Origin of the sequence: Nocardioides sp. GY 10127, assembly GCF_004919085.1 — a bacterium.
In the GTDB taxonomy this organism is placed as follows: Bacteria; Actinomycetota; Actinomycetes; order Propionibacteriales; family Nocardioidaceae; genus Nocardioides.
The window spans coordinates 57,672-288,357 of sequence record NZ_STGL01000008.1 but is presented as its reverse complement, the minus strand read 5'-3'; the positions used below and the strand labels follow the sequence as shown (position 1 = coordinate 288,357).

At 73.1% G+C, this 230,686-nt stretch carries 194 protein-coding genes, 4 tRNA genes and 4 pseudogenes (2 of these 202 only partly in view); 144 read left to right on the top strand and 58 right to left on the bottom strand.

Annotation, left to right across the window (positions count from 1 at the left end; all coding sequences use genetic code 11):
• The 3 genes from E8D37_RS15965 to E8D37_RS15955 all read left to right on the top strand — a co-directional run.
• Positions 1-1,064, top strand: partial view of a Na+/H+ antiporter gene (locus E8D37_RS15965; RefSeq protein ID WP_136570800.1) — the 3' portion only. 847 nt of this gene lie to the left of the window's left edge; only the last 1,064 of its 1,911 coding nucleotides appear in the window; its start codon lies beyond the left edge, outside the window; the stop codon is at positions 1,062-1,064.
• A gap of 137 nt (positions 1,065-1,201) precedes the next feature.
• Positions 1,202-2,908 carry a PAS domain-containing methyl-accepting chemotaxis protein gene (locus E8D37_RS15960; RefSeq protein WP_136570799.1) on the top strand — a complete coding sequence of 569 codons (1,707 nt, stop codon included), beginning with the start codon at positions 1,202-1,204 and terminating at the stop codon, positions 2,906-2,908.
• Positions 2,909-3,077: 169 nt separating this feature from the next.
• On the top strand, positions 3,078-4,574 hold the full coding sequence (locus E8D37_RS15955; RefSeq protein ID WP_168929784.1) for a chemotaxis protein CheW: 1,497 nt from the start codon (positions 3,078-3,080) through the stop codon (positions 4,572-4,574).
• A gap of 400 nt (positions 4,575-4,974) precedes the next feature.
• On the opposite strand, the gene E8D37_RS15950 is transcribed toward E8D37_RS15955, so the two are convergent.
• Entirely contained in the window at positions 4,975-5,538 is a 564-nt protein-coding gene (locus E8D37_RS15950; protein WP_240770490.1) for a GNAT family N-acetyltransferase, read from the bottom strand.
• 419 nt (positions 5,539-5,957) lie between these two features.
• Entirely contained in the window at positions 5,958-6,593 is a 636-nt protein-coding gene (locus E8D37_RS15945) for a LysE family transporter (RefSeq protein ID WP_206055794.1), read from the bottom strand.
• 260 nt (positions 6,594-6,853) lie between these two features.
• Between E8D37_RS15945 and E8D37_RS15940 the strand changes: the two genes are divergently transcribed.
• The 3 genes from E8D37_RS15940 to E8D37_RS15930 all read left to right on the top strand — a co-directional run bounded on the left by E8D37_RS15940 (position 6,854) and on the right by E8D37_RS15930 (position 11,394).
• The gene (locus E8D37_RS15940; RefSeq protein WP_136570795.1) at positions 6,854-7,507 is read left to right on the top strand and encodes an MBL fold metallo-hydrolase; all 654 of its coding nucleotides are present in this window, start codon (positions 6,854-6,856) and stop codon (positions 7,505-7,507) included.
• 242 nt (positions 7,508-7,749) lie between these two features.
• The gene (locus E8D37_RS20630; protein WP_136570794.1) at positions 7,750-9,480 is read left to right on the top strand and encodes a PAS domain-containing methyl-accepting chemotaxis protein; all 1,731 of its coding nucleotides are present in this window, start codon (positions 7,750-7,752) and stop codon (positions 9,478-9,480) included.
• Positions 9,481-9,561: 81 nt separating this feature from the next.
• Positions 9,562-11,394, top strand: coding sequence for a chemotaxis protein CheW (locus tag E8D37_RS15930; RefSeq protein WP_136570793.1), 1,833 nt, complete (start codon positions 9,562-9,564; stop codon positions 11,392-11,394).
• A 37-nt stretch (positions 11,395-11,431) separates the two neighbouring features.
• Here E8D37_RS15930 and E8D37_RS15925 read toward each other — a convergent pair whose 3' ends face one another.
• Positions 11,432-12,706: an isochorismate synthase gene (locus E8D37_RS15925; protein ID WP_136570792.1), complete on the bottom strand. Its 1,275-nt coding sequence runs from the start codon at positions 12,704-12,706 to the stop codon at positions 11,432-11,434.
• A 147-nt stretch (positions 12,707-12,853) separates the two neighbouring features.
• Between E8D37_RS15925 and E8D37_RS15920 the strand changes: the two genes are divergently transcribed.
• The 16 genes from E8D37_RS15920 to E8D37_RS15845 all read left to right on the top strand — a co-directional run bounded on the left by E8D37_RS15920 (position 12,854) and on the right by E8D37_RS15845 (position 30,667).
• Positions 12,854-13,543: a demethylmenaquinone methyltransferase gene (locus E8D37_RS15920; protein WP_136570791.1), complete on the top strand. Its 690-nt coding sequence runs from the start codon at positions 12,854-12,856 to the stop codon at positions 13,541-13,543.
• A 435-nt stretch (positions 13,544-13,978) separates the two neighbouring features.
• Complete coding sequence (locus E8D37_RS15915) at positions 13,979-14,338, top strand: NADH-quinone oxidoreductase subunit A (RefSeq protein ID WP_136570790.1); 360 nt, start codon at positions 13,979-13,981, stop codon at positions 14,336-14,338.
• A 64-nt stretch (positions 14,339-14,402) separates the two neighbouring features.
• Entirely contained in the window at positions 14,403-14,957 is a 555-nt protein-coding gene (locus E8D37_RS15910; protein WP_136570789.1) for an NADH-quinone oxidoreductase subunit B, read from the top strand.
• Positions 14,954-15,679 (top strand): NADH-quinone oxidoreductase subunit C, encoded by a 726-nt coding sequence (locus E8D37_RS15905; RefSeq protein ID WP_136570788.1) that lies wholly within the window; start codon positions 14,954-14,956, stop codon positions 15,677-15,679. Before E8D37_RS15910 ends, E8D37_RS15905 begins: the two co-directional genes overlap by 4 nt.
• On the top strand, positions 15,679-17,019 hold the full coding sequence (locus E8D37_RS15900; protein WP_136570787.1) for an NADH-quinone oxidoreductase subunit D: 1,341 nt from the start codon (positions 15,679-15,681) through the stop codon (positions 17,017-17,019). Before E8D37_RS15905 ends, E8D37_RS15900 begins: the two co-directional genes overlap by 1 nt.
• Positions 17,016-17,705 (top strand): NADH-quinone oxidoreductase subunit NuoE, encoded by a 690-nt coding sequence (gene nuoE / locus E8D37_RS15895; protein ID WP_136570786.1) that lies wholly within the window; start codon positions 17,016-17,018, stop codon positions 17,703-17,705. Before E8D37_RS15900 ends, nuoE begins: the two co-directional genes overlap by 4 nt.
• A gap of 4 nt (positions 17,706-17,709) precedes the next feature.
• Entirely contained in the window at positions 17,710-19,032 is a 1,323-nt protein-coding gene (gene nuoF, locus E8D37_RS15890) for an NADH-quinone oxidoreductase subunit NuoF (protein ID WP_136570785.1), read from the top strand.
• Positions 19,029-21,488, top strand: coding sequence for an NADH-quinone oxidoreductase subunit G (locus tag E8D37_RS15885; RefSeq protein ID WP_136570784.1), 2,460 nt, complete (start codon positions 19,029-19,031; stop codon positions 21,486-21,488). Before nuoF ends, E8D37_RS15885 begins: the two co-directional genes overlap by 4 nt.
• 41 nt (positions 21,489-21,529) lie before the next feature.
• The gene (gene nuoH, locus E8D37_RS15880) at positions 21,530-22,816 is read left to right on the top strand and encodes an NADH-quinone oxidoreductase subunit NuoH (protein ID WP_136570953.1); all 1,287 of its coding nucleotides are present in this window, start codon (positions 21,530-21,532) and stop codon (positions 22,814-22,816) included.
• Position 22,817: 1 nt separating this feature from the next.
• On the top strand, positions 22,818-23,393 hold the full coding sequence (gene nuoI, locus E8D37_RS15875) for an NADH-quinone oxidoreductase subunit NuoI (RefSeq protein ID WP_136570783.1): 576 nt from the start codon (positions 22,818-22,820) through the stop codon (positions 23,391-23,393).
• On the top strand, positions 23,390-24,250 hold the full coding sequence (locus E8D37_RS15870) for an NADH-quinone oxidoreductase subunit J (protein WP_136570782.1): 861 nt from the start codon (positions 23,390-23,392) through the stop codon (positions 24,248-24,250). The genes nuoI and E8D37_RS15870 overlap by 4 nt, the downstream gene beginning before the upstream one ends.
• The gene (gene nuoK / locus E8D37_RS15865; RefSeq protein ID WP_206055793.1) at positions 24,247-24,549 is read left to right on the top strand and encodes an NADH-quinone oxidoreductase subunit NuoK; all 303 of its coding nucleotides are present in this window, start codon (positions 24,247-24,249) and stop codon (positions 24,547-24,549) included. Before E8D37_RS15870 ends, nuoK begins: the two co-directional genes overlap by 4 nt.
• 10 nt (positions 24,550-24,559) lie before the next feature.
• Positions 24,560-26,494, top strand: coding sequence for an NADH-quinone oxidoreductase subunit L (nuoL, locus tag E8D37_RS15860; protein ID WP_136570781.1), 1,935 nt, complete (start codon positions 24,560-24,562; stop codon positions 26,492-26,494).
• Positions 26,494-28,065, top strand: a complete 1,572-nt coding sequence (locus E8D37_RS15855; RefSeq protein WP_136570780.1) for an NADH-quinone oxidoreductase subunit M — start codon at positions 26,494-26,496, stop codon at positions 28,063-28,065. The genes nuoL and E8D37_RS15855 overlap by 1 nt, the downstream gene beginning before the upstream one ends.
• The gene (gene nuoN / locus E8D37_RS15850) at positions 28,065-29,648 is read left to right on the top strand and encodes an NADH-quinone oxidoreductase subunit NuoN (protein WP_136570779.1); all 1,584 of its coding nucleotides are present in this window, start codon (positions 28,065-28,067) and stop codon (positions 29,646-29,648) included. The genes E8D37_RS15855 and nuoN overlap by 1 nt, the downstream gene beginning before the upstream one ends.
• Positions 29,645-30,667, top strand: a complete 1,023-nt coding sequence (locus E8D37_RS15845; protein ID WP_240770489.1) for a polyprenyl synthetase family protein — start codon at positions 29,645-29,647, stop codon at positions 30,665-30,667. The genes nuoN and E8D37_RS15845 overlap by 4 nt, the downstream gene beginning before the upstream one ends.
• A 13-nt stretch (positions 30,668-30,680) precedes the next feature.
• Here E8D37_RS15845 and E8D37_RS15840 read toward each other — a convergent pair whose 3' ends face one another.
• On the bottom strand, positions 30,681-31,169 hold the full coding sequence (locus E8D37_RS15840; RefSeq protein WP_136570778.1) for a MarR family transcriptional regulator: 489 nt from the start codon (positions 31,167-31,169) through the stop codon (positions 30,681-30,683).
• Positions 31,170-31,316: 147 nt separating this feature from the next.
• Between E8D37_RS15840 and E8D37_RS15835 the strand changes: the two genes are divergently transcribed.
• Positions 31,317-31,754 carry a VOC family protein gene (locus E8D37_RS15835; RefSeq protein ID WP_136570777.1) on the top strand — a complete coding sequence of 146 codons (438 nt, stop codon included), beginning with the start codon at positions 31,317-31,319 and terminating at the stop codon, positions 31,752-31,754.
• Here E8D37_RS15835 and rarD read toward each other — a convergent pair.
• Positions 31,706-32,632 (bottom strand): EamA family transporter RarD, encoded by a 927-nt coding sequence (gene rarD, locus E8D37_RS15830; protein WP_206055792.1) that lies wholly within the window; start codon positions 32,630-32,632, stop codon positions 31,706-31,708. The genes E8D37_RS15835 and rarD overlap by 49 nt on opposite strands.
• Positions 32,633-32,855: 223 nt before the next feature.
• On the opposite strand from rarD, the gene E8D37_RS15825 reads away from it, so the two are divergent.
• Entirely contained in the window at positions 32,856-33,356 is a 501-nt protein-coding gene (locus E8D37_RS15825) for a hypothetical protein (protein ID WP_136570776.1), read from the top strand.
• A 106-nt stretch (positions 33,357-33,462) separates the two neighbouring features.
• On the opposite strand, the gene E8D37_RS15820 is transcribed toward E8D37_RS15825, so the two are convergent.
• Entirely contained in the window at positions 33,463-34,527 is a 1,065-nt protein-coding gene (locus tag E8D37_RS15820) for a 2-oxoacid:ferredoxin oxidoreductase subunit beta (RefSeq protein ID WP_136570949.1), read from the bottom strand.
• A gap of 26 nt (positions 34,528-34,553) precedes the next feature.
• Entirely contained in the window at positions 34,554-36,458 is a 1,905-nt protein-coding gene (locus E8D37_RS15815) for a 2-oxoacid:acceptor oxidoreductase subunit alpha (RefSeq protein ID WP_136570948.1), read from the bottom strand.
• Between the two features lie 331 nt (positions 36,459-36,789).
• Here E8D37_RS15815 and E8D37_RS15810 point away from each other — a divergent pair, with 331 nt between their 5' ends.
• From E8D37_RS15810 to E8D37_RS15790, 5 genes are read left to right on the top strand one after another with little or no spacing between them, the layout of a single operon-like run.
• A complete protein-coding gene (locus E8D37_RS15810; protein ID WP_136570775.1) occupies positions 36,790-37,848 on the top strand; it encodes a sulfate ABC transporter substrate-binding protein in 1,059 nt (352 codons plus the stop codon).
• The gene (gene cysT, locus E8D37_RS15805; RefSeq protein ID WP_240770488.1) at positions 37,845-38,720 is read left to right on the top strand and encodes a sulfate ABC transporter permease subunit CysT; all 876 of its coding nucleotides are present in this window, start codon (positions 37,845-37,847) and stop codon (positions 38,718-38,720) included. Before E8D37_RS15810 ends, cysT begins: the two co-directional genes overlap by 4 nt.
• Positions 38,713-39,546: a sulfate ABC transporter permease subunit gene (locus E8D37_RS15800; RefSeq protein ID WP_240770487.1), complete on the top strand. Its 834-nt coding sequence runs from the start codon at positions 38,713-38,715 to the stop codon at positions 39,544-39,546. The genes cysT and E8D37_RS15800 overlap by 8 nt, the downstream gene beginning before the upstream one ends.
• A complete protein-coding gene (locus E8D37_RS15795) occupies positions 39,543-40,493 on the top strand; it encodes a sulfate ABC transporter ATP-binding protein (protein WP_136570774.1) in 951 nt (316 codons plus the stop codon). Before E8D37_RS15800 ends, E8D37_RS15795 begins: the two co-directional genes overlap by 4 nt.
• A 20-nt stretch (positions 40,494-40,513) precedes the next feature.
• On the top strand, positions 40,514-41,674 hold the full coding sequence (locus E8D37_RS15790; RefSeq protein ID WP_206055790.1) for a geranylgeranyl reductase family protein: 1,161 nt from the start codon (positions 40,514-40,516) through the stop codon (positions 41,672-41,674).
• A 131-nt stretch (positions 41,675-41,805) separates the two neighbouring features.
• Here E8D37_RS15790 and E8D37_RS15785 read toward each other — a convergent pair whose 3' ends face one another.
• The 3 genes from E8D37_RS15785 to E8D37_RS15775 all read right to left on the bottom strand — a co-directional run bounded on the left by E8D37_RS15785 (position 41,806) and on the right by E8D37_RS15775 (position 43,389).
• A complete protein-coding gene (locus tag E8D37_RS15785) occupies positions 41,806-42,165 on the bottom strand; it encodes a HepT-like ribonuclease domain-containing protein (protein ID WP_136570773.1) in 360 nt (119 codons plus the stop codon).
• Positions 42,162-42,629: a nucleotidyltransferase domain-containing protein gene (locus E8D37_RS15780; protein ID WP_136570772.1), complete on the bottom strand. Its 468-nt coding sequence runs from the start codon at positions 42,627-42,629 to the stop codon at positions 42,162-42,164. Before E8D37_RS15780 ends, E8D37_RS15785 begins: the two co-directional genes overlap by 4 nt.
• A gap of 268 nt (positions 42,630-42,897) precedes the next feature.
• Positions 42,898-43,389, bottom strand: coding sequence for a YajQ family cyclic di-GMP-binding protein (locus E8D37_RS15775; RefSeq protein ID WP_136570771.1), 492 nt, complete (start codon positions 43,387-43,389; stop codon positions 42,898-42,900).
• A 124-nt stretch (positions 43,390-43,513) separates the two neighbouring features.
• Between E8D37_RS15775 and E8D37_RS15770 the strand changes: the two genes are divergently transcribed.
• Together E8D37_RS15770 and E8D37_RS15765 are read left to right on the top strand one after the other, a co-directional pair.
• Positions 43,514-43,597, top strand: a tRNA-Tyr gene (locus E8D37_RS15770).
• A 292-nt stretch (positions 43,598-43,889) separates the two neighbouring features.
• Positions 43,890-45,566 (top strand): FAD-dependent monooxygenase, encoded by a 1,677-nt coding sequence (locus E8D37_RS15765; RefSeq protein WP_136570770.1) that lies wholly within the window; start codon positions 43,890-43,892, stop codon positions 45,564-45,566.
• Positions 45,567-45,777: 211 nt separating this feature from the next.
• Here the strand turns inward: E8D37_RS15765 and E8D37_RS15760 are convergent, their stop codons facing one another.
• Together E8D37_RS15760 and E8D37_RS15755 are read right to left on the bottom strand one after the other, a co-directional pair.
• Positions 45,778-46,947 (bottom strand): Fic family protein, encoded by a 1,170-nt coding sequence (locus E8D37_RS15760; protein WP_240770486.1) that lies wholly within the window; start codon positions 46,945-46,947, stop codon positions 45,778-45,780.
• 212 nt (positions 46,948-47,159) lie between these two features.
• Complete coding sequence (locus tag E8D37_RS15755) at positions 47,160-48,584, bottom strand: tyrosine-type recombinase/integrase (protein WP_136570768.1); 1,425 nt, start codon at positions 48,582-48,584, stop codon at positions 47,160-47,162.
• Positions 48,585-48,898: 314 nt separating this feature from the next.
• Here E8D37_RS15755 and E8D37_RS15750 point away from each other — a divergent pair, with 314 nt between their 5' ends.
• The 3 genes and pseudogenes from E8D37_RS15750 to E8D37_RS15740 all read left to right on the top strand — a co-directional run.
• Positions 48,899-49,120, top strand: coding sequence for a hypothetical protein (locus E8D37_RS15750; RefSeq protein ID WP_136570767.1), 222 nt, complete (start codon positions 48,899-48,901; stop codon positions 49,118-49,120).
• A gap of 43 nt (positions 49,121-49,163) precedes the next feature.
• Positions 49,164-50,099 carry a phosphotransferase gene (locus E8D37_RS15745; RefSeq protein ID WP_136570766.1) on the top strand — a complete coding sequence of 312 codons (936 nt, stop codon included), beginning with the start codon at positions 49,164-49,166 and terminating at the stop codon, positions 50,097-50,099.
• Between the two features lie 317 nt (positions 50,100-50,416).
• A pseudogene (locus E8D37_RS15740) lies at positions 50,417-50,575 on the top strand (IS256 family transposase); the annotation flags it as partial.
• 273 nt (positions 50,576-50,848) lie between these two features.
• Here E8D37_RS15740 and E8D37_RS19925 read toward each other — a convergent pair.
• Both E8D37_RS19925 and E8D37_RS15735 read right to left on the bottom strand, forming a co-directional pair.
• The gene (locus tag E8D37_RS19925; protein ID WP_168929783.1) at positions 50,849-50,989 is read right to left on the bottom strand and encodes a hypothetical protein; all 141 of its coding nucleotides are present in this window, start codon (positions 50,987-50,989) and stop codon (positions 50,849-50,851) included.
• Between the two features lie 57 nt (positions 50,990-51,046).
• Positions 51,047-51,856: a hypothetical protein gene (locus E8D37_RS15735; protein ID WP_136570765.1), complete on the bottom strand. Its 810-nt coding sequence runs from the start codon at positions 51,854-51,856 to the stop codon at positions 51,047-51,049.
• A 600-nt stretch (positions 51,857-52,456) separates the two neighbouring features.
• Here E8D37_RS15735 and E8D37_RS15730 point away from each other — a divergent pair.
• From E8D37_RS15730 to E8D37_RS20620, 9 genes and pseudogenes are all read left to right on the top strand, one after another.
• Positions 52,457-53,540: pseudogene (locus tag E8D37_RS15730) on the top strand (IS110 family transposase).
• A gap of 45 nt (positions 53,541-53,585) precedes the next feature.
• Positions 53,586-54,841, top strand: a protein-coding gene (locus tag E8D37_RS15725; RefSeq protein WP_136570764.1) for an IS3 family transposase whose coding sequence is annotated in 2 segments (ribosomal slippage) — positions 53,586-53,871 and positions 53,871-54,841 — 1,257 coding nt in all. Because the reading frame shifts where the segments join, the coding sequence is not laid out codon by codon here.
• 662 nt (positions 54,842-55,503) lie between these two features.
• Positions 55,504-56,709: a Fic/DOC family N-terminal domain-containing protein gene (locus tag E8D37_RS15720; RefSeq protein ID WP_206055789.1), complete on the top strand. Its 1,206-nt coding sequence runs from the start codon at positions 55,504-55,506 to the stop codon at positions 56,707-56,709.
• 799 nt (positions 56,710-57,508) lie between these two features.
• Positions 57,509-58,531, top strand: a complete 1,023-nt coding sequence (locus tag E8D37_RS15710) for a LacI family DNA-binding transcriptional regulator (RefSeq protein ID WP_136570763.1) — start codon at positions 57,509-57,511, stop codon at positions 58,529-58,531.
• A 142-nt stretch (positions 58,532-58,673) separates the two neighbouring features.
• The gene (locus E8D37_RS15705; RefSeq protein ID WP_206055788.1) at positions 58,674-60,809 is read left to right on the top strand and encodes a beta-L-arabinofuranosidase domain-containing protein; all 2,136 of its coding nucleotides are present in this window, start codon (positions 58,674-58,676) and stop codon (positions 60,807-60,809) included.
• A 247-nt stretch (positions 60,810-61,056) separates the two neighbouring features.
• Positions 61,057-62,313, top strand: a complete 1,257-nt coding sequence (locus tag E8D37_RS15700; protein WP_136570762.1) for an extracellular solute-binding protein — start codon at positions 61,057-61,059, stop codon at positions 62,311-62,313.
• A gap of 107 nt (positions 62,314-62,420) precedes the next feature.
• On the top strand, positions 62,421-63,425 hold the full coding sequence (locus E8D37_RS15695; protein WP_136570761.1) for a sugar ABC transporter permease: 1,005 nt from the start codon (positions 62,421-62,423) through the stop codon (positions 63,423-63,425).
• Between the two features lie 3 nt (positions 63,426-63,428).
• Positions 63,429-64,337: a carbohydrate ABC transporter permease gene (locus E8D37_RS15690; protein ID WP_240770485.1), complete on the top strand. Its 909-nt coding sequence runs from the start codon at positions 63,429-63,431 to the stop codon at positions 64,335-64,337.
• A gap of 6 nt (positions 64,338-64,343) precedes the next feature.
• Positions 64,344-66,122, top strand: a complete 1,779-nt coding sequence (locus E8D37_RS20620) for a hypothetical protein (protein ID WP_206055787.1) — start codon at positions 64,344-64,346, stop codon at positions 66,120-66,122.
• 33 nt (positions 66,123-66,155) lie between these two features.
• Here the strand turns inward: E8D37_RS20620 and E8D37_RS15680 are convergent, their stop codons facing one another.
• A complete protein-coding gene (locus E8D37_RS15680) occupies positions 66,156-67,154 on the bottom strand; it encodes a LacI family DNA-binding transcriptional regulator (RefSeq protein ID WP_136570760.1) in 999 nt (332 codons plus the stop codon).
• A 105-nt stretch (positions 67,155-67,259) separates the two neighbouring features.
• Here E8D37_RS15680 and E8D37_RS15675 point away from each other — a divergent pair, with 105 nt between their 5' ends.
• The 4 genes from E8D37_RS15675 to E8D37_RS15660 are packed head-to-tail and all read left to right on the top strand — an operon-like array spanning position 67,260 to position 70,686.
• On the top strand, positions 67,260-68,141 hold the full coding sequence (locus E8D37_RS15675) for an ABC transporter substrate-binding protein (RefSeq protein WP_168929782.1): 882 nt from the start codon (positions 67,260-67,262) through the stop codon (positions 68,139-68,141).
• Positions 68,138-69,229, top strand: a complete 1,092-nt coding sequence (locus tag E8D37_RS15670) for an amino acid ABC transporter permease (protein ID WP_136570758.1) — start codon at positions 68,138-68,140, stop codon at positions 69,227-69,229. Before E8D37_RS15675 ends, E8D37_RS15670 begins: the two co-directional genes overlap by 4 nt.
• 9 nt (positions 69,230-69,238) lie before the next feature.
• Entirely contained in the window at positions 69,239-69,982 is a 744-nt protein-coding gene (locus tag E8D37_RS15665; protein WP_136570757.1) for an amino acid ABC transporter ATP-binding protein, read from the top strand.
• Entirely contained in the window at positions 69,979-70,686 is a 708-nt protein-coding gene (locus tag E8D37_RS15660; protein ID WP_168929781.1) for a type 1 glutamine amidotransferase, read from the top strand. The genes E8D37_RS15665 and E8D37_RS15660 overlap by 4 nt, the downstream gene beginning before the upstream one ends.
• 125 nt (positions 70,687-70,811) lie before the next feature.
• Here E8D37_RS15660 and E8D37_RS15655 read toward each other — a convergent pair whose 3' ends face one another.
• On the bottom strand, positions 70,812-71,612 hold the full coding sequence (locus tag E8D37_RS15655) for an IclR family transcriptional regulator C-terminal domain-containing protein (protein WP_136570755.1): 801 nt from the start codon (positions 71,610-71,612) through the stop codon (positions 70,812-70,814).
• Positions 71,613-71,858: 246 nt separating this feature from the next.
• Here E8D37_RS15655 and E8D37_RS15650 point away from each other — a divergent pair, with 246 nt between their 5' ends.
• The 8 genes and pseudogenes from E8D37_RS15650 to E8D37_RS15615 form a co-directional block, all read left to right on the top strand.
• Complete coding sequence (locus tag E8D37_RS15650) at positions 71,859-73,034, top strand: CoA transferase (protein ID WP_136570754.1); 1,176 nt, start codon at positions 71,859-71,861, stop codon at positions 73,032-73,034.
• Positions 73,034-73,900: a citryl-CoA lyase gene (locus E8D37_RS15645; RefSeq protein WP_136570753.1), complete on the top strand. Its 867-nt coding sequence runs from the start codon at positions 73,034-73,036 to the stop codon at positions 73,898-73,900. The genes E8D37_RS15650 and E8D37_RS15645 overlap by 1 nt, the downstream gene beginning before the upstream one ends.
• A 148-nt stretch (positions 73,901-74,048) precedes the next feature.
• On the top strand, positions 74,049-74,960 hold the full coding sequence (locus E8D37_RS15640; protein WP_136570752.1) for an extradiol ring-cleavage dioxygenase: 912 nt from the start codon (positions 74,049-74,051) through the stop codon (positions 74,958-74,960).
• Complete coding sequence (locus E8D37_RS15635) at positions 74,957-75,319, top strand: hypothetical protein (RefSeq protein WP_136570751.1); 363 nt, start codon at positions 74,957-74,959, stop codon at positions 75,317-75,319. Before E8D37_RS15640 ends, E8D37_RS15635 begins: the two co-directional genes overlap by 4 nt.
• 49 nt (positions 75,320-75,368) lie before the next feature.
• Positions 75,369-76,853, top strand: a complete 1,485-nt coding sequence (locus E8D37_RS15630) for an amidohydrolase family protein (protein ID WP_206055786.1) — start codon at positions 75,369-75,371, stop codon at positions 76,851-76,853.
• Between the two features lie 69 nt (positions 76,854-76,922).
• Positions 76,923-77,909 carry an AraC family transcriptional regulator gene (locus E8D37_RS15625; protein WP_136570750.1) on the top strand — a complete coding sequence of 329 codons (987 nt, stop codon included), beginning with the start codon at positions 76,923-76,925 and terminating at the stop codon, positions 77,907-77,909.
• Between the two features lie 102 nt (positions 77,910-78,011).
• Entirely contained in the window at positions 78,012-79,664 is a 1,653-nt protein-coding gene (locus E8D37_RS15620; protein ID WP_136570749.1) for an FAD-dependent oxidoreductase, read from the top strand.
• A gap of 76 nt (positions 79,665-79,740) precedes the next feature.
• Positions 79,741-80,406: pseudogene (locus E8D37_RS15615) on the top strand (SDR family NAD(P)-dependent oxidoreductase); the annotation flags it as partial.
• A gap of 308 nt (positions 80,407-80,714) precedes the next feature.
• Here the strand turns inward: E8D37_RS15615 and E8D37_RS15610 are convergent.
• Positions 80,715-81,362 (bottom strand): pyridoxamine 5'-phosphate oxidase family protein, encoded by a 648-nt coding sequence (locus E8D37_RS15610; protein WP_136570748.1) that lies wholly within the window; start codon positions 81,360-81,362, stop codon positions 80,715-80,717.
• A gap of 157 nt (positions 81,363-81,519) precedes the next feature.
• On the opposite strand from E8D37_RS15610, the gene E8D37_RS15605 reads away from it, so the two are divergent.
• Positions 81,520-82,923, top strand: coding sequence for a PLP-dependent aminotransferase family protein (locus E8D37_RS15605; protein ID WP_206055785.1), 1,404 nt, complete (start codon positions 81,520-81,522; stop codon positions 82,921-82,923).
• A 34-nt stretch (positions 82,924-82,957) separates the two neighbouring features.
• Positions 82,958-84,271 (top strand): annotated as a pseudogene (locus tag E8D37_RS15600) (MFS transporter); the annotation flags it as partial.
• Positions 84,272-84,472: 201 nt separating this feature from the next.
• Here E8D37_RS15600 and E8D37_RS20695 read toward each other — a convergent pair.
• Positions 84,473-85,117, bottom strand: coding sequence for a TetR/AcrR family transcriptional regulator (locus tag E8D37_RS20695; protein WP_346763597.1), 645 nt, complete (start codon positions 85,115-85,117; stop codon positions 84,473-84,475).
• 343 nt (positions 85,118-85,460) lie between these two features.
• On the opposite strand from E8D37_RS20695, the gene E8D37_RS15590 reads away from it, so the two are divergent.
• Together E8D37_RS15590 and E8D37_RS15585 are read left to right on the top strand one after the other, a co-directional pair.
• A complete protein-coding gene (locus E8D37_RS15590; protein ID WP_240770483.1) occupies positions 85,461-86,675 on the top strand; it encodes a CoA transferase in 1,215 nt (404 codons plus the stop codon).
• A gap of 1 nt (position 86,676) precedes the next feature.
• On the top strand, positions 86,677-87,867 hold the full coding sequence (locus E8D37_RS15585; RefSeq protein WP_136570745.1) for an acyl-CoA dehydrogenase family protein: 1,191 nt from the start codon (positions 86,677-86,679) through the stop codon (positions 87,865-87,867).
• Positions 87,868-87,886: 19 nt separating this feature from the next.
• Here E8D37_RS15585 and E8D37_RS15580 read toward each other — a convergent pair whose 3' ends face one another.
• Together E8D37_RS15580 and E8D37_RS15575 are read right to left on the bottom strand one after the other, a co-directional pair.
• Positions 87,887-88,471: a TetR family transcriptional regulator C-terminal domain-containing protein gene (locus E8D37_RS15580; protein ID WP_168929780.1), complete on the bottom strand. Its 585-nt coding sequence runs from the start codon at positions 88,469-88,471 to the stop codon at positions 87,887-87,889.
• Positions 88,472-88,527: 56 nt separating this feature from the next.
• The gene (locus E8D37_RS15575) at positions 88,528-90,072 is read right to left on the bottom strand and encodes a PucR family transcriptional regulator (RefSeq protein WP_136570743.1); all 1,545 of its coding nucleotides are present in this window, start codon (positions 90,070-90,072) and stop codon (positions 88,528-88,530) included.
• 423 nt (positions 90,073-90,495) lie between these two features.
• Here E8D37_RS15575 and E8D37_RS15570 point away from each other — a divergent pair, with 423 nt between their 5' ends.
• The 11 genes from E8D37_RS15570 to E8D37_RS15520 all read left to right on the top strand — a co-directional run bounded on the left by E8D37_RS15570 (position 90,496) and on the right by E8D37_RS15520 (position 107,471).
• Positions 90,496-91,476, top strand: coding sequence for a 3-hydroxyacyl-CoA dehydrogenase family protein (locus tag E8D37_RS15570; RefSeq protein ID WP_168929779.1), 981 nt, complete (start codon positions 90,496-90,498; stop codon positions 91,474-91,476).
• On the top strand, positions 91,473-92,666 hold the full coding sequence (locus E8D37_RS15565) for an MFS transporter (protein ID WP_136570741.1): 1,194 nt from the start codon (positions 91,473-91,475) through the stop codon (positions 92,664-92,666). The genes E8D37_RS15570 and E8D37_RS15565 overlap by 4 nt, the downstream gene beginning before the upstream one ends.
• Before the next feature lie 193 nt (positions 92,667-92,859).
• Positions 92,860-94,890 carry a hydantoinase/oxoprolinase family protein gene (locus E8D37_RS15560; RefSeq protein ID WP_136570740.1) on the top strand — a complete coding sequence of 677 codons (2,031 nt, stop codon included), beginning with the start codon at positions 92,860-92,862 and terminating at the stop codon, positions 94,888-94,890.
• A 49-nt stretch (positions 94,891-94,939) separates the two neighbouring features.
• Positions 94,940-96,724 (top strand): hydantoinase B/oxoprolinase family protein, encoded by a 1,785-nt coding sequence (locus E8D37_RS15555; protein ID WP_206055784.1) that lies wholly within the window; start codon positions 94,940-94,942, stop codon positions 96,722-96,724.
• A gap of 41 nt (positions 96,725-96,765) precedes the next feature.
• The gene (locus E8D37_RS15550) at positions 96,766-98,244 is read left to right on the top strand and encodes an FAD-binding oxidoreductase (protein ID WP_136570739.1); all 1,479 of its coding nucleotides are present in this window, start codon (positions 96,766-96,768) and stop codon (positions 98,242-98,244) included.
• Between the two features lie 378 nt (positions 98,245-98,622).
• A complete protein-coding gene (locus E8D37_RS15545) occupies positions 98,623-100,134 on the top strand; it encodes an aldehyde dehydrogenase family protein (protein ID WP_206055783.1) in 1,512 nt (503 codons plus the stop codon).
• Positions 100,135-100,440: 306 nt separating this feature from the next.
• On the top strand, positions 100,441-102,051 hold the full coding sequence (locus tag E8D37_RS15540; RefSeq protein ID WP_168929778.1) for an AMP-binding protein: 1,611 nt from the start codon (positions 100,441-100,443) through the stop codon (positions 102,049-102,051).
• Positions 102,048-102,935 (top strand): VOC family protein, encoded by an 888-nt coding sequence (locus E8D37_RS15535; RefSeq protein ID WP_136570737.1) that lies wholly within the window; start codon positions 102,048-102,050, stop codon positions 102,933-102,935. The genes E8D37_RS15540 and E8D37_RS15535 overlap by 4 nt, the downstream gene beginning before the upstream one ends.
• Complete coding sequence (locus E8D37_RS15530; RefSeq protein ID WP_136570736.1) at positions 102,932-104,455, top strand: PucR family transcriptional regulator ligand-binding domain-containing protein; 1,524 nt, start codon at positions 102,932-102,934, stop codon at positions 104,453-104,455. Before E8D37_RS15535 ends, E8D37_RS15530 begins: the two co-directional genes overlap by 4 nt.
• 125 nt (positions 104,456-104,580) lie before the next feature.
• Positions 104,581-105,963 carry a 4-aminobutyrate--2-oxoglutarate transaminase gene (gene gabT, locus E8D37_RS15525; protein WP_168929777.1) on the top strand — a complete coding sequence of 461 codons (1,383 nt, stop codon included), beginning with the start codon at positions 104,581-104,583 and terminating at the stop codon, positions 105,961-105,963.
• Entirely contained in the window at positions 105,960-107,471 is a 1,512-nt protein-coding gene (locus E8D37_RS15520; RefSeq protein WP_136570735.1) for an aldehyde dehydrogenase family protein, read from the top strand. Before gabT (E8D37_RS15525) ends, E8D37_RS15520 begins: the two co-directional genes overlap by 4 nt.
• A 52-nt stretch (positions 107,472-107,523) precedes the next feature.
• Here the strand turns inward: E8D37_RS15520 and E8D37_RS15515 are convergent, their stop codons facing one another.
• On the bottom strand, positions 107,524-108,396 hold the full coding sequence (locus tag E8D37_RS15515) for a LysR family transcriptional regulator (RefSeq protein ID WP_136570734.1): 873 nt from the start codon (positions 108,394-108,396) through the stop codon (positions 107,524-107,526).
• Positions 108,397-108,477: 81 nt separating this feature from the next.
• Between E8D37_RS15515 and E8D37_RS15510 the strand changes: the two genes are divergently transcribed.
• Positions 108,478-109,785 (top strand): MFS transporter, encoded by a 1,308-nt coding sequence (locus E8D37_RS15510; RefSeq protein ID WP_206055782.1) that lies wholly within the window; start codon positions 108,478-108,480, stop codon positions 109,783-109,785.
• Positions 109,786-109,897: 112 nt separating this feature from the next.
• On the opposite strand, the gene E8D37_RS15505 is transcribed toward E8D37_RS15510, so the two are convergent.
• The 5 genes from E8D37_RS15505 to E8D37_RS15485 form a co-directional block, all read right to left on the bottom strand.
• Entirely contained in the window at positions 109,898-110,578 is a 681-nt protein-coding gene (locus tag E8D37_RS15505) for a cyclase family protein (RefSeq protein ID WP_136570733.1), read from the bottom strand.
• 53 nt (positions 110,579-110,631) lie between these two features.
• A complete protein-coding gene (locus tag E8D37_RS15500) occupies positions 110,632-110,991 on the bottom strand; it encodes a putative quinol monooxygenase (protein WP_136570732.1) in 360 nt (119 codons plus the stop codon).
• Positions 110,992-111,075: 84 nt separating this feature from the next.
• On the bottom strand, positions 111,076-111,663 hold the full coding sequence (locus E8D37_RS15495) for a hypothetical protein (RefSeq protein WP_136570731.1): 588 nt from the start codon (positions 111,661-111,663) through the stop codon (positions 111,076-111,078).
• Positions 111,663-112,010 (bottom strand): antibiotic biosynthesis monooxygenase, encoded by a 348-nt coding sequence (locus E8D37_RS15490; protein WP_136570730.1) that lies wholly within the window; start codon positions 112,008-112,010, stop codon positions 111,663-111,665. Before E8D37_RS15490 ends, E8D37_RS15495 begins: the two co-directional genes overlap by 1 nt.
• A gap of 158 nt (positions 112,011-112,168) precedes the next feature.
• Positions 112,169-112,741, bottom strand: a complete 573-nt coding sequence (locus tag E8D37_RS15485; protein WP_136570729.1) for a TetR family transcriptional regulator — start codon at positions 112,739-112,741, stop codon at positions 112,169-112,171.
• A gap of 122 nt (positions 112,742-112,863) precedes the next feature.
• On the opposite strand from E8D37_RS15485, the gene E8D37_RS15480 reads away from it, so the two are divergent.
• The 13 genes from E8D37_RS15480 (at position 112,864) to E8D37_RS15420 (ending at position 130,160) form a co-directional block, all read left to right on the top strand.
• Positions 112,864-113,757, top strand: a complete 894-nt coding sequence (locus E8D37_RS15480) for a phytanoyl-CoA dioxygenase family protein (RefSeq protein WP_136570728.1) — start codon at positions 112,864-112,866, stop codon at positions 113,755-113,757.
• A gap of 151 nt (positions 113,758-113,908) precedes the next feature.
• Positions 113,909-115,924 (top strand): primary-amine oxidase, encoded by a 2,016-nt coding sequence (locus E8D37_RS15475; protein WP_240770482.1) that lies wholly within the window; start codon positions 113,909-113,911, stop codon positions 115,922-115,924.
• Positions 115,925-115,941: 17 nt separating this feature from the next.
• Positions 115,942-116,313: a hypothetical protein gene (locus E8D37_RS15470; protein WP_136570727.1), complete on the top strand. Its 372-nt coding sequence runs from the start codon at positions 115,942-115,944 to the stop codon at positions 116,311-116,313.
• 191 nt (positions 116,314-116,504) lie between these two features.
• Positions 116,505-117,368, top strand: coding sequence for a sugar phosphate isomerase/epimerase family protein (locus tag E8D37_RS15465; protein WP_136570726.1), 864 nt, complete (start codon positions 116,505-116,507; stop codon positions 117,366-117,368).
• Between the two features lie 54 nt (positions 117,369-117,422).
• Complete coding sequence (locus E8D37_RS15460; protein WP_136570725.1) at positions 117,423-118,391, top strand: ABC transporter permease; 969 nt, start codon at positions 117,423-117,425, stop codon at positions 118,389-118,391.
• A 7-nt stretch (positions 118,392-118,398) separates the two neighbouring features.
• On the top strand, positions 118,399-120,222 hold the full coding sequence (locus tag E8D37_RS15455; protein WP_136570724.1) for a dipeptide/oligopeptide/nickel ABC transporter permease/ATP-binding protein: 1,824 nt from the start codon (positions 118,399-118,401) through the stop codon (positions 120,220-120,222).
• Positions 120,222-121,289 (top strand): ABC transporter ATP-binding protein, encoded by a 1,068-nt coding sequence (locus E8D37_RS15450; protein ID WP_136570723.1) that lies wholly within the window; start codon positions 120,222-120,224, stop codon positions 121,287-121,289. The genes E8D37_RS15455 and E8D37_RS15450 overlap by 1 nt, the downstream gene beginning before the upstream one ends.
• Entirely contained in the window at positions 121,286-122,941 is a 1,656-nt protein-coding gene (locus tag E8D37_RS15445) for an ABC transporter substrate-binding protein (RefSeq protein WP_136570722.1), read from the top strand. The genes E8D37_RS15450 and E8D37_RS15445 overlap by 4 nt, the downstream gene beginning before the upstream one ends.
• A 269-nt stretch (positions 122,942-123,210) precedes the next feature.
• Positions 123,211-124,416 carry an NAD-dependent epimerase/dehydratase family protein gene (locus E8D37_RS15440; RefSeq protein WP_136570721.1) on the top strand — a complete coding sequence of 402 codons (1,206 nt, stop codon included), beginning with the start codon at positions 123,211-123,213 and terminating at the stop codon, positions 124,414-124,416.
• Complete coding sequence (locus tag E8D37_RS15435) at positions 124,413-126,362, top strand: hypothetical protein (RefSeq protein WP_136570720.1); 1,950 nt, start codon at positions 124,413-124,415, stop codon at positions 126,360-126,362. The genes E8D37_RS15440 and E8D37_RS15435 overlap by 4 nt, the downstream gene beginning before the upstream one ends.
• A gap of 16 nt (positions 126,363-126,378) precedes the next feature.
• Positions 126,379-128,253, top strand: coding sequence for a glycosyltransferase family 2 protein (locus E8D37_RS15430; RefSeq protein WP_136570719.1), 1,875 nt, complete (start codon positions 126,379-126,381; stop codon positions 128,251-128,253).
• Positions 128,254-128,379: 126 nt separating this feature from the next.
• Entirely contained in the window at positions 128,380-129,291 is a 912-nt protein-coding gene (purU, locus tag E8D37_RS15425; protein WP_240770481.1) for a formyltetrahydrofolate deformylase, read from the top strand.
• A 77-nt stretch (positions 129,292-129,368) separates the two neighbouring features.
• Positions 129,369-130,160: a formate/nitrite transporter family protein gene (locus tag E8D37_RS15420; protein WP_136570718.1), complete on the top strand. Its 792-nt coding sequence runs from the start codon at positions 129,369-129,371 to the stop codon at positions 130,158-130,160.
• A 99-nt stretch (positions 130,161-130,259) separates the two neighbouring features.
• Here the strand turns inward: E8D37_RS15420 and E8D37_RS15415 are convergent, their stop codons facing one another.
• Positions 130,260-131,111, bottom strand: a complete 852-nt coding sequence (locus tag E8D37_RS15415; protein WP_136570717.1) for a hypothetical protein — start codon at positions 131,109-131,111, stop codon at positions 130,260-130,262.
• A gap of 168 nt (positions 131,112-131,279) precedes the next feature.
• Here E8D37_RS15415 and E8D37_RS15410 point away from each other — a divergent pair, with 168 nt between their 5' ends.
• From E8D37_RS15410 to E8D37_RS15395, 4 genes are all read left to right on the top strand, one after another.
• Positions 131,280-132,101 carry a hypothetical protein gene (locus tag E8D37_RS15410; RefSeq protein ID WP_136570716.1) on the top strand — a complete coding sequence of 274 codons (822 nt, stop codon included), beginning with the start codon at positions 131,280-131,282 and terminating at the stop codon, positions 132,099-132,101.
• 110 nt (positions 132,102-132,211) lie between these two features.
• Complete coding sequence (locus tag E8D37_RS15405; protein ID WP_136570715.1) at positions 132,212-133,081, top strand: hypothetical protein; 870 nt, start codon at positions 132,212-132,214, stop codon at positions 133,079-133,081.
• Positions 133,082-133,201: 120 nt separating this feature from the next.
• A complete protein-coding gene (locus tag E8D37_RS15400) occupies positions 133,202-133,885 on the top strand; it encodes a VTT domain-containing protein (RefSeq protein WP_136570714.1) in 684 nt (227 codons plus the stop codon).
• A gap of 20 nt (positions 133,886-133,905) precedes the next feature.
• On the top strand, positions 133,906-135,264 hold the full coding sequence (locus E8D37_RS15395; RefSeq protein WP_136570931.1) for a hypothetical protein: 1,359 nt from the start codon (positions 133,906-133,908) through the stop codon (positions 135,262-135,264).
• Positions 135,265-135,294: 30 nt separating this feature from the next.
• Here the strand turns inward: E8D37_RS15395 and E8D37_RS15390 are convergent, their stop codons facing one another.
• Positions 135,295-135,873: a TetR/AcrR family transcriptional regulator gene (locus tag E8D37_RS15390; protein WP_136570713.1), complete on the bottom strand. Its 579-nt coding sequence runs from the start codon at positions 135,871-135,873 to the stop codon at positions 135,295-135,297.
• A gap of 96 nt (positions 135,874-135,969) precedes the next feature.
• On the opposite strand from E8D37_RS15390, the gene E8D37_RS15385 reads away from it, so the two are divergent.
• Positions 135,970-137,280, top strand: a complete 1,311-nt coding sequence (locus tag E8D37_RS15385) for an NAD(P)/FAD-dependent oxidoreductase (protein ID WP_136570712.1) — start codon at positions 135,970-135,972, stop codon at positions 137,278-137,280.
• Positions 137,281-137,511: 231 nt separating this feature from the next.
• The gene (locus tag E8D37_RS15380; protein ID WP_240770480.1) at positions 137,512-138,600 is read left to right on the top strand and encodes a 2-oxoglutarate and iron-dependent oxygenase domain-containing protein; all 1,089 of its coding nucleotides are present in this window, start codon (positions 137,512-137,514) and stop codon (positions 138,598-138,600) included.
• A 34-nt stretch (positions 138,601-138,634) separates the two neighbouring features.
• Here E8D37_RS15380 and E8D37_RS15375 read toward each other — a convergent pair whose 3' ends face one another.
• Positions 138,635-139,876 (bottom strand): ROK family protein, encoded by a 1,242-nt coding sequence (locus E8D37_RS15375; RefSeq protein WP_136570711.1) that lies wholly within the window; start codon positions 139,874-139,876, stop codon positions 138,635-138,637.
• Between the two features lie 184 nt (positions 139,877-140,060).
• Between E8D37_RS15375 and E8D37_RS15370 the strand changes: the two genes are divergently transcribed.
• The 3 genes from E8D37_RS15370 to E8D37_RS20140 all read left to right on the top strand — a co-directional run bounded on the left by E8D37_RS15370 (position 140,061) and on the right by E8D37_RS20140 (position 144,511).
• The gene (locus tag E8D37_RS15370) at positions 140,061-142,175 is read left to right on the top strand and encodes a hypothetical protein (RefSeq protein ID WP_168929776.1); all 2,115 of its coding nucleotides are present in this window, start codon (positions 140,061-140,063) and stop codon (positions 142,173-142,175) included.
• Between the two features lie 184 nt (positions 142,176-142,359).
• Positions 142,360-143,796 (top strand): siderophore-interacting protein, encoded by a 1,437-nt coding sequence (locus E8D37_RS15365; protein ID WP_240770479.1) that lies wholly within the window; start codon positions 142,360-142,362, stop codon positions 143,794-143,796.
• 136 nt (positions 143,797-143,932) lie between these two features.
• Positions 143,933-144,511: a PadR family transcriptional regulator gene (locus E8D37_RS20140; protein WP_206055781.1), complete on the top strand. Its 579-nt coding sequence runs from the start codon at positions 143,933-143,935 to the stop codon at positions 144,509-144,511.
• Between the two features lie 74 nt (positions 144,512-144,585).
• Here the strand turns inward: E8D37_RS20140 and E8D37_RS15355 are convergent, their stop codons facing one another.
• The 3 genes from E8D37_RS15355 to E8D37_RS15345 all read right to left on the bottom strand — a co-directional run bounded on the left by E8D37_RS15355 (position 144,586) and on the right by E8D37_RS15345 (position 147,496).
• The gene (locus tag E8D37_RS15355) at positions 144,586-145,539 is read right to left on the bottom strand and encodes an aldo/keto reductase (protein WP_136570709.1); all 954 of its coding nucleotides are present in this window, start codon (positions 145,537-145,539) and stop codon (positions 144,586-144,588) included.
• A gap of 83 nt (positions 145,540-145,622) precedes the next feature.
• Positions 145,623-146,354: an ElyC/SanA/YdcF family protein gene (locus E8D37_RS15350; protein ID WP_136570708.1), complete on the bottom strand. Its 732-nt coding sequence runs from the start codon at positions 146,352-146,354 to the stop codon at positions 145,623-145,625.
• Between the two features lie 521 nt (positions 146,355-146,875).
• On the bottom strand, positions 146,876-147,496 hold the full coding sequence (locus tag E8D37_RS15345; protein WP_136570707.1) for a TetR/AcrR family transcriptional regulator: 621 nt from the start codon (positions 147,494-147,496) through the stop codon (positions 146,876-146,878).
• Positions 147,497-147,586: 90 nt separating this feature from the next.
• On the opposite strand from E8D37_RS15345, the gene E8D37_RS15340 reads away from it, so the two are divergent.
• Both E8D37_RS15340 and E8D37_RS15335 read left to right on the top strand, forming a co-directional pair.
• A complete protein-coding gene (locus tag E8D37_RS15340; RefSeq protein WP_136570706.1) occupies positions 147,587-148,651 on the top strand; it encodes a nitrilase-related carbon-nitrogen hydrolase in 1,065 nt (354 codons plus the stop codon).
• A complete protein-coding gene (locus tag E8D37_RS15335; protein WP_136570705.1) occupies positions 148,648-149,709 on the top strand; it encodes an agmatine deiminase family protein in 1,062 nt (353 codons plus the stop codon). The genes E8D37_RS15340 and E8D37_RS15335 overlap by 4 nt, the downstream gene beginning before the upstream one ends.
• A 40-nt stretch (positions 149,710-149,749) precedes the next feature.
• Here E8D37_RS15335 and E8D37_RS15330 read toward each other — a convergent pair whose 3' ends face one another.
• From E8D37_RS15330 to E8D37_RS15320, 3 genes are all read right to left on the bottom strand, one after another.
• Complete coding sequence (locus E8D37_RS15330; protein ID WP_168929775.1) at positions 149,750-151,012, bottom strand: SLC13 family permease; 1,263 nt, start codon at positions 151,010-151,012, stop codon at positions 149,750-149,752.
• A 71-nt stretch (positions 151,013-151,083) separates the two neighbouring features.
• Positions 151,084-153,006 carry a subtype A tannase gene (locus E8D37_RS15325; protein WP_136570703.1) on the bottom strand — a complete coding sequence of 641 codons (1,923 nt, stop codon included), beginning with the start codon at positions 153,004-153,006 and terminating at the stop codon, positions 151,084-151,086.
• A gap of 209 nt (positions 153,007-153,215) precedes the next feature.
• The gene (locus E8D37_RS15320; RefSeq protein WP_136570702.1) at positions 153,216-153,863 is read right to left on the bottom strand and encodes a TetR/AcrR family transcriptional regulator; all 648 of its coding nucleotides are present in this window, start codon (positions 153,861-153,863) and stop codon (positions 153,216-153,218) included.
• Between the two features lie 125 nt (positions 153,864-153,988).
• Here E8D37_RS15320 and E8D37_RS15315 point away from each other — a divergent pair, with 125 nt between their 5' ends.
• Positions 153,989-155,602, top strand: a complete 1,614-nt coding sequence (locus E8D37_RS15315) for an FAD-binding oxidoreductase (protein ID WP_206055779.1) — start codon at positions 153,989-153,991, stop codon at positions 155,600-155,602.
• A 472-nt stretch (positions 155,603-156,074) separates the two neighbouring features.
• On the opposite strand, the gene E8D37_RS15310 is transcribed toward E8D37_RS15315, so the two are convergent.
• The 4 genes from E8D37_RS15310 to E8D37_RS15295 are packed head-to-tail and all read right to left on the bottom strand — an operon-like array spanning position 156,075 to position 158,804.
• Positions 156,075-156,698 (bottom strand): hypothetical protein, encoded by a 624-nt coding sequence (locus E8D37_RS15310; RefSeq protein ID WP_136570701.1) that lies wholly within the window; start codon positions 156,696-156,698, stop codon positions 156,075-156,077.
• A 51-nt stretch (positions 156,699-156,749) separates the two neighbouring features.
• Positions 156,750-157,493: a glucose 1-dehydrogenase gene (locus tag E8D37_RS15305; protein ID WP_136570928.1), complete on the bottom strand. Its 744-nt coding sequence runs from the start codon at positions 157,491-157,493 to the stop codon at positions 156,750-156,752.
• Positions 157,494-157,498: 5 nt separating this feature from the next.
• The gene (locus E8D37_RS15300; RefSeq protein WP_136570700.1) at positions 157,499-157,981 is read right to left on the bottom strand and encodes a VOC family protein; all 483 of its coding nucleotides are present in this window, start codon (positions 157,979-157,981) and stop codon (positions 157,499-157,501) included.
• A gap of 43 nt (positions 157,982-158,024) precedes the next feature.
• Positions 158,025-158,804 (bottom strand): SDR family oxidoreductase, encoded by a 780-nt coding sequence (locus E8D37_RS15295; RefSeq protein WP_136570699.1) that lies wholly within the window; start codon positions 158,802-158,804, stop codon positions 158,025-158,027.
• A gap of 238 nt (positions 158,805-159,042) precedes the next feature.
• Between E8D37_RS15295 and E8D37_RS15290 the strand changes: the two genes are divergently transcribed.
• Both E8D37_RS15290 and E8D37_RS15285 read left to right on the top strand, forming a co-directional pair.
• On the top strand, positions 159,043-160,506 hold the full coding sequence (locus tag E8D37_RS15290) for a benzaldehyde dehydrogenase (RefSeq protein ID WP_136570697.1): 1,464 nt from the start codon (positions 159,043-159,045) through the stop codon (positions 160,504-160,506).
• Positions 160,506-162,233: a thiamine pyrophosphate-binding protein gene (locus tag E8D37_RS15285; RefSeq protein ID WP_136570695.1), complete on the top strand. Its 1,728-nt coding sequence runs from the start codon at positions 160,506-160,508 to the stop codon at positions 162,231-162,233. The genes E8D37_RS15290 and E8D37_RS15285 overlap by 1 nt, the downstream gene beginning before the upstream one ends.
• Before the next feature lie 106 nt (positions 162,234-162,339).
• On the opposite strand, the gene E8D37_RS15280 is transcribed toward E8D37_RS15285, so the two are convergent.
• Both E8D37_RS15280 and E8D37_RS15275 read right to left on the bottom strand, forming a co-directional pair.
• The gene (locus tag E8D37_RS15280) at positions 162,340-164,007 is read right to left on the bottom strand and encodes an FAD-binding oxidoreductase (RefSeq protein ID WP_206055777.1); all 1,668 of its coding nucleotides are present in this window, start codon (positions 164,005-164,007) and stop codon (positions 162,340-162,342) included.
• 34 nt (positions 164,008-164,041) lie between these two features.
• Positions 164,042-165,628: an FAD-dependent oxidoreductase gene (locus E8D37_RS15275; RefSeq protein ID WP_168929774.1), complete on the bottom strand. Its 1,587-nt coding sequence runs from the start codon at positions 165,626-165,628 to the stop codon at positions 164,042-164,044.
• A 132-nt stretch (positions 165,629-165,760) separates the two neighbouring features.
• On the opposite strand from E8D37_RS15275, the gene E8D37_RS15270 reads away from it, so the two are divergent.
• The 7 genes from E8D37_RS15270 (at position 165,761) to E8D37_RS15240 (ending at position 171,770) form a co-directional block, all read left to right on the top strand.
• Entirely contained in the window at positions 165,761-166,300 is a 540-nt protein-coding gene (locus tag E8D37_RS15270) for a MarR family transcriptional regulator (RefSeq protein ID WP_136570691.1), read from the top strand.
• A 170-nt stretch (positions 166,301-166,470) separates the two neighbouring features.
• Entirely contained in the window at positions 166,471-167,796 is a 1,326-nt protein-coding gene (locus E8D37_RS15265; protein WP_136570690.1) for an ABC transporter substrate-binding protein, read from the top strand.
• Positions 167,797-167,836: 40 nt separating this feature from the next.
• On the top strand, positions 167,837-168,706 hold the full coding sequence (locus E8D37_RS15260; protein WP_136570688.1) for a branched-chain amino acid ABC transporter permease: 870 nt from the start codon (positions 167,837-167,839) through the stop codon (positions 168,704-168,706).
• A 1-nt stretch (position 168,707) separates the two neighbouring features.
• Positions 168,708-169,766 (top strand): branched-chain amino acid ABC transporter permease, encoded by a 1,059-nt coding sequence (locus E8D37_RS15255; RefSeq protein WP_136570686.1) that lies wholly within the window; start codon positions 168,708-168,710, stop codon positions 169,764-169,766.
• Complete coding sequence (locus tag E8D37_RS15250; protein ID WP_136570685.1) at positions 169,763-170,482, top strand: ATP-binding cassette domain-containing protein; 720 nt, start codon at positions 169,763-169,765, stop codon at positions 170,480-170,482. Before E8D37_RS15255 ends, E8D37_RS15250 begins: the two co-directional genes overlap by 4 nt.
• Complete coding sequence (locus E8D37_RS15245; RefSeq protein WP_136570683.1) at positions 170,479-171,192, top strand: ATP-binding cassette domain-containing protein; 714 nt, start codon at positions 170,479-170,481, stop codon at positions 171,190-171,192. Before E8D37_RS15250 ends, E8D37_RS15245 begins: the two co-directional genes overlap by 4 nt.
• Before the next feature lie 104 nt (positions 171,193-171,296).
• Positions 171,297-171,770 carry a heme-binding protein gene (locus E8D37_RS15240; RefSeq protein ID WP_136570681.1) on the top strand — a complete coding sequence of 158 codons (474 nt, stop codon included), beginning with the start codon at positions 171,297-171,299 and terminating at the stop codon, positions 171,768-171,770.
• Between the two features lie 419 nt (positions 171,771-172,189).
• Here E8D37_RS15240 and E8D37_RS15235 read toward each other — a convergent pair whose 3' ends face one another.
• Positions 172,190-172,801 (bottom strand): helix-turn-helix domain-containing protein, encoded by a 612-nt coding sequence (locus E8D37_RS15235; protein ID WP_168929773.1) that lies wholly within the window; start codon positions 172,799-172,801, stop codon positions 172,190-172,192.
• Positions 172,802-172,967: 166 nt separating this feature from the next.
• Here E8D37_RS15235 and E8D37_RS15230 point away from each other — a divergent pair, with 166 nt between their 5' ends.
• Together E8D37_RS15230 and poxB are read left to right on the top strand one after the other, a co-directional pair.
• Complete coding sequence (locus E8D37_RS15230; protein ID WP_168929772.1) at positions 172,968-174,248, top strand: MFS transporter; 1,281 nt, start codon at positions 172,968-172,970, stop codon at positions 174,246-174,248.
• Between the two features lie 178 nt (positions 174,249-174,426).
• Positions 174,427-176,148 carry a ubiquinone-dependent pyruvate dehydrogenase gene (gene poxB / locus E8D37_RS15225; protein WP_136570676.1) on the top strand — a complete coding sequence of 574 codons (1,722 nt, stop codon included), beginning with the start codon at positions 174,427-174,429 and terminating at the stop codon, positions 176,146-176,148.
• A gap of 88 nt (positions 176,149-176,236) precedes the next feature.
• Here the strand turns inward: poxB and E8D37_RS15220 are convergent, their stop codons facing one another.
• The 5 genes from E8D37_RS15220 to E8D37_RS15200 all read right to left on the bottom strand — a co-directional run bounded on the left by E8D37_RS15220 (position 176,237) and on the right by E8D37_RS15200 (position 182,124).
• A complete protein-coding gene (locus E8D37_RS15220) occupies positions 176,237-177,127 on the bottom strand; it encodes a class II fructose-bisphosphate aldolase (protein ID WP_206055776.1) in 891 nt (296 codons plus the stop codon).
• Entirely contained in the window at positions 177,124-178,545 is a 1,422-nt protein-coding gene (locus tag E8D37_RS15215) for a GntP family transporter (protein WP_136570674.1), read from the bottom strand. Before E8D37_RS15215 ends, E8D37_RS15220 begins: the two co-directional genes overlap by 4 nt.
• Before the next feature lie 183 nt (positions 178,546-178,728).
• On the bottom strand, positions 178,729-179,673 hold the full coding sequence (locus E8D37_RS15210; RefSeq protein ID WP_136570672.1) for an NAD(P)-dependent oxidoreductase: 945 nt from the start codon (positions 179,671-179,673) through the stop codon (positions 178,729-178,731).
• Positions 179,670-181,154, bottom strand: a complete 1,485-nt coding sequence (locus E8D37_RS15205) for a four-carbon acid sugar kinase family protein (RefSeq protein ID WP_136570670.1) — start codon at positions 181,152-181,154, stop codon at positions 179,670-179,672. The genes E8D37_RS15210 and E8D37_RS15205 overlap by 4 nt, the downstream gene beginning before the upstream one ends.
• A 268-nt stretch (positions 181,155-181,422) precedes the next feature.
• A complete protein-coding gene (locus tag E8D37_RS15200) occupies positions 181,423-182,124 on the bottom strand; it encodes an FCD domain-containing protein (protein ID WP_136570668.1) in 702 nt (233 codons plus the stop codon).
• 242 nt (positions 182,125-182,366) lie between these two features.
• On the opposite strand from E8D37_RS15200, the gene E8D37_RS15195 reads away from it, so the two are divergent.
• Entirely contained in the window at positions 182,367-183,122 is a 756-nt protein-coding gene (locus tag E8D37_RS15195; protein WP_136570667.1) for a sulfite exporter TauE/SafE family protein, read from the top strand.
• 13 nt (positions 183,123-183,135) lie between these two features.
• Here E8D37_RS15195 and E8D37_RS15190 read toward each other — a convergent pair whose 3' ends face one another.
• The 4 genes from E8D37_RS15190 to gabT (E8D37_RS15175) all read right to left on the bottom strand — a co-directional run bounded on the left by E8D37_RS15190 (position 183,136) and on the right by gabT (E8D37_RS15175) (position 187,426).
• A complete protein-coding gene (locus E8D37_RS15190; protein WP_136570665.1) occupies positions 183,136-183,654 on the bottom strand; it encodes a flavin reductase family protein in 519 nt (172 codons plus the stop codon).
• A 196-nt stretch (positions 183,655-183,850) separates the two neighbouring features.
• On the bottom strand, positions 183,851-184,462 hold the full coding sequence (locus E8D37_RS15185; RefSeq protein WP_136570663.1) for a flavin reductase family protein: 612 nt from the start codon (positions 184,460-184,462) through the stop codon (positions 183,851-183,853).
• A 142-nt stretch (positions 184,463-184,604) separates the two neighbouring features.
• Entirely contained in the window at positions 184,605-185,993 is a 1,389-nt protein-coding gene (locus E8D37_RS15180; protein ID WP_136570662.1) for an NAD-dependent succinate-semialdehyde dehydrogenase, read from the bottom strand.
• 77 nt (positions 185,994-186,070) lie between these two features.
• A complete protein-coding gene (gene gabT / locus E8D37_RS15175) occupies positions 186,071-187,426 on the bottom strand; it encodes a 4-aminobutyrate--2-oxoglutarate transaminase (RefSeq protein WP_136570661.1) in 1,356 nt (451 codons plus the stop codon).
• Between the two features lie 157 nt (positions 187,427-187,583).
• Between gabT (E8D37_RS15175) and E8D37_RS15170 the strand changes: the two genes are divergently transcribed.
• Positions 187,584-188,468: a LysR family transcriptional regulator gene (locus E8D37_RS15170; protein WP_136570660.1), complete on the top strand. Its 885-nt coding sequence runs from the start codon at positions 187,584-187,586 to the stop codon at positions 188,466-188,468.
• A 111-nt stretch (positions 188,469-188,579) separates the two neighbouring features.
• On the top strand, positions 188,580-190,217 hold the full coding sequence (mptB, locus tag E8D37_RS15165; protein WP_136570658.1) for a polyprenol phosphomannose-dependent alpha 1,6 mannosyltransferase MptB: 1,638 nt from the start codon (positions 188,580-188,582) through the stop codon (positions 190,215-190,217).
• Here mptB and E8D37_RS15160 read toward each other — a convergent pair.
• The 3 genes from E8D37_RS15160 to E8D37_RS15150 are packed head-to-tail and all read right to left on the bottom strand — an operon-like array spanning position 190,178 to position 193,450.
• Positions 190,178-190,975 carry a hypothetical protein gene (locus tag E8D37_RS15160; RefSeq protein ID WP_136570657.1) on the bottom strand — a complete coding sequence of 266 codons (798 nt, stop codon included), beginning with the start codon at positions 190,973-190,975 and terminating at the stop codon, positions 190,178-190,180. The two genes, mptB and E8D37_RS15160, sit on opposite strands and share 40 nt — an antisense overlap.
• Positions 190,976-190,985: 10 nt before the next feature.
• On the bottom strand, positions 190,986-192,269 hold the full coding sequence (locus E8D37_RS15155; protein ID WP_136570656.1) for a multidrug effflux MFS transporter: 1,284 nt from the start codon (positions 192,267-192,269) through the stop codon (positions 190,986-190,988).
• The gene (locus E8D37_RS15150; protein WP_136570654.1) at positions 192,266-193,450 is read right to left on the bottom strand and encodes an ROK family protein; all 1,185 of its coding nucleotides are present in this window, start codon (positions 193,448-193,450) and stop codon (positions 192,266-192,268) included. The genes E8D37_RS15155 and E8D37_RS15150 overlap by 4 nt, the downstream gene beginning before the upstream one ends.
• 84 nt (positions 193,451-193,534) lie before the next feature.
• On the opposite strand from E8D37_RS15150, the gene zwf reads away from it, so the two are divergent.
• The 3 genes from zwf (at position 193,535) to eda (ending at position 197,905) form a co-directional block, all read left to right on the top strand.
• Positions 193,535-195,247: a glucose-6-phosphate dehydrogenase gene (zwf, locus tag E8D37_RS15145; protein ID WP_136570652.1), complete on the top strand. Its 1,713-nt coding sequence runs from the start codon at positions 193,535-193,537 to the stop codon at positions 195,245-195,247.
• A 116-nt stretch (positions 195,248-195,363) separates the two neighbouring features.
• A complete protein-coding gene (gene edd / locus E8D37_RS15140) occupies positions 195,364-197,274 on the top strand; it encodes a phosphogluconate dehydratase (RefSeq protein ID WP_206055812.1) in 1,911 nt (636 codons plus the stop codon).
• The gene (eda, locus tag E8D37_RS15135; RefSeq protein ID WP_136570650.1) at positions 197,258-197,905 is read left to right on the top strand and encodes a bifunctional 4-hydroxy-2-oxoglutarate aldolase/2-dehydro-3-deoxy-phosphogluconate aldolase; all 648 of its coding nucleotides are present in this window, start codon (positions 197,258-197,260) and stop codon (positions 197,903-197,905) included. Before edd ends, eda begins: the two co-directional genes overlap by 17 nt.
• A gap of 665 nt (positions 197,906-198,570) precedes the next feature.
• Here the strand turns inward: eda and E8D37_RS15130 are convergent.
• Positions 198,571-199,701 (bottom strand): glycosyltransferase, encoded by a 1,131-nt coding sequence (locus tag E8D37_RS15130; RefSeq protein ID WP_136570649.1) that lies wholly within the window; start codon positions 199,699-199,701, stop codon positions 198,571-198,573.
• 80 nt (positions 199,702-199,781) lie between these two features.
• Between E8D37_RS15130 and E8D37_RS15125 the strand changes: the two genes are divergently transcribed.
• The 11 genes from E8D37_RS15125 to E8D37_RS15075 all read left to right on the top strand — a co-directional run bounded on the left by E8D37_RS15125 (position 199,782) and on the right by E8D37_RS15075 (position 207,067).
• Positions 199,782-200,195 (top strand): DUF1905 domain-containing protein, encoded by a 414-nt coding sequence (locus E8D37_RS15125; RefSeq protein WP_136570647.1) that lies wholly within the window; start codon positions 199,782-199,784, stop codon positions 200,193-200,195.
• Between the two features lie 144 nt (positions 200,196-200,339).
• A complete protein-coding gene (locus E8D37_RS15120; protein ID WP_206055775.1) occupies positions 200,340-202,691 on the top strand; it encodes an FdhF/YdeP family oxidoreductase in 2,352 nt (783 codons plus the stop codon).
• Positions 202,692-202,803: 112 nt separating this feature from the next.
• Positions 202,804-203,382, top strand: coding sequence for a DNA-3-methyladenine glycosylase I (locus E8D37_RS15115; RefSeq protein ID WP_136570646.1), 579 nt, complete (start codon positions 202,804-202,806; stop codon positions 203,380-203,382).
• 88 nt (positions 203,383-203,470) lie between these two features.
• Positions 203,471-203,893, top strand: coding sequence for a CidA/LrgA family protein (locus E8D37_RS15110; RefSeq protein WP_136570644.1), 423 nt, complete (start codon positions 203,471-203,473; stop codon positions 203,891-203,893).
• Entirely contained in the window at positions 203,890-204,582 is a 693-nt protein-coding gene (locus tag E8D37_RS15105) for an LrgB family protein (protein ID WP_136570642.1), read from the top strand. Before E8D37_RS15110 ends, E8D37_RS15105 begins: the two co-directional genes overlap by 4 nt.
• Positions 204,583-204,663: 81 nt before the next feature.
• Positions 204,664-204,736: transfer RNA gene (locus tag E8D37_RS15100), tRNA-Thr, on the top strand.
• Positions 204,737-204,790: 54 nt separating this feature from the next.
• Positions 204,791-204,867 (top strand) — tRNA-Met (locus E8D37_RS15095).
• A gap of 39 nt (positions 204,868-204,906) precedes the next feature.
• Positions 204,907-205,077, top strand: coding sequence for a 50S ribosomal protein L33 (rpmG, locus tag E8D37_RS15090; RefSeq protein WP_136570641.1), 171 nt, complete (start codon positions 204,907-204,909; stop codon positions 205,075-205,077).
• Between the two features lie 139 nt (positions 205,078-205,216).
• Entirely contained in the window at positions 205,217-205,630 is a 414-nt protein-coding gene (locus E8D37_RS15085; RefSeq protein ID WP_136570640.1) for a MaoC family dehydratase N-terminal domain-containing protein, read from the top strand.
• Positions 205,627-206,025 (top strand): MaoC/PaaZ C-terminal domain-containing protein, encoded by a 399-nt coding sequence (locus E8D37_RS15080; RefSeq protein WP_136570639.1) that lies wholly within the window; start codon positions 205,627-205,629, stop codon positions 206,023-206,025. The genes E8D37_RS15085 and E8D37_RS15080 overlap by 4 nt, the downstream gene beginning before the upstream one ends.
• Entirely contained in the window at positions 206,018-207,067 is a 1,050-nt protein-coding gene (locus E8D37_RS15075) for a UDP-N-acetylmuramate dehydrogenase (protein ID WP_136570637.1), read from the top strand. Before E8D37_RS15080 ends, E8D37_RS15075 begins: the two co-directional genes overlap by 8 nt.
• A 36-nt stretch (positions 207,068-207,103) precedes the next feature.
• Here the strand turns inward: E8D37_RS15075 and E8D37_RS15070 are convergent, their stop codons facing one another.
• Entirely contained in the window at positions 207,104-208,141 is a 1,038-nt protein-coding gene (locus tag E8D37_RS15070) for a DUF4190 domain-containing protein (RefSeq protein WP_136570635.1), read from the bottom strand.
• Between the two features lie 12 nt (positions 208,142-208,153).
• Entirely contained in the window at positions 208,154-209,257 is a 1,104-nt protein-coding gene (locus E8D37_RS15065; protein ID WP_136570633.1) for an adenosine deaminase, read from the bottom strand.
• A gap of 203 nt (positions 209,258-209,460) precedes the next feature.
• Here E8D37_RS15065 and E8D37_RS15060 point away from each other — a divergent pair.
• The 6 genes from E8D37_RS15060 to E8D37_RS15035 all read left to right on the top strand — a co-directional run bounded on the left by E8D37_RS15060 (position 209,461) and on the right by E8D37_RS15035 (position 213,463).
• Positions 209,461-209,533 (top strand) — tRNA-Trp (locus tag E8D37_RS15060).
• A 39-nt stretch (positions 209,534-209,572) separates the two neighbouring features.
• Positions 209,573-209,797: a preprotein translocase subunit SecE gene (secE, locus tag E8D37_RS15055; protein ID WP_136570632.1), complete on the top strand. Its 225-nt coding sequence runs from the start codon at positions 209,573-209,575 to the stop codon at positions 209,795-209,797.
• 172 nt (positions 209,798-209,969) lie between these two features.
• Positions 209,970-210,803 carry a transcription termination/antitermination protein NusG gene (gene nusG, locus E8D37_RS15050; protein WP_136570630.1) on the top strand — a complete coding sequence of 278 codons (834 nt, stop codon included), beginning with the start codon at positions 209,970-209,972 and terminating at the stop codon, positions 210,801-210,803.
• Positions 210,804-210,996: 193 nt separating this feature from the next.
• Complete coding sequence (gene rplK / locus E8D37_RS15045) at positions 210,997-211,425, top strand: 50S ribosomal protein L11 (protein WP_136570629.1); 429 nt, start codon at positions 210,997-210,999, stop codon at positions 211,423-211,425.
• 119 nt (positions 211,426-211,544) lie between these two features.
• The gene (rplA, locus tag E8D37_RS15040; protein WP_136570628.1) at positions 211,545-212,258 is read left to right on the top strand and encodes a 50S ribosomal protein L1; all 714 of its coding nucleotides are present in this window, start codon (positions 211,545-211,547) and stop codon (positions 212,256-212,258) included.
• 128 nt (positions 212,259-212,386) lie between these two features.
• Positions 212,387-213,463, top strand: coding sequence for an SAM-dependent methyltransferase (locus E8D37_RS15035; protein WP_136570627.1), 1,077 nt, complete (start codon positions 212,387-212,389; stop codon positions 213,461-213,463).
• A gap of 34 nt (positions 213,464-213,497) precedes the next feature.
• On the opposite strand, the gene E8D37_RS15030 is transcribed toward E8D37_RS15035, so the two are convergent.
• Positions 213,498-214,778 (bottom strand): aminotransferase, encoded by a 1,281-nt coding sequence (locus tag E8D37_RS15030; protein WP_136570626.1) that lies wholly within the window; start codon positions 214,776-214,778, stop codon positions 213,498-213,500.
• 314 nt (positions 214,779-215,092) lie between these two features.
• Here E8D37_RS15030 and rplJ point away from each other — a divergent pair, with 314 nt between their 5' ends.
• The 14 genes from rplJ to rpoB form a co-directional block, all read left to right on the top strand.
• Entirely contained in the window at positions 215,093-215,731 is a 639-nt protein-coding gene (gene rplJ / locus E8D37_RS15025) for a 50S ribosomal protein L10 (protein ID WP_136570624.1), read from the top strand.
• Positions 215,732-215,817: 86 nt separating this feature from the next.
• Complete coding sequence (gene rplL, locus E8D37_RS15020; RefSeq protein WP_136570623.1) at positions 215,818-216,210, top strand: 50S ribosomal protein L7/L12; 393 nt, start codon at positions 215,818-215,820, stop codon at positions 216,208-216,210.
• 315 nt (positions 216,211-216,525) lie between these two features.
• Positions 216,526-217,479, top strand: coding sequence for an ATP-binding cassette domain-containing protein (locus E8D37_RS15015; RefSeq protein WP_136570622.1), 954 nt, complete (start codon positions 216,526-216,528; stop codon positions 217,477-217,479).
• Between the two features lie 7 nt (positions 217,480-217,486).
• Positions 217,487-218,269, top strand: coding sequence for an ABC transporter permease (locus E8D37_RS15010; protein ID WP_136570621.1), 783 nt, complete (start codon positions 217,487-217,489; stop codon positions 218,267-218,269).
• A 10-nt stretch (positions 218,270-218,279) separates the two neighbouring features.
• Positions 218,280-219,107, top strand: a complete 828-nt coding sequence (locus E8D37_RS15005) for an ABC transporter permease (protein WP_136570620.1) — start codon at positions 218,280-218,282, stop codon at positions 219,105-219,107.
• A 2-nt stretch (positions 219,108-219,109) separates the two neighbouring features.
• Positions 219,110-220,390, top strand: a complete 1,281-nt coding sequence (locus E8D37_RS15000) for an MCE family protein (RefSeq protein ID WP_136570619.1) — start codon at positions 219,110-219,112, stop codon at positions 220,388-220,390.
• Positions 220,387-221,433 (top strand): MCE family protein, encoded by a 1,047-nt coding sequence (locus E8D37_RS14995; RefSeq protein ID WP_136570618.1) that lies wholly within the window; start codon positions 220,387-220,389, stop codon positions 221,431-221,433. Before E8D37_RS15000 ends, E8D37_RS14995 begins: the two co-directional genes overlap by 4 nt.
• Positions 221,430-222,461 (top strand): MCE family protein, encoded by a 1,032-nt coding sequence (locus E8D37_RS14990; protein ID WP_136570617.1) that lies wholly within the window; start codon positions 221,430-221,432, stop codon positions 222,459-222,461. The genes E8D37_RS14995 and E8D37_RS14990 overlap by 4 nt, the downstream gene beginning before the upstream one ends.
• Positions 222,458-223,621, top strand: coding sequence for an MCE family protein (locus E8D37_RS14985; RefSeq protein ID WP_240770478.1), 1,164 nt, complete (start codon positions 222,458-222,460; stop codon positions 223,619-223,621). The genes E8D37_RS14990 and E8D37_RS14985 overlap by 4 nt, the downstream gene beginning before the upstream one ends.
• Positions 223,618-225,183 carry an MCE family protein gene (locus E8D37_RS14980; protein WP_136570616.1) on the top strand — a complete coding sequence of 522 codons (1,566 nt, stop codon included), beginning with the start codon at positions 223,618-223,620 and terminating at the stop codon, positions 225,181-225,183. Before E8D37_RS14985 ends, E8D37_RS14980 begins: the two co-directional genes overlap by 4 nt.
• The gene (locus E8D37_RS14975; protein WP_136570615.1) at positions 225,180-226,478 is read left to right on the top strand and encodes an MlaD family protein; all 1,299 of its coding nucleotides are present in this window, start codon (positions 225,180-225,182) and stop codon (positions 226,476-226,478) included. The genes E8D37_RS14980 and E8D37_RS14975 overlap by 4 nt, the downstream gene beginning before the upstream one ends.
• Positions 226,479-226,531: 53 nt before the next feature.
• Positions 226,532-227,194 (top strand): hypothetical protein, encoded by a 663-nt coding sequence (locus E8D37_RS14970; RefSeq protein ID WP_136570614.1) that lies wholly within the window; start codon positions 226,532-226,534, stop codon positions 227,192-227,194.
• Positions 227,191-228,018, top strand: a complete 828-nt coding sequence (locus E8D37_RS14965) for a J domain-containing protein (RefSeq protein ID WP_136570613.1) — start codon at positions 227,191-227,193, stop codon at positions 228,016-228,018. Before E8D37_RS14970 ends, E8D37_RS14965 begins: the two co-directional genes overlap by 4 nt.
• Positions 228,019-228,400: 382 nt before the next feature.
• A protein-coding gene (gene rpoB, locus E8D37_RS14955) for a DNA-directed RNA polymerase subunit beta (protein ID WP_136570612.1) crosses the window boundary here: on the top strand, positions 228,401-230,686 show its 5' portion. Its footprint extends 1,179 nt past the window's final position; 2,286 of the gene's 3,465 nt are visible here — the first part of the coding sequence; its start codon is at positions 228,401-228,403; the stop codon falls past the right edge of the window.

The following is a 230,686-nucleotide window of genomic DNA, read 5'->3' as shown; positions in this document are numbered from 1 at the left end:
CCCACGCCATCCTGGCCGAGATCGGCGACTCCGCGCTGTCGCCGGCGAGGATCGTCGCGGTCTGCCTGGCGGTGCTCGCCACGGTGATCGTGCTGCGGCTGGTCTGGGTCTTCTCCTCGCGCTTCGCGCTCCTCATGCCGCGTGCCGACCCCGGGTCCGACCCGAGGACGCCGTGGAGCTACACCCTCGTGCTCGGCTGGGCCGGGATGCGGGGCGTGGTGACGCTGGCCGCGGCGTTCGTCATCCCGGACGACGTGCCCCACCGTGAGGTCCTGCTGCTGGTGGCCTTCACGGTGGTCGCCGGCACCCTGCTGCTCCAGGGCCCGACCCTGCCGCTGCTCGCCCGCCGGCTCTCGATCCCCTCGCCGGACCCGATGGACGACGCGCTGGCCCGGGCGACGCTGCTGCAGCAGGCCTCGAAGGCGGGCTTCGCCGCGCTGGAGGAGGTCGACTACGAGGACCGTCACGGCGTGGTGGACATGATCCGGGCGCGGGTGGACCAGCGGAACTTCGCGGCCTGGGAGCGGCTCGGCACGGTCGCGGACGCCGAGGCGCCGTCCGACCTGTACGCCCGGGCCCGGTTGGCGATGATCGACGCGGAGCGCCGCCGCGTCCTGGAGATCCGGGACGGCGGCACCGTGCCGGCCGACGTCGTGGCCGACGTCCTGGCCTCCCTCGACGTGGAGGAGTCGATGATCGACCGGGCGAGCGAGCAGCGGCAGGTCGTCGTCTCGGCGCAGGCCCGCACGGTCGTCGCCGGCGGCTGCGAGCACCTGGCCCAGCACCCGGCCGTCCCGGCCGTGACCGCGATCGAGGGCGGGGGCGGTGGCGAGGGCGGTGGCGAGGGCGGGGGCACCGGCGAGACGTGCCGTGCCTGCCTGGACGAGGGGACCACCTGGGTGGCGCTGCGCCGCTGCCTGACCTGCGGGAACGTGGCCTGCTGCGACTCCAGCCCGGGCCAGCACGCGACCGCGCACTTCCGGGGCACCGCGCACCCGGTCATGCAGTCCGCGGAGCCGGACGAGGACTGGCGCTGGTGCTACGTCCACCACCTCACGGCGTGACCTGTGCGAACGCGCCGGGCGTGAAGATGCCGTGAGAGTTCGCCCGCGGGGCCGGGGACGGCTCATCCGCGGGCCCGCGGGGGCGATGGGCGAGGTGCCTCCCCAGCATCCTTCCCCTGAGCACCCCGAGGACCACCGTGCCTGCAGCAGCCAGCCCCCTCCCCGACCGGGCCCCCCTCGACGCCGGCGCGCTCGTCGCTGCGCTGACGCGCTCCTCGGCGCTGCTGCGCCTCGACACCGACGGCACCATCGTCGGCGTCGACGAGAAGCTCGCCCGGCTGCTGGGCTACATCGAGGAGGACCTCGTCGGGCAGCCGCACACGATGCTCCTGTCCTCGGCCGTGGAACGCGAGTGGGAGCTGGTGTGGCGTCGCATCCTGCTCGGTGAGCAGGTGAACAGCACCTTCGCCCGCCAGGCGCGCGACGGTCGGACCGTCTGGCTCACCGGCACCTACACCGGGGTGCCCGCGGACCGGGGCAAGGTGGTCGAGGTCGTCGCCCTCCTCGACGACGTGACGGACATGCGGAACAAGCACCTCGCCGCCGAGGCGAAGGTCGCGGCGATGTGGCGCTCCCAGGCCGTCATCGAGTTCGACCTCTCGGGCACCGTAGTCGACGTCAACGACCACTTCCTGCACGCCGTCGGCTACCACCGCGGCGAGGTCGTCGGCGAGCACCACCGGATGTTCGTGGACGCCGAGCAGGCGGCCTCGGCCGAGTACGAGCGGTTCTGGCAGGACCTGGCCGCCGGCGAGTACGTGAGCGGTGAGTTCCGTCGCCGCCACAAGGACGGCTCGGACCTGTGGCTCCAGGCCACCTACAACCCGATCCTCGACGCGAGCGGAAGCCCGGTCGGCGTCATCAAGTTCGCCACCGACGTCACCGCCGACAAGGCCCGCACCGCCGAGTTCCGCGGCAAGATCGGGGCCCTCGACAGCGCGCAGGCCGTCATCGAGTTCGACCTCGAGGGCACCGTGCTGGAGGCGAACGACAACTTCCTGCGCGCCATGGGCTACTCCCAGCGCGAGATCGTCGGCCAGCACCACTCGATGTTCTGCACGGCCGACTACGTGCGCACCGAGGAGTACCGCGACTTCTGGCTGCGGCTGAGCAAGGGCGAGCACGTCGCCGGACGCTTCGAGCGGGTCGGCAAGTTCGGGCGCTCCGTGCACCTGCAGGCCACCTACTCGCCGATCCTGGACGGCCTCGGCCGCCCCGTGCGCGTGGTGAAGTACGCCCACGACATCACCGAGCAGGTCGAGACCGAGCGCCGGGTGGCGCACTCGACCCGCGCCATGACCGACGCCGTCGCCGAGCTCGCCGCGAGCATCGACCAGATCGGCTCCTCCAGCCAGGGTGCCCGCGAGAACGCCCAGCAGACGTCGACCGACGCCGCGGCCGGCAGCCAGGCGCTCGGCGCCACGCTCGACGCGATCGCTGCCATCCAGCGCTCGAGCCACTCGATCAGCGAGATCGTCCGCGTGATCGCCGAGATCGCCGCGCAGACCAACCTCCTCGCCTTCAACGCCTCCATCGAGGCGGCGCGGGCCGGCGAGCACGGGGTCGGCTTCTCGGTGGTGGCGGGCGAGGTCCGCCGGCTCGCCGAGCGCTCGTCGGAGGCCGCGCACCAGATCGGCACGCTCATCGCGGAGTCCGCGAGCCGGATCGAGGAGGGGTCGACCGTGGGCAAGAAGGCCGAGGAGGCCTTCACCCGCATCGTCGCCTCCGTCGACTCCACCGGCGACGCGATCGGCCAGATCGCCGAGGCGACCAGCGAGCAGCGGCAGTCGGCGGCGCGCGTGCGCGAGCTGATCGGCCAGCTCTCCACCGACCATGCCGCCTGAGGCGGGGCTCGGGGCGCTCGCGGCGACGTCCGCCGTCTCCGCGGGGACGCCGGGGGCCGGTGTGGCCGCCACGGGCTCCACGGGCTCTGCGGGCTCCGTGGGCTCTGTGGGCTCTGTGGGCTCTGTGGGCTCTGTGGGCTCTGTGGGCTCTGTGGGCTCTGTGGGCTCCGTGGGCTCCGCCTCGGACGACCTCGTGTTCGGGCTGGTCGTGATCGGCGGGGCCTCCCTGGCCCTGCCCCTGGCGCACCTGCGCGAGGTGGTCCCGTGGCCCGGCACCGTCACGCGGCTCCCGGCGGCCGCGCCCGGTGTGGTCGGCCTGATGCGGCTGCGCGAGCACGTCCTGCCGCTCGTCGACGCCCGCCCGCGCCTCGGCCTCGACGACACGGCCGAGCCCGCCATCGTCGTCGTCCTCAGCGACGGGGAGCGGATGCTCGGCATGGCGGCCGACGGGGTGACGCGCGTGTCGCGGGTCCCCGGCGAGGACGTCGTGGGCCTGGACGCCCCGGGCGGGCTCCTCACCCCCGCGGTGCTGTCGCCGCGCGCCGACGAGGTGCCCGGCGACCAGGGAGCCGACGACGACATCGTCACCGTCCTGGACGTCGAGGCGCTCCTCGCCCAGTCCGGCTGGCCGACCGTCGCCGTGCCCGTCGCCGAGCTCGGGCGGTCGGGCGGTGCGTCCCTCGTCAACACCTACACGCTCCTGCGCTGCGGCGAGCACCTGCTCGCCATCGACATCGCCCACGCGCGCACGACGCTGCCCGCGTTCGGGGTACGGCCGTCGGTGGTCGACTCCGCGCTGTGCCTCGGCACGACCGGCTACCAGCAGTGGCAGGTGGGCGTCACCGACCTGCTGGTGCTGCTCGGCCTCGGGGTCACCGAGCGCGAGGAGGCCGGCCCCGGGCTGGTCGTCGACGCCGGCCGGGGTCACGTGGTGCTCGCGCTCAGCGCGCTGGTCACGATGACCGACATCGAGGACGCCGACGTCCTGCCCGCCCCCGACCTCGCGCTGCCGCGCCCCGAGCTGGTCCGCGGGCTCGCGCACGTGCCCGGGCACGGTCGGGCCATCGTCCTGGACGGGGAGGCGCTGGTGCACGACGAGCGGGTCGTCTCGCTGGCGGCGATCATGACCGAGGACGCCTCCGTCACGCGGCTGGCCAGCGACGTCTCCTCGCTCACCGACGACGAGCGCGGCTCGCTCCCCGGCGCGGCCCAGCTGGTGCTGGACGCCGGGGGCCGGGTGTGCTCGCCGCTGGAGCAGGTGCGCGAGATCCTGCCCGTGCCCGACGACCTCCTGCCCACGCAGGTGCCCGGGGTGCTGGGTCTGGTCACCCACCGCGGGCGCGTGCTGCCCGTCGTCCCGCTGGCCCCGCACCTCGGCCACGGGTGGGGCGGTGGCCTCGGCCCCGTCCTGCTCGTCGAGGCCGGCGGGGGAGTGGTCGGCCTGGCCATCGACGCGCTCGTCTCCATCGACCCGGTGCTCTGGGCGCAGCCCGACCTCGACGCCGACGGTGTCCAGTGGGTCACCGTCGGGGAGGCCGAGCAGCTTCTCGCCCAGGTGGACCTCGTCGCTGTTGCGCGTCAGGTGCTGGGGGTCGTGGAGGTGGCTGGTGATGTCCTGGCCGACTCGGGTGACGTGCTGCCCGGTTCGCTGCCCCAGGTGGCCTGAGCGGGTCTGCTGCGGTGGCGGCTGCTGTGGCGGCTGGGTGGGCGGTGTGTGAGCAACCTGTCTGGTGGCTGAACCGGTTGCTGGGGCACCTTCGGTCGGTGTGTGGCTGAGTGGCGGTGTGTGAGCAACCGACTTGAGGTGCGGTGGGGTTGCTGGGGCACCTGCGGTCGGCGGGTGGCTGACTGGCGGTGTGTGGGCAACGGGTCTGGTGGCTGAACCGGTTGCTGGGGCACCTCCGGTCGGTGGGCGGCTGAGTGGCGGTGTGTCAGCAACCGACCTGAGGTGTGGTGGGGTTGCTGGGGCACCTCCGGTCGCTGGGCGGCTGGGTGGCGGTGTCTGAGCAACCGACTCGAGCCACGGCCAGGTTGCTGGCACACCGCCCACAGCTGCCCGGGGCGGGTCAGGGGCGGCGCTGCATCCGCAGGTGACGGCCGACGGGGGTGGGGTCGACCGCGCCGTCCAGCTCGAACCCGTGCCGGCGGTAGAAGCCGATCGCCCGCTCGTTGCCCTCGAGCACCCAGAGGTAGACCGGGTCGGCGGCGGTGCAGCCGGCGTCGGCCAGCGCGGCCGCGAGCAGCCGGTGACCCAGCCCGGTCCCCCAACGCTCGGCCCGGACGTACAGCGCGGTCAGCTCGACCGCCGCGGGCGGGTCGACGTCCCGGGCAGGGCCCGCGCTCGCGAACCCGATGAGCTTCTCCCCCGAGTCGCCAGGACCGTCAGCGCCGCCCGGATCGCCGGCACCGTCGTGTCCACCCGGCTCCACGGCCAGCAGCACCCGGGCACCGCCCTCGAGCAGCTCGCGCCGGCGCACCACGGACTCAGCCCGCTCCACCCGCCGCTGCCGCAGGAACGCCTCGGGCATCAGCCCCGTGTAGGCGTCGTCCCACGCGTCGAGGTGGAGGTCGGTCCACGCCTCGGCGTCCGCCGGCACCGCCGCCCTGATGACCGTCTCCGCCGACCCCACTCGGTCACCGTAGGCCCCTCCCGCCCCAGCCCGCGGCCGGTCGCCCCCGGACGTCATACGTTCCGCCCCTGGGACGCACCCGGATGGATGACGTTCCGGCTGCCCGCGGCCGGTCGCCTCGGGACGTCATACGTTGCGGCCCTGGGGCGCGCCCGGATGGATGACGTTCCGGCTGCCCGCGGCCGGTCGCCTCGGGACGTCATACGTTCCGGCCCTGGGACGCGCCCGGATGGATGACGTTCCGGCTGTCCGCGGCCGGTCGCCTCGGGACGTCATACGTTGCGGCCCTGGGGCGCGCCCGGATGGATGACGTTCCGGCTGTCCGCGGCCGGTCGCACCGGGACGTCATACGTTCCGCCCCCAGGACGCACCCGGATGGATGACGTCCCCAGAGTCGCCGGCGGGGAGAACAGCGGCGGCTAGCCCAGCAGCGTGTGGACGGCGAGGAGGGCGACGACCACGGCGGAGACGAGTCCGGTGACACGGCGGGCGCGGTCGGACGACGCGGCGCGGCCGAGCGCCGCCCCGGACCCCGCCAGAACCAGCTGCCACGACGCCGACGCCGCGAACGCGGCCAGCACGAACACGCACGACTCCGCCGGCCCCGCGACCACCGCGTCGTTGCCGAGCACGACCGCCACGAAGTACACGACCGTCGTCGGGTTCACCGCCGTCAGCCCCAGCAGCAGGAGGTACGCGCGCAGCGGGGTCAGCCCGGGAGAAGCGGCGGGGGCACCGGTGGGATCGTCGGGCGCGGGGGAGGGGGCGGGACGCAGCGCCGACCGCCCCACCAGCACCGCCACGACCAGCAGGACGCCGGCCGCGGCGACGCGCAGCGGACCGGCGATCGGCTCCAGCACCGCCGCCGCGGCGGCACCGGCCAGCACGGCCACCGCCGCGAACGCGCCGTCCACCGTCGCGACGCCCAGGGCGGCGGCGGACGCCGTGGGCCAGCCGTCCCGCGCACCCAGCGAGACGAGCAGCACCCCGATCGCTCCGACCGGGAGGGCGATCGCCCAGCCCGTGACGAGTCCCGCGACCACCACCGTCCACACGGCACGCATCCTCTCGGCCGCGCACCCGGCCGCGCGAGCGGGTTTCGTGGGGCGCGGCGGTCTCGAGGCTCGGCCGTGGCCGGCCCCGCACCTCGACCACCGCCGCACCGCGGTCTCGAGGCTCGGCCGTGGCCGGCCCCGCACCTCGACCACCGCTGCACCTCGGTCTCGAGGCTCGGCCGTGGCCGGCCTCGCACCTCGACCACCGCCGAGGCAGGAGGCCACCCGGCGACCCAGGAGGCCGGGCTAGCGTGGGACACATGCGGATCACCAAGTTCGGCCACGCCTGCGTCCGGGTCGAGCACGAGGGGTCGGTGATCGTCCTGGACCCGGGCAACTTCACGGACCCGGCGGCGGTCGACGGGGCCGGCGCGGTGCTGCTCACCCACGAGCACGCCGACCACCTGCACCCAGAGAACCTCCGGCGCACCGACGCGCCGGTGTTCACCATCCAGGCCGTCGCGGACGCCATCGCCGCGCAGGCGCCGGACGTGAGCGAGCGGGTCACGGTCGTCCGGCCGGGCGAGGCGTTCACGGCCGCCGGCGTGCTGGTCCGCGCCGTGAACGAGAAGCACGCGGTGATCCACCCCGAGTACGACCGCTTCGACAACTCCGGCTACCTGCTCACGCTGCCCACCGAGGGCGCGCCGGCCACGACGGTCTTCCACCCGGGCGACTCCCTCGACGGCCCCGGTCGGCCGGTCGACGTCCTGCTCCTGCCCGTGTCCGCGCCCTGGATGAAGGTCTCCGAGTGCGTCGACTTCGCCCGCTCGGTGGGCGCCGCGCGCAACGTCGCCATCCACGACGCCATCTACTCCGAGGCCGGCCTGCGCATCGCGGACGGGCACCTCCACCGCTTCCTGGACCCCCTGGGCCTCGAGTACACCCGCCTGGGCGTCGGCGCCGACCTCTGAGGCGACGCCCGCCCCGCACTCAAGCGCCGCCCAGCGCCCGCTCGGGCGCCCCGCCGGCCCGACCACGGCGTCACCCGCGCCCGCCTCGCGAGACACCTCCGGTCTGGACCACCGACCTGAGAACACCGGACGCAAACGTTGCCGTCGCGGCCGTGAAGAACATGTGAGGACGGATCTCTCAAGGACCTTGGTCCCGGGACGAACGGCTCGGTGTCCCCCCAAGCACGACGAGAGGAGCGGCCGTGACCACGCGAGCCACTGCCACCGACACCACCACCGGCGCCAGCACCGCCCGCCGCGCCTCCTCCGCCCGTGAGGGCCAGGTCCGCACCGCGCTCGAGCAGAGCTGCCTGGTCATGGAGCTCGCCCCCGACGGGATCATCCGCCACGTCAACGCGGCCCTGGCCGAGACCCTCGGCTACACGGTCGAGGAGCTCGTCGGGCAGCCGCACGAGATCCTGCTGCGCGACGACGTCCTGCGCGAGGAGCAGCTGCTCTGGCAGCTCCTGCGCGGCGGCGGGCACCGCCAGGACGTCTTCGGTCGGGTCGCCCGCGACGGCCGCGTGCGCTGGCTCCAGGGCAGCTACCTCGCCCTGTCGGAGGGCGACGAGGTCGACACCGTCCTCGCGCTGCTCACCGACGTCACCCACGAGCGCGACACCGCCGCCGAGCACGCCGCCAACGTCGCCGCGCTGCACCGCTCACAGGCCGTCATCGAGTTCTCCCTCGACGGCACGATCCGGTTCGTCAACGACAACTTCCTGCGCACCACCGGCTACCAGCGCGGCGAGGTCGTCGGCAAGCACCACCGGATCTTCTGCGACCCCGAGTACGCCTCCTCCTCCGACTACGTCGACTTCTGGAACACCCTCGGCCGCGGCGAGTACGTCTCGGGCGAGTTCCAGCGCCGGCACAAGTCGGGCCGCGAGCTCTGGCTGCAGGCCACCTACAACCCCATCCTGGACGCCGAGGGACGGGCGACCGGGGTGGTCAAGTTCGCCACCGACATCACCGAGCAGAAGGCGCGCAACGCCGAGTTCGTCGGCAAGGTGACCGCCATCGACGCCGCCCAGGCCGTCATCGAGTTCGACCTCGAGGGCCACGTCATCGGCGCCAACGACAACTTCCTGCGCGCCATGGGCTACTCGCAGCGCGAGATCGTCGGGCAGCACCACTCGATGTTCTGCACCGACGCCTACGTCCGCACCGAGGAGTACCGCGACTTCTGGCTGCGCCTGAGCAAGGGCGAGTTCATCGCCGGACGCTTCGAGCGGGTCGGCAAGTTCAACCGCTCGGTCCACCTCCAGGCCACCTACTCGCCGATCCTCGACGGGCACGGCCGCCCCTTCAAGGTGGTCAAGTACGCCCACGACATCACCGACCAGGTCGAGCGCGAGCGGATCATCTCCGAGCGGACGACCCGGATGGCCGAGGCCGTCGCCATGCTCGAGACCGGGCTGGTCGAGGTCGGCCGGTACACCGAGGAGGCCGGCAGGTCGGCCGCCCAGAGCTCCGACGACGCCGCGTCCGGCGCCGAGGCGCTCGCCTCCTCGCTCGAGGCGATCGTCGCCCTCCAGCGCTCCAGCCACTCGATCAGCGAGATCGTCCGCGTGATCGCCGAGATCGCCGCGCAGACCAACCTGCTGGCCTTCAACGCCTCCATCGAGGCGGCCCGGGCCGGCGAGCACGGCATCGGCTTCTCGGTCGTCGCCGGCGAGGTCCGCAAGCTCGCGGAGCGCTCGTCGGAGGCCGCCCACCAGATCGGCGGGCTCATCCTGCAGTCCACCGAGCGCATCGACGCCGGGCACGACGTGGCCAAGCGCGCCGAGACGTCCTTCGAGCGCATCGCCGGCAGCGTCACCGCCACCAGCGACGCCATCCGGGAGATCCTCGACGCCACCGTCACCCAGCGGGAGGCGGCCACCGAGGTCCGCTCCCTGCTCGACGGCCTGGCCGCCGAGACGGCGATCTGACGCTCCCTCCCCCCGCACCCCGTCCCACCCGGCCCCCCCGGCCAGGCCGGCTCCACCCGGCCCTCCCGACAGGACGCCACCATGACGCTCCACGCCCTGCCGCCCGTCCCCGAGGACGTCCCCGAGCACCTGCTCGGGGGCCCCGCGGGCGACGCGACGGCCACGACCACCGCGGACACCGCCGCGGTGCTCACCCTGGCACCGGCCCTCCCCGACGAGCTCGGGGCCTGGGAGACGCCGCAGGGTGAGCTGCCCGCAGCCGACCTCGTCGGCTACGTGGACCCGGCCCTCGAGGGCCTCGTGCCGACCGCCACCGGGCACGGGGACCTCGAGGGAGCGCGGGCCGCGCTCACGGGCGTGGGCGCCGGCACCGTCGTGCTCGGCGCGCTGGTGCTCGGCGGGGTCGACCTGGCGCTGCCGCTCGACGCGCTGCGCGAGGTCGTGCCGGTGCCGGACTCCTTCGTCCCGCTGCCCACCCGGGCCGCGGGGCTGCGCGGAGCGATGCGGCTCCGCGAGCACATCCTGCCCGTGGTGGACGCACGGGCGTGGCTCGGACTGCCCGGACAGGACGACCCGGAGATCGTGGTGGTGGTTTCCGACGGTGAACGGATGATCGGTGTGCTGGCCGAACGCGTCCGCTCGGTCCTGTCCGTGCCGGCCGAGGAGATGGTCCACTTCCGTGTCGGAGGTGGGACGGCCGACGAGGCCCTCCCCCCGGCACCGGCGTGGACCCCCGACGGGGACGGCGGACGGGCAGCTGGGACGCCCGGCCCGTCGTCCCCCGACGGCACCGCCCCGGAGCACGGCGCCGCCTCCCTGGGTCACCCCGCCTGCACCGCCGCCTTCGTCCACGACGCGCTCCCCGGTGGGATCGTCTCCGTCCTGGACGTCCGCACGCTGCTGGGTCACCCCGGCTGGCCGTCCGTGCCCGTGCCCGTCGACGCGGCCGCGGAGGCGGTCGGCAGCGACGTCACCAGCTGCACGCTGCTGCGCTGCGGCGACGTCCTGTTCGCCGTCGACATCGCCACCGGCCGCACCACCCTGCCGTCCTTCCACGCGCAGCCCTCCGTCATCGACGGCGAGCTGTGCCGCGGCACCACCGAGTTCATGGGCCACCAGGTGGCCGTCACCGACCTGCTCACCCTCCTCGGCCTCGGCGTCACCGAGCGCGAGGAGGGCGGGCCCGGCCTGGTCGTCGACGCCGGCGACGGGCACGTCGTCCTCGGCATCACCTCGCTGGTCACGATGGTCGACCTCGACCTCGGCGACCTCATGCCCGTGCCGTCCTTCGTGCTGCCGCACCCCGAGCTCATCCGGGGCGTCGCGGACGTCGAGGGGCACGGCCGCGTCCTCGTCGTCGACGGGCCCCGGCTCTCCGGCGACGAGCGGGTCGCCGTCATGGGCTCGGTGATGAGCGAGGAGGCCGAGGAGCCCGTGGCCCTCGACCCGCTGCTCGTCGGCGAGGACGGCCTCGAGCGGGCCGCCGTGCACGGCGAGGCGCACCTCGTCCTCGGGGCCGGCGGTGCCTACGCCGCCGTGCCGCTGGAGCAGGTCCGCGAGATCCTGCCCTGGTCCGCCGAGCTGCTCGAGACCCGCGTCGGCGGGGACGTCCTGGGGATGCTCACCCACCGGGGCTGCGTCCTGCCGGTGGTCGACCTGGTGCCCTCGCTGGGCCGCGCCGGCCTCTCCGCCGGACCGCGCCGCGTCGAGGGCGGGCCGCTCCTGCTGGTCGACGTCGACGGGGCGCCGCTCGCGTTCGCCATCGACGAGCTCGCCTCGATCGAGCCGCAGCGCTGGGAGCAGGCGGAGCCCGACCCGGACGGGGTCGAGTGGATCACCGTCGGCGCGGACGAGCGGCTGCTCGCCCGGATCGACCTGCGCGACCTCGCGCGGGCCGTGCTCACCCGCGGCTGACCGGCGGACCCGCCACGGGGCCCGCCTGCACGCGGCCTCAGCTGCCGAGCGCGTCCCGCATCGGCACGAGCTTGGCCTGCGACTCGGCCAGCTCGGCGGCCGGGTCGGAGCCCGCGACGATGCCGCAGCCGGCGAAGAGCCGGACGGTGTGGCCCGAGACGGCCGCGGAGCGCAGGGCGATGCCCCACTCGCCGTCGCCTCCGGCGTCGATCCAGCCGACCGGGCCGGCGTAGCGTCCGCGGTCCATCTTCTCGACCTCGCCGATCACGGCGACGGCGTCCGCGGTCGGGGTGCCCCCGACGGCCGCGGACGGGTGCAGCGACTCCGCCAGCCGCAGCGAGGACGCCGCGGACGGGTCGGCCACCACGCCGGCCACGTCGCTGGCCAGGTGCATGACGTTGGGCAGGTGGAGCACGAACGGGGCGTCGGGCACGTTCATCGACGAGCAGTGCGGGCCGAGGGCGTCCGCGACGGAGCGCACGGCGTACTCGTGCTCCTCGAGGTCCTTCGAGGAGCGGGCCAGGGCGCCCGCGAGCTCCGCGTCGCGGCGGTCGTCGCCGGTGCGCCGGATGGTGCCGGCCAGCACCCGCGAGGTGACCAGGCCGCGCTCGCGGCGCACGAGCATCTCGGGCGTCGCGCCCAGCAGGCCGTCGACGTGGAAGGTCCAGGTGGTGGGGTAGCTCGTCGCGAGCCGGCGCAGGGGCCAGCGGACGTCGACCGGCCGCTCGGTCGTGGCGACGAGGTCGCGCGCCAGCACGACCTTCTCCACCTCGCCCTGCTCGATCCGGGCCACGGCGTCGGCCACCGCCGACATCCACTGCTCGCCGTCCAGCGCGCCGTCGGCGTAGGTGACCTGACCCGGGCAGGCGGCCGGCTCAGCCGGGTGCAGCGTGGAGGGCAGGTGGTCGAGGTCGTGGCCGACGGTGGTGACCCACGCGCGGTCGCCGCGGCGTCCCACGAGCACGGCGGGCACGACGAGGACGGAGTCGCCCGGCGCGTCCGCGAAGGCGAAGGAGCCGAACGCCACCAGGCCCGTGCCGGGCAGACCGACCTCGTCGCGGACGACGGCCCGCGCGACGACCTCCGACCACCAGGTGTCCGCGTCGGCGAACCGCTCGGCGCCGCGGGTGCGCACGACGGCCGCCTCGCCCCAGCCGACGAGCCCCTCGCCCCGGCGCAGCCAGGTGACGGGGGAGTCCGCGGGCAGCAGGTCGAGCAGCGAGTCCGCGACGCCCGGCTCGAGGGCCACGGTCCGGGCCACGAGCCGGGGAGCGGCCCCCTGGGTGGGGACGCCGTCGGGATCGGTGGTCACGTGCCGAGACTAGTCCGGGCCGCCTCGGCACCGGGACCGGACCCGGCACGCGCGCCGGGCCCTGCGACCTGCCCCACTCGCCGGTCGGCGTTCCCCGCCGTGCTCCCGGGTCCGGGGGGTGGGGGCGGGCCCCACTACGCTGGCGCCGTGGCCCGTGCAGACCTGGACAAGCAGCCGAGCGACGTCCGTCGCATGTTCGACGCCGTGGCCAAGCGCTACGACGTCACCAACGACGTGCTGTCGCTGGGGCAGGACCGCCGCTGGCGCACCGCCGTCATCGCGTCCGTCGACCCGCAGCCGGGGGAGCGGGTGCTGGACCTCGCCGCCGGCACCGGCACGAGCAGCGTGCCGTTCCACGACGCCGGCGCGACCGTCGTCCCGTGCGACTTCTCCCTCGGGATGCTGCGCGTGGGCAAGCAGGCGCGCCCGCACCTGCCCTTCACCGCCGGCGACGGCACGAAGCTGCCCTTCGCGGACGCCACCTTCGACGCGGTCACCATCTCCTTCGGCCTGCGCAACATCGTCGACCCGCTCGCGGGCCTGCGCGAGCTGCGCCGGGTGACGAAGCCGGGCGGCCGGATCGTGGTGTGCGAGTTCAGCCACCCCACCTGGTCGCCGTTCCGCACCCTCTACGTCGAGTACCTCATGCGCGCGCTGCCGCCGGTGGCGCGCGCGGTCTCCTCGAGCCCGGACGCCTACGTGTACCTGGCCGAGTCGATCCGCGCCTGGCCCGACCAGGCCGGCCTCGCCGCGATGCTCGCCGAGGCGGGCTGGGCGGACGTGGAGTGGCGCAACCTCTCGGGCGGCATCGTCGCCCTGCACCGCGGCCGCGCCTGACGCCTGCGGCCACCCGTTCCTGACGTCGTCCGCAGGCCCTCCTGGACGTCGCGTGCCGCGGCGCGCCCGGAACGTGGACGGGTCGTGAAGGTCACGTCCTGCGGGGGCCGAGGGCCCCTCCCGCGAGGGGTCGGGCGGCACCGGAAACCCACAGACTGTGAGAGACGCCACGTCCTCGCAGGTCAGGAGCATTCTTAGGGCCCTCCCAGGGGAGGACGAGGGGCTCTGTCGGGTCTCCCGGAACGCAATTCCGCAACGCCGCTGTGGGCAAAATGCGCAGGTCAGGGCGGCGTGCGCGCCCCGACCCCCGTTCACTAAGGTCCCGTGTTGGTGGCAGACTGCCGCCTGCACCACTCGTGACGCGTTTCACAAGCGCGCGAGGTGCGAGCGCTCACCCTCCGGGGGGAGCGTCCCACCGCGCGGGAGGAGAAACCCTTGGAGCTCTACATCCCGGTCCTGGTGCTGGGGGCCATCGCCGCCGGCTTCGCCGTGTTCTCGGTCGTGGTCAGCACCCTCACCGGCCCGAAGCGCTACAACCGGGCCCGGCTGGACTCCTACGAGTGCGGCATCGAGCCGACCCCGCAGCCGGTCGGCGGCGGGCGGTTCCCGGTGAAGTACTACATCACCGCGATGCTCTTCATCGTCTTCGACATCGAGATCGTCTTCCTCTACCCGCTGGCGCTGGAGTTCGACCAGATGGCCCTCTTCGGCCTGGTCGAGATGGTCATCTTCATCGCCACCGTCTTCGTCGCCTACGTCTACGTGTGGCGCCGCGGCGGACTCGACTGGGACTGAGCGGCATGGCCCCGACGGCACCGCACGCGCACGTCCGCCCGACACCCCGAAAGGACCGTGACTGATGGGTATCGAGGAGAAGCTCCCCAGCGGCGTCCTCCTGACCACCGTCGAGGGGGTGGCCGGGTACTTCCGCAAGGCGTCGTTCTGGCCCGCGACCTTCGGCCTGGCCTGCTGCGCCATCGAGATGATGACCTCGGGCGGCCCGAAGTACGACCTCGCCCGGTTCGGCATGGAGGTCTTCCGCGCCAGCCCCCGCCAGGCGGACCTGATGATCGTGGCCGGCCGCGTGAGCCAGAAGATGGCCCCGGTCCTGCGCCAGATCTACGACCAGATGCCCGGCCCCAAGTGGGTCCTCGCGATGGGCGCCTGCTCCTCCTCGGGCGGCATGTTCAACAACTACGCGATCGTGCAGGGCGTCGACCACGTCGTCCCCGTCGACATGTACCTCCCCGGCTGCCCGCCGCGCCCGGAGATGCTCATCGACGCGATCCTCAAGCTCCACGACCAGGTGCAGCACACCAAGCTGGGCGCGCACCGCCAGGCCGAGATCGCCGAGCTCGAGGAGAGCGCGCTGGCGGCCCTCCCGACCTCCGACATGAAGGGCCTCCTGCGGTGAGCGACGAGACCCCCGACCAGGCCGCCACCGACCAGTCGCCGGAGAACGTGCCGGCGCCGGTCGGGACGCAGCACACCGCCGGCGTCCGCACCGGCATGTTCGGCGTCCACGGCACCGGTGACACCTCCGGCTACGGCGGCCTCACGAAGGCCGTCGAGTGGCCCGCCCCGAGCGCCCGGCCCTACGGCGGCTGGTTCGACGCCGTCGCCGACGCCCTCGTGGCCGCCGCCGCGTCCGCGGGCGTGGAGGACGCGCTGCGCTCCGTGGTCGTGCACCGCGGGGAGATCACCTTCCACGTGCGCCGCGAGGACCTCGCGGTCGTCGGCCGCGTCCTGCGCGACGACCCCGCCCTCCGCTTCGAGTTCTGCGCCGGCGTCAGCGGCGTGAACTACCCGGAGGACGCCGGGCGCGAGATGCACGTCGTCTACCACCTGCTCTCGATGACCTACAACCGACGCATCCGGCTGGAGACGGCCGCGCCGGACTCCGACCCGCACGTCCCGTCGCTCGTCGCGGTCTACCCGACGCTCGACTGGCACGAGCGGGAGACCTTCGACATGTTCGGGATCGTCTTCGACGGCCACCCGTCGCTGACCCGCATCCTCATGCCCGACGACTGGCCGGGCCACCCCCAGCGCAAGGACTACCCCCTGGGCGGCATCCCGGTGGAGTACAAGGGCGGCACGGTTCCGCCTCCCGACCAGCGGAGGAGCTACAACTGATGAGCACCGACCAGGACGTGTACGCCGGCTCCTCCGAGACCTCCGAGGGCCGCGTCTTCACGGTCACGGGGCAGGACTGGGACTCCATCGCCGAGGGCCTGGGCGAGGCCGCCGAGGAGCGGATCGTCGTCAACATGGGCCCGCAGCACCCGTCGACCCACGGCGTGCTCCGCCTCATCCTCGAGATGGAGGGCGAGACGGTCACCGAGGCCCGCTGCGGGATCGGCTACCTGCACACCGGCATCGAGAAGAACATGGAGTTCCGCTCCTGGACGCAGGGCGTCACGTTCTGCACCCGGATGGACTACCTCTCCCCGTTCTACAACGAGGCCACCTACGTGCTCGGCGTCGAGCGGCTCCTCGACATCGAGGACGACGTGCCGGAGAAGGCGCAGGTCATGCGGGTGCTCCTCATGGAGCTCAACCGCATCTCCTCCCACCTGGTCGCCATCGCGACCGGCGGCATGGAGATCGGCGCCCTCACCGTCATGACGATGGGCTTCCGCGAGCGCGAGCTCGTGCTGGACCTCTTCGAGCTCATCACCGGCCTGCGGATGAACCACGCCTTCATCCGCCCCGGTGGCGTGGCACAGGACCTGCCCCCGGGCGCGCTGGAGGAGATCCGCTCCTTCATCGCCCTGATGAAGAAGCGGCTGCCCGAGTACGCGGCGATGTGCAACGCCAACCCGATCTTCAAGCACCGCCTGGAGGGGGTCGGCCACCTCGACCTCGAGGGCTGCCTCGCGCTCGGCCTCACCGGCCCGGTGCTGCGCTCGACCGGCTACGCGTGGGACCTGCGCAAGACGCAGCCCTACTGCGGCTACGAGGACTACGAGTTCGACGTGCAGACGTGGGACACGTGCGACTCCTACGGCCGCTTCCGCGTCCGTCTCGCGGAGATGAGCGAGTCGCTGCGGATCGTCGAGCAGGCCGCCGACCGGCTCGCGGGCCTCGAGGGCGCGCCCGTCATGGTCGCCGACAAGAAGATCGGCTGGCCCAGCCAGCTGGCCATCGGCAGCGACGGCATGGGCAACAGCCTCGACCACATCAAGCACATCATGGGCGAGTCCATGGAGGCCCTCATCCACCACTTCAAGCTGGTGACCGAGGGCTTCCGGGTACCGGCCGGCCAGGCGTACGTGCCGATCGAGGGCCCCCGCGGCGAGCTCGGCGCGCACGTCGTCTCCGACGGCGGCACGCGACCCTTCCGGGTCCACTTCCGCGACCCGTCCTTCACCAACCTCCAGGCCACGAGCGTGATGAGCGAGGGCGGCCAGGTGGCCGACGTCATCGTCGCGATCGCGTCCATCGACCCCGTGATGGGAGGCGTCGACCGATGACGCTGGAGCAGAGCACGCTCGACGAGCTCGCCGAGATCGCCGGCCGCTACCCGGAGGCCCGCTCCGGGCTGCTGCCGATGCTGCACCTCGTGCAGTCGGCGCAGGGCAAGGTGACGCCGGAGGGCATCGAGGCGTGCGCCGAGATCCTCGGCATCACCCCCGCCGAGGTCAGCGGCGTCGCGACGTTCTACACGATGTACAAGCGGCGCGAGGTGGGCGACTTCCACGTCGGCGTCTGCACCAACACGCTGTGCGCCGTCATGGGCGGCGACGAGATCATGGCGACGCTCCAGGACCACCTCGGCGTCGGCAACGACGAGACCGCCGAGAAGCGGGACGGCGACGCGCACACCGTGAGCCTCGAGCACGTCGAGTGCAACGCGGCCTGCGACTACGCCCCGGTGATGATGGTCAACTGGGAGTTCCTCGACGACATGACCCCGCAGAAGGCCGTCGCCCTGGTCGACGACCTGCGCGCGGGCAACGAGGTGCACTCCACCCGCGGCCCCCGGCTGTGCAGCTGGCGCGAGGTCGAGCGGGTGCTCGCCGGGTTCCCCGACGGCCGCGCCGACGAGGGCCCCAGCGCGGGCCCTGCGTCCCTGGCCGGCCGCGAGATCGCCCGGGAGCGTGGCTGGTCGGCGCCGAGCGCCGGCGCGTCCGCGCCCGCGTCCGGATCGGAGGAGTGAGCAGATGACCGACACCCTGACCCCCGTCCTCACCGAGCCGTGGGGCGCCGACCGGTCCTGGACCCGCGAGGTCTACGAGGCCCACGGCGGCTACGCGGCGCTCGACAAGGCGCTCGCGATGGCGCCCGACGACGTCATCGCCGCGGTGAAGGACTCCGGCCTGCGCGGTCGTGGCGGCGCCGGCTTCCCGACCGGGATGAAGTGGTCCTTCATCCCCCAGGAGAACCCGAACCCCAAGTACCTCGTGGTCAACGCGGACGAGTCCGAGCCGGGCACCTGCAAGGACATCCCGCTCATGATGGCCAACCCGCACGTGCTGGTGGAGGGCGTCATCATCTCCTCCTACGCGATCCGCGCGAAGAAGGCGTTCATCTACATCCGCGGCGAGGTCGTCCACGTCATCCGCCGCGTGCAGAACGCGGTGCGCGAGGCCTACGAGGCCGGGCACCTGGGCACCGACATCCACGGCTCCGGCTTCGACCTCGACATCGTGGTCCACGCCGGGGCGGGCGCCTACATCTGCGGCGAGGAGACGGCGCTGCTCGAGGGTCTCGAGGGACGTCGCGGCCAACCGCGCCTGCGCCCGCCGTTCCCCGCGGTCGCCGGCCTCTACGCCAGCCCGACGGTCATCAACAACGTCGAGTCGATCGCGTCGGTCCCCTCGATCATCGGCCACGGCGCGGACTGGTTCGCCTCGATGGGCACCGAGAAGTCCAAGGGGATGGGCATCTTCTCGCTGTCGGGCCACGTGAAGCGTCCCGGCCAGTACGAGGCCCCGCTCGGCATCACGCTGCGCGAGCTCGTCGACCTCGCGGGCGGCATGCGCGAGGGCCACGAGCTGAAGTTCTGGACGCCGGGCGGCTCCTCCACCCCGCTGCTGACCGCCGAGCACGTCGACCTCCCGCTCGACTTCGAGTCGATGGCCGGCGCCGGCACCATGCTCGGCACCCGGGCGCTGCAGCTGTTCGACGAGACGGTCTGCGTGGTGCGGGCCGTGCTGCGCTGGACGGAGTTCTACAAGCACGAGTCCTGCGGCAAGTGCACCCCGTGCCGCGAGGGCACGTGGTGGCTCGTGCAGACCCTCGCGCGGCTGGAGAAGGGGCAGGGCTCCGAGGAGGACCTCGACCTGCTGCTCGACCAGTGCGACAACATCCTGGGCCGCTCGTTCTGCGCCCTCGGCGACGGCGCGACCAGCCCCATCTCGAGCTCGATCAAGCACTTCCGCGACGAGTACCTCGCCCACCTGACCCACGGCGGCTGCCCGTTCGACCCGGCCGCCTCCACCGTCTGGGCGGGCTCCGCGGACCAGCAGGAGGTCACGGCATGACGACCACCCCGGACAGGACCGACCTCGTCACCGTCACGATCGACGGCGTCCAGGTCGACGTGGAGCCGGGCACCCTGGTGATCCGCGCGGCGGAGCAGGCGGGCATCCAGGTGCCGCGCTTCTGCGACCACCCGCTGCTCAAGCCGGTCGGTGCCTGCCGCCAGTGCCTCGTCGACGTCCCGGACGCCGGCAACGGCCGCGGCTTCCCCAAGCCCCAGGCGTCCTGCACCCTGCCGGTCTCGCCGGGCATGGTGGTGGAGACGCAGGCGTCCAGCCCCGTCGCCGACAAGGCGCAGCAGGGCGTGATGGAGCTCCTCCTGGTCAATCACCCGCTCGACTGCCCGGTCTGCGACAAGGGCGGCGAGTGCCCCCTGCAGAACCAGGCCATGTCGAACGGCCGCACCGAGTCGCGCTTCGCCGCGAACGAGGGCACCAAGCGGACGTTCCCGAAGCCGATCAACCTCTCGCCGCAGATCCTGCTCGACCGCGAGCGCTGCATCGTCTGCCAGCGCTGCACCCGGTTCGCCTCGGAGATCGCGGGCGACCCGTTCATCTCCCTGGTCGAGCGCGGCGCCCGGCAGCAGATCGGCATCGCCGAGGACGCGCCGTTCTACTCCTACTTCTCGGGCAACACGATCCAGATCTGCCCGGTCGGGGCGCTGACCAGCGAGGCCTACCGCTTCCGCAGCCGCCCCTTCGACCTCGTCTCCACCCCGAGCGTGGCCGAGCACGACGCCTGCGGCGCCGCGATCCGCGTCGACCACCGCCGCGGCAGGGTGCTGCGGCGCCTGGCCGGCGACGACGCCGCCGTGAACGAGGAGTGGATCACCGACAAGGACCGGTTCGCCTTCGCCTGGCCGGCCCAGGACGACCGCCTCGGCTACCCGATGGTCCGCGACACCGAGGCCGACGGGACCCGTGGCGAGCTGCGCCCCGCGTCCTGGCCCGAGGCGTTCGCCGTGGCCGCCCGCGGCCTGGCGGCCGCGAAGGCCGCGGGCGGGGTCGGGCTGCTGCCCGGCGGCCGCCTCACCGCCGAGGACGCCTACGCCTGGTCGAAGCTGGCCCGCACCGGCCTCGGCACCAACGACGTCGACTTCCGCGCCCGGCCGCTCTCGGCCGAGGAGGAGTCCTTCCTCTCCGCCGTCGTCGTCGGCAGCGGCGTCGAGGGCTGGAAGCCGGGGGCCGTCACCTACGCCGACCTCGAGTCCGCCCGCACCGTCGTCCTCGCCGGCCTGGAGCCGGAGGACGAGGCGGGCACGATCTTCCTGCGGCTGCGCAAGGCCTCGCTGGCCAGTGGCCTGCGGGTGCTCGCGGTCGCGCCGTTCGCCACGCGGGGCCTGGCCAAGATGGGCGGGACGCTGGTCCCGACCGCGCCCGGCGACGAGCCCGCCGCCCTCACCGGCCTCCTCGGGCACGCCGACCACGGCGTGGACGCGGACACGATCGTCCTGGTCGGCGAGCGACTCGCCCTGGTGCCCGGTGCGCTCAGCGCCGCCGTGGAGCTCGCCGCCAAGTCCGGCGCCCGGCTCGCCTGGGTGCCCCGCCGCGCGGGTGACCGCGGTGCCGTCGAGACCGGCGCCCTGCCGGGCCTGCTGCCGGGCGGTCGCCCGGTCGCGGACGCCGCGGCGCGCGTCGACGCCGCCGCCCACTGGGGCGTGGAGTCGCTGCCGGAGACCCCGGGCCGCGACGCCGACGCCATCGTGGCGGCCGCCGCCGCGGGCGACCTCGCCGGCCTGCTGGTCGGCGGCGTGGACCCGGCCGACACCGCCGACCCCGCCGCGTTCCTCGCGGCCCTGCAGGCGGCCTCGTTCGTGGTCAGCCTCGAGGTCCGGGCCACCGCGGTGACCGCCGCGGCCGACGTGGTCCTGCCCGTCGCGCCGCCGGTGGAGAAGGCCGGCTCCTACGTCACCTGGGACGGTCGCGTGCGGCCGTTCGAGGCCGTGCTGCACACCCCGGCCGCGCTGCCGGACTGCCGGGTCCTGGCCGGGATCGGCGAGGAGCTCGCCGCCCTGGGCGTGGGCAGGGCGCTCGGCTTCCGCACGGTGGACGAGGTGCGTGGCGAGCTCGCGCAGCTCGGCCCCTGGGACGGCGAGGCGCCGGCGTTCGTGCCGGTCGCCGCCGGCGCGGGCGCGGCCACCGGGGACGGGCTGGCCCTCGCGGGCTGGCGGACCCTGCTGGACGACGGCTCGCTCCAGGCCGGGGACAAGCACCTCGCGGCCACGGCACGCCCGGCCGTCGTCCGCCTGAGCCCGGCGACCGCCGCCGAGGCGGGGCTGGCCGACGGGGCGAGCGCGACCGTCACGGGCGACCGTGGCAGCCTCACCCTGCCGGTCGAGGTCGTCGACTCGATGGTCGACGGCACCGCCTGGGTGCCCACCAACTCGTACGGGACGGCCGTGCTGTCCCGGCTCGCCTCGCCCGGCAGCCGGGTGAGCGTGAAGGGAGCTGACCAGTGACCGCCCTCGCGATCTCCGCGCTGGCACCGGCGGTGGTGCCGATGGCCGACGTCGACCTGACGTCCTTCGGCCAGGACCCCTGGTGGATCATCCTGGTCAAGGCCCTGCTGATCTTCGTCGTGCTGGTGCTGCTGACCCTCTTCAACATCTGGTGGGAGCGCCGGGTCGTGGCCCGGATGCAGCACCGCATCGGCCCCAACGTGCACGGCCCCTTCGGCCTCCTGCAGTCCCTCGCGGACGGCGTGAAGCTGGCGCTGAAGGAGGACATCATCCCGACCGCGGCCGACAAGGTGGTCTTCCTCCTGGCCCCGGTCCTGGTCGTCATCCCGGCCTTCGTGACCTTCTCGGTGGTGCCGTTCGGGCCCGAGGTGAACCTCTTCGGCACCCGGACGCCGCTCCAGCTCACCGACATGCCGGTGGCGGTGCTGTTCGTGATGGCGATCGCCTCGATCGGCATCTACGGCATCGTGCTCGGCGGCTGGTCCTCCGGCTCGACCTACTCGCTGCTCGGCGGCCTGCGCTCGAGCGCGCAGATGATCTCCTACGAGATCCCGATGGGCCTCGCGCTCATCGCGGTGTTCATGTACGCGGGCTCGATGTCGACCAGCGAGATCGTCGCGGCGCAGGACAACCTCTGGTTCGGGCTGATCCTGTTCCCGTCCTTCGTGCTCTACGTGATCGCGATGATCGGCGAGACCAACCGCGCCCCGTTCGACCTGCCCGAGGCCGAGGGCGAGCTCGTCGGCGGCTTCCACACCGAGTACTCCTCGCTGAAGTTCGCCCTGTTCTTCCTCGCCGAGTACATCAACATGGCGACCGTCTCGGCGCTGGCCACGACGCTGTTCCTCGGGGGCTGGCACGCCCCGTTCTGGATCGACCACCTCTACGCCGGGTTCAACGAGGGCTGGTGGCCGGTGCTCTGGTTCTTCGGCAAGGTCCTGTGCTTCATCTTCCTGTTCATCTGGCTGCGCGGAACCCTGCCCCGCCTGCGCTACGACCAGTTCATGGCGCTGGGCTGGAAGATCCTCATCCCGGTGGCGCTGGCCTGGGTCGTCCTCGTGGCCGCCATGCGCTACGTGAGCACCAACCTGACCTTCGACAGCCGCGACCTGCTGATCGGCGGGGGCGTGGTGATCGTCCTGATCCTGGCGGCGGGCTTCCTCCCGTTCGGCCGGGCCACGGACGAGGACGCGGCCGAGCCGGTCGGCCCGACCGGCACCTACCCGGTGCCGCCGATGGCCGCGCCGGTGCGCGGCGCGGCCGCCCCGCTCACCTTCCCCACCGGCCCCGACGAGACGGTGGCCGCCGGCGCCACGCAGGAGAGCTGACATGAGCGACGAGCAGTCCACTCCCTCCTTCAAGGAGCAGTTCCTCGACCCGGTGGCCGGCTTCGGCGTCACCTTCCGGACGATGTTCCGCAAGGTGGTCACGGAGCAGTACCCGTTCCAGAAGGAGCCCACGGCCCCCCGCTTCCACGGCCGCCACCAGCTCAACCGGTGGCCCGACGGCCTGGAGAAGTGCGTCGGCTGCGAGCTGTGCGCCTGGGCCTGCCCGGCGGACGCCATCTACGTCGAGGGCGCGCCCAACGACGAGGACGGCGACGGCCGCTTCAGCCCCGGCGAGCGGTACGGCCGCGTCTACCAGATCAACTACCTGCGCTGCATCCTCTGCGGCCTGTGCATCGAGGCGTGCCCGACCCGGGCGCTGACGATGACGAACGAGTACGAGCTGGCCGACGACAACCGCGCCGACCTGATCTACGAGAAGTCCGACCTCCTCGCCCCGCTGCTGCCGGGCATGGAGGCCCCGCCGCACGCGATGACGCTCGGCGACGACGAGGGCGACTACTACCGCGGCGCCTACGCCGCGCCCGCCCCGTCCGCGCCGGCGAAGGAGGAGAAGTGACCGTCGCCTTCTGGCTGCTCGCCGTCATGGTGACGGCGGCCGCCCTGGGAGTGCTGTTCGTCCGCAAGGCGGTGCACGCAGCCCTCCTGCTGGCCGCCGTCATGATCGGGATCGCCGGCCTGTACCTGACGCTGGAGGCCCCGTTCCTCTTCGCGGTGCAGATCATCGTCTACACCGGCGCGATCATGATGCTGTTCCTGTTCGTCCTCATGCTCGTCGGCGTGGACGCCTCGGACTCGCTGGTCGAGACGATCCGCGGCCAGCGGGCGCTCGCCATCCTCGGCGGGGTCGTGCTCGGCTCGCTGCTCGTCATCGGCGCCGCCCAGATCTCGCTGGGCGCGGCGGTCGGCCTCGGCGACGCCACCTCGGACGGCAACATGCAGGCCATCGCGAACATGCTCTTCTCGCGCTACGTCTTCGCCTTCGAGACCACCTCGGCGCTGCTCATCACCGCCGCCGTCGGCGCCATGGTGCTGGCCCACCGCGAGCGGGTCGAGCCCCGCGAGAGCCAGGCCGACAAGGCCGCGCAGCGGATGCGTGACTACGCCGAGTCCGGCAAGCCGCTCGGCCCGCTGCCCTCGCCCGGCGTCTACGCCCGGCACAACGCGGTCGACACCCCGGCGCTCCTGCCGGACGGGTCCCCGGCCCCGACGTCCGTCAGCGCCACGCTCGTGGCCCGCGGCACCGTCCGGACGGCCTCGGCCGCCGAGGTGGAGCACGTGCTCGCGGAGATCACCGGGGCCGAGACGCAGGCGCCCGGCACCGCCCCGGCGGGCGGCGCGACCGGCGCGACCGACACCTCGGCCGGCACCGGCGCGAACACCGAGAACCCCGCGGAAGAAGGAGGCGCGCAGTGAACGACGTGACGCCCTACATCGTGCTGTCGTCGGTGCTGTTCACGATCGGCGCCGTCGGCGTCCTCGTGCGCCGCAACGCGATCGTCGTGTTCATGTGCGTCGAGCTCATGCTCAACGCCAGCAACCTCGCGCTCGTGGCCTTCGCGAAGCAGTCGGGCGACCTGCAGGGCCAGATCGCCGCGTTCTTCGTGATGGTCGTGGCCGCCGCCGAGGTCGTCGTCGGTCTCGCGATCATCATGACCATCTTCCGCACCCGCCGGTCGGCCTCGGTCGACGACGCGAGCCTGCTGAAGTTCTAGGAGCATCTCGATGAACCTGCTCGCCGCGGACGGCCACGCCGCCGTCCCCGTCCTCGACCCGGCCGCGGCCGACGGTGCCTTCAGCCTGCTCTGGCTGATCGTCGCGCTGCCGCTGCTCGGTGCCGTCGTGCTGCTCGTCGGCGGCCGCCGCACCGACTCCTGGGGCCACTGGCTCGCCACCGCGCTGCCGATCGGCTCGTTCGTGCTCAGCGTCGTCATGCTCGTCGGCCTCATGGGCCGCGACGAGGCGGACCGCAGCGTCACCCAGCACCTGTGGACCTGGTTCTCGGTCGGCGCCCTCGACGTCCGCTTCGACCTGCTGCTGGACCCGCTGTCGGTGCTCTTCCTGCTGCTGATCACCGGCGTGGGCTCGCTGATCCACGTCTACTCGATCGGCTACATGAGCCACGACCCGCGCCGGCGCCGGTTCTTCGCCTACCTCAACCTCTTCGTCGCCGCGATGCTGACGCTGGTGCTGAGCGAGACCTACCTCGGCCTGTTCCTCGGCTGGGAGGGCGTGGGCCTCGCCTCCTACCTGCTCATCGGGTTCTGGCAGCACAAGCCGTCGGCCGCGGCCGCCGCGAAGAAGGCGTTCGTCCTCAACCGCGTCGGTGACATGGGCCTGGCGCTGGCGATGGGCCTCATGTTCGTCACCTTCGGCACCTTCAGCTTCACCGCGATCTCGCAGGCCGCCTCCGGCGCGAGCGCCGGCGTGCTCACCGCGATGGGCCTCCTGCTCCTGCTCGGGGCGTGCGGAAAGTCGGCCCAGGTGCCGCTGCAGGCCTGGCTCCTGGACGCCATGGAGGGCCCGACCCCGGTCTCCGCGCTCATCCACGCGGCGACCATGGTGACCGCGGGCGTCTACCTGGTGGTCCGCTCGAACTTCATCTTCGAGCGCGCCCCGCACGCCCAGACGGTGGTCGTGGTCGTCGCGACGGTGACGCTCCTGTGGGGTGCGGTCATCGGTTGCGCCAAGGACGACATCAAGAAGGCGCTCGCCGGCTCCACGATGAGCCAGATCGGCTACATGATGCTGGCCGCCGGCCTCGGCGTGTACGGCTACGCGTTCGCGATCTTCCACCTGATCACGCACGGCTTCTTCAAGGCCAACATGTTCCTCGGCGCCGGCTCGGTGATGCACGGCATGGACGACGACGTGAACATGCGCCACTACGGCGCGCTGCGCAAGGCCATGCCGGTCACGTTCCTGACCTTCGCGATGGGCTACCTGGCGATCATCGGCTTCCCGCTGTTCTCGGGCTTCTGGTCCAAGGACAAGATCATCGAGACCGCGCTGGTGGAGAGCCCGGTCGCGGGTGTCTGCGCCCTCATCGGCGCCGGCGTGACCGGCTTCTACATGACCCGCCTCATGCTCATGACGTTCCTGGGCGAGAAGCGCTGGGAGAAGGGCGTGCACCCGCACGAGTCGCCCTCGGTCATGACCGGCCCGCTCGTCGTCCTGGCCGCCCTCTCGGCGCTGGGCGGCGTCCTCTACCTGGGCTCCTGGATCACCGACTGGCTCGCGCCGGTCGTGGGCGAGGCCCCCGAGCACGACCTGCCCGTGCCCGGCATCGTCTTCTCGCTCGTCACGCTCGTCGTGGTGGCCGTCGGTGTCGCGATCGCCTGGTCGATGTTCGGCCGCCGGCCGGTGCCGGCCACGGCCCCGGAGAAGGTCAGCCCCTTCACCACGGCCGCCCGCCACGACCTCTACGGCGACGCCATCAACGAGGTCGTCGTCGGCGCCCCCGGCCGCGCCCTCACCGGCGCGCTGGTGGTGATGGACGAGCGGGCCGTCGACGGCGCGTTCACCGGCTCCGGCACGATCGCCGCCGGCGTCGGCAACGTGATGCGGCGGCTCCAGTCCGGCTACGTGCGCTCCTACGCCCTCTCCGTCCTGGCAGGCGCCGTCCTGCTGATCGCGGCCCTCCTGGTGGTGAACCTCTGATGGACTTCCCCTGGCTCTCGCTGACCGTCGCCGTCCCGCTCGTCGGGGCGCTCGTGGTCGCGCTCAGCCCCCGCACCGGCCGCCTCGCGCAGCAGGTCGGGCTCACGTTCTCGCTGGTCACCCTGGCGCTGGCCGTCGTGGTCGCCACGCAGTACCAGGCCGGCGACGGCATGCAGCTCACCGAGACCTACTCGTGGATCCCGGCGCTCGGCGTCCACCTCGCCTGGGGCGTGGACGGCCTCGGCCTGCTGATGATCCTGCTGGCCGGCGTCCTCGTGCCGATCGTGCTGGTCGCCGCCTGGAACGACACCGAGGTCGACCTGGACGGCGTCGGGCAGGGCACCGCGGCCGGGTTCACGGCCCTCGTCCTGGCCCTCGAGGGCCTGGCGATGGCGGTCTTCCTGGCCACTGACGTGTTCCTCTTCTACCTCGTCTTCGAGGCCACGCTCATCCCCGCCTACTTCCTCGTCGGCGGCTACGGCCGCGAGGGCCGCTCCGCGGCCGCGGTGAAGTTCCTGGTCTTCCAGCTCGGCGGCGGCCTGGTGATGCTCGCCGGCGTCGTCGGCCTGTACGTGGTCTCCGCGCAGGCGGGCACGCCGAGCTACCTGCTCTCCGACCTCATGGGCCTCGACATGCCCACCGAGGCCGGGCGCTGGCTGTTCGTCGCCTTCTTCACCGCCTTCGCGGTGAAGGCGCCGCTCTTCCCCGTGCACACCTGGCTGGCCGACACCACCGGCAAGGCCACCCCGGCCACCTCGGTGCTGCTGGTCTCCGTGCTCGACAAGATCGGCACCTTCGGCATGCTGCGGTTCTGCCTCGGGATCTTCCCGGAGGCCTCGCAGTGGGCGACCCCGGTGGTCGTGGCCCTGGCGCTCATCTCGATCGTCTACGGCGCGTTCCTGGCCATCGGGCAGGACGACCTCATGCGCCTCATCGGTCTGACCTCGCTGTCCCACTTCGGGTTCATCACGCTCGGCATCTTCGTGTTCTCCACGGCCGGTGCCTCGGGCGCGGTGCTCTACATGGTCAACCACGGCGTCGGCACGGCCGCGCTGTTCCTCGTCGCCGGCTTCGTCGCCGCGCGCCGCGGCACGACCTCGATCCGCGAGCTGGGCGGCCTGGAGAAGGTCACCCCGGTGATGGCGGCGATGCTGCTGATCGCCGGCCTGGCGACCCTGAGCCTCCCGGGCCTCAGCCCGTTCGTCTCGGAGTTCCTCGTCCTCATCGCGGCGTTCCAGTACCACTGGTTCGTCGGCGCGATCGCGGTCACCGCCGTCGTCCTGGCCGCCATCTACATCCTCTGGATGTACCAGCGGACGATGACCGGCCCGCCGCCCACGGTGGCCGAGGCGCCCGACGCCGAGGCCGCCCGCAAGGACCTCGGCGTGCGCGAGCTCGTCGCCGTGGTGCCGCTGGTCGTGGCGCTCGTCGGCTTCGGGTTCTTCCCGCAGCCGCTGCTCAAGGCCAGCAACGACTACGTCGGTGACCTGCTCACGCACGTGGGCGTGGTCGACGACAGCCCCACCGTGCCGGTCGCCACCGGCACGAGCGCCGAGGAGGGCGAGCACTGATGGAGTTCGTGAAGCCGACGATGGCCTACGCCGAGATCTGGCCGATCATCGCGGTCCTCGGCGTCGCCGTCCTGGGCGTCGGCGTGGAGGCCTTCGTGCCCCGCGGCCGCCGCCTCGTGGTGCAGGTCGTGCTCGCGCTGGCGGGCCTCGTGGCCGCCGGGGCCGGCACCGTCTACATCGCCGCGAACCTCGACGTCGTCGCCGGGCGCACCGCCCGGGGCGTCCTGGGGGCCGGCGGCTCGATCGTGGTGGACGGCCCGACCGTCTTCATCTGGGGCCTGATCCTGGGCTTCTCGGTCCTCGGCGTCCTGCTCTTCGCCGAGCGCCGCCTCGAGTCCGGCGTCACCGCGTTCGCCGGCCAGGCCGCGGCCCTGCCCGGCACCGAGGCGGAGAAGCGGACCCAGGGCCTGGAGCACACCGAGGTCTACCCGCTGCTCATGTTCGCCGTGGGCGGCATGCTGCTCTTCCCGGCGTCCGGGGACCTGCTGACGATGTTCGTGGGTCTCGAGGTCCTCTCGCTGCCGCTGTACCTCATGTGCGGCCTCGCCCGGCGCCGTCGCCTCCTGAGCCAGGAGGCCGCGCTGAAGTACTTCATGCTCGGCGCCTTCTCCTCCGGGTTCTTCCTCTACGGCATCGCCCTCACCTACGGCTTCGCCGGCTCGATGGACCTCGCGGCCATCGACATCGCGGTTCGCAGCGACCTGGGCAACCGGACGCTCGAGCTCACCGGCATGGCGCTGCTGACCGTCGGCCTGCTGTTCAAGGTCGGCGCCGTCCCGTTCCAGGCCTGGACGCCCGACGTCTACCAGGGCGCCCCCACCGCGGTCACCGCGTTCATGGCGGCCTGCACCAAGATCGCCGCCTTCGGCGCGCTGCTGCGCCTCTTCTACGTCGCCTACGGCGCGGAGCGCTGGACGTGGGCCCCGGTGCTCGGCACCGTCGCCGCGATCACCATGCTGCTCGGCGTCCTCATGGCCATCGCGCAGACCGACGTGAAGCGGATGCTGGCCTACTCGGCCATCGCCCACACCGGGTTCCTGCTCACCGGCGTCGTCGGGCTCCAGAGCCCCGGCGACCTCGCCAGCGGACAGGTCACCTCGCTCCAGGCGGTCATGTTCTACCTGGCCACCTACGCGTTCGCGACGGTCGGCGCCTTCGCCGTCGTCATGCTCGTGCGGGACGCCTCGGGCGAGGCCACCGGCATGGACCGCTGGGCCGGGCTCGGCCGCCGCTCGCCGGTGGTGGCGGGCGTGTTCTCGCTCTTCCTGCTCTCGATGGCGGGCATCCCGCTCACCGCGGGCTTCGCCGGCAAGTGGTCGGTCTTCGAGGTCGCGATGTCCGCGGGCCTGTGGCCGGTGGTGCTCGTGGCGATCCTCGCCTCGGTCCTGGGCGTGTTCTTCTACGTCCGCCAGATCCGGGTGATGTTCTTCCTGCCGCCCACCGAGGCCTCCGCCTCGGTCGTCCAGCCCTCCCCGCTGACGGTCGTCGTCATCACCGTCGGTGTGCTCGGCACCCTGTTCCTGGGCCTCATGCCGGGCCCGGTGATGGAGCTGGCGAGCGATGTCGGACAATTCATCAGGTGAGCGCCACTCCTCCTCCGGCCAACCTCGCCCTCCCGGTCACCGACCCCGAGCTGGCGCACCGGCTCCAGGAGCGCCTGGACACGGTCGAGACGCTCCTGTCGGGCCACGTGCGGGCACGGACGGACTACGTCACCGAGGCCGCCAGCCACCTCCTGGACGCCGGCGGGAAGCGGTTCCGGCCGCTGCTCGTGCTCCTCGCGGCGGAGGCGGGTGACCGCCCCGGCAGCGACGAGGTCCTCACCGCCGCCTGCGTCGTGGAGATCACCCACCTCGGCTCGCTGTACCACGACGACGTCATGGACGAGGCCGACGTGCGCCGCGGCGCCCCCTCGGCGAACGCCCGCTGGGACAACAACACCGCGATCCTCGTCGGGGACTTCCTCTTCGGCCGCTCCTCGGAGCTGACCGCGGACCTCGGCCCCGACGCCGTGCGCATCCAGGCCGCCACGTTCACCCGGCTGGTCGAGGGCCAGATCCTCGAGACGATCCCCGCCCCGGAGGGCACCAGCGCGCTGGAGCACTACCTCGAGGTCGTCGCCGGCAAGACCGGCTCCCTCATCGCCACCTCCGCCCGCTACGGCGCCATGTTCGGCGGCGCGGGCAAGGACGTCGAGGACGCGCTGGCCGAGTACGGCGAGATCGTCGGCTGCGCCTTCCAGCTCGCCGACGACATCGTCGACATCGCCTCCGAGACGGGCGACTCGGGCAAGACCCCGGGCACCGACCTGCGCGAGGGGGTGCCGACCCTGCCGGTGCTCATGGCCCAGGAGGACGCCGCGGGCTCGACCGACCCCGACGACCTCCGGCTCCTCGACCTGCTCTCCCGCCCGCTGTCCGACGACGCCGAGGTGGACGAGGCGCTGCGGCGCCTGCGGGCCCACCCCGCGATGGACCGGGCCCGCGCCTACGTCCAGGACCGCGCCGAGGAGGCCAAGAAGCACCTCGCCGTCCTGCCCGCCGGGCCGGTGCGCGACGCCCTCGAGGCGTTCGCCGACCTCGTCGCGGTGCGCACGGGCTGAGCGCCCCCGCCGGTCAGGCGTCGGCGGCCGGTTCCGTCCGCGCGTAGCCGTCGATGACGCGGCGGAACTGGTCCACGAAGGTCTCCACCAGGCTCAGCTGCTCGGGGGAGTAGTCCCTCATCAGCTGCTCCAGCCGCTCGCGCAGCGGTGAGAAGAACTCGTCCCCGTCCGCGTGCACGTCGGCGCCGGCATGGAGGGTGACGAGTCGCCGGTCCGCGTGGCCGCGTGCCCGGGTGACGTGGCCCGCGTCCTCCAGCCTGTTGAGCAGGATGGACGTGGCGCCGCTGGTGAGGCCGATGCGTTCGGACAGTCGCGCCGGAGTCAACGGCAGGCCGCGCTCCTCGGCGCGGATGATCTCGGTGATCGCCGTGGCGTCGGTCGGGTGCATCCCCATGCGCCGGGCGAACGTGCGGCCGAGGTCGCTCTGGGCGGCGCCGGCGGCCCAGAACGAGCCGATGATCCGCTCTCGCTGCGCGTCGTCCTCGCTGGTGCTCTCGTGCATCTCGACCTCCGCGGAGAGGTTAGCATCGTCCCTAAGTACCTTTGCCACAAAGCGGCATTGTGAAAAAGGGGCTATCGTCGGTCGGGCGGACGCACCCGGCGTCCCGCGCCTGACCGCTCCACCACGCCTGCAAGGACGGACACGACCATGCGCCTCAACCACGTCAACCTCTGCTCCAGCGACGTCCCCGGCCTCGCGGAGAAGCTCGCGACCCACTTCGGCTACCGCATCGCCGACTCGGGCACGTACCCCGCGCCAGACGGCTCCGGCGACGCACACTTCGCGATGGTGATCGGCGCCGACGGGTCCGAGCTGGTCATCACGCAGATCGCCGGCGACGAGCGTGGGTCCGCGTACCCGCCGGGCTTCCACGTCGGTCTCCTCCAGGACTCCCGTGAGGCCGTGCTCGCCAAGCACGAGGAGCTGATCGCCGCCGGGCTGAACCCGGGCAGCATCAGCGACGGCTTCGAGGTGTGGGGCGCGACCTGGACGGCGTTCTACTGCCCGCTGGGCGACGGACTGGAGATCGAGGTCAACTACCGCACCCGCTCCGACTTCCTGGACGGTGCGGTCGTCGCGCGCTGAGCGCCGCCCCGCTGGTGGCGCAGCGCCTCGACGCTGAGGACGACGAGGGCGGCCCACACGAGCGCGAACCCGATCCACCGCGAGGTCGGCATCGCCTCGCCCTCCACCAGGACGCCGATGAGGAACTGGATGGTCGGCGTCAGGTACTGGAGCAGACCGATGGTGGAGAGGCTGAGCCGCGTGGTGGCGGCGCCGAAGCAGAGCAGCGGGACGGCCGTGACGAGCCCGGTGGTGGTGAACAGCAGCGCGTGGCCGAACCCCTGCGAGCCGGCCTGGGCCTGGCCCGTGACGCCGAGGACCGCCAGCACGGCCAGTGCCGGCAGGAACAGGACGCCGGTCTCCACGGTGAGCGACTCGACGGCCCCGGCGGACACCGTCTTCTTCAGCAGCCCGTACGTGGCGAAGGAGAAGGCGAGGACGAGGGCGATCCACGGCGGACGCCCGTAGCCGACGGTGAGCACCGCGACGGCGGCCACGACCAGCGCGATCGCGACCCACTGCCCGAGCCGCAGCCGCTCGCCGAGCACGAGGACGCCCATCCCCACCGTGACGAGGGGGTTGATGTAGTAGCCGAGCGCGGTCTCCACGACGTGGCCGGTGACGACACCGCCGATGTAGACGCCCCAGTTGAGGCTGATCGCGCAGGCCGCCACGGCCAGGAGCCCGGCGGAGCGCCGGTCCCGCACGAGCGCCAGGACCCCGCGGCCACGGCGCAGCACGGCCACGACGACGAGCATGGTGAGCAGCGACCAGACGAGGCGCTGGGCGAGGATCTCCACCGGCCCGGAGGGTTCCAGCAGGGGGAAGTACAGCGGGAACAGGCCCCACATGGCGTAGGCGGCGACGCCCAGCAGCATCCCGCGGCGTCCGTCGCTCACCCGGTCGATCCTAGGGCCGGGTTTGGTTGACGGTTGCATCGACCGGGCGTGAGTCGGGCGGTCGTCGGGCGGTAGCCGGGCGGCAGGAGGGCGGAGGAGTGCCGTTGCCGCGTGTGGACTCCCTGTGGGACGCGCCTCAGCCGGGTACGGTGAGGCGCCGATCGGGTGCTCGACCTGTCTCGTCGCCCGCCCGCCGTCCGGACCACCACCAGGGAGCCACCCCGTGACCCGCACCGTGACCCGTCCCCTGACCCGTCCCGCCTCCCGCACCAGCCCCGTGAGGACCGCCGCGAGGCCGGCATCCCGCCGAGGCGCCGGCCGCGCGCCGGCAGCCGTCCTGGCCGTGCTCACCGCCCTCCTGCTGGCGTCGGGGGTGGCGCTCGCCCCCGCGGCCAGCGCGGCCCGGCGCGAGAACCGCGAGGTGACGATCTCGGGGCGCGAGCCGGTCGACAACCGGTTCGTGGTGATCGGGAAGGTGACTCCGACGCCCGACCCGGCGATCCACGTCCGGATCGAGATCAAGGACTGCAAGCGCGACCTGGCCTGCAAGAAGCCGTGGCGGCTGTACTCGCGGGTGACGACCAAGGAGAACGGTCGGTACCGGGCGAAGGTGCGCGGGCCGAAGGACGGCTACAACCGGGTCTACTACCGCGCGCACGTGGTGAGGACGGCCAAGTGGCAGGCCGACTTCTCGCGGGAGATCTACATCCACCGCGTGGACTGAGCCCGGCAGCAACGACGACGGAACGACGAACGGCCCGGCAGCCCCGTGAGGGGCGGCCGGGCCGTCGTGCGTGGTGCAGGGTGTGACCGCGTCGGGGTGACGGGACTCAGACGACCGTCCAGGTGTCCCCGCCACCGAGGAGGGCTGCGAGGCGGTCGGAGCGGTCGCCGGTGGCCGCCGCCGTGGCGGTGGCGACCTGGGCACGCGCCTGGTCGTCGTAGACCGGGCGGTCGACCTGACGGAAGATGCCGATCGGCGAGCGGTTCAGGTACCCCGCGTCGGTGAGGCGGCTGATCGCGAACGCGGTCGTCGGGTCGGGCTGGTGGGCGTCGTGGACGAGCACCTGCTCGAGCGACACCTGGCCGTCGCCGTCCCCGATCTCCGCGACCTCGACGCCGCCGTGGGCCGCGCGGACGAGGCCCTTGGTGCCCCCGCCGAAGACGATCGGCTGACCGTGCTCCAGCGGGATGAGGGCGTGCTCCTTGGTGTCGCGGTCCTTGATCGCGTCGAAGGCGCCGTCGTTGAAGATCGGGCAGTTCTGGTAGATCTCCACGAGCGAGGTGCCGCGGTGGGCGGCGGCGGCGGCGAGGACCGAGGTGAGGTGCTTGCGGTCGGAGTCGATGGTGCGGGCGACGAAGCTGGCCTCGGCTCCCAGGGCCAGCGACACCGGGTTGAAGGGGTGGTCGACCGAGCCCATGGGGGTGGACTTGGTGATCTTCCCGGCCTCGCTGGTGGGGGAGTACTGGCCCTTGGTGAGTCCGTAGATGCGGTTGTTGAACAGCAGGATCGTCATGTTGACGTTGCGGCGCAGGGCGTGGATGAGGTGGTTGCCGCCGATGGAGAGGGCGTCGCCGTCGCCGGTGACGACCCAGACGGAGAGGTCTTGGCGGGAGGTGGCGAGGCCGGTGGCGATGGAGGGTGCGCGTCCGTGGATGGAGTGCATCCCGTAGGTGTCGAGGTAGTAGGGGAACCGGGAGCTGCAGCCGATGCCGGAGATGAAGACGATGTTCTCGCGGCGCAGGCCGAGGTCGGGGAGGAAGCCCTGGACGGCCTTGAGGACGGCGTAGTCGCCGCAGCCGGGGCACCAGCGGACCTCCTGGTCGCTGCTGAAGTCCTTGCCGGTGAGCGTCTCGCCCTCGGCGAGGGTGGGCACGCCCTCGGTGCCTCGCAGGCTGGGCAGGCCCAGGTCGGTGGCGGTCACTGCACGTCCTCCTTCTCGGTGCCCTCGACCAGGGCGGTGATGGCCTCGGCCAGCTCGGCGGCCTTGATCGGCATGCCGTTGACCTGGTTGTAGCCGACGGCGTCGACCAGGTAGCGGCCCCGGACGAGCAGGGCCAGCTGGCCCAGGTTCATCTCGGGCACGAGGACCTTGTCGTAGCTCTTGAGGATCTCGCCGAGGTCGTTCGGGAACGGGTTGAGGTGACGCAGGTGGACCTGCGCGACCTTGCCCCCGGCGCGGCGCACGCGACGGACCGCGGCGCCGATCGGGCCGTAGGTGGAGCCCCAGCCGAGCACGAGGACGCGCGCGCCCTCACCGTCCTCGCGGCCCGGGTCGTCGACGGCCAGCGGCGGCAGGGAGGCGGCGATGCCGTCGACCTTCGCCTGGCGCAGGCGGACCATCTTCTCGTGGTTGGCGGGGTCGTAGGAGATGTTGCCGGTGCGGTCGGCCTTCTCCAGGCCGCCGATCCGGTGCTCCAGGCCCTTCGTGCCCGGGGGAGCCCACGGGCGGGCCAGCGTCTCCTCGTCGCGCGCGTACGGCTCGAAGGTCTCGCCCTCGGCCGGCGCGGTGGCGAAGTCCGCCTCGATCCTGGGCAGGTCGGCCACCTCGGGGACGTGCCACGGCTCGGAGCCGTTGGCCAGGTACCCGTCTGAGAGCAGCATGACCGGCGTCCGGTAGGTCACGGCGATGCGCGCGGCCTCGAGGGCGGCGTCGAAGCAGTCGCCGGGGGACTGCGGGGCCACGATCGGGACGGGCGCCTCGCCGTTGCGGCCGAACATGGCCTGGAGCAGGTCGGCCTGCTCGGTCTTGGTGGGCAGACCGGTCGAGGGGCCGCCGCGCTGGACGTCCACGACGACGAGCGGGAGCTCGGTCATGACCGCCAGGCCGATGGCCTCGGACTTGAGGGCCACGCCCGGGCCGGACGTGGTGGTGACGCCGAGCGCGCCGCCGTACGCGGCGCCGATCGCGGAGCCGATGCCCGCGATCTCGTCCTCGGCCTGGAAGGTCGTGACGCCGAACGCCTTGTGCTTGCTCAGCTCGTGGAGGATGTCGGAGGCCGGGGTGATCGGGTAGGACCCGAGGAAGACCGGCAGGTCCGACTGCACGCCGGCGGCGACGAGGCCGTAGGCGAGCGCCAGGTTGCCGGTGATGTTCCGGTAGGTGCCGGCGGCCATGGGGGCCGGCTTGACCTCGTACTGGACGACGAACGTCTCGGTCGTCTCGCCGAAGTTCCAGCCCGCGGAGAGCGCCGCGAGGTTCGCGTCGCGGATGTCGGCGACCCGCGCGAACCGGCGGGAGAGGAACGCCTGCGTCGGCTCGATCGGGCGACCGTAGAGCCACGAGAGCAGACCCAGGGCGAACATGTTCTTGGCGCGGGCAGCGTCCTTGCGGGACAGCCCGAACTCCTTGACCGCCTCGACGGTCATGCCGGTGAGGTCGACCGGGTGGACCGAGAAGCCCGCGAGCGGGCCCTGGTCGCCACCGGACTCGGCGTCGAGCTCCTCCAGCGGGTTCGACTCGTAGCCGGCCTTCGCCAGGTTGCGCGTCGTGAAGTCGTGGGTGTCGACGATGACCGTCGCGCCCTTAGGCAGGTCGCCGATGTTCGCCTTCAGCGCCGCCGGGTTCATCGCCACCAGCACGTCCGGGGCGTCGCCCGGGGTGAGGATGTCGTGGTCGGCGAAGTGCACCTGGAACGACGAGACGCCGGGGATCGTGCCCTGGGGCGCGCGGATCTCCGCCGGGAAGTTCGGCAGCGTGACGAGGTCGTTGCCGAACGCCGCCGACTCCTGGGTGAACCGGTCACCCGTCAGCTGCATGCCGTCACCGGAGTCGCCCGCGAACCGGATGATCACCCGGTCGAGCTGCTTGACCTGCTTGGACACCTGTGTCCGCTCCTCCACTCGGTGCGTCACCGCGGGAATGTCGGGGCCGAGCGTCGGCGGGGTCGGCGCGCTGGGAGCAGCGCGGCAGGCCGGCTCGGGCGATGACGCGCTCCCCACTGTAGACGCGGGGTGAGGCTGCCCTTTCCTCCTGTCAGGGGGTGGACGCCCTCTCCGCGTCCCGTCGAGATGTGCTCCTGCCGTGGGCGTGTGGCCCACATCACGGGCGAGGCGTGCTCGACTTATCTCTCTTAATACGACTAATCTGCTCGACATTAACGACAAAGCAGTCACCGTCCGGGCCACCACCGGCCCGCACGACGAGAGGAATCCCGTGACACGTTCCCCCCGCCTCCGCCCCCGCCAGGCTGGTCGGTCCGGCCGCCGACGCGGCACCGCCGCCCTCGTCGGCCTCGTCGCCGGCGCCCTGCTCCTCACCGCCTGCGGCACGTCGAGCGACGCCAGCGGCGGCGACACCGTCAACGTCGTGGGCTACTCCGTGCTGGAGCAGGCCAACGAGGGCGTCATCGCCGCGTTCAACAAGACCGAGGCCGGGTCCGGCGTCACGGTGAAGGGCTCCTACGGCGCCTCGGGCGACCAGAGCCGGGCCGTCGAGGCCGGCCTCGACGCCGACGAGGTGCACCTCTCCCTCGAGCCGGACGTCACCCGGCTGGTCGACGACGGCCTCGTCGCCTCCGACTGGAAGGACAACGCCACCGACGGCGTCTGCACCCAGTCGATCGTGGTGTTCGTGGTCCGCAAGGGCAACCCGCTCGGCATCACCAGCTGGAGCGACCTCGTCAAGGACGACGTGAGCATCGTGACCCCGAACCCCGCGTCCTCGGGCTCGGCGAAGTGGAACCTGCTCGCCGCCTACGGCTCCGTGATCGCGGACGGCGGCTCGCAGTCGGACGCCGAGAGCTACATGACCGACTTCTTCTCCCACGTCGCGGCGCTGCCCGACTCCGGTCGCGACGCCACGACCGCCTTCGAGTCCGGCACCGGCGACGTCCTGCTCTCCTACGAGAACGAGGCGATCCTGGCCCGCCAGTCCGGCGCCGACTTCGACTACGTCGTCCCCGACTCCTCGATCCTCATCCAGAACTCCTGCGCCCTGCTGAAGGACGCCTCGCAGGCGGCCTCGGACTTCATGGACTTCCAGAAGTCCAAGGAGGGTCAGACGCTCTACGCCGAGACCGGCTACCGCCCGCTCGTGGACGTCGGTGACGTGACCGTCGACGGCGCCAACGACCCGTCGAACCCCTTCCCGGACCCGAAGAAGCTCCTCACCATCGACGACGACTTCGGCGGCTGGGACAAGGCGAACACCGAGTTCTTCGACGAGGACAACGGCATCCTCACCACGATCCAGGCCTCCTCGGGGGTCTCGTGACCACGCTGACCGTGCGCCCGGCCCCGCCCGGGCCGCCGGCCTCCGGGTCGGACCACCGCCGACCCAGGCGGGCGCGGCCCAAGCGGCACACGCTCACCGGGGGCTCGGGGCTCGGCCTCGGCGTCGCGATGATCTGGTTCAGCCTCCTGGTCCTCATCCCGCTGGCGGCGGTCGTCGTGACCGCCGCCGGCGGCGGGGTCGGCACCTTCGTGGACGCCCTCACCAACGCCCAGACGCTGGCCGCGCTCCGGCTCACCGTCGGCGCCGCCCTGGTCGTCACCGTCCTCAACATGGTGATGGGCACGGTGATCGCGTGGGTGCTGGTGCGCGACCGGTTCTGGGGCAAGCGGGTCATCGACCTCGTCATCGACATCCCGTTCGCGCTGCCGACCATCGTCGCCGGCCTGGTGCTGCTCTCCCTCTACGGGCCGGGCAGCCCCATCGGCGTCCAGGTGAACAACACGCGGTGGGCGGTCTTCCTGGCGCTGGCGTTCGTGACGCTGCCCTTCGTGGTGCGCACGGTGCAGCCGGTGCTCGAGGAGATCGACACGGACGCCGAGGACGCGGCCGCGGCCCTGGGCGCCGACCGCTTCACGACGTTCCGTCGGGTCGTCCTGCCGGCGCTCGTGCCCGCGATCTTCTCGGGCGCGGCGCTGAGCTTCGCCCGCGCGATCAGCGAGTACGGCGCCGTCGTCCTGCTCTCGGGCAACCTGCCCGGGCGCACCGAGGTGGTCTCCGTCCGCCTGTTCTCCTCGATCGAGGGCGGCAACACGGCGGCGGCCGCGGCGCTGGCCACGGTCATGCTCCTCATCGCCCTGCTGGCGATCGTGGTGCTGGACCTCGGCCAGAGGTGGGTGGCGCGTCGTGGCTAGGACCTCCACCGCCGTCGGACGCCGCAACCCGGCGCTCACGTGGGCGCTGCGGCTGGTCGTGATCGGCTACCTGCTCATGCTGGTCGCCTGGCCGTCCGCCTACGTCGTGCGGCACACCTTCGCCGACGGGTTCACCTCGCTGGCGACCGCCTTCGCCGACCCGGACGTCGTGCACGCCCTGCTGCTCACCGCGCAGGTCGCGGTGGCGGCCGTCGTCATCAACACCGTGTTCGGCGTGGGGGTCGCGCTCCTCCTGGTGCGGACCCGATTCCCGGGGCAGCGCGCGCTCTCGGCCCTCGTGGACCTGCCGCTGTCGGTCTCGCCCGTGGTGGTCGGCCTGGCGCTGGTGCTCGTCTACAACCCGCGCACCGGCTGGTTCGGCCCGTGGCTGGCCGAGCACGGCGTCGACATCATCTTCTCCCGGCCGGGCATGGTGATGGCCACCTGCTTCGTGGCCCTGCCGCTGGTGATCCGCGAGGTCGTCCCCGTCCTCGAGGAGCTGGGGGAGGACCAGGAGCAGGCCGCGCGCAGCCTCGGGGCCGGCACGCGCCAGACCTTCCTGCGGATCACCCTGCCCAGCATCAAGTGGGCCGTCGTCTACGGCGTCGTGCTCTCGCTGGCCCGCTCGATCGGCGAGTTCGGCGCCGTGAAGGTCGTCGCCGGCAACATCAGCGGTCAGTCCGTCGTGGCGACCGTCCTCGTCCAGCAGAAGTACCAGAACTTCGAGCAGGACACCGCCTACGCCGTGGCCTTCGTGCTCGCCCTCGTGGCGGTGCTGTGCCTGGTGGTGGTCGCCCTGCTCCGACCCAGTGAGGGAGAACGATGAGCATCGAGGTCCGGGGGGTGTCCAAGCGCTTCGGCGACTTCGTGGCGCTCGACGACGTGAACGTGAGCCTGCCGACCGGCCAGCTCACCGCCCTGCTGGGCCCCTCCGGCGGCGGCAAGTCGACGCTGCTGCGGATCATCGCGGGGCTCGACTCGGCCGACTCCGGCACGGTGACCATCGAGGGCACCGACGCGACCCACCTGCCGCCGCAGCGGCGCAACGTGGGGTTCGTCTTCCAGCACTACGCGGTCTTCAAGCACATGACGGTGGCCAAGAACGTCGCGTTCGGCCTGGAGATCCGCAAGCGGCCCAAGGCGGAGATCAAGAAGCGGGTGGACGAGCTGCTCGACCTCGTCCACCTCGGGCAGTTCGCGCACCGGCTGCCGAGCCAGCTCTCGGGCGGTCAGCGGCAGCGCATGGCCCTGGCCCGGGCGCTGGCGGTCGAGCCGTCCGTCCTGCTCCTCGACGAGCCGTTCGGCGCGCTGGACGCGAAGGTGCGCAAGGAGCTGCGCGAGTGGCTGCGTCGCCTGCACGACGAGGTGCCGGTGACCACCGTCTTCGTGACCCACGACCAGGAGGAGGCCCTCGAGGTCGCCGACGAGATCGTGGTGGTCAACCAGGGCCGGATCGAGCAGGTCGGCACGCCCGACCAGCTCTACGACGAGCCGGCCAACGACTTCGTGATGGGCTTCCTCGGCGAGACGACGACGCTCGAGGGCCGGATGGTGCGGCCCCACGAGATCGAGCTGTCGCCGGTGCGCACCGCCCACGAGCTCGACGGCGTGGTCGTGCGGCTGCTGCGGGTCGGCTTCGAGGTGCGGCTCACCGTGCTGGTGGACCGCACCGGCGAGGAGGTGCAGGTCGTCACCACGCGCGCCCACGCGCGGGCCCTCGGGCTGGACGTCGGGGACGTCGTGCACCTCAGCCCGGCGTCGGTGCTCGTCTGAGGCGGCCGTAGCCTGCCGACGTGGCAGCAGAGCACGTCGACGTCGTGGTGGTCGGGGCCGGCCCGGCCGGTTCGTCGGCGGCCCGGGCGGCGGCGCAGGCCGGTGCCCGGGTCGTCGTCCTGGAGAAGGCGGTGCTGCCGCGCTACAAGACGTGCGGGGGCGGGCTGATCGGGCCGACCCTCGCGGCGCTGCCCGGGGCGCCGCCGGTGCGGGCCGACATCGCGCGCGTGACCATGACGCTGCGCGGCGGGTCGCCGAAGGAACGCCGGAGCCCGGACGGCGGCCCGGTGCTGCGCACCTCCGCGCGGACCGAGCTCGACGCCTGGCTGGCCGACGCCGCTGTCGAGGCCGGCGCCGAGCTGCGCTGCGGGGTCTCGGTGGGGGCGCTGCCCGCCGGGGCCGGCGAGGGCGAGGGCCCGGTGGAGCTGAGCACGTCGGAGGGGCCGGTGCGGGCGTCCGTCGTCATCGGCGCGGACGGCACGTCGAGCCGCGTCGCGCGGGCGGTGGGAGTCCGGCTCGCCGAGACCGACCTCGGCGTCGAGCTGGAGCTGGACGCCGGCCCGCTCGCCGCCGCGTGGGCCGACCGCGTGCACCTGGACTGGGGCCCGCTGCCCGGCTCCTACGGCTGGGTCTTCCCCAAGGGGGACTCGCTCACCGTCGGCGTCATCGCCGCCACCGGGCGGCCGGTCGAGACCAAGGCCTACCTGCGCGACCTCGTGGCCCAGCAGGGGCTCGGGGGCCTGCGGGTGCGGCACGACTCCGGGCACCTCACGCGCTGCCGGACGCCGGACTCCCCGCTCGGTCGGGGGAGCCTGCTCGTCGCGGGGGACGCCGCCGGGCTGCTCGAGCCGTGGACGCGGGAGGGGATCTCCTTCGCCGTCCGCTCCGGCCTGGCCGCGGGCCGGGTGGCCGCCGAGCACGCCCTCGGCACGGCGTCCACCTCCCACCTCGGAGGGCTGGTCTCGTCCTACGAGGCGGCCCTGGCCGCGGACCTCCTGCCGGAGATGGCGGCAGGACGCCGCTGCCTGGCCGCGTTCGAGAAGCGACCTGCCGCCTTCCACCACCTGCTCGCCGGCCCCGGCTGGGGCTCGTTCGCCCGGCTCACCCGCGGCGAGACCACGCTGGCCCGGGCGTGGGACCGGCGCGTGGTCCGCGCGGGCATCGGCCTGCTGGCGCGCTGACGCGACGGGAGGCGCCGCGTCGCTCCTCCCGCCGCGCGGCGCTCAGCGGTAGTTGGTGGACAGAGCCGGTGCTTCCAGCAGGTCGCTGGAGCGTGCATCAGGGGTCGTCGGGTCAGGCTCGGAACCCTGGGTCAGGACGGTTCCTCGATCGCTTGCGGGCTGGGTCCGGACTGATCGAGCTCTCGCCGAATGGCTGCGACGGCGTTCGGGAGGTCGCCCGTGACGGTTGCCCGGACGCGCATCAGGTTGATCGCGCCGTAGCCGTGGGCGATCCGGTGGCGCAGGCCGCGCATGTCGGGCCACTCGCCGGGGAAGAGTCGCTCGGCGACGCCATCGGGCAGCCGGGTGAGCGTCTCGAGGCCGGCGAAGAGCCGCATCGACATCGCGTCCACCACGAGCTGGGGATCCGTGGTGGTGGTCTCGGCGTACGCGGTAGCTGCGTCGAAGTGGACGAGCGCCTCGGTCAACAGCTCTTCGACCGTCCTGCTCACAGTGCGACCGCCTCCCGCAGGACCCGTTCCTCGAACTCCGGGCGAAGGTCGTCGCTCGGAACGATGTCGACAGGCATGCCGACCACCTCCGACGCCTTCCGCTCCAGGCGCGAGACCTGGACGAGGCCGACGTCGGTGGGGAGGTCGACGAGGAGGTCGATGTCGGAGCCGTCATGATCCTGCCCCGTCGCGACGGACCCGAAGACGCGGACGTTCGATCCGCCGGCTTCCTCGAGGAGGCCGAGGATCTCGGCCCGGTGCTTGCGCAGGGCCATGCCTCGCGGGCTCGTGCCGTGGAACCGGAGCAGGCGGGAGACCTCTGGCTGGCTCCGACCGATCGCGGTGGCGATCTCCGCCTGCGTCATCCCCTGGGCGTGAGCGCGACGCACCGCGTCGACGAGGTCACGGCGCGCTCGTGCCACCGCCTCGTCAGAGCGCTGCGCGACCTCGGCAAGCGTGGACATTCGCTCAATATAGCAAGTGTTATTGGGCGCCTCGGGTCGGCCTCGCACTCGGCTCACCGACCTCCTCATGCTCGTCGGCACGGCGAGGAGGGCTGGCTCTTCCCGTCAGGTGACGCCCTGCTGGACCGCAACGGCGCCGGCCACGTGCGGCCGACCGCGCGGGATCGCGCGCGGTCAGCCGCGAGTGAGCCCATGCGCCAGGTCGGCGTCCGGACTCCTGTGGACCGGCCGCACGCCACAACGCGCTGGCCAGCGCAAATGCGCCGGATCAGCGGTAGTTGGTGAACTGCACCGCGAAGTCGAAGTCCTGGCCCTTGACCAGGGAGATGACGGCCTGGAGGTCGTCGCGCTTCTTGGACGAGACGCGGAGCTCGTCGCCCTGGATCTGCGCCTTGACGCCCTTGGGGCCCTCGTCGCGGATGAGCTTGGAGATCTTCTTGGCGTCCTCGGAGGTGATGCCCTCCTTGAGCGCGATGTCGATCTTCGACTGCTGGCCCGACTGGCGGGGCTCGGAGGCGTCGAGGACCTTGAGGGAGACGCTGCGCTTGATCAGCTTCTCCTTGAAGACGTCGAGGACGGCGGAGGCGCGATCGTCGGCGGAGGCACTGATCTCGATCCCCTGCTCGCCCTTCCACTCGATGGTGGCGCCGGTGCCCTTGAAGTCGTACCGGGTGGCGACCTCGCGGGCCGTCTGGCTCAGGGCGTTGTCGACCTCCTGGCGGTCGAGCTTGCTGACGATGTCGAACGACGAGTCGGCCACGGTGGCTGCCTCTCCTGCGTCTCGGGGCTGCGGACTGCCCCGTCGCGCGGATTCCGCTCGCGCCCGGGGGCTGCGCTATTGTCTCCTCTCGTTGTGGAGCCGCCCAAACGCGGCAGCACGACACGGCAGATTGCCCGAGCGGCCAATGGGAGCGGACTGTAAATCCGTCGCGAAAGCTTCCCAGGTTCGAATCCTGGATCTGCCACCAGCAGGACAAAGAGCCCCTGACCAGCGGAAACGCCGGCCAGGGGCTCTTTCGTCGTGTCCGGCTGTGTCTGACGGTGACCGGCTGTGTGCGGGGGTCTGTCCCAAATGCGTCCCAAAGTTTGGGGCGCCAGTCGCCGCTCGGTCGGCGTGAGGCGCGACCCTCGAGCCGTAGATGTGCGGACGTGAGGAGTTCGTGACCGCGTCCTTACCGAGGAGCCGAAGTAATTGAAACTTGGCGTACCTAACGTCGTCGTGAGGGTCAACGGACCCGGCGACTTCGAGAGGACGGGCACATGGATTCAGCGGCACCGAAGGACGAGGGCAGCACTTGGGACGTGGTCGTGGTCGGCGGCGGCCCGGTGGGGTGTGCGGTCGGCCTGGAGCTGAGGCGCCACGGAGTCCGTTGCCTGGTGATCGAGAAGGACGCGGTGACGCCCCGCTACCCCGTCAAGGCCATGCTCCTCAATCCCCGGACCCTGGAGTTCATGCGTCGTTGGGGCATCGCGGACGACATCCGCGCGGCCGCCACGACGCCTGAGGGATGGCGGAAGGGGGTCACGTTCGCCACGTCGCTCACGGGCAAGGACCTGGGGCACTTCCGCGACGGTTTCGACTTCCGCGCCTCGGAGGAGGGCGACGACGTCTCGGAGGGCGCGCAGGTCATCATGCAGCCCGACACCCTGCGCGTGATGCGCGCAGCCCTGCTCGAGTCGGGAGCCACCTACCGCGACGGCGTGACGGTCGACGAGGTGGTCGACGGACCTGACGGCGTGGTCGTCACGATCACGGATCAGGCAACTGGCGGCGTGTCGACGCTCCACGCGGCGTACGTCGTCGGAGCCGACGGTCCGCAGAGCATCGTGAGGTCGACCGCGGGGATACAGCGCTCGGGCCGGGGAGGGATCGCGGCCAACCTGCTGCTCCACTTCCGGGTCGAGGGCCTGCTGGACGAGGCCGGCCCGACGCCGGCAGCGTTCACCAGCCTGACCTCCCCGGCAGGCAGTGCCTTGGTCGTCCCCATCGACCGAGAGACCTGGTGTGCTCACGTGGCGGGCCATCCGGTCGACGTCGACGTCGACAAGCTCGACGTCGAGGCCATCGTCAGGCGAATCATCGGCGCAGATCGCCCCTTCGAGGTCGTCTACGCCGGTGCGTACAAGATCCACGAGCGGATCGCCGACGAGTATCGCGCGGGACGACTCTTCCTCGCCGGCGACGCTGCTCACCTGTACGCGCCCTTCGGCGGACACAACATGAACTCGGGCTTCGGTGATGCCGTCAACCTCGGCTGGAAACTGGGAGCCGTGGTGAATGGCTGGGCCGACGACTCCTTGCTCGACACGTACGGGCCTGAGCGACGGCCGATCGCTGTCACGAATGCCACGGAGGCGTCGAGCAACGTCGCGCGCTTCGTCGGCGCAGCGCGCGGCATCATCGAGGAGATGGCGGGGACGGACGTGGATGCGCCCGGTGTCGAGGCTGAAGCGAGGCGTCGCGGCTGGGGCGACCGCCTGTGGCAGGGCACCAAGCTCCAGTACGTGGCTCGCGGGATCACCCTCGATCAGCGTTACGTCAGCGCTGCGGTGGCTGACGACGACGGTGACGTCGCGCCGTGGACGTCGATGACCTACACGCCGAGCGCCAAGCCGGGACATCGCCTGCCGCACGTGTGGCTCGAAGACGGGTCGTCGCTCTATGACCACCTGGCTCCTGGACTCACCCTGCTCGCGGCGCCGTCCGCGAGTGTCTCGGCCGAGAGGTTCAGGCAGGCTGCCGTGGCTGCCGGCACGCCGCTCGAGATCCTCGAGATGAACGACCTGGCGCTGCGGGTGAAGTGCGGTGCTCCACTCGTGCTGGTCCGTCCCGATCAGCACGTCGCCTGGCGTGGGCATGGGGTGGAGGACGCGGATGCCGTCCTTGCCGTGGCGACCGCTCGCACGGTCTCGACGGGCGTATCTGGCGCTGCGTGACGCGCGTGATGTAGATGCTCGCCCTCGTCGGGGCCGGGGTGGTCGCGCCCCGACGGGGTCGTGCGTCCCGGAGTCCGCACCGTCCTGACTCGTCCAGGTCGCCCCCCCGGGTGGGGCCCTCACGCGGATCGGTTGTCTGCGGGCTTGTCCCGCCTGCGTACCAGCGTCAGGGCGGTGGTGGGCGGACGCACGCACGCGGCGCCGGCGCGACTCAGCCTCGCTCGGTGCGTGCTCGTGCGTCGATGCGGACTCCGAGGTCATCGAGCTCGTCGAGGAGCGCGGCGGCGCCCCACACCTGGTTGCGGGTGCGCTGGGTGAGCGGTCGGACGACAACGCTTGTGTGGAGGCGGTCGATGGCGGCGTAGACCGAGCTCGGTGGCCCGCCAACGGTGGTGGCGATCTCGTCGGTGGTGAAGACCGGCGTCTCGAGCAGCGTGTCGAGGATGCGGCGGGCTGCGGACCCGTTGCGGGGCCGGCGCGCCGCGTCCAGCCAGGTGTCGGGCAGCTCGGCCAGTCGAGTGGCGGTGGTTGCGGACTCCTCCGCAGCCAGCGTGGAGGCGTGGGTGAAGGCGCGGATGATCGGCGCCGCGTCACCTGCCCGATAGGCGCCGAGGGCGTCGAAGTAGTCGTCGCGTCGAGCCACCAGAGCCGAGGCGAGGGGGACGACGACGCGGCTGGTGATGCCGCGTCGCCGCAGGATCGTGTTGATGAGGGCGCGTCCGATCCGGCCGTTGCCGTCGGTGAAGGGGTGGATCGACTCAAACTGCGCGTGCGTCAGGGCTGCCTGGGTGAGGACGGGTACGTCGGTCCGTCCGGCATAGGCGATCAGGTCGTCGAGGTGTGCGGGCACGGTCTCGGGTGGGGGCGGCACGTAGAGGGCGCCGCGGGGGGAGTGGTCCGACCCGCCGATCCAGTTCTGCATGTCCCGGAGGCGGCCCGCGTAGGCGCGCTCCTCGGGGTCGTCTGCCATGAGGATGCGGTGGGCGGACAGGATGGCCCCGAGCGTGAGGGCGCGGCCGGTGCCAGTGCAGCTGCCGGCGGTGCCCGGTGGGTGCGCGTCGGTGTTGGGTCCGACGGAGTCGATGAGGTCGGCCAGCGCCCGGGTGGAGGCCACCATCGACATCGCCGATGCGTTCGCCTTCATCCCGTGCAGGGCGCGGGCGTAGTCGTCCGTGGACGCCTCGACCCGCTCGATCTTGGACGACGCGACGGACTCGGCTCGCAGCAGCATCGTCGCCAGGGGAGCGAGGTGCTCGCCGTGAGTGTCGTCGAGGCGGCTGATGGCCCGCAGCGCGGCGTCCATCTCCGCGCCGAGCGCGGACGGCGTCGCGAGGTCCAGGTCCGCCAGTCGAGGCGGCAGGCTCACCTCGACCTCGCGCATCGTCCGGTCCTCGCGGGTGCCTCCCCGGAACGACTGACGCCAGGGCGTGAACCGACGCTCGTGGGCAGGGATGGGCAGGGCCGCTGGGCTCGGACCAGGCATCGGGACCTCCTCCATCGTGACGTGCCCTGTAAGTCGGAACACTGCCGCGCTATTCCGAGTTAGTCCACTCTATTCCGGAATACTGCCGGTCTGTTCCGAGATGCGAGGGGTCACCGATCCGCGCGATCTCGGACGTTGCCGTGCACGTAGGCGTCGATCTGCGCTTGCGCGGTCTCGAGCTGCCCGTCGACGCAGCCGGCGTAGACGTCCAGGAGGACGCGGGTGCTGTGCCCCGCCCGGCTGGCCACCTGGGCGGGTGCGACGCCGGCGTTGAGCCAGGTGGTGAGGCAGGCGTGGCGGAGGTCGTAGGGGCGGCGAGCTAGCGGGGAGGCGCACTGCTGCTCGGTGAACGTCGCCTCGCGGGCGGTCTTCCACGCCAGCGACAGGGTCGACTCCGAGACGAGGGTCTTGTACGGCTTGGGCAGCGGGACGCCGGAGCGTCCGGTGCGGGCGGCGAAGAGGTGGCCGTCGACGTCGCACTCGAACCGGTCGAGGTGGCGGTTCAGCGGCTCGACGAGGCGTGGGTCCGCGGGTACGACCCGGTAGTCGCCGGGTGCACGGTGCTTGAGCTGACGGGTCTCGACGCCGGTGCCGTCATTGGTCCAGGACTTGCCGGGGCGCTGCTGGGTGCGGCTGAGGGTCAGCTCGCCCCAGCCAGTGGTGGGGAGGGTCAGGTCGCCGCGTTGGAGGGTGCGGGCCTCGGCGGGGCGCAGGCCCGCGTAGAGCAGGAGGCCGAAGTAGGCGGCGAGGTGCGGGGACCGTTCGGCGACGGCGCTGATGAGCGTGGCTCCCTGTGCCTGGCTCACGACGACCCGGGGATCGATGCGGGTGACACCGGAGTAGGAGCGGTTCTTGATGCCGTGGAGCGGGTTGGTCGACAGCACCTGCGCCTCGACGGCGAACTCGAGCAGGTTGTGCAGGGTGGCTCGCCGCCGGCGCACGGTGGACGCGGCACAGGGCCGGCCGTCGATGCGGGTGCCGAGGGTGGTGAGCACCTGGCGCAGGACGAGCGGGTCGGCGATGCGGGTGGCTGGGACGTCGCCGGCGCGGAGCGCTGCCAGAGCGGTCGGGTCGTAGGCGGCTGCGGTGGCGCCTCGGGCGCAGATCCCGTAGCTGACGGCCGAGGTCAGGTCCGTGCGCGTGTGACGCCCGAGTCGGCTGGCGTCACCCAGGACGCCGAGCGTCGCCAGCGAGAGGGCCTCGGCGATGCCCTTGCGGTGGCGTGGTGAGGCGAAACCCCACTTGGCCTGGCAGTACGTCTCGACCAGTCCGAGCCAGGTCATGGTGCGGGCGGGGCTCGCGGCTCGCACGGTCGACATCGGGAGCCCGCGGGTGAGGTCGAACGCCTCGCCGGCGCGCACGGCTGCGAGCAGCTGACCGCGGAAGACGTCGGCCTGCTTCTTGGTGGGGAAGGTGGTGCCGTGCCGTCGGCCTTCGACGGCCCACCGGACGCGGTAGCTGGTGCCACGGCGCCCCTCGTACTTCTCCAGGTCCCAGACCCGGACCCTCAGGGATGAGTCGGTGTCGTCGTGCATGGTCGGCCTCTCGTCGGGGATGTGCCCACGACCGTGGCCCCGTTGCAGATCGCCCGCTCCGAGGCGGACTTCTGCTGTGGAGAGGGGCGCGTTCTCCACAGGTCAGGGCCGTGGTGAGACCTGTGGTGAGGGCTCACCACCACGCTCGAGCCATGACGGACGAACCTCCGGCACCCGCGGGGGCCGGCGCCTGCCCGCGGTGCGGTGACCTGTTGCCGCGCTCGGACCGTGGACGGCCTCGTGTCTGGTGCTCGCAGCGGTGTCGGCGGGCGGCCTACGAGGAGCGCCGCGCCGCTGCTGCAGGTGCGATCGCGGTGGAGGTGCGGCAGGTGGCCGCGAGCCATGCCCTGGAGCAGTGCGTCGCCTCGGTCGCCTCGTCACCGGCTGCCGTGCGGCGCCTGCTCGACGCGCTGACCGAGCAGGCGAGCGCCGTCGCCGACGAACCACGGTGGGAGCCGACCTTGCGGGCGCTGGAGCGATTCGTGCGCGAGCTGAACCAGGGGAGCGCGCCAGCCCGGTACCGCGGGCGCCGCTGATATCTCGGATGCCCCGACGAGGGGCTACTGCCACAGTGGCGGCGTGGCCGTCGACGAGCAAGCTGCCATCAGCGTCCTGCGGGCTGCCGGCCTGACCTCCGTCGGCGTCCTGGGTCGGGGCGTGGAGGGCGTCGTCCTCGACCTGGGCGACGGCACCGCGGCCAAGGTCTGGTCGAGCCGCTCCCGCACGGACCTCGACCTGCTGCGGACGTTCTACGAGGGCATCGAGGCAGGACGTCCCGCCGGCTCATCGGTGATGCTGCCGCTCATCGTGGACGTGCTGGAGGTGGACGGGCACCTGGTCTCCATCGAGCGTCGCCTCGCCGGCGAGCCGGGCTGGCAGGCCGATGGGTCGTCGCCGGACCTGTCGATCGCCGACATCGACGTCATGACCGAGGCCCTCGCTGCGCTGGCCGCGATCCCGGCGAGGGCGTCACTTCTCGCGCTCCCGATGCTGCCGGGCGAACCGGCCTTCGGTCCTGGCGGCCCGTTCGAGACGCAGCTCGCCGAGTTGGTGGCTCGCAGGGTGACGCGGTTCGAGTCGGCGCTGGCTGGGGCGCATCCGCGGGTGGCGGACACCGCGGCGAGCACGATCGCTGCGCTCGGCTTGCTGGAGCCGGCGCCTCCGACGTTGGTGCACGGCGATCTGATCGCGGCCAACGTCCTGCGGACGGGAGGCCGCGCCACTGCCGTCCTCGACTTCGGCTTTCTCAGTACCGCCGGCGACCCGGCCTTCGACGCTGCGATCGCCGCCAGCGTCTACGACATGTGGGGCCCTCGCGCACGGGACGTGGAGAGGACCCTGGACGACACCTGGTGCGCGGCCTTCGGCCATGCCCGCGACCGGCTGCTCGTCTATCGAGCGGCCTACGCGCTCGTCACCGCGTGCTGCTTCGGGGAGGAAGCCTCGGACGGCCACTTCGGCTGGTGCATCGCGATGCTCGATCGACCAGACGTGCAGGACGCCATTCGAGGCTGAATCACTCGACTCCCTTGGCCGTCAGGCCTACGACCTACTCCGAAGGGGCGCACGGGGCGGGGATCACCGAAGTGGGATCACGCAGGTCGCGCAGCGCTGAGATTTCGTACGGACGCTTCACCATCCCTGGGATGCACTAGGTGTGTGGGTCTAGCCTCGGTGTGCGATGGCTTGGCTTGGCAGGTGTGTCGGTTGAGCCCTGGTGGGCGTGGGAGTCCGGTGGCATGAGTTGTCCGAGCCTGCCGCTGGCCCATGCCGTTGAGGAGGGCCAGGGGCGGTTGCCGCCACGTCAGAGTGACACCGGTTCGTGCAGCAGGCCCAACCGAGCTGCGATCGTGCGGCTGGTCTGAGCCGTCCTGACGGAGCAGACCGACGAATGGGCCGAAGGTCGCCGCTACCTCGGGCTCTACGTCCTGGCCTGCTGCAGGATCACCGTCGTGCTCGACATCAACCAACTCCCCACCCTGACCGCCTGACCCACCCGAGAAGGAGAACGCAGCGCTACACCACTCGAAGGCACTTGACCGCCGCGACTGGATCGATCACTTTCGTGAACGACCCGAAGGTGGCATGGGCACCGGGAACGACTCCCGACGACCCCGCCGTGCCCCTTGTCGTGGGGACCGGCCTCTGAGGCTGGGTTCGTCAACTTCTCCCATTCGATGAAGTCGACAGACGGACCAGATTCGCTGGCCGACGGTACATGTACGGTCGGCCAGCGAACCACTACGCCAACTTCATGCGGCCCGTCATCGCCGCCAAACACGGCGAAGGTTGTCGAAGACCGCGAGTTTGATAACAACGAAGGCGAAGATCGCCCACATCGAAATCATTGCAACGGTCACGAGGTGCTCGCCGGGGTTAACAATCATGAGTGTGCTGGCGCTCACAGCCAACACGATGAGCCATCCCCATCGAGCCAGTTGTCGTCGCATGAAATCTCCCTATTACCGCGTCGAGCACGACCAGTATGAACCGAACCAGTGATAGTCGAGGGTGATTCCCTTCGCGTTGCGGTCGCAGTAGTTGAGCATCGCGGTTCCAAACCCAATTACCCCCGCGACAACGCCATATCCGATGCCACATGGGATTGCTCCGGCAATGGTACCTCCGCACAGCAAAGCAACGACGCCAGATGCCGCCGACGCGCCCGACATCGCCAGGATCAGTTTCTGTGTCCGGGTGTGCGACAGTGTCCAACGCACGCCCCACCAATGGAAGGTCGGATCGGCCACAATTCCGTATGTCCATGAGCCAGAGTGGTGCTCAACCACTTGGGTAAGGGTCGTTCCATTGACCTCGTAGTGGGTGGGGACCGGCTGCCCATTGGCGTCCACGGCCCACGGCGAGGCTGCTTCTGCAATGAGGTTGCCGTCTAGATCCAAGGCAGCCACGCTGCCGTCACTGTTGAGCCGAAGTGACGCAACGTCTCCGCCTACTTCAAAGTTGTAAGCCTCGGGAGCGTCGACGGAGTCAATCGTGATCGCGGCCCGGAGGCCATCTTCGGTCGGCTGGAGCGCAACCATAGAGTCATCGGTCGCACCTGAGTAGACAGCGGTAATCCCGTCGTTGCCCACCGTGCCGACGCTGCTCGTCTCGACAGTCACGGCGAGCGGCCCATTGGACGTAATCGCCTCCGCGGTAGCAGAACTCCCGCTGATGCTGACATCTGGGTTCTCCGCCGCAGGTTCTGAGTCCGCCGCCACCAGGGCTGTCGCCAGCTGACCAACCGTCAGGTCTGCCTGTGTCTGAGTCACGCTCCCGGGCGAGGTTGGGTCGCTATCAGTTGATGGGTCGTCAGCCGTGGCTGAACCAATCCCGGCCAACATGCAGACGGTTGCCGCTGTAAAAGTTGCGATGACGCGCCGAAGGTTGCTGTGGTCAACGCCCCGCATTTGCGTTCCCTTTCTGGGTTGATGGGGCGCCAAGCGAGCTGCTGGCGCCCATGCTTAGGTGCCCACGCGGATGGGCACCGGTTGATTAGAGCATCCGCATGGACAATCATTTCGGGAACAAGTTGAGTCCCGGATAGTGGTTTAGTCCGGTCGTTGAATCGCATGTAAGTCTTCGTCGCGGCTGGCCTGGGGCTGGCTGGCAGGGTTAGCGCCGGTCACCCGGTGCGCGCTGTGACTCCTGAATCGCCTGACCCCTCGGGGGTGTCATGCCCGGGATCTGTCCAGCGGGCACAGGGTGCCGGCGCCGACCCTGGCCCACAACGATGGCTTGATCAGAAGCATGTCCACCACCGGGATTGCCGTCCTAGTGGTGTGGCTCATTACAGGCCTGCCTCGTCGTGACTTCTCACCCGGGCTGACGCCGGCAACGACGTCCAACCCGATCAGTGAGGAGAACATCGCATGCCCAGTCTGCCTGCCACCGTGGCCGAGACCTACCGCTTCGTCGTCGGGGTCGACACGCACGCCGCGACCCACAGCTACGCCATCGTCGATGACCGTGGCGCTCTGCTGGACCAAGCAACCTTCCCGACCACTCCAGCTGGCCTGCGTCGTGCCCGGGACTGGATCAGTCGCCGCACTGAGAGCGACCTTGACTCGGTCCTGGTCGCCGCCGAAGGCACCGGCTCCTACGGCGCAGTCCTCAGTGACGTGCTGGCCGAGGCGGGCTACCGCGTGGTCGAAGCTCCGACCCCGCGACGTGAGAGGGGGCGCGGGAAAACCGATGCTCTGGACGCTGCTCTCGCTGCCCGCGCCACCTTGGTGATGCCGTTGGCCAGGCTGCGGGACCGTCGGGCCGGCCAAACGCACACCGCGCTGCGGGTCCTCACCGTCGCTCGAGAGCACCTCAACATCGAGCGGACCCGGTGCATCAACGCACTGACCTCGCTGCTGCGCAGCCACGATCTGGGCAGCGATGCCCGCAAGTCCCTCACCGCCCAGCAGATCACCGCGATCGCTGGCTGGCGACGCCGCGAGGAGGCGTTGGGAACCTCGACCGCGCGCGCAGAGGCCGTTCGCTTGGCCAAACGCGTGCTGGTGCTTGATGAGGAGTTGACCGAGAACCGTGTGCGGCTCACCGAGATCGTCACCGTCGAGGCACCCGACCTCCTCGAACTACACGGCGTGGGCGCCGTCACCGCAGCCATCGTGCTGACCGTGTGGTCGCACCCCGGGCGCATCCGCAGCGAAGCGGCTTTCGCCGCGATCGCCGGCACTGCGCCCATCCCGGCCTCCTTCCGGGAACACCGTGCGTCACCGCCTCAACCGCGGGGGCGACCGCCAACTGAACCGAGCGATGAACACCATCGTGCTGACCCGTATGCGCACCGACCCAGCAACCCGGGCCTACATCGACCGCCGCCTGGCCGAAGGCAAGACGACCAAGGAGATCCGGCGCTGCCTCAAGCCCTAGGTCACCGGGCAGATCTTCCGCACCCTGACTGACGCCCATCAGCGAACCGACGCACTTCTCGCGGCGGCTTGACGCGACAGAGAAGCATCTGGGTTACGTTCCGCTTGATCAGTCAGGATGGGAACGATGGCCAGGTACACGAACGAGATGCCTGAGCGGGCAGTGCGGATGGTCGTCGAGACCCGCTCCGAGCACCCGCACGAGACTGCTGCGTTGCGGCACGTCGCGGGGCTGCTGGGGATGAACACCGAGACCCTGCGGCTGTGGGTCCACCGTGCCGAGGTCGACGCCGGTTCCCGGCCGGGAACCACGACCGATGACGCCGAGGAGATCAAGCGCCTCAAGCGCGAGAATGCCGAGCTCCGCAGGGCGAACGAGATCTTGAAGTCCGCATCAGTGTTTTTCGCCAAGGAACTCGACCGCCCCACGACGAAGTGATCCGGTACATCGACGAGCACAAGGATCAGTTCGGGGTCGAGGCCATCTGCCGGGTGCTGGGCCCGGCAGTTCGTGGGTTCATCACCTCCCGGGGCTACAGGGCCGCCAAGGCCAGGCCACCCTCGGCGCGGGCGCATAAGGACGAGTTGCTGGTGCCCCAGATCGCTCGCCTGCACGGCGAGAACTACGGCGTCTACGGCGTGCGGAAGATGCACGCGCTGATGCGTCGGCAGGGCTGGGACATCGGTCGCGATCAGACCGCGAGGTTGATGAAGATCGCCGACGTTCGCGGCGTGAAGCGGTCGAAGAAGGTGTTCACCACCAAGCCTGATCCGGCGGCCGTCAAGCCGGCCGACCTGGTCCAACGCCGCTTCCAGGCGCCCGCGCCGCGGCGCCTGTGGGTCGCGGACATCACCTACGTCGCTACCTGGTCAGGGTTCGCGTTCGTCGCGTTCGTGACCGACGTCTACTCCCGCCGGATCGTGGGGTGGAACGTCGCCGCGACGTTGAGGGCCGACATCCTCCCGCTACAGGCCCTCGACATGGCCGCCTGGGACGCCAGACGCGAGGGCGCCGCCGACCTCACCGGGCTGGTCCACCACGCCGACCACGGCTCGAACTACCTCTCGATCGTCTACACCGACCGGATCGGGGAACTCGGGGCGAAGCCGTCGACCGGCACCGTCGGTGACTCCTTCGACAATGCCCTCGCCGAAGCGGTCAACGGGCTCTACAAGACCGAGCCCATCAGAAGTCGAGGTCCCTGGCGCACGATCAAGCAGGTTGAGCTCGCGACGCTCGAGTACGTGTGGTGGTGGAACCACCAGCGCCTCCACGGAGAGCTCGACCTGCGCACCCCGCTCGAGGTCGAGGCGGCGTACTACGCTGCCCATGAATCAGCCCAGCCGGCACTCGCCGGCCAAGGGAATCGCTAGGCACGAAACCCAGTGCGATTCAGACGAGGGCGTCGATGAAGTTGGTGACATGGGCGAGGTCCTCGGTGTTCAACTGTGAGACCGCGCTGGTGCGGTCGCCGAGGGCGGGGGCTGCTGCCCCCATGGGTGACATGGCTTGGCGTGCCGCCTGGGGTCGATCGCCATGCCCACGGCTGTCGTGCCCTATCCGTGCCCCGCGGCTTGGAGATCCGGGCGTTCGTACTGGTGCCTGGTGGGGGAGTCGGGGTCTGTAAATCCGTCGCGAAAGCTTCCCAGGTTCGAATCCTGGATCTGCCACCAGCAGGAAAAAGAGCCCCTGGCCAGCGGAAACGCCGGTCAGGGGCTCTTTCGCCGTGTCCGGCCGTGCCTGACAGTGACCGGCTGTGTGCGGCGATCTGTGTCAAATACGTGTCAAAGTTTGGCGCGGTTCGGGCGGCCCGGTCGGCGCCACGAGCCCGTCTGCTCGGGGTGGCGGAGGTGGCCGTTGGCGACACGCGACTGTGCGGGCAGCTGTGGTGGCAGCAAGCAGGACGGCGACGCGGTGGTCGGGCCGGACGCTGATCGGCTGGCGCAACGGGCCTGGCGGCTCTGCATGCCGCGAAGTGCCCATGTGTGACACGCAGCCCTGCACAATGTCCTTCAAGTGCCCCTAGAGTGACATTGTGGACCTCGACATGTTCCTCAACGTGGCCCCGGGGCAACTTGTCCCGATTGGCGGCGTAGACCCTGTGCTCGGTGAGTGGGAGCACCGCGCCTTCGTGCCGGACGCACTGTCCGACGACGGCCCGGCCCTGAGCCAGGCGACGTTCATGGTCGTCGCTGAGGCGAGAGCGGCGCTGGCGGCGCTGGACAGCACGTCGCGGCAGCTGCCGAATCCGACCCTGTTGAGGATGCCCACGCTGACCCGCGAGGCGCAGAGCACGTCCGCGCTCGAGGGCACGTACGCGCCTCTGGCGCAGGTGCTGGTCGCTGACGACGAGGAGCCGGCCACGGCTGAGCTGGTCGAGATTCTCAACTACGTGCGCGCGGCCAACTACGCCTTCGCCTGGACCGGTGACGGGAGGCCGCTAACAGTCTCCTCCCTCAGCGATCTCCAGGGGCTGCTGATGAAGGGCACGCCCCTGGAGGCAGTGTCGGGGCGACTCCGTGATGCGCAGGTCGTCATCGGACGTCGATCGGACGTCGACCCACGCGGCTTTCCGGCTCACAACGCTCGATTCGTGCCCGCGCCCCCGGGTGACGAGCTCGACCTGGGAGTCGCCTCGTTGGTCGACTGGCTGCGGCGGGACCATCGGCGTCGGATAGATCCGGTGGTTGCCGCCGCCATGTCGCACTACCAGTTCGAGACCCTGCACCCCTTCCACGACGGCAACGGGCGAGTGGGGCGGCTCCTCATCGTCCTGCACCTGGTGACGTCCGGGGTGCTCGGTGAGCCGACGCTCACGGTGTCCCCGTGGTTCGAGGCGCGACGCTCTGAGTACTACGACAGGCTGCTGGCCGTCAGCGCCGCGGCTGACTGGGACGGGTACGTGCGGTTCTTCGCCGAGGGGCTGTGCCAAGCCGCGCGGGGCACTCTCGCCGAGATGCGCGCGCTGGTGGGGGTGCAGGCCGACCTGCACGAGGCGGTGCGGGCGTCGTCGCTCCGCGCTGACAGTGCCCATGCTCTCGTTGATCTCGCGGTGGCGAACCCCAGCTTCACCGTCCGACGGGTGGAGGCTGATCTGGGACTGTCCTACGGGCGGGCGAACAGGTTGGTCAGTCAGCTCTGCGACCTGGGTGTTCTCGACGTTGTCGACGCCAGTGCGTACAAGCGACGCTTCTTCGCGCCTCGCGTGCTTGAGGCGTTGACTGCGGGACCGGTGCGCTGAGGACGGGTCCGGGGTAGGGCGGCGCCGTGCCGGGCTGCCGCCCCTGCTCCGCGCGCGCCGTTTGTGGGGCCGTGGGCGTCCCGGTCCATGCCAGCCGCTCGCTCGGTATTCCGACTTGGCCGCCGTAAGTCGGAATAGCGGGTCGTTGTTCCGAGATACGTGGGGCTCGCTGGCCGCCGCGACGTCAGTCGCTGCTGTGGAAGTAGGCGTCGATCTGTGCCTGGGCGGTCTGTCGCTGGCCGTCCATGCACCCGGGGCGTAGTCGTCGAGGAGGACGCGGGTGCTGTGGCCGGCCCAGCTCGCGACCTGGGCCGGGGGGACGCCGGCGTTGAGCCAGGTGGTGAGGCAGGCGTGGCGGAGGTCGTAGGGGCGACGGGCGAGTGGTGAGGTCTGTTGCTGCTCGGTGAGGGCTGCCTCGCGGGCGCGCTGCCAGGCGAGACCGAGCGTCGCGAAAGCTTCCCAGGTTCGAATCCTGGATCTGCCACCAGCAGGACAAAGAGCCCCTGACCAACGGAAACGCCGGTCAGGGGCTCTTCCGTCGTGTCCGGCTGATTCCGGGAGTGTCGGGGTCTGCCCGCTGGGCCGCTCGGCCCTCGTGCGCGCGGAACGGGGTGGATGCGGTGTATCGGGTGCACCGCATCCACCCCGTTGTCGCACTCCAGGGTCGCCTGAGCGGAGTCCGCACGCTGCGCTCCCGGGCGGGACGCGGGAAGGGGGGCGTCACCACACTTGCGCTGCGGTCACAGGGGATGCGACAGTGTGACCCGCATCATCGAATCGGTTCGACCGGGAGGTCCGGATGGTCACGATCAGTGACGTCGCCAAGCGCGCAGGCGTGTCGCGCTCCACGGTCTCCTACGTCTTCTCCGGCCGCCGGACCATCTCGCCCGAGGTGAGGGAGCGCGTCGCGGACGCTGCCCGCGAGCTCGGCTACACCGCCAACGCCGGGGCGCGTGCGCTCAGGACCTCCCAGACGCGGGTCATCGGCCTCCTCGCCCAGTTCCTCGAGGACGAGTTCGCCCCGGCCATGCTCCAGTACATCCAGGGCGTCACGGACACCGCCCGGACGCTGGGGTACGACGTCCTCCTCGTGACCGACCCGGACGGGCCCGCGGCCCTGCGGCGCGTCACGGACTCCCGCATGGTCGACGGGGTGGTGCTCCTCAACGTCGCGGAGGACGACCCCCGCCTTCCCCTCCTGCGCAGCGCGGACCAGCCCGGCGCCCTCATCGGCCTGCCGAACGACGGGGCCGGCGTGGACGTGTTCGACCTCGACTTCCCCGAGGCCGGCCGACTCATGGTCGAGCAGATGGCGGCGGCCGGTCACGAGGAGATGCTGCTGATCTCGCAACCCCACCACGTCGTCGAACGAGGCGGCGCCTACGTGTGGCGGCTGCGCGACGGGTGCATGGAACGTGCCGAGCAGCTCGGGGTGCGCGTGCACCACGCCTTCGCCCCCTCCCAGGCGCCCGAGATCGGCGAGTTCCTCGGCGAGCTCCTCGACCAGCACCCCGCGGTGACCGGCCTCCTGCTCAACAACGAGGCCGCCGCGACCGCCCTGCCCGGCGTCCTCCACCAGCGTGGCCTCAGCGCCCCCGGGGACCTCTCGGTCATCGGCCGCTACTCCGAGGAGTTCGCCCGCGTCTTCTCCCTGCCCTTCAGCTCGGTCGAGAGCGCCCCCGACTTCCTGGGGCGCCTCGCCGTCCAGCACCTCGTCCGGCGCATCGAGGGGCCTGGCGACCACGAATCCGCCTACACCACCCGCCTGGTCGCGCCGGTGTTCCGCGACCGCGGCAGCGTCGGCCCCGCCGGGGCCCGCTGACCCCCGCAGACCCCCGCAGCCCCCCGCAGCCCCCCGCAGCCCCCCCCGCTGGCCCCCCTGCTGACCCCCCCGCGCCTCCCCGTGCCCTGACGCCCGCCTGTCGTGGCGTCCGGGGCACCGCGTCCCGAGAAGAGAGCAGCCCATGACCTACGTCGACGAACCCGGAGCGCACGCGGTCCGCGCCACGACCTCCGCGCCCGGGCCCGAGCTCAGGCCGGCCCACGCCCCGCCCGGTGCGGTCCCCGTCGTCCCGCGGGCAGGACGACTCGCGCCGCTGCCCCTGGACTCCCTGGTGCTCGACGGCGGGATGTGGGGCCGCTACCAGGCCGTCAACACCGACCGCACCTTCGACCACGTCCTGCACTGGCTCGACCACGAGGGCTGGCTGGCGAACTTCGACCGCGTGGCAGCCGGCGAGCCGATGGGCGACCGGCCCGGCTGGGTCTTCTCCGACTCCGAGGTCTACAAGCTCACCGAGGCAATGGCCTGGGAGTGCGCCCGCACCGGCGACGAGGCCCTGCGCGTCCGGCTCGAGGCGCTCGCGGTCCGGGTGGCGGCGGCGCAGGACCCCGACGGCTACCTCAACACTGCCTTCGGCCACGAGGGTCAGGCAGGACGCTGGAGCGACCTGGCGGAGGGGCACGAGCTCTACGTGGCCGGCCACCTCCTCCAGGCCGCGGTCGCGCACGTGCGGTGCCTCGGGGACGGCACCCTGGTGCGCACCGCGGTCCGGGTCGCGGACCAGCTCTGCGAGGAGTTCGCCGACGGTGCCCGGGAGTCCATCTGCGGCCACCCCGAGATCGAGGTGGGGCTGGCAGAGCTCGGCCGGGCCCTCGACGAGCCGCGCTACCTCGACATGGCGCGCACGTTCCTCGACCGCCGCGGCCACGGCACGCTGGGGGAGGGGAGCTTCGGGCGGGCCTACTTCCAGGACGACGTGCCGGTGAGGTCGGCCGAGGTGCTGCGCGGCCACGCCGTCCGGGCGCTCTACCTCTCGGCCGCGGCGATCGACGTGGCCGTCGACCGGTCCGACGCCGAGCTCCTCGCCGCCGTCCAGCGGCAGTACGACCGGACCGTCGCGCGCCGGACCTACATCACCGGCGGCATGGGCTCGCGGCACCAGGACGAGGGCTTCGGCGAGGACTGGGAGCTCCCGAACGACCGAGCCTACTGCGAGACCTGCGCGGGGATCGCCTCGATCATGGTCGCCTGGCGCCTCCTGCTGGCGACGGGGGAGGTCCGGTACGCCGACCTGATCGAGCGCACGCTGTACAACGTGGTGGCGGTCTCGCCGTCCGACTCCGGCGACGCCTTCTTCTACGCGAACCCGCTCCACCAGCGGGTGGAGGGGGACCCGGTGGACCCGACCCGGGCCAACCCCCGGGCCGAGAGCTCCGACCGCGCCCCCTGGTTCGAGGTCTCCTGCTGCCCCACCAACCTCGCCCGCACCTTCTCCTCCCTGAGCGCGTACTTCGCCACCACGGACGAGCGGGGCGTGCAGCTGCACCAGTACGGCGACTACGCGTTGCGGACGCCGCGACCAGGTGGCCCGCTGGCGCTCCGCGTCCACTCCGACTACCCGGACGGCGGCAGCGTCGTCGTGGTCGTCGAGGAGGCCCCCGAGGGGCCGTGCGAGCTGCGGCTGCGCGTCCCGGAGTGGTGCGAGGGCGCGACGCTCCGCGTGCGTGACGGCGTACCCGAGGACGTGGCTCCGGGCTGGGTCACCGCGACGGGCCCCTGGAGGCCCGGGGACCGCGTGGAGCTGCGGCTGCCCCTGCGGCCCCGCGTGATCGACCCGGACCCCCGCATCGACTCGGTGCGCGGGTGCCTGGCCGTCGAGCAGGGCCCCGACGTCCTGTGCCTGGAGGGGATCGACCTGCCACCGGGCTGGTCCCTCGACGACGTGGCCGTCGACGACCCGTCCCCCGGGCTGCGTGAGGGGCTGCCCGTGCGGGTGTCGCTCCGCCCGCGACCCGGCCCCGAGGGAGGCCGGCCCTATCGGCCCCGGTCGGGCGGGTCGTCAGCTCCGGCCACGGCCGGCGAGGGGGGGCGCCGAGCACGACGTCGAGCAGGACGTCGAGCAGGAAGTCGAGCAGGACGCCGCGCCGCGCGTCACCGTCGCGCTGCGGCCCTACCGCGGCTGGGGCAGGCGCGGGCGCACCACCATGCGCATCTGGCTCCCCACGACCTGAGGCGACGGCAAGACCGTCGGCTCCATCGCCGCAGGTCAGAACCCGTCTTGGGGAAATTCTCAGCAACTGCTTGCTGCCGAATGTGATCGCCGTTACATTGAGCGAACCGATTCGACGAATCGGTTCGACACACAATCGAATCGGTTCGATCCACGGCGAGTGAGCAGGAGGCGGCGACCCCGCCGGCCCCACCCGACAGGCCGACGGGCGACCGGCGACAGGCACGACCGCGGGGCACTCGGGTCCCCGTCGCAGCACCCACCAGGCGCCCCGTCCAGCAGGACGGCACCAGACAGGAACACCGGCCTCCTGCCGGTCCCACGAGGAGGAACCATGATCACCAAGAGCATCCGTCGAACAGGTCTCGCCGCGACCGCCGTCCTGGCGATCGTCAGCCTCGCCGCCTGCGGCAGCGACAGCAACGGGTCGGCCGCCGGCGACGGCGAGCCCCTGACCACCGTGACCTTCTGGGACCCCTACCCCCAGTACGACGACAGCTCGGACTGGGCGAAGTACGTCGAGTCCTGCGCCCCGGAGGGCACCACGCTCGAGCGCACCGCCACGCCCAACGGCGACATCCTCAACAGCCTCACCAGCGCTGTCCGCGAGGACAACGCCCCGGACGTCGTCCTCCTCGACAACCCGGCGGTCCCGGACGCGGCCGTGTCCGGGCTCCTGGCCTCCTCGGACGACGTCGACCTGGACATCGGTGACGCCGACGAGAACCTCGCCGGCCCCGGCCTCATCGACGGCAAGACCTACGGCGTCCCGATCGGCGCCAACACCCTCGGCCTCTACTACAACGCCGACGTCCTGAAGTCCGCCGGCGTCGACCCGGCCTCCATCACCGACTGGGCCAGCCTCGACGACGCCCTCGCCGCGGTCACCGCCGACGGGAGCTCGGGCATCACCTTCGCCGGCATCGCCGGCGAGGAGGGGACGTTCCAGTTCCTGCCCTGGTTCTGGGGCGCGGGCGCCTCCCTCACCGACCCGGGCTCGCCCGAGGCCGTGGAGGCCGGGCAGCTCCTCTCGGACTGGATCGGCGAGGGCTACGCCCCCAAGTCGGCCATCACCGACAACCAGTCCGCCTCCTGGGACCTGTTCCTGACCGGCGACTACGGCTTCGCCGTCAACGGCTCCTGGTTCGCGAAGGCCGCGACGGAGCAGGACTTCGAGGCCGTCATGATGCCGATCCCCGCCAAGGACGGCGGCGCCGCGCCGGTCCCCACCGGCGGTGAGTTCGCGGTCGCGCCGACCCACCAGAGCAACGCCCAGGCCCACTACGACGCCGCCAACGAGGTGATCGACTGCCTCGTCGGCAACGGCAACCAGGTCACGACCGACGACCAGCTCGGGTACTTCGCGGCCAACGCCGAGGAGCGGCAGACCCAGATCGACGCCGACGCCATCTGGACCCCCTGGGCCGACGCCATCACCAACGCCCAGGGCCGCACCAGCGACCTCGGCGCCGACTACACGGGCACCTCGGGAGCGCTCTCCGCGGCCGAGCAGGCGTCCCTGAACGCCGCCGGCGACGAGGACGCCGTCTCGCAGGCCTTCGCGGAGGCCGCTTCGTCCGTCAGCCAGTGATCGACCCTCACGCCGGTCCGGCAGGCGCCACCGCCGCCGGGCCGGCGCGAGGACCCCGCACGATCGAGCGGCCGCGAAGGTCGAGTACCAGGAGAGGGTGACCAGCCATGGTCCACCAGACCGAGGACATCCAGGACGTGCAGGACGTGGTCCGGCGCCCACCGGCGGCCGACGTCCGCGCGGACGAGTCCGCGACCGACGACGCGACGGCCGAGCGACGCGGGCGCCCGCGGATCTCCCGCTCCACGCTGGCGGGGCTCGGCTTCGTCGCCCCGCTGGCGGTCTACATGGTCCTCTTCTACGTCTACCCGCTCGTCGAGAACGTCTCGATGAGCCTGCACCGCTTCACCAGGGCCACCTACGTGACCGGCGAGGCGCCCTTCGTGGGGACCGACATCTACCGCGAGGTCGTCGGCTTCGACGCGTTCTGGCCCACTATCGGCCAGACGGCCGTCTTCGTCGTCGTCTCGCTGGCCTTCCAGTACACGATCGGCCTGGCCCTGGCCGTGTTCTTCCAGCGCAGCTTCCCGCTGTCCGGGGTGCTGCGCGGCCTGTTCCTGGTGCCGTGGCTGCTGCCGATCATCGTCTCGGGCACGACCTGGCAGTGGATGATGGACGCCGACTCGGGAGTCATCAACAGGCTGCTGGGGGTCGTCGGCGTCGACCCGGTCTGGTGGTTGAACGCCGACCACGCGCTGTGGGCCGTCATCATCGCCAACATCTGGCTCGGCATCCCGTTCAACCTGGTCATCCTCTACTCCGGGCTCCAGAACATCCCGACCGACCTCTACGAGGCCGCGGCCGTGGACGGCGCGGGCCCGTGGCGTCAGTTCTGGTCGATCACCTTCCCGCTGCTGCGGCCCGTCACGGCCATCACCCTGCTGCTGGGCTTCGTCTACACGCTCAAGGTCGTCGACATCATCTGGATCATGACGACCGGCTCCGGGTCCTCGCAGACCCTCGCCACCTGGGCCTACTCGATGGCCTTCGGCAAGGGCTCGTCGGCGATCATCCGCTACTCCGAGGCCTCGGCCGTCGGCACCGTCCTGCTCCTCGTCGCGGTCGCGATGGGGTTCGTCTACCTCGCTGTCCAGCGTCGTCAGGAGGCGTGAGCCATGGCCATGCAGGCCCTGCCGGGTTCCCCCGGCACCACGAGGAGCCAGGACGCCGCCCGCCGGCCGCGCCGGCCGGAGCGGTCCGCCGGCGGCCGCCCGCGGGGGCGCGAGGCGTGGAAGACGGTGCTCGGGCTCGTCCTGACCGCCCTCATGCTGTTCCCGCTGTACTGGATGCTGAACGTCTCGCTCACCGAGCGCAGCGCCATCCGCGAGGCCAGCCTCTACCCCCGGGCCTTCACCCTCGACAACTACCGGACCGTGCTCGGTGACCAGCTGCCCTACCTCGGGACCAGCATGGTCGTCGGGCTGGGCACCGTCGTCCTCACGCTGGTCATCGCGGCGCCCGCCGGCTACGCCCTGGGCAAGCTGCTGACCCGCGGGAGGCGCACCCTCAGCTTCCTGCTGATCGTGGCCCAGATGATCCCGGCCGTCGTGATGGCGCTCGGCTTCTACGCCGTCTACACCGACCTGGGCGTCCTGGACACCCTGCCCGGCCTGATCCTGGCCGACTCGACCATCGCCGTCCCGTTCGCGGTCATGCTCTTCTCGGCCTTCATGAGCGGCATCCCCCAGGAGCTCCTGGAGGCGGCCCAGATCGACGGCGCGTCCCACACCCGGACGTTCTTCACCGTCGTCCTGCCCCTCTCCCGCAACGCGGCGGTGACGGTCGGTCTGTTCGCGTTCCTGTGGGCGTGGTCGGACTTCCTGTTCACCTCGACCCTCAACCGGGGTGGCGGTGACCTGCGCCCGATCACGATGGGTCTCTACGACTACATCGGGTCCCAGAACCAGGAGTGGGGCCAGCTGATGGCGACCGCGGTGCTGGCCTCGGTCCCGACCGCCGTCCTCCTGGTCGTGGCCCAGCGGTTCGTCGCCGCCGGCCTCACCGCCGGCGCGGTCAAGGACTGACCCGCCATGACCTCCACGACCTGGGCCGGGCGCGACCGTGAAGCGGGGCCCGCCACACGGCTCGCCCCCTTCGACGTCCGCGAGGTGCCGTTCGCCCATCGAGGCTCGTGGATCAACCTCTCCCCGGTCGTCGGCACGCACTCGGTGAGCGACACGCTCCACCTGGTGTCGCACGTGAACGGGCTGCACGCCGTGCTCGCCCTCCGCCCGGAGATGGGAGGCCGACCCGCGGACCTGCGGTGGGAGGCCGACCCGGCCGAGCTGCGGTGGGTGCACCGGGACGGGCGGGGGCCCACGGTCCGGGCGGCGTTCGACGGCGCCGAGACGCTCCGGCTGCGGGGGCGCGGCGACACGGCGCTGCGGCTCGCGGACCCGGCGGGGACCCTCACGCCCTTCACCGGCACCTACCTGTTCGACGACCCCGTCGACGACGCGCCCGTGTTCACCTCCTACGAGACCGGCCGCCGCTACCGGGTCACCGTGCTGGAGGGCGCCTGCGAGACGGTCGGTGCGGGGAACCTCGGGCAGACGCCCCGGTCGGTGCTCCTGGGCGGCGACGGGCAGCCGTGGGAGGTCGCGGTCGAGGAGCTCACCTCCCGCCGGGCCGGCTACCGGGCGCAGGCCCCCTTCGAGGAGGTCGTGTCGACGGCCGCGGCCGCGTTCGGCGCCTACCTCGACGCGGTCGCGCCCTGGCGCAGCGAGGCCACCCCGGCGGCCGCGAGGGCCGCCTACGTCCTGTGGTCGGCGACCGTGGCCCCCGGTGGCTACCTCGCCCGCGAGGCCGTGCTCATGTCGAAGCACTGGATGGACAAGGTGTGGAGCTGGGACCACTGCTTCAACGCCCTGGCCCTCGCCCCCGGGCTCCCCGACGAGGCGCTGGACCAGTTCCTGCTGCCGTTCGACCACCAGGACGAGAGCGGCGCGCTGCCGGACTCGGTGACCCACTCCGAGGTGCTCCACAACTACGTCAAGCCGCCGATCCACGGGTGGGCCCTGGCCAGGCTGCGCGCGACGGCCGGCCGCCCCCTGACCCGCCAGGAGCTCGAGGGCGTGCACGACCGGCTGGGCGCCTGGACCCGGTTCTGGCTCGACCACCGGCGCGTCCCCGGGCGGGCGGTCCCGCACTACCACCACGGCAACGACAGCGGCTGGGACAACTCCACGACCTTCGACCGCGAGCGGGTCGTCGAGTCCCCGGACCTGGCGGCGTTCCTCGTCCTCCAGCTCGACGTCCTCGCCGGCCTCGCCGAGGAGCTCGGCCGGCCGGCGGCCGAGTGGGCCCGGGAGCGCGACGACGTGCTCCGCGCCCTCCTCGAGGAGCTGTGGACGGGAGAGGCGTTCGTCGCGCGCGGGGCCCGCGACGGCCGGAGCAGCAGCACGTCGAGCCTGCTCAACGCGCTGCCCGTGGTCCTCGGCGAGCGGCTGCCGGAGGGTGCCCGCGACGTCCTCGTGGCCGCGGTGAAGGGCCACCTCACGCCGTGGGGCCCGGCCACCGAACCCCTCGACTCCCCGCTCTACGAGGACGACGGGTACTGGCGCGGGCCCATCTGGGCGCCCTCGACCGCGCTCATCGAGGACGGGCTTCGGCGCTGTGGCGAGATCGCCCTCGCGGACGAGGTCAGCGCCCGCTTCCGACGGCTGTGCGAGGCGTCCGGCTTCGCCGAGAACTTCGACGCGCGCACGGGGGAGGGGTTGCGCGACCGCGCCTACACCTGGACGGCCGCGGTCTACCTGACGCTCGCCGCCGACCACGAACGACGCCGGGCCGTGCAGGGCCCGGGCTGAGCCCCGACCGGGGTGGCGTCGCCCGCCCGGGGCTCAGCCCCCGGCGGGCGGGTGGGGGAGGATCAGGTCGCAGGGGAGCCGCAGCGACGCGGGCGGCTCGCCCTCGAGCATCCGGACGAGGACCCGCACCGCCGCGGCGCCGGTGCCCACGCCGTCCAGGACGAGGTAGCCGGCCCCGTTGTAGTCGGCGGCGGAGGTCCGCTCGCCCGCCATCGTGACCTGCAGGTCGTCGGGCAGGCGCAGCGACAGGGCAGCGGCGCGGGCGAGCACCGCGTTGCCGTAGGTCTCGTTGAGGGCGTGGACGGCGTCGGCGCCGCGCGCCAGCAGCGCTGAGGCCGCCGCGGCCGGGGTGGCGTCGGGAGCGACCCGCTCGACGATCTCCGGCAGGCCGTGCTCGGCGCACCACTCGGCGTACCAGCGCTCGGTGTCGAGCGTGTAGGCGTCGTGCTCGCTACCGGTGAGCAGGGCGGGACGGGCGGCGCCGGCCCCGCGCATGTGGTCGAGCGCGCGGAGCAGGGGCTCGCGCACGTCGCTGTCCACGATCGCGACCTCGTCGTAGCCCTCGTCGAGGGGTCGGCCGTCGGCGACGACGGGGATGCCGCGCGCCCGGCACTCGGCGAGGATCGGGTCGTCGCGCACGGGGTCGACGACGATCAGCCCGTCGAAGGCGACGGCGTCGCTGAGGCGTCCCTCGGCCGAGACCGGCACCGCCGCGACCGCGTGCCCGTGCTCGACCGCCTCGATCGCCGCGCCCGCGAGCACCGAGCGGTAGTAGGGCATGTAGGTCTCCTGCCACGGCGCCGACTCCCGGTGGCCGATGGCGACGGCGAGGACGTGGCTGCGACCCGACTTGAGGGTACGCGCGGCCTGGTTCGGCCGGTACCCGAGCTCGGCCGCCAGGGCCTTCACCCGCGCCCTCGTGGACTCGGCCACCTCGCCCTTGTCGTTGAGCGCCCAGGAGACCGTCGTGATCGACAGGCCGGCCGCCCTCGCCACGTCCCGGATGCCCACCCGGGCCGCCGGTTTCTCCATCTGTCACACCGCCTTAACACGCCAACGCTTGACGGCAACCTACTCGGATGCCAACACTTGTCGCCGATCCTAAAACGGTTTAGGTCGCGATTGAAGGAGGATGCCGTGCGCGCTGCGCGGACTGTTGGAGCTCTTGCCGTCACGGTGCTGGTCAGTGGCGGGCTCGCCGCGTGCGGGTCCTCGGACAGCACCTCGGCCTCGTCCGACGCGGGCGGCTCGTACGGCGACTGCACGCCGGTGGGCACGTTCGGCGAGTACTCGCTCGACACCGTCACCGACGACACCCTGACCATCAAGGCCGACCTCCCGTCGACCGGCTGGTTCGACGGCGACACGGTCGAGGACATCGACTCCGGCTACGAGTACTGCCTCGCCGCCGACATCGCCTACCAGGCCGGCCTGAGCAGCGTCACGCTGATCAACGTCTCCTTCGACCAGCTCGTCTCCGGCACCCTGACCGGCTACGACCTCTCCCTCGACGAGATCTCGATCACCGACGACCGCGAGAAGGTCGTCGACTTCTCCGACCCGTACTACGAGTCGACCATCGGCGTGATGACCAAGGCGGACGCGGACGTCACCGCCGACAACCTCGCCTCGCTCAAGATCGGCGTCAAGCAGGGCACCGCCGCGGCCGACTGGGTCACCGACACCCTCCAGCCCACCGGCGACGTGAGCGTCTACCCCGGTGACGCCGAGGCCCAGGCCGCGCTGGCCTCGGGCCAGATCGACGCCTACCTCCAGGACACCGCGATCGAGCTCGGTGTCGCGAAGAAGTCCGGCGGCACGCTCACGGTGGTCGGTCAGTACGAGTCCGGCCAGGCCTACGGCGCGATGTTCCCGAAGGGCTCGTCCAACACCGCGGTGGTCAACAAGATCATCGCCGGCCTGAAGAAGGACGGGACGCTCGACCAGCTGAGCGAGGACTACCTCGGCCCCGCCTTCGGTGGCGACCCGGCGTCCATCGACACCTGGACCGTCCAGTGACGGTCGCCCTCGAGCCGCGCACCACGGCCCGGCCCCTCCCGACCTGCAAGGTCGCGCTCCCGGCCGCCGGCCTGGTGGTCGTCCTCGTGACGATCGCCCTGGTCTGGGGCACGGCGTGGCGGCTGCTGTCCGCCACGGCCGCCGGTACCTCGTGGCACCTGTTCTACCTGGTGGTGGGCCTGCTGGCCGCCGTCGGCGTGCTGGCGCTGCTGCGCCCGGCGCTGCACTCGCTCGCCGAGCGGGGCCGCGCCGGCACCGCGCTGGGCTCCCAGGACCTCCAGGCCGCCCGCATCCACCGCTCGCGCTGCTACACCTCCGCGTGGGTGGCGATGGGCTGGTCGGCCGCGGCCGTCCTCGTCGTCGCGGTGGTGAGCTTCCTGCTGGCCAACGACCACGCCGTCCAGAAGACGTTCCTCAGCCCCGAGATGCTCTCGCAGAGCTGGTGGGAGACGACCAAGGCGTTCCGCACGAACGTGTTCATCGCGGTCGTCGCCGAGGTCATCGTCCTGGTCTGGGGCCTGCTGCTGGCCGTGGCCCGCTCGGCGCCCGGCCGCGCGGGTCGCCCCGTGGCGTTCCTCGCCCGGATCTACATCGACGCCTTCCGCGCCGTCCCCGGCATCATCGTCATCTACCTCATCGGCTTCGGGCTGCCGCTGGCCGGCGTCCCGGTCCTGAGCTCGATGTCGCCCACGTGGTCGGCCATCTTCGCGCTCACCCTGACCTACGGCGCCTACGTCGCCGAGGTGTACCGCTCGGGCATCGAGAGCATCCACCCCAGCCAGAACGCGGCCGCCCGCTCCCTCGGGCTCAGCCACGGGCAGACGCTGCGGTCGGTCATCGTGCCCCAGGCCGTGCGCCGGGTCGTCCCGCCGCTGCTCAACGACTTCATCGGCCTCCAGAAGGACACCGCGCTGGTGATGGTCATCGGCACGGTCGACGCCTTCACCCAGGCCAAGATCTACGCGAGCAACTACTTCAACCTGTCCTCGGTGACCGTGGTGGCGCTCCTCTTCGTGCTCATCACCATCCCGCAGACCCGCTTCGTCGACCGCCTGATCGAGCGCGACCAGCGCCGTCAGGGCCGGTAGGAGGACCCCATGGCATTCCTCGAGATCAACGGGCTGAAGAAGTCCTACGGCGAGACGCAGGTGCTCGCCGGCATCGACCTCGCGGTCGAGCAGCACGAGGTCGTCTGCCTCATCGGCGCCTCGGGCAGCGGCAAGTCGACGCTCCTGCGCTGCATCAACCAGCTCGAGACCATCGACGAGGGCACCATCCGCCTCGACGGCGACGTGGTCTCCGGCGAGGGCGTCGACGTCAACCAGCTGCGGCGCGACATCGGCATCGTCTTCCAGAGCTTCAACCTGTTCCCGCACATGAGCGTGGTCGACAACGTCACCCTGGCCCCGCGCAAGCTCAAGCAGGCCACGCCGGACGAGGCGGAGCGCCGTGCCCGCGAGCTGCTGGACCGGATCGGGCTGTCCGCCCGTGCCGACGCGTTCCCCGACCAGCTCTCCGGCGGCCAGCAGCAGCGCGTGGCGATCGTCCGCGCACTGGCGATGCAGCCCCGCGTCCTGCTGCTCGACGAGATCACCTCGGCGCTCGACCCCGAGCTCGTCGCGGAGGTGCTCGACATCGTCCGCGAGCTGGCCCGCGACGGCCTCACCATGCTGCTCGCCACGCACGAGATGTCGTTCGCCCGCGAGGTCGCGAGCTCGGTGTGCTTCCTGCACCAGGGCCGCATCCTCGAGCAGGGCCCGCCGGAGCAGATCTTCACCGACCCCACCGAGGCCCGGACGAAGGACTTCCTCCAGCGGATCATCGAGGCGGGGCGGCTGTGAGCCGCTCCGTCCTGGTCGTCGAGCACGAGGACGGCACCGGCCCCGAGTACCTCGGCGAGGTGCTCGCGGGCGAGGGGCTGCTGCTCGACGTCCGCCGCCCCTACCTGGGGGACCCGCTGCCCGACACCCTCGCCGGCTACGACGGGCTGATCGTCCTCGGCGGGACGCCGGGGTGGGGCGACGACCACGTCGCCCCGTGGCTCCCGGCGGCCCGGGTGCTGCTGCGGCGGGCGCTCGACGAGGAGCTGCCGCTGCTGGGCGTGTGCCTGGGTGGCCAGCTGCTGGCGTCGGTGGCGGGCGGGCAGGTCGCGCGATCCGAGGCGGGCCCGGAGATCGGGCTGCACCCGCTCTCCTGGCGGCCCGAGGCCGCGACCGACGTCCTCTTCTCCGACCTCCCGCCCGGCGCGCCCGCGATGCAGTGGCACTACGACCACATCACCGAGCTGCCGCTCGGGGCGGTGCTGCTCGCGAGCACCGATCGCTTCCCGCACCAGGCCTACCGCCTGGGCGAGCGCGCATGGGGCATGCAGTTCCACATGGAGGTGCTGACGCCGGCCGCGAAGGAGTGGGCGTCGAGCGACCGCGACGCGCTCGTCGGCCTCGGGCTCGACCCCGACGGCCTGGTCGAGGAGGTCCGGGACGCCGAGCCGCAGCTGCGCGACGTCTGGGGCCGGGTGGCCCGGCGCTGGGCGGCGCTGGTCTGAGCACTCGGGCCTCCTGAGGGCGGGAACGGGGTGGATGCGGTGCATCGGGTGCACCGCATCCACCCCGTTGTCGCGCTTCGGGAGGGTGTGCCGGGGGGGTGCTGCGGGGGTGTTGCGGGGCTGGGTCAGCGCGGCCCGGCCATCGGCACGCGTCCGAGCAGCGACAGGTCGGCGTCGATGGCGGCGGTGGCCTCCAGCAGCCGGGGCAGGTGCTCCTCGAGCAGCACCTCGACGCTCGTCTCGGCGGCGTGCACGGTGACGTTCATGGCGGCGAGGACGCTGCCGTCGGCCGCGTGCAGTGGCGCGGCGACCGAGCGCACCCCGGCGGCGAGCTGCTCGTCGGTCAGGCACCAGCCCCGCTCGCGCACGGCGGCGAGCTCCTCGAGGAGCGCCGGCAGCGACGGGACGTGGCGGGCGACCACCCCCGAGCGTGACGGGTGCGCCAGGACGCGCTCGACCTCGGCCGGCTCCAGCCGGGACATCAGCACCTTGCCCAGCGAGGTGGACGCGGCGGGGAACCGGGTGCCGATGTCGACGCGCAGGGCGATGATCTTCGGCACCGCCACCCGGGCCACGTAGACGATGTCCGAGCCCTCCAGCTGGGCGGCCGAGGACGACTCGCCGGTGCGGCTGACCAGCCGTTCCATGTGGGGGCGCGCGACGTCCCACAGGCCCGACGACGACACGTGCGCGAGCCCGAGCTCGAGGACCCGGGCGGTGAGGGAGAACCCGCCCCGCCCGGAGCGCACGTAGCCCAGCTCCTCGAGGGTGAGCAGGATGCGTCGCACCGTCGGCCTGGCCAGGCCGGTGAGCTCGGCGAGCTCGGACATGGTGAGCTCGGCGTGCTGCGCGTCGAAGGCGCGGATGACGTCGAGCCCGCGCGCCAACGACTCGATGAAGTCCGGGCCGGTGCCCCGTTCCGCCATCGTCGCCTCCCTGCTGCCGGTGGTGCTCTCGTGACCGCTGACGTCCCTGCCCGCATCCCTGCGCGCTCCCCTGGCCGCGTGGCCGGTGCAGGGCACTCTACGCACGCTCCCAGCCGCGTCACAGGCTTGTTGTCCGCCTGACGGTCATTTGTCCGAAAGGTCGGGACCACCCTTGACCACGCAGGGTGAGCGCCATCACAGTGCCGTTATGCGGACAGATGACCGACAGCCGGACGTGATGGATCGATGACCGACGACGCACGCCCCAGCGGACCCCTCGACGGCCTCGTGGTCGCGGACTTCTCGCGCATCCTGGCCGGCCCCTACGCCACCATGCTCATGGCGGACATGGGCGCCGAGGTGATCAAGGTGGAGAGCCCCGGCGGCGACGACACCCGGACGTGGGTCCCCCCGACCCGGGACGGCGTCTCGACCTACTACCTGAGCATCAACCGCAACAAGCGGTCGATCGCGCTGGACCTGCGGGACCCGGCCGACCTCGAGGTCGCCCGCGAGATCGCGGCCCGCGCCGACGTCCTGATCGAGAACTTCAAGCCCGGCGGCCTGGCCAAGTACGGCCTCGACCACGCGTCCGTCTCGGCCGTGAACCCCGGGATCGTCTACGCCTCCATCTCCGGCTTCGGCTCGGGCGGTGGCGCCCACCTGCCGGGCTACGACCTCATGGTCCAGGCGATCTCGGGCCTCATGAGCCTCACCGGCTCGCCGGACGGCCAGCCGTTCCGCGCCGGCATCTCCGTGTTCGACGTGGTCACGGGCATGCACGCGCTCATCGGCATCCTCAGCGCCCTGCACGAGCGCGCGGCCTCCGGGGTCGGCCAGCACGTCGAGGTGAACCTGCTGTCCTCCGCGCTCTCGGGCCTGGTGAACCAGACGGCCGCCTACGTCGCCGGCGGCGCCGTGCCGAGCCGCATGGGCAACGCCCACCCCAGCCTCTTCCCGTACGAGCCGCTGCCGGCCTCGGACGGCGACATCATCGTCATCGCCGGCAACGACCGGCAGTTCGCCACGCTGTGCGACGCCCTCGGCGCCCCGCACCTGGCCGAGGACCCGCGGTTCGCCACGGTGGGCGACCGCACCGCGAACCGCGAGGAGCTGCGGCCGCTGCTCGTCGAGCGGCTCGGCGAGCGCACCCGCGCGGAGTGGTTCGACCTGCTCATCAAGGCGGGCGTGCCCGCCGGCCCGATCAACACGGTCGCCGAGGGCGTGGAGTTCGCCGACGGCCTCGGGCTGCGCCCGGTCGTCGAGGTGGGCGAGGGGGACGCGGCGGTGCCGCTGGTCCGCAACCCGCTCACCTTCTCGCGCTCCGGCATCCGCTACGACCTGCCGCCCCCGAGGGTCGGCGAGCACTCCGACGAGGTGCGGGCCTGGCTCGACGGCCTCGCGGAGCGGGGGGACGCCTGATGGCCGCCGACGAGAAGGGGCTGGAGTTCCCCACGTCGCTGGGCATGTCCACGACGTCCACGATCACGCTGCTCGGCGAGGACCTCGCCGAGGACCTGATGGGCAAGGTCGGGCTCACCGAGCTCGTCTACCGGATGGTCACGCTGCGGGTGCCGACCGCCGGCCAGGTGCGGATGCTGGACGCCTGCCTGCTGGCGCTCGCCGACCACGGGTTCACCCCGACCGCGATCGCCGCGAGGCTCACGTTCCTCTCCGCCCCCGACTCCGTGCAGGGCGCCATGGCCGCGGGTCTCCTCGGTGGCGGGTCGCGGTTCCTCGGCGTCACCGAGGACTGCGGGCAGTTCCTGGCCGCGGTCGTCGCGGACCTGGACGACCTGCCCACCGACGAGGCCGGGTGGGACGAGGTCGCGCGCGGGGTCGTCAAGGAGGAGCGCGCCGCGCGCCGGATCATCCCGGGCCTCGGCCACCCCGTCCACAAGGAGCTGGACCCGCGGACCCCGGCGCTGGTGCGCATCGCGCACGAGACCGGCAGCCACGGCCCGCACCTGTCGCTGTTCGAGGCGATCGGCCGGGTGCACCACGAGGTGCTCGGCCGCACCCTGGTGCTGAACGGTGCCGGCGTGGTCGGTGCCGGTCTCGCCGACCTGGGCCTGCCGCTCCCGCTGCTGCGGGGCTTCGCCCTCCTCGCCCGCGCCGCCGGCCTCCTCGGCCAGCTCGCGGAGGAGCTGCGGATGCCGGTCGGGATGGACACCTACCTGGCCGTCGAGCACCACGCCCGTTTCGTCGACCCCGCCGAGGTGCTGGCCGCGCAGGAGGCGGCCGCGCAGGCGGGCGGGCAGGAAGGGGTGCCACGTGGAGACCGCTGACCTCGGCCTCCTGCTCCTCCGCCTGGGGCTGGCCGCGCCGGCCGTCGCACCCCTTGCCCCTCTCGCCCAGCGCCGCCGCGTCCTGCGCGGCCTCGCCTGAGCGCCCGCCCGTCAGCCCCGAGATCCGAACGAAGCCGAAGGGACTCCCATGGCCCAGCTCGTCGCCGTCCTCGCGACCACGCACCACCCGTTCTACTACCGCACCAGCCAGCTTCCCCCGGAGGAGGCGCCGCCGTTCGCCGCCGAGTGGGTCAGCAAGGTCGAGACCTACCGGGAGACGCTGACCCGGGCCCGGCCCGACGTCCTGGTGATGGTCGGCTCCGACCACTTCCACCAGCTGTGGCTCGACAACATGCCGCAGTTCCTCGTCGGCAACGCGCCGGTCTACGACGGCAACTGGGAGAACGAGGTCCGCGAGTTCGGCATGCCGAAGCTCCTGCTCAAGGGGCACCCGGAGCTCTCCTCGTACATGCTGCGCGAGGGCATCGACCGCGGGTTCGACCTCGCGTTCTCCAACGAGCTGCGGATCGACCACTCGGTCACGTGCCCGATCTTCACGGTCCGCCCGGACGCCGACCTGCCGATCGTCCCGATCTACACCAACATCTTCGCGCCGCCGCTGCCGCGGCCTGAGCGGTTCGTGCAGCTGGGGCAGACGATCCGCGAGATCATCGACGCCTGGCCGAGCCACCTCCGGGTGGCCGTCATCGGCACCGGCCACCTCTCCCTCGAGCTCGGCGGGCCGCGTCAGTTCGGCCCCACCGGCCCGGACCCGGAGTTCGACGCCCAGGCGGTCGACTGGATCGCCCGCGGCGACATCGACGGCGTCCTCAAGAACGTGACGCTCGACAGCCTCCACGCGCCCGGCAACGCCACGCACGGGTTCATGGACTTCATGCTGATGATGGGTGTCGCCGGCTACCACGCCGCCGACCACGTCGACAGCCTCAGCCTCTTCCACACGATGGAGGCCTACTTCACCTGGTACCCGAACCCGCACCTGATCGACGGGCTGGGCGACGGGCTGGGCGACGGTCTCGACCTGGGAGCGCGGGCATGAGCAAGTACCTCCTCGACAAGTTCCTCTTCACCGTCGACCGCGACCACGCGCTCACCGAGCGCTACCGCGAGGACCCGGCCGAGCTGGTGGCGTGGTGGGAGGCCGAGATGGCCAACCGCGTCCTCAACTGCATCGCGGCCGAGGACTCGACGTGGCTGTCGTTCACGGACGCCGAGCGGGCGGCCCTCGTCGCCCACGACCACGTCGCGCTCTTCGAGATGGGCGCCCACCCGTTCCTCACGCTGACGCTGTGGATCGCCATGTTCGAGCGGGACTTCGACGAGCCGCTCGGGATGCAGCTCGACTACGCCCGCCAGCTCGCCCACGTCACCCAGCCCTACCCGGACATCACCACCTGACCGACCAGCGCCGCCCACCGCACCGCACCCGTCAGAAAGGCACACCGTCGTGACCGACACCTCCGCCTCCGCACCGCTCACCGCCGAGCAGGTCGCCGCCGCCCCGGCGGTCGTCCTGCGCCACGGCCTCGTCCTCACCATGGACGACGCCCGCACCGTCCTCACCGACACCGACGTGCTCGTGGTGGGGGAGAAGATCGAGGCCATCGGTCGCGACCTGCCGGTCCCCGACGGGACGATCGAGGTCGACGCGTCCGGCGGCATCGTCATGCCGGGCATGGTCGACACCCACCGCCACATGTGGCAGACCGCCATGCGCGGCTACGGCGCGGACTGGACGCTCACCCAGTACTTCGTGTGGAACTACCTCGAGCACGGCCGCCGCTTCCGTCCCGAGGACCACTACGCCGGCAACCTGCTCAGCGCGATCGAGGCCGTCGACGCGGGCGTGACCACGAGCGTCGACTGGTCGCACGGCCTGGCGACGGTCGAGCACGCGGAGGCCGCCACCGACGCCCTCGAGGCCGTGCCCGGACGCTTCGTGCTGGCGTACGGCAACATCCACGGCGCCCCGTGGGAGTGGGCGACGTCCGCGGACTTCCGCAGCTTCGTCGAGCGACGCATGCCGCGCTCGGAGATGCTCGGCTTCCAGATGGCCTTCGACGTCACCGGCGACAGCGAGTTCCCCGAGAAGGCCGCGTTCGAGGCCGCCCGCGAGCTCGACGCGCCCGTGACCACCCACGCCGGCGTGTGGGGCGCGACCAACGACAACGGCATCCGGCTCATGCACGAGCACGGGTTCATGACGGACCGCACCGTCTACGTGCACGCCTCGACACTCAGCGACGACAGCTACCAGCGGATCGCGGCGACGGGCGGCCACGCCTCGGTGTCGGCGGAGTCGGAGTCGAGCTGCGGGCAGGGCTACCCGTCGTCCTGGGCCCTGCGCCGGCACGGCATCGACATCTCGCTCTCCGTCGACACCAGCGTGTGGTGGAGCGGCGACGGGTTCTCGGCGATGCGCTCGGCCGTCAACGCCGACCGGGCCCGCGAGCACCACGAGGCGCACGCCACCGGCGACACCATCACCCACATCGGGCTGCGCACCGAGGAGGCCGTCGCCTGGGCCACGCGCGGCGGCGCGAAGGCGCTCGGCCTCGACCACGCCATCGGCAGCGTCGAGGTGGGCAAGAAGGCCGACCTGGTGCTGATCAAGAACGACCGCTCGCCGGTGATGTTCCCGATCCTGCACCCCTACGGGCACGTGGTCTTCCAGGCCCAGCGCGGCGACGTCCACACCGTCCTGGTCAACGGCCGCGTGCTCAAGCACGACGGTGCGCTCGTGGGGATCGACCTCGCGGCGGCCCGTCGCGCCGTCGAGTCGACCGTCGAGCACCTGCGCGCGGAGCTGGGGGAGAAGGAGTGGATCGCCGGGATGAACCCGGAGATCCCGGAGTCGAAGGTGCTCGACAACCCCTACACCTACACCGACTACGCGGACGCCTCCACGCACGCTGCGGCGGGGCTGTCGTGACGATCGGCGTCCGCGCCGGGCGTGCCGGCGTCGCGGCCTGACCCGCCGCCCGCTGCCCAGCCGACCGCCATGGATGTCGGTCCGCTCGCCCGGCGCACCGTGCTGCGCTCGGGCGACGTCGACGAGCTCAGGGCGGCCGGGACCGGCCTCTTCTCACCGCACCGGCTGCGGTACCAGGGGAGGGCGGCCCGGCTGTCCGCGAGCCCGCTGGGCTCCGCCCAGCTCATCTGCCTGCACTACGGCGGGGAGGCGCGGGTGGAGACCACCGAGCCCCTCGGCTACTACGCCGTGCACGTCCCGATCACCGGGCACTCGGCCGTCTCCTTCGGCCGCGAGGTGGTGCGCCCGCTCCCTGGCGGCGGGGTGGTCTTCAGCCCGGGTGACCAGCCGGCCATGGGGTGGTCGAGCGACCTCTGCCAGCTCGCCGTCCGCGTGAGCCCGAGCCAGGTGCGGGCCCACGCCTCGATGCTGGCCGGCCGGCCCGCGGAGGGGACGCTCACGTTCAGCCACGCCGCACGGCCCGGGGCGCAGTGGGTGGCCGCGGTCCGCCTGCTCACCGCCACCTGCGACGGTCACGCGGCCGACGTCCTGCCCGATGCCCTGGCCGCGCGGCTGCAGGACCTCTTCCTCACCTCCCTGCTGCTCGACCAGCCGCACACCTGGACCGACCTGCTCCTGCGCGAGGCGCAGCCGGCCGTGCCGGAGGCGGTGGAGCACGCCGTCTCGCTCGTCGAGGAGGCGCCCGAGGAGGCATGGACGCTGGCGCTGCTCTCCGCCAGGACAGGGGTGAGCGGACGGAGCCTGCAGATCGGCTTCCGGGAGAAGCGCGGCTGCTCGCCGATGACCTTCGTCCGCGAGCGGCGGCTGGAGCTCGCGCACGAGCGGCTGCTCGACCCGGACTACGCGCACCTGGGCATCGGTGACGTGGCGCTGGGTGTGGGCATCGTCCACCTCGGCCGCTTCGCCGCCGACCACCGCAACCGGTACGGGGTGAGCTCGTCCCAGCTGCGTCGGTCCCTGCGGTCCGGCGACACGACGAGGTCCGAAGATCGGTGACGACCGTGCGCCTTCCGGACACTCTGCGGGGAACGGATAGGGGGACGTCACTTCCGTTCCTAGCGTGACCGGCGTCACAACGCCACCCGAGGGAGAACCTCCATGCCGTACTCACGCACCGCACCGGACGTCGTCATCGTAGGGGCCGGGCCGACCGGCCTGATCCTGGCCCACGAGCTGCTGCGTCGCGGGGTCGCCGTCCGTCTGCTCGAGAAGCGCAGGGGCCCGTCCCACACCACCCGGGCCATGACGGTCCACGCCCGGTCGATGGAGATGTTCGACCACATGGGCGTCGCCCGCCGGCTGGAGGAGGTCTGCACCGAGTGCCCGGGGAACATCTACCACTTCCCCGGTCGCACGCTCGACGAGCAGCCCCGGACCGACTACCGCGACCTGCCGACCCGCTACGCGTTCTACTACAAGATCAACCAGAACGACTTCGAGCAGGTCCTGCGCGAGCACCTGCTCGCCGCCTACTCGGTCGTCCCCGAGTACCGCACGGAGGTGCTCGACGTGGTCGACGAGGGAACCGGCGTCCGCGTCGACCTCCTCACGCCGGACGGCGAGCCCGAGACCGTGCGCGCTGCCTGGGTGGTCGGCTGCGACGGCAAGCGGAGCCTGGTCCGCGACCGGGCCGGCATCGACTTCGTCGGCGAGGAGGTCGCGGCGATGGCGATGATGGACGTACAGCTCACGAACGTCACCTTCGACGACCTCTGGATGAACTACTTCTTCGACGAGACGCTGTTCATGAACTGCACCAAGCTGCCCGGCCGCAACTGGCGCATCTACATGGCCGACGCGACCGGCGACTACGTGCACATGGCCGACAAGCGCGCCTCGTTCCAGGAGGTCGCCGACAAGCTCGGGATCGGCTTCCAGGTCGGCGAGCCGGAGTGGGCCACCGAGTGGCCGATCCTCAACAACATCGCCACCAGCTACCGCACCGGGCGCCTCGTGATCTGCGGCGACGCCTCGCACATCCACTCCCCGTCCGGCGGCCAGGGCATGAACGGCTGCATGCAGGACGCCTTCAACCTCGGCTGGAAGCTCGCCGCCGTCGTCCAGGGCCAGGCGGAGGAGGCCGTGCTCGACACCTACGAGGCGGAGCGTCGCCCCATCGGCGAGCTCGTCACGGAGGGGGCGATGTCGACCCACGAGATCGTCATGGGCTTCGGCATCCCGCCGGAGGACCGCTACCACCTGACCCAGGAGGAGGGATGGGAGGAGAACTCGGTGCGGCTCGTCTCCGGCCTCTCCCACCACTACCGCGAGAACGTCCGGGTGCCTGAGGGCCTGGGCCTGCTCTCGGGGCCACGGCCGGGGGAGCGGGCACCCGACGCGCTGCTCGTCGAGGAGCCGCGCAAGCGCCTCTACGACGTCTGCAGGCACCCCGGGTTCACCGTGGTCGCGGTCACCGGGGAGGGGCAGGACGAGGCGGCGACCCACGCTGCGGCCGCCGAGGTGCGCGACCTGCTGGCCGAACGTCACCCTGGCCGCGCGAGCGTCCACCTCGTCACCGACGGCGGGGACGAGACCGGCTTCGACTTCGACCACCGCAGCGGCGACGAGCACGGCGAGCTCGCCGAGCGCTACGAGGTGGGGTCGATCAGTCGGCTCGTCGTCATCCGGCCCGACCTCTACGTGGGGATGGCCTGCTCGCTGACCGAGGCCCGCCTCGTCCTCGACTACCTCGACCAGTGGTTCGTGCCCGCGGCCGTGGCGGTCACGGCGCGGGAGACGGTGCTCGCATGAGCGCCCTCGCCGGCCACGCGGTCATGATCACCGGGGCGGCCCGCGGCATCGGCGCCGCCACCGCCGGGCCTTCGCTCGACAGGGCTGCCACGTCCTGGTCTGCGACGTGCTCGAGGCCGAGGCCGCGGGTGTCGTCGACGAGCTGCTCGCCCTGGGGGTGAAGGCCGAGCTCGCCGTGACCGACGTCGCCGATCCGTCGTCCGTGCAGGCCGCGGTGCAGCAGGCCGTGTCGTCCTTCGGCCGCCTCGACCACGCGTTCAACAACGCCGGGATCTTCGCGGCGGCGCCCGTGGCCGAGCTCGACGTCGACGACTGGAGGCGGGTCATCGACGTCAACCTCTCCGGCATCTTCTACTGCATGAAGTACCAGCTCGAGCACATGCTCGAGGTCGGGTCGGGCTCGATCGTCAACACCGCCTCGGTGTGGAGCTTCGCCCCCGCGGCAGGCCAGGTGGCCTACGTGGCGGCCAAGCACGGCATCGTCGGTCTCACCAAGAACGCCGCGCTCGACCACGGCGCCTCTGGGGTGCGGATCAACGCGGTGGCGCCCGGCCCGATCGAGACGCCGATGACGGCCGTCGTGCCCGAGGACGTCATGGCGGCGATCATCAGCCGGACGGCGGAGAACCGGTACGGCAGGCCCGAGGAGATCGCGGACGCCGTGGTCTGGCTGTGCTCGCCCGGGGCCAGCTACGTCACCGGCACGGTGCTCCCCGTGGACGGCGGTTGGCTGAACGGCTGATCCGGGGGTGCAGGAGATCTCGCGGCCGAGGTGGCGGTGAGACCACGCGCATCCCCCGAGCCTGGGCACGACCTTCCGTGCACTCGGCAGTGGGCCCCGGGTGGGCCCCTCTACCGATGCGGGGAGTGCTGGTGAGGTGGGCTCGGTAGTGGGCCCCGGGTGGGCCCATCTACCGATGCGGGGAGTGCAGGTGAGGTGGGCTCGGTAGTGGGGCCCGGGTGGGCCCCACTTCCGAGTGCACGACAGCGGGGTGGGTGCGGTGCGGTGGTCGCACCGCACCCACCCCGTGCCGGTTGCCGTCGCGGCGGTCAGTCCGGCACCACGCTCATCGTGGTCTCGAAGAGCTCGCGGGTCAGGCCCACGGACGCCGGGACCGGCTCGGTCACGCCCGGCTGGGTCACGGGGTCGCCCAGCACCGACCGGATCGGCAGGTGGCCCGTCCACGTGCCCTCGACGGGGTCGCAGCCCGGGCCGCCGGTGCGCACCTTCACGCTCGAGCGGTCCAGCGGCAGGCGGAGCACCTCCGTGCCGGCGAGCTGCTTCCGCGTCGGTCGCGGGGTCTCGGCCCAGCGGCCGGGCATGAGGTGCTCGCAGAGCAGCCGCAGCGCCTCCTCCTTCTCCTCGGGCGGCACCACCTCGGCGTCCCCGAAGGCCATGACGCTGCGGTAGTTGACGGTGGAGTCGTACAGCGAGGGCTCGAAGACCAGCCCGTCGACCAGGGTCACCGTGACCGAGAGCGGCACGCCACCGCGCAGGGCCTTCGCGAAGCCGGCGCCGGTCGAGCCGTGGACGAGGATCGAGTGCCCGTCGCGGGCGTAGTTCATCGGGATCATCACCGCGTGGTCGCCGCGGACGTAGCCGACGTGGGCCACGATGCCGGCGTCCAGGACGTCGTAGAGGTCCTGGGTCTCGAAGCGCTGGAGCTCGGAGTAGCGGTGCACGTCGGTGATCGTCATGACCCCGATCCTGGCGACGCGCCGGCCGACCGGGGAGGGCCACTGGCGCAGGGAGCGGGCAGACCACTTCGTTGCGCGCGCATGTCCGACGTTCGCCGCGAGGGCGGGAAACGGCCCGGCAACCGCTCGGCAACCCGCGTGCCGCAGGATCGGCGCCATGAACGCGCTGGGCCTGCCGATCGAGCTGGACCGCACGGCGTCCACGGGCCTGCGGCAGCAGATCGTGGAGCAGGTGCGGGGCGCGGTCGAGCGCGGCGTCCTCCTCCCGGACGACCCGCTGCCCTCGACCCGCGCGCTGGCCGAGGCGCTCGCGGTCTCGCGCACCACCGCGCTCGAGGCCTACCTGGAGCTCGAGGGGGACGGCTGGGTCTACGGCGTCCACGGGGCCGGGACGTTCGTGGCGCACCGCCCGGCGGCGGCGCCCGCCCCGACGCCCGTCGTGCTCGAGCCGGACGACGAGCCGGAGCTCGACCTGCGCGCCGGCACCATGGACCCAGGGCTGGTGCCGGACGCCTGGCGGGCTGCCTGGCGGGCGGTCTCGCCACGCTCCTTCGCCCCCGACCCCTGCGGCGACCCGGCCCTGCGCTCGGGCCTGGCCGCCTACCTCTCCTCCGCCCGCGGACTGCCCTGTCGCCCGGAGGAGATCGTGGTGTGCGCCGGTGCCTCCGAGGCGGTGACCGTGCTCGGGCTGGCCTTGGGGTGGGCCGGCCGGGCGGTCGCGTTCGAGGACCCGGGCTACGCCGACATGCGCGACCTCGTCGTGCGGCTCGGCGCCCGGCACGTCCCGCTCCCGGTCGACGCCGCGGCCCCGGTGGCGCTGGCGCTGGAGCACCTGACGGCTCGGGGCGAGACGCCCGCCGCCGTCTACCTCACGCCCAGCCACCAGTTCCCGCTCGGGCACCGGCTCGAGGAGGACGACCGGCGCGCCGTCCTGGCCTGGGCCCGGCGATCCGGGTCGGTGGTCGTGGAGGACGACTACGACGGCGAGTTCCGGTTCGGCGTGCCGCCCCTTCCCAGCCTGGCCGGGCTCGACCCGGACGCGCCCGTCGTCTACCTCGGCACGCTGTCGAAGGTGCTCGACCCCAGCCTGCGGCTGGCCTACCTGCGGGTGCCTCCGGCGCTGCTGCCCGAGGTGGTGCACGTGCGCGGGCTCGTCGGTGCCACGGTGAGCGGTCAGGTGCAGGAGGTCGTGGCGGGGTGGCTGGCGAGCGGGGCGCTCTCGCGGCACATCGCCCGCGTCCGCCGGGTCTACGCCGACCGCCGAGCCGCGCTGCTGCGGGCCCTCGAGGAGGTCCCCGGGGTGGTCGGGGTGCGGGGCATCGAGGCCGGGCTGCACGTCGTCGCCGACCTCGCGCCCGGGATCGACGCCGCGGCCGTCGTGGCGCAGGCGCGGGAGCGGGGGGTCGCGGTGACCTCGCTGGACGACTTCCGCAGCTCACCGCCGGGCCCGCCCGCCCTGCTGCTGCACCACGGCGGCCTGGACCCGCAGTCGCTGCGCGAGGCCGTGCGCCGGCTGGCGGGGTGCGCGGCGATGGGGGTCCGGACGTCGCCGCCGGCTTAACGGCTGCGTAACCGGGCGCCCCTACGGTGACTCCATGCAGAAGACTGAGTCATCTGAACGACTCTCGGGTCGGGGGCCCTCGGACGGGACAGGCCGGGCCCCCGACTCCGAGGCCAGGGACTCTGGGGCCAGGGGCTCCGAGGTCAGCGGCGGGCTCGCGTTCCTGCGGCTGCTGGTGATCGGCGGGGTCGAGCTGGTGGTCATCGCCGACTCCTCGATCATCAACGTGGCGCTGCCCAAGGCCGCCGCCGACCTGGCGCTGACCACCACCCAGCGCGGCTGGGTGGTGACGGCCTACACGCTCGCGTTCGGCGACCTGCTGCTGGTCGGCGGTCGGGTGGGGGACCGGCTGGGCAGGCGACGCACCCTGATGCTCGGCGTCCTCGCCTTCGCGGTGGCCTCGGCCGTCGGCGGCCTCGCCACCGACGGCGCCACCCTGCTCGCGGCCCGCGCGCTCCAGGGCGCGGCGGCCGCGCTCATCGCGCCGTCGGCCCTCGCCCTGCTCACGCTCTCGTTCCCGGGCGCCCGGCAGCGGGGCCGCGCCCTGGGTGTCTGGAGCGCGATCGGTGGCACCGGGTTCGCCCTGGGGCTGGTCGTCGGCGGCATCCTGGCGCAGTACGTCGGGTGGCGCTCCTGCATGCTCGTGAGCGTCCCGTTCTCGCTGGCCGCGGTGGTCGGGGTCTGGCTCTGGCTGCCGCACGACCCGCCGCAGCGCGACCGGCGCCTCGACCTGCTCGGCTCCGCGCTCGCGATGGTGACCATCTGGGCGCTCAACCTCGGGCTCAGCGAGGTCTCCGAGTCCGGCACGTTCAACGCCCGGGCCGTCGCGCTGCTCGTGGTCACGGTGCTCGTCGGGGCGCTCTTCGTCCGCGCCCAGCGCTGGACCCCCGACCCGGTGCTCCCGTTCCGGCTCCTGCGCGACCGGCTGCGGCGCGCCGGCCTGCTGGCGGCCATGCTCGCCAGCGCCACGGTGTTCGTCTACTACGTCTACATGGCCTTCTACCTGCAGGACGTCCTGGGCCAGACGCCGCTGCAGAGCGGACTCGCCTTCCTGCCGCTCTCCGGTGCGCTCGCCGTCGCGGCGCCCATGGCGGGCCGCCTGGTCTCGGCCGTCTCGCCGCGCCTCGTCCTCGCCATCGGCATGGCCTGCACGGCGTCCGGCACCGCGCTCTCGTGCGTCATCGCCCCCGACTCCCGCTACCTCCTCGCGGTGCTGCCCGGCTCGATCGTGCTCGGCGTCGGCTGCGGGTTCACCAACGTCGCGGTCAACACGCTCGTGCTGCGTGGCGCCGACCGCCGTGACGCCGGCACGCTCAGCGCGTTCGGCACGGCGGCGAACGAGGTGGGCGGCTCGATCGGGCTGTCGGTGGCGGCGGTGCTCGTCACGTGGTCCGGCGCCGCGTGGCTGACCGGCCACCCGGGGGCGTCCGCCGCCGAGCTCCAGGTCCACACGGACGTCGTGCTGTTCGCCGCGTTCGTCGCCAGCCTCGTCCTCGGCATCCTGGTGGTCGCGTGGCTCGGCCGCGGGGGCGACCCGGCGGCCGCCGGGTCAGGCGCGGGACTCGGCGAGGGCGCAGGCCGCCCGGGCCAGGAGCTCGACCTGCGGGTCGCAGAGACCCCGGTCCTCGGTGAGGCTGTAGTGGGAGCTGATGCCGTCCACGCCGAGGCAGATGAAGCGGGCGAGGTCGGCCAGGGCGACCGGGTCGGCTGAGCCAGTGGCTGAGCCCGGGGCGGCACTGGTCCCCGCGTCGGCCGGCTCCGCGTCGACCGCCTCGGCCAGCCGCGAGCGCACCGCGTCGAGGTAGCGGTCGTACCAGAGGTGCGGCGAGCGCTGCTCGGAGTGGAGGACGGCCCAGCCGGCGAGCTCGGCGTTGACCCGCTCGAGCGGCCACCGCCGCATCGTCTCCTCCCAGAGCGCCTCGATCACGGCCCGCACGGTGGCCACCAGGCCGCCGTCGGTGGGGACGTCGTCCAGCGCGGAGAGCATGAGGGCGGTCGTCTCGTCGAAGACCGCCTCGACCATGGCGGCCTTGTTCGCGAACGAGTAGTTGATGGCGCTCTGGGGCGCCTCGGCGCGCTCGGCGATCCGCCGGGTGGTGGCCTTGGCGAGCCCCACCTCGCCGATCACCGCGATGGCGGCCTCGACGATGGCGCGTCGGCGGTCCTCCACCCACACGTAGGCCACTGCTCGCACCCGCTCCCGGCTCGTCCGCTCGTCGTCGCCCGATCCTAGGCGTCGGCCCGGCGGCACGCGGCAGTGATCGTGCGGACGCTGATCGGGGTGGATGCGGTGCACCGGATGCACCGCGTCCACCCCGGTCCCGCACCCGACCCCGACCCGGTCGGCCCCACGGCGGCCCCACGACGGCGCCGCGGGGTGGGACGATCCGACGGGGCCCGGTGGCGACCGGGGCGTTCCGACCAGAGACGGCCGTCACGTCCAGCACCTAGCGTCACCCGGGTCACATCGAGCGACCCGTCCGCGCAGCAGCGCCGACGGGCGGAGTCGGGCCGAGCGGCCCGGGACGGAGGAGGCCGTGAGCGCGCCGGACGCGACGACCGAGCACCCCGCCGGCACCCCGACCGCCATCACCCCGAACCGCAGCCCCCGCACCGGGGCGATGCCCCTGGACGGCATCCTGGTCGCCGACTTCAGCCGCGTGCTCGCCGGCCCGCTGGCGGCCGCGACCCTGGCCGACCTCGGCGCCGACGTCGTGAAGGTCGAGCGGCCCGGCTCCGGCGACGACACCCGCGGCTGGGGTCCCCCGTGGGGCCCGACCACGAGCACCTACTTCGCCTCGGCCAACCGCTCGAAGCGCTCGGTGACGCTCGACCTCGCCGACGAGCACGACCTGGCGCTGGCCCGCGAGCTGGCCGCCCGCTGCGACGTCCTGCTGGAGAACTTCCGCCCGGGCACCCTCGACCGCCTCGGCCTCGGCCACGAGCAGGTGCGCGCCACCAACCCCGGGGTCGTCTACGCCTCGATCTCCGGCTTCGGCGTGGCCGGCGGCGCCGGGCTGCCCGGCTACGACTTCCTCGTCCAGGCGATGGGCGGGCTGATGAGCATCACCGGCCCGGCGGGCGACCCGCACAAGGTCGGGGTCGCCCTGGTCGACGTCCTGTGCTCCAAGGACGTCGTCACCGGCGTCCTCGCCGCGCTGCGCCACCGCGACCGCACCGGCGAGGGCCAGCTCGTCCGCGCCGACCTGCTGAGCAGCCTGCTCGGCTCGCTGGTCAACCAGGCGTCCGCCTACCTCGGCACGGGCGACGCGCCGCGCGCGCTCGGCAACGCCCACCCCTCCATCGCGCCCTACGAGCTCCTGCGGGCCGGCGACGGGGCCCTCGCGGTCTGCGCGGGCAACGACGGCCAGTTCCAGCGGCTCTGCGCCGCGCTCGGTGTCCCCGGCCTCGCCACCGACGCCCGCTTCGCCACCAACCGTGACCGGGTCGCCCACCGCGACGCGCTGGCCCCGCTCCTGGAGGACGCGCTGGCCGCCGGCACGGTGGAGCACTGGACGGCGGCGCTGGCCGCGGTCGGCGTGCCGGCCGGGCCGGTGGCGAGCGTCCCCGAGGCCTTCGCCCTGGCCGAGGGGCTGGGGCTGGCGCCGACGGTGGAGGTGGGCGACGGCGAGGCGCCCCAGGTCCGCCACCCTGTGACCTACTCCGCGACCCCGGTCGCCCGGTACACGAGACCGCCGCGTCTCGGCGAGCACGACGACGACATCCGAGCATGGCTCACCAGAGAGGCCTGACATGAGCACCAGCACCGACCGCCCGACCTTCTCCCCGCTCGACCCCGCCGGGATCGATGACCTGCTGAGCACCGACGAGAAGGACGTCCGCGCCGCCGTCCGCCAGCTCTGCGACACCCACGTCGACCCGTACGTCGCCCAGTGGTTCGAGGACGCCACGCTGCCCGACCCGCGCGGCCTGGCGAAGGAGCTCGGCAGCCTCGGCCTGCTGGGCATGCACCTGACCGGCTACGGCTGTGCCGGCATGAGCGCGACCGAGTACGGCCTCGCCTGCCTCGAGCTCGAGGCCAGCGACTCGGGCATCCGCTCGCTCGTCTCGGTGCAGGGCTCGCTGGCGATGTTCGCGATCTGGCGCTTCGGCTCGGAGGAGCAGAAGCAGGAGTGGCTGCCGCGGATGGCCGCGGGCGAGGCGATCGGCTGCTTCGGCCTCACCGAGCCGGACGCCGGCTCCGACCCGGCCTCGATGCGCACCCGGGCCCGTCGCGACGGCGACGACTGGGTGCTCGACGGCCGCAAGATGTGGATCACGAACGGCTCGATCGCCGACGTCGCGGTCGTGTGGGCCCAGACCGACGAGGGCGTCCGCGGCTTCGTCGTGCCGACGACGACCCCCGGCTTCTCCGCCCCCGAGATCAAGCACAAGATGTCGCTGCGGGCCTCGGTCACCAGCGAGCTCGTGCTCGACGGCGTGCGGCTGCCCGCCGACGCGGTGCTGCCCGAGGTCGTCGGCCTCAAGGGCCCGCTGTCCTGCCTGAACGAGGCCCGCTACGGGATCGTCTGGGGCGCCATGGGCGCGGCGCGCAGCGCGCTGGAGGCCGCCCTGGAGTACAGCGGCACCCGCACCCAGTTCGGCAAGCCGATCGCCGGATTCCAGCTGACCCAGCAGAAGCTGGTCGAGATGAACCTCGAGCTCACCAAGGGCCTGCTGCTCGCGCTGCACCTGGGCCGCCGCAAGGACGCCGGCACCCTGCTGCCGCAGCAGGTCAGCCTCGGCAAGCTCAACAACGTCCGCGAGGCCATCGAGATCTGCCGCACCGCCCGTACCGTGCTGGGCGCCAACGGCATCTCGCTGGAGTACCCGGTGATCCGGCACGCGAACAACCTGGAGTCGGTGCTCACCTACGAGGGCACCGTCGAGATGCACACCCTCGTGCTCGGTCAGGCGATGACGGGGATCGCCGCCTTCCGCTGAGCCGCGGCCCGCTGCCGGCTCAGGCCAGCAGCATCGCCCGGAGCTGGGCCGCGACGCGGTCGCGGTCCAGCCCGGCGCGCACGGCGGGGTCGAGCGTGGCGAACACGCACAGCCCCTCGACGTAGGCGGTGAGGTCGAAGGCGAGGTCGTCGGCCGACCGGTGCCCGGGCACGGCCCCGGCCTCCTGCCCCGCCCGGATCATCCCGGCCGTCGTCTCGCGCCACCAGCGGCTGTAGGCTGCGGCCTCGGGGTTGTCCCCGGTCTCGTCGTCGAAGACGCCGTAGAAGGCCATGAAGACCCGGGTCAGCGCCACCTCGGGCTCGTCGATCGGCAGCATCAGCACCAGCGGCCCGACCACGCGCTGCACCGGGTCGTCGATCTCGGCGGCCACGCGCTCGATCTCGTCGATGGCGAGCACGCTCGCGCGGTGCCAGGCGAGCGTCATCAGGTCGCTGCGGCTGCCCACCGAGTGCTGGACGGCGCCCACGGAGCAGCCGGCCTCGCGGGCGACCTCGCGGATCGTCACCGCCGGGACGCCGCTGCGCGCGATGATGCGCAGCGCGGCGTCGGCGATGGTCGTCTGGCGGATCTCCTTGGGCGACACGTCGTCAGTCTCCCCCGACGGTGGCCAGGTGCGGCGCGCCGGGGGCGGTGCGGTGCTCACGAACCGAGCGCCACCGCGGGCTCGACCTCGAGGACGAGCTGGTCGGAGAGCGCCAGGTGGAGCGCCACGATGGTCGCCGACCGGCGCAGCTGCACCTGGAGGACCTCCTCGCACTTGGCGAGGCGGTAGCGCACCGAGTTGGGGTGCAGGTGCAGGGACTCGGCCGTGCGCCCGACGTCCAGGTCGCTCTCGAGGAAGCAGGCGAGCGTCTCGCGCAGCGTCGGGTGGCTCTCCAGCACGGCGCGCCACTCGGCGAGCTTGGGCCCGATCCGGTCCAGCGGCACCTCGTTCATCAGCGTGGTCACCAGGTCGAGGTCGTCGTAGCGGACCAGGCTGACCTCGGCCCCCGCCTGGCGCACGCAGAGGCGGGCGTCGGTGGCGGAGCGGCGGATGCAGGAGATGGACGTGGTGGCGCGGCCGAGGCCGACGCGCATCCCGTCGCGGGACGCCAGGAGCCGCAGGAGCCGGCCGTTCTCGGCGTCGGCCGCCGCCACGAGGACGAGGACCTGCTGGCCGTCGACGGCCGCGAGGAACGGGACGGCGAAGCTGTCGAAGAGCTCCTCGACCCGGGCGGCGAGCGCGGAGACGCCCGCCGAGCCGTCGTGGGAGAGGGCCAGGACGGCCACCCCGTCGTGCAGGTCGATGCCGTGCTGCTCGAGCTGGGACTCGGCCATCCGCGCCTCGACCCGCTCGAGCGGCTGGAGCAGGAGGGTGAGGAGCGCGGAGCGGGCGGCCGACTCGCGGCGGCGGGACTCCTGGTCCAGGCGGCTGCACGCGGCCAGCAGCGTCGCGGCCAGGCCGCAGGCCCGGTCGACGATCTGCGGGAGGGCGGCGTTGCGCCGGGCCGCGACGACGAGGGCGCCGTGCATCGAGGGCAGCGGGAAGCAGGCGGCCGCTGCGCCGGAGGTCGTCTCGAAGCGGGTGGAGCGCTGGGCGCAGCGCACGGAGGTCGGGACCTGGACGTCGGACCAGTCGCTGCCGCCGGCGTGCCGCAGCACCTCGCCGCGGCGGTCGACCATCGCGCAGTCGACGTCCAGGTGCTGGCTGAGGAGCTGGAGGATCGAGTCCTCGGGGTCGGGCCGGGTCAGGGCGTCCACGAGCGTCTGCTGGATCGAGGCGAGGCGGGAGGTCCGGCGCAGCTCCTGGTGCAGGGCTTGGCCGTTGACACCGGCCTCGACCGTCCAGAACGGGGTGGTGGGGGGCACGACGAGCAGCGGGAGGCCGGAGCGCTCGGCCTGCTCGACCAGCGCCTGCGGGGCCACGTGGTGGCGGTAGCCGGTGCCGAAGGCGATGCCGGCGACGCCGCGGGCCGCCAGGGCGGAGACGTACTCGCGCAGGGGCCCGGTGTCACCGGCGTCGAAGGCGGCGCCGGTGGTCATCACGAGCCACCCCTCGTCGACCCAGTCGGCGGGGTCGCGGGCCTCGACGGTGCGGGCGCCGCGCAGGGGGCTCCTGGCGCCGGCGCCGTTGACGAGGAGCTCCAGCCCGAGGTCCGGGACCCCGCTGAGCTCCTCGATGGTCGTGCTGTGCCGCTCGGTCATGGACCCACTCCTGTCGACCGCCGAATCTCAATACAAACGTATTTTGCACACTTGTCTGATGAGCGCCAGAGGATCCGAGCGAAAGATTCTGATGGGGTGAAGACGTAACAGTCCCGCCTCATCCGGGACCTGTGGAAACAACCGGGAAATATGGCCTGGTCAGGGGAAATGCGAGGACGACGGCCAGGCTCCCCGGCTACGGGCGACCTCCCGGGTCCTCCGACCGGCCCTCCGACCGGCCGCCCGACGGGCCGTCCGGGACGTCCCGTCTTGGTCTTCCCCCCAACGCCCACCGGCAGGTTTGGACTGTCCGCCATCGCCCTCTACCCCGCCCGCTCGACACTCTGGGCGCGTCCGCGCCAACGGGTGCGGCGCCAGCAGCGGAGGTCGGGGGAGACCCGACCGGGAGAGCGGGGAGCAGTCGTGGACGTGCAGTCGGTCGTCGTCGTCGGGACGGGTCGGATGGCCTCGGGGATCGCGGCGGTGTTCGCCCGCGGAGGACTCCCGGTCACGGTGGTCGGGCGCAGCGAGGCCTCGCTGGCTCGCTGCCGGTCGGCGGTGGAGGACTCGCTGACCCAGCTCGCCGCCGAGGGCCTCCTGGTGGACGGCGACGACGTGCCCGCCGCCCTGGCGCGGCTCTCGCTGGCCACGGACCTCGCGGCGGTGGGCGACACCGACCTCCTGGTCGAGGCCGTCGTCGAGGACGTCTCCGTGAAGCTCGACCTCTTCGCCGAGGCCGAGAAGGTCTGCGCCCCGCGCACGATCCTGGCCTCCGCGAGCGGCCAGACGGCGGGCGTGTTCGCCTCCGCCAGCAGCACCCCCGAGCGCTACGTGGCCATGCACTTCTGGTTCCCCGCCCCGTTCGTCCCGCTGGTGGAGCTCTCGGCGCCCGAGGGCACCGGCCAGGAGCTGCTCGAGGAGCTGCGCGCCCTGCTGCTGCGCCTGGGCAAGAGCCCCGTCGTGCTCCGGCACGACCAGTCGGGCCTCCTCGGCAACCGGCTCCAGTTCGCCCTCCTGCGGGAGGCCGTGAGCCTGTGGGCCGCCGGGGCAGCGTCGGCCGAGGACATCGACCTCGCCGTGACGGCCGGGTTCGCCCGGCGCCTGGCGATCACCGGTCCGCTCGCCTCCGCCGACCTCGGCGGCCTGCCCACCATGTTCAGCTTCGCCGGGTCGGTCTACCCCGACCTCGCCACCGGCCAGGCGCCCGAGGCGGCCTTCGGCGAGCTGGCCGCTTCCGGTGGCTCCTTCGTCGTGGACGACGCGGACGCGCCGGGCCTCACCGCCACCCGGGTCGCCGAGCTGCTCCGCTGGATGCAGCACGACGCCCAGCAGGCGGCTCAGCAGTCGGCCCAGGATTCTGCCCAGGATTCTGCCCAGAATTCTGCCCGGGCCGCCCGACCGTGACGGTCGGCGCGGGGGCCGCCACGCTCCCGGTCGACGACGGGGCGATCGCCCGCCGGCTGCCGGTGCTGGCGATCCTCCTCATGCTGGACAACGCCTGCTACGCGGCCGTGGCGCCGCTGCTGCCGACGCTCCGGTCCTCGCTCGGCCTCAGCAGCGCGACCCTCGGCTTCATCGTCGCCTGCTACTCGCTGGGCCTGGTGGTCTGCGCGCTGCCGTGCGGCCGGCTGGCCCTGCGGCTGGGCCCGCGGATCGTCGTCCTGGCGGGCGCGCTGGTGCTGGCCGCCTCCGGCCTCATGCTGGCGTTCGCCGACTCCGCGGCCGGCCTCGTGGTCGCCCGGCTGCTCCAGGGAGCCGCGGCAGCGCTCACCTGGTCCGGTGCGCTGGCCTGGGTGGCGTCGTCCACCTCGCTGGGGCGGCAGGGCGCGGTGATCGGCACCATCCTCTCGGCGGCGGTCACCGGCAAGCTGCTCGGCCCGGGCCTCGGCTGGCTCGCGGTGCACACGGGCCGCGGCTCGGCGTTCGTCACGGTGGCGGTGCTCGCCGTCCTGGCCACCTTCTCCCTGCTGCTCATCCCCAGCCCCGCGCGGGTCACGACCGTCGGCGGCCTGGACGACCTCCTCGTCCCCGCCCGGACCCCGATCACCTGGGTCTTCGCCCTCCTCGCCGTCGTCATGGGCGCCTACACGGTGTGGATGCCGCTGCGCCTCGACGAGCTCGGCGCCGGCGCCGGGGTCGCGGCCGGCTGCCTCCTGGCGGTGGGGCTCCTGCAGATCGTCGGCGGGCCCCTGGCCGGCGCGTGGGCGGACCGGGCCGGCATCGGCTCGTCCCTGCGCGTCGCGTTCGCGGTCGTCGCCGTGGCGATGCTCGTCTTCGCGTTCGCCACCCGGGCCGGGGTGGTCGTCGCGGTCGCCGTGGCCTCGATGGCCTGCGCGGCGATCATGCTCACGCCGGTCATGGCCGGGATCAACCGGGCCGTGGCGTCCCGGGGCCTCGCGCCCGGCGCCGTCTCGGGTTCCGTGCTGCTCTTCTGGGCGGTCGGCGAGGTCGTCGGCGCGAGCCTCGCGGGCGCCACGATCGGTTCCTGGCGCACGGTGACGGCCGTCGTCCTGGCCCTCGCCTTCCTCGGCCTCCAGGGCGCCGTGCACCTCCTGGCCCCGGGGCCCGTGACGGGTCGCCGCCGCGCCGTGTGACGCGGATGTTGCGGCGCCCGGCGCGGCCCGGGCGCCGGGTCCGCGGCGCGCCGAGCGCGCCACGGGCGGCCTTGTGGGAAGCAACAGCCGGGCCCGGCCCGTCCTCACTTCGCACGGTGCCGACGCGGGGCGCCTCCTCACAGACTCGGAGCACGGATCCGAGAGCGGATCAGACGAGTGACGAGGGGGCGCAGTGGCGACCAGATTCGGTGTCGACGTGGGCGGGACCTTCACGGACCTGTTGTTCTACGACGACGAGACCGGCGAGCTGCACGTGGCCAAGCAGCCGACCACCCCGGCCTCGCCCGACCAGGGCGTGCTGGACGCGGTCGACGTGGGCATCCCCGGCGACGGCCTCGCCCGGTCCGCCTACTTCCTGCACGGCACGACCGTGGGCCTCAACGCCCTGATCGAGCGCCGCGGCGCCGTCGTCGGCCTCATCACCACGAAGGGCTTCCGGGACGCGCTGGAGATCCGCCGCGGTGACAAGGGCGACCCGTACGACCTGTTCTGGACGCCGCCGCAGCCGCTGGTGGCCCGACGCCGCCGGCTCACCGTCGACGAGCGCATCGCCGCCGACGGCACCATCGAGACGCCGCTGGACGCCGCCGAGGTGACCGCCGTCCTAGAGCAGCTGCTCGCGCAGGGCGTGGACGCCATCGCCGTCTCGCTGCTCAACGCCTACGCCAACCCGGCCCACGAGATCGCCGTCGAGGAGGCGCTGCGCGCCGCCGGCTTCACCGGCGTCGTCTCGCTCTCGCACCGGGCCTCGGGGGAGTACCGCGAGTACGAGCGGACCAGCACCGCCGCGGTCAACGCCTTCGTCACCGCGCGGATGTCCGACTACCTCACGCGGCTCGACGCCTCGCTCACCGAGCGCGGCTTCGAGGGCCGCTCGCTCATCACCCGCTCCGGCGGCGGCTCGGTGCCGTTCTCGCACGCCGACGACCGGGCCTTCGAGACGATCATGTCCGGCCCCGTCGCGGGCGCCGAGGGCGCGGGCGAGCTGGCCCGCCGCCTCGGCCTGGGCGACGTCATCACCGCGGACGTCGGGGGCACCAGCTTCGACACCGCGCTCATCGTCGAGGGCCGGCCGAAGGTGCTGCACGCCGGCGACATCGAGGGCTTCCCCCTCCAGACCGACTGGGTCGACGTCCGCTCCATCGGCGCGGGCGGCGGCTCCATCGCGGCCGTCGACGCCGGCGGCCTGCTCCGCGTCGGCCCGCGCAGCGCCGGCGCCGTCCCCGGCCCCGCCTGCTACCGCCGCGGCGGCACCGAGGCGACCACCACGGACGCCGCGTTCTACCTCGGCATGCTCGGCCTCGGCGAGCTCTCCAGCGGCCTGCTGCTGGACCGCGAGGCCACCGAGCGGGCCCTGGCCCCCATCGCCGAGCAGCTGGGCATGACCCCGGCCGAGGCCGCGGTCGGCATCATCCGCATCGTCACCGCCAACATGGCCAACGCCATCCGCTCGGTGAGCATCGAGCAGGGCCGCGACCCCCGTCGCGCCGTCCTCATGCCCTTCGGCGGCGCGGGCCCGCTCTTCGGCACGCTGCTGGCCGACGAGCTCGACATGGACGAGGTCCTCGTCCCCGCCTACGCGGGCAACTTCTCCGCGTGGGGCCTGCTGGGCGCCGACCTCACCGCCTCCTCCTCGCGCACCCACCTGGCGATGCTCGAGGAGTCGGCCGTCGACGGGATCGCCGCCGTCCTCAGCGACCTCTTCGAGGAGATGGGCGGACGCTTCGGCGCGGACCCGGCCACCGCCGAGAAGATCGCCCAGGTCGACCTGCGCTACGCCGGCCAGGAGTACGCGCTCACCATCGACCTGGCCTGGGACGGCACCCAGGTCCTCGATGCCGTCGACAAGACCGCCCGCCGCTTCGCCGAGGCCTACGTCGCCGCGTTCGGCCACGAGCTGGAGGACCCGGTCGAGGTCGTCACCGTGCGCGCCGCCTACCGGAGCCCGCTCCCGGCCCGCAAGCCCGCGAGCTCGGCCACCTCTGAGCAGCCGCCCGCCGACCGCTCCTGCCGCGCCTGGTCCTTCCAGCGCCAGGAGTGGATGGAGTTCGCCGTCGTGGCCCGCGAGGCCATCGAGGAGGGGCGTCCGGGCCCGCTGATCATGACCGAGACGACCACCACCACCTACGTCGACGCCGGCTACACGGTCCACCACGGTGCCGAGGGCACCGTCGTGCTCCGCCGCACGCCGCGGGACGCCTGACCCCACCGACCAGGCTCCCCCGGGAGCCGCCACACGAAAGGTGCCACCGATGGACGCCATCGAGGCCATGGCCACCGTGCACGGACGGGCGCGGACGTACTACGAGGGCGAGGTCCGCAAGATCGTCTTCAGCTCCGGCCTGGGTCAGGTGGAGTCGGAGTCCGACTTCGACCCCATCACCACCGAGGTGGTCCGGCACGGCCTGAACGCCGCCGCCGACCAGATGCGGCTCACCATGATCCGCACGTCCTACTCCGCCGCGATCTACGAGCTGCTGGACTTCGCGGTCGCGCTGTACGACACCGACTACCGGATGCTCGCCCAGTCGCCGACGCTGCCGCTGTTCATGGGCAACCTGAACTTCATGGTCGAGGCCGCGGTGCGCGCGGTCGGCGGGCCGGAGAACGTCCTCGACGGCGACGTGATCATGTACAACGTGCCGTACCAGATGGGCGGCCACCCGCAGGACGGCGGCGTCGTGTCGCCGGTCTACCTCGACGGGGAGCTCCTCGGCTACGCCGCGGTCCGCGCCCACGTCCAGGACCTGGCGGCCAAGGAGCCGTACGTCACGGACTCCACGGACGTGTTCCAGGAGGGCATGCAGTTCCCCGGCGTGAAGCTGTACCGGCAGGGCGAGCGCGTCGACGACATCTGGCGCATCGTCCTGGCCAACACCCGCTTCCCCACCAGCGTGGCCGGCGACTTCAACGCGATGCTCGCCTGCCTGCGCAGTGGCCGCGAGGGCCTCCTGCGCCTGGTCGAGCGGATCGGCAAGGACGACTTCAACCAGGCCGTCCAGCGCATCTACGAGCACGGCGCCCGCGTCGTCCGCTCCTACTTCGAGCAGCTGCCCGACGGCCGCTACACCGCGACCGGCGTCATGGACGGCGACGGCATCGTCGACGAGACCGTGCCGTTCGACATCACCGTCGAGATCGACGGCTCGACGGTGCGCGTGGACTACTCCGAGGTCCCGGACGCCCGCGGCGGTCCGATGAACTCCTGCTTCCCGACCACGGTGGCCGCCACCCGCGTCGCGATCTCGATGCTGGCCGGCGCGCACGAGTCCCCGAACGAGGGCCTCTACGACCCGATCGAGATCGTCTCCCGCCCCGGCTCGATGTTCCACCCGCTCCCGCCGGCGCCCTCCTACCTCACCGACTACATGGGCGGCCAGGCCGTCGAGGTCATCTACGAGGCGCTGTCGAAGGCCCTGCCCGAGCGGGTGCCCGCCTGCAGCTCCGGCGACGTCAACGTGACGATCTGGTGGGGCGAGCAGGAGGGGGCCGAGGAGCCCTGGTCGGAGGCGACCATCCACTCCATCGGTCTGGGCGGCAACCGCGACGCCGACGGCGCGAGCGGCATGTTCCACGTCGTCGCCGCGAACATGAAGCTCGTGCCCGCCGAGGTGCTCGAGAGCCGCCTGCCCTGGCGGGTCGAGGGCTACGACCTCACCCCGGACTCCGGCGGCGCCGGCCGGCACCGCGGCGGCCTCGGCCAGGAGTTCAAGGTCCGGGTCCTCGAGGACGGCTTCATCACCGCCCCGTCCGAGCGCATGCGCACCGCCCCCTGGGGCCTGGACGGCGGCCTGGTCGGCGTCCCGAACACCCGCGCCATCCAGTACCCCGGCAGCGACGAGCTGACCTACTTCGAGAAGGTCACCGCCATGCCGGTGCCCGCCGGGTCCGTGCTCGTCCAGCACGGCGGCGGTGGCGGCGGCTACGGCGACCCCGCCGAGCGCCCCGTGGAGCAGATCAAGGACGACCTCGAGGACGGCTACCTCACCGAGGCCTACGTCCGCCGGTACTACCCCCAGTACTCGTTCGACGCCTGAGCGCCGCTCGACCTGGCTACACACGCGAAGGAGATCAGGACATGTTCACGAGGAACAAGGGCAACGTCGGCACCTACCGGGAGGAGCCCGGGTGGGACGTCGCCGACCAGTGGGGCGGCGCCGGCCGCTGCTACTGGATCGAGGAGGCGCTCGAGGCCGAGGGCCCCGTGGAGTCCCAGCGGCTCGAGGAGCCGATGTCGGCGGACGTCGCGATCGTCGGCGGCGGCTTCACCGGTCTGTGGACCGCCATCGAGCTGAAGGACCGCGACCCGAACCTCGAGGTCGTGGTGCTCGAGGCGAACATCTGCGGCGCGGGTGCCTCGGGCCGCAACGGCGGCATGGCGCTCAACTACTGGAGCAAGATCGGCGGCCTGGCCGCCCGCATCGGCAAGGAGCGGGCCGTGTGGCTCGCCGACCAGTCGAACGACGCCATCGGTGAGCTCGACACCATCACCCGCAAGCACGGCCTCGACATCCACTTCAAGCGGGCCGGCTGGGTCTGGACCGCCACCTCGGAGTCGCAGCTGGACTCCTGGATGCCGACCATCGACTCGCTCAAGCCGTACGGCCGCGAGATGTACCGCGTCCTCGACTCCGAGGAGCTGTTCAAGTACACGCAGTCCGAGATCCACCTCGCCGGCGTCATCGACGAGACCGCGGCGACCGTGCAGCCGGCCCGCCTGGCCCGCGCCCTGCGCACCATCGCGCTGGAGAAGGGCGTGAAGGTCTTCGAGCACTCCGCCGTCATCAAGCACGACCGCGACACCGGCCTGCTCCGCACGCGCCTCGGCAGCGTCCGCGCCCCCTCCGTCGTCCTGGCCACCAACGCCTGGCTCTCGGGCATGCCCGAGCTCCGCCGCGCCACGGTGCTGGTCGGCTCGGACGTGGCCGTCACCTCCCCGCTCGACCCGAAGGGCGAGCTGGCGAAGAGCGACTTCAACTCGGGCGTCGCGGTCACCAACGGCCGCCTCACGATCCGCAGCGGTCGCACCACCGCCGACGGCCGCATCATGTACGGCCACTCCGGCGGCGGTCTGTCCTACAAGAACCGCTTCGCCCAGAAGTTCATCGACGACAAGGAGCACGCGGCCATCAACCTCCGCGAGTTCAAGCGGTTCCACCCGCGCGCCGGTGACGTGAAGGTGACCCACACCTGGTCGGGTGCCGTGGACCGCAGCTACGACGGCCTGCCCTTCCTGGGCGAGCTGCCGGGCCGCTCGAAGACGTACTACATCACCGGCATCTCCGGGAACGGCGTCGGGCCGTGCCGGATGTTCGGCAAGATGCTCGCCTCGATGGTCCAGCAGAAGCAGGACGAGTGGACCGACTGCGGCCTCGTCCAGGGCGTCACGATCAAGTACCCGCCGGCCCCCATCACCTACGTCGGCGGCAGCCTCGTCCTCAGCTCGGTCAACAAGGTCGAGGACGCCCAGGAGGAGGGCCGCAAGCCCAACCCGGTCGACAAGTTCTGGACCCGGTTCACCCCGCAGTTCTCCTACAAGACGAAGGACCTCGGCTGAGGCCCCACCTCTGAGCCGTCGGCTCCCTTCCGCCCGGACTCCACCGGGCGCGCTCCCCACGCTCGTGGCCGTCCCGCTCCCGCGGGGCGGCCACGAGCCGCGTCCGGGGCCGGCTTGGTGGAACTCCTAGCCGCGGCCGCGCAACTTCTCCGCTCGGCCAATGCGCCCCCGGGGGCGCGAGGACGAGCCTGGGCGCACCACCCGCACCCGGCGCACGGGCCGGGTGGCACCAGACCTCCCGGGCGGGCGGTGGCGACGGACGTCGCCCGCCCGGGACACCAGCCCCGCACCACCCGCTCCCCAGCACCAGCCAGCACCAGCCAGCACCAGCCGGCCGGCGCCACCCCACCGCAGACCAGACCTCACCTAGGAGTAGCAGTGAACGCAGTTGCAGCGACCGAGACCCGTACCGGGGTCGGTGCAGGCGGCGCCGTCGGCGCCTACATCGGCGGGGAGTGGGTCCCCGGCAGTGGCGACGTCTTCGAGGTGCGCTCGCCCTCGACCGACGAGCTGCTGGGCACCGTCACCGGGTGCGACGCCTCCGACGTCGAGCGTGCGATCGCCGCCGCCCGCGCGGCCCAGCCGAGCTGGGGCGGCCTGCCCACCATCGAGCGCGCCAAGATCCTGCGCCAGGTGCACGTGGTCTTCGCCCGCCGGGCCGAGGAGGTCGCGCAGTGCCTGATCAAGGAGATCGGCAAGACGATCGAGGAGGCCCGCGAGGAGGTGCACGAGTACTCCGCGCCGTCCTGGCAGAAGGCGCCCGAGGAGATCCTGCGCCACCGCGGCATGAGCTTCCCCTCCACCCAGGAGCAGACCACCAACAAGCGCCTCGTCCAGACGTTCCGCCCCCTGGGCGTCGTCGGCGTCGTCACGCCCTACAACTTCCCGACCGACATCTCCTCGATCGCCCTGGCCCACATCGTCGCCGCCGGCAACACCGTGGTCTGGAAGCCGTCGGAGTACTCGGCCCTGAGCTGCTCGATGATGGGCGAGATCTTCGAGGAGGCCGGGCTCCCCGCCGGCGTCATCAACATCGTCCACGGCGCGGGCGAGGTCGGCGCCGCCGTCACCACGCTCCCGGGCGTCGACGGCCTGTTCTTCACCGGCTCCACCGCCACCGGCGAGCGCATCGCGCAGGCCGCCGCGCTGCGCCCGCACCTGCTCGAGCTGGGCGGCGACGGCCCGTTCATCATCCTCCCGGACGCCGACATCGACGCCGCCGTCGAGGGCGCGATGAACGGCTGCTTCTACTACGCCGGCCAGGTCTGCACCTCCGCCGAGCGCGTGATCGTGCACGAGGACGTCCACGACGAGTTCGTCGCCAAGCTCAAGGCGCGCGCCGCCGAGCTCGTGGTCGGCGACCCCTCCGACCCGGCGACCACCATGGGCCCGCTGCGCAACGAGGCCACCCTCAGCCGCGTCCGCGCCCACGTGAGCGAGGCCGTCGCGGCCGGCGCCGAGATCACCCAGGTCGGCACCGAGCAGGGCCTGTTCTTCCCCGCCACGATCCTCACCGGCGTCACCCCGGACATGCGGATCGCCCAGGAGGAGACCTTCGGCCCCGTGGCGCCGATCATCAAGGTGTCCTCGGCGGAGGAGGCCATCGCGATCGCCAACGAGAGCGAGCTGGGCCTCATCGCGTCCCTGTGGACCCGCGACCTCGCCACCGCCTGGCGCGTGGCCGAGGCGCTCCCGCACGGCAGCGTGAACGTCAACGAGACCAGCAACTACTGGGACCAGCTGGCCCCGTTCGGCGGCGCGAACCGCAGCGGCGTCGGCCGCGAGCTCTCGCAGTGGTTCCTCCAGACCTTCACCGAGTCCAAGCTGCTGGTCTTCGACCTCGGCGACAGCGACCTGAAGTACGACCGCCGCGCCCAGGGCGGTTGGTGACCGAGTAGGTCCCTCCTGGCACAGGAGGACGTGACGTCGATGGCGTCCTCCGCCGGCTCCGGCCGGCGGGGGGCGCCATCGGTGCGTCCGGGGTGTGTGTCCGGGTCTCCTGCTGGGGTGACCGGGGCGTGGGGGCGGCCGTGCCGATCGTCCAAAAGCCGGGCGCGGACGGCCGCAAAGGCTGGTCGATCACCGAGGTGCCCGCGGCGCCGTCGGCGATACCGTGCGGGCACGCGGTCGGCCGTCGGCCGCGGGTGGGCCCAGCCCCCACCGATGCCCACCCTGACTCGGAGGAGGTGCCGCGCCGTGACCGCTCCCGCGTCCCGTGCCGCGCTGCTCCCCGGGGTCCGGCTGGGCCGCACGAGCCCGGTGGTCGACCTGCTCGAGGCGCTGGCCCGCGACCCGGACGCCCTGCTGCTGCGCGGGCCGGACGGCGATGTCACCGTCGCGCGCTTCGCCGCCCTCGCCCGGGCGTGCGCGCTGCGGCTGCGGGCCTCCGGCGTCGGCGTGGGGGACCGCGTGGCCCTCGTGGCCGACAGCTCCGTGCTCCGCCTGGCCTGGCAGTACGGGACGTGGTGGATCGGCGCGGTGGAGGTCTCGGTCGACACCTCGCTGCGCGGACCGGTGCTCGCCCACGTCCTCACCGACACCGAGCCGACCCTCATCGTCGCGGACGCCCGCCTGGCCGCCGACCTCGGACTGGACTCGTGGCCACCCGCGGCCGGGCGGCTGCTGCTGGTGGAGGAGCCGGCGGCGCCGACCGGGGCCGAGGCGGCCGCGCTGGACCGGGAGGCCCACACCTTCCCGGCGTCCGCGCTGGCCACGATCCTGCACACCCCCGGCACCACCGGCGCACCCAAGGGCGTGATGCTCTCGCGGGGCAGCTTCTCGAACCTGGGGTCGGTGCTCGCCGCGGCGCTCGGGCTCGAGCCCGGGGACGTGGGCCACGTCGTCCCGCCGTTCTTCCACGTCGACGCGCACGTCGTGCTCCCCGCCTGCCTGCAGAGCGGCTCCGCCCTGGCCTACGACCCCCACCCGCTGCGGGACTGGTGGTCGCGCGTGCGGGAGAGCCGCGCGACGTGGGCGTTCGTGATCGGCGCGGCCCTCACCACGCTCATGGCGGCCCAGCACGGAGGCCGGGGCAGCACCGCGCTCACCCGGGTCCTGGCGGCGCCGGTGCCGCCCGAGGCCCACCGGTTCTTCGAGGACAGGCTGGGCATCACCGTGCTCAGCATGTACGGCCAGACCGAGGCGGCCTGCTCCACGATCGAGACGCTCCAGGACCGCCGCCAGGGCAGCGTCGGACGGGCGGTCGCGGGCTTCGAGCTGGAGCTCCACGACGCGGCCGGCCACCCGGTGCCCGAGGGCGCGGTCGGCGAGATCGTCCTGCGGCCCCGGCGTCCCGACCTCCTCATGCTGGGCTACTGGAACCAGCCGGCCGCCACGCTCGAGGCGACGCGGGGCCTGTGGTTCCACACCGGCGACCTCGGCCGCCTCGAGGACGGCTACCTCGTCTTCGCCGGCCGGCTCACCGACAGCGTGCGCCGACGGGGCGGGAGCGTCTCCGTCTGGGAGCTCGAGGCGGTGCTGCGCGACGCCCCCGGTGTGGCCGAGTGCGCCGCCATCGGCGTGCCCGACAGCGACGGCGGCGAGGACGAGATCAAGGTCTTCGTCGTGCCCGAGGCCGGGGTCGAGCTCGACGTGGAGGCCTTCTTCGCCTACTGCGAGAGCAGCCTGCCCCGCGCCGCCCTGCCCCGGTTCCTCACCGTGTCCGCGCCGACCGACTTCGTCCGCAGCGCCGTGACCGGCGTGGTCCACAAGGCCCGGCTGAGCCCCGCCACCACCGGCGAGGGCGTCCACGACCGCATCCGTTCCGCCGCCCCCGTGCGGCCCCTGCGCGAGGGAGCGCGACCATGAGCCTGCTGACCTGGGACCACGACCTCGAGCTCGCGTCGTTCCTCGCTGTCGAGGAGCCCGTCGAGGAGCCGGTCGACGAGCCGGGCCCCTCGGCAGCACCCGCCGCGGCGGTGCGGTTCGGGCACGTCTCGTTCGCGGTCCACGACGCGCTGCGCTGGGGCGCCCGCTTCCGGCGCGACCTGGGTGCCACCCCGGTCACCGGCGCGGTCACGGCGGGGGCCCGCTCCCTGCTCGTCCACGTCGGGGACGCCACCGACGGCGGGCTCGTGGAGCTCGCCGAGCCGCTCGGGCGCACGTCCCCGCTCGCCCGCTTCCTGACCGCCCGCGGTGAGGGCGTCCACCACCTCACGTTCGTGGTGCCCGACCTCGCCGACACCGTCGCGACGCTGCGCGAGGGGGGCCACCAGGTCGTGGGCGAGGACCTCGACCACGAGCCGTGGCGCGAGGCCTTCGTGGCGGCGGACGCCGCCCACGGACTCGTCCTCCACCTCGTGCAGACCGATCTGCGGCACCCGCCGGTCGAGCGGCTGCTGGCCGGCCGCGAGCGGGACGCCGCGCAGTCCCCGTCCCCGCGGGGCGCGACCGACCACCACTGGTGGGAGTCGGTCTGGGAGAGCACCGTGCTGGGCGACGCCTCCCTCGGCGACGTCCACCTGCGCAGCCGGGACGTGGACCTCTCCGCGCGGCTGTTCGGCGGCCTCCTCGGCGGCGAGCCCCAGCCCCTGGCCGGGGGCGGCACCCGCTACGCCTGGGAGGGCGGCGCGGTGTGCGTCCACCACGGCCGGGAGGCCGGCATCTGCGCGGTCGACCTCGGACGTGGCGGCCCGCCCCGCGGCGTCCAGCTCGGCCGCGTGCTCCTCGGCGGGATGCGGCGGGCGGGATGAGCGGCGACGCGGCCGACCCCGCCCCGTCCCCGGCGCTGCCCCCGACATCGGCGCCGGCGGGCACGCCCACCCTCCGCTCCCTCAGCAGCGAGCTCGGCTCGCGGCTCACGCCGCTGCACCCCTCCCCGCCGCCGGCCGAGCCGGTCACCGCCGTGCACGTGAGCGAACTCGAGGACCCCACGACCTTCCTCGGGGGCGGCGAGCTGCTGCTCACCACCGGGCTCGCGCTCGACCTTTCGCCCGAGGGGTCCCGCGCCTACGTCCAGCGGCTCGTGGACGCCGGGGTCGCCGGCCTGGGCGTCGGGCTGGGCCCGGCCCACCGGGCGGTGCCGCCCACGCTGGCCGCGGCCTGCGAGGCGGGCGGCCTGCCGCTGCTCGTCGTGCCCGCGCCGACGCCGTTCCTCGAGGTCAGCCGGGCGTACTGGGGCGCCCTGGCGCGCCGCACCGAGCGGTCGCTGACGGACTCCGTCGCGGTCCAGCGCTCGCTGGTCGACGCCGTGCTCTCCGACGAGGTCCCCGAGCGACTCCTCCAGCGCCTGGCGCGCCACCTCGAGGGCTGGGCCGCGGTGCTGAGCACCGAGGCCCGGGTCGAGGCCGCCGCCCCCGCCTCGGCGATGGACTCCGCCGAGCTGCTGGAGAAGGAGATCCAGCGGCTCGAGGTCGTGGGCAGCCTCTCCGCGGCGTCCTTCGCCGCCGGCGAGGAGACCGTGGTGCTGCACCCGCTGGTGGTCCGCGGCCGCGTGACGGGCTACCTGGCCGCCGGCACCACCGGCCGCCTGAGCCCCGCCCACCGGCGCGTCGTCCTCACCGCGGTGGCCCTCCTCAGCCTCGCCCGCGCGCGCGAGCTCGAGCGGCTCGCCGCCGCCGAGGTGGCGGGGCGCGACGTCGCCGTCCTCGTCGACCTGGGGCACCGCGAGGCCGCCCGCGCGCTGGCCGGCGCCGGCGGCGCGCACTGGCCGGGGGAGCGCGTGCACGTCGTCCTCGTCCGGGGCGGGGACGTCGACGCCGTCGCCCGCGCCCTGGGCGACCCGGCGATCGGCGGGCTCGTGGTCCGGGGCCCCGCCCTGTGGGCCCTGGTCCCCGCCGGGCCCGGCAGCGAGCCCGCGTCCGCCGTGCCCGCCCGCGTCTCGGCCCGGGTCGCCGCGGCCTCGCCGGAGTCGGCGCTCGTCGTCTCCTCGGCCGTGGAGCTCGAGCGCGTCGCGCGGACCCGCACCGCCCTGGAGGCCGAGCCGCCGGGCGCCCCCGGCGCGCACCACCTCCCCGACCGCGAGGCCCCCGGGCAGGCCCTGGCGGCGTCCGCCGTCGAGGCCCTGCGCGACCGCCCCGAGCTGCTCGAGTCCGTGGTCGCCTACCTGCGCCACCGCGGGCACTGGGAGCCGGCCGCGCGCTCCCTGGGCTGGCACCGCAACACCCTGCGCCACCGGGTGGGTCGCGCCTGCGACCTGCTCGACGCGGACCTGGACGACCCTGACCTCGCCGCCGCCCTCTGGCTGGCGCTGCGCGCCGACGGGCTCGCCTGACCGACCCCGCACCACCGCCGGTCGGTGCATCCGACCGTGCGTCCCAGGGGCCTTGGACGTTCCGACCAGTGCGCCCCGCGCCGCCGCTTCCTAGCGTTCGGCGTACCGACCCCGAGGAGCCCTTCATGACCACTCTGCTCGACAGCGACCAGCCCGCCGCCCTGGAGGAGGTGGAGCAGGTGCGTCGCCTCGTCACGGAGATCCCCGGCCCGCGCTCGCGCGCGCTGCACGAGGCACGCCAGGCGGAGGTCTCCTCCGGCTTCGGCGTCACCCTCCCCGTCTTCGTCGAGCGGGCCTCCGGCGGCGTCCTCGTGGACGTCGACGGCAACCAGCTCGTCGACCTCGCCTCCGGCATCGCCGTGACCAGCATCGGCGCCTCCCACCCCGAGGTGGCCCGCCGGGTCGCCGAGCAGGCCGCCAAGGTCACCCACACCTGCTTCATGGTCACCGAGTACGAGGGCTTCGTGGACGTCGCGGCGCGGCTGAACCGGCTCACCCCGGGCGACCACGCCAAGAAGACCGCCCTCTTCACCACCGGCGCCGAGGCCGTCGAGAACGCGGTCAAGATCGCCCGCGCCGCGACCGGCCGCTCGGCCGTCGTCGTGCTCGGCCACGCCTACCACGGCCGGTCGCTGCTCACGATGACCATGACCGCCAAGAACCTGCCCTACAAGAACGGCTTCGGCCCGTTCGCCCCCGAGGTCTACCGGGTCCCCTCGCCCTACCCCTACCGGTGGCCGGGCGGCGCGGAGAACGCGGCCGCGGAGGCGCTCGCCCAGCTGCGCGACATCATCACCACCCAGATCGGCGCCCACAACGTGGCCGCGATCATCGCCGAGCCGATCCAGGGCGAGGGCGGCTTCATCGTCCCGCCGGCCGGCTACCTCGCGGGCGTCGCGGAGCTGGCGCGCGAGCACGGCATCGTCTTCGTCGCCGACGAGATCCAGACGGGTCTGGCCCGGACCGGCGAGATGTTCGCCGTCGACCACGAGGGTGTCGTCCCGGACCTCATCACCACCGCGAAGGCGCTCGGCGGCGGCCTGCCGCTGGCCGCCGTCACCGGTCGCGCCGAGCTCATGGACGCCGCGCCCGTGGGCGGCCTCGGCGGCACCTACGCCGGCAACCCGGTGGCCTGCGCGGCCGCGGTCGCGGCCCTCGACGTCATCGAGAACGAGGACCTGGTCGGCAAGGCGCGCGCCATCGAGGCCGTCGTCCGCCCGGTCCTGGAGGACCTGCTCGGCCCCGGCTCCGTCGTGGGCGAGGTCCGCGGTCGCGGCGCGATGCTGGCCCTCGAGCTGGTCCGCCCGGGCACCACCGACCCGGCCCCCGAGCTCGCCAAGGCCGTGGCCGCCGCCTGCCACGCGGAGGGCGTCGTCACCCTCGTGTGCGGCACCTACGGCAACGTCATCCGGCTCCTCCCGCCGCTGGTCATCGACCACGCCCTCCTCCTGGACGGCGTGGGCGTGCTGGTGAGCGCGATCCAGCGGGTCGCGGGCGCCGAGTCGTGAGCACCACCAGCTTCGCCCCGCGCACCGGCGCCGTCCTCGCGGTGGTGCCGGACTCCGACCAGGCGGAGGTCGCCCAGGTGCTCGCCGCCGCGTCCGCCGCCGCGCCCGCGGTCGCCGCGGCCTCCCCGGCCACCCGCCGAGGCTGGCTGCACGCGCTGGCCGACGCGCTGGAGGCGCGCACGGCGGAGCTGGCGGCGCTCGCCGACGATGAGACCGCGCTCGGGCTCCCGCGGCTCGAGGGCGAGGTCGCCCGGATGGCCGGCCAGCTGCGCTTCTACGGCGACGTGGCGGCCGAGGGCGGGTACCTCGGGGTCACCCGGGACGCCGGCGCGGTGAACGGCGCGGACCTCGTGCGCGTCCAGGTGCCGCTCGGCGTCGTGGCGGTCTTCGGGGCGTCCAACTTCCCCTTCGGCTTCGGGGTGCTGGGCAACGACACCGCCTCCGCCCTGGCCGCGGGCTGCCCGGTGGTCGCCAAGGCCCACCCGGCGCACCCGCAGCTGTCGCTGGCCCTCGCCCGCGTCGCCCGGGAGGCGCTGTCCGCCGCCGGTGCCCCGGCGGGCGCCTTCGGGCTGGTCTCCGGCTTCGACGCCGGCGCCGCGCTGGCCACGCACGACGACGTCGACGCGGTGGCCTTCACCGGCTCCCAGGCCGGCGGCACGGCGCTGTGGCGCCTGGCCAACGGTCGCGAGCGCGTCGTCCCCGTCTTCGCGGAGATGGGCACCGTCAACCCCGTCGTCGTGACGCCGGCGGCCGCCGCCGCGCGCGCCGAGGAGGTCGCCCGGGGCTTCGTCGGCTCGTTCACGCTGGGCGCGGGCCAGTTCTGCACCAAGCCCGGGCTGCTGCTCGTGCCGGCCGGACACGGCCTGCCGGACGCCGTCGCCCGCGCCCTCGTCGCCGCCGACCCCGCGCCGGTCATGCTCACGCGCGGGATCGCCGAGACCGTCGAGGCGGGCCTGTTCCGGATGGTCGACGCGGGTGCCCGCGTCCTCGCCCGGGTGCCCGTCTCCACGCCGGGCGCCGGCTGGCACGCGCCGGCCGTCGTGCTCTCCGCGCCCGCCGCCCGGCTCCGCCCGGGCAGCGCGCTGCTGGAGGAGTGCTTCGGCGCCGTGGCCCTCGTGGTGGAGTACGCGGACGCCGAGGAGCGCGACGGCGTCCTCGCCCGGCTGCAGGGCTGCCTGGCCGCGGGGGTCGTCGCCGAGGACGCCGACCCCGACGCGGGCGCGCTCGTCGGCTCCCTCTCGGCGCTGGCCGGGCGGGTGCTGGTCAACGACTGGCCGACAGGCGTCGCGTTCACCTGGGCGCAGACCCACGGCGGGCCGTGGCCCGCGACCAGCCGCCCCGAGGCGACCTCGGTCGGCGCGGCCGCGCTCGACCGCTTCGTCCGCCCCGTCTCCTACCAGGGCGTGCCGGACGCGTGGCTGCCCGAGGCGGCGCGCGAGGCGAACCCCTACGGGGTGCCGCAGCGGGTGGACGGCGTCCTGCGTCCGGCGCCCGTCACCGCCTCCTGACGCGGCCACTGATCGGCCATTGACCGGCCCTGCCGCCCGACGGCGGGGCCGGTCAGGCCGCCCAGCCCTCGGCCAGCATCGCGCGCAGCCGCCTCGCCGGCGGTGTCAGCGGGCGGTCGGTGCGCCAGGTGAGCGCGATGGTGCGCACGGCGCTGGGGGTGTCCAGCGCGAGCGGCACGCTGCCGGTGAGGCCGGCGAACTGCTCCGGCACGATGCCGATGCCGAGACCGGCGGACACCAGGCCCTCGATGGCCCCGAGGTCGCCGCTCTCGAAGGACACGGGGAAGCTCGTGCCCGCCTCCGCCTGGAGCCGGGTGACCAGCTCGCGGAAGCCGAAGCCGGGCGGCGTGGTCACGAGCTCGTCGCCGCCCAGCTCGGCCAGCCCGACGCGCTTGCGCCGGCGCAGCCGGTGCGTCGGCGGGACGATGACGACGAGCCGCTCCCGCTGGAGGGGGAGCCAACCGTAGGGTCCGCGGTGCCGGGTCGACGTCACCGCGAGGTCGACGGACGCCTCGTCGAGGTCCGTCTTGATCTCGTGGCCGGGCTCCTGGGTGAGCGCCACCCGCACCCGCGGGGCCAGCCGGTGGAAGTCGCCGAGGATGCGGGGCACCAGCGAGGTCGCCAGCGAGTCGAGGAACGCCAGCCGGACCAGGCCGGAGTCCGGGTCGCGACGTGCGCGCAGCTCCGCGGTGAGCTGCTGGAGCCGGCCGGAGGCGTCGCGCGCGGCCGCGACCGCGAGTGCGCCCTCGGGGGTCTCGACGAGGCCGGCGGGCACGCGCTCGAACAGGGCGCAGCCCAGCTCCTGCTCCAGCCGGGCCAGCGCCCGGGAGAGCGTGGGCTGCGGGACGCCCAGCGCCTGTGCGGCCTTGGTCACGTGGCCGTGCTCGGACAACGTCACCAACCACTCGAGATCACGCAGGAGCACCGGGTCATCATACGCGCCACGCATGGCTGACCGCCTCCATTCGCATTGGACGCATGGAGCCGGCGTGCGGAACCTGGCTGCGTGCGCACCGACCCCGACGCCGCCCCGCCCGCCGCCCCGCACCGCCTGCCGAGCGCCGCTCCGCGCGCGGTCGCCCTGGCGGCGCCCGCCGCCCCCGAGCTGCCCGCGCTGCCCGAGGGCCACCTGCCCGGCTCCCCGGAGTACCGCCGGACGATGGTGGCGATGTTCGCCGCGGGCATCGCGACCTTCGTCCTCCTCTACGACGTGCAGGCGGTGCTCCCGGCCCTGCGCGACGACTTCGGCGTCGGGACGTCGGCGGCCACCCTGGCCATGTCGCTGGCGACCCTCGGCCTGGCCGCCGCGCTGCTCGTCGCGGGCCCCGCCTCCGAGGCCCTGGGCCGGACGCGGATCATCCGCACGAGCCTGTGGGTCGCGGTGGTCGTCGCGGTGCTGTGCGCCTGCGTCCCGAGCTGGCACTGGCTGCTCGCGCTCCGGCTGCTCCAGGGCGTCGCGCTGGCCGGGCTGCCCGCCGTCGCCACCGCGTACCTGCGCGAGGAGCTGCACCACTCGGCGCAGGCCCGCGCCGCCGGCCTCTACATCGGCGGCACCGCGCTGGGCGGGATGGCCGGACGGCTGGTCACGGCCCCGGTCGCCGAGCTGGTCGGCTGGCGAGGCGGCATGCTCACGGCCGCCGCCTTCTCCGCGCTCTGCGCGCTGGTCGTCGTCCTGCTGCTCCCCGACAGTCGCCGCTTCGTCCCCACGCCGCTGGACCGGCGCCGGCTCCTCGCGCTCTCGCGTGCCGCGCTCGCCGACCGCCGCCTGCGCGCGCTCTACCTGCTCGGGGCCACCGCCATGGGCGCCCTCATCGGGACGTTCAACGCCCTCGGGTTCCGGCTGGTGGAGGCGCCGTACCACCTGTCGCTGGGCACGATCAGCGTCCTCTACCTCGTCTACGCCCTGGGGACGGTGAGCTCGACCCTCGCCGGGCGCGGGGCCGACCGCCGCGGCCGGGACGCCGTGGTGCCCGTCGGCCTGGCGCTGGCCGTCGTGGGCGTGCTCCTCGTGGCCGCCACGCCCCTGCCGGTCGTGGTGGTCGGGCTGGCCTGCCTGGCGATGGGCTTCTTCGTCATGCACGGCCTCGCCAGCGGGTGGGTCGCCACGCGCGCCCACGTGATCGGCGCGAGCCCCAGCCAGGCCGCGGCCTTCTACCTGTGCTCCTACTACCTGGGCTCCTCGGTGTTCGGGAACCTGGGCGGCACGGCCTGGGAGTGGGGCGGACGCTGGGGCGTGGCCGGCCTCGACCTGCTGCTCCTGGCCGCGGCCGGGTGGGCGATCGTGACGCTGCGGCGGACGACGCCCGGTCGCTGAGCTTCCCCCCCTCCCGAGCTGCACTGCCGCGGGGCTGGGCAGGACGCACAGGAGCCCGCCCGGTCGTCGACCCGGCGGGCTCCTGCGTCGTGCTGGTGGGGCCAGTGCCGCCTCAGCCGAGCTCGCCCGGCGCGTAGGCCAGGATCGTCACCTGCGCCCCGTCGAGGCCGGCCAGCCGCAGCGGCGGCGCGACCACGGCGGCCGGCGCCTCCAGGTCGGCCGGCAGGTCGACGTCCTCGAACAGGAGGAGGAACGCCCCGGACTCGTCCGGGGCCAGCGCCACCTGGTGCCACGCGACCCCGTCCGGCACGGCCTTCTTCGCGCTGTAGGACGGGATGTCGCAGAAGACCGCCCGCAGGGCCGGGCGGAGCCGGCGCAGGGCCGCGGCCGCGGCGGCCGAGCCGCCCGGGTTGGCGGTGAGGTACCGGACGGGGTCACCGGCCCGGCAGGCGCCGAAGCCGGTGCGCAGCAGCAGGGCGTCGGCGTCCTCGGGGACCTGGGCCACGACGGCCTCGACGTCGGCCTCGGACAGCACGTGGTCGTCGGCCAGCGGCAGGTCCACCAGGGCCGGTCGCAGGAACGTCCAGGTGCTCGCCGGCAGGTCCGACAGCGTCAGCGAGCCCTCGTGGAAGTGGCTCGGGACGTCGACGTGCGTGCCGTTGTGGTTGCACGTCTCCAGCCAGTGCTGGAGGTACGGCCCGGTGGTGAAGTCGGTGTCGACCTCGACGACGACGGACCGGTTGTCGCCGAAGACCGGGGTCTGCGGGGACAGCTCGTGGGACAGGTAGCGCATGCTCACTCCTTCGTGAACGGTGTCGATCGGTGGTGCGGGCCGAGCGGGGACGCTCAGTCCTCCATGTGGCCCTCGATGGCCGCCAGCGCCCACTTCAGGTGCGGGGTCTCGAGGTGGGCCTCGTGGTCGGCCTCCGAGCGCCAGAGGTCGATGAAGATCCAGGTGCGCGGGTCGTCGTAGCAGGGGTAGCACTCGAAGCGGAGGCAGCCCTCCTCGGCGCGCGAGGGTTCGATGATGTCGGCGAACACCTTCGCGACGTGCTCCTCGGAGCCGGGCTTGACCCGCATGGTGGCGACGACCCAGTAGAGGTCCTGGTACTGCGGCTCGAGGGCGTCCCAGGTCGCGGTGACCCAGGCGCGCTTCTCCTCGTAGGAGGCGAAGCTCTCGGGGGCGGTGATCGGGGGAGTGGTCATGTCTGCTCCTGGCAGGTGGGCGGGCAGGTGGGCGGGTCGGGGAGAGGTGCCGGGGAAGAGGTGCCGGCGGAAGGGTGGGCGGCCTCAGGCCATGGCGAGCATCGCCACGACCCCGACGGCCATGGCGAGGTGCTCGACGTGCCCGAGGGTGGTGCCGCGCCAGGCGGCCCGCTCCTCGTGCCGGCGGCTCGAGGTCCACGGCAGGGAGAGGGTCCAGAGCACGTAGGTGACGGACGCGATGGTCACCAGCGCGGTGAGCACGCCCAGGACGCCGTGGTCGGCGGCGTCCATCGAGCCCATCGAGCCCGTGCCGTCCCCGCCGTCCATCCCGCTCATGCCCGGCATGGACGTGCCGGCGGAGGTGTGGACGAGGACCAGCGCGCTCATCACGAGCCCGCCGACCGCGCGGTGCCGGGCCTGCGCCGGGGCGTGCTGCGGCGCCCGCCCGCGCAGGGCGAGCGCCAGCTCGACCACGGAGCCGCCGGCCACGACGACGGCCGCGGCCACGACGGTCCAGGTGGGGACCCGGCCGCCGAGCACGTGGAGCACCATCATGACGGCCATCGCGCCCATGACGACCTGGGCACGCAGCCCGGCGCGCAGGGTCGGCGACCAGCACGCGAGCGTGGAGACGGCGGTGGCCACGAGCATGACCACCATGACGGTGTCCATCAGAAGGTGAGGGTGGGGGCGAAGGCGCGGGCCTCGTCACCGCCGAGGCCCTCGAGGAGCTCGGGGCTGATCGGGCCGAGGGTCTCACCGTCGTAGGTGACGAGGGCGAGGATCTTGTCCATCAGCTCCTCGCCGATGTTCTCCCAGTGCTGGAGGAGGGCGGCGGAGTCCTCGTAGCGCTCGACCACGACCGCCTCGGTGCCGGCGGCGTTGTAGAAGAGGTCGTACTGGAGGGTGCCGGTGTCCTTGGCGCGGGCGATGGAGATGCACTCCGAGAACAGCTCCTTGACCGCGTCGGCGTTCGAGGCGTCGAAGGTCATGCGACCGAGGTTGAGGATCTCGCTCATGGTGGGGCTCCTGCTGACGTGGGGCCCGGCCGCCGCGGTGCGTCGCCGGGGTGCGCGCCTCGCGCACATCGGTGGACTGTACGGACGTACAGTTTCGATGGCGTTACAGGAGTCCTTCTGGTACGGACCTTCGTCCCTGGCGGCCGGCCGGACGGACCTCAGGCGGTCGTGAGCAGGGAGGCCAGCAGGGAGATCGCCTTGCTGAGCTCGCGGGACTTCTGGCCCGGCATGGACACGGCCTGGTAGATGATCCCGTCCAGCATGGCCACGACCATCGTCCCCGTGCCCGGCCGGATGGTGACGCCGAGGCGGGAGAGCGCCTCCACCACGGCGTCCTCGTAGGTGGCGTAGAGGGTGGCGGTGCGCTCGGCCACGGCGGGGGAGAGCCTGGACTGCAGGTTCAGCTCGTACATGAAGACCTGCAGGTCAGGGGACTCGAGGGCCGCATCTACGAGGGAGTGGACGTAGGCCTCCACGTCGGTCTCGCCGACGTTCGACTCGACCTGGGCGATCGAGACCTCGGTGCAGTACTCGTGCGTCTCGGCCAGCAGGGCGTCGATGGTGCCGAAGTGGTGCTGGGCCAGCGTGTGCCCCACGCCGGCCTCGGCGGCGACGGAGCGGTAGCTCAGTCGCGCCAGGCCCTTCGTGCTCACGGTGCGGATGGTCGCATCGATCAGCGCCTGGCGGCCCTCGCCTCGATGCCGGCGCTTGTGCCCGGACTCGGTGGTCACTCGGCCCGTCCTTTCAGGAATTTGGTCCTCAGCCGTCACGGCCGCGAAATCTGTGCGAAACTGTACGTCCGTACAGTTTCTACCTGTCCTACCAGAGCGCACCCGAAACGGATGGCCGAAGCATGAGCGGTATCAAGCACCTTCCCGGAAACAGCACCGTGGAGGACGTCGTCGCTGTCATCAACGCTGATGGCGGAGTCATCATCGACGATTTCCTCGACGCAGAGGCCATGGAGGTCCTGCTCGGCGAGATCAAGGGCGCTCTGGCGCTCGCCAAGAACGGCATCGAGAACGAGCTGACCGGCACGAGCACCCGTCGGGCGTCGCGCCTGTTCGGTCGCTGCCCGAAGATGGTCGACGTCGCGATGCACCCCCTCTACCACGACGTCGCCCGCGCGATCCTCGAGAAGCCCATCCAGATGTGGTACGGCGAGATGCGCATGACCGTCGCCCCCGGCATCCAGATCGGCATGACGCAGGCCATCGAGATCCAGCCCGGCCAGAAGGCCCAGCCGCTGCACCGCGACGACTCCGCGTTCATGTGGCGCCACCCCGACTACGGCCGCGAGGGCCGCCTGCAGATCATGCTGGCCGGCACCGACTTCACCGAGGAGAACGGCGCCACCATGGTGATCCCGGGCTCCCAGGTGTGGGACGACGAGCGCGGCCCCAAGGTCGAGGAGGCGGTCCCGGCCACGATGAAGAAGGGCTCCGCCCTCATCTGGACCGGCTCGGTCTACCACGGCGGCGGCGCGAACGTCTCCGAGGACGACGTCCGCATCGGCATCACCATGAGCTACGACCTCTCGAACCTGCGTCAGGAGGAGAACATGTACCTCTCCCTGACCGACGAGCAGATCCGCGCGCTGCCCGAGCCCGTCCAGCGGCTCCTCGGCTGGGACTCCGGCGAGAACTACATGGGCTGGGTCGAGGTCGACGGCCTCATGGTCAACCCGCACTTCCTCCTCGAGGACGAGCCCGAGATCGTCCAGCCCACCTACACCAGCATCTCCTGACGCCGACGGGGGCCGCCGATCGTCGTCGGCCCCCGGACGCGCTCCGGACGTCCGCCGTCCCCGGCGCGTCCTCGTGGCGGCAGCGCCGCGGCCCCTCCCGCCGAGCCCGGCCCCCGCCGTGCTCCCCGGCCCCTGCTCGAAAGGCTGACCCGTGTCCGACACCAAGCACAACATGCCCGCGCTCAGCACCGCGGCGCACCCGCTCGACCCCCTCACCGCCGAGGAGATCGAGTCCGCGCGCACGATCCTGGACGAGGCGGGCCTCCTCGGTCCGGAGAAGCTCTTCGGTCTCGTCCAGCTCCAGGAGCCCCTCAAGGCGGACGTCGCGGCGTTCGACGCGGGGGAGGGCGAGCTCGACCGCCGCGTCTTCATCGTCATCCTGGACATCCAGGCCCAGACCGGCACCGAGTACATCGTCTCGGTGACCCACCGCCGGGTGGACTTCACCCGCGGCACCGACACCTCCGTCGCCCCGTACGGCCAGCCCGGCATGGTGATGAGCGAGTTCATGGCGATCGACGAGATCGTCAAGGCCGACGAGCGCTGGCAGGCCGCCATGGCCGCCCGCGGCGTCGACACCACGCACGTCGTGGTCACCGGCATGACCGCCGGCAACTTCGGCCACGAGTTCGAGACCGGCCGCCGCGTGTGGAAGGCGATCACGCTGTATCGCGAGGCGCCCGAGGACAACCCGTGGGCCCGCCCCGTCGAGGGCGTCGTCGCCACGGTCGACATCGCCACCCGCACCGTCGTGGACCTCTCGGACTACGGCAGCGCGCCGCTGCCCCCCGGCAAGGGCATCTTCACCAACGGCAAGGACGGCGAGTTCCGCGACGACCTCAAGCCGCTGGTCATCACCCAGCCCGAGGGCCCGAGCTTCTCGGTCGACGGCCGACACGTGACGTGGCAGAACTGGGACTTCCGGATCGGCTTCGACATCCGCGAGGGCCTGGTCATGCACGACCTCGCCTTCACCGACGCCGGCAAGCGCCGCCCCATCATGTTCCGCGGCTCGATCTCGGAGATGGTCGTGCCCTACGGCGACCCGCACCCGATGCGGTCGTTCATCAACTACTTCGACGCCGGCGAGTACAACCTCGGCCGCCTGGCGACCTCGCTCACCCTCGGCTGCGACTGCGTCGGCGACATCACCTACTTCGACGCCACCGTGGCCGACGAGCAGGGCCACCCCGAGGTCATGCGGAACGTCATCTGCATGCACGAGGAGGACTACGGCGTCCTGTGGAAGCACGTCGAGGGCTACAACGACGTCGCCGCCACCCGCCGCTCGCGCCGCCTGGTCGTCTCGTTCTTCGCCGCGATCGGCAACTACGACTACGGCTACTTCTGGTACCTCTACCAGGACGGCACGATCCAGTTCGAGGCCAAGCTGACCGGCATCGTCTTCGCCAACGCCCAGGCCGACGACATCGAGATCCCCTACGCCGCCCGGGTGGCCCCGGGCCTGGTGGCGCCCTTCCACCAGCACCTGTTCTGCGCCCGCCTCGACATGAACGTGGACGGCGCCGCCAACCGCGTCGAGGAGCTCGAGGTCTTCGCCGAGGAGATCAGCGAGACCAACCCGTTCGGCAACGCGTTCCAGCTCAAGACCACCCTCATCGGCTCCGAGTCGGAGTCGGCCCGCCTGGCCGACCCGAGCGTGGGCCGCTACTGGAAGGTCTCCAGCGCCACCGAGACCAACGCCTACGGCAAGAACACCTCCTACAAGCTCGTGCCCCACGCGGCGCCGACGCTGCTGATGAAGGAGGGCTCCTCGATCCGCGCCCGCGCCGCCTTCGCGACCAAGCACCTGTGGGTCACGCAGTTCGACAGCGAGGAGAAGTACGCCGCCGGCCTGTACCCGAACCAGCACCAGGGCGGCGCCGGCCTGCCGGAGTACGTCGCGCAGGACCGCAGCCTCGACGGCGAGGACGTCGTCCTGTGGCACACCTTCGGCGCCACGCACATCACGCGGCCGGAGGACTGGCCGGTCATGCCGGTCGAGTACACCGGGTTCACGATGAAGCCGGTCGGCTTCTTCGACCAGAACCCCGCCCTCGACGTCCCGGACCCCATGGGTGGCACCTGCTCCGGCGGTGGCGGCCTGGCCGTGGGTCACGACGGCACCAACCATGGTGCCGCCGCCGACGGCGAGAGCTGCCACTGAGGCACCGGGTGACCACGATGACCGAGCACGACGAGCAGACCGGGACCAGCGCGTCCCGGGTCCGGGGCCGGGTCGAGGCCCTCGCCCCGGACTCGCTGGGCTGGACCCTCCTGTCGATGACGCGGGAGGCGCCCGGCTACGTGACGGACATCGTCGAGGCCCTGGCCGAGGAACGCGGGGTCGAGCCCGAGGACGTGCTCGCCACCCTGCGGGACCTGCGGGCCGCCGAGCTCGTCGAGGAGGTCCTCGACGAGTTCGGCCCCTGGGTCCGGCTGGCCGGGGTCCAGGTGATCCTGGCGGTGGACGCCCGGATCGCCGGCCCCGGCGCCCGGAACCGTGCCCGGAACCGCGCGGCCACGCCCGGATGGCGTACGGAGCTGCTTGCGTGACCGACCTCTCGGCTCCGACGACCCCGGGGCCACCGAGAATGCTCGCCAGTGACGCCGAGCACTCGGTGCCCCCACGCGGCTGAGCCGCCCCCTCCCCCTGATGGACCGCGGACGAGCGTCTGCGGAGCGGCCCGCCGCCCCGCGCGCAGGCCGCGGCGCCCCGCCCGGGGCACGTACGACAGGAGACCCGCATGAAGATCGCGATCCCGGACCAGAGCTTCCGGACCGTCCCCGGCTGGGAGGCGCACCTGCCGCTGATCCCCGCCCTCGGGGTCGACCACGTCGACCTCTGCCTGCACGACGGCCGCACCCAGCTCCAGTTCGCCGACCTGCGGGACGTGCCGGCGCTGGCGGAGCGGGTCAACGTCGCGACCCGGGCCGCCGGCGTCTCGGTGGCCTCCGTCGACGTCTGCCCCTCGATGGTGGAGATCCCCGGTCACGCCGGGGCCGGCGGCCAGAACATGGCCGTCAACCACCCGGACGCCGAGCAGCGCGACGCGGCCTGGGACATCTTCCTGCGCGGCCTGGAGCTGGCGGAGCGCACCGGCGCCGAGCTCATCTCGGTGCCGGCCGGCGCGTTCTTCGACGAGCCGCGCGAGGCGTCCTTCGACCGCGCGGTGGAGGCCCACGCCCGCCGGCACGAGGAGGCCGCCCGCCGCGGCGTCCGCTTCGTCGCCGAGACCCACGTCGGCTCCGTCTTCGAGACGATCGACGAGTGCCTGCGGCTGGGCGAGGAGGTCCCGGGCCTCAAGATCGCCCTCGACCCCACGAACTACGCCTACCTGGGCAACACCGACGCCGAGATCCTCCGGCTCATCCCGCTCGCCGGCCACGTGCACGTCCGTGGCGGGGCGAAGGGCATGGCGCAGACGCGCTTCGAGGACTCCACCATCGACTACGACCTGCTCGTCTCCGCCCTCGTCGACGCGGGCTACGACGGGTTCTTCCGGCTCGAGTGCGTCTGGCGCGACGACGAGGACTACCTCGCGGACATCGACGTCGTGACCGAGCTCGTGCACTACCGGGACCTGCTGCGCGCCCACGGCGCGCGCTGAGAGAGGAACTGCAGATGTCCTGCACCACGAACGCACCGACGGGGGTGGACGCACGTGCGCTGGGGTAGCTACCTGGCCCGGCGCCTGCTCGGCGCCCTGGTGACCGTCTGGGTCGCCGCCACCGTCAACTTCTTCCTCTTCCGCCTGCTCCCGGGCGACTACGTCAGCAACTTCGCCCGCGTGCCGGGCGCGACGAAGGCCTTCCAGGAGCAGCTGCGGGCCGAGTTCGGCCTCGACAAGTCCCTCGGCGGCCAGTACGTCACGTACCTCTGGCAGCTGCTGCACGGGAACCTCGGGTACTCCTACCAGTACAAGACGGGCGTCTCCGGCAAGATCCTCGACCTGCTGGCCAACACGGTCCCGATGGTGGGTCTCTCCACGATCATCGCGATCCTCATCGGCACGCTGCTCGGCTTCCTCGCCGCCTGGCGCAAGGGCACCCCGACCGACGGCGCGACCGTCCTGGTCGCCCTCGTCGTCTTCGCCCTGCCGGTCCAGTGGATGGGCATGATGCTCGTCCTCTGGTTCACGGGCGTCCTGCCGACCTCGGGCATCTCCGACCCGTACATGGAGATGATGAACCCGACGCTGTGGGAGACGGTCGCGGACTACCTGCGCCACATGATCCTGCCGTCGATCACGCTGTTGCTCTCGACCGCCGGCTCCTACGTGCTCCTCGTGCGCACCGCCGTGCTCGACACCTTCGGCGAGGACTACGTGCTCACCGCCCGCGCCAAGGGCCTGAGCAAGTTCACGATCCTGCGCCGGCACATCGCCCCGAACGCCATGCTGCCGACCATCACGGTCATCGCGCTGACGCTCGGCACCGTGGTCGGCGGCGCGGTCCTGGTGGAGACGGTGTTCTCGTGGCCCGGCATCGGGTGGGGCACCTACCAGGCGATCAACAACCGCGACTACCCGCTCCTCCAGGGGATCTTCCTGGTGATGACGGTGTCGGTGATCGTCCTGAACCTCCTGGCGGACCTCCTGTACTTCCGCCTCGACCCGCGCATCCGAAAGTAGGTCCACCGTGGCTGACACCACTGCCGGCACCTCGCCGGTGAAGAAGACCGTCGGTGCCCGTCGGGTCCTCGCGCTCGCCAAGGAGAACGCGGGCCTCATCGTCGGCGTCGCCCTGCTGGTCGTGTTCGGCGCCGTGGCGCTGTTCGCCGGCGTCTTCGCCCCGTACCCGGCCGACACCACCGTCGGCGACCTCTTCGGCGCCCCGTCCGCCGAGCACTGGCTCGGCCTGGACGACGGCGGCCAGGACGTCTTCTCCCAGCTGCTCTACGGCACGCAGCAGTCGATGCTCATCGGTCTCGCCGCCGCGCTCGTCTCCGGCGTCGTCGGCATGGTCGTCGGCGTCACGGCCGGCTACTTCGGCGGCTGGGTCGAGGGCGTGCTGATGCGCATCACCGACTACGTCATCGTGATCCCGTTCATCCCGCTGGCGATCGTCGTGGCGACGATCCACGGCGCGAGCCTCTCGGCGACGATCCTCATCATCGGCATGCTGCTGTGGGCCAACACGGCCCGCGTCGTCCGGGCCCCCGTCCTCAGCCTGCGGCACCGGCTGTTCGTCGCCCGGGCCCGCGGCATGGGCGCCGGCCACGGCCGCGTGCTGGTGCGGCACATCCTCCCGCAGGTCCTGCCGCTCATCATCTCCTCGAGCGTCCTGGCCATCGCGACGGCGATCTTCGCCGACACCGCCATGTCCTTCCTCGGCCTCGGCATCCCGGGCGGCAGCTCGTGGGGCCAGATGATCGACATCGCCTTCCGCCGCGGCGCGACCACGCAGGGCGCCTGGTGGGCGATCGTGCCCCCGGGCCTGTGCGTCGGCGTCGTCGTCCTCGCCTGCTCGCTCGTCGGCCGGCACGTGGAGCGGGTGCTCAACCCCCGCCTCGCGGTCTCCTACATGAACCCCGGCGACTTCACCGTGGGCCCGACCCCCGAGCCGAAGCCGGTCGCCACGACGGGCAAGCACGAGGCGGACGACGCGGTGCTCCGCGTCCGCGACCTCGACGTCGTCTTCTCGCTGCCCGCCGGCGAGGAGTTCCATGCCCTGCACAGCGTCGACCTCGACATCCGTCGCGGCCGCAAGCTCGGCATCGTGGGCGAGTCGGGCTCCGGCAAGACGACGCTGCTCATGTCGCTGCTCGGTCTCTCGGCGCCCAACGCCACCGTCTCGGGGCGCATCGAGCTCGGCGGCGAGGACATGCTGGCCGGCGGTGCCGAGGGCTTCCGCAAGCACCTGTGGCGCGACATCGCCTGGATCCCGCAGGGCGCCATGAACGCCTTCAACCCGGTCCGCACGATGGAGTGGCAGCTGGTCGAGGCCGTCCGCCGGGCCGGCCCGGTCAGCTCCGCCGAGGCCAAGCAGCGCGCGGGCGACCTCTTCGAGCGCGTCGGCATCCCGCGCTCGCGGCTCAAGCGCTACCCGCACGAGTTCTCCGGCGGCATGAAGCAGCGCGCCGCGATCGCCATGGCGCTCGCCGCGCGGCCGACCATCCTGCTGGCCGACGAGGCCACCACGGCGCTCGACGCCATGGTGCAGGCGCAGATCCTCGAGCTGCTCGAGTCGCTGGCCGAGGAGATGGGCCTGACGATCGTCTTCGTCACCCACGACCTGGGACTGGTCGGCGACTTCTGCGACGAGGCCGCGGTGGTCTACCAGGGCCGCATCGTCGAGATGGGCAGCGTGGTGGACCTCTACCACCGGCCGCAGAACGACTACACCCGCGAGCTGTTCAACGCGGCCGCGTGGTCGCGCGGTGCGGACGGGTCGACGGCCCAGGACACGGACCAGGACACGGCCCAGGGCACCGCGCCCGAGGCCGAGAAGGCGGTGCAGTGATGAAGCGTCAGCACGCGGTGGAGGCCAACGGCCTCTCGGTCCGGTTCCCGGTCTCCCGGAGCCTCGGCGACGTCCTGCGCCGCCGTGAGCGCCGGTACGTCCGGGCGGTCGACGGGGTCGACCTGCACGTCGACCCGGGCGAGATCCTCGCCATCGTCGGCGAGTCCGGCTCGGGGAAGTCGACGATCGTCAAGGCGCTGCTCGGCCTGAGCGAGATCGGCGCCGCCACCCTCGGCGGCGACGTCCTCATCAACGGGCACGAGGTGGACCTCACCCGCGCCCGGCCGGTCTCGATGCTGCAGGACATGCAGCTCATCCACCAGGACCCCTACGAGTCCCTGGACCCCCGCTTCCGGGTCGTCCAGACGGTCCGGGAGGCGCTCGACATCCGGCGCAAGGGCAGCCGCAAGGCCCGCCTGGCCAAGGCCCGCGAGGCCATGACCGAGGCGCACGTGACCCCGCTCGAGCGCTTCGAGAAGCGGTTCCCGCACCAGCTCTCCGGCGGTCAGCGTCAGCGCGTGGCCATCGCCTCGGCGCTGGTCTCGGACCCGAAGGTGCTCTTCGCCGACGAGCCGGTCTCGATGCTGGACATGACCGTCCGCAAGGGCGTGCTCGACGTCCTGGACGAGCAGCGCCGGCGCGGCGTGGCGATCGTGGTCGTCACCCACGACCTGGCGACGGTCGCCGACTTCGCGGACCGGATCGCCGTCATGTACCTCGGGCGGATCGTCGAGGAGGGCCCGGCCGCCGAGGTCATCGCCCACCCGCACCACCCCTACACCCAGGCGCTCGTCTCCGTGACGCCCGTGCCTGACCCCCTTGCCCCTCGTGAGCGCATCGTGCTGCGCGGCGAGGTCCCGGACGCGGCGTCGGTCCCCTCGGGCTGCCGCTTCGCCAACCGCTGCCCGATCGCGGAGGACAGGTGCTCGGAGATCGATCCGGCCCTGACCCCCGCCGGGCAGCACGACCACCGCGCGGCCTGCGTGGTGGTGGAGGCTCTCGGTGGCCTCGCACCGCATGTCCCTGCCAACAGCATCCGACACCGCACTGAGGGAGCCCCCGCATGAGGAACTACCGAAGTCTCCACCGGGTCATCGCTGTCGCGCTCGCGACCGTGCTGGCCGTCGTCCTCGCCGCCTGTTCGGGCGGCTCGTCCAGCTCGTCCGCGACGAGCGACATCTTCAAGCTCGGCACCACCGAGCAGGCGTCGTCCCTGAACCCGCTGATGGCGGGCAACGGCTTCGACCTCATGCTCTGGCGCACCATCTACCCCCAGCTGGTGACCTACGACGAGAACCTCGAGCCCGCGCCGGCCCTGGCGCAGAGCTGGACCTGGTCGAAGGACAAGAAGACGCTCACCTTCGAGCTCGCCGACGGCGCCACCTGGTCCGACGGTGAGGCCCTCACCGCCGAGGACGCCGCCTGGACCATCAAGACCCTGCTGAAGTACTCCGACGGCGCCACCGCCACCGCGGCGTCCTACATCGCCGGCGTCTCCGGGGCCAAGGCCCTCTCCGACACCGAGCTCGAGGTCGACTTCAGCAGCCCGCAGGCCGACGCCCTGGGCAACATGGCCTACTCGTTCTTCATCCTGCCCGAGCACGTGTACAAGAAGTACGCCACCGGCGACGGCTCGAAGCTGCTGAGCTTCACCAACCAGGACGACACCGTGACGGCCGGTCCGTTCGACCTGGAGTCCTGGAGCACCGACTTCGTGCTCACCTCGGCCAACCCCGACTACTGGGGCACCGGGCCGAAGATCGCCGGCTACGGCGTCCAGTACTACTCCTCGGACGACTCGCTGACCTCCGCGCTGACCGCCGGTGACATCGACGGCGTGCGCATCCCGTCGGCCAACGTCATCGAGGCCGCCGAGGACGACTCGAACCTGGTCGTGAACACCACCGCCTCGCTCGGCTACTACACGATCGAGGTCAACGTCAGCGACAACAAGAAGGCGCACCGCGAGCTGCTCGACCCGAAGGTCCGCGAGGCGATGGACATGGCCATCGACCGCAAGACGATCCTCGAGCAGGCCTTCCTCGGCTACGGCTCCACCGGCGTCGGCCCCGTCACCTCGGCGAGCAACTACACCGACACCTCGCTCACGGGCACGACCTTCGACATCGACGCCGCGAACAAGATCCTCGACGACGCCGGCTACACGATGGGCTCGGACGGCATCCGCATGGCCGACGGCCACGAGATGAGCTACGAGTTCAACTTCCCGAGCACCATGCGTGGCCCGGGTGACCGTGCCTTCGCGATCCTCAAGAAGGACTGGGCCAAGATCGGCATCGAGGTCACGGCGAAGTACATCGACTCCGCCGCGAACTTCGCCGACATCTTCGGCACGAACAACACCTACGACACGTTCGACCTGGGCTTCTGGGACTGGATCGCGCTCCCGCCGGAGCCGGGCTTCATCCTCAGCGTCCAGACCTGCGCCGCGCTCGGCGGCTACAACGACACGGGCTACTGCAACAAGAAGTACGACGCCCTGTTCGCCAAGCAGGCCACCACGACGAACGCGGCCGCCCGCCAGAAGATCCTCGACCAGATGCAGCAGATGATCTACGACGAGCGTGGCCTGATGGTCATGACGGAGGCCCCGGCCACCGACATCCACGCCCAGGGCTGGGACGGCATCGTCCTCACCGGCCTGCAGGCCTACGAGCTGCCGAACACGTGGCTCAGCATCCACAAGACGGACAGCTGACCACGGGCGCGTCCCGCAGCTGAAGCGGCCGATCCACCGGCCGACCAGGGCTCCGTCCCGCCGCACCGTCGGCGGGGCGGGGCCCCTCCGCGTCCCTCGGGGTGGCGCCGTGTGCCGTCCGTGCCCCTCGTGGTGGCCGGTCCGGGGACGGCTCGGCGCGGTCCGGCGCGGTCCGGGAGACCCCACCCGTCACGGGTGAATCAGGCGCCCCTGACGCCACGTAGCGTCACAAGATCCCCACATCCTCTCCCCGGACTCCGGGAGGTCTCATGCGGATCGCGGTCCTCGGCGGTGACGGCTTCTGCGGGTGGCCGGTCGCCCTCCACCTCTCACGGCACGGGCACGACGTGACCGTGGTCGACAGCCTGGTGCGGCGCAGGACGGACGACGAGCTCGGCGTCGAGTCGCTCACGCCCGTGCGCCCGCTGCCCGAGCGCCTGGCCGCCTGGTGGGAGGTCACCGGGCTCGTCGTGCGCCACGTCCGGCTCGACCTCGCGCGCGAGCCCGAGCGGCTGGCGGCCCTGCTCGCGGCGGAGCGGCCGGAGGCCGTCGTCCACCTGGCCGAGCAGCGGGCCGCGCCGTACTCGATGCGCGACGCCGCCCACAAGCGCTACACCGTCGACACCAACGTCAACGCCACCCACAACCTGCTGGCCGCGCTGGTGGAGGTGGGGCTCGACGCCCACGTCGTCCATCTCGGCACCATGGGCGTCTACGGCTACGAGACGGCGGCCGTCGACCTGCCCGAGGGGTACCTCCACGTCAGCTACCCCGACCGGACGGGCGCGTCGATCGAGCGGGACGTGCTCTACCCGACGCGGCCCGGCAGCGTGTACCACCTCACCAAGTCCCTGGACCAGCTCCTCTTCCAGTTCTACGCGCAGAACGACGGCCTGCGGATCACCGACCTGCACCAGGGGATCGTGTGGGGCACCCAGACCCCGGAGACGCGCCTGGACCCTCGCCTGGTCAACCGGTTCGACTACGACGGCGACTACGGGACGGTGCTCAACAGGTTCCTCGTGCAGGCCGCGCTCGGCCTCCCGCTCACGGTGCACGGCACCGGCGGCCAGACGCGCGCCTTCATCAACCTCGAGGACACGGTGCGCTGCGTGCGTCTGGCCGTGGAGAGCGGGGACGCCGTGGTCGGCGGGCGGGTCCGGATCATGAACCAGGTCGCCGAGACCCTGCGGGTGCGCGACCTGGCCGCGATGCTGCACCGGCTGCTGGGGGCCGAGGTCGCCCACGTGCCGAACCCGCGCGCCGAGGCGGCCGAGAACGAGCTGGAGGTGCGGACCGACCAGCTCCGCGACCTCGGGCTCGAGCCGATCCTGCTGGAGGAGCGGCTGCTGGAGGAGTCGCTGGAGACCGCCCGCCGCTACGCCGGCCGGGTCGACCCAGCCCGCGTCCCGGCCACGGCCTGCTGGAACGCCGAGCGGCGCGCGGCCGCGGCCCCCGCGGAGGCGGGCCGGTGAGCGGCCCGGAGGAGGAGGCCACGCCGGTACCGGAGTCGCCCGACCCGCCGCCCGAGCAGGGGGAGCAGCCGTCGTCCGGCCGCGGGGGCTGGCTGCCCCGGGGCGCGCTGGTGGCGCTGGGTCTCGTGGTCCTGCTCGTCGTCGCGTTCGCGCTGCTGCGCCCGGCCGTCCTCGACGAGGACGACCGGGGCGGCTCGGGGGCCCCGGGCGACGCCCGCCAGCGCCACGACGAGGGCGACGTCGTCACGACCCTGGCCGACACCGGGGCGGTCGACGGGCTGCGGCTCTCGGACGACAACAGCACCTCCCAGACCTTCACCGTGACGCTCCCGGTCGACGCGGGGGTCGAGGACGCCTGGGTGCGGCTGGTCGGCACGACGCGGTCGCCCTCGACGAGCTCGGTCTCCCTCCGGGTCCTCGCCGACGGCCAGGCCGTGCACGTCTCCCGGCTGCCCACCGGCGCCCACCGGCTCGACGTGGAGGCCGACCTGCCCGCCTCGGCGGTGGCCGACGGCTCGGTGCGCGTGCAGGTGAGGCTCACGGGCACGGCCGACCAGCGGCGCTGCACCCTCACCCAGGACCTCGGGGCGCTCGTCGTCCTCGATCCCGACGGCACGCGGGTGGAGGCCGACGTCGACGGGCCGCTCACCACCGTGCGCGACGTCGCCGCCACCCTCGGCCACGAGGTCACCCTCGTCGAGCTCTCCGCGGGGGCGGAGTGGGTCGCCACGGCCGCGCGGCTGGGCGTCGCGCTCACCCAGGCCGGCCACGCGGTGACCTTCTCCACCGACGCGGACGACGCCGGCCCCGGCACGGTCCTCGTCGGGACGCCCGAGGAGGTCGGCGGGGCCACCGGGGGCGACCCGGCCGACGGCACGGTGGTGGTCGCGGACGCCGGGGGCGGCCCCGCCCTCGCGGTCACCGAGCCGGGCGGCGCCGCCGTCGGGACGCTGCTCACCACCGCCGCGCTGGCCACGGCGGACGGCCCGACCGCCGAGCCCGTGACCCTCGAGCCCGCCCGGGTCGCCGCGGACGGTGCGGGCGGCACGGTCACCCTGGCCTCCCTGGGCGCCGACACCGGCGTCCAGCAGCTCACGGACCGGCACACCTGGCGGGTGCGCTACAGCCTCGCCGACCTGCCGGGCGGCGAGGTGCCGACCCGCGCGCTGCTGTCCTGGAGCCTGCCCCCGACCTCCGACGACGCCCGCTGGCTGGTCCAGGTGCAGCTGGGCGACGAGCTCGTGGCCTCCGACCGGTTGCCCGGCGACGCCACGACGGCGCGGGTGAGCGTGCCCCTGCCGGCCCGCCTGGCCGCGGTGCGCAACCAGCTCGTCGTCACGCTCGTCCGCGACCGGGACGTCGGTGGCTGCCACGTCCGCCAGACCACCTACGACGTCCAGCTCCTGCCCGGCTCCGTCCTGGAGCTGGGCGGCGCCGGCGGGTCGGCGAGCTCCGGCGGGTTCGTCGGGGTGGTCGACGCCTTCTCCGCCGGGGTGGACGTCGTCCTGCCGGACGCCGCGGTGGCCGACCCGGCCGCCACGCTCACGGCCCTCGTGCCGACGCTCGCCGAGCTCGCCCCATGGCAGCCGACGCTGCGGCTGGTCGAGTCCGACGCGCCGCAGGGCAGGCCGTTCCTGCTGGTCGGGGAGCCGCCCGCGTCGGCCACGGTCCAGGTGGACGCCGGGAGCGGCGCCGTGACGGCCGCCGGGGTCGAGACCGGCCCGCTCGCCGACGGGGTCGTGGTGCAGCGCGTCGAGGCGCAGGGGGTTGGGGGGCAGGGGGCGACCGGCGTGGTGGTCACGGCGGTCGGGTCGGGGGAGGCCGTCCTGCCGGACCTCGGCCGCGAGGGCGCCTGGGTGCTCCCCGCCGGGGGCGGCGGGGTGGAGGTGGACACCGCGGGGCGGGTCGTGAGCCTGCCACCGGTGCGCGCCGGGGGCACGGGGTGACGGGGGGCGACGCGGGGTGACGGCCACCGACGCGCCGGACGTCGGCGCACCCGGCAGCCCGGAGGCGGTCGCGGACCACTACCGCTCGGTCGACAGCGCGCCGGCGCGGTACGCCCTGGACCGCCCGGCGCGCGCCGCCAACCAGGCCGTCGTGCTGTTCCTCGCGCTCTCGGTGCTGGGGCTGCTGGCGATGGCGGTGGCGATGGACGCGGGCTGGTTCCGGCAGGGCCGCGACCTCGTGTGGTTCACGGGCGCCGACCCCGGGGGCCCGGCGGCGCAGGTGCCCGCGCGCGTCTTCGTGCTCACCTTCTACGTGGCGGTGGTCGCCTCGCTGGCGACGACGCTCGGTCGCCGCCTGGTCATGGCTGCCCAGCTCGTGGGCGGGTTCCTCCTCGTCTGCCTGGCGATCGACCTGGTGGCGCTCGCCGTCCACCGGGCCCTCGGTGTGGGTGTGGACGTGCAGTCCCAGCAGGTCCTGGCGGCGCTGGCGGGGATGGCGCTGTTCCCGGTCGTCGTCCTGGCCAACGCCCAGCTGCCCCCGGAGCCGGCCGCCCGCAGCGGCACCCGCCGGCCGGGGGACGCGGCCACCGGCCGCATCGCCTGGCACGCCTGGGTGCGGCTCGGGGTCGCGCTCCTGGTGGCGTTCGTGGGGGCCGCGCTGGCCCTGGTGCTGCTCCAGGGGGTCGTGGCGTGGGCCCGGCAGCACGCGCTGCTGGGCGGCGTGGGACCGGGGCTCTTCCTCGTGCAGCAGGTCTTCGCGGTGGTGGGGCTGGGGTTCGGGCTGCTCCTCGTGCGCCGGTCGCGGCGCGCGTCCTTCTCGCCGCCCGTGGGCGTCCTGGTGCCGGCGCACAACGAGGCCCACCTGATCGCTGCGACCATCGCCGCGGTCGACACCGCGGCGGCCGCGTACGCCGGGCCGGTGCACCTCTACGTGGTCGACAACGCCTCCACCGACACCACGGCCACCGTGGCGCTCGAGGCGATCGCCGCGTGCACCGCGATGACGGGGGAGGTGACGTCGTGCCGGGAGCCGGGCAAGGCGGTCGCGCTCAATCAGGGGCTGTCCCGCGTCCGCGAGCCGTTCGTGGCCCGCATCGACGCCGACACGCTGGTGGGGGAGCGCTGCCTGGACCTGTGCCTGCGGCACTTCTCGCGGCCGGACGTCGGCGCGGTGGGCGGGCTCCCGCTGCCGACCGGTCGGCGCAGCTTCTTCGACCGGGTGCGGCTCGTGGAGGTGCTGGTGCGGCACGGGTTCTTCCAGGTCGCGCTCATGGGGTTCGACGGCGTGGTCGGCGAGCCCGGCATGTTCGTCGTCTACCGCGCCGAGGCGCTGCGAGCGGTCGGGCCGATCGTCCAGGGCATGAACGGCGAGGACACCGACATCTGCCTGCGGATGGGCGCCGCCGGGTACCGCTCGCTCAGCGAGCCCCGGGCGTCCTACGCCTCCGAGACCCCGCAGAGCTGGGCCCACCTGCGCGAGCAGCGGGTCCGCTGGTTCCGCAGCATCTACCACGTCACCTCGCACAACCGCAGCGCCGTGCTGGGGCGCACCTCGATGGCCGGCGCGGTCGTGCTGCCGTTCCAGCTGCTCAACGCCGCCCACCGGGCGATGCTGCTGCCGCTCCTGCTGTTCGCCCTGGTGCTGGAGGGCGTCTTCAGCGGCCCGTTCGCGGGGCTGCGCTGGCAGCCGGTGGCGGCCACCGTGCTGGGCCTGCCCATGCTCGTGGCGATCGGGGTGTGCCTGGCGTGGCGGCGGCCCCTGGCCGTCCTCTACGTGCCGGAGTACCTGTTCTTCCGGCTGGTCCGCAGCTACTTCACGCTCGCCGCCGTGCTGTCGCTGGTCTACCCGCCGGTCGGGCGGCGCGGGCGGCCCGGGCGCACCGTCGGCTGAGCCAGTGCGGGCGCACCGGCGGCTGACGCGGCGCCGGTGCCCCGGACGCGGCCCGGCGGAAGTACCGTGTGCGCTCGTGGGGAGACGTCCCCGCCGCTCGCCCCGCTCGCAGGAGGAACTGTTCTCGTGACCGTCCCGGACGCCTCGTCGACCACGGCCGCCCCGCTCCCGCTGTCGGGCGGCGGTGGCAGCACCGCCTCGCTGGTCGTGCAGGGCCGCGACGGCCGGGGCATCGTCGCCGCCATCGCCGAGGTGCTCACCCGGCACGGCGCGAACATCATCTCGCTCGACCAGTACTCCGACGACCCGCTCGGCGGGAACTTCTTCCAGCGCACCGAGTTCAGCCTCGAGGGCCTGGCGGCGGCGCTCCCGGCCATCAGCGACGACCTCACGGCGGCGCTGGCCGACTTCGAGCTCGACTTCACGCTGCGCGACACCTCGGTGCGCAAGCGGGTCGCGATCTTCGCCTCCAAGTCCCAGCACTGCCTGCTGGACCTGCTGTGGCGCCACCGCCGCGGCGAGCTGCCCGTCACCATCGCGATGGTCATCTCCAACCACCCGGACACCGCCCCCGAGGTGCGCTCGTTCGGCATCCCGTTCTTCCACGTGCCCTCGGCCGGCCCGGACAAGTCCGCCGCCGAGGCCGAGCACCTGCGGCTGCTGGACGGCAACGTCGACTTCGTCGTGCTCGCCCGCTACATGCAGATCCTCTCGGGCGACTTCATCGCCAAGGTCGGCGTGCCGATCATCAACATCCACCACTCGTTCCTGCCCGCCTTCATCGGCGCCGGCCCGTACGCCAAGGCCAAGCAGCGGGGCGTGAAGCTCATCGGCGCCACGGCGCACTACGTCACCGAGGACCTCGACGAGGGCCCGATCATCGAGCAGGACGTCATCCGGGTGACCCACGCCGACACGGCGGCCTCGCTCCAGCGACGCGGCGCGGACGTCGAGCGCGACGTCCTCTCGCGGGCGGTGCACTGGCACGCGGAGGACCGCGTCATGCGCCACGAGAACCACACGATCGTCTTCGCCTGACCGTCGCCCCCCGGAGGCCGTTCCTCGGCGCAGCGCGTGCACCGAGAGGGTGGTCCGGCCGCTCCTAGGCTTCTCCTGTGAGCAGCAGCGAGACGCGGGACGGCCACCCGGAGCCGGCCGTCGAGGAGGCCTTCGACCGACTGGTCGAGGAGGGGCAGGAGCGCCTGGAGCGCCCCCTGCTGGCGCAGGTGTCGACCGGCCTGCTGGGCGGCATCGACGTGGGCTTCGGCATCCTCGCCTACCTGGTGGTGGAGAAGGAGACCGGCGAGCCGCTGCTCGCCTCGCTCGCCTTCGGCGTGGGGTTCGTGGCGCTGCTCCTGGCGCGCAGCGAGCTGTTCACCGAGAACTTCCTCGTGCCGGTCACCTCGGTGGTGGCCCGGCACGGCACCTGGTGGGGCCTGGCCCGGCTCTGGGCCGTCACCGCGCTCACCAACCTGCTCGGCGGGGCGCTGGTGATCTGGCTGCTCGTCACGGCGCGGCCCGACCTGGAGGACGTGGTCGTCGAGAACGGGCTGCACTACGCGGGGCTGGGCGTCTCCGGGGAGAGCCTGGCGCTGGCGGTGCTGGCCGGCGCGGTGATCACGCTCATGACCCGGATGCAGCACGCGACCGAGAGCCTCGGGGTCAAGATCGTCCCCGCGCTGCTGCTCGGGCCGCTGCTGGTCGGTGCGCAGCTGTTCCACTGCATCCTCGACACCGTGCTGGTGATGGGCGCGATGATGGCCGGCGCCGACATCGGTCTCGGCACGCTCGTCCAGGTCTTCGCCTGGGCCGCCCTCGGCAACGTGCTGGGCGGAATCGGTCTCGTCACCGCGATCCGGCTGCTGCGCGTGCGGCGGCGGGTGGCGGAGGCGCGGGCCGCGGTCTGACGCGGGGCTCGTCCGTCGGGAGACCCTGATCGGGGTGGATGCGGTGCGTCTCGTCCACCGCATCCACCCCGATCGCGCGCTCCCGTGGTCGCCGGCACCTCAGGCGGGGTCGGCGGGGTGGTCGGAGTGGTCCTCGTCGGAGTGGGTCACCCACAGCCAGCCGACGAGCACGGCGAACGCGACCAGCCCGACCAGCGTGACGACGCCGGTGGTGAGGCCCAGGCCCGGAGGGGTGGACGTGCGGGCGACCGCCAGCCCGTCCGCGATGCTCGCGCCGAGCGGACGGGTCAGGGAGTACGCCGTCCAGAAGCACGCGACGGCGGAGGCACCCAGCCGCCACGCGACCAGCGGCACCAGCATGAGCGCGCCGAACAGCACCACCGACCACGCGTAGCCGAGGCCGAGCTCGGAGGCGGTCGTGTCGCCCAGCGCCGTGCCGAGGCCGAAGGTGAGGAGGACGGTGCCCCAGTAGAACCGCTCGCGCCGCGGGGTGGTGATCGAGTGGATGTCGAGGGTGCCCTCGCTGCGGCGCCACCAGGCCAGGACGCCGAGCAGGGCACCCAGGTAGAGCAGCGAGTCGACCGCGTAGGGAGTGCCGAGCGCGACGTGCGGGCCGTCGGCGACCATCGTGCCGAACAGCGCGACGCCGAGGACGGTGCCCCAGTAGCGGACCGGGTGGTAGGAGTCGGCCCGGAGCTGCCACCACAGCAGGGCGAAGAACCCGCCCACGCCGATGACCCCCGCCGCGACGAGGTTCCAGGTGCCGAGGAAGTCGGCGGCGGTCTCGCCGATGCCGGTGGTCAGCAGCTTGACCACCCAGAACACCACGAGGACCTCGGGCACCTTGGGCCGGGCGAACGTGCGGCCCGTCGAGGTCGTCGGGGAGGACGCCGGGGAGGCGGCGCGCGTGGCGGCGGGCATGGCGGCGGAGGGCGGCTGGGAGCGCGTCATGACACGGAGGGTGTCGCCCGGCACCTGCACGGGACCTGACCGTCGGGCGGCGGCCCGCTCGGCGTCGGCCCGCCCGGCATCGGGGCAGTGCCCGGGGCGGTACCCGGACCTGGGGAAATTCGAGCCCGCTCCGTGCCCGTCAGGTGTTGGGCGCTCCACCATCTGGTCATGAACTCCTCCGGTCGTGCCGGACTCGCGGCGGTGCAGCTCCTCGCGCTGCTCGCCGCCGCCGTCCTGGTTCTCGGGCCGCGGCCGCGCCTCGTCGTGCAGCAGTGGGAGTCGCGGACGATCTACCCCGTCTGGGTCGTCGCGATCCTGGTGGTGGCCGTCGTCGCCGTCCTCGTCTCCGCCAAGGCCCGTCCCGGGTCCCCACGCTGGGGCGCCGGCCTCGGTGCCCTGGTGGTCTGCGGCGCGCAGCTGGCCGGGCTCGGCCTCTGGGCCGCGCGCCACTGGAAGGTCGTCACCTTCTACGGGTTCGTGCCCTCGCAGGCGCTGGCCCAGCAGCTCGTCCTGTGCGCGGCGCTGCTCGCGGGCACCGGTGCGCTGCTCGTCGCGAGCGTCGTGGTGCTGGTGCGCCGGACACCGACCGGCCCGGCGGCCCCGGGGGGCGGCCCCGGCCGTGCCACCCGCGTGGCGCGGTTGCTGCTCGGCGTCCTCCTGCTCCTCGGCTACCCGCCGCTCCTGGTGCTCACCGGGGGCTCCGAGCTCCGCGACCCCTCGTCCCTCGTCGCGCTCGTCCTCGTCGTGGGGCTGCCCTGGGGCGGCGGCCTGCTCTTCGCCTCCCGGGGCCTGGCCGGCGCCCAGTGGGGAGCCCAGCGCGGCGCCCTGCTGGCCGTCGCGGTGCTGGGGGTCGCCTGGGCGATGGTGCCCGCCACCGCCCTGGAGCTGAAGGCCGATCCGCTGCTGCTCGTGCCGGCCGTCGCCGCGGGCCTGCTGCTGGTGGTCGACACCGTCCCGGCGCTGCGCCGCGCCCACCCCGCCGGGGCCTGAGCCCCGGCGACCCCCAGGTGCGGGACGCGGCGAGGGAGTGCGTCCCGCGACTGGGGTAATTCACCGTGACGGCGCTGGGTCACGGTCCCGCGCCCGCCGACGATCGAGCCATGGAGATGCGTCGTCGCGTCGGCAGCACCTGGGTGCAGCTCGGCGCCCTGGTGGCCGCCGCCGTGCTGGTGGTGGGCCCCACCCCCGAGGTCGTCACCCGCTGGGAGGGGGCCACGGTCCACCCCCGCTGGACGCCGGCCCTGCTGGCGCTGGCCGCGGGCTGCGTCCTGGTGGCCGCGGGCGCCGACCGCGCCGGCCGTCTGCGCGAGGTCGCGCTCGGGGCCCTCGTGGTGCCCGCCGCTCAGCTCACGGGGCTGGGGGTCTGGGCCGCCTGGCGCTGGCACGTGGCGGTGGACGCCGGCCGGCTCGACGTGGCCCCCTCCCGGCTGCCGCAGCTCCAGCTGTGCGCGGTGCTCCTGGCCGCCGCCGGGCTCTGCCTGCTCACGTCCGCCCTCGCCGCGCTCGCCGCCCTGGCCGCGACCCACCGGGCACCACGCTCCGGTCGCGGCGCCGCGGCGGCGCCGCGCTCCGTGCGCTGGGCGCGACGGCTGGTCGGCGTGGCGGTGCTCGCCGCGCCCGTCGTCCTCCTCCTGGGGGGCCTGGACGCCGTCCGGCCCGCTGCGCTCGTCCAGGTGCTCGCCGTGGTGGTGCTGGCCGGGCAGCCCTGGGGCGGCGCGCTGCTGCTGGTCGCCGGCCGAGGGGACTGCGTCCCGGTCGGCGTCCTGCTGTCGGTGCTCGTGCTCTCGGTCTGCTGGGTCCTCGCGCCGGTGCCGGGCCTGGCCGTGGGGCTCGGGACCGTGCTCGCGGCCGGCGCACCGCCCGTGGCCGTGGTCTCGGCCCTGCTTCCCCCGGTCGCCTGCCTGGCGCTGCTCGGCGTCGGCCTGCTGCCCACCGTCCTGCGCACCCGGGGCCGGGCCGTGACGGCCTGAGCCCGGCCCGAGCACGGCCTGGTCGCGCGGTGCCCGGCGCCCTGTCGTGGTCCCCCTCACCCCGCCGGGGGAGCGGCGGTCAGGTTGACTGCAGGCGCGGTGGGCAACCGTAGGGCTGTGATGTCCTACCTGACCCCGCTGCTCTCCTCCCTCGGCCCGTGGGCCGCGGTGCTGGTCGGGGCCGTGCTGTTCGTCGAGACCGGTCTGCTGGTGGGCTTCTTCCTGCCCGGCGACTCGCTGCTCTTCGCCGCGGGCCTGCTGGCCTCGTCCGGCGTGCTGTCCGCCCCGGTCTGGCTCATCGGCCTCGTGGCGTGGCTGGGGGCCGCGCTGGGCGACCAGGTCGGGTACCTCATCGGCCGCCGGTGGGGCGTGCGGCTCATCGTGCCGCGGGAGCAGGGCGGCCACCGCCCCCGCTGGCTGTCCGGGCACCACATCGACGCCGCGCACGAGTTCTTCCTCCACCACGGCCACAAGGCCGTCGTCCTGGCCCGCTTCGTGCCCCTCGTGCGGACCTTCACCCCCGTCGTGGCCGGCACCCTCGACATGCCGCGCCGCCGGTTCACGGCCTACAACGTGCTCGGCGGTGCGCTCTGGGTGCTCCTGCTCATGGCCGCAGGCTGGTACCTCGGCGACGTGCCGTTCGTCGCGACGCACGTCGACCTGGTGACCCTCGCCCTCGTCGCGATCTCGCTGATCCCGGCGGCCGTGGCGGTGCTGCGGCGGCGGGCGTCCTCCCGCGGCGAGCAGGCCCCCGAGGACGACCCCGAGAACGACTCCGACAAGAACGCTGTGCGTCTCCCGTGAGCGCCGCTACCGTCGGCCCCGTGCACGAGAACGGCACCAGGGGCCTGAGGACGACCGCGCTCACCGGACGGGTCGGCCCCGCCGTGGTGGTCGCGCTGCCCCTCGCCGTCTGCCTGCTCTGGTGGTGGGCCCGGCCCGCCGGGGAGCAGACCGGCTCGTACGTCGGCCAGCTCGCGGGGGCGCTGTCGGTGCTCCTCATGAGCGAGGCGATGGTGCTCGTCAGCACCCTGCCCTGGGTCGACACCTGGTTCGACGGGATCGACCGCGCCGCGATCTGGCACCGCCGGGTGGCGATCCTCGGGCTGGTCCTCCTGCTCCCGCACATCCTGCTGGCCCACCACCACAGCAGCTCCTCGTGGGCGAACCCCGCGGGCGTCGTGGCCACCGTGGGCCTGGTGACGCTGGCGGTGTGGGCCATCCTCCCGCGCTGGCGCTCGATCACGCCGCGGGCGGTCCGCGGCTGGGTGGAGGCCGCGCGCGCGTGGCCGCCGGCCGACCTCCTGGGCCGGCTGCTCGGCAGCTACGACCTCTGGCGTCAGGTGCACCGCCTCACCGGGCTCTTCCTCGCGATCGGCTTCGCCCACGGCCTGGCGGACGCCTCGCCCTTCGCGGACGCCCCCGTCCTCGCCTGGGTCTACGTCGTCACGAGCGGGATCGGCCTGGCCTTCTACGTGTACCGCGAGCTGTTCGCCCGGCGCGGCCACGGGCTGCGCGACTACCAGGTCGCGAGGGTCAGCGCGGTGGGCGAGGGCCTCACGGAGGTGGCGCTGCGCCCCCTCGGCAAGCCGCTGCGGTTCTCCCCGGGGCAGTTCGCCATGTTGAATCTCGAGGCGAAGGACGGCTGGCACCGGCACCCGTTCACGCTGGCCGGCTCGCCGTCGGAGCCGGAGCTGCGGGTCACGATCAAGGCGCTGGGCGACTACACCAGCTCGGTCGGGGAGCTCGTCCGCCCGGGCATGCCCGCCGTGGTCAGCGGGCCGCACGGCCGCTTCACCCACGCCAAGGGCACCGCCGACCAGGTGTGGATCGCCGGCGGCGTCGGCGTCACGCCCTTCCTGTCGTGGCTGCGCTCGCTCGAGGCCCAGCCGCCGCGCGGGCGGGTCGACCTCTTCTACTCCGTCGCCGACGAGGCGCCGTACCTGGAGGAGATCGAGGGCATCGTGGACGCTCACGACGACCTCCACCTGCACCTGGTGCGCTCCCGGGTGGACGGTCGGCTCACCGCCGAGCGGGTGCTGGACGCCGTGCCGGCCGCCCCGGCCGACGTCTCGGTCTTCCTCTGCGGCCCAGAGCCGATGGTCGCCTCGCTCCAGCGCGGGCTGGTCGACGGCGGCGTGCGCCGCTCACGGCTCTTCCGCGAGCACTTCGACTGGCGCTGAGCCGGGCCACCAGCGGCGGCCAGGAGCCCGTCAGTCCGCCCGGCCGGCCAGGGAAAGATCGGCCAGGGCGGCCGCCGCGACCGCGAGGTCGTCGACGCCCTGGGCGAGCTCGTCGGGGGTGTCGGTGACCAGGTCGAGGTGGAAGCCGTAGAGCGAGGAGTCCACCAGGGCCGTGACCCGGGGTGCCCGCTCGGCCGGCACCCCGCAACGCACGAGGTAGGCGCGGATCGCGCCGACCCAGCGCTCGCCGCCGGCCCGTGCCCCCGAGCGGTGCGGCTCCTGCCCGAGCAGCCCGGTGGCGGCCGCCTGGAGGTAGACGCGCAGGCCCGAGGCCAGCGGCTCCGTCTGGTAGGCGCGCCACAGCGCGTTGACGCCCGCGCGCACGCCGGACGCCGCGGGCAGCGCGTCGATGGCCGCGATCGACCGCTCCTCGGTGCGCAGCACGACGGCCATGACGAGGTCGTCGCGGGTGCCGAAGTGGTAGACGAGCATCCGGTCGCTCGTGCCGACCGCCGCGGCGACCGGGCGCAGCGTCAGGCCCACGACGCCGTGCTCGAGCACGTGGTCGGTCACACGCTCGAGGAGCGCCTCGCGGGGTCGACGGGTCACCGGTCGCACTGTAGCGTCTGCTTCATTCTGTAGCGACCGCTACACAAGTCTTGACGAACGAGGACGGCGGCCACCGAGCCGCCCGGAGGAGCAGGCATGAGCGAGCGGGTCATCGTGGTCGGGGCGGGTCTGGCGGGGCTCGCCGCCGCCCGGGAGCTCCTGGCGCAGGGCGTGGAGACGACCGTGCTCGAGGCGCGCGAGCGGGTGGGCGGGCGCACCTGGAGCGTCGTCGACGAGTCGACCGGCTTCGCGATGGACATGGGCGCCGAGTGGGTCTCCCCGGGGCACCACACCACCATCGAGGCCGAGCTCGCGCGCCACGGCCTCGCCCTGGTGGAGCCCGAGGCCGACGGCCGCTCGGACTGGTTCCTCGACGCGGGCCTGCGCCACGGCGACCAGCCCCTGGTCGGTGACGAGCTCGTCGCGTTCGAGGCCCTCGTCGTCGCCCTCGAGAAGGACGCCGCCCGCGTCGACGCCCGGAGCGCCGACTGGCACGCGGCGGCCGCCGACCTCGACGTCCCGTTCAACGCCTACCTGGACTCCATCGGGGCCGAGGGCGCCGCGCGCGACCGCGTCCACATCCGCTGCTGCGCCCTCATGGGCGCCCACGCCGACGAGTACAGCGCCCTCACGATGCTCCACGAGATCGCCTCCTACGGCTCGGTCGAGGCCGCGTTCGAGGGCGACTCCCGCCGGGTCGCCGGGGGCACCGGCACCCTCGCGGCCGCCATTGCCGCCGGTCTGCCCGAGGGTGTCGTGCGCCTCGGCACGCCCGTGCGCGCCGTCCGCGTGCTGCCCGCCGGCGGCGTCGAGGTCGTCACCGACACCGAGACCCTCACCGCGGACGCCGTGGTGGTCGCCGTCCCCGTCAACACGCTGCGCGACGTCGACCTGGACGTCGAGCTCACCCCCGCCGCCCGCGAGGCGATCGCCGTCGGGCAGGCCGGGCGGGTGGCGAAGGTGTGGCTGCACACCGAGGGCCTGCCCGCGCCGCTGATGACGCTGGGCTGGCCGCTGGTGCCCGAGGCCTACACCGTGCCGGCCGAGCGCGGCCAGGCCGTCGCGGCCTTCGAGCTGGTCGACCCCACCGACCCGGCCACCACCACGACCGCCGTCATCGGTGAGCTGACCCGCCGCTACCCCGAGGCGGTGGTGGCCGAGGAGAACCTGGGCCACGACTGGCTCAACGACCCCTGGGCGCGCGGCACCTGGCACACCGCCCGGGCCGGCCAGCAGCAGGGCTGGGCGGACCTCGCCGCGACGTCCGGGCCGGTCCTCTTCGCCGGCGGCGACCTCTCCCGCCGCTGGGTCGGGTGGATGGACGGCGCCCTCACCTCGGGCGCGGACGCGGCCGGCCGGGCCGTCGCGCTGCTGCGCACCGGCACCACCCCGCCCGTCGCGGGCTGAGGCTCAGCGCGACCGCGAGGTCGTGTGCCTGAGCGCGCCCCCAGCGCGTCCTCCAGGCACACGACCTCGGCCCCGCGGCGCCGAAACATCGGCGTCACCCGGGCGGCGTAGCCTCGGCCTCGCCGGAGCCAACGGACAGCAAGGCGCAGCGCACGGACGCGGCGAGCCGGGAAAGCGGACACCTCCGGGGCAGCACCACCCGCCGACCACCGCCACCCCGCAGGAGCACCCGTGACCCAGCAGCCCAATACCCAGCAGCCCAGCGACCAGCCGCCCTTCTCCGTCCCCACCGTCGACGTCTCGGCCTACGTGCGCGGCGGCACCGACGACGAGCGCGCCGCCTGCGCCCGGGCGATGGACGCCGCGTGCCGGGAGGTCGGCTTCGTCCAGGTGGTGGGCCACGGCGTGCCGACCGCCACCGCGGACGCGTTCGCCGCCGCGCTCGACGCGTTCTTCGGCCTCGACCTGGAGGCCAAGAAGGCGTGGGTGCGGCCCGCGCACGAGAACCGCGGGTACACGGCGCCGAAGTCGGAGAGCCTCGCGCTCAGCCTCGGCGTCCAGTCCGAGACGCGGATGAAGGACTTCTTCGAGGCCTTCAACATCGGCGCGTCCGTCTCGGAGCACCCCGGCCTCGACCTCGACGACCTGGGCGTCGCCGGGCACTACGCCGAGAACACCTGGCCGGACGTGCCGGGGTTCCGCGAGGCCGTGGAGGCCTGGCGGCGGGAGGCGGCCCGCGTCGCCCGCGTGCTCGTCGACGTCTTCGAGGACGCCCTGGGCGTCCGCCCCGGCACCCTCACCGACCTCGTCGGGCACCCCATCGAGCTGCTGCGGATGAACAACTACGCCCTCGACGCCGGGATCGAGGTCGAGCTGGACGAGGACCTCGTCGGCATGGGGGAGCACACCGACTTCGGGATCGTCACCGTGCTGTGGGCCGACCAGGTCAAGGGGCTCCAGGTGCTGCGGGAGGGGGAGTGGCACGACGTCATGCCCACGGACGGCGCGCTCCTGGTCAACCTCGGCGACCTCACCACCCGGCTCACCAACGAGCAGTGGCTCTCGACCCTGCACCGGGTGAAGCCGCCGATCGTCGGCGGGACGATCCAGCGCCGCCGCTCGGCCGCCTTCTTCCTCGACGGTGACGCCGAGAAGACCGTCGGCCCGCTGCCCGGCTTCGTGGACGAGGCGCACCCCGCCCTCTACGCGCCCGTCAGCATCGACGAGCACATCGCCGCCAAGCTGAACGGCTCGCGGGCCGGCGTCCTCAACACCGCCGCCGAGCGGGAGGCGCAGCGGGTCCTGGCCGCGGGGGTCTGAGGCCCGCCCCCGCTCGCCCTCACCCCGCCCGCCCTCACCCCGCCCGCACCGCCAGGTCCTGGGCCAGGCGGAGCGCGCCGCGCAGCGACGCGGTGTGGTCGTAGGGGCCGCACGAGACGCGGACGCGCCGCGCGAGCTCGGGGTGCAGCAGGTCGAGCAGGCGGGAGCGCACGCCCGCGATGGTGGGCTCGAGCGAGAGGTCCCGCGGGCCCGCCACCACGACGGGCGGGACGCCGAGCGCGGCCAGCGCCGGGGCGAGGGCGGTGCCCAGCGCCAGGCCGGCGTCGCGCAGCGCCCGCACCGCGGGGACGTCCCCGCGGGCGACGAGACCGCCCAGGTCGTCCGGGACGAGGTGGCCGTGCACGGGCGCGAGGGCCCGGCAGACCGCCGGCAGGGACGCGAGCGACTCCAGGCAGCCCCGGTTCCCGCAGCTGCAGATCTGGCCCTCGGGGGCGATCACCAGGTGGCCCACCTCCCCGGCCAGGCCGCTGCTGCCGCGCACGAGTCGCCCGTCGAGCACCGTGCCCATGCCGAGCCCGGTGCTGAGCTTCACGTAGACGACGCTGCCGCCACCCGACGCGTCCGTCCCGGGGTCGTGCGGCTCGTGGGTCTCGGCGGCCACGGCGAGGGCAGCGGCGTTGGCGTCGTTCTCGACGGCGAGGGGCACCCCGAGGGCGGCCAGCTCGGCGTGCACGTCGACCCCGCACCAGCCGGGGACCAGGGTCGGGGCCTCCCGGCCCGCGACGCGCCCGTCGGGCAGCGCCGGCTGCGGCACCGAGACCCCGAGCGCCAGGGTGCGCCCGTGCCGCGGGTGACGCTCCACCAGCGCCCTCATGCGTACAACTGATGATCGCAAGGCCCCCACCGGGTCGTCGTCCACCGGGCCGGTGCACCACCGCTGCTCGAGGACCTCCCCGGCCCCGGTGGCGATCGTCGTGCCGACGTGGGCGTGCCCGACGTCCAGCGCCAGGAGGAGGCCCCGGGGCGACGGGAGCTGCAGGACGGTGGGGCGACGGCCCCGCGAGCCGGCCTGCTCCGCGAGGCTCTCCACGAGGCGTCCGCCCTCGAGGGCCTGCGCCACCACGCCCGCCACCGTTCCGCGGGACAGGCCGGTGACCTGCATGATCTGCGCGCGGGACAGCGGCCCCTCCGCCGCCACGCAGGCCATGACGACGTCCCGGCTCCGTCGGCTCGGGCCCACCGCGTGGTCGGTCGGGCCGCGACTCGCCTCCGCGCGGTGGTCGCCGGAGGTCGGCCCGTCCTGCAGCCCCCTCACAGGGAGGCCGTCCTGCGCGCCGCGGCGCTCTCGGGAAGGTCTCCTGTGAAGTAACTGTGTTCAAGAGTTCTATTGACGCGCAAAATCCACCCTCCTACTGTGAGCGCGCTCACTCTAAGCCACCTTTCAGCAGTGTTTAAGGCCCGAACTCAGGCAGAAGTGCTCCGGGCCGGACGGAGGAACCGTGATCAGATCAGCCCAGGCACTCGTGGCCGGCGGTGCGCTCGCGCTCAGTGCGCTGGCCGTCGGCGGCCTCGCCACCACCGGGGCCACGGCCGCCCCCGCGTCCACGCCCTCGGCCTTCTCGGTCCAGGGCGGCGCCTCCCTGCGGCTGGACCACGCCGCCACCTACACCCTGCGGCTGAACGCCACCGGCAAGCGGCTGTGGAAGGCGTCCTCCGCCGGTGACGTGACCTCGTGGTTCAGGCTGCCGGACGGCCGCCCGGCCTTCACCGACACCGAGGGTGTCGCGGTCGCGCACCTGTCGAAGGACCGCTCGACGCTGGTCGTCAAGCTCCACGCGGGCAGGATCGACGGGTTCACCGCCAACGGCTCGCGGGCGCTGGACGTCCGGACGCCGGCCGGGGCGCTCAAGACCGGGAAGGGGTCGTCCAAGGCGACCACCAAGAAGGTCGGTCGCATCGTGCTGCCGAAGCTGACGGTGGACTCGAGCCTGTACGGCACGGCCTACACTCACGGCAAGAGCACGCTGAAGCAGGCCTTCGGCGAGGTCGTCCACTACGGCGACGACAGCCAGGCCGCCATCAGCCTGCACCTGCCCGGGCTCGACGACTCGGAGATCGGGACCTCCGGCGCCTCGGTGGCGCTGGTGGACGGCGACGGGTACTACCCGGAGGAGTACGACTTCGAGGCCACCGACCTGCCCGACTTCGTCGACGGGACCTCCACGTACGAGCTCTCGGCGGGCGACCTGGAGATGGACACCCAGGGCTACCTGACCTCGGACGTCAACAGTGGTCGCGAGTGGAGCTGCCTGGGCGGCGACGGTCAGGGCAACTACTACTACAACCTCGAGGTCAGCGGCCTGACCTACCGCGGTCTCCCGGTGGCCAGCCACGACTTCGGTGCCCACGTCTACATCTACGGCTACAACTACACCGCCGACGCCACCGGCCTGTACGGCGACGGCACGACCGTCACCCCGGAGTGGGCGACGCTCGCGGACAAGACCGGCAGCGCCCCTGCGCCGGGTGCGAAGCCGAAGCTCACCTGGGTCGGCGATGGCGACGAGCCGAACCTGGCCGACTCCCTGGCCGACGACGTCTACGTCACCTGGCCGACGGGGGTGGACGGCTCCGGCCTCACCGCCGACGACGTCGAGATCACCCTGCACAGCGAGGAGGGCGACAGCCTGACCCTCGTGCCGGGCACCGACTTCGAGGTCCAGGGCACCGGCGGCGAGTCGCAGATCGCGATCCTCTACCACAACTGGGCGTTCGTCCCCGTCTACTCGACGATGACCGTCTCGGTCGACGGTGCCGCCGTCGGCAGCACCGCGGTCAGCAAGACCTACGACATCGGCAGCGTCTACGCCTACGAGGCCCAGCAGGGTGGCGGCGGCACGACCGTCGACGGCACCGTCGTCGCCTACTCCTTCTACGGCCTGGCGAACCTCACCGACCCCACGCAGGTCACCACCGCGGCGACCTACACGCTGAGCGTGGTGCAGGACGACACGACCTACTACTACGCCGAGGACGGCGACGGCGTCGGCTCGCTCGTGACCGACCAGACCGCCGCGAAGACCTACGACGCCTCGGGGGCCGACGAGCGGAACATCCAGCTCATCGAGAACTCGGTCTACACGACGACCCGCCGCAACCAGACCGAGGACAAGACGGTGGACGGCGACACCGTCACGTTCACCAAGTCCTACAGCGGCGGTGGGCTGCTGCAGCCGCAGCTGACCTCCGGCCTCGAGGTCGAGCCCGGCTACATCCTGCCCACCGGCACCACCTGGGTCGTCCAGGAGAAGTGGGCGTGGCAGCCGGCCATCGCCGTCGGCTGGACCGGCGTCGACATCCAGCCCTACACGGGCAAGTTCGAGTACGAGGTCGAGGTCGGCGCGAGCCAGCAGTTCACCGCCGACGAGGACGTGACCTGGAGCCTGCTGAACGCGCAGAGCCCCGACACGACCATCGACGAGAACGGGCTCCTCACCATCGGCGAGGACGAGACGGCCACCACCTTCGCGGTGATCGCCACGTCCACGACCGACGACAGCGAGGAGGGCGTCGGCACGGTGAACGTCAAGGTCGTCGCCGCCCCGACGCCCTGATCCCACAGCTCTCCGTCGGCCCGGCTCGCCCCGGGCCGGCGGGGTGGGGTCCCGTCCGCCCCTGTCACCGAGGACGGCCCGCGCCCCCGACCTGCTCCGTGGTCGGGGGCGCGGCTGCGTCCCGGTACTTGCTCGATCCTCTATCGCGATATATCTTCGACGCATCGAGATAGAGGAGAGTCACATGACTGACGACATCGACCGGGATGTTCCCGGAACCACTGAGACCACTGCTCCCCGTACCGGCCGCGGGCCGGAGGGGAGCGACGACGCACGACGAGGAGAAGGACGCCGCGGTGGCGGCCGCGGGCCCGAGGGCCGACGCGGCGGCAAGCCGGGCAAGGACGGCCGTGAGGGCCGTGAGGGCCGGCCCGGCAAGGGACGCGGCGGCCGCGGTGAGCGCGGTGAGCGCGGTGAGCGCGGTGAGCGCGGACGCGGCCCGGGCGGCGAGTCCGGCGGCGCCCTGCGCGAGGAGCTCGCCGAGCTCCACGCGCTCGTCCGCCAGATCGGCCGCGGCGGCAGCGACGCGCAGCGCGAGGCCGCGCTGGCCCGGCTCGCGGAGACCCGCCGGGCGCTGCACGGCGTCCTGGCCATGGAGGTCACGGACCTGGCCGCACCCCCCGCACCTCCGGAGGGCCCGGGCCCCCGCGGCCGTGAGGGTCGCCCCGAGCGCGGCGACCGGCCCGAGCGCGGCGACCGCCCCGAGCGCGGCGACCGCCCCGAGCGTGGTGAGCGCGGTGAGGGCCGCGGTGAGCGCGGCGGGCGCGGCGGCAAGGGCCGCGGCGGCTCGACGCTGCTCACGGTCACGCGCACGGAGTCCCCGGTGCCGGGCCTGCGCCGCGTCTGGTTCCACAGCGACGACCTCTCGGCCTTCGCCGGGAGCGACACGACGGACCGCTACGTGAAGCTCGTGTTCGCCCCCGACGGCGGGGACGTCTCCCGCTTCGCGGACCTGGACCTGCGCGCCGCCCGCGGCACCGTCCCCCCGGAGGAGATGCCGGTCGTGCGCACCTACACCGCCCTGTTCCCCGACGTCGCGGCCGGCACCCTGGCCATCGACTTCGTGCTGCACGGCGACGAGGGCGTGGCCGGTCCGTGGGCCGCCGCCGCCGCGCCGGGCGACACGCTGCTCGCGAAGGGCCCCGGCGGCAAGTACCGCCCGGACGCCGACGCGGACTGGCACCTGCTCGTCGGCGACGAGGCCGCGATGCCCGCGGTCCTCTCCGCCATCGACGCTCTCCCGGCCGGCGCGCGTGCCCAGGTCGTCCTCCTCGTCGAGGACGCCGAGCACGAGCCCGACCTCTCCGCCGGCGCTGCGCTCCCGCAGGGCCTCCCCGACGGGGTCGAGGTGACCTACGTGCACCGGGCCTCCGGGGGCGACCTCGTGGCGGCCGTCGCCGCGCTCGAGTGGCCGGCCGGTCGGGTCAGCGCCTTCGTCCACGGCGAGGCCGCGACTACCATGCAGGGCCTGCGCCCGTACCTCGTGGGCGAGCGGGGCCTCGACCGGGGCGACCTGTCGATCTCCGGCTACTGGCGCCAGGGCCGCACGGAGGAGGGCTTCCGGGACTGGAAGCGCGAGAACGACGTCGAGGGTGGACGCGGTGGCGGCCGCGGCCGCTGAGCCCGGCCCCGCCCAGGGCCCGCGGGGGGCCGGCTCCGGCCGCCCCCGCGGCGCCGCCGACGCGACGGGGCGGCGGGTATCGTCCGGCCCGTCGGACGAACCGCCGGCAGGTGCCGGGCGAGGACGGGGTGAGCGCATGCGTGACGAGGACGGGCGACGCGAGCGCCCCGAGCGCCCGGATCGCCCTGAGCGCCCCGATCACGCGGGACACCCGGGCCACGCCGAGCACCCGCGCCGCGGCGGCCGCGGCGGCGGGCGCCGGGGCCGGGCCTCGCGCGGCGACGTCCGCGCCGCCCTGCTCCTGCTCCTCCTCGAGGAGCCGATGCACGGCTACCAGCTCATGCAGGCGGCCGCCGAGCGCACGGACGGCGCCTGGAAGCCGAGCCCCGGGGTCGTCTACCCGACCATCGGCGGCCTCGAGGCCGACGGCCTGGCCGAGGTGACGTCGGAGTCCGGCCGCAAGACGGTGGCGCTCACGCCCGCCGGGCGGACGGCCGCCGAGCAGCTCGCCGAGTCCGGCGAGGACCCGTTCGCCGCGTTCGCGCACAGCGGCCCCGACCTGGGCGCCGAGCTCGACCGGCTCCACGGCGCCGTCCGGGAGGTCGGCCGGCACGGCACGACCGCCCAGCAGGAGGCCGTGCGCGTGCTGCTCGACCGGGCCCGCCGCGAGGTCTACCGCGTCCTGTCCGAGGACCCGGACGCCTCCGACGGCTGAGCCCGACCGCGCCGCCCCCCGCTCTGGCCAGCGCCCGACGGGGTCAGCGCCCGACGGGGTCAGTGGCCGACCGGTCAGTGCCCGACCGGCCGGGGCTCCACCAGGTCCAGCTCCGCCAGGTCGTCGGCGTCCAGGACGACGTCCAGCACGGCGAGGTTCTCCTCGAGGTGCTCCGGCGAGCTCGTCCCGGGGATGAGCAGCAGGTTCTCGTAGCGCGCCAGCAGCCACGCGAGCGCGACCCGGGTGGCGCTGACACCGTGCCGCGCCGCCACCGAGGCCACGTGCTCGTCGGCGGCGAGCGCCGCCGGCCCACCGGTGAACGCGGAGCCCAGCGGGAAGTAGGGCACGTAGGCGACCCCGTGGGCACGACAGAGGTCCAGGACCTCCTCGTCGGCGCGGTCCAGCAGCGAGTAGGGGTTCTGCACCTCGCCGATGCCGACGCTCTCGAGGGCGGTCCGCACGGTCTCGGCGTGCACCGACGAGACGCCGATGAGGTCGAGCTTGCCCTCCGTGCGCAGGTCGGCCAGCGCGCCGAGCTGCTCCTCGAGCGGCGCCGCGTCGGTGCCCGGGGCGTCCCGCTCGTAGCGGCGGAGGTTCACGAGGTCCATCCGCTCGACGTCCAGGGTGCGGAGGTTGTCCTCGACCTGGGCCCTGAGCTGCTCGGGGCGTCCGGCGGGCAGCCAGCCGCCGCGGTCGTCGCGGGTCGCGCCGACCTTCGTGACCAGACGCAGCTGCTCGGGGTAGGGGTGCAGCGCCTCGCGGATCAGCTCGTTCACGACGTCCGGACCGTAGAACTGCGAGGTGTCGACGTGGTCGACGCCGAGCTCGACGGCGCGGCGGAGCACGGTGCGGCAGCGCTCGGGGTCGGCGTGGGGACCGAAGACGCCCGGGCCGGCGAGCTGCATGGCGCCCAGGCCGACCCGGTGGACGGTCTTGTCGCCCAGGCGGCCGGTGGCGTAGCCGGTGGGGTGGGTGCTGGCCGGGGTGCTGGTGGGAGCCGGGGTGGCGGGGTCAGGGGAGCTGGTCATGCGTCCAGCCTTGCTCGTGCGGGCTCGGCGCACCACGCCCGGGTCTCCGGCTGTGTCTCAGGGCTGTCTCTCGCGGCCCGGCCTCAAGGTTGGGGCCGCGCCCAGTCCGGGTGGCGGGCCAGGAGGCGGTCGTGCGCCGCGGCCACGTCGTCCGGCACGTCCACGTGGGCCAGGAACCCGCGCCCGCGCGGGCCGTAGCCGTCCTCGTCGTCGCGCAGCCGGGGCACCTCGCCCAGCACCAGCCGCTCCCACCGGCCGGGCGGCCACGCGTGGCGGGCGTCGGGGCCGGGCAGGTTGACGGGCCGGACGCCCCGGGGCGACCACTCGGCCCGGAACACCGCGTCCATCCGGCGCTGCATCGTCGGCTCCTGGGTGAGCCCGACCGTGCCCGGGCGCAGGTCGAGGGAGTCGAGCAGGTCGCGGGCGAGCGTGATGTTGTTGCCGCAGTGGGTGGAGGCGTCCTCCAGGACGACGTCGACGATCCCGTGCTCGCGGGCCAGGTGCTCGGCCATGAGCGAGGCCTCGGTGCGGGTGGGGTCCTCGACGCCGAGCACCCGCCGCAGCGCGTCGGTGGTGTGCCCCGCCCCGCCGACCAGCACGAGGGCGCCGACCCGGCCGGCCAGCACCCGGGCGGCCGCCTCGTCCCACGCGCTGGGCAGGGAGCCGCCGAAGAGCAGGAGGACGTCGAGGCCGTCGGCGGGCTCCGGGTCGTGCAGGGCGAGCCAGCGGGCGACGAGGTCGAGGTCGGCCGCGTCCGCCGGGTCCTCGGTACGCCGGGGCTCGGTCGGGCCGGGCCGACCTGCGTCGGCGCTCACGACGTGCCCGAGTGGGTCGCCGAACGCGGGCGTGCAGGCACCGGTGGCTCCTCTCCTCGGGACCGGCTCAGTCTGGCACCGCCGGGCGCCGGGGGGAGCGGTGTGCTGGCAACCGACTGATGCCGTGTCCCGGTTGGTGGGGCACCTCTGGTGGCCGGCGTCGGTGGTGGGCGGTGGCTGGGCAACCTGTGGCTGCCCGCCGGGGGTTGGTGGGGCACCGCTAGTAGCCGGGCGTGGGGGTGGGCGGTGGCTGGGCAACGTGTGGCGGCCCGCCGGAGGTTGCTGGGGCACCGCCGGTGGCCGGGCGTGGGGGTGGGCGGTGGCTGGGCAACGTGTGGGGCCCGGCGGCAGGTTGCTGGGGCACCGCCGGTAGCCGGGCGTGGGGGTCGGCGGTGGCTGGGCAACGTGTGGGGCCCCGCGCCAGGTTGCTGGGACACCGCCCAACACTCACCCGCCCGACATCCACCCGCCCGGCACCCGCCGGCGCGCCACCGTCGGGCCCGACACCGATCGGCCCCGGATCAGCCCCGGACGAGCCCGCCGACGAGCAGGTCGACACCGGCGTCGAAGGCCAGGTCGGCCCGCTGCCGGCCTCGCGGAGCGGCGCGCAGCGCGGCGGCCAGGGCGGGGTGGCCGGCGCGCTCGGCGTCCCACACCTCCTCGGGCGCCGCGAGGTCGAGGGCGGAGCCGATGACGAAGCTGTCGAGCACGGTGACGACGTCGAGCAGGCGTGACTCGCGCACGCCGGCGGCGAGCAGGGTGGCGGTGAGGTCGTCGTAGACCGCCAGCACCTCGGGCGCGCTGACGGTGTGGCTGGTGAGCAGGCCGATCACGCGCGGGTGGGCGGCGAAGCAGTCGCGGTAGGCCCGCAGCAGCGCGCGCAGGGCCGCCTCGCCCTCGGCGCGGTCGGCCGTGCCGTCCAGCACCCCCTCCGGCGGGCGCGGCATGGCGCGGAACACCTCGGCCCGCACCGCCTCGACGATCGCCGCCTTGCTCGGCAGGTGGTGGTAGAGGGACGACGCGCTCACGCCGAGGTCGCGGGCGAGCCGCCCCACGACGAGCTCGCCGGTGCGGTCGACGAGCGCGAGGGCGGCCCGGGCGATCTTCTCCACCGACAGCACGGGCGAGGTGGGGCGGGCCATGCGGGCACCCTACTACCTAATCGAATGACGTTCGGTTAAGGTGCTCGACGGACGCCGGGCCCGCCGGCGCCGCTCCCCGGGAGGACCACCGTGCACCTCGTCACCGCCACCGCCCTGCCGTCGCCCGCGAGGGTGGCCGACCCCGGCGGCGCCGCTGGCAGCCGCGGGACGCTCCGCGTCGGCCTGGTCCAGCACCACTGGCGCGAGGACCGCGACGAGCTCGTGGCCGCGCTGGACGCCGGGATCGCGCTCGCCGTCGCCGAGGGCGCCCGCGTCGTCTTCCTGCCCGAGCTGACGCTGTCGCGCTACCCCGCCTTCGCCGAGCCCCAGGGCGTCGCCGCCGAGCTCGCCGAGCCCCTGGTCGACGGCCCGACGCTGGCCTTCGCCGCCGCGGCCGCGCGGCGCCACGGCGTCCACGTGCACGCCTCGCTCTACGAGCGCGCGGACGCGGACGAGGACGGGACGCCGTACGGCGACGGCCTCGGCTTCAACACCGCGATCCTCGTCGACCCCGAGGGCCGCCTGGTCGCCCGGACGCGCAAGACCCACATCCCCGTCACCGAGGGCTACGTCGAGGACCACTACTTCCGCCCCGGCCCGGCCGAGGGCGCCTACCCGGTGCACCAGGTGCCCGCGCTGGGCGCCGCCCTCGGCCTGCCGACGTGCTGGGACGAGTGGTTCCCCGAGGTCGCCCGGCTCTACGCGCTGGGCGGGGCGGACGTCCTGGCCTACCCGACCGCCATCGGCTCCGAGCCCGACCACCCCGACTTCGACACCGCCCCGCTGTGGGAGCACGTCGTCGTCGGCCACGCGATCGCGAACGGGCTGTTCGTCGTCGTCCCCAACCGCACCGGGGACGAGGGCCTCATCCGCTTCTACGGCTCCTCCTTCATCGCCGACCCCTACGGCCGCGTGCTCGCCCGGGCCCCGCGCGACGAGGAGGCCGTGCTCGTCGCGGACCTCGACCTCGACTCGCGCGCCGACTGGCTCACGCTCTTCCCCTTCCTCACCACCCGCCGCCCCGACAGCTACGCGGGCCTGGCCGCGCCGGTGCTCACGACGCCGGTCCCCTCGCCTGTCCCCTCGCCGGTCCCCTCGCTGTCCACCTCGCCGGCCACTGCGCCGGCCACCGCTGCCGAGGAGGCCCGGGCATGACCTGGCGGATGCCGGCGGAGACCGCGCCGCACACCTGCACCTGGATGGCCTGGCCCTCGCACGGCTACGCGCTGGGCGAGACCGCCGCGGAGGCGGACGAGGCCCGGGCGGCGTGGGCCGCGGTCGCGCACGCCGTCTCCGCGTTCGAGCCGGTGCGGATGGTCGTCGACCCCGTGGCCGTCGGCGAGGCGCGGAAGTGGCTCTCGGCGGACGTCGAGCTCCTCGAGGCCCCGCTCGACGACGCGTGGATGCGCGACATCGGCCCGACCTTCGTGATCGACGACGGGGCCGATGGGTCCGGCGGCGGCACCCCGCGCCTGGGCGCCGTGGACTGGGTCTTCAACGGCTGGGGCGCACAGGCCTGGGCGCGGTGGGAGCGGGACGCGCGGATCGGCCGGTTCGTCGCGGAGGCGGCGGGGGCGGTCGTCCTCCCGTCCTCCCTGGTCAACGAGGGCGGCGGCATCCACGTGGACGGCGCGGGCACCGTGCTCGCCACCCGGACCGTCCAGCTGGACCCCGGCCGCAACCCCGGCCTGGTGGAGGCGGACGTCGAGGCCGAGCTGCGGGCCAGGCTGGGCGTGGACCGGGTGGTGTGGCTCCCGCGCGGGCTCACCCGGGACTACGAGGAGCTCGGCACCCGCGGGCACGTCGACATCGTGGCGACGATGCCGGAGCCCGGCGTGGTGCTGCTGCACGCCCAGCGCTCCCCGGAGCACCCTGACCACGCGGTCACCGCGCAGGTGCGGGACGCGCTGTCCGCGGGGCTGCCGGCCGACTGGCGGCTGGTCGACCTGCCCGCGCCCGCGGGCCTGCGCGACGAGCCGGACCCGGCGACCGGCGAGCCCGGCGGCTTCGTGGACCACAGCTACGTCAACCACCACGTCGTCAACGGCGGCGTCGTGGCCTGCGCGTTCGACGACCCCGGCGACGCGGTCGCCCGTGACGTGCTGGCCGAGGCCTACCCGGGCCGCGAGGTGGTCTCGGTCGACGCCCGGCCGATCTTCGCCCGGGGCGGCGGCATCCACTGCATCACCCAGCAGCAGCCCGCCCTGCCCTGAGCGTCCGGGCGGGCTCGCCCGCTCCACGCCGGCAGACCCCCTACGCCAGCACCCACAGCGTCGTGACGGCGGCGAGCAGCGAGACCGGCGTGGCCACCAGGGAGACGCGGTGGAGCTCGAGGAGCCCGACGTCGAGGCCCACGCGCCGGACGGTGCGGCGCCACAGCAGCGTCGCCAGCGACCCCGAGACGGTGAGGCCGGCCCCGATGCTCAGCCCGAGCAGGGTGGCCAGCAGGGCGTCGGTGCCCAGCGGTGCCACCAGCGGGGCGAGCACGAGGGTCGCGGAGAGGTTGGTGAGCAGGCACGACAGCAGCGCCCCGAGGCCGGCGAGCAGCAGCAGGTCGGCGTAGCCGGCGCCGTGGGGGAGCAGTCGGGCCACCGCGCCCCCGGCCGGCCCGGCGACCACGGCCGCGACGACGAGCCCCAGCGCCAGGACGAAGCCCGCGAAGGTGGGGTGGGCCGCGTTCACCAGCCCGCGACCGGTCGCCAGGCCCCGGCGCAGCGCCCAGCCGGCCAGCACCGACGCCGCGGCCGCGGCCGGCCACACGGGGTCGACGCCCCACGCCGAGCCGGCGACGAAGCCGACCAGCATGAGGACCACCACCGTCACCGGCACGGCCAGGGCGGGGCGCTGCTCGTCGGCGGTCACCGGTGCCGGCGCCGGGGCAGGCGCGGGCGCCGGCACGGGCCCGCGCGGGGCGAGGAGCCGCACGGCCACGACCTCGACGACCAGCACGACGGCCATGACCGGCGCGGTCCGGGCGACGAACGCGGTCGCGGTGAGCCCCAGCCAGGGCAGCGCGAGCAGCGTGGTGAGGTTCGAGACCGGCAGCAGCATCGAGACCGAGTTGGCGACCCGGAGGCCGAGGTGGGCGACGGGGCGCGGGGAGAACCCCCGGGAGGTCGCGGCCGTCACCGCCACGGGGATCAGCAGGAGCACCGTCGCGTCGAGGCTGAGGACGCTGGTGACGACCGCGCCCAGGAGCCCGACTCCCGCCAGCAGCCGGTCGGGGCCGGCGCAGCGGCGGGCGAGCAGGTCGCCCGCCGCGGAGAACACCCCGGCGCGCGCGGCCACGTCCGCGACGACCAGCACGGCGAGCAGGAACCCGACGACCGGTGCCAGCCGGCGCAGCTCGTCCGCGGCGTCCGCCGCCGGCAGGGCGCCGACCGCCAGGACGGCGGCCACGGCCCCGAGGGAGACCAGGGCCTCGCGCCGCGGCGACGGGTGGCCGAACGCGACGACCAGCAGGGCGGTGAGTGCCGCGACCGGCACGCCCGGCCCGACCGTCGTCCACACCTCCACGGCGTCATGGTGGCAGCACGCGGCCCGCCCCCGCCCACCCGAGCGGGGTGGAGACGGGGGCGGGGGCAGGATCAGGACGCCACGGTCTCCTTCACCCACGAGATGAAGTTGTCGGTGGCGTCGCCGGTGAGCTCGGCCATCGTGTGGCCCTGGCCCCAGACGGTGGCGAAGTCGACGTCCTTCACGGCGCCGAGCTGGCCGAGCGCGAGCGCCAGGTTGATCTCGGTGGTGAGCGCGGTGTCGCCCTGCATGATGCCGGTGCGGATGCGCCAGTGCGGCGTGATGGTGGCCGACTTGTAGCCGCTGTACCAGGGGCTCAGGTAGTACATCGGGTTGTACATGTCCATGCGGTCGAGCACGTCGCCGCCGACGTCGTCGGTCTTCTTGAAGTCGCGGCTGTACTGCGAGGCCGCGTAGGAGGACTTCCAGTCGGAGTAGGACGCGTAGGTGCCCTGGTTCGCGCGGATGACGCTGCGCGAGACGCCGGCGAAGTGCAGCCCGTCCTCCCCGCTGCCCATGACCACGTTCTCGGTCTCGCCCCGGTCGATGCCGTCGAAGGCGCCGACGTCCTTGGTGGCCTCCTTCTGGCTCTGCACGAAGCCGCCGAGGTCGAGCACGGTCGCGGTGTTGCTGTCCGCGTCGTAGCGCACCCAGGTCCCGCCCTTGTTGAGGTGCTTGAAGTAGGCCTCGACGGTCTTGTAGGTCGTGGACGTCGTGGTGCCGCCCGCGCCGCCCATGTCACCCATGTCGCCGCCGGGCGCGCCGCTCATGTCGCCGCCGGGCCCACCGCTGCCCATGTCGCTGGGCATGTCGCCGTCGGGCGCCCCGGACATGTCGCCGCTGGGCGCGCCGCTCATGTCACCGCTCGGCGCACCGGAGGAGTCGCCGCTGGTGCCGGTGTCCATCCCCGCCATGAACGAGTTGGACGGGGTGTAGGGAAAGTCGGTGACCGAGAGGAAGTCGTTGAGGGAGTCCTCGACGACCGAGACCACGTGGTCGTAGTAGCTGCCCGCGAGGTAGTGCCCGTCGTCGCTCTTCTCCAGGGTCAGGACCTTCCCGGAGCCGTTGCGGATCTTCAGCTGGTTCAGGTAGCTCGCCCACGCGTCGGCGAGGTCGAGGGAGTACTGCTTGGTCCAGGTGCCCTTCTTGCGTGTGCCGCTGCTGGAGAACTGGCCCATGTTCCACTCGTAGGAGGCGTTGGCGTAGTCGAGGCTGGTGATCGGGCACCAGGCCATGACGCCGTTGACGGCGTCCGAGATGGTCTTGCCCGAGGCGTCCTCCATCGCCGCACCGAGCGTGGTGAGGTAGTCGGTGTAGAGGGTGCTGTCGCCGCTGCTGCCCATGATCGAGGACTGCGCGCCGCCACCGGAGTGACCGAAGACGACGATGCGCTCGGTGTCGCCGGGGATGAGGTCGGCGTTGTAGCGGACGTAGCGGACGGCCGACTTCAGGTCGGTCACGCCCCACGGCGCGTTGCCGTCGTAGTCGTCGGTGTTGGTGTCCTTGCCGCGCAGCCCGGGGGAGACGTAGACGAAGCCGGCCTCCATGTAGGAGGAGACGGTGTCGTAGCTGTAGGACGTCAGTGCCGCCTGCGAGGCGTAGCCGGGGGTGTTGACCGGCAGGACGATGGGGGCGGTCGCGGCGGTGAAGTCGCCGACGGTGCCGGAGGTGTCGATCGTCCCCGTGTAGGTGCCGTCGTCGTTCTTGCTCGTCGACAGGTACGCGCCGGGGACGAAGACGGCGAGCGTCTCGATGTCGGGGGCCTGCGGGTCGGTCACGTAGTAGGCGCCCAGCTGGTAGTAGACGTCGTTGTCGGCGTCGTAGCTCCACTGGGAGCCGTCGAACTCGATGGAGCCGGTGCTGTAGGAGGCCTCAGCGCTGCTGGTGGAGTCGTCCGAGCTCGTGTCGCTCCCGGCGCTGCAGGCCGAGAGGACGACCCCGCCCACCGTCGTCACGCCGGCCGCCTTCAGCAGCGTCCGTCGACTCGTGTCCATCATCGTGGTGCTCTCCTCGCTCAGCGCCCTGAGGTCCGATCCGCAGGGCGTCTGGCCCCGAGGCTGGAGCGGGGGTCTGTGGGCTCCCGGCCGCGGAACTGTGGCGGCACTGTGGTGGACAGGAGGGGACTTTCGTCCTGTGAGCGGACGCACGCAGGGCGATCCGGACGTCTGAGCGGACAGGGGGAGTCGGTTGCGCGGGCGCCGCGTCAGGTCTGCGCGGGGCCGAGCAGCAGCAGCCGGGCGGTGCGCACGAGCTCGTCGGTCAGCTGCTCCCAGGTGAGCTCGCGGGGGGACTCCGCCTGCGGTCCGTGCACCACCCGGTGCATGCACGCGGCGTAGACGAGCCGGTGCGCGACGTCCACGTCGTGCTCGGGGTCCGGGCCGGTGAAGGCGTCCAGGTAGGGCTCGAGGAGGGCCCGGAGCTCCCGCCCGCCCTCGTGGCTGGCGCGCGCGCCCGTGGCGGCCACCCGCTCGTCGGCGAGCCCGAGGACGACGAAGACGCGCAGCAGCGTGGCGTGGCTGCGGAAGGTGTCCGCCAACGCCCGGACCGCGACCTCGACGGCCTCGGCCGGCGCCGCGCCCGAGCGGAGGCGCGAGGCACTCATCCGGTGCGAGAAGTCCTCGCGGAACTCGGTGGTGAACTCCTCCTGGAGCCCGGTGAGCAGGCCGTCCCGGTCGCCGAAGCGGCGGTAGACGGTGCCCGTGGCCACGCCGGCCCGGCTCGAGACCGCGGCGATCGTGAGGGCCTCGGGGCCGCCCTCGGTCAGCAGCCCGAACCCGGCGTCGAGCAGCGCCCGGCGCGTGCGGCGGCTGCGCTCCTGCAGCGCCGCGGGTGGGGTCGGGCTCGAGGTCATGCTCGGCAGCATAGGAGTCCGGCGGCCGAGGGCGTTGACACCACCGAGGGGGCAAATGCGAAGGTGTGTCCACATTTTGTGTGAGCCGGGACACCCTCCGGCCTCCCGCGTTGATCGGAGCACCCGTGAGCACCAGCACCGCCGCCGTGGCACCCCTCGTCCTCGCCGACGTCCTCCCCGACGGCCCGCCCCGGCTCGCGCCCGAGGTCGAGGAGGCGCTCGTCGCCGCGGTGGGGCGCGAGCACGTGCTGGTCGGCGCGGACGTCGCCGGCCACGCCGACCCGTTCTCGTTCCTCGGCGAGGCGACCGTCGTCCCCGCCGGGGTGGTGCTGCCCGGCAATGTCGAGGAGGTCCGGGCGGTCGTCCGGCTCGCCGGCGAGCACCGCGTCCCGCTGTGGCCGGTCTCCCGGGGGCGCAACTACGGCTACGGAGGCGCGAGCCCGCGGGTGCCCGGCAGCGTCGTCGTCGACCTGCACCGGATGGACGCCGTCGTCGAGGTGGACGACGAGACCGGCTACGTCGTCGTGGAGCCCGGTGTCTCGTTCCTGGCGCTGGCCGAGCACCTGCGCAGCACCGGCTCCTCGCTCATGCCGTCGGTGCCCGACATCGGTTGGGGCAGCGTCCTCGGCAACGCCCTCGAGCGCGGCTTCGGCTACACCTCTCACGGCGACCACTCGGCCTTCCAGTGCGGCATGGAGGTGGTGCTCGCCGACGGCACGCTCGTGCGCACCGGCATGGGCGCGAAGGCGGACAGCACCGCCTTCGCCCTCTACAAGGGCGGCTTCGGGCCGTCGGTCGACGGGTTGTTCTTCCAGTCCAACCTGGGCATCGTCACGAAGATCGGGGTGTGGCTGGCGCCGCGGCCGGAGTCCACCGCCGTCTGCATGCTCACCACCCCGCACGACGACGACCTGGCCGGCCTGGTCGACGTCCTGCGTCCCCTGATGCTCGAGGGCACCATCCAGTCGAACGCGGTCATCGGCAACGCGCCCGTCGTCGCCTCGATGGTGAGCCCCCGCGCCGCCTGGTACGACGGCCCCGGGCTGCTCCCCGAGAGCGCGCTCTTCGCGATGAACGCCGCCATGGGCACCGGCCGCTGGAACGCCCGGTTCGCGCTCTACGGCCCCGCCTCCCTCGTCGAGGCCAGGCTGGACGTCGTGCGCGCCGCCGTCGAGGCGGCCCTGCCCGACGCCTCGCTCCGCGTCACCACCTACGGCCGGGACGTCGACCCGGCCGAGGTGCACCCGGCCGACCGGGCCCAGCTCGGCATCCCGTCCACCGACCTCATCCAGATGGCCGCCTGGCGCGGCGGGACCCCCGCGCACACCGACTTCTCGCTCGTCTGCCCGCCCACCGGCGCCGACGCGGTGCGGCAGCGCGACCTCCTGCGGGCGCGCATCCAGGACGAGGGGTTCGACTACGCCGGCGGGTTCACGCTCAACGCCCGACACGCCATCGCCCTCGCGCTCGTCGCCTTCGACCGGGACGACCCGGCCGACTGCGCCCGCGTCGCCGCGCTCTTCCCCGCGCTGGTCGCCGACGCGTCCGCGGCCGGCTACGCGCCGTACCGCAGCCACCCGGCGTTCATGGACCTCGTCGCGGATCAGTACGACGCGAACGACAGCGCGCTGCGCCGGACCGTCGGCCGGATCAAGGACGCACTCGACCCCCTCGGCGTCCTGGCTCCTGGGAAGCAGGGCATCTGGCCCGGGTCCGCGTCTTCCCGTGGCGGGGTGTGACGCGGGCGGGCTGGGGTGTGACGCGGCCGGCTGGGGGTGTGGCTCGGGCGAGCTGTAGGGCGGCGGGGCGTCCATGGAGCTGAGTGCCTCGTCGGCTGCCCCCCGGGCCGCTTCGGTCCTCGTGGCGACGAGGACCCAACGCGGCAGCGGGCTGGCCGGCGTCGCGCTGACCTGGGCTGTTGCGCATTGCCTCGGGCGGACCGGACCGTTCGGTCCTCGTGGACGCGAGGACCGAAGGCCGGGCGCCGGCGTGGCGCTTCGGTCCTCGTGGCGACGAGGACCCAACGCGGCAGCGGGCTGGCCGGCATCGCGCTGACCTGGGCTGATGCGGATGGCCCCGGGCTGGCCGGACCGTTCGGTCCTCGTGTGCACGAGGACCGAACGCCCACACAGCCGGGCGAGACTCGGAGCCTGACGAGCCTCAGACCGAGGCGAGACTCAGAGCCGGGCCAGCCTCATACGGACACAAGCCTCACAGCGACGTGTACGGCGGCAGGGCGTCGACGAGCGGACTGAGCGCCTCGGTGGCCATCTTGGGGGTGACGACGTGCTCCTCGGGGAGCACCCAGGCCTCGGCGGAGGCCTGGTCCAGGTAGACGTGCTCCCCGAGCAGTCGGGGGCGCTCCTCGTCGTTGAAGGGCCACACGTTGCTGACCCGCTGGCTCAGCAGGTAGGTGACGGACGTGTCCTCCACCTCGTGACCCATCACGGCCATGAGCTCGCCGGGCACTACGTGGGCCAGCTGGGACTCGAAGGCGATGCCCCAGTCGGAGACCGCCATCCGCTCCCAGATCGGGAACAGGACGTTGAGCCCGGCGTCGGTCATACCGCCGTAGAAGCCACGGACCGCCTCCATCCCGTCGAACACCTCGGTGCTCGGGCCGTCGGCGACCCGGTAGACGGGGTGCTCGACGGTGAGCGCGGGGTCGAGGATCTCGGTCCAGCGTCCGGCGACCTCATACATGCCGTGGCGGCGGAAGTTCTCCAGCATGAGCCGCTGGCGGCGGTCGGTGACGAAGCCGAGCAGGCGCTCGGCCTCGCGGGGGACGATCGTGACGTCGAGCCGGGGTGCGGGGCCGTCGTGGAGGGTGAGCATCGGTGGCTCCTTCTGGTGGTCTGCGAGTCTGCTTGAGAGTGGGAGTGGTCGTCACATGGCGGAGGCGCCGGCGTCGACGGGCACGGCGACCCCCGTGACGAACGAGGCCTTGTCGCTGGAGAGCCACACCGCGACGTCCGCGACCTCGCTGGGCTCGCCGAGGCGCTTGATCGCCATCCGGGAGACCCACAGCTCGAGCTGGTCCGGGGTGAGGACGTCCATCAGCGGGGTGCGGATCGAGGCCGGGCAGATCGCGTTCACGCGGATCTCGAGGTCGGCGTTCTCGACGGCTGCGGTCTTCGTCAGGCCGACGACGCCGTGCTTGCTGGCGACGTAGGCGCCGAGCAGCGGCGGCGAGACCAAGCCCGCCAGGGACGAGGTGTTGACGATGGCCCCGTGGCCCTGGAGGCGCATCTGCCGCAGCTGGTGCTTGAGCCCCAGCCACACGCCCTTGAGGTTGATCTCGAGGACCCGGTCGAAGTCCTTCTCCTCCATCTCCACCAGCGAGGCCTGGTGCTCGACGCCCGCGTTGTTGAGCGCGTAGTCGAGCGTGCCCCAGGCCTGGACGCAGGCGGCGACCAGGGCCTCCTGGTCGGCCTCGCTGGCGACGTCGGCGGCCACGAACAGCGCCTCGCCGCCGGCCTCGCGCACCAGTCGGACGGTCTCCTCGCCCTCGTCCCGCCGCGCGGCCAGGTCGCTCACGACCACCCGGGCGCCGGCCTCGGCGTAGCCCAGGGCGCAGGCGCGGCCGATGCCGCCGGCGGCGCCGGTGACGACTCCGGCGCGGCCCTCCATGATCCTCACGAGCCGAAGCCCTCGAGGAAGCTGATCATCTCGATCAGGTTGCCCTCCGGGTCCGCGGCGTAGCTCATCCGCACCTGCGGGTGCGGCCCGATCCGCGGGGTGACGACGGGGGAGCCACCCGCGGCGAGCAGCCGCTCGTAGAGGTCGTCGAGGTCGTCGGTGACGCGCAGGCACAGGTGTCCGAGCCCCTGGCTGCGGACCGCCTCGTCCGGCGAGGTCCAGCGGGCGGGGGTGGTCGAGTCCGCGCGGTGCAGGAGCTCGATGCCCCAGCCGGCGTCGCTGCGCAGGACGACCGCGGACAGGCCGGCCTCCTCGACGGTGAAGCGGAACTCCTCGGTGAGGGAGAAGACGGAGCCGTAGAACGTCGCCAGGCCCTCGAGGTCGCGCACGGAGATGCCGACGTGGTCGACGGTCACGGTCGCGGTGGAGTCCGGGCTGGGCGCGCTGGAGAGGGAGGGAGAGGCGTGCTGGGCGCACATGGCGTGGGCCTTTCTCGTGGGGAGGTCGTGGAGGTCGGGACGGTCAGCCGGCCGTGGCGCCGGCGTCGACGGGAAGCGCGACCCCCGTGAGGAACGAGGAGTCGTCGGAGACGAGCCAGGCCACCGCCTCGCCGATCTCCGAGGGCCGGGCGAAGCGCTTGATGGCCTGGGGCGCGACGATCTGCGCGCGCAGCTCGTCCGGGAGCGCCGCGGTCATGGGCGTGTCGACGGCCGCGGGGCACACGGCGTTCACGCGGACGCCGGCCTGCGCGTGCTCGAGCGCGACGCTGCGCGTCAGGCCCACCACGGCGTGCTTGCTCAGCGCGTACGCGGCACCCAGCGGGAGCCCCTTGAGCCCGGCCAGGGACGCCGTGTTGACGACCGAGCCGCGCCCGGCGGCGAGCATGTGCGGGAGCTGGTGCTGGAGGCCGAGCCAGACGCCCACGAGGTTGACCTCGAGCACTCGGTGCAGGTCCTCGGTGCCGGTCTCCAGGAACGGCGCGGCCAGGCTGATGCCGGCGTTGTTGTGGGCGAAGTCGAGGGTGCCGGTCGGTTCCAGGGCCGCCGCGACGACCCGCTCCCAGTCGCCGGGCACCGTGACGTCCGCCGGGACGAAGGTGGCGCTGCCGCCCTCCTTCTCGGCGAGGGCCGCGGTCTCCTCGCCGGCGTCGGCCAGCGCCGCGACGTCCGTGACGACGACGTGCGCGCCGCGCGCGGCCAGGGCGAGGACGCTGGCCCGACCGATGCCGCCGGCCGCGCCGGTGACGAGACCGCTGCGGCCGGCGAGGTCGCGCTCCGCGACGGTCAGGGGTGCCGTGGTCATGGCGGTCCTTCTTCCTCAGGGCGTCCACGGGTGTGGCGTACGCCACGCAACTTATATTGAAGTCTAACTAGTTGGGAAGGGTGAATTTTAGGACGACGTGGGCCGGCGGCAACCCGGGTGGCCCGGGCTCGCACCTGCTGGAAGCGCCGATTCCCAACAATTCGACCGGTGCCTGCCGTTGTCGGCGACCCGTCCGCCATTTAGTGTGACTTCTAAGTACAGTGTGAAGGAGATCACCATGTCCCACAGCTTGCTCGACGCGCAGACCTGGACCGGGCGCCTCTACTCCGACGGGTGGACGGCCGGCTCCGGCGGCGTCGCGGCCGTCACGGCCCCCGCGACCGGCGAGACCCTCGGCGAGGTCGGCGTCGCCACCCCGGACGACGTCCTCAAGGCCTCCCCCCGGGCGGCCGAGGCCCAGCGGGCCTGGGCCGCCACCCCGCCGGAGGAGCGGGCCGCCGTGCTGCGCCGCGCCGGCGCCCTGTGGGAGCAGCACGCGGCCGAGATCGAGGACTGGATCGTCCGCGAGTCCGGCTCGATCCCGCCCAAGGCGCAGCTCGAGACCCACCGCGCCGCCGCGGACTGCTACGAGGCGGCCGGCCTCGCCACGCACCCGGTCGGCGACGTCCTGGCCACGAACGAGGAGCGGTGGAGCATGGCCCGCCGCCGTCCGGTGGGGGTCGTGAGCGTCATCGCCCCGTTCAACTTCCCCCTCATCCTCTCCAGCCGCTCGATCGCCCCGGCGCTCGCGCTGGGCAACGCCGTCCTGCTCAAGCCGGACCCGCGGACCGCGGTCTGCGGCGGCATCGTGCACGCCCGGATCTACGAGGAGGCCGGGCTGCCCCCAGGCCTGCTCCACGTGCTCCCCGGCGGGGTGGACGTCGGCGAGGCCGTGGTCTCCGCTCCCGAGGTCCGGGTGGTCTCGTTCACCGGGTCCACCGCCGCCGGCCGTCGGGTCGGCCAGCTCGGTGCCCAGCACCTCAAGCGGACCCACCTCGAGCTGGGCGGCAACAACGCCCTCGTCGTGCTGCCGGGTGCCGACCTCGCCAAGGCCGCGTCGGCCGGGGCCTTCGGCTCCTTCATGCACCAGGGTCAGATCTGCATGACCACCGGACGCCACCTGGTGCACGAGTCGCTGCACGACGAGTACGTGGCCGCCCTGGTGGAGAAGGCGACGCACCTGCCGGTCGGCGACCCGGCGTCCGGCCAGGTGGCGCTCGGGCCGCTCATCGACGCCGGGCAGCTCGAGCGGGTCGACGCGGTGGTCCAGGGGACCGTCGCCGCCGGCGGCACCCTGGCCGCGGGCGGCACGTTCACCGACCTCTTCTACTCCCCGACCGTGCTGTCGGGGCTCACGCCGGACATGCCGGCCTGGAGCCAGGAGATCTTCGGCCCCGTGGCCCCCGTCCTGCCCTTCTCCACCGACGACGAGGCGATCTCGCTCGCGGCCACCGGCTCCTACGGTCTCTCGCTCGGCATCCTGGGGGACGTCGGCCGCGCGATGCGGATCGCGGACGCCGTGCCCAGCGGCATCGTGCACATCAACGAGCAGACCGTGGCCGACGAGCCAATGGTGCCGTTCGGCGGCGTGGGCGAGTCCGGCACGGGCTCGCGGTTCGGCGGCGCGGCCGCCAACCTCGAGGCCTTCACCGAGACGCAGTGGCTGACGCTGCGTCCCGAGATCGCGGCGTACCCCTTCTGATGGCCGCCGACGTCACCGCGGCCCCCCAGGGCCGGATCAACGTCGGGCACGCCGTGGTGCGCGCCCTGGTCGCCGAGGGCGTCCAGCGCGTGTACGGCATGCCCGGCGGCCACGTCCTGCCGATCTACGACGGCATCCACGCGACCGAGGGGATCGAGTCCGTCCTCGTCCGGCACGAGCACCACGCGGCGGCGATGGCCGCCGCGGAGGCACAGCTCACCGGCGTGCCTGGCGTCGTCCTGGTGACGGCCGGGCCGGGGGTGACGAACACGCTCACCGCCGTCGCCGAGGCCCACGTCGGTGCCACGCCGATGGTCGTCCTCGGCGGCCGGGGGGCCACGTCCTCGTTCGTGCGCGGCGCCAGCCAGGAGGTCGCCACCGACCGGGTCTTCGAGCCCGTCACCAAGTGGACGGTCCGGGTGGACCGCGCCGACCTCCTGGTGGAGGTCGTGCGCCAGGCCTTCGCGGTGTCCCGCGCGGGTCGGCCCGGGCCGGTCCTCGTCGACGTGCCCCGCGACGTCCTCACCCAGCACGTCGAGGACGTGCCGTACCTGCGGGCCGAGGTCGACCACGCCGTCGCGGCGCCCGCCGAGGTGGTGCGGACGGTCGCGGCCGAGCTGGCCGCCGCGTCCCGCCCCCTGCTGGTCTGCGGCGGCGGGGCGCTCGCCTCCGGCGCCGGCGCGCAGGTGGCCGCCCTCGCGGAGCTGCTGGACGCCCCGGTGCTCACCAGCCTCAGCGGTCGCGGCGTCCTGGACGAGGACGACACCCGGGTGCTCGGCGGGCTCGGCGCCCACCGCAACCCCGTCGCCAAGCGCGCGCTGGGCGAGGCCGACGTGGTGCTCGGCCTCGGCACCCGCTTCGAGGAGATGGAGAGCAACTGGCAGCCCGGCGCCGTCCCGCGCCCCGAGGCCCGCTACGTGCAGGTGGACCTGGAGGCCGCCGAGCACGGCCGCGGCGTGCCCGCCCACCGCGGCGTGGTGGCCGACGTCGCCACGTTCGTGGGGCAGCTGGTCGAGGAGCTGGGCGGGGGCCCGTCGCCCTCGTCGTCCTGGGACTGGGCCGGCCTGGCGGCCGGCCTGGCCGAGGTGGAGGCCGAGATCGAGTCGCTCGCGGCGTCCGAGCAGACCCCCATCCACCCCACCCGGGTCATCCGGGCGGCCCGGGAGGTCTTCGACGACGACGCCGTGCTCGGCATCGACGTCGGGGCGCTGGCCCAGCACATCGCCGGGGCGTTCCCGAACTTCCGGGTGCACTCGCCGCGCAGCACCGTGATGCCCTCGAGCTTCTACGGCATGGGCTACGTGGCGGCAGCCATCCCGGCGGCCCGCCTCGTCCACCCGGAGCGGCAGGCGCTGTGCTTCGTGGGCGACGGGTCGTTCCAGATGGTGATGAACGTGCTGCCGACCGCGGCCACCTACCGCCTCGGGGTCACGTGGATCGTCCTCAACGACGACGCCCTGGGCTCCATCTGGGACCTGCAGCACCACCAGTACGGCGACCGCATCCTCGACACCGCCTTCGAGGTGCAGCCCGACCTGGCCGCGGTCGCCCGCGGCTGCGGCTGCCACGGCGAGCGCGTGGAGGACCCGGCCCAGGTGCGCGAGGCCCTCGTCCGGGCGGCGAAGGCCAACGCCGAGGGCATCCCCGCGGTGGTGGACGTCGCGGTGGAGCGCGTGCGGCTGGCCCAGACCAAGGAGCACTACTTCCTCACCTACCCACAGGACTGAGCCCCGGCCCCACGAGGGCCGGCACGAGCAAGGGCCCCGCCTCCCTGATCGGGAGGCGGGGCCCTTGCTCGTCGAGCTGCGGTTCCTCAGCGCCGCACGCTGCGGGTCACCCCTGGGGTGCCCGGCGGCTGCCCCAGATCCCGGAGCGGCCGGGGCTGAGGATGCCCTGGGGGTCGAGCGCGTCCTTGATCCGCGTGTTGAACCGGGCGAGCGCGGAGTCGTTCCAGTCGTACGTGGCAGCGACCCGGTCCATGTGCTCCAGGTGGGTGCGGTACGCGCCGAAGCCGCGCTCGGCGCCGCGCTCGATCAGGGTGCCGGTGAACTCGTAGGCCTGGCGCGTCCCCGCCTCGTCGGCGGTGTTGAACCAGAGCGAGACGATGTTGATGCACGCGCGCGGGAAGATCATCAGGGACGCGGCGTAGTCCAGCCCCTCGCCCGCGCACTCCTCCCGCAACCAGCGGGTCTGCTCGAGCACCCGGGCGCCGTCGAGCTCGGTGACGGGGGAGTAGTCCAGGTGTCCACCGACCCCGTGGTCGTCCCAGCTCAGGTTGTCGAGCAGGTCGAGCGAGGGGATGCCGGCCTGGGTGGTGTCGGACTGCTGCCGCAGCCGGTCCACGGCCCCCTCGGGGCCGTCGGCGGGGCGGGGACGCTCCAGCGCGGTGAGCTGGTGGACGACCTCGTCGCCGCGGAAGCCGCGGTGGGTCAGGCGGGAGCCCTCGATCCGGGCGAAGGCCTCGGTGCACCGTGCGAGCTGCTCGCTCACGACGTCCTCGTACCCGAAGAGGGCGAAGCGCATGAGCCAGGCCCCGGCGCCGGTCTCCGCCTTCATCTTCTCGATCGCCGCGTCGTCCACGGCCCCGTCGCCGGTGTACCAGTGCGAGCGCGGGACGCCGCTGAAGGCGCCCGCGATGAGGGTGACGTTGTAGGCGATGGGGGAGTTCTGGATGGTGCCGTCCAGCAGCAGCGGGCGCACCGTGTCGATGAGGGTCGAGATGTCCTCGTCCCGGGGCACGGTGACCTCGGCGGAGACGTAGTACTCCGGCTGCGGCACCAGCCAGCAGCCCATCTTCGTCACGATGCCGAGGTTGGACTGCATGAGCATGCCCTCGTGGTGCGGGCCGAAGCCGTGCTTGCGCAGCGCCCACGTCGGGTTGTCGGGCATGGCGCCCATGCCGGTGCGCACGAGCGAGCCGTCGGCGAGCACGACCTCCATGCCGCAGGAGCGGGCGGGGTGGTCGCCGAGCGGGGTGAAGCCGACGCCGTGGTCCATCGCGTTGCCGATGATCGAGCCCCAGCCGAGGTCGGGGATCGAGGGCCACAGCTTCAGCCCGCGGCGCTGCACCTCCTCGTAGAGGTCGAAGAAGCGGACGCCGGGCTCGACGACCGCGTAGGCCAGCTCCTCGTCCAGCTCCAGGATGCGGTTCATCCCCCGCAGGCTGATCACCATCGAGCCGGGCACGCGCGGCGCGGGGCCGCCGTAGCCGTTGTTGCGGCCCTGGGAGATGGTCCAGGTCGGGGTGTCGAAGCGGCCGGCCAGGCGGACGAGCTCCTGCACCTGCTCGACGGTGGTCGGGCACACGACGAGGCCCGGCTCGTGCTGGGTCCAGCTCGCGTGGGAGTAGGGGTCGCGGAACTCGCGCATGAGCACCGGGTCGCTGACCACGGCGTCCGCGCCGAGGAGCTCGGTGCAGGCCGCCACGAGCGCCGGGTCCACGCCCGGGGCGGGGTCGGTGCTCGGTGCCCAGGTGGTCGGCTCGAGGTGGGTGTCGGTCATCGTCTCTTCCTTGCCGGAGGTCGGTCGGGCCGGGTCAGGCGCCCGCAAGGGCGTCGCGGTAGCGGGCGGGCCAGACGCCCTGCTTGCCGGGGTGCAGGACGCCGGCCGGGTCGAGCGCGTCCTTGAGGCGCTCGTTGAGGCGCAGCTGGGCGTGGTCGTTGAAGTCGTAGGCCGCCGCGGCGGCGTCCATGAGCGCGACGTGCGTGCGGTAGACGCCGTACCCGAGCTCCCGCGCGCTGCGGACCAGGCCCGGCGCCAGGGCGAAGACCCGACGGGCCTTCTCGTTGTCCTCCGGGTGGAAGTAGAGCTGGGCCACGTTGATCATGCAGCGGCCCGAGAGGATCATCGCCGGGTCCCAGTCGATGCCGGTGCCGGCCATCTCGCGGTCCATCATCGCGTGGACCTCGGTCGCGCTGGCGCCGCGCAGCGGCGTGACGACGCTGAAGTCGAGGTGCCCGCCGCCGGGCCCGCTGTACCAGTCCAGGGCCTTCATCAGGTCCAGGCTCGGGATGCCGGCCTGCACCTGGGCGTTCTGGTCCTTCGCCTTCTCGTGCACCTCGGAGCCGGCGAACTCCTCGCCGGCGACGCGGACGCCCGCGATGTGGGCGACCGCCTCGCGCACGCGGCGCATCTTGGCCCGGACGACGCCCTGCGGGCCGTAGAGGGCGAAGCGCATGTTCCAGCGGCCGATGCCGAGCTGCTCGGCCAGCGGGAGGACGACCTCCTCGGGCACGGGACCCGGGCCGTCGTAGACCTCGGCGCGGCTCGGGGCCCCGTCGATGATGGAGGCGACGAACAGTGTGTGGCCGATCGCGGGCTGGTTCTGGATCGTCCCGTTGAGCATGAGCGGCCGGATGGCGTCGATGAGCGGCTCGAGGTCCTCCTTGCGGGGGACGGCGATGGTGCCGGAGAGGTAGCACTCGGGCTCGGGCATGAGCCAGATGCCCATCTTCGTGACGACGCCGAGGCTCGACTGGGTGAAGAGCCCGTCAGCGCTCGGGCCGTACGCCCGGGGGTGGGCCTGCCAGGCGCCGCTGCGGCCCATGGCGCCCATGCCCGTGCGGAGCAGCTCGCCGTCGGGCAGCACGACCTCGAGGCCGCACATGCGGGAGGCGTGGTCGCCGTGGACGGTGTAGCCCACGCCGTGGTCGAGGGCGTTGCCGACGATGGAGCCCCAGCCGAGGTCGGGGGCGGACGACCACAGCGGGAGACCCTGCTCGCGCAGGTGGTCGTACATGTCGAAGAAGCGGACGCCGGGCTCGACGAGGGCGGTCGCGCGCTCGGGGTCGACGTCGAGGATCTTGTTCATCCTCCGCAGGCTGAGCAGCACCGAGCCGCCCACGACCGCGCCGGGGCCCCCGTAGGCGTTGTTGCGACCCTGGGAGAAGGTCCAGACAGGAGTGCCGGACTCGGCGGCGATCCGGACGATGGCCTGGACCTCCTCGACGGTCTCGGGCTCGACGACCGCGCCGGCCCGGCGCGTGGTGTCGTCCGAGGGCCAGAAGGGGTCGCCGAACGAGTCCACTCCCTCCTCGGTGCGGTAGAACCGTTCCGAGCCGACGACGGCTTCGAGCCGGTCGAGGACGGGGTCGTGGACGATGTGGGCGAGCGAGGCGGTCACCGGAACTCCTGCAGCACGACAGTAGGATGTGGTCGGGCTCACACTATAGTGAGAAGTCTAAGGAAATCAAGGGTGGCGGATGCTCGGGAACCAGCCCTGTCGTCGGGGGCGGACGTTGTCTACGGTGGCGGGATGAGTGACACCCCCGGGTTCGGCACGGCCGGCCACGAGGACGACGAGGTCGCGGCGGCGATCCTGGCCGAGGTGCCGGGCGCGGACGTCCTGGCGACGGTCGTCTGCTTCGACATCATCCGCGCCGCCGACCGGCTCCAGCAGGACTTCGAGGTCTCGGTCCACCGGCCGGCCGGCCTCACGTGGGCGGCGTTCCGCAACATGTTCGCGCTCCTCACGCTGGGCCCTCAGACGCCGCACCAGCTGGCGCAGATCCACAGCGTGTCCCAGGCGAGCACGTCGAGCATCGTGAAGAACCTGGAGAAGAACGGCCTGGTGGAGCGGGAGCGGTCCGCTCGGGACGGGCGCTCGGTGACGATCTCCCTCACCGAGCGGGGCAAGGACGTCTGTCGGACCCTCTTCCGGCTCAACAACGCCCGCGAGACCGCGTGGGCGAGCTCGCTGACCTCCGCCGAGCAGATGATGCTCGTGCAGCTGCTCACCAAGGTCCGGTCGTTCCCCGTGCCCGACCCGCCCACGCCGGCCGACCGCCTGGTCTGAGTCGCCCACGATGCCCCGCCGGAGATCTTCCGGCGGGGCTTCTGCGTGCACACCCTTGACGATGTGACGCACGGCACTCTACGGTCAAACTAGTTAGAAATCTTACTAACGACCCGGAGCCGAACGGCCTGCTCCGGGGGAGTCCTTGATCCCAGACGGAGCCCACAGACATGAGGATCCCCACCCTTCTCGCGCCTCTCCGGCGCACCCCCGTCCTTCTCGCGGTCTCCGCCCTCGTGGCGGCCACGACCCTCAGCGCCTGCGGTGGCTCGGACTCCGCCGCGGACGAGACCGGCGACACCTCCGGCGCCTCGGCCTGCGGCCTGGGCAACGGCGAGAAGGCGACGGGCGACCCGATCGTCATCGGCGCCCTCGTCACGAGCCAGGCGGGCCTGGACGGCTTCACCGACGCCACCGACATGGCCGGTGCCTACTTCGACTGCGTGAACGACAACGGCGGCATCAACGGCCGCCCGATCAAGTACGTCGTCTACGAGGACACGACCGACCCGGCCACGACCCAGTCGCTGGGCTCCAAGCTGCTGGCCCAGGACCCGATGGCCCTCGTCGGCGGCATGAGCGTGCTCGACTGCCCGGTCAACGGGCAGGCCTACGCGGACGCGGGGTACGAGATCGTGGCCGCCGGCATCACCAACGACTGCTTCGGGATGAGCAACTTCTCCCCGATCAACATCGGCAGCTCCGGGAGCTCCACCGCCGCGGCGCAGTACCTGGCCGACCAGGGCGTGGACAAGATCGTCATCTTCACCTCGAACGCGCCGGGCGCCGACCTGGTCAACCAGGGCGTCCTCGACTACGCCAAGGACGCGGGGATCGACGCCGAGAGCTTCCTCGAGAACGTGCCGATCACCGACGCCAACGGCCTCGCGCTGAAGATGGTCGAGGCGGCCGGCGACAACGGCGGCGTCGTGGTCAACTTCAACCCGGGTGACACCCTCAAGGTGCTCAACGCCGTGACGCAGCAGGGCCTGCAGGACAAGGTCACCTGGGCCTGCCCGGGCGGCTGCAACGACAGCGAGCTCGTGAAGTCCCTGGGCAGCGCCTGGGACGGGAAGATCGGCATCAACGCCGAGATGGCGCTGCCCTCCTCCGACGGCCCGGACGCCCAGCTGTTCCGCCAGCTGCGGGCCGACTACACCCCGGACACCCCGCTCAGTGCCTACGGCCAGCTCGGCTTCGTCTCCGCCCTCGTCGCCGTCAAGGCCATGCTCTCCGTCCCGGTGGACGACCTGAGCAAGGAGACCGTCAACGCCGCGATCGCCGCCACCACGGACTACACCTCCGACCTGCTGTGCAAGCCCTACTACTTCGGTGACGGGCTGGACGTGCACATGTCGAACAACTGGACCCGCACGGTGCAGATCGAGAACGGCCAGCTGACCGACGACGGGTCCTGCTTCGCCCTGGCCGCGACGCCCGTGAACAACCTGGACACGATCCGCGCCTGGGAGACGAAGAACGGGATCAAGGAGTGACGCGCCGCGAGGAAGCCCCCGAGTGGGGGAGGGGTCGGTGATGGGCGACCTCCTCCCCTTCGTGGTCCTCGGGCTCGCGTTCGGCGGCGTGTACTCGCTGTCCGGGGTCGGCACCGTGGTCCTGTTCCGGGCCACCGCGGTGCTGAACCTGGCCTCCGGTGCGGTCGGCGCGTTCGGCGCGCTGCTCGCCTGGACGCTGATCGTCGAGAACGGGGTGCCCCAGCTGTGGGGCTTCCTCGCGGCCATCGGTGCCGGCACCGGCATCACGGTGCTCTGGGGGGTCCTGCTCGGGCCGCGGTTCGCGGCCCGGGACGGGCTCGAGAAGGCCATCGGCACGCTCGGCCTGATGCTCGTGCTGCTCGGCACCATGTCCCTGGTCTGGGGCAGTGACGCCCGGGCGCTGACCCTGCCGAGCACCGCGATCTCGGTCGAGGTGGCCGGGGCCTACGTCACCGGCACCCAGATCATCGCGATCGTCCTGGCGCTCGTCGCCACCGTCGTCACGACGCTGTTCCTGCGCTTCACGCGCCTCGGCACCGCGATGCGGGCGATGGCGGACGACCGCGAGGTCACCTCCATGCTGGGGGTCCCGGTGCGCCGGGTCGAGGCGGCCGCCTGGTTCGTCTCCGGCCTGCTGTCCTCCGTCACCGGCCTGCTCATGACCGGCCTGGTGGGGCTGGACGTCACCAGCCTGACCTTCCTCATCATCCCGGCGCTCGCCGCCGCCGTCGTGGGCCGTCTGCGCTCGCTGTGGGTGACGTTCGGGACGGGCTTCGCCATCGGCGTCGTCCAGTCCTGCCTCACCTCGTTCGACGCGGTGAGCGAGTACCGCAACACGACCCCGTTCCTCCTCGCCATCGTGATGCTGCTCTGGCTCGCGTGGCGCCGTCCGCTCCAGACGAGGGTGTGAGATGACCACGATGCTGCGACAAGCGGACCCGGCAGCGCAGACCGTCCCCGGCCCCGGTGGGACCGTCCCCGAGGCACCCTCCCGGCTGCCCCGGATCGCGGGGGCCGTGGCGGCGCTCGCCGTCCTCGCCGTCCCCCTCTACTCCTCGCCCTACTGGGTGCAGACGTTCACCGCCACCGCGATCTACGCGGCGGTGGCCCTGGGGGTCTCGCTCCTGCTCGGACGCGTCGGCATGGTCTCCCTGTGCCAGTTCGCGCTCCTGGCGGTGGGGGCGTGGATCGCGCTGCGGATCGGCTACGGCCTCGACCTGCCGTTCCTGCTCGTCGTCCTCCTCGCCGGCCTCCTCACGGGGCTGGTGGGCGTCCTCGTCGGTCTGCCGGCGCTGCGCCTCTCCGGGCTGTACCTGGCGCTCATCACGCTGATGGCCGCGGCCGGCGTGACCGTCGTCCTCGCCGCCACACAGTTCCCCAACGGGGGTGACGGCGTGCTCGGGTTCTCGAACACCGCCGCGGGCACCTCGCAGCTGGCCCGGCCGTCCTTCGCGACGTCCGACGGGGCCTTCTACGTGCTCACCCTGCTGATCGTCGGCGCGCTGTTCGGGCTGGTCGTCTGGCAGCTGCGCGGCAAGGCGGGGCGCGCCTGGGCGGCGATCCGGCAGAGCGAGGCCACGGCGGTCGCGGCCGGCGTCAGCGTGGTGCGCTACAAGCTGTGGGCCTTCGCGCTCGCCGCCTTCATCACCGGTGCGGCCGGCGCGCTCCTGGCCGCCAGCGGCGGTGGCGTGACCACCTACCAGTTCCCCACCGAGAACAACATCCTGCTGCTCGCGGCCTGCCTCATGGGCGGCGTCTACGGGCTGTGGGGGTCGGTGGTCGCGGCGGTCTTCGTGAAGGTGGTGCCCGCGCTGCTCCAGGTGTGGGGCATCCCGTCGGACGTCCTGCTCATCGCCTTCGGTGTCGGCGTCATCCAGACCGTCCTGGTCTCGCCGCAGGGTGCCGCGGCCCAGCTCGGCCACGACCTGTCCCGGCTGGCGCGCCGGCTCTCCCGAGGAGGTGCCCGATGACCGAGGTGCGGATCGAGGGGCTGACCGTCCGCTACGGCGGCGTGGTCCCCCTGGACGGGGTGGACCTCACCATCGACGGCGGGGCCTGGGGTCTCATCGGGCCCAACGGCGCCGGCAAGACGACGTTCTTCAACGTCCTCAGCGGCTTCGCCCGGCCCGCGGAGGGGCGGATCACCGTGGACGGGGAGGACCTCCTGTCGATGCGGCCGCACGCCCGGGCCCGGTGGGGGCTGCGACGCACCTTCCAGACCGAGCAGGCGATCCGCGAGCTGACGGTGGCGGACAACGTCCGCCTCGGCTACGAGCACGGACGACGGGGCGGGGCCGGCGAGGCCGTCGCCGCGGCGCTCGACTTCGTGGGGCTGGCGGACCAGCCGCACCGCCTCGTGGGCAGCCTCGACATGCGGGGGCGCCGGCTCGTGGAGCTGGCCCGGGCCGTGGTCGGCTCGCCGCGGCTCGTGCTCCTCGACGAGCCCGCGGCCGGGCTGCCGGACCAGGAGTCCGAGGAGCTCGGCGCCCTCATCCGGGCCGTGCCCGAGCGGCTGGGCGCCACCGTCCTGCTGGTCGACCACGACATGGCGCTGGTCTCCGCCTGCTGCGAGAAGCTCGCTGTGCTCGACTTCGGTCGCCTCGTGGCGACCGGCCCGACCGCCGAGGTGCTGCAGGACCCGCTGGTCCTGGCCGCCTACCTCGGCACGACCGAGGAGGTCGCGTGAGCGCGGACCTGACCATCCACGACCTCGTGGTCGCCCGGGCCGGGCGCCAGGTGCTGCACGGGCTGGAGCTGTCGGTGCCCGCCGGGGCCGTCACCGCGCTGCTGGGGCCTAACGGCGCGGGCAAGTCCAGCCTCGTGCTGGCCCTGGGCGGCCTCCTGCCGCTGGAGCAGGGCTCGGTGCGGCTCGGCGACCGCGAGCTCGCGGGGGCCTCGCCGGACACCGTGCGCAAGGCCGGCCTCGCCGTGGTGCCCGAGGGGCGCTGGCTCCTGCGGGGGCTGACCGTGGAGGACAACCTCCAGGTCGCCACCTACCCCCTGTCCCGGCGCGAGGCCCGAGCCGGACGGGAGCGGGCGCTGGCCCTGTTCCCCGAGCTGGAGAAGCGGCTGACCTCGCAGGCCTCGTTGCTCTCAGGCGGCGAGCAGCAGATGGTCGCGCTCGCCCAGGCGCTGGCCACCAACCCTCGCGTCCTCGTGGTCGACGAGCTCTCGCTCGGCCTGGCGCCGGTGGTCGTGCGCCGGCTCGCGCCGGTGCTCGAGCAGGTGGCGGCGGAGGGGACGGCGGTGCTGCTGATCGAGCAGTTCGCGGAGGTCGCGCTGGGTGTCGCCCACCACGCCCACGTCATCCAGGGCGGGCGGCTGGCGTTCAGCGGCGGTGCGCAGGAGCTGCGGGACAACCCCGAGCTGCTCAGTGGCGCCTACCTGCACGCCTGAGCCACTTCGGTTCGCGGCCGTTCCTCTGGGCCGTTCCTCTGGGCCGTTCCTCTGGGCGGGACGCGCGCCCGTCGAGCGCTGGCGCGGCGGGCAGAGTGCCTGTCATGACCACGTCGCACGCCGGCTCTGCCACGGGCACCGCCCTCGACTCGCTGGCCCCGGCCACCCGCTCGCGGCCCGTCCTCACCCTGGCCGGGGCGCAGCGGTGCCTGGCGGCCGCACTGGCCCGGGCCGAGGACCTGGGGGTCGCGGTGGACGTCGCGGTGACCGACGACGCCGGTCGGTTGCTGTCCTTCGCCAGGATGGACGGCGCCTTCGCGGCCTCGGCCGAGTTGGCCCTCGACAAGGCGCGGACGGTGGCGGGCTTCGGCGGGCTCAGCACCGGGGCGCTGGGCGCCGCGATCGGCGGGGAGCCCGACGTCCGGCTGGGGATCGCGGCCCGCGCCGGCGTCGCCGCCTTCCCCGGCGGGGTGCCGGTGCTGGTGGACGGCTCGCTGGCCGGTGCCGTCGGCGTCAGTGGCGGTAGCGCTGAGCAGGACGAGGACGTCGCGCGCGCCGGCGCGTCCGCCGTCTGTTGACCTGTCTGCCGCTGCCCCTGCGGCCGGTTGTGTCTCGTTCGGTCCTCGTGGGCGCGAGGACCGAACCCACCCACCGCCGTGTCAGCAACGCGCTGACCTGGCCTGATGCGCACCCACCCCCGCCGGCAGGCCCGTTCGGTCCTCGTCGGCACGAGGACCGAAGGCCGGGTGCCCGCGTGGGGCTTGGGTCCTCGTGGCGACGAGGACCCAACGCGAACGTCGGCTGGAAGGCAGCCCGCTGACCTGGACTGATTCGGGCGCGCCTCGGCTGCTTGCCCCGTTCGGTCCTCGTGGGCACGAGGACCGAACGCCGGCTCAGTCGGCCGCAGCCTCAGCCGGCCGCGGCCCAGCCAGCCGCAATCTCAGCAGGCCCCAGCCAGCCGCAGCCAGCCGCGCCGTCAGCCCTCAGCCGGCCGCCGTCAGCCCCCAGCCGACGGGGAGACGAGCCGCGCCAGCAGGTCGAACGTGCGGACGAGATCGACGTCGGGGTCCATCAGCCACTGCACCTGCAGCCCGTCGGAGACGGCGAGCAGGACGGCGGCGAGGTCGAGCAGCTCCTGCTCCGACCTGGCGGCACCGTCGGTCAGCCCCTCCCGGAGCCGCTCGGCGAGGGCGGCCCGGGCGGCGCGGTAGCGCTCGGTGAAGTACTCGGCGGCGACGCCGTCGGAGTCCTGGACGGCCGCGGCCAGCATCGAGGTGTGCAGCGCGACGATCCCCGGGGTGGTGGCGTTGAGCTTCGTCGCCTCCTGCAGCGAGCCGAACGGCCCGGAGTCCTCCAGCTCCTCCAGCATCCGGCCCTCGCGGCGACGCAGGACCTCCACGAGCAGGGCGTCCCTCGAGGGGAAGTAGTGCCGCAGCGCGGCGTGGGTGGTGCCCACGGCGTCGCCGATCGCGCGCAGGGACGTCCCGTCCACCCCTCGCTCGGCGAACACCTCGATCGCGGTGTCGAGGATCTGCTCACGTCGTCGTGCGCTCTTCGCGTACGGCCCCCGCCTGCCGGCCCGACCTTCGTCGGCCTCTACCCCGCTCACCTGGCTCCCCCCTGTGACCTGCATGTTCGACCCATCCTGACCGATGAAGAAACTCATGAACACCTGACAGGGACCAAAAACTTCCACGCGGAGGTTTTCGATGTATGGTGCGCATCACTACAACTGTAGTGCTGCGCATCACGCTCAACCTGAAAGAGGGTCTCCGATGACCACTGCCTCACCGACACCCGTCAGCGCGGACGCGAGCGGCCTCGAGCCGGCCTCGATCTCGGACGAGCAGAGGCGCCGCGACAGGATCGCGCTCGTCGCCATCCCGACCGCCATGCTCGGCCTGATGATCGCCATCATGGCGCCGCTGCTGGTGTCGCTGGCGCTGGCCCTCACCACGCTGGACGCGGCGAACTCCGCGACCAACCTGAGCCTGGTCCTCGCCATCGGTGCCGCCGTGGCCTTCATCGTGAACCCGATCACCGGTCGGCTGTCGGACCGGACCATGAGCCGGATGGGCCAGCGGAAGCCCTGGATCTTCTCCGGCGCGGTCATCGCGTACGTGGGCATCCTGGTCATCGCGTTCAGCCCGGCCGTGTGGACGGTCGTGGTCGGCTGGTCCATCTGCCAGCTGGGCTTCAACTTCGCCCTCGCGCCCCTCGTCGCGATGCTCCCCGACCAGGTCAGCGTCGGCTTCCGCGGCAAGGTCGCCTCCCTCATCAGCCTGGCGCAGAACCTCAGCGCCGTCATCGGCACCTTCTTCGTCCAGCTCTTCGCGGTGGGCTACACCCAGATGCTGGTGCCCGCCCTCATCGGCCTCGTCGTCCTCGTGCTGGCGATCCTCCCGATCAAGGACGTCCGTCGCACCGAGCCGCCGGCCGAGCGCCTCAACGTCCTGTCGATCTTCTCCTCCTTCGTGTTCAACCCGCGCAAGCACCCCGACCTGGCCTGGGCCTGGGTCACCCGCTTCTGCCTCATCACCACCTCGTTCACCGCAACCAGCTACCTCACCTACTTCGTGATGAACGAGCTCGGCTACTCGGTCACCGAGGCCGCGACCAAGGTCTTCCAGGCGACGCTCGCGAACGCGCTCGGCATCCTGCTCACGACCTTCTTCTTCGGCTGGCTCTCGGACCGCACCGGCCGCCGCAAGCCGTTCGTCCTCATCTCCGCCCTCGTGGCGGCGCTGGGCCTCGGCGTCATGGCGATGGCCGGCTCCTTCGCCGTGCTGGTGGTCGCCGAGTGCTTCCTGGGCATGGGCCTGGGCGCGTTCCTCGCGGTCGACCTCGCGCTCGTCTCCGACGTCCTCCCGGACGACGGCCAGGCCGGCAAGGACCTCGGCGTCATCAACATCGCCCAGGCGCTCCCGCAGTCGCTGCTCCCGGTCTTCGCCCCGTTCATCGTGGCCAGCGTCGGCTACCCGGGCCTGTTCCTCACCGGCGCTGCCTTCGGCGTCCTGGGCGGCCTCGCCGTCCTCATGGTGCGCAGCGTCCGCTGACGCCCGCTCCGCCCCCGCCCGCGCGCCCGGCCGGGCCCGCCACCCCCGCGGTGGAGGGCCCGGCCGCGCCGCGTCCGGGCAAGGGGCGAGACGCATCGAGCGAGGCCCGACGCCCACTTCTCGACGTGTGACGGAAGGAGCAGCATGGAAGTCCGGGCGAGGTGGGTATCGGAGGGACATGACCACCGTCGCCCAGAACATCGTCGACACCCTGGAGGCCAATGGCGTCACCCGCGTCTACGGCGTCCCGGGTGACTCCCTCAACGGCTTCACCGACGCGCTCCGCGGGTCGGGCATCTCGTGGGTGCACGTGCGCCACGAGGAGGCCGCCGCCTTCGCCGCCGCCTCGGAGGCCGCCACCACCGGCGACCTCGCCGTGTGCGCCGGCTCGTGCGGCCCCGGCAACCTGCACCTGATCAACGGGCTCTTCGACGCCCAGCGCTCCCGCGTCCCCGTCGTGGCGATCGCCGCGCACATCCCCACCGCCGAGATCGGCTCCAACTACTTCCAGGAGACGCACCCGCAGGAGCTCTTCCGCGAGTGCAGCGTCTACTGCGAGTACGTCGCGAGCCCCGCCCAGATGCCGCGCCTGCTGCGCATCGCGATGCAGACCGCGGTGGAGAAGCAGGGCGTGGCCGTGCTCGTCATCCCGGGGGACGTCGCGCTCTCGGACGCCGTGGACACGACCGTCTCGAAGGTGACCACCTCGCGCCCCCGCGTCATCCCGGCGGACGCCGACCTGGCCACCGCGGCCCGCCTGCTCGACCGCGGCGAGAAGGTCACGATCCTCGCCGGCGCCGGTGTGGCCGGCGCCCACGACGACGTCGTCGCCCTGGCGGACGCCCTGGGAGCCCCGATCGTCCACGCGCTGCGCGGCAAGGAGCACATCGAGTACGACAACCCGTTCGACGTCGGCATGACCGGCCTGCTCGGGTTCGCCTCCGGCTACAAGGCGATGGAGGAGGCCGACACGCTCCTCATGCTCGGCACCGACTTCCCGTACACGCAGTTCTACCCGGAGAAGGCGACGAAGATCCAGGTCGACGTGCGGGGCGAGAACCTCGGACGTCGGGCCCCGCTCGACCTCGGCCTGGTCGGCGACGTCGGGGAGACCGCCCGCGCGCTGCTCCCGCTGCTCACCCGCAAGACGCAGCGCAAGCACCTCGAGGACGCCCTCGCGCACTACCGCAAGACGCGCGGGAAGCTGGACGAGCTGGCCGCCCCGACGAAGGCCGGCCGGAAGATCCACCCGCAGTACGTGGCGCGGCTGCTCGACCAGCTCGCCGACGACGACGCCGTGTTCATCCCGGACGTCGGCTCGCCCGTCGTGTGGGCCTCCCGCTACCTGACGATGAACGGCAAGCGCCGCCTCATCGGCTCCTTCAACCACGGCACGATGGCCAACGCGCTCAGCCACGGCGTCGGCGTCCAGGCCTCCCACCCCGACCGCCAGGTGATCGCGATGGCCGGCGACGGCGGCCTGGCGATGCTGCTCGGCGAGCTGCTCACGCTGAAGCAGAACGACCTGCCGGTGAAGGTCGTCGTCTTCAACAACTCCTCGCTCAACTTCGTCGAGCTGGAGATGAAGGCGGCGGGCTTCGTGAACTTCGGCACCGAGCTGGCCAACCCCGACTTCTCGCAGGTCGCGGAGGCCGTCGGCATCCCGGCCGTCCGCGTCGAGGACTCGGCCGACCTCGAGGTCGCCCTCAAGGAGGCCCTCTCGCGGCCCGGCCCGGCCCTGATCGACGTGGTCACCGACCGCCAGGAGCTCTCCATCCCGCCGACGGTGAGCGCCGAGCAGGTCCGCGGCTTCACGCTCTACGCGCTGCGCACGGTCCTCTCCGGCAAGGGGGACGAGATCCTCGACCTGGCCCGCACGAACCTGCGCCAGATCCTCTGATCCTCGCGCGCCCCGCACGCACGACGGCCCGGCACCCCCGCTGCTCGCGGGACGTGCCGGGCCGTCGTGCGTGACCGGTCAGAGGGCGTCAGGCCGGGTCGAGCAGTGCCACGACGTCCGCGACGGACGCGGTGACGCTCCCGCGCCAGGCGGCGACGAGGCCGCGGACGTCCGCGCCCTTGCCGACCGCCTCGGGCACGGCCTCGGAGAGCCGGGCCAGGAGGGTCTCGCGGACCTCGGTGTTGACGTTGACCTTGCCGATCCCGCGGCCGGGGGCGGCCGCGAGCTCCTCGGCTGCCAGCCCGGACGCGCCGTGCAGCACGAGCGGCACGCCGTCGGCCTCGGTGCGGATGCGGTCCAGCAGGTCCCAGTCCAGGTGCGGGACGCCGGAGTAGCTGCCGTGCGCGTTGCCGATCGAGACGGCGAGCAGGTGCGCGCCGGACGCGGCCAGGAACCCGGCGACGTCGGCGGGGTCGGTCATGCCCGCGGGCACGGTCGAGGCGACGTCCGTCCGGTCCTCGTCGCCTGCCAGTGCGCCGAGCTCCGCCTCGACGCTGACGCCGGCGGGCACCCGGGCCACGATCGAGGCGACGAACGCCGCGTTCTCCTCCAGGGACAGGTGCGAGCCGTCGGCGAGGACGGCGTGCGCGCCGGCCTCGACGGTGGCGAGGATGAGGTCGGCGTCCCGCGCGTGGTCCAGCTGGACGACGACCGGCACGTCCGCGCCGTCCGCCAGGCCGCGCAGCGCCCGCACCAGGCGGGGGCCGGTCGGGTCGGCGGCCACGACCGGCGGCACCAGCAGGATGAGGGGTCGCCCGGCGGCCTCGGCCGCGGCGACGGCCCCGAGGGCGGTCGTGAAGTCGTAGCAGGCGATGGCCGCGACGGCCCCGCCCCGCTCGAGCCGCTCGGTCACCAGCACGGCCAGCAGGCCCGGGGCGGTGCCCCGGGCCTGCTGGAGGGTGACGACGTCCGCGGTCACAGACCCGCCGCCGTGACGACGCCGAAGACGACCGCGGTGAGCAGGAAGCCCACCACGCCCAGGACGGTGGTGAGCACCGTCCACGTGCGCAGGCCGTCGGCCACCGACAGCCCGAGGAACCGGGTGACCACCCAGAAGCCGGAGTCGGTGACGTGGGAGAAGCCGAGGGCGCCGAAGCCGACACCGAGCACGAGCAGGGCGACCTGCGCGGTGGTGTAGTCGCCACCGGTCACGGCGCCGCCGAGCAGGCCGAGGGTGGTGACGATGGCGACCGTCGCCGAGCCCTGCGAGACGCGCAGCACGACCGCGACCAGGAACAGCGCGAGCAGCAGCGGCATGCCGGTGGCGGCCAGCGAGGTGGCCAGGGCGTTGCCGATGCCGGAGACGGTGAGCACCTTGCCGAACACGCCGCCGGCGCCGGTGACCAGGATGATGATCGCGGCCGGGGCGAGGCCCGCGTCGAGGGCGGAGCCGAGGTCGGCGGAGGTCACGCCGCGGCGGATGCCCAGCCAGTAGTAGGCCAGGAACGTCGTGACGAGCAGGGCGACGGCGGGGGCGCCGACGAAGCCGAGGACGGCGTCGGCCGTCGAGCCGTCCGTGGTGAACAGGCCGCCGACGGTGCCGGACATGATCATCAGGATCGGCAGCAGGATGAAGACCAGGACCGAGGCGGTGCCGGCCGGGTTCTCGCGGGCCGCACGGGCCACGGCGGTCTCGTCCTCGTCGACCGGGGCGGCCGAGCCGGAGGCCAGCATCGACTCGCGGAACGAGGCGAAGGTGCGGGCGGTCTCCGGGAGCATCGCGATGTCGCGGCGGTTGATCACCTTGGCGACGTAGTAGGAGAGCACGGCCAGCGGCAGGCAGATGATCAGGCCGAAGATGGTGATCCAGCCCAGGTCGCCGTTCACGAGCGCGGCGCCACCGACGACGCCGGGGTGCGGCGGGACGGTCACGTGGATGGCGAGCATGATGCCGCCGACGGGGAGACCGACCTTGACGGGGTTGGCGCCGAGCGCGACCGCGAACCCGTAGATGATCGGGACCAGGACGATGAAGCCCACGTCGAAGAAGACGGGGATGGCCAGCAGGAAGGCCACCGCGGTCAGTGCCGCGACGATCCGCTGCTCGCCGAAGCCGGCGGTGAAGGAGTCGGCGAGCGAGCGGGCGCCGCCCGAGACCTCGATGAGCTTGCCGAGCATGGTGCCCAGGCCGACGAGGAGGGCGACGCTGCCGAGCGTGCCGCCCATGCCCTCGACGATGGTGGTGACGACGTCACTGAGCGGGATGCCGACGACGAGCGCCGTGAGCACGCTGACGCCGAGCAGGGCGAGGAACGCCGGCAGCTTGAGCCGGATGATCGCGACGAGCAGCACCGCCACCGCCGCGACGGCGGTGATCAGCAGACCTGTGGTTCCCAAGGGGATCCTCCTGAGGACGGCCAGTGGGTGGACTGGGGTGGACAGCAGTGTGGGCAGGGCGGAGCGCCCGCCCGGCCGTGGGGGCCGGGCGGTGGGGTGGCAGGACGGCGCCGACGTGGGTCCTCACGCCGTCGAGGGCGTGAGGGACGTCGGAGCCGCCCCGCCTGAGGGGGGTCGTCCAGGTCAGCCGGCGGAGCCGGGACGCTGGGGCGCCAGGGTGCGGATCACCGCGGAGTCGTCGGCGAGCCCGAGGCCCTGGGCCTCGCCGAGGAGGAAGAGCTGCTCGGCGGCCACGGCCACGGGGGCCGCCAGGTGGTGCTCGCGGGCGGCCTTGCCCACGATGCCGAGGTCCTTGACGAAGATGTCGAGGCGGCTGAGCACCTCGGCGCCCTCCTCGTCCCAGGCCTGGAGCATGCGGGGGCCGCGGTTGCCGAGCATGAAGCTGGCGGCGGCACCGGCCCGCAGGCCGTCGAGCGTGCGCTGGAGGTCGAGCCCGAGGCGGTCGGCGAGCGCCAGCGCCTCGGCGGCGGCGGCGATGTGGACGCCGCACAGCAGCTGGTTGACGGTCTTCATGGCCTGGCCGTCGCCGGCCTTGTCGCCGACGACCACGAGGGTCGAGGACATGGCCTCGAGGACGGGGGCGGCCTTGTCGCGGTCCGCCGGGGAGGCGCCGACCACGACCAGCAGGTCACCGGCGCCGGCGCGGGCGGGGCCGCCCGACAGCGGGGCGTCGACCAGGCCGACGCCCAGGCCGGCGAGCTTCTCGGCGGCCTCGACGACCACGCCGATGCCGACGGTGCTGGTCATGAGGACGACCGAGCCGGGGGAGAGGACCTCGGCGATGCCGGCCTCGCCGAACAGCACCTCGTGCAGCTGGCCGCCGTCGCGCACGGCGAGCAGGACGACGTCCGAGACCGCGGCCGCCGAGCGGGCGTCGGGGTGGACGGTGATCCCGGCCTCGCGGGCCAGGTCGGCGCGGGCGGCGGCGGGGTCGAAGCCGTGCACGGTCGCGACGGTGGTGAGGTTGGTGGCCATGGGCAGGCCCATGGCGCCCAGGCCCAGCACGCAGACCGAGAGGCCCTCGCCGGCGGCGGGGGTGGTGGCGGTGTCGGCGGACGTGGTGGTCATCGGGTGGCTCCTCGGGTCAGGGTGCGGACGACGTCGGTCAGGGAGGTGTCCCCGCCGACGTTGCCGGCGAAGACGACGTACGGCGTGCCGAGGCCGGGCCCGTCCATGGGCTGCCACAGCGAGACGATGCCCGGGAGCATCGGGCCGCGCACCATGGCCCGGCTCATGCCGAGGCCGTGGGTGGCGGTGTCGGACGACGTGATGCCGCCCTTGGCGATGACGAAGCGCGGGCCGGCCGTGCCGGCCTCGCCGCCCACGCCCTCGTCGACGATCGTGCGCACGACCTGCACCAGCGCGGCCGAGACCTGGCGCGACAGGTCGAGGCTCGCGGCCCCGTCCTCGACGCGGACCAGGGCGCGGGACGTGTGCAGCACGACCGTCCCGGTGCGCAGGCCCACCCGCACCCGCTCGACGACGTCGGCCACGTGCGCGTCGCGCCGGGCCGGGTCGAGCACCTGCGGCACCTCGAGCTCCACGACGTCCTGCTCGACGTCGCTGGCCTGCAGGTCCGCGAGCTGGCGCGTGGTGAGCGCGACGTGGCTGCCGACGACGACCAGGCCGCCGGTGGGGTTGCCGCCCTCGGCGCCGTAGACGGTGTCGGGGTCGAGCGGGGCCGGGGGCTCCAGGCCGATGAGCGCGCGGACGAACGTGGGGCCGACGCGGTGCACGAAGGTGTGGCCGTGCTCCTGCGCCAGCAGGACGCCGAGCGCCACGACGCGCAGGTCCTCCTCCGTGACGGCGTCGACCGCCACGGGCAGCCCGCCGGTCACGGACTCCAGCAGCGACGCGACGGCCTCGGGGCCGCCCTCGCGGATGGTGCGCAGGTCGACGCAGGCGACCTCGGCGGCGGCGTACCGGCCGCCGGTGGTCTCGGCGACCCAGTCGCGCAGGTCGGAGGAGGAGTAGCCGAACGTGGCGTCCTTGGCGAACTCGGTCTCGCCGACCGGCACGGCCTCGCCGTCGGTGACGTAGTAGTGGACCCCGTCGACGGTCACGCGGCCGGCGTCCGGGAACGCCGGGACGAGCAGGACGGCGTCGACCGCGTGGCCCTCGAGGGTGGCGCCGGACGCGGTGGTGAGCTCCGCGGCGACCTCGCCGACCAGGGTGTCGGTCTCGAGCGGGAAGTGGCCGCGCAGCGTGGAGTCGCCGCGCGAGACGAAGACGACCTGGACGCCGGTGGTGGCCGCGGCGGCGCGCGCGGCCCGGGCCACCTCGCGGTTGCGCTCGGCGGCGGCGTCGGGGTCGAGGGAGCGGGTGTTGGTGAGCACGTAGACGGCGGGCACCTGCTGGGCGAACGCCCACGCCAGGTCCTCCTCCGCCCAGCGCGTCAGCACCGGCAGCCCGGCGACCGGCTGGGTCCCGGTCGGGTCGTCGTCGAGGACGACGAGGACCGGGGCCTTCTCGGCGCGGGCCTCGACCTCGGCGGCGCTGGTCGTGGGCGACGGCGCGTGGCCGGCCAGGACCTCCGTGATGGTCGTCATCGGGGTTGTTCCACCTCACATCTCTGATGTCTGACATCTGACAGTAGGTGTGTGACCTGGGTCGCGTCAACCCGGGGGAGAGGCGCAGGTCACGCGGGGCGGGGCCGGTCCGCGCGAGGGCCCGGGTCGGACGTCCGGGCGCGCGCGGGCCGGGCGTCCGCACCGAGGGGGCGCGCGCCAGACGGATCGGGGTGGATGCGGTGCACCAGATGCACCGCATCCACCCCGATCAGGCGGCCGCGCGCGTGGCCGAGCGGGGGTGGACCGGTCAGTCGGTGAGCACGTAGGCGCGCAGGTCGTCCATGGTCTGCGCCATGTGCGCGTCCATGGCGGTGCGGCAGGCGTCGCCGTCACGGGCCTCGGCCGCGCGCAGCACCGCCTCGTGGTGCTCGATGGCGTGCGCCTGGATCTCGGGGACCTCGGAGGTCTCCAGCCGGGTGGCGGCCAGGAGCCGGCGGACCGGCTCGAACATCACCGGGACGAGCAGGTTGCCGGACGCCCGGAGCAGGACGTCGTGGAAGGCGAGGTCGCCCTCGACGAAGCGCGCCACGTCCCCGATCGAGTGCGCCGTCCGCATCTGGGCCAGGTGGGCGCGCAGGGCCGCCACGTCCTCCTCGCTCACCCGCGGCGCGGCGAGCTCCGCCGCGCCGACCTCGAGCATCCGGCGCATCTGGAGCACCTGGAGCGACACGGCGCTGGCGCCGCCGGCGGCCGTGGCGGCCCGGGCCACGGCCTCGATGGAGGTCCACCGGGAGACGTCGTTGACGATGCTGCCGCGGCCGCGCTCGGTGCGGATGACGTTGACCGCCGCCAGCTGCTTGACGGCCTCGCGGGCGGTGAGCCGGGAGACCTCGAACTCCTCGCCGATGACCAGCTCGGAGGGGAGCATCGTCCCCGCCGGCAGCTCGCCGGAGACCATCCGGTCCAGGAGCGCGTTGGCCACCACGCTGACCAGCGACTCGCGCGCCATCCTGCCGTCCCCCTCGGGCTCTGGTGACCGGGCACGGCTCGCCCGGCCCCGGCTGAACCCTAGAGGGTGGGAGCGCGCTCTGTGCGGGATGCTCCGACCCCGCTAGCCTCCGACGTCGGTCGGGACGTCCCTTCCCTGCACGGTTGCGACGCCCTGCCCGACGCCCTGCCCGAGGCCCGATCCACTCCCGTCCAGACCCCGTCCAGACCCCTTACAGACCCAGCCCCGACCGGAGGCGACGCGTGCTCCAGCAGGTCCACGACCTCGGCACCCTGGCCGTGTCGCTCCTCGTTCTCGCCGCGTTCCTGGTCGGCTTCGCCAAGACCGGGGTGAGCGGGGTGGGCACCGTCTCCGCCGCGCTGTTCGCGCTCGTCCTCCCCGCGCGGGCGTCGTCCGGCGCGATGCTCCCGCTGCTGATCGTCGGGGACCTGGTCGCGGTCGGCACCTACCGGCGCAGCGGCTCCTGGCGGGTGCTCGCGCGGGTGCTGCCGGCGGTGCTGCCCGGGCTGGCCGCGGGCTGGGTGTTCATCGACCACGTCGACGACACCGTCATGAAGGCGACGATCGGCACCATCGTGGTCGTCCTCGTGCTGCTCGCGCTGTGGCAGGGACGCTCCGACCTGACCGCCCGGGTCGCCGGGCACCCGGGCTTCGCGGTGGCCGCGGGCTTCCTCGCCGGGTTCGCGACGATGACGGCCAACGCGGCCGGTCCGGTGATGGCGATCTACCTGGTCGCCGCGGGCATGCCGAAGCTCCAGATGCTCGGCACCACCGCCTGGTTCTACCTGGTGGTGAACCTGCTCAAGGTGCCGCTGAGCGTGAGCCTGGGACTCATCCACCCCGCCTCGCTGCTGCTCGACCTGGCCCTGGTCCCGGCGTTGCTGCTGGGCGCCTGGGCCGGGGTGCGGGTCGCGGCCCGGATGGACCAGCGGACGTTCGAGCTCGCGGCCCTGCTGCTCAGCCTGGTCGCCGGGGTGCTGCTGCTCGTGACGCTCTGAGCCGGGAGGCCCCTCAGGCCTCCGCGTCGGGCGCGGCGAGCGCCTCCTCGCGCAGCTCGGCGGGCGTCCACCAGCGCCGGTCGTGGTAGACCAGCGGGTCGCCGGCCTCGCCGAGCACCACGTCGTCCACGGTGACGAGGACGAGCCAGGAGTCGCCGGCCGGGACGACGCGGGTGACGCTGCCGTGGAGCACCGCGGCCGCGCCCTCGACCACGGGCAGCGCGTCCGGCGAGTGCCGCCACGGCTGGTCCGGGGTGAACCGGTCGCCGCCGGAGCGGGCGAAGGACTCCGCGAGGCCCTTGTGGCCCGTGGTGAGGAGCATGACCGCGATCCGCTCGCTCCCGGCGATGACCCCGGCGGACGCGCCGCCGCGGGCCAGCGAGAACGACAGCATCGGCGGGGCCGCGCTCACCGAGGCGACGGAGGACGCCGTGATGCCGACCGGTCCGGCCTCGCCCTCGCCGACCACGATCGCGACCCCGGCGGGGTGGCGTCGGAACGCGGCCTTGAACGCGTCCGCGGTGGCGGTCATGCGTCGGCTCCGGAGCGGGTGCGGGCGGGGCGGGTCATGGGGAGCGGGCCTCTCTGGGTCGTCGGGTGGGGCGCCGGGTGGGCACCCCCACGGTAGGCCGGAACGCTACGCGGTCCGGAGCGGTCCGCATCGTGGCCCGGTCGGTGGGCGTCGTCCCACGCCTGAACCTGGATGACCGCTCGGGTCACAGCTCGGGTCACAGCTCCGGGCGCAGCATCGCCAGCGGGGTGTCGGCGACCAGGTACTCGTCGCGGTACCCGGCCCGCATGAGCGGGGCGGCCGCGCGGGTGTCGAAGCGTCCGTCCGGCGTCAGCAGGCCCTCGTCGAGGTGGACGCCGACCACCTCCCCGGTCACCGTCCACTGGTCCAGGTCGCGGCCGTGCCTGTCCCGCAGGCGCTCGTGCCCGACGACCACGCACTCCAGCGAGGCGGGGCTGGCGGCGACGCGCGGCGTCTCGACCGCGACCCCCTCGGCCAGCGCGAGGCCGGCGCGCTCGAACTCGCTGACCCCGCGGGGCAGCGGGGCGCACGTCTCGTTCATCGCCTCGGCCAGGGCCCGTGTGGCGAGGTTCCAGGTGAACTCCCCCCGCTCGAGGGCGTAGGTGAGCGTGTCCTTGCGGCCGGTGGAGGAGAACAGCACCATCGGCGGGCTGTCGCACACGGCGTTGAAGAAGCTGTAGGGCGCGAGGTTCACGGAGCCGTCGAGGCCGCGGGTGCTGATCCAGCCGATCGGCCGCGGCGCCACCAGGGCCTTGAACGGGTCGTGCGGGAGACGGGTGCGGTCGCGCTCGCCGGGGGCGTAGAACATGCGCCCACTCTGGCACCGCCGCCAGGCGTCCCAGGACACCCGTCCACGCGGACCCACCGCACCCGGCCGGGAACGGCGACGGGCCCCGGGACGTCGTCCCGGGGCCCGTCGCGCGAGGTGCTGTCGTGCGGTGCGGTGCGGCTCAGCTCCAGTCGACCGAGAAGTACTGCGGCTCGGTGAACTCCAGCAGGCCCTCGCGGGCGCCCTCGCGGCCCAGGCCGGACTGCTTGACGCCGCCGAAGGGGGCGGAGGGGTCGGAGACCAGGCCGCGGTTGATGCCGACCATGCCGGCCTCGACCTGCTCGGCCATCTTCAGCGCGCGGCGCAGGTCGCCGGCGAAGAGGTAGGACGCGAGGCCGTACTCGGTGCCGTTGACGAGCGCGAGCACCTCCTCGTCGGTCGTCCAGGTGGTGATGGGCGCGACCGGGCCGAAGATCTCCTCGGCCAGCACCGCGGCGTCCTGGGCGACGTCGGTGAGCACCGTGGCGGGGTACCAGTAGCCGTCGTCCTCGGGCACCTCGGCCTGGTAGGCGACGGTGGCGCCGTCGGCGACCGCGCCCTCGACGGCCTTGGTCACCTTCTCCACGGCGGCGGCGGTGATGAGCGGGCCGATGTCGCCGCCGGCCAGGGCCGGGGCCACCTTCAGCTTCGAGACCGCCTCGACGAACTTGGCGGTGAACTCCTCGGCGACGTCGGCGTGCACGTAGAACCGGTTGGCCGCGGTGCAGGCCTGGCCGCCGTTGCGGAACTTGGCGAGCATCGCGCCGGTGACGGCCTGGTCGAGGTCGGCGTCCTCGGTGACCACGAGCGGGGCGTTGCCGCCGAGCTCCATGGACGCGTTGACGACCCGCTCGGCGGCCTGGCCGAGCAGCAGCTGACCCACGCGGGTGGAGCCGGTGAAGGAGATCTTGCGGACGCGGTCGTCCTCGAGCCAGGCGGTCACCACCGCGCCGGCGTCGGTGGTGGTGACCACCTGCACGGCGTCCTCGGGCATCCCGGCCTCGACGAGGAGCTCCTTGACCGCGAGGGCGGTCAGCGGGGTCTCCGCGGCGGGCTTGAGGACGCAGGTGCACCCCGCGGCCAGGGCCGGCCCGATCTTGCGGGTGGCCATCGCGGCCGGGAAGTTCCACGGGGTCACGAGGGCGGCCACGCCGACCGGGCGGTGGGTCACGATCGTCCGGGTGCCACCGGCCGGGGACTCGCCGTAGTCGCCGCCGGGGCGCACGGCCTCCTCGGAGAACCAGCGGAAGAACTCGGCCGCGTAGACGACCTCGCCCGCCGCGTCCGAGAGCGACTTGCCGTTCTCCGTGGCCATGAGCTCGGCCAGCCGGTCCTTGTCGCGCAGCATCAGCTCGTAGGCCTTGCGCAGCACCTCGGAGCGCTGGCGCGGGGACGTCCGGGACCACTCGCCGAAGGCGGCGTGGGCCCGGTCGACGGCCGCGCGGGCCTCCTCGGCACCGTGGTCGGGGACGTGGCCGACGACCTCGCGGGTGGCCGGGTTCTCGACGGGGAAGGTGGCTTGCTCGGTCACGGGCTTCTCCTGCTCTGCGGTGGGCGGTGCGGGCGGGGTCGTGCTGCGGTACGGGGTGCGCCGGCGGGCGCGGCTGCTCAGGCGCCGGCGAAGGCCTGCTCGAGCACCGAGAAGGCGTCCTCGAGGAGCGCGTCGCTGATGGCCAGCGGCGGCAGGAAGCGCAGGACGTTGCCGTAGGTGCCGCAGGTCAGGACGACGACGCCCTGGGCGTGCGCGGCGGCGGCGACGGCCTTGGCCAGCGCCGCGTCGGGCTCGGTGGTGCCGGCCTTGACGAGCTCGACGGCGATCATGGCGCCGCGGCCGCGGACCTGACCGATCCGGCTGTCGCGGGCGGCGAGCTCGCGCAGGCGGCCGCCGAGGAGGGCCTCGATCTCCTTGGCCCGGCCGACGAGGTCGTCGGACTCGATGGCGTCGATGACCGCGAGCGCCGCGGCGCAGGCCAGCGGGTTGCCGCCGTAGGTGCCGCCGAGGCCACCGGCGTGCGAGGCGTCCATGATCTCCGCGCGCCCGGTGACGGCGGAGAGCGGGAGGCCGCCCGCGATGCCCTTGGCGGTGACGAGCAGGTCGGGCTCGAGGCCCTCGTGGTTCGAGGCGAAGAGGTCGCCGGTGCGGGCGAAGCCGGTCTGCACCTCGTCGGCGACGAAGACGACGCCGTGGGCGCGGCACCAGGCCTGGATCGCGGGCAGGAAGCCCTCGGCCGGCTCGATGAAGCCGCCCTCGCCCTGGATGGGCTCGATCACGACGCAGGCCACGTTCCCGGCGCCGACCTGGGCCTCGATCATCGAGATGGTCTGGGCGGCGGCGTCCGCGCCGGAGAGCCCGCCGTCGCGGTAGGGGTAGGAGAGCGGCGCGCGGTAGACCTCGCCGGCGAACGGGCCGAAGCCGTGCTTGTACGGCATGTTCTTGGCGGTCATCGCCATCGTGAGGTTGGTGCGGCCGTGGTAGGCGTGGTCGAAGACGACCACGGCGCTGCGGCCGGTGTAGGCGCGGGAGATCTTCACAGCGTTCTCGACGGCCTCGGCGCCGGAGTTGAACAGCGCGCTGCGCTTGGCGAAGTCGCCGGGGGCCAGGGCGTTGAGCTTCTCGGCGACGGCCACGTAGCCCTCGTAGGGGGTGACCATGAAGCAGGTGTGGGTGAAGGCCGCGACCTGGGCCTGCACGGCGGCCACCACGCGGGCGTCGCTCACGCCGACGGTGGTCACGGCGATGCCGGAGCCGAGGTCGACGAGGTGGTTGCCGTCCACGTCCACGATGACGCCGCCGCCGGCCTGCTCGGCGTAGACCGGCATCGTCGTGCCGACCGCGGGGGCCACGGCCTCCGCCTTGCGCGCCGCCAGCTCCACGCTGCGCGGGCCCGGGATCGCGGTGACGAGGCGCCGCTCCTGGGCGATGCCGTTGACGACGGTGGGCGCGGGGGCGGTGGTGGCGGTCATGCGCTGCTCCTGGGTGGGCGGCCGGGGTCGAGGGCACCGGCGCGGGTGGGTCGGGTCGGGGTGCGGCCATCGTGCTGCGGTGTCGTTATGCCTGTCCAATACCTATGATCGACCTTGTCCATGCCTCATCGGCATAACAACGGGTGCGGAGGCCGGCATGCAGCTGCGACACGTCGAGTACGCCGTGGCCGTGGCGGACGCCGGCGGGGTGTCCGCGGCCGCGGAGGCCGTCCACGTCTCCCAGCCGGCGCTCTCCCGGCAGCTGCGCCAGCTCGAGGCCGACCTCGGGGTCAGCCTCTTCGAGCGTCGCGGGTCGGGGCCGCTGCGGCCCTCGCGGACCTGCGTCGCCCTCCTCCCGGCGTTCCGCGACCTGCTGGCCGCGGCCGACCTGGTCGCCGAGGAGGCCCGCGTGCACGCCGCGGGCGGCCTCGAGCGGGTCGTCGTCGCCGCCCCCACCGTCACGCTCACGGACGTCGTCTCGCCGTTCGTGGCCACCACCGGACCGCTCGACCCGGTGCTCGACGTCCGCCCCGAGGACGGCCGCCGACCCGCCGAGATGCTGGCCGCCGGCGCCGACCTGGCCATCGGCACCCGGCCGCCCGCCGCCCCGGCCCGCTGGCGACCGCTGGCCCGGCTGCCCGTGTGGGCCTACGTCCGCCCCGACGACGAGTGGGCCGGCCGCAGCCAGGTCGCCCTCTCGGAGCTGCTCGAGCGGCGGCTGGTGCTCCTCCCTCGCGCCTTCACCTCCCGCGAGGCGCTCGAGGCCGCGCTGACCGCGACCGGGGCGAGCGAGCCCGCCGGCGTCCTGGAGGCGGCGAGCGGGCCGATCGCGCAGGCCCTCACCGCGGCCGGTCGCGGCGTCGCGGTCGTCTCGGACGACGCGCGGCACGAGCTGGTCCCGCTGGCGATCCGGCTGCCGGGCGGAGGCCGCCTGGCGATCCGGCTCGTGGTGGCGTGGGACGGCACCGCCCCCGCCCAGGAGGGGCTCTCGGCCCTCGCGGACCGGCTCGCCGCGTTCGTCACCGGCCGCTACGGCGGCTGAGCGCGCCGCCCGTCCCGCCCGCCCCGCCCGCCCCGGCCGTTCACGGAGCCGTCACCGACCCGCCTCCCTCCCGAGGTTCCGGCGAGGCCGCGGCCTGGCAGGTTCCGGTGCGTGCTGTCCCGCGGTCTGACCGGCTCCGTGCTGGTGCTCCTCGGCGGCCTGGTCGTCTCCACGCTGCCCGCCTCGACACCCCTGCTCGCGCTCGACGCCCTCCAGGTGCTGCGCGGCGCGATGCTCGGCCGACTGCTCGGCGTCGCCGTGGTGCTCGGCGGGCTGGGCCTGCTCGCGGGCGCCTGGCTGACGCTGTGCCGGACCGTGGCCGCCGGCGCGGCTGGGAACGGCGCCGGCGACGAGGCCGACCGGCTCGCGCTGGTCCGGACCGCGACGGTGGCCTGGAGCGCCCCGCTCCTGCTCGCCCCGCCGCTGTTCTCCCGCGACGGCTGGTCCTACGCCGCGCAGGGGATGCTCGTCCACCTGGGCCTCGACCCGTACGTCTGGGCGCCCTCGATCCTCACCGGCCCGATCGTCGAGGCCGTCGACCCGCGCTGGCTCAACACCGCCACCCCCTACGGCCCCGTGCCGCTGGCGTGGGGCGGGCTGCTGGCCTCGTTCACGGGCAACCCCTGGGTCATCGCGGTCGGCTACCGGTTGCTGGCGCTCGTGGGGCTCGCGCTCCTGGCGTGGGCCGTGCCGCGGATGGCCCGGTGGCGCGGGCTCGACCCGGCCCTGGCCTCGGCGCTCGTGCTCTGCTCCCCGCTCGTGCTCGCCAACGGCGTCGGCGGGCTGCACAACGACCTCCTGCTCGTCGGGCTGATGGCCGCGGCGCTCGTCGTCACCGTCGAGGGGCTGCCGACGCGGGGCCTGGGGAGGCGGGTCCCGGGGTGGGTCTGGGGCGCGGTGCTCGGCGCGCTGGCCGCCGGGGTGAAGGGCCCGGCGGGGCTGGTGTGCGTCGCCGTCGTCCTCGTCTCCCTGCCCGCGGGCGCCGGGACCGCTGCGCGGCTGCGCCGGCTAGCCCAGGTGGGGGCCGTCTCGCTGGCGGTGCTCGTCGGCCTCGGGCTGGTCGCGGGGACCGGGCTCGGCTGGGTCGGCCAGCTCGGCGTCCCGACCAGCATCAACACGCCGCTGTCGGTCACCACGCTCCTGGGTGGGGCGGTGGACGCCGTCGCCGGACCCGTCCTGGGCCTCGTCGGCGTCGCCTGGACGCCGGCCACCGGCCTGGCCGCGGTGCGGCTCGTCGGCTCGCTGGTCACGCTCGTGGTGGTCGGGTGGGTCGCGCTGCGGCGTCCGACGGGCGACCCGGCCTCGGCGGTGGCGAGCGCCGCCGTGGTGCTCGGCGCCCTCATCGTCCTCAGCCCGGTCGTGCACCTGTGGTACCTGCTGTGGCCGCTGCCGTTCCTGGCCTGCCTGCGCCTCTCGCGGGTGGCCGTGACGGGGTTCGTCGCCGCGAGCGTGGTCGGCGGGCTCGTCGCCCCGATGGACTCCTCGCTGCACGGCGCCTACGAGGCCATCGTGCTCGGCTCGATGATGATCGCGGTGCTCTCGCCGGTCCTGCTGGCCACCCCGCGGGCACGCGAGCGGGTGGAGCGGATCGCGCTGGCGCACTGGCCCGAACTGGCCGGCCCCGAGCTCGCCGGCCCCGGCGCGGCCGTCGCGCCGACAAGGAGCGGCCCGGGCCCCCGGGCGGTTCAGACCAGGAATCAGCCCAGGAATCAGACCAGGGACAGCAGGCCGAGCCCGGCCGCCTCCTGAGCCACCGCCTCGGGGCGGGCCGAGGCGAAGGAGCGGAACCAGCGCCGCGCGCGGTGCGGCTCCAGCCCGAGCAGGTGCTCGGCGTCCGGTGAGAGCAGGGCTGCGGTGACCTCGGAGCCGCCGGCGCCGTCGAAGGCGAGGGTGGTGGCGGCGAGCAGCGACAGCCAGCCGACCCGCTCCGGCCCGGTGAGCGCCGTGTCCAGGCCGCCGGTGCAGCGGAAGGGGGTCTCGCGGTCCAGGGCCGCGTCGATCCAGGTGGCGACCATGGACGGCAGCAGCCCGGGCGCGTGCGTCGGCAGCCCCAGGTGCAGCCCCGACATGGTGACCTCGTCGGCCGCGGCGAGCCAGCCGTGACCGGCCTCGTCCGGGGTCATGACGACCCAGACCGGCATCTCGTCCGGCACCAGGCCCTCGGCCCGCGCGGAGTCGACCGCGGCGACCACCCGGCGGGCGTTGCCGAGGGGGTCGCCGGAGTCCCGGAGGCTGACCTCGAGGCCCGCGGGGTGGACGCCGCGTTTCGCGAGCAGGGCCAGCGGCCCGATCACCTGTCCTGCGCCGCCGGTGACGACGAGGGTGAGCGGGGGAGCGGTGACGGTGCTCCCCGTGGTGGAGGCGAGGGCCGCGGGCGCCTCGGTGTCCGGGACGGCGCGGGTGCCGACCAGCCCTCCGAGCCACCCGGCCTCGAGCGTGGCGTCGTCGACGAGGCCCAGGACGGCGGGGTCGGCGACGGGCGTGGAGGGGTCGGTCGGCTCGCTCATGCCCTGCACGCTAGTCCGCGGCGGACGTCCCCGGCTCCACCCTCGCGCCCGCGGGGGCCTTCAGCGCGGCCTCGGCGCGGCGGGCCAGCGTCAGCATGACGACGGCGCAGACCAGCAGCGTGACCATCACCGCGGCCATCGGCACCGGCGCGGTGGCGTGCAGCGCCCCCAGCACGGGCGCGATCGCCGCGCCCGCGAGGAACGGCAGGCTGCCCTGCCAGGCCGAGCCGCTGCCCGCGTAGTCGCGGATCTGCTCGGCGGCCAGCACCGCCACGTTGCTCATCGCCATGGAGGTCGGCGCGACCGCGCACCACAGGGCCACGAGCAGGGCCGGCAGGGGCGCGTCGGCGAGGCCCAGCGCGAGCAGCGCCGTCGCACCCGTCAGGGAGAGGGCGAGGCCGGTGCCGGCGAGCAGCCGGTGGCCGACGCGGGTGCGGGTGAAGAGCTGCACCGAGCCGAACGCGAACAGCGTCATCCCCAGGGCGTTGGAGCCGAAGACGAGCGAGTACTGCCGGGCGGAGAGCCCCAGGTCGTCCTGGAGGACGAGCGAGGAGGAGGAGACGTAGGTGAACATCGCCGTGAACGTGAGCACGTGCGTGAAGAGGTAGCGGCGGTAGACGGTCCGGCCCAGCACGATGCCGGCGTTGCGCGCCACCGCGCCGAGCCCGGCGGGCGTGCGTCGCTCGGGCGGCAGCGTCTCGGGGACGCGCGCCCACACGACCGCGGCCAGCCCGATGCCGACCACGGCGACGAGCCCGAGGACGCCGCGCCAGCCCACGACGTCCACGAGGAGGCCGCCGAGCACGGGGGCCAGCGCCGGCGCGAGGCCCACGATCGCCATCATCGTGCCGATGACGCGGGCGGTGTCGGCCCCGGAGGTGACGTCGAGGACGACGGCGCGGGCGAGCACCATGCCGCAGGCGCCGCCGAGGCCCTGGAGGGCGCGGGCGGCCAGCAGCAGCCCGGTGCTGGGGGAGAGCGCGGTGAGGACCCCCGCGGCGGCGAACAGGCAGGTGCCGAGGACGAGCAGGGGACGCCGGCCGGTGCCGTCCGAGATCGGTCCGGCCAGCACCTGGCCCACGGCCGTGCCGACCATGAACGTGGTGAGCGTGAGCTGCGCGCCGGCGTCGGTGGTGCCGAGGTCGGCGGCCAGCGACGGGAGGCCCGGCAGGTAGGCGTCGGTGGCCATCGGCGTGACCATGACGAGGCCCACCAGCAGGGGGATCAGCCGGCGTACGGGCCGGGTGGTGCGCTGGTCGGGGGCGGCGGGGCTGGTGGGGGCGGCGGACCTCACGCGCGGCCGCGCAGCCGGGCGTCGACGGCCTCGGGGGCCAGGGCCGCGTCGATCGCGAGCGCGGCGCAGCCGTGCAGGCCGGCCGCCTCGCCGTGGGTCGAGGGCAGGAAGCGCAGGGCGCGGGTGGCGCCGGGGTGCCCGTTGGCGTAGAGGGACTCGCGCAGCCCCGCCACGAACAGGTCGAAGGCGCCGCCCATGTCGCCGCCGACGATCACGGCCTCGGGGTGCAGCAGGTTGGCGGCGACGCTCAGCACCTCGCCGATGTGTCGACCCGCCTCGCGCAGCAGGCGGCGGGCCTGCGGCTCGCCGTCGAGGGCGAGCTGGACGAGGTCGCGGATGTGCCGCGCCTCGACCCCCTGCTCCTGGAGCCGGGCGACGAGCGCCCAGCCGCCGGCCAGCGTCTCCAGGCATCCGGTGGCGCCGCAGCGGCAGGGGAGGTCCCCGGCCGCCTCGACGCGGGTGTGCCCGAGCTCGCCGGTGTGCCCGCGGCCGGCGCCGACGAGGCGTCCGTCGGCCACCAGCCCCATGGCGAGGCCCGTGGACGCCTTGAGCACGAGCATCGTCTGGGCCGCCGGGACGCGGCCGAAGAGCTCGGAGCGGGTGAGCACCGAGGTGTCGTTGTCCAGGTGCAGCGGCGCGTCGGTGACCTTGCGCAGCCACGGCTCCAGCGGCACGCCGTCCCAGCCGCGGACGACGGGGGCGTCCACGCTGGTGAGGCGGACCGGGTCCACGGTGCCGGGCAGGCTCATCCCGATGCCGGCGACGGGGGCGGTGACCCCGGCCAGCAGCGTGCCGAGCCGCTCCACGACGTCCGGCATGAGCTTCTCCGGGCTGATGCCGGGCTCGTGGTCGCGCGTGTCGCCCGAGACCTCCCGGCCGGCGAGGTCGAAGACGCCGACCTGGCTGCGGGAGCGGCCGACGGCGACGCCGAGCACGACGTTGGCGTCCGGGTTGAGCTGGAGCCCGCCCGCCGGGCGCCCGCCCGTCGAGGCGAGCTCCTCGCCCTCCAGCAGCAGCCCGGCGTCGACCAGCGACGCGAGGCGGGACGCGACCGAGCTGCGGGACAGCCCCGTGACGCGGGAGAGGTCACCGCGGGTCTCGGCCTGCCGGGTGCGGACCAGGTGGAGCAGCGCGCCGGCGGAGGTGCCGGGGGTGCTCGTGGGGAGCGTGGTGGTGGACATCGACACTGAGTGTTCCACATACTTTTGCCGGAAATCGACGGAAGTCTGCTTGTAACGATCAAAAAGTCCTGCGACCCTCCTCCCATGGCCCCTTCCTCTCAGACGCCGCTCCCCCCGAGCCACGGCGTCGGCGGCACCGCCGCCCCGGCAGCCGACCCCGGCACCCCGGCCACCAGCACCACGAGCACCGCCGCCGCGCCGGCCACCGGTGCCCTCCACGTCCCCGCCCGCCCCGTGGCCGCGACGGGCGCACTGCCCGGCGCAGTGCCCGGCACCGTTCCCGGGACCGCCGCCGGCGCCCGCGGCGCGGCCAAGCTCCCGGCGTCCTGCGACTTCACCGTCTTCGGCGGGACCGGCGACCTCGCCCTGCGCAAGCTCCTGCCCGCCCTCTACTCCCGCGACCTCGAGGGCCACCTGCCCGCGGACACGCGGATCATCGGCGTCTCCCGCTCCGAGCTGGACGACGAGGGCTACCGCGCCGAGGTGCGCGCCGCCCTGCACCGCTTCGTCGAGCCCGAGCGGCTCGAGCCCGCGGTCGTCGAGCGCCTGCTCGGCCGCCTGCACCACCTGTGCCTCGACGCCCACGACCCCGAGGGCTGGCACCTCCTCCACGAGCTGCTCAAGGACCGCCCGCGCGAGGAGGAGACCATCCGCGTCTTCTACCTGGCCGTGGCGCCGCGGATCTTCGGCCCGACCTGCAACCGGCTGGCCGACATCGGCGTCGTGGACGAGCGCGCCCGCGTCGTCATGGAGAAGCCCATCGGGCACGACCTGGAGAGCGCCCGCGAGGTCAACGACGCGGTGGGCGACGTCTTCGCCGAGCACCAGATCTTCCGCATCGACCACTACCTCGGCAAGGAGTCGGTGCAGAACCTGCTGGTCACGCGGTTCGCCAACACCTTCCTCGAGCCGCTGTGGTCCTCCCGGTGGGTCGACCACGTGCAGATCACGGTCGCCGAGACCGTCGGCGTCGGCACCCGCGGCGGCTACTACGACACGGCCGGCGCGCTGCGCGACATGCTCCAGAACCACATCCTCCAGCTGCTGTGCCTCGTCGCGATGGAGCCGCCGACCTACGTCGGTCGCGAGAACGTCCGCGACGAGAAGCTCAAGGTGCTGCAGGCCCTGCGCCCGATGACCCCGGCGGACGTCGAGCGGCTCACCGTCCGCGGCCAGTACGGCCCCGGCCTCGTCGACGGCGCCCCCGCCGCCGGCTACAACGAGGACCTGGGCGAGCACCTCCCCGAGGGCGGCTCGCGCACCGAGACGTTCGTGGCGCTCAAGGCCGAGGTGCAGAACTGGCGCTGGGCCGGCGTCCCCTTCTACCTGCGCACGGGCAAGCGGCTCGGCACCCGCTACTCGGAGATCGTCGTGGTCTTCAAGCAGCCGCCGCACGAGATGTTCCCCAACGCCACCGGCCCGGTGGTCGGCAACCGCCTGCACATCCGCGTGCAGCCCGACGAGGGCATGCAGCTCCTCGTCACGGCCAAGGAGCCCGGCCCCGGCGGCATCCGGCTGCGCCCGGTCTCCCTGGACCTGTCGTACGCCACCACCTTCGCCGAGCGCTCCCCGGACGCCTACGAGCGCCTGCTCATGGACGTCGTCCGGGGCGACCCGACGCTCTTCATGCGTCGCGACGAGGTCGAGGCCGCCTGGACGTGGGTGGCGCCGATCCTCGACACCTGGGCCGCCTCCCACGAGGCGCCCAAGCGGTACCCGGCCGGCACGTCCGGCCCCTACGCCTCCGCCGCGCTGCTCGAGCGCGACGGCCGAACCTGGCAGGAGCCCGACCAGTGACCCCTCCCCAGACTCCCGGGGCCCAGAACTCCGGGGCCCAGAACTCCGGGGCCCGGACCCCCTCGAGCCAGGCCCCGGGCGCCCCGGTGGCGCGTCCCGACGCCCCGGCCGTGCCCGTGCACGCCGTCGTCGCGGACGTGACCCGGCGCCTGACCGAGCGCAGCGCGCCCACCCGCGCCGCCTACCTGGCCCGGACCCGCGCCGCGGCGAGCCAGGGCCCGGCCCGTGGCCGCCTCGCCTGCGCGAACCTCGCGCACGGCTTCGCCGCCGAGGAGCCGCAGTCCAAGCTCGCGCTGCGCACGACCGTGAAGCCGAACCTCGCGATCGTCACCAGCTACAACGACATGCTCTCCGCGCACCAGCCGTTCGTGGACTACCCGCCGCAGATCAAGAAGGCCGTCATCCGGGCCGGGGGCATCGCCCAGGTCGCCGGCGGCGTGCCCGCCATGTGCGACGGCATCACCCAGGGCCGCGCCGGCATGCAGATGTCGCTGTACTCCCGCGACGTCATCGCCATGGCCACCGCCATCGGGCTCTCGCACGACATGTTCGACGCCACCCTCATGCTCGGCGTCTGCGACAAGATCGTCCCCGGCCTGCTCATCGGCGCCCTCTCCTTCGGTCACCTGCCGACCGCGCTCGTCCCCGCCGGCCCGATGACCTCCGGCCTGCCGAACAAGGAGAAGGCGCGCACCCGCCAGCGCTTCGCGGAGGGCAAGGCCAGCCGCGAGGAGCTGCTCGAGGCCGAGGCCGCCAGCTACCACTCCGCCGGCACCTGCACGTTCTACGGCACCGCGAACTCCAACCAGCTGCTGGTCGAGCTCATGGGGCTGCACCTGCCCGGAGCGTCCTTCGTGAACCCGGGCACGCCGCTGCGCGCCGCCCTCACCGACGCGGTCTCCGCGCGCGTCACGCGGCTCGCGATCGAGGCGCAGGCCGGCGAGTCCGTCGCCACCCTGGCCGACGTGGTCTCCGAGAAGACGATCGTCAACGCGTGCGTGGCCCTGCTGGCCTCCGGCGGCTCGACCAACCACACGATGCACCTCGTCGCCATCGCCCGCGCCGCCGGCATCGAGCTGACCTGGGCCGACCTGTCCGAGCTGAGCGCGGTCGTCCCGCTGCTCACCCGGATCTACCCCAACGGCTCGGCCGACGTGAACCACTTCGCCGCCGCCGGTGGCACGGCCTTCCTCGTGCGCACCCTGCTCGACGCGGGCCTGCTGCACGAGGACGTCGAGACCGTCGCCGGTCACGGCCTGCGCCGCTACACGATGGAGCCGCGCCTGGCCGAGGACGGCACCGCCACCTGGGTGGAGGGGCCGCCGGCGTCTCTCGACCTCGAGGTCCTGCGTCCGGTCGAGGAGCCCTTCCAGGCCGACGGCGGGCTGCGCGTCCTCACCGGCCCGATCGGCACGGCCGTCATCAAGACGTCCGCCGTCGCTCCCGAGCACCGGGTCGTCACCGCGCCCGCGATCGTCATGGACGACCAGGCCGACTTCATGGCGGCCTTCGACCGCGGCGAGCTGGACGGCCGCGACTTCGTCGCCGTCCTGCGCTACCAGGGCCCGGCCGCCCTCGGCATGCCCGAGCTGCACAAGCTGACCCCGATGCTCGGCGTCCTCCAGGACCGCGGGCAGCAGGTCGCGATCGTCACCGACGGCCGGATGTCCGGCGCGTCCGGCAAGGTCCCCGCCGCCATCCACGTGACGCCCGAGGCGGCGCTCGGCGGCGCCATCGCGAAGATCGTGGACGGCGACGTCATCACGGTCGACGGCGTCGCCGGCAGCCTCACGATCGAGGACGCCGACGTCGTGCTGGCCCGCCCGTCCACCGGGGCCGCGCCGACCGCCGCGGAGTTCGCCGGCACCGGGCGCGAGCTGTTCGCCGCGTTCCGTGCGACCGTGGGCCCGGCCGACCGTGGCGCCAGCGTCTTCGGGCCCGTGCCCGTCCCCACCACCGACCCCGAGCCGGTCGCCTCCGGCGCCCCGCACCCCCTCGAGGAGACCTCCGTTGCCCAGCACGTCTGAGCCCACCGCCGCGGCCCCCGCCTCGCTGCTCGACCTCGTCCCCGTCGTCCCGGTCGTCGTCCTCGACGAGCTCGACCAGGCCGTCCCGCTCGCCAAGGCCCTCGTGGCCGGTGGGCTGCCGGTCATCGAGCTGACGCTGCGCACGCCGGTCGCCCTCGACGCCATCCGCGCGATCGCCGCCGAGGTGCCCGAGATCAACCTGGGCGCCGGGACCGTCACCACCCCGCAGCAGGCCAAGGAGGCCGCCGCCGCCGGCGCGACCTTCCTCGTCTCCCCGGGCGCCACCCCGCGCCTGCTCGACGGGATGCTCGAGACCGGGCTGCCCTTCCTCCCCGGCACCGCCACCGTCTCGGAGGTCCTCGCGGTCCTCGAGGCCGGCCTGACCGAGATGAAGTTCTTCCCGGCCGAGGCCTCCGGCGGGGCGCCGTACCTGAAGTCGCTGGCCTCGCCGGTCGCGGCCGCCCGGTTCTGCCCCACCGGCGGCATCACCGCCGCGACCGCCCCGAGCTACCTCTCGCTGCCCAACGTCGGCTGCGTGGGCGGCTCGTGGCTCACCCCCGCCGACGCGCTCGCCGCCGGCGACTGGGCCCGCGTCGAGGCGCTCGCCCGCGAGGCGGCTGCACTGCGCTGACGCGCACCTGATCCACCCCCCCGCCCGCCCCCCGCCGCCGCGGGACGTCATGCATCTGAGGGACTGTGCGTCCCGCCCGCATGACGTCCCGCGGTCGTGCGTCGGGACGTCATGCGTCCGGGTGCGTTCCACGGCCGGTTCGTCTGACGTCCGGGCGGTGTGTGTGTGGGGGGGCAACCGGCTGCGTGGCCGGCCACGTTGCTGAGCCACCGCCGGTGAGGGCTGACTGGGTGGGCGGTGTGTCAGCAACCGAGTGGGTCGCCGGCCACGTTGCTCAGCCACCGCCGGTGAGCGCCGGCTGGGGTGGGCGGTGTGTGGGCAACCGGCTGCGTGGCCGGCCACGTTGCTGAGCCACCGCCGGTCGGTGGCTGACTGGGTGGGCGGTGTGTGAGCAACCGAGTGGGCCACCGGACACGTTGCTCAGCCACCGCCGGTGAGCGCTGGCCGGGGTGGGCGGTGTGTCAGCAACCGGGTGCGCCATCAACCACGTTGCTCAGCCACCGCCGGTGAGCGCCGCCGATGTGGGCGGTGTGTCAGCAACCGACTGCGCCACCAGACACGTTGCTCAGCCACCGCCCACCAGTCACCCCGGGACGTCATCCATCCAGGCGCACCCCACGGCCGGGATGCATGACGTCCGGCGGCACGGCAGGAAGAGCAGCACCTCACGCAGGCAGCCGCACCAGCCCGCTGCGGCCACCGAGCTCGGCGTGCAGGTCGAGCATCGCCGCCACCGAGGTCGGCCAGTCGAACTGCTCGGCGCGCCGGCGGGCGGCGCGGCGGGTGAGGTCGCGGGGGCGGGCGGCGAGGTCGAGGACGGCGTCGGCCAGCGCGTCCGGACGCGCCGCCGCGCTCGCGCCCGACAGTCCGCACACCAGCTCGGCCGCGCCGCCGGAGTCGGCGGTCACCACCGGGGTGCCGCACGCCAGCGCCTCGAGCACGGCCAGCCCGAACGTCTCCCCGGGGCACACCGAGAGCGCCACGTCGGCCGCGCCGATCCGGGCGGCCAGCTCGTCGCGGGACCCCACGTACCCGTGCAGGACGACGGGCGCGCCGGCCGCCAGGTCGCGCAGCTCGTCTCGCTGCGGACCGTCCCCGTACACGTCCAGCCGCACGGGCACCCCGCGCCGGTGCAGCTCCAGGGCCGTGGCGACGGCGAGCTCCGGCGACTTCTCCCGCGACAGCCGGCTGACCAGCACGAGGCGCAGCACGTCGTCCTCGTGCCGGGCGAGCGGCGGGGTGAACGTGTGCAGGTCCACGCCCAGCGGCACGCGGGAGAGGCTGCACCCCACGGCGTCCGCGAGCCCCCGGAACTCGCGCTCGGCGTAGTGCGAGGCGACGACGAGCCGGTCGAAGCTGCGCACGAGCACGCGGTTGAGCAGGGCCACCGGGTAGCGGGCGGAGTCGACGCGGGTGAGGAGCGCGACCATGTCGTCGAGCCGCTCGTGGGAGAAGAGGACGGTGCCGACCCCGCGCCGGCGCGCCCACCGGGCGACGGGCAGCAGCGTGAGCTTGTCGTTCACCTCGACGCTGGTGGGGGCGAAGCGCTCGAGCACGTCCACCACCCGCCAGGGCTCGACGATGAGCCGGTACCCGCCGTGCACCCGGGGCGCGCGGACCTGCACGGTCACGCCGTCGGGGCCTTCGGAGACCGAGTCGGCGGGTCCGGGGACGACGAGCAGCCGCTCGGCCCCCGCCGCGACGTAGCCGCGGCCGAGCGCGTCGACCGCGGTCCGCATGCCTCCCGACGACGGGCCGACGAAGTTGGCGAGCTGGGCGATGCGCACAGCGCGCATCCTGCGGTGCGTCGGTGAACGGCTGCCGACGGGCGGGCGGCCGCGCGGCGGACGTCGGTGGAGCGCGCCATGATCGAGGCATGACACGTGCGACACCGGACGCGGCACCGAGGGGTGAGCAGGACGGCGCGGGGCGGCCGCCCGCCTGGGAGTTCGACGCCGAGGTCTGGCTGCACGTCCCGCGGGGCGCCGATCCGGGCGGCACTGAGAGCCACAAGGAGGGCCACCCCGACGAGCCCGCGGAGCCGGCCCCCGGCTCCTGGTGCTTCTGCACGCTGCCCGCGGAGGTCGGCGAGGAGGTCGCGCTGCTCAGCGGTCCGCGGCGGGGCTTCGGGTCGGTCCGGGTCGCGGTGGAGGTCGGCGGGTCGGCCTGGGCGACGTCGGTCTTCCCGGGCAGCGAGGGCTACGTCCTGCCGCTGAAGGCCGCCGTGCGCCGGGCCGAGGGGTTGACGCCCGGGGACGTCGCGCGCGTCCGCCTCCGGCTCGCCGGCTGACGCGCCCTCACCCCGATCGGCCGGCCGCACCAGCCCCCACAGACGGGCTCCCACCTGAGACGACGCTGTGATCGTGGTCGCCGCGCGCGGCTCGCCCCCGGGGGTGCTGGTGGAGCCGGGGGAGGGGAGTGAAGGATGCGGGCCATGGCTTTCTGGCACCGCGACGCCCCGGTCGACGACATGGATGAGGACGACCTGAGGGTCAGCGGGGGCATGAGCTCCGCGGCCGGACCGGTCGCGGTGGGCGTGGCGATGAAGCGCGGGCTGGAGCAGATGGGGGTGCGCCGGACGGCGTCCACCCTGCTGCGCCTCAACCAGGTCGACGGCTTCGACTGCCAGGGCTGCGCGTGGCCCGACCCGGCGGCCGGCCACCGGCACACCGCCGAGTTCTGCGAGAACGGCGCCAAGGCCGTGACGGAGGAGGCGACGCTGCGCCGGGTCACCCCGGAGTTCTTCGCCGAGCACCCGGTCGCCGAGCTCACCCAGCGCACCGACTACTGGCTCGGCCAGCAGGGCCGGATCACGCACCCGATGGTGCTGCGCGAGGGCGCCACCCACTACGAGCCGATCACCTGGGACGACGCGTTCGCCCTGGTCGCGGACACCCTCACGGGCCTCGACAGCCCGGACGAGGCGATCTTCTACACCTCGGGTCGGGTCTCGAACGAGGCGGCGTTCTCCTACCAGCTCATGGTCCGCTCGCTGGGCACCAACAACCTGCCCGACTGCTCGAACATGTGCCACGAGTCGACCTCGGTCGGCCTCGCGCGCGCCATCGGCATCGGCAAGGGCTCGGTGAGCCTCGAGGACGTCCACCGCGCCGACCTCATCGTCGTGACCGGCCAGAACCCGGGCACCAACCACCCGCGCATGCTCACCGCGCTCGAGGAGGCCAAGCGCAACGGGGCGCGGATCATCGCGATCAACCCGCTCAAGGAGACGGGCCTGGTCAAGTTCCGCAACCCGCAGACCCCGCGCGGCGTCGTCGGCCCGGGCACCGAGCTGGCCGACCTGCACCTGCCGGTCCGGGTGAACGGCGACCTCGCCCTGTTCCAGGCCCTCGGCGCCCTGCTGATCGAGTGGGACGCCCTCGACCACGACTTCCTCGCCCGCCACACGGACGGGTTCGAGGCCTACCGCGACCACCTCGGCGAGCTCGACTGGGAGGCCGTCGGCCGGGCCACCGGGCTCGACCGCGAGCAGATCACCGCCGCCGCGCGGATGATCGCGTCGTCCTCGGCGACCGTCTACTGCTGGGCGATGGGCGTGACCCAGCACCGCAACGCGGTGGCCACCGTGCGCGAGATCGCGAACGTGGCGTTCCTGCGCGGCGACATCGGCAAGCCCGGCGCCGGCCTGTGCCCGGTGCGTGGCCACTCCAACGTGCAGGGCGACCGGACCATGGGCATCTGGGAGCAGATGCCCGACTCCTTCCTCGACGCCCTCGACGCGGCCACCGGCATCACCTCCCCGCGCGAGCACGGCCTCGACACCGTGAGCGCCATCCAGGCCCTCGCCGACGGCCGGGCCAAGGTCTTCCTCGGCATGGGCGGCAACTTCGTCTCGGCCGCGCCGGACACCGCCGTCACCGAGGAGGCGTTCCGCGGCGCGGAGCTCACCGTGCACGTCTCCACCAAGCTCAACCGCAGCCACGTGGTGCACGGCCGGCAGGCGCTCATCCTCCCGACGCTGGGCCGCTCCGAGCGCGACCTCACCGGCGGCACGAAGCAGCGGGTGACGGTGGAGGACTCCATGTCCGCCGTCCACGCCTCGCACGGCCCGCTCGAGCCGGCCAGCCCGCACCTGCGCAGCGAGGTCGACATCATCTGCTCCCTCGCCCTGGCCTGCCTGGGGGAGGACCACAGCGTCGACTGGCGGCGCCTGCGCGCCGACTACACCGAGATCCGTCGGCTCATCGCCGCGGTGGTCCCGGGCTGCGCGGCCTACGCGGAGAAGGTGGACGCGCCGGGCGGCTTCGTCCTGCCGCACCCGCCCCGCGACACCCGCACCTTCCCGACCGCGTCCGGCAAGGCGTCCTTCGCCGCCAGCCCGCTCGACGTGCTGCACGTGCCCGAGGGCCGGCTGCTGCTCCAGACCCTGCGCAGCCACGACCAGTTCAACACCACCATCTACGGCCTCGACGACCGCTACCGCGGGATCAAGGGCGGACGCCGGGTGGTGCTGGTGCACCCCGACGACGTGGCCGACCTCGGCCTCACCATCGGCGACTGGGTCGACCTGGTCTCGGAGTGGACCGACACCTCCACCGGCGAGCGGTCCGAGCGCCGGGCGCCCTCGTTCCGCGTGGTCGCCTACGACCAGCCGCGCGGCTGCGCCGCCGCCTACTACCCGGAGACCAACCCGCTGATCCCGCTCGGCTCCACCGCGCTGGAGAGCAACTGCCCGACCTCGAAGTCCGTGATCGTCCGGCTGGAGCCCACCGACGCGCCGTCCGGGCTCGTCGGCTCCGACGCCGGGTGGGTCGTCACCGCCTGACCCGGGCCCCGGGCGGGCCACGAGCCGTGCACAGGCCGGCGGTGGCGCGCGTCCCTCCCCAGGACGCCGGCCGCCGACCGCACCCGTCGGCGGCCGGTGCCAGGGTGGGCGCATGGGACCGATCACCGGAGAAGACGGCGTCGCCCGCTGCCCGTGGGCAGGCGGGCCGGGGCCGATGCGCGACTACCACGACCACGAGTGGGGCCACCCCGTCCACGGGGAGGCCGCCCACCTCGAGCGGCTCGTGCTCGAGGGCTTCCAGGCCGGCCTGTCCTGGTCGACCATCCTCACCAAGCGCGAGCGCTTCCGGGAGGTGTTCTCGGGCTTCGAGGCCGAGACGGTCGCCGCGCTCACGGACGACGACGTCGAGCGGCTCATGGCCGACCCGGGGATCGTCCGCAACCGGGCGAAGATCGAAGCCGCCCGGCGCAACGCCGCGGCCACGATCGCGCTGCGCGGCGAGGGTGGCCTGGAGGCGATGCTGCGGGCCTACGCGCCCACCGACTCCCCGGCGCCGGCGACCACCGAGGAGCTGGGCACCACCTCGCCCGAGTCGACCGCCCTGTCGAAGGCCCTGAAGAAGAAGGGCTTCGCCTTCGTCGGTCCGACCACGATGTACGCCCTCATGGAGGCGCTCGGGCTCTTCGACCCCCACCTGGTCGGCTGCCACGCCCGCGGCTCGGCGTCCTGACCCGGCGGACAGGACCCGTCAGGCAGGACCCGGCGACAGAGCCCGGGGTGACCGCGCAGCGGCCGGGCGGCTGCCAGACTCACCGACCGTGCGCTTCCTCACCGGCCTCACGTGGCTCCTGGGGTGCCAGCTCGTCGGCACCGTGATCGTCCACCTCACCGGCGTGCCCGTGCCCGCCCCGGTGATCGGGATGCTCCTGCTCCTCGTGGTGCTCCGGGTGCGCCACCCGAGCGCGGGCGGCGACGGCGAGGGCAGCGTCCACGTCGCCGCCGACGCCCTGCTCGGCCACCTCCAGCTGTTCTTCGTCCCGGCCGGGGTCGGCGTGGTGGCCTACCTGGGGCTGCTCCGTGCGGACGCGCTCCCCGTGGTCGCGGGGCTGGTCGGCTCGTGGCTCGCCGGCCTCGCCGCGGTGGGGCTGCTGGCCCAGGCGCTGGCCGGGCGTCGCAGCGCCCCGGGCGAGGTGCCGGGTGGGCTGCCCGGCGAGCCGCCGGGCGGGGGGAGCGGCGCATGACCTGGCTGCTCGACCAGCCGCTGACCTGGCTGGTGGCCACCCTGCTGGCCTACCGCGCCGGCTGCTGGCTGCGGGACCGCACCGGGCGGCACCCGCTGGCGCAGCCGGTGCTCGTGGCGGTCGCCGTGCTGGCGGCCGCGATCCTGGCGACCGGGGCCGACCTGGACGTCTTCACCGACGGCACCGCGGCGGTCTCGTTCCTCCTCGGCCCGGCCACGGTCGCCCTCGCCGTCCCCCTGCACCGCCAGCTGCACCGCCTGCGCGGGTACGTCCTGCCCCTGCTGGGCTCGCTGGTGGTGGGGGCCCTGGTGTCGATCACCACCGCCTACGGGCTGGTGGTCCTCCTCGGGGGCTCCGAGGAGCTGGGCCGCACCATGGCGCCGAAGGCGACCACCGCGGCGGTGTCCATCCCGCTCTCCGAGAGCCTCGGCGGGATCGCCTCGCTCACGGCGGCCCTGACCATCCTCGCGGGCATCCTCGGCGCGGTCGCCGGCCCGACCGTGCTCACCTGGCTGCGCGTGCGCGACCCGCGGGCGAGGGGCCTGGCGGTGGGCGCCGCGTCGCACGGCATCGGCACCGCCCGGGTGCTCGGCGAGGACGAGGTCGCCGGGGCCTTCTCGGGGCTGTCGATGGGGCTCACGGCGCTGCTCACCAGCCTGCTGCTCCCGCTGCTCGCTCAGCTGCTCTGACCTGCGACGACGCGCTGCCGACCCACGTCCGTCACGCCGATTTCGCATCCCGCGGGGCCATGTGTAATCTTCTTCCTCGTCGCCCCTTTAGCTCAGTCGGCAGAGCGTCTCCATGGTAAGGAGAAGGTCTACGGTTCGATTCCGTAAAGGGGCTCTGGGAAACGGGGTTGGTCCCCAGCGTAGGCTGGTGGCCGACCTCGTCCCCTGTGGCGGGGTAGCTCAGGTGGTTAGAGCACACGGCTCATAATCGTGGTGTCGCGGGTTCGAGTCCCGCCCCCGCTACCACTGACTCATCCGCACTTCCCGATCAACAAGGACTTCCCCGTGGCCTCCAAGAGCTCTGACGTTCGCCCCAAGATCACGCTCGCCTGCGTTGACTGCAAGGAGCGGAACTACATCACCAAGAAGAACCGTCGGAACAACCCCGACCGGATCGAGCTGAACAAGTTCTGCCCGCGCTGCCGCAAGCACACCGCGCACCGCGAGACCCGCTGAACCCCAGCGCACGTACGCACCCCACGACCCGCCCGGCTCCGGCCCGGCGGGTCGTGGCCTTTCCACCCCGGTCGTCGCGCCCGCGGTTCCCACCCCGTCGTTGCGGGGCTCGTCGGCCGCGCCCACTAGGCTCGGCCGCATGCCCGTGGACTCCTCCCTCGTGGGGCGTGCCTACCCGGCGTCCAGGCCGTACACGGTGACCGACGAGCGCGTCCGCGCGTTCGCCGAGGCCACCGGCGGCACCTGGGCCGGCGGCCCGCTCCCGGCGACCTTCCCGATCGTCCTGGCCTTCGACGCCATGAACGACTTCCTCGACGCCGAGGGCGTCGCGCTGCACCGGATCGTGCACGGCGAGCAGAAGTTCGCCTACGCCCGGCCCGTCGCGGTCGGCGACACGCTCAGCGCGACCCTCACGGTCGCCGGCCTGCGCCAGATCGGCGGCAACGACATCATCACCACGTCCAGCGAGATCGTGGACGCCGAGGGGGCGCTGGTCTGCACGGCCACGGCCACCCTGGTGCACCGCGCTCCCGCCGAGGGGGAGCAGGCATGAGCCTCGAGGTCGGCACCGTCCTGGAGACCCGCACCTACCCGGTCACCCGGGCGCACCTCGTGCGCTACGCGGGGGCCAGCGGCGACTTCAACCCCATCCACTGGTCCGAGCGGGTCGCGATGAGCGTCGGGCTGCCCGGCGTCATCGCCCACGGCATGTTCACCCAGGCCCTGGCCGCGCGCGCCGTCGCGAGCTGGACCGGTGACGCCGAGGTCGTCGAGCTCGGCTGCAAGTTCACCAACCCCGTCGTCGTCCCGGACGACGACGAGGGCGTCGAGGTGGTCGTCGGCGGCACCGTGAAGAAGGTCGAGGACGGCCTGGTGACGATCGCCCTCGAGGTCACCTGCGGGGGCACGAAGGTCCTGGGCATGCCGAAGGCCGTCGTCCGTGCCTGACGAGCCCACCCTGCTCGCCGACCACACCACCCTGCGCCTCGGCGGCCCGGCCCGCCGGTTCGTCCGCGCGACCACGGACGAGGAGCTGGTCGCAGCGGTGACCGCCGCCGACGACGCCGGCGAGCCCCTGCTGGTGCTGGGGGGCGGCTCCAACCTCGTCGTCGCCGACGCGGGCTTCGAGGGCACCGTGGTGCAGGTCGCCACGCGCGGGATCTCGGCGGACGTCGAGGACGGCGAGGTGACCTGCGGCGGCGCCGTCGTGACCGTCGCCGCCGGCGAGCCGTGGGACGCCTTCGTGGCCCACGCGGTGGAGCGCGGCTGGGCCGGCGTCGAGGCGCTGTCCGGCATCCCCGGCTCGACCGGCGCGACGCCGGTGCAGAACGTCGGCGCCTACGGCCAGGAGGTCTCCCAGACCATCGCGCAGGTGCGGACGTGGGACCGGGTCGAGCGTCGCTGGCGCACCTTCGCCGGGGCCGACTGCGGGTTCGCCTACCGCTGGTCGGCGTTCAAGGCCGAGCCCGACCGGTACGTGGTCGTCTCGGTGACCTTCCAGCTGCGCGCCGCCTCGCTCGCGGGCCCGGTGGCCTACGCCGAGCTCGCCCGGGCCCTCGGGGTCGAGCAGGGGCAGCGCGCGCCGATCGCGGACGTCCGCGCCGCCGTCCTGGCGCTGCGGGGTGGCAAGGGGATGGTGCTGGACCCCTCCGACCACGACACCTGGTCGGCGGGCTCGTTCTTCACCAACCCCGTCCTCGACGCGGCGCAGGTGCCCGACGGTGCCCCCGCGTACCCGCAGCCCGACGGCACCGTGAAGACCTCGGCCGCCTGGCTCATCGACCACGCCGGGTTCGGCAAGGGCTTCGCCGTCGAGGGGGACGCCGGCCGCGCGACCCTGTCCACGAAGCACACCCTCGCGCTGACCAACCGGGGCTCGGCGTCCACCGAGGACCTGCTGCGCCTCGCCCGGACCATCCGGGACGGCGTGCGGGAGGCCTACGGCGTCGAGCTGGTCAACGAGCCCGTCCTGGTGGGCTGCTCGCTCTGACGCGGCCGCGGCGGGGCGGCCGCGGCGGGGCAGCCGTCAGGCCATCGCCCCGCCGATGAGCAGGAACACGAAGAACACGACCACCAGCAGGCTGAGCGCCAGCAGCGCCGTGGTCACGATGCCGAGCACCATGCCGGCGGTCGCCTCGCCGCCGCCCGACCAGCGACCCGGCTCCCGGCGCATCTGGCCGCGGGCGCGGGCGCCGAGGAACCAGGCGACCGGGCCCGCGAGCAGCCCCACGCCGTAGAGCACGGAGCCGACGAGCCCGCAGATGCCGACGATCAGCGCCGGGGTCGCGAGCGGGTGCCGCGGGGCGACCTGCGCCGGCTGGCCCGGGTACCCCTGGTAGCCGTACCCCTGCGCCGGGTACGCGCCCCCGCCGTAGGGCTGGGTGGCGTGGGGCTGGGCGGCATAGGGCTGGGCTGCGTAGGGCTGCGCGGGGTAGGAGGGCTGAGCGCCGTACGGCTGCGCCGCCTGCGGCTGCCCGCCCCACTGCGGGGGCGTGGCCGGGGCGGCGGGTGCGCCCTCGGACCACTCGGGCCGGGCGGGGGCGGAGTACGTCGGCGAGGCCGCGTGACTCGGCGGGGCCGCCGGGGGAGCGGTCGGCGGGGGGACAGGCGCGCCGGCGCCCCACGTGGCGGGGTCGGAGCCGGGGTAGCCGCCCGGGGCCGGCTGGGCGTCCCGGTCGGCGGCGGCCGCGTCGGCGAACGGGTTGTGGCCGTACGGCGTCGGCGCCTGGGTGCCGGGGGCCGCGTCGGCCGGGGGAGTCCACGCGGGGGGCGTCCAGGGGCGGGGCGCCCACTCCGGCGCCGCTGCCTCGCCCTCGGCGCCCGCAGCGCCCTCGGCGCCCTCGGCGCTCGCAGCGCCCTCAGCACCCTCAGCACCCGCAGTGCCCGCAGCGGCGGGGGAGTCCTCGGGAGCGTCCACCGGCTGCTCGACGGTCCGCTCGGCGAGCGGCTCGGGGCGCGTCACCTCGGCGACGGGTTCGGCCCCGGAGTCGGCACCGGGGTCGGCGTCCGCGGCGGCCTCGGGCGTGCGGAGGATCGGCATGGTCTCCTCGGGGTCCTGGCTCACGGGCCCATCCTGTCAGGAGGCGGGCTGCTCCGGGGAGGGTCCGGCGAGCCAGTCGTCGATGTCCGCGAGAGCCCTCGCCCGCAGGTCCGACGGCGAGCGCGAGGCCCGCAGGGACATGCGAGCCAGCTCGGCCAGCGTGGCGTCGTCGAGGCCGTGCGCCTCGCGGACGGCCTCGTACTGGCCGAGCAGGCGCGGCCCGAACAGCAGCGGGTCGTCCGCGCCGAGGGCGACCGTGGCGCCGGCGGCCAGCAGGGCGGGCACGGGCACGGAGGCGAGGTCGGGGTAGACGCCCAGGGAGACGTTCGAGGTCGGGCAGACCTCGAGGGCGATGCCGGCGGTCACGACCCGGTCGAGCACCGCCGGGTCCTCCACCGACCGCACGCCGTGCCCCAGCCGCCCGGGGTGCAGGGCGTCGAGGCAGGTGCGGACGTGGTCGGCGCCCCGCAGCTCGCCGCCGTGGGGCACGAGGAGCAGCCCGGCGCGCTCCGCGATGGCGAAGGCGGGGCCGAAGTCGGCGGTCGTGCCGCGCCGCTCGTCGTTGGAGAGGCCGAACCCGACGACGCCGCGGTCCGCGTACTGCGCGGCCAGCCGGGCCAGGGTCCGGGCGTCGAGCGGGTGCCGCGTGCGGTTCGCGGCGATGACCACCGCCATGCCCAGCCCCGTCTCCCGGGACGCGTCGGCGACGGCGTCGAGCACCAGGTCCGTCATGGCGGTCACCCCGCCGAAGCGGGCCGCGTAGCCGCTGGGGTCGACCTGGATCTCGGTCCACACCCCGCCGTCCGCCACGTCGTCCTCGGCGGCCTCCCGCACGAGCCGGCGCACGTCGTCCTCGGTGCGCAGGACCGCGCGCGCCACGTCGTAGAGGCGCTGGAACCGGAACCAGCCCTTCTCGTCGGCGGCCGACAGCGTGGGCGGCCACTCCCCGACCAGCGCATCGGGCAGGTGGACGCCGTCCCGCTCGGCGAGCTCGAGGAGCGTGGCGTGCCGCATCGACCCGGTGAAGTGCAGGTGCAGGTGGGCCTTGGGCAGGGTCCGCAGGTCGCGCCGGCCCGGGGCCGTGTCCGGGGCCTGGGGCACGGGGGTGGTGCCTGGTCGTGCACTGGTCTGGGGGGCCATGCCGGTCAGCCTAGGAGGACGTCCCCGGAGCCGGGCCCGCACCACTGCGGCGAGCGGGCGGGGTCCCTCCCGGGGCCCGGCGACCCCGGCGTGGAGGGGGACCCGTTTGGACTCCCCTCCGTGCCACCCGTAGTATCCAGCGCGGTTGTTCATCCACAGGCTCGAACGCGCCCGGCGCGACAGAGCAGGTGGGGGAGCATCGGAGGGCACTAGCTCAACTGGCAGAGCATCGGTCTCCAAAACCGAAGGTTGGGGGTTCAAGTCCCTCGTGCCCTGCAAAGAGGTCGAACGACGGAACGGAAGAGGAGGTGGCACGTGTCGGACACGCGTAGCGACAAGGTCGAGCGCACCGGCCCGGTGACCTTCCTGCGACAGGTCGTCGCCGAGCTCCGCAAGGTCGTCTGGCCGACGCAGGAGCAGCTGATCACCTACTTCGTGGTGGTCCTGGTGTTCGTCGTCGTCATGATGGCGTTCATCTCCCTGCTGGACCTCGGGCTCGGCCGCGCGGCCTTCGCCCTGTTCAGCGGCGAGCTGTTCTAGTCCCGCAGCGCGGGTGGGCCCGGCGGTTCCGCGGGGCTCTACGCTGGGCCTATTAGGCTGTGTCCCGCCCCCCGGTACCGGCTCGCCCGTCGAGCCGCCCGATCGCGGGGCCGCCCGCCCGGCGCCCGCCGGGCAAGTCCCGGACCGGGGAGGCCCCGGTCCCGTCGAGCTGATGGAGCATCACGTGTCGGAGCAGTACGAGTCGGAGCAGGTCGACCTGGTCGAGGAGACCGAGGTCGAGCCTGGTGACGTCGCTGCCGAGGACCTCGTCGACGACCAGGTCGACGCCGACGTCGAGGACGTCGCGGTCGAGGACGAGCCCGCCGACGAGGACGCCGTCGAGGACGAGGCCACCGAGGACGAGGCCGACGAGGACGACCCGCTCGAGGCGTTCCGCCGCGAGCTGTGGGCGAAGCCGGGCGACTGGTTCGTCGTGCACACGTACTCGGGCATGGAGAACCGGGTCAAGCAGAACCTCGAGAACCGCATCATCTCCCTCAACATGGAGGACTACATCCACGAGATCGTGGTCCCCACCGAGGAGGTCGCGGAGATCAAGAACGGCCAGCGCAAGATGGTCAAGCGGACCGTCCTGCCCGGCTACGTGCTCGTCCGCATGGACCTCACCGACGAGTCCTGGTCCGCCGTCCGGCACACGCCGTCGGTGACCGGCTTCGTGGGCAACTCCCACCAGCCCGTCCCGCTGACCATGACCGAGGTCGAGGACATGCTCCGCCCGGCCGTCATGGCCCGCGTCGAGGCCGAGGCCGCCGCTGCCGGCGCCTCGCAGCCCGGTGGCTCCTCCGCCCCGCAGGCCAAGAAGCCGATCGAGGTCGCCGACTTCGCGGTCTCCGACTCCGTCATGGTGGTCGACGGTCCGTTCGCCACGCTGCACGCCACGATCACCGAGATCAACGCCGAGTCGCAGCGCGTCAAGGCCCTGGTCGAGATCTTCGGTCGCGAGACCCCGGTCGAGCTGTCCTTCAGCCAGATCCAGCGCGTCTGAGCGACCCACGCCCACGAGGACCCGGCAGCCCGCGAGGGTGCCGGGTCCTCGTCGGTCCGGGGCCCCGGGCACTCCCGGTTTGGGCTCCTGCGGCACCACGCCGCACAATGAACGCTGCGCCCGGCGACGGGCGCAGGTGGCAGAGAGCCCGACGGGGCCCTCGTCATGACCACGAGACAGAAAGAGAAGCATCATGCCTCCCAAGAAGAAGATCTCTGCACTGGTCAAGGTGCAGCTGCAGGCCGGCGCCGCGACCCCGGCCCCGCCGGTGGGTACCGCTCTCGGTCCCCACGGCGTCAACATCATGGACTTCTGCAAGGCGTACAACGCCCAGACCGAGTCCATGCGCGGCAACGTGATCCCGGTCGAGATCACCATCTACGAGGACCGCTCGTTCACCTTCATCACGAAGACCCCGCCGGCGGCGGAGCTCATCAAGAAGGCTGCTGGTCTGCAGAAGGGCTCCTCGGTCCCGCACAAGGACAAGGTCGGCAAGCTGACCAAGGACCAGGTGCGCGAGATCGCCCAGACGAAGCTGCCCGACCTCAACGCGAACGACATCGACGCCGCGATGAAGATCGTCGAGGGCACCGCCCGCTCCATGGGCGTCACCACCGACTGAGGACCCCCGCCGACGCACCCCTGCGTCACCGCTCGGTGACGCACGCGTCTGCTCCCACCTGTGGCAGGGCCGCGCTGGCCCACACGACCACACCTGGAACAGAGAAGAGAGACCAGACCATGCAGCGCAGCAAGAGCTACCGCGCAGCCGTGGAGTCGTTCGACACCGCCGAGCTGCACGCCCCGCTGGCCGCGATCAAGATCGCGAAGGGCTCCAGCAAGAAGAAGTTCGACGAGACCGTGGACGTGGTCATGCGTCTCGGCGTCGACCCCCGCAAGGCCGACCAGATGGTGCGCGGCACCGTCAACCTGCCCCACGGCACCGGCAAGACCGCCAAGGTCCTCGTCTTCGCCGTCGGTGACAAGGCCCAGGCCGCCCTCGACGCCGGTGCCGACGAGGTCGGTGGCGACGAGCTGATCGAGAAGGTGGCCGGCGGCTACCTCGACTTCGACGCCGTCGTCGCGACCCCGGACCTCATGGGCAAGGTCGGCCGCCTCGGCCGCGTGCTCGGCCCCCGCGGCCTCATGCCGAACCCCAAGGTCGGCACCGTCACCCCGGACCCGGCCAAGGCCGTGACCGACATCAAGGGCGGCAAGATCGAGTTCCGCGTGGACCGTCACGCCAACCTGCACTTCATCATCGGCAAGGCGTCCTTCGACGAGAAGGCGCTGGCGGAGAACTACGCCGCCGCCCTCGAGGAGGTCCTGCGACTCAAGCCGGCCGCCTCCAAGGGCCGCTACGTCAAGAAGGTCACCTTCTCGACGACGATGGGCCCCGGTATCCAGGTCGACCCCAACGTGACCCGCAACATCGCGGAGTCCGAGGAGGCCTGAGCCTCGCGCTCACCTCGAGCAGCATCCTGACGACGGCCCGTCGCGCCCCCTCCGGGGCCGGCGGGCCGTCGCCGTTGTCCCGCACCCCGCGCCGTCCCGTCCCCACCCGCACCCCAGCAGGAGTCCCCGTGAGCACCTGGGCCGTCCTCGTCCGCCCGTCGGCCAACCGCGTCTACGCCGACGCCACGCCCGCCCTCCTTCTCGCGGAGGCACAGGTGCTGGCCGCCACGGCCCTGGCCGGCGTCCTGGACGACGTCCGGCTGGAGACGATGGGCGGGCTGCCCTACCTGGTCCTGCGCACCCGGGACGTCGAGCTCGACGAGCGCACGCGCGCCCACCTGGGGCTGCTCTCGGGCGGGTACGCCCTGTTCGAGCTGGAGGACGCCGGCTTCGGACCCGCACTGCTCCCGACCGAGCCCGCCGACGTCCGGACCCTGGACGAGGACCTCCTCACCATCCAGAAGTACGTCGGCAAGACCAACGAGCTCTTCACCCGGCTCCTGCTCAACCTCACGGTGTGGGCCTCGGCCACGCCGGACGGGCTGCTCCCCGCCGCGCTGTCCGGGCGGCGGCGCAGCACCCGCGTGCTCGACCCGATGTGCGGGCGCGGCACGACCCTGCACGCCGCCCTCGTGCACGGCTGCGACGCCGACGGCCTCGACGTCGACGGCAAGGCGTTCGACGCCCAGGCGGCCTACCTCAAGACCTGGCTGCGGACGAAGCGGCTCAAGCACACCGCGGACGTCTCGCCGCTCAAGCGCGACGGCGAGCGCCTCGGCCGGCGGCTGGCCGTCGAGCTGGCCGCGGACAAGGACGCGTGGAAGGAAGGCCGCACCCAGCACCTGACGGTGGTGGAGGCGGACACCCGGCGCGCCGCGGACGTCTTCCGGGCCGGGAGCGCCGACGTGCTCGTCACGGACGCCCCCTACGGGGTCCAGCACGGCTCCCACGGCCGGGACGGCGGGCGCAGCCGCGGCCCCGCGGAGCTCCTCGCCGAGTCCCTCCCGGGCTGGCGGCGGCTGCTGCGTCCCGGGGGAGCCGTCGGCATCGCCTGGAACACGCACGTCGCGCCGCGCGAGCAGGCCCTGGAGCTCCTGGCCGCGGCCGGGCTCGAGCCGCTCGACGACGGCCCGTGGCAGGGCTTCCGCCACCGCGTGGACGCCGGGATCGACCGCGACGTGGTCGTCGCGGTCAACCCCGGCTGAGCGACCCACCCCGGCTGGGGCGGGCCGCCGGCGATCAGCTGCTGAGCTTCTCCGCGGCGGCGAGCGCCACGCAGGTGGCCACGCCCGCCATGGCGGTCTCGACCTGGTCCAGCGGCGGGAACGTCGGGGCGAGGCGGATGTTGCGGTCGCGCGGGTCGTTGCCGTGCGGGAAGGCCGAGCCGGCGGGGGTCAGCGCGATGCCGGCCTCCTTGGCGAGCTGGACGACCCGGGTCGCGGTGCCGTCCACGACGTCCAGGTTCACGAAGTAGCCGCCCGTGGGGCGCGACCACTCGGCGACGTCCAGGCCGTCCAGCGCCTCGGTGAGGGCGTCCTCCACGGCAGCGAACTTCGGGGCGATGATGTCGCGGTGCTTGCGCATGTGCGCGCGCACGCCCTCGGCGTCGCCGAAGAACTCCAGGTGGCGCAGCTGGTTGACCTTGTCCGGGCCGATCGAGGCCATGGCGAGGTGCTTGAGGAACCAGGCCTTGTTCAGCGGCGACATCGCCATCACCGCCACGCCGGCGCCGGCGTAGGTGATCTTGGACGTCGAGGCGAACAGGATCGGCCGGTCGGGGTTGCCGTTGGCCGCCGCGATGGAGAGCGCGTCGGCGCTCTTGATCTCGTCGTCGGTGAGGTGGTGCAGCGCGTAGGCGTTGTCCCACATGATCCGGAAGTCGGGGGCCGCGGTGGGCATCGACATGAGCGCGGTGGCGACCTCGACCGAGCAGGTGGAGCCGGTCGGGTTCGCGTAGGTCGGGACGATCCACATGCCCTTGACCGACGGGTCGTCGGCGACGAGGGCCTTGACCGCCTCCACGTCCGGGCCGTCGGCGTTCATCGGGACGGTGACCATCTCGATGCCGAGGTCGGCGAGCAGCGTGAAGTGGCGGTCGTAGCCGGGGACGGGGCAGATGAACTTCACCGTGCCGGCGTCCTTCCACGGCTGGTCGACGCCCGCGGCGCCCCACAGCACGAGGCTGGTGACGGTGCGGTGCATCATCTCCAGGCTGGAGTTGCCGCCGGCGATGAGCTGCTCGGTCTCGACGCCGAGGAGCTCGGCGAAGAGGGCGCGGAGCCCGAGCAGGCCCTCGAGGCCGCCGTAGTTGCGGACGTCGGTGCCGGTGGCGTCCTTCGTCGTGGTCGGCAGGCCGAGGAGACCGTCGGAGAGGTCGAGCTGCTCGGCGGACGGCTTGCCACGCGTGAGGTCCAGCTTCAGCCCGCGCTCGACGAGCTGGGCGTAGTCGGCCTGGGTCTTCTCGAGGAAGGCCGCCAGGTCCGCGGGGGCGAGCTGGGCGAGCGGCGTACGGTCGGTCATGGCTCCGATCCTGCCAGTCGTCCGCCCCGCGGCACAGGTGGCGCCGAGGTCCGGACGGGTGGGCCCGCGCGCGGACCCGTGCCGATTTGGCGGCACCGCGCGACGTCCCTACTCTGGAGCCCGTAACCAGAGACCGCCGGTCGTCCCCCTGCGCGAGCAGGAGGACCGAAGGCCTCGCGAGAAGCGAGCGACCCGCGCAGGATACAGAGCACAGACTCGGTACCTCGTACCGCTTCCACGCCCTGGGCCTGCGCCCGGGGCCGTTCGTCTTTCCCGGGACGTGTGGCGGCTCTCCGACCGATGTAAGGAGACCCATGGCGCGGGCAGACAAGCAGGCGGCCGTCGCTGACATCGTTGAGCAGTTCAACGAGTCCGCGGGTGCCGTGCTGACCGAGTACCGCGGTCTCACCGTGAAGGAGCTGCAGGACCTCCGCCGCTCCCTCGGCGAGAACGCCACGTACGCCGTGGTCAAGAACACGCTGGCCAAGCTGGCCGCCAAGGAGGCCGGGCTCGCCGGCTTCGACGACCTGCTCACCGGCCCCACCGCCATCGCCTTCATCTCGGGCGACGTCGTGGAGGCCGCGAAGGGCCTGCGTGACTTTGCCAAGGCCAACCCCACCCTCGTGATCAAGGGTGGAGTCCTGGACGGCAAGGCTCTCGACGCTGCCGAGGTGGCCAAGCTGGCCGACCTCGAGTCGCGCGAGGTCCTCCTGGGCAAGATGGCCGGCGCCATGCTGGCGTCGCTGTCCCAGGCCGTCTACCTCCTCAACGCGCCGATCGCCCAGGCCGCCCGTCTCGCGGGTGCGCTCCAGGCGAAGGCCGAGGAGGACCCCTCGATCCTCGCAGGTGGTGCCGGCACGCCGGTCGCCGCCGAGGAGGCCCCGGCTGCTGCCGAGGCCCCCGCCGACGAGGCCCCCGCGGCCTCCGACGAGGGCGACACCGCCGAGGCGTGACCCTCCGGGTCACCCACGGCTACCACCACCTGAAACCCCGGACGGCGCCCGCGACGGGCGCCGACCACAGCTGAAAGGACGCCACCATGGCGAAGCTGAGCACCACCGAGCTCCTCGACGCGTTCAAGGAGATGACCCTCATCGAGCTCTCCGAGTTCGTGAAGGAGTTCGAGGACACCTTCGGCGTCACCGCGGCCGCCCCGGTCGCCGTCGCCGCCGCCCCCGCTGCCGGCGGTGCCGCCGGTGGCGAGGCCGCCGCTGAGGAGAAGGACGAGTTCGACGTCATCCTCGAGGCCGCTGGTGACAAGAAGATCAACGTCATCAAGGAGGTGCGCGCCCTGACCTCCCTCGGCCTGAAGGAGGCCAAGGAGCTCGTCGAGGGTGCCCCCAAGGCGATCCTCGAGGGCGCCACCAAGGAGGCCGCGGAGAAGGCCAAGGAGGCCCTCGAGGGCGCCGGCGCCACCGTCACCCTCAAGTGACCCCGTCCCCGCGAGGGGACACCTGCACCACACCGCCGAGGGCGGTCACCCCACCGGGGTGGCCGCCCTCGCGGCATTTCCCCACCCCTCCCACCGGTCTCGACCAGTACCCCCTCGGGTACCCGGATGTCTCCGCCCGGTCGGCGCCCTGCCGACGTGTCAGGAAGACCTGGTGACCCCGGTCACTACAAGTGCGTGACGCGGACGACATTTCGTGCGTAACCTCGCGCCGGTGACGCCGTTGTTACCGGCAGGTCAGGACACGGCGCCGCTCAGGCGGCGCGACCGCCGGGGACCACGGGAGGGAGGAGCACCATGGGTGTGGAGATCAGGGTCGAGCACCTGACGAAGTCGTTCGGCAAGCAGCTGATCTGGGGGGACGTCACGCTGACGGTGCCCGCCGGGGAGATCTGCGTGATGCTGGGCCCGTCGGGCACCGGCAAGTCGGTCTTCCTCAAGTCGCTCATCGGCCTGCTGAAGCCGGACCGGGGCTCGATCGTCATCGAGGGCACGGACATCGCCTCCTGCTCCGAGCGGGACCTCTACGAGATCCGGAAGCTGTTCGGCGTCCTGTTCCAGGACGGCGCGATGTTCGGCTCCATGAACCTCTACGACAACGTGGCGTTCCCGCTGCGCGAGCACACCCGCAAGTCCGAGTCCGAGGTCCGCTCCATCGTGATGGAGAAGATGGACCTGGTGGGCCTGGTGGGCTCCGAGGACAAGCTGCCCGGTGAGATCTCCGGCGGCATGCGCAAGCGCGCCGGCCTGGCGCGGGCGCTGGTCCTCGACCCCGAGATCGTGCTCTTCGACGAGCCGGACTCCGGCCTGGACCCGGTGCGCACGGCGTTCCTCAACCAGCTGATCGTCGACCTCAACGCGCAGATCGACGCCACGTTCCTCATCGTCACCCACGACATCAACACCGCGCGCACGGTGCCCGACAACATCGGCCTGCTCTACCACAAGCACCTGGCCATGTTCGGGCCGCGCGAGATGCTGCTGAGCTCGGAGGAGCCGGTCGTGCGCCAGTTCCTCAACGCCCAGCGCGTCGGCCCCATCGGCATGTCGGAGGAGAAGGACGCCGACGAGCTCGCCGCCGAGGCGGACCAGGAGCTCCCGCCGCTGCCGCCCATCCCGCTCCAGCTCGAGCCCTCCAACGGCATCCCGCGCCGCAGCCAGCGCGAGCCGGGGGAGTGGTGCCGCGAGAACGGCATCACCCCGCCCCCGGGCTCGTTCGCGCCGGGCATGGCGATGGCGACGGGGGCCTGAGACAGCGATGCCCTCCACCACCGCCCGCCTGCTCGCCCCGGTGGGAGCCGCGGGCAGCCTCTTCGCCTTCGCCCTCGACGTGGGGCGCGGGCTCTTCCGGCGTCCCTTCCAGCTGCGGGAGTTCATCCAGCAGGCCTGGTTCGTGGCGTCGGTGACGATCGTCCCGACCGCCCTCGTGGCCATCCCGTTCGGCGCCGTCATCGCCCTGCAGGTCGGCGGCCTCATCCGCCAGTTCGGCGCCGAGGCGTTCACGGGCGCGGCGTCCGTGCTCGCGGTCGTCCAGCAGGCGGCCCCCATCGCCACCGCGCTCCTCATCGCCGGCGCCGGCGGGTCGGCGATCGCCGCCGACCTCGGCGCCCGGAAGATCCGCGAGGAGCTGGACGCGATGATGGTGCTCGGCATCGACCCGATCCAGCGCCTCGTCGTGCCCCGCGTCCTCGCGACCATGCTCGTGGCGGTCTTCCTCAACGGCCTGGTGAGCGTCGTCGGCGTGGCCGGCGGCTACGTCTTCAACGTGGTGCTCCAGGACGGCACGCCCGGCGCCTACATCGCCTCCTTCACCGCGCTGGCCCAGCTGCCCGACATCTGGATCGGCCTGATCAAGGCGATGATCTTCGGGCTCATCGCCGCCGTGGTGGCCTCCTACAAGGGCATGAACGCCGGCGGTGGGCCGAAGGGCGTCGGCGACGCGGTCAACGAGTCCGTCGTCATCACCTTCCTGCTGCTGTTCGTCGCCAACTTCGTCCTCAGCGCGATCTACCTCCAGGTCGTGCCCCCGAAGACGGGCTGAGGGGGACGACGTGGCCGACCTCAAGGCGATCTACACCAAGCCGCTGGGCGCGCTGGACGACCTCGGCGCCCAGCTGTCCTTCTACCTGCGCGCGCTCGCGGCGACCCCGCGCACGGTGCGCCGCTACTACAAGGAGATCCTGCGCATCCTGGCCGAGGTCACCCTCGGCTCCGGCTCGCTGGCGGTCATCGGCGGCACCGTGGGCGTCATCGTCTCGATGACGTTCTTCACCGGCGCCCAGGTCGGCCTGTCCGGGTACGCCGCGCTCGACCAGCTCGGCACCGCCCGGTTCGCCGGCTTCGTCTCCGCCTACTTCAACACCCGCGAGATCGCGCCGCTGGTGGCCGGCATCGCGCTGGCCGCCACCGTGGGCTGCGGCTTCACCGCCCAGCTCGGCGCCATGCGCATCTCCGAGGAGATCGACGCCGTCGAGGTCATGGCGATCCCGTCGATGCAGTACCTCGTGAGCACCCGCATCGTCGGCGGCCTCGTGGCGATCGTGCCGCTCTACGTGGTGGGCCTGCTCTCCTCCTACGTGGCCACCCGGCTCACCGTCACCGGCCTCTACGGCCAGTCGTCGGGCACCTACGCGGACAACTTCACCAAGTTCCTCGCGCCCGAGGACGTCCTGTGGTCGTTCGGCAAGGTCCTCGTCTTCGCCGTCACCGTCATCCTCATCCACTGCTACTACGGGTACACCGCCAGCGGCGGCCCGGCGGGCGTCGGCGTGGCCGTGGGCCGCGCGGTGCGGACGTCGATCGTCGCCGTCAACGTCCTCGACCTGATGCTCTCCATGGCCATCTGGGGCACCACGACCACGGTCAGGCTGGCGGGCTAGCCGTGCTCCTGTCCCGCGCCCGCGTCCTGGGCCTCGTCTTCCTCGCGCTGCTCCTGGTGGCGGTGTGGCTGACGTACGCCCAGTTCACCGGCAAGTTCCGCGACTACACCACGGTCACGCTGCGCACGACGCACGCCGGGCTCCAGCTGCCCCGGCGCGGCGACGTGAAGATCCGCGGGGTGATCGTGGGCGAGGTGATGTCGTTCGACGTCACCTCCGAGGGCGTGGACGTCGAGCTCGGGCTCTTCCCGGACGCCACGAGCGAGATCCCGGCCAACGTCTCGGCCTACATCGTGCCCAAGACGCTGTTCGGCGAGAAGTACGTCAGTCTCCAGTCCCCGGACGACCCCGCCGGACCGATCCAGGCGGGTGACGTGATCACCCAGACCCGCCTCTCCACCGAGGTCGAGGAGGTCCTGGACGACCTCTACCCGCTGCTGCGGACCGTCCGCCCCGCCGACCTCAACGCGACCCTCAACGCGCTGGCGACCGCGCTCGAGGGCCGGGGCGAGGCGCTGGGCCAGAACATCGTGACGCTGGACCGCTACCTGCGCCGGCTCAACCCGCAGCTGCCGAAGCTGATCGAGGACCTCCGGCTGACCGCCAAGGTGTCGGACCTCTACGCCGACGTGCTGCCGGCCGTGGGGCAGATCCTCGACGACACGGTCACCACGACGACCACCCTGCGCGACCGCGAGGACACGCTCAACGCGCTCTTCACCGACGTCACCGCGTTCTCCGGGACGGCCCGCACGTTCCTCCGGGACAACGAGGACAACCTGATCAGCCTGGGGCAGGTCTCCGAGCCGCAGGTGCGACTGCTGGCCAAGTACGCCCCGGAGTTCTCGTGCCTGGCCAAGGGCCTGGTCAACGCCGGGAAGATCCAGTCCCAGGCCTGGCGCAACCACACGCTGCACATCGTGCTCGAGACCCTGCCGAACCAGCCGCGTGCCTACACCGCCGCCGACGTCCCGCGGTACGGCGAGACGCGCGGGCCGAGCTGCCTGCACCTGCCGAACCCGCCCTTCAGCCAGGAGAACCCGCTGCGCGCCCAGCCGAACATGGACGACGGCGTCGACGAGCCGACGGGGAAGGGGACGTCGCGGGTCACGCCCAGCTACTTCTTCCGCACCTCCGGCGGCCGGGCCGGCTCGATCGCGGAGACGGACCTGCTCAAGTCGCTCCTGGCGCCCGGGATGGGCACCACGACCGAGGACGTGCCGGACCTCGGGGCGCTCCTCGTGGGCCCGATGGCGCGCGGCGCGGAGGTGAGCCTCGGATGAAGCTCCTCGACGCCCGCACCACCGCCGACCTGGTCAAGCTCGGCATCTTCATCCTGGTCACCACCCTGGCCACGGCCCTGCTCGTGGTCACGGTCGGCAACCTCTCCTTCGCCGAGACCCGGCCCGTGCGGGCCACCTTCACCGACGCGACCGGCGTCGTGGCCGGCGACGACGTCCGGGTGGCCGGCGTGAAGGTCGGCAGCGTCACCGACGTGGACGTGGTGGACGGCCACCTGGCGATGGTCCGGTTCGACCTCCAGACCCAGGTGCCGGTCACCGACGTCACGCACGCGACGATCCGGTACCGCAACCTCGTCGGGCAGCGCTACATCTCCCTCGACCAGCGGCCCGACGGCCCGGAGGTCGACCTGGGCAGCGAGGACGGCGAGCCCGTCATCGACGTCTCCCAGACGGCGCCGGCGCTCGACCTCACCGTCCTCTTCAACGGGTTCAAGCCGCTGTTCCAGGCGCTGAGCCCCGCCGACGTCAACCAGCTCTCCTACGAGATCGTCCAGGTCTTCCAGGGGGAGGGCGGCACCCTGGAGAGCCTGCTCGGGCACACCGCCTCGGTCACGCAGACGCTCGCCGACCGCGACCAGGTGATCAGCAGCCTCATCGACAACCTCAACGAGGCGCTCGACCACCTCGCCGACCGCGACGACCAGCTCTCCTCGCTCATCGTGACCTTCAAGCGCCTGGTGCACGGGCTGAAGACGGACCGGGGCCCGATCCTCGACTCCCTCACCCAGATCTCGCTGCTGTCGGAGAAGACGGCCGGGCTCGTCACGGACGTGCGGGAGCCGCTCGTCGGCGACATCCGCCAGCTGCGTCGCCTGACCAAGAACATCGACGACAACGCCCCGGAGCTCGACCGTGCCCTCCAGGTCCTGCCCGTGAAGCTGAACAAGATCGGTGGCACCGCCACCTACGGCTCCTGGTTCAACTTCTACCTGTGCCACTTCGAGGCCGACGTGAAGCTGCCCGGCGGCAGCACAAGGAAGCTGAACTACGACACCGGGACGGCGAGGTGCGACCTCGGATGAGCAAGCCGTTCCGCGAGCGCAACCCCGTCATCGTCGGCGCCGTCAGCCTCCTCGTGCTGGCGCTGCTGCTGGTGGTCGCCTTCCGCGCCCAGGACCTGCCCCTCATCGGCGGCGGGCAGGACTACTACGCCGAGTTCAGCGAGGCCGGCGGTCTCAAGGTGGACGACGAGGTCCGCATCGCCGGGGTCCGCGTCGGCGAGGTCCGCAGCATCGAGCTGGACGGCGACAAGGTCCGCGTCGGGTTCCGGATCAGCACCGACGACACCTTCGACACCGACGCGCACGCCTCGATCCGGGTCAAGACGCTGCTCGGCGACATGTTCCTGGCCGTCGAGCCGACGGCGACGGACAGCTCCGGTGGCTCGGGTGACTCGGGTGACTCCGGCCAGGACCTCTCCACCATGCAGCCCGGCGGCACGATCCCGGAGGCGAACACGACCTCGCCCTTCGACGTGGTGGACGCGTTCACCGGCCTGGCCAGCACGGCCGACCGGATCGACACCGACCAGCTCTCCCGGTCGCTGCGCACGCTCGCCGACCTGACCCGCGACACCCCCGAGGAGTTCCGCGGGGCCCTGGCCGGCGTCTCCGCGCTCTCCTCGACGCTGGCGTCCAAGAACGAGCAGATCAACACGCTGCTGGTGAACCTGCGGCGGCTCTCGACGGTGCTGGACGCCCGCGACGAGGACATCGTCGCGCTGATGAAGGACGCCGATGTGCTGTTCCGGGCCCTGGTGCAGCGGCGGGCGGCCGTCCACCGGCTGCTGGTCTCCACCTCGCGTCTCTCGCGGGAGCTGACGGCGCTGGTCAAGGCGTCCCGCAAGGACCTGGCGCCCGCCCTGAGCAACCTCGAGTCGGTCCTGGACGTGCTCAACAAGAACGAGGACAACATCGACGACAGCCTGCGGCTGATGGCCCCCTTCTACCGGGTCTTCGCCTCCACGCTGGGCAACGGCCCGTGGTTCGACACCTACATCCAGAACTTCCCGCCGGTCGCCGACCTGGCGAACGGGGGTGGGGTGTCGTGACCTCCGCCCTGCGCACCCTGCGTCTTCCGCTGCTCGGCCTGGTCGTCCTCGCGGTCGTGGTGACCGGCCTGGTCCTCGTGCTCGACCGCGGCGGGGAGAAGACGGTGACCGCCCGCTTCACCTCTGCCGCCCAGCTCTACGAGGGCAGCGACGTCCGCATCCTCGGCGTCCCGGTCGGCAGGATCACCTCCGTGACCCCCGACGGCACCGACGTCGTGGTGACGATGGAGTACGACGAGGACGTCGACGTGCCGGCCGACGCCAAGGCCGTCATCATCTCGCCGTCCGTCGTCGGCGACCGCTACGTCCAGCTCACCCCGGCCTACACCGGCGGCGCGACGATGAAGTCGGGCGCGGAGATCGGCACCGACCGCACGGCCGTCCCCCTGGAGCTGGACCAGGTGTACCAGAGCCTCGACGACCTCACCGTCGCCCTCGGGCCCGACGGCGCCAACAGCGACGGGGCCCTGAGCGACCTCCTCGTGCAGACCGCGCGGAACTTCGGCGGCCAGGGCGCGTCCTTCCGCCAGACGCTGAGCGACTTCGCCGACCTCACCACCACCCTCGACGACAACTCCGACGACCTCTTCTCGGCCTCCTCCGAGCTCCAGCAGTTCCTCGAGACCCTCGCGGACAACGACACCACCGTGCGGCGTTTCAACTCCTCGCTCGCGGACGTCTCGACCATGCTCGCCGGCGAGCGCACCGACCTGGCGAAGGCCCTCTCGCAGCTGGCCACGGCGCTGGGGCACGTGCGGCGCTTCGTCCAGCAGAACTCCGACGGCCTGAGCACCGACATCAAGGGCCTCAACCGGGTCGCCAAGGTGCTCGTCAAGCAGCGCGCCGCGCTCGACGAGACGCTCGGGACGGCGCCGCTGGCGCTCAACAACCTCTACCTCACCTACAACCCGCAGGCCGGCACGCTGGACACCAACGCCAACCTGGCGATGCTGGGCGACCAGATCCAGACCGACCCCGCGCTGGTCCTGTGCACGGTCGCGGAGTCGGTGGACGACACCGGCGGCCTGTGCGACGCGCTGAAGGGGGTCCTGCCCAGGCCCGGCGCGCTCGCGGCCCTGCGTGGGAAGAAGCAGCAGGCCAGCGCCTCGGACGTGCTCTCCGACGCGACGCTCGGCGGACTCGTGGAGGTGCAGCAGTGACCCGCACGCCCGCCCGCACGCCCGCCCGCGCCCGCGTCCGCGCCGCCCGGCTGCTCGTCCTCGCGCTCGTCCTGCCGCTGCTGCTGTCCGGCTGCGGACGCAGCTTCGACGTCTACTCGCTGCCGCTGCCCGGCGGCCCCGACCTCGGGGACGACCCGATCACCGTGACCGCCCGCTTCCGCGACGTCCTCGACCTCGTGCCCCGCTCGACCGTGAAGGTCGACGACGTGACGGTCGGGGAGGTCACCGACGTCCGGCTCGCCCAGGACGGCGAGACCGCCGTGGTGACGATGCGGCTGCGCAGCGACACCGACCTGCCCGCCGACCCCGTCGCCCAGCTGCGCCAGACGAGCCTCCTCGGCGAGAAGTTCGTCGAGCTCGACGCCCCCACCGACGGTGGCACCGGCTCACTCGCCGACGGCGCGGTCATCGGCCTCGCCGACACCGGCCGCAACCCGGAGGTGGAGGAGGTGCTCGGCGCACTCAGCCTCGTCCTCAACGGCGGCGGCGTGGCCCAGCTGAAGACCATCGCCACCGAGCTCAACACCGCCCTGGACGGCCGCGAGGGCGACGCCCGCGACCTGCTCCTCCAGGTGCGGACGCTGGTGCGCACCCTCGACGACAACAAGGCCGACATCGTCGACGCCATCGAGCGGCTCGACCGCCTGGCCAAGGAGGTGCGCCGCCAGCAGCCGTCGATCGACTCCGCGCTGGAGGAGCTGCCCTCGGCCCTGACCTCGCTCAACCGTCAGCGCGACGACCTGGTGCGGATGCTCAAGGCGCTCGACCAGCTCTCCGACGTCGGGGTGCGGGTGATCCGCGAGACCCAGGCCTCCACGGTCGCCACCCTGCGCAACCTGCGCCCGGTGCTGGGCGAGCTGGCGAACTCGGGCGACGCGCTGGTGAAGTCCTTCAACGTCTTCCTCACCTACCCGTTCGTCGACGAGGTCGTGGGCCGCAACCCCCAGGTCGCGCGCAACCTGCACATGGGCGACTACACGAACCTCTCGATCGAGATGGACCTCGACCTCTCCCTCGGCATCCCGGGCCTGCCCACCGAGATCCCCACGGCGCTGCCCACGCTCGTGCCCTCCGAGATCGACCCGACGAAGATCGTGGACGACGTGGCGCAGTGCATCGCCAGCGGCGACCTCACCTCGAAGGCCTGCCAGGCGGTGCTGGCCGACGCCGAGGCCCTCGCCCAGCTGCGCGAGGACTGCGCGAAGCCGAAGAACGCCGACGCCACCGTGTGCGTGCTGCTCAACCAGGTGCCCGGCCTGCCGGGCGGGGGCTCGTCGTCCTCGGGCTCGGGGAACGGGGGCGTCCTGCCCTCGATCCTGCCGTCCGTCTCGATCCCCGGCCTCGGCCGCGCCGGCGTGGACGCCCTGCGCACCCCGGCGCAGGTGGGCAGCGGTTCCTCCGCCTCCTCCACCGAGGCGGGGAGCGGGGTCACCATGGGCCAGCTCAGCACCGCCTTCGACGCCGACCTCGTGGCGCTGCTGGTGCCCGGGATGGTGCCGGGGACGGGCTCCGCCGCCGACGGACAGGGGGCCGGCCAGTGATCACCCGCCGCACCCGCATCCAGCTGTTCGTCTTCGCCCTCATCACGCTGCTGGGCTGCTCCTACGTGGGGGCGACCTACGCGCAGCTCGACCGGTTCTTCCGCGACACCAGCTACGAGGTGGTCGCGCACTTCGCCGACTCCGGCGGCGGCATCTTCGCCGGCGGGCAGGTCACCTACCGCGGGGTGCCGGTCGGCCGCGTCGACGAGCTCACGCTCACCGACGACGGGGTCGACGTGCACCTGCAGATCGACAAGGACAAGGACACGATCCCGGCCGACACGCTCGCGGTCGTGGCGAACGCGTCGGCGGTCGGCGAGCAGTACGTCGACCTCCAGCCGCAGAGCAAGGGCGAGCCGTACCTCGAGGACGGCTCCGAGATCGACACGGCCGACACCGCCGTCCCCATCGCCACCGAGAAGCTGCTCGGGGACGTGGCCCGCACCGTGTCGTCCGTGGACCGCGACGCCCTGCGCACGACCGTGAGCGAGCTCGGCACCGCGTTCGGCGGCAGCGGGGAGGACCTCTCCCGCATCCTCGACGACGGCGGCGACTTCATCCAGAAGGCCGACGACAACTTCCAGGTCACCACCGACCTGATCCGGGACGCCAACACCGTGCTCAAGGGGCAGCTCGCCTCGGAGGACGACATCCGCACCTTCGCCCGGCAGCTGCGGCTCTTCACCCGCACCCTCGCGGGCGCCGACCCCGACCTGCGCCGCGTCATCGACGAGGGCGGCTCGACCGCCCGGGTGCTGCGCACCTTCCTCGAGGACAACGGCGTCGAGCTCGGCGACCTCATCAACAACCTGGTCACCACCGGGCGCGTGGTCCGGCGGCACCTGGACGGGGTCGAGCAGCTGCTCGTCATCTACCCCTACGTGGTCGAGGGCGGGTTCACCGTGGTCTCCAAGAGCCCCACGACGGGCCTCTACGACGCCCACTTCGGCCTCATCATCACCGACACCGCGATGTGCCACGAGGGCTACGAGGGGACCAGGGTCCGGACCCCCGCGCAGCGCGGGAACAGGGAGATGAACACCGACGCCCGGTGCACCGAGGCGCCCACGCAGTCCAACCCCCGAGGAGCGCAGAACATCTACCCGCGAGCCGCCGCCGACTACGACCCCGACGACGTCGTGGCCAGCTACGATCCCGACACCGGTGACCTGACGTGGGGCGGGGTGCCGGCCGACGGCACGGACGCCTCCACCGCCGTCCCGGACACCCTGGCCGGCAACGCCTCCTGGCTGTGGCTGGACCCGCTGGGCGCCGGCTCCGGGGGGCAGGGATGACCCGCGTGGACGCCGCCGAGGCACCCGCCCGGGAGAGCGCGAAGGAGAGCACCGTGACCGACGCCGACCTGCCCGTCGGGATGTCGGACGGACGCCGGCGGGTGACCCGTCGAGGCGCGCTGCTGCGCCGCTTCCTCCTGCTCGACCTCGTCCTGCTGATCGTCGCCTCGCTCGGGGTGACCGCCTGGCTGGTCCACTCCCGCACCCCCTCCGACCAGCCCCTCGGCAGCCGGGTGAGCGCCGTGCTCACCGGGCGTGACGACGTCCAGGTGACCCGCGACCAGGTGGCCGAGGCGGCGCGGGCGTTCATGCTCCGGGTCAACACCTACGGCCCCGGCGAGCTGGACGACGACGGGACGATGCCGGACTACCGGGCCGACGTCTCGGCGCTGCTCACGCCCGCCTTCTCCGCGGAGTTCGACAAGCAGGTGACGGTGGCCGAGGCGACGGTCGCGCAGGCCGGGCTCGGCCGGACCACCGAGGTGTACTCCGTCGGCGTCTCCTCGCTGGCCGACACGAAGGCGGTCGCGCTGGTGACCGGCGAGTTCACCAACACCTACCCGGGCAAGAAGGGCAAGCGGGTCGAGGACGAGTCGGCCCCCTACCGGGTCGAGGTCACCCTGCGCCTCATCGACGGGGAGTGGCTGGTCGACGACTTCACCCCGGTCACGGGCGCGGGCGTCACGTCCGGGTCGACCGACGGGAGCGGCTCGTGAGCGGCCCGACCTGGTACGACGTCCTCGGGATCGAGCCCACGGCCGGGGCGGACGAGGTGCGCGCCGCCTGGCGGCAGGCGCTGGCCGACCTCGACCCCGGCGACCGGCGCGCCAAGCTCGCCACCGAGGCCGCCGAGGCCCTCCTCGACCCGGACCGCCGGGTCGCCTACGACGCCACGCTGGCGGCGGCCCCCGTGGAGACCTCCGCGGAGACCCGCGTCGCGACCACCGCCACCGCCACCGCCGCCACCGAGCCGCCTGCCGAGCCGGCCGCCGGCCCCACGCGGAACGACGAGCCGGCCACCGGCTGGGTGCCGTCGGGCTGGCTGCTGGCCGCGGTCGCGCTGCTGGCGGCGCTGTGCGTGGGGGGCACCGCCGCGGTGGCCGCCCAGCCCCACCACCGCGTCATCCAGGGCGACGCGGGCACGGTCGAGGCGGACGCCGCCGAGGCCCAGGCCGCCGCCGAGCGCGCCGTGGGTCCGATCCTCAGCTACGACTACCGGACGATGGACGAGGACGCCGCGCGGGCCCGCACGTTCCTCACCGACTCCTACGTCGAGGACAGCTACGACCCGCTGTTCGCCGTCCTGGAGGAGAACGCCCCGAAGACGAAGACCGTCGTGGGGCCGGTCGACGTGGTCGACTCCGGCATCGTCCGGGTCGGTGACGGACGCGTCCAGGTGCTCGTCCTGTGCAACCGTCAGCGGACGAACGCGCAGGTCACCACCCCCGACGTCTTCCAGGACCAGCTGACCCTGACCATGGTGGAGACCGACGGGGAGTGGCTGGTCGACGACATCACCACCACCCCGCTGGGCGACTGACCGCGAGGCCGGCCGGGGGCGCTCACAGGAGCGCTCACAGGAGCGCTCACAGGAGCGCTCACTGGAGCGCTCACTGGGGCGCAGGCGGAGGCGCCGGCGGGGGAGCGGTGCGCCGGGGCGGGACCCCTCCGGCGGCTCACCGGGGGCTCACAGGGTGGCGCGACACGCGCTGCCAGTTGTGCCGAACCGCTTGACCGCGCCGTCCGCCGCCCGCATCATCGTCCGGACGGGGCTACCGGGCCCCCTCCCAGGTGTTGTGGTGAATGTCCCCCTCGGGTACTGTTGCGCTTTGCGCCTGCCCTCAAATGCCTGAAGCCTGCCCGGTGGCTCTCTGAGTGGGGGGCGGCGCCATTCGATGAGCTGACCTGTCGAAGGATGACTCTTGGCTGCGCCTGCCACCCCTGGTATCTCCCGCCGCACCTCGTTCGCAAAGATCTCTGAGCCCCTGGCTCTCCCCCAGCTCCTCGCCCTGCAGACCGACAGCTTCGACTGGCTGATCGGCAACGAGAAGTGGCTGGCGGAGGTCGACCGCCGCCGCGACGTCGGCGAGGACGTGTCCGAGAAGTCGGGCCTGCAGGAGATCTTCGAGGAGATCTCCCCCATCGAGGACTTCAGCGAGACCATGTCGCTGTCGTTCGACAACCCGGTGTTCTACGACCCGAAGTACACCGTGGACGAGTGCAAGGAGAAGGACTTCACCTACTCCGCGCCCCTGTACGTCTCCGCCGAGTTCACCAACAACGACACCGGTGAGATCAAGGGCCAGACGGTCTTCATGGGCGACTTCCCGCTCATGACCAACAAGGGCACCTTCGTCATCAACGGCACCGAGCGCGTCGTCGTCTCGCAGCTCGTGCGCAGCCCGGGTGTCTACTTCGAGCGCGCCGCCGACAAGACGTCCGACAAGGACATCTACTCCGCCAAGCTCATCCCGAGCCGCGGCGCCTGGCTCGAGTTCGAGATCGACAAGCGCGACCTCGTCGGCGTCCGTCTCGACCGCAAGCGCAAGCAGAACGTCACCGTCCTGCTCAAGGCGCTCGGCTGGACGAACGAGCAGATCCGCGAGGAGTTCGGCGAGTACGAGTCGGTCATGCTGACCCTGGAGAAGGACAACACGGCCAACCAGGACGAGGCGCTGCTCGACATCTACCGCAAGCTCCGCCCGGGCGAGCCGCCGACGCGCGAGGCCGCGCAGACGCTGCTGAACAACTACTACTTCAACCCGAAGCGCTACGACCTGGCGAAGGTCGGCCGCCACAAGATCAACAAGAAGCTCGGTCTGGTCGAGGCGTTCGACCAGCAGACGCTGACGGTCGACGACATCGTCGCCGCGATCAAGTACATCGTCGCGCTGCACGACGGCCGCACCGAGCTCGAGACCCCGCAGGGCACCCTCGAGATCGCGTCGGACGACATCGACCACTTCGGCAACCGTCGCATCCGCACGGTCGGCGAGCTGATCCAGAACCAGCTCCGCACGGGCCTCGCCCGCATGGAGCGCGTCGTCCGCGAGCGCATGACCACGCAGGACGTCGAGGCGATCACGCCGCAGTCGCTGATCAACATCCGCCCGGTCGTCGCGGCGCTGAAGGAGTTCTTCGGCACCTCGCAGCTCTCGCAGTTCATGGACCAGACGAACCCGATCGCCGGCCTGACGCACAAGCGTCGCCTCTCGGCGCTGGGCCCCGGTGGTCTGTCCCGCGACCGCGCCGGCATGGAGGTCCGTGACGTCCACCCGTCGCACTACGGCCGCATGTGCCCGATCGAGACCCCTGAGGGTCCGAACATCGGTCTGATCGGCTCGCTGGCCTCCTTCGGCCGGATCAACCCGTTCGGCTTCGTCGAGACGCCCTACCGCAAGGTCGTCGACGGCCAGGTCACGGACAAGATCGACTACCTCAGCGCCGACGACGAGGACCACTTCGTCATCGCGCAGGCGAACGCCGTGCTGGACGAGGAGGGTCGCTTCGTCAACGAGCGCGTCCTGGTCCGCCAGCGCGACGGCGAGGTCTCCGAGCTCCTCGCCGGCGAGGTCGACTACATGGACGTCTCGCCGCGCCAGATGGTGTCGGTCGCGACCGCCCTCATCCCGTTCCTCGAGCACGACGACGCGAACCGCGCGCTCATGGGCGCCAACATGCAGCGTCAGGCCGTCCCGCTGATCCGCAGCGACGCGCCGCTCGTCGGCACGGGCATCGAGTACCGCGCCGCCGTGGACGCCGGTGACGTCGTCACCGCCGAGGCCGCCGGTGTCGTCAAGGAGGTCTCCGCCGACCTGGTGGAGACCCTCAACGACGACGGCACCTACTCCTCCTACCGGATGGCCAAGTTCCGCCGGTCGAACCAGGGCACCTGCATCAACCAGCGCCCCCTGGTCAAGGAGGGCGACCGCGTCGAGGTCGGCTCGCCGATCGCCGACGGTCCCTGCACCGACGACGCCGAGATGGCCCTCGGTCGCAACCTCCTCGTGGCCTTCCTGCCCTGGCAGGGTCACAACTACGAGGACGCGATCATCCTCTCCCAGCGCCTGGTCCAGGAGGACCTGCTGACCTCGATCCACATCGAGGAGCACGAGGTCGACGCCCGCGACACCAAGCTGGGCCCCGAGGAGATCACCCGGGACATCCCGAACGTCTCCGAGGAGGGTCTGGCCGACCTCGACGAGCGC

Excerpts from the sequence above, each read along its gene's own strand:
- E8D37_RS15680 (WP_136570760.1), bottom strand. The coding sequence starts at position 67,154 with ATGGAGAAACCGGCGGCCCGGGTGGGCATCCGGGACGTGGCGAGGGCG.
- E8D37_RS15030 (WP_136570626.1), bottom strand. The coding sequence starts at position 214,778 with ATGACCGACCGTACGCCGCTCGCCCAGCTCGCCCCCGCGGACCTGGCG.
- E8D37_RS15400 (WP_136570714.1), top strand. The coding sequence starts at position 133,202 with ATGTCCTACCTGACCCCGCTGCTCTCCTCCCTCGGCCCGTGGGCCGCG.
- gabT (WP_136570661.1), bottom strand. The coding sequence starts at position 187,426 with ATGACCGCCACCACCGCCCCCGCGCCCACCGTCGTCAACGGCATCGCC.
- E8D37_RS15835 (WP_136570777.1), top strand. The coding sequence starts at position 31,317 with ATGCGCCTCAACCACGTCAACCTCTGCTCCAGCGACGTCCCCGGCCTC.
- E8D37_RS15265 (WP_136570690.1), top strand. The coding sequence starts at position 166,471 with ATGAGGATCCCCACCCTTCTCGCGCCTCTCCGGCGCACCCCCGTCCTT.
- E8D37_RS15160 (WP_136570657.1), bottom strand. The coding sequence starts at position 190,975 with ATGAGCGAGCCGACCGACCCCTCCACGCCCGTCGCCGACCCCGCCGTC.
- E8D37_RS15645 (WP_136570753.1), top strand. The coding sequence starts at position 73,034 with ATGGCCGCCGACGAGAAGGGGCTGGAGTTCCCCACGTCGCTGGGCATG.
- E8D37_RS15440 (WP_136570721.1), top strand. The coding sequence starts at position 123,211 with ATGCGGATCGCGGTCCTCGGCGGTGACGGCTTCTGCGGGTGGCCGGTC.
- E8D37_RS15665 (WP_136570757.1), top strand. The coding sequence starts at position 69,239 with ATGGCATTCCTCGAGATCAACGGGCTGAAGAAGTCCTACGGCGAGACG.
- E8D37_RS15385 (WP_136570712.1), top strand. The coding sequence starts at position 135,970 with ATGAGCGAGCGGGTCATCGTGGTCGGGGCGGGTCTGGCGGGGCTCGCC.
- E8D37_RS15115 (WP_136570646.1), top strand. The coding sequence starts at position 202,804 with ATGGGACCGATCACCGGAGAAGACGGCGTCGCCCGCTGCCCGTGGGCA.
- E8D37_RS15605 (WP_206055785.1), top strand. The coding sequence starts at position 81,520 with ATGAACGCGCTGGGCCTGCCGATCGAGCTGGACCGCACGGCGTCCACG.
- E8D37_RS15530 (WP_136570736.1), top strand. The coding sequence starts at position 102,932 with ATGAGCGGCGACGCGGCCGACCCCGCCCCGTCCCCGGCGCTGCCCCCG.
- E8D37_RS14995 (WP_136570618.1), top strand. The coding sequence starts at position 220,387 with ATGAAGCTCCTCGACGCCCGCACCACCGCCGACCTGGTCAAGCTCGGC.
- E8D37_RS15795 (WP_136570774.1), top strand. The coding sequence starts at position 39,543 with ATGAGCATCGAGGTCCGGGGGGTGTCCAAGCGCTTCGGCGACTTCGTG.
- E8D37_RS15405 (WP_136570715.1), top strand. The coding sequence starts at position 132,212 with ATGGAGATGCGTCGTCGCGTCGGCAGCACCTGGGTGCAGCTCGGCGCC.
- E8D37_RS15840 (WP_136570778.1), bottom strand. The coding sequence starts at position 31,169 with ATGCACGAGAGCACCAGCGAGGACGACGCGCAGCGAGAGCGGATCATC.
- E8D37_RS15585 (WP_136570745.1), top strand. The coding sequence starts at position 86,677 with ATGAGCACCAGCACCGACCGCCCGACCTTCTCCCCGCTCGACCCCGCC.
- E8D37_RS15080 (WP_136570639.1), top strand. The coding sequence starts at position 205,627 with ATGAGCCTCGAGGTCGGCACCGTCCTGGAGACCCGCACCTACCCGGTC.
- E8D37_RS15760 (WP_240770486.1), bottom strand. The coding sequence starts at position 46,947 with ATGCGCGAGGTCGAGGTGAGCCTGCCGCCTCGACTGGCGGACCTGGAC.
- E8D37_RS15495 (WP_136570731.1), bottom strand. The coding sequence starts at position 111,663 with ATGGACACCGTCATGGTGGTCATGCTCGTGGCCACCGCCGTCTCCACG.
- E8D37_RS15555 (WP_206055784.1), top strand. The coding sequence starts at position 94,940 with ATGGACGCCATCGAGGCCATGGCCACCGTGCACGGACGGGCGCGGACG.
- E8D37_RS15910 (WP_136570789.1), top strand. The coding sequence starts at position 14,403 with ATGGGTATCGAGGAGAAGCTCCCCAGCGGCGTCCTCCTGACCACCGTC.
- E8D37_RS15695 (WP_136570761.1), top strand. The coding sequence starts at position 62,421 with ATGGTCCACCAGACCGAGGACATCCAGGACGTGCAGGACGTGGTCCGG.
- E8D37_RS15550 (WP_136570739.1), top strand. The coding sequence starts at position 96,766 with ATGTTCACGAGGAACAAGGGCAACGTCGGCACCTACCGGGAGGAGCCC.
- rplL (WP_136570623.1), top strand. The coding sequence starts at position 215,818 with ATGGCGAAGCTGAGCACCACCGAGCTCCTCGACGCGTTCAAGGAGATG.
- nuoH (WP_136570953.1), top strand. The coding sequence starts at position 21,530 with ATGGCCGACGTCGACCTGACGTCCTTCGGCCAGGACCCCTGGTGGATC.
- E8D37_RS15285 (WP_136570695.1), top strand. The coding sequence starts at position 160,506 with ATGGCCGCCGACGTCACCGCGGCCCCCCAGGGCCGGATCAACGTCGGG.
- E8D37_RS15450 (WP_136570723.1), top strand. The coding sequence starts at position 120,222 with ATGAAGCGTCAGCACGCGGTGGAGGCCAACGGCCTCTCGGTCCGGTTC.
- E8D37_RS15855 (WP_136570780.1), top strand. The coding sequence starts at position 26,494 with ATGGACTTCCCCTGGCTCTCGCTGACCGTCGCCGTCCCGCTCGTCGGG.
- E8D37_RS15325 (WP_136570703.1), bottom strand. The coding sequence starts at position 153,006 with ATGGACACGAGTCGACGGACGCTGCTGAAGGCGGCCGGCGTGACGACG.
- E8D37_RS15170 (WP_136570660.1), top strand. The coding sequence starts at position 187,584 with ATGCAGCTGCGACACGTCGAGTACGCCGTGGCCGTGGCGGACGCCGGC.
- E8D37_RS15210 (WP_136570672.1), bottom strand. The coding sequence starts at position 179,673 with ATGACCACCACGTCCGCCGACACCGCCACCACCCCCGCCGCCGGCGAG.
- E8D37_RS15290 (WP_136570697.1), top strand. The coding sequence starts at position 159,043 with ATGTCCCACAGCTTGCTCGACGCGCAGACCTGGACCGGGCGCCTCTAC.
- E8D37_RS15410 (WP_136570716.1), top strand. The coding sequence starts at position 131,280 with ATGAACTCCTCCGGTCGTGCCGGACTCGCGGCGGTGCAGCTCCTCGCG.
- E8D37_RS15640 (WP_136570752.1), top strand. The coding sequence starts at position 74,049 with ATGGCCCAGCTCGTCGCCGTCCTCGCGACCACGCACCACCCGTTCTAC.
- E8D37_RS15710 (WP_136570763.1), top strand. The coding sequence starts at position 57,509 with ATGGTCACGATCAGTGACGTCGCCAAGCGCGCAGGCGTGTCGCGCTCC.
- E8D37_RS15200 (WP_136570668.1), bottom strand. The coding sequence starts at position 182,124 with ATGGCGCGCGAGTCGCTGGTCAGCGTGGTGGCCAACGCGCTCCTGGAC.
- nuoI (WP_136570783.1), top strand. The coding sequence starts at position 22,818 with ATGAGCGACGAGCAGTCCACTCCCTCCTTCAAGGAGCAGTTCCTCGAC.
- E8D37_RS15300 (WP_136570700.1), bottom strand. The coding sequence starts at position 157,981 with ATGTGCGCCCAGCACGCCTCTCCCTCCCTCTCCAGCGCGCCCAGCCCG.
- E8D37_RS15415 (WP_136570717.1), bottom strand. The coding sequence starts at position 131,111 with ATGACGCGCTCCCAGCCGCCCTCCGCCGCCATGCCCGCCGCCACGCGC.
- nuoN (WP_136570779.1), top strand. The coding sequence starts at position 28,065 with ATGGAGTTCGTGAAGCCGACGATGGCCTACGCCGAGATCTGGCCGATC.
- E8D37_RS15465 (WP_136570726.1), top strand. The coding sequence starts at position 116,505 with ATGAAGATCGCGATCCCGGACCAGAGCTTCCGGACCGTCCCCGGCTGG.
- E8D37_RS20620 (WP_206055787.1), top strand. The coding sequence starts at position 64,344 with ATGACCTCCACGACCTGGGCCGGGCGCGACCGTGAAGCGGGGCCCGCC.
- E8D37_RS15240 (WP_136570681.1), top strand. The coding sequence starts at position 171,297 with ATGACCACGTCGCACGCCGGCTCTGCCACGGGCACCGCCCTCGACTCG.
- E8D37_RS15015 (WP_136570622.1), top strand. The coding sequence starts at position 216,526 with ATGGGTGTGGAGATCAGGGTCGAGCACCTGACGAAGTCGTTCGGCAAG.
- E8D37_RS15130 (WP_136570649.1), bottom strand. The coding sequence starts at position 199,701 with ATGCGCGCTGTGCGCATCGCCCAGCTCGCCAACTTCGTCGGCCCGTCG.
- nusG (WP_136570630.1), top strand. The coding sequence starts at position 209,970 with ATGGAGCATCACGTGTCGGAGCAGTACGAGTCGGAGCAGGTCGACCTG.
- E8D37_RS15885 (WP_136570784.1), top strand. The coding sequence starts at position 19,029 with ATGACGACCACCCCGGACAGGACCGACCTCGTCACCGTCACGATCGAC.
- E8D37_RS15765 (WP_136570770.1), top strand. The coding sequence starts at position 43,890 with ATGGATTCAGCGGCACCGAAGGACGAGGGCAGCACTTGGGACGTGGTC.
- zwf (WP_136570652.1), top strand. The coding sequence starts at position 193,535 with ATGGCCCCTTCCTCTCAGACGCCGCTCCCCCCGAGCCACGGCGTCGGC.
- E8D37_RS15470 (WP_136570727.1), top strand. The coding sequence starts at position 115,942 with ATGACCGAGCACGACGAGCAGACCGGGACCAGCGCGTCCCGGGTCCGG.
- E8D37_RS15610 (WP_136570748.1), bottom strand. The coding sequence starts at position 81,362 with ATGACGATCACCGACGTGCACCGCTACTCCGAGCTCCAGCGCTTCGAG.
- E8D37_RS15705 (WP_206055788.1), top strand. The coding sequence starts at position 58,674 with ATGACCTACGTCGACGAACCCGGAGCGCACGCGGTCCGCGCCACGACC.
- E8D37_RS15940 (WP_136570795.1), top strand. The coding sequence starts at position 6,854 with ATGCGGATCACCAAGTTCGGCCACGCCTGCGTCCGGGTCGAGCACGAG.
- E8D37_RS15345 (WP_136570707.1), bottom strand. The coding sequence starts at position 147,496 with ATGGCCCGCCCCACCTCGCCCGTGCTGTCGGTGGAGAAGATCGCCCGG.
- nuoE (WP_136570786.1), top strand. The coding sequence starts at position 17,016 with ATGACGCTGGAGCAGAGCACGCTCGACGAGCTCGCCGAGATCGCCGGC.
- E8D37_RS20140 (WP_206055781.1), top strand. The coding sequence starts at position 143,933 with ATGCGTGACGAGGACGGGCGACGCGAGCGCCCCGAGCGCCCGGATCGC.
- E8D37_RS15650 (WP_136570754.1), top strand. The coding sequence starts at position 71,859 with ATGACCGACGACGCACGCCCCAGCGGACCCCTCGACGGCCTCGTGGTC.
- E8D37_RS15480 (WP_136570728.1), top strand. The coding sequence starts at position 112,864 with ATGAGCGGTATCAAGCACCTTCCCGGAAACAGCACCGTGGAGGACGTC.
- E8D37_RS15120 (WP_206055775.1), top strand. The coding sequence starts at position 200,340 with ATGGCTTTCTGGCACCGCGACGCCCCGGTCGACGACATGGATGAGGAC.
- E8D37_RS15065 (WP_136570633.1), bottom strand. The coding sequence starts at position 209,257 with ATGGCCCCCCAGACCAGTGCACGACCAGGCACCACCCCCGTGCCCCAG.
- E8D37_RS15655 (WP_136570755.1), bottom strand. The coding sequence starts at position 71,612 with ATGGCGGAACGGGGCACCGGCCCGGACTTCATCGAGTCGTTGGCGCGC.
- E8D37_RS15500 (WP_136570732.1), bottom strand. The coding sequence starts at position 110,991 with ATGACCACTCCCCCGATCACCGCCCCCGAGAGCTTCGCCTCCTACGAG.
- E8D37_RS15255 (WP_136570686.1), top strand. The coding sequence starts at position 168,708 with ATGACCACGATGCTGCGACAAGCGGACCCGGCAGCGCAGACCGTCCCC.
- E8D37_RS15105 (WP_136570642.1), top strand. The coding sequence starts at position 203,890 with ATGACCTGGCTGCTCGACCAGCCGCTGACCTGGCTGGTGGCCACCCTG.
- E8D37_RS15635 (WP_136570751.1), top strand. The coding sequence starts at position 74,957 with ATGAGCAAGTACCTCCTCGACAAGTTCCTCTTCACCGTCGACCGCGAC.
- rplA (WP_136570628.1), top strand. The coding sequence starts at position 211,545 with ATGCAGCGCAGCAAGAGCTACCGCGCAGCCGTGGAGTCGTTCGACACC.
- gabT (WP_168929777.1), top strand. The coding sequence starts at position 104,581 with ATGACCACTCTGCTCGACAGCGACCAGCCCGCCGCCCTGGAGGAGGTG.
- E8D37_RS15190 (WP_136570665.1), bottom strand. The coding sequence starts at position 183,654 with ATGACCGCCACCGCGGACGCGTTCAAGGCCGCGTTCCGACGCCACCCC.
- E8D37_RS15185 (WP_136570663.1), bottom strand. The coding sequence starts at position 184,462 with ATGTTCTACGCCCCCGGCGAGCGCGACCGCACCCGTCTCCCGCACGAC.
- E8D37_RS15505 (WP_136570733.1), bottom strand. The coding sequence starts at position 110,578 with ATGCGCTACCTGTCCCACGAGCTGTCCCCGCAGACCCCGGTCTTCGGC.
- E8D37_RS15335 (WP_136570705.1), top strand. The coding sequence starts at position 148,648 with ATGACCTGGCGGATGCCGGCGGAGACCGCGCCGCACACCTGCACCTGG.
- E8D37_RS15270 (WP_136570691.1), top strand. The coding sequence starts at position 165,761 with ATGAGTGACACCCCCGGGTTCGGCACGGCCGGCCACGAGGACGACGAG.
- E8D37_RS15250 (WP_136570685.1), top strand. The coding sequence starts at position 169,763 with ATGACCGAGGTGCGGATCGAGGGGCTGACCGTCCGCTACGGCGGCGTG.
- E8D37_RS15280 (WP_206055777.1), bottom strand. The coding sequence starts at position 164,007 with ATGACCGACACCCACCTCGAGCCGACCACCTGGGCACCGAGCACCGAC.
- E8D37_RS15355 (WP_136570709.1), bottom strand. The coding sequence starts at position 145,539 with ATGACCAGCTCCCCTGACCCCGCCACCCCGGCTCCCACCAGCACCCCG.
- E8D37_RS15535 (WP_136570737.1), top strand. The coding sequence starts at position 102,048 with ATGAGCCTGCTGACCTGGGACCACGACCTCGAGCTCGCGTCGTTCCTC.
- E8D37_RS15930 (WP_136570793.1), top strand. The coding sequence starts at position 9,562 with ATGACGCTCCACGCCCTGCCGCCCGTCCCCGAGGACGTCCCCGAGCAC.
- E8D37_RS15305 (WP_136570928.1), bottom strand. The coding sequence starts at position 157,493 with ATGGAGGGCCGCGCCGGAGTCGTCACCGGCGCCGCCGGCGGCATCGGC.
- rplJ (WP_136570624.1), top strand. The coding sequence starts at position 215,093 with ATGGCGCGGGCAGACAAGCAGGCGGCCGTCGCTGACATCGTTGAGCAG.
- E8D37_RS15365 (WP_240770479.1), top strand. The coding sequence starts at position 142,360 with ATGACTGACGACATCGACCGGGATGTTCCCGGAACCACTGAGACCACT.
- E8D37_RS15445 (WP_136570722.1), top strand. The coding sequence starts at position 121,286 with ATGAGGAACTACCGAAGTCTCCACCGGGTCATCGCTGTCGCGCTCGCG.
- E8D37_RS15260 (WP_136570688.1), top strand. The coding sequence starts at position 167,837 with ATGGGCGACCTCCTCCCCTTCGTGGTCCTCGGGCTCGCGTTCGGCGGC.
- poxB (WP_136570676.1), top strand. The coding sequence starts at position 174,427 with ATGACCACCGTCGCCCAGAACATCGTCGACACCCTGGAGGCCAATGGC.
- E8D37_RS14990 (WP_136570617.1), top strand. The coding sequence starts at position 221,430 with ATGAGCAAGCCGTTCCGCGAGCGCAACCCCGTCATCGTCGGCGCCGTC.
- nuoF (WP_136570785.1), top strand. The coding sequence starts at position 17,710 with ATGACCGACACCCTGACCCCCGTCCTCACCGAGCCGTGGGGCGCCGAC.
- E8D37_RS15230 (WP_168929772.1), top strand. The coding sequence starts at position 172,968 with ATGACCACTGCCTCACCGACACCCGTCAGCGCGGACGCGAGCGGCCTC.
- E8D37_RS15690 (WP_240770485.1), top strand. The coding sequence starts at position 63,429 with ATGGCCATGCAGGCCCTGCCGGGTTCCCCCGGCACCACGAGGAGCCAG.
- E8D37_RS15295 (WP_136570699.1), bottom strand. The coding sequence starts at position 158,804 with ATGACCACGGCACCCCTGACCGTCGCGGAGCGCGACCTCGCCGGCCGC.
- E8D37_RS15700 (WP_136570762.1), top strand. The coding sequence starts at position 61,057 with ATGATCACCAAGAGCATCCGTCGAACAGGTCTCGCCGCGACCGCCGTC.
- E8D37_RS15755 (WP_136570768.1), bottom strand. The coding sequence starts at position 48,584 with ATGCACGACGACACCGACTCATCCCTGAGGGTCCGGGTCTGGGACCTG.
- E8D37_RS15010 (WP_136570621.1), top strand. The coding sequence starts at position 217,487 with ATGCCCTCCACCACCGCCCGCCTGCTCGCCCCGGTGGGAGCCGCGGGC.
- E8D37_RS15320 (WP_136570702.1), bottom strand. The coding sequence starts at position 153,863 with ATGACCTCGAGCCCGACCCCACCCGCGGCGCTGCAGGAGCGCAGCCGC.
- E8D37_RS15490 (WP_136570730.1), bottom strand. The coding sequence starts at position 112,010 with ATGAGCGAGATCCTCAACCTCGGTCGCATGACCTTCGACGCCTCGAAC.
- E8D37_RS15085 (WP_136570640.1), top strand. The coding sequence starts at position 205,217 with ATGCCCGTGGACTCCTCCCTCGTGGGGCGTGCCTACCCGGCGTCCAGG.
- E8D37_RS15310 (WP_136570701.1), bottom strand. The coding sequence starts at position 156,698 with ATGCTCACCCTCCACGACGGCCCCGCACCCCGGCTCGACGTCACGATC.
- nuoL (WP_136570781.1), top strand. The coding sequence starts at position 24,560 with ATGAACCTGCTCGCCGCGGACGGCCACGCCGCCGTCCCCGTCCTCGAC.
- E8D37_RS15150 (WP_136570654.1), bottom strand. The coding sequence starts at position 193,450 with ATGTCCACCACCACGCTCCCCACGAGCACCCCCGGCACCTCCGCCGGC.
- rplK (WP_136570629.1), top strand. The coding sequence starts at position 210,997 with ATGCCTCCCAAGAAGAAGATCTCTGCACTGGTCAAGGTGCAGCTGCAG.
- E8D37_RS15625 (WP_136570750.1), top strand. The coding sequence starts at position 76,923 with ATGGATGTCGGTCCGCTCGCCCGGCGCACCGTGCTGCGCTCGGGCGAC.
- E8D37_RS15620 (WP_136570749.1), top strand. The coding sequence starts at position 78,012 with ATGCCGTACTCACGCACCGCACCGGACGTCGTCATCGTAGGGGCCGGG.
- E8D37_RS15205 (WP_136570670.1), bottom strand. The coding sequence starts at position 181,154 with ATGACGACCATCACGGAGGTCCTGGCCGGCCACGCGCCGTCGCCCACG.
- E8D37_RS15125 (WP_136570647.1), top strand. The coding sequence starts at position 199,782 with ATGACACGTGCGACACCGGACGCGGCACCGAGGGGTGAGCAGGACGGC.
- E8D37_RS15575 (WP_136570743.1), bottom strand. The coding sequence starts at position 90,072 with ATGACCGAGCGGCACAGCACGACCATCGAGGAGCTCAGCGGGGTCCCG.
- E8D37_RS15780 (WP_136570772.1), bottom strand. The coding sequence starts at position 42,629 with ATGTCCACGCTTGCCGAGGTCGCGCAGCGCTCTGACGAGGCGGTGGCA.
- E8D37_RS15900 (WP_136570787.1), top strand. The coding sequence starts at position 15,679 with ATGAGCACCGACCAGGACGTGTACGCCGGCTCCTCCGAGACCTCCGAG.